The 162626-nt window shown below is 39.7% G+C and carries 145 protein-coding genes, 3 tRNA genes and 2 other RNA genes (1 of these 150 only partly in view); 60 read left to right on the forward strand and 90 right to left on the reverse strand.

Annotated features, from left to right (window positions below):
- Window positions 1-262 carry the 5' portion of a Fe-S biogenesis protein NfuA gene (nfuA, locus tag F931_RS13615; RefSeq protein ID WP_002117617.1) on the reverse strand. The gene continues 377 nt to the left of window position 1, outside the view, so 262 of the gene's 639 nt are visible here — the first part of the coding sequence; the start codon lies at window positions 260-262; the stop codon falls past the left edge of the window.
- A gap of 158 nt (window positions 263-420) precedes the next feature.
- Here nfuA and F931_RS13620 point away from each other — a divergent pair, with 158 nt between their 5' ends.
- The 5 genes from F931_RS13620 to F931_RS13645 all read left to right on the forward strand — a co-directional run bounded on the left by F931_RS13620 (window position 421) and on the right by F931_RS13645 (window position 6258).
- Window positions 421-1038, forward strand: coding sequence for a rhomboid family intramembrane serine protease (locus tag F931_RS13620; protein ID WP_002117778.1), 618 nt, complete (start codon window positions 421-423; stop codon window positions 1036-1038).
- Window positions 1039-1208: 170 nt separating this feature from the next.
- Window positions 1209-2885, forward strand: coding sequence for an arylsulfatase (locus tag F931_RS13630; RefSeq protein ID WP_016141915.1), 1677 nt, complete (start codon window positions 1209-1211; stop codon window positions 2883-2885).
- Complete coding sequence (locus tag F931_RS13635) at window positions 2882-3886, forward strand: SUMF1/EgtB/PvdO family nonheme iron enzyme (RefSeq protein WP_016141916.1); 1005 nt, start codon at window positions 2882-2884, stop codon at window positions 3884-3886. Before F931_RS13630 ends, F931_RS13635 begins: the two co-directional genes overlap by 4 nt.
- A 109-nt stretch (window positions 3887-3995) precedes the next feature.
- Window positions 3996-4160: a hypothetical protein gene (locus F931_RS13640; protein WP_002156409.1), complete on the forward strand. Its 165-nt coding sequence runs from the start codon at window positions 3996-3998 to the stop codon at window positions 4158-4160.
- Between the two features lie 550 nt (window positions 4161-4710).
- Entirely contained in the window at window positions 4711-6258 is a 1548-nt protein-coding gene (locus F931_RS13645; RefSeq protein WP_016141917.1) for a hypothetical protein, read from the forward strand.
- A 47-nt stretch (window positions 6259-6305) separates the two neighbouring features.
- On the opposite strand, the gene dsdA is transcribed toward F931_RS13645, so the two are convergent.
- Both dsdA and pitA read right to left on the reverse strand, forming a co-directional pair.
- Complete coding sequence (dsdA, locus tag F931_RS13650) at window positions 6306-7640, reverse strand: D-serine ammonia-lyase (protein WP_016141918.1); 1335 nt, start codon at window positions 7638-7640, stop codon at window positions 6306-6308.
- Window positions 7641-7801: 161 nt separating this feature from the next.
- Window positions 7802-9433: an inorganic phosphate transporter gene (gene pitA / locus F931_RS13655; protein ID WP_016141919.1), complete on the reverse strand. Its 1632-nt coding sequence runs from the start codon at window positions 9431-9433 to the stop codon at window positions 7802-7804.
- Window positions 9434-9895: 462 nt separating this feature from the next.
- Here pitA and metH point away from each other — a divergent pair, with 462 nt between their 5' ends.
- Window positions 9896-13582 carry a methionine synthase gene (metH, locus tag F931_RS13660; protein WP_016141920.1) on the forward strand — a complete coding sequence of 1229 codons (3687 nt, stop codon included), beginning with the start codon at window positions 9896-9898 and terminating at the stop codon, window positions 13580-13582.
- Window positions 13583-13890: 308 nt separating this feature from the next.
- Complete coding sequence (gene mro / locus F931_RS13665; RefSeq protein ID WP_016141921.1) at window positions 13891-15036, forward strand: aldose epimerase family protein; 1146 nt, start codon at window positions 13891-13893, stop codon at window positions 15034-15036.
- A gap of 67 nt (window positions 15037-15103) precedes the next feature.
- Here the strand turns inward: mro and fsr are convergent, their stop codons facing one another.
- Window positions 15104-16324, reverse strand: coding sequence for an MFS transporter (gene fsr, locus F931_RS13670; protein ID WP_016141922.1), 1221 nt, complete (start codon window positions 16322-16324; stop codon window positions 15104-15106).
- Between the two features lie 106 nt (window positions 16325-16430).
- Here fsr and F931_RS13675 point away from each other — a divergent pair, with 106 nt between their 5' ends.
- Entirely contained in the window at window positions 16431-17219 is a 789-nt protein-coding gene (locus tag F931_RS13675; protein WP_016141923.1) for an AraC family transcriptional regulator, read from the forward strand.
- Here F931_RS13675 and glsA read toward each other — a convergent pair.
- The gene (gene glsA / locus F931_RS13680) at window positions 17186-18508 is read right to left on the reverse strand and encodes a glutaminase (RefSeq protein WP_016141924.1); all 1323 of its coding nucleotides are present in this window, start codon (window positions 18506-18508) and stop codon (window positions 17186-17188) included. The two genes, F931_RS13675 and glsA, sit on opposite strands and share 34 nt — an antisense overlap.
- A 178-nt stretch (window positions 18509-18686) precedes the next feature.
- Window positions 18687-19169 carry a peptide deformylase gene (gene def, locus F931_RS13685; RefSeq protein WP_016141925.1) on the reverse strand — a complete coding sequence of 161 codons (483 nt, stop codon included), beginning with the start codon at window positions 19167-19169 and terminating at the stop codon, window positions 18687-18689.
- Window positions 19170-19403: 234 nt separating this feature from the next.
- Here def and proP point away from each other — a divergent pair, with 234 nt between their 5' ends.
- Window positions 19404-20702 carry an MFS transporter gene (gene proP, locus F931_RS13690; protein WP_016141926.1) on the forward strand — a complete coding sequence of 433 codons (1299 nt, stop codon included), beginning with the start codon at window positions 19404-19406 and terminating at the stop codon, window positions 20700-20702.
- Window positions 20703-20763: 61 nt separating this feature from the next.
- Here proP and F931_RS13695 read toward each other — a convergent pair whose 3' ends face one another.
- From F931_RS13695 to ndoA, 14 genes are all read right to left on the reverse strand, one after another.
- Complete coding sequence (locus F931_RS13695) at window positions 20764-21960, reverse strand: hypothetical protein (RefSeq protein WP_016141927.1); 1197 nt, start codon at window positions 21958-21960, stop codon at window positions 20764-20766.
- Window positions 21961-22115: 155 nt separating this feature from the next.
- Entirely contained in the window at window positions 22116-23756 is a 1641-nt protein-coding gene (locus F931_RS13700) for a thiamine pyrophosphate-binding protein (protein WP_016141928.1), read from the reverse strand.
- Between the two features lie 38 nt (window positions 23757-23794).
- Window positions 23795-25261, reverse strand: coding sequence for an aldehyde dehydrogenase (locus F931_RS13705; RefSeq protein ID WP_016141929.1), 1467 nt, complete (start codon window positions 25259-25261; stop codon window positions 23795-23797).
- Between the two features lie 13 nt (window positions 25262-25274).
- Window positions 25275-26066, reverse strand: coding sequence for an aspartate dehydrogenase (nadX, locus tag F931_RS13710; RefSeq protein WP_016141930.1), 792 nt, complete (start codon window positions 26064-26066; stop codon window positions 25275-25277).
- A gap of 15 nt (window positions 26067-26081) precedes the next feature.
- Window positions 26082-26876 (reverse strand): SDR family oxidoreductase, encoded by a 795-nt coding sequence (locus F931_RS13715; protein ID WP_004703156.1) that lies wholly within the window; start codon window positions 26874-26876, stop codon window positions 26082-26084.
- A gap of 15 nt (window positions 26877-26891) precedes the next feature.
- Window positions 26892-27716: an alpha/beta fold hydrolase gene (locus F931_RS13720; protein WP_016141931.1), complete on the reverse strand. Its 825-nt coding sequence runs from the start codon at window positions 27714-27716 to the stop codon at window positions 26892-26894.
- A gap of 36 nt (window positions 27717-27752) precedes the next feature.
- Complete coding sequence (locus F931_RS13725) at window positions 27753-28274, reverse strand: cupin domain-containing protein (RefSeq protein WP_014206035.1); 522 nt, start codon at window positions 28272-28274, stop codon at window positions 27753-27755.
- Window positions 28275-28297: 23 nt separating this feature from the next.
- Window positions 28298-29521 carry an MFS transporter gene (locus F931_RS13730; protein ID WP_016141932.1) on the reverse strand — a complete coding sequence of 408 codons (1224 nt, stop codon included), beginning with the start codon at window positions 29519-29521 and terminating at the stop codon, window positions 28298-28300.
- Between the two features lie 42 nt (window positions 29522-29563).
- On the reverse strand, window positions 29564-30775 hold the full coding sequence (thcD, locus tag F931_RS13735; RefSeq protein ID WP_016141933.1) for an NAD(P)/FAD-dependent oxidoreductase: 1212 nt from the start codon (window positions 30773-30775) through the stop codon (window positions 29564-29566).
- A 28-nt stretch (window positions 30776-30803) separates the two neighbouring features.
- Window positions 30804-31733 carry a VOC family protein gene (gene mcpII / locus F931_RS13740; RefSeq protein ID WP_016141934.1) on the reverse strand — a complete coding sequence of 310 codons (930 nt, stop codon included), beginning with the start codon at window positions 31731-31733 and terminating at the stop codon, window positions 30804-30806.
- A gap of 11 nt (window positions 31734-31744) precedes the next feature.
- Window positions 31745-32509 carry an SDR family oxidoreductase gene (locus F931_RS13745; protein ID WP_016141935.1) on the reverse strand — a complete coding sequence of 255 codons (765 nt, stop codon included), beginning with the start codon at window positions 32507-32509 and terminating at the stop codon, window positions 31745-31747.
- Window positions 32502-33569 (reverse strand): aromatic ring-hydroxylating oxygenase subunit alpha, encoded by a 1068-nt coding sequence (locus tag F931_RS13750; RefSeq protein WP_016141936.1) that lies wholly within the window; start codon window positions 33567-33569, stop codon window positions 32502-32504. The genes F931_RS13745 and F931_RS13750 overlap by 8 nt, the downstream gene beginning before the upstream one ends.
- A gap of 16 nt (window positions 33570-33585) precedes the next feature.
- A complete protein-coding gene (locus F931_RS13755; RefSeq protein WP_016141937.1) occupies window positions 33586-33885 on the reverse strand; it encodes a recombinase-like helix-turn-helix domain-containing protein in 300 nt (99 codons plus the stop codon).
- A gap of 27 nt (window positions 33886-33912) precedes the next feature.
- The gene (gene ndoA, locus F931_RS13760) at window positions 33913-34218 is read right to left on the reverse strand and encodes a non-heme iron oxygenase ferredoxin subunit (RefSeq protein WP_002117586.1); all 306 of its coding nucleotides are present in this window, start codon (window positions 34216-34218) and stop codon (window positions 33913-33915) included.
- 273 nt (window positions 34219-34491) lie between these two features.
- Here ndoA and F931_RS13765 point away from each other — a divergent pair, with 273 nt between their 5' ends.
- Window positions 34492-35304, forward strand: coding sequence for an IclR family transcriptional regulator (locus F931_RS13765; RefSeq protein WP_004794038.1), 813 nt, complete (start codon window positions 34492-34494; stop codon window positions 35302-35304).
- Between the two features lie 46 nt (window positions 35305-35350).
- Here the strand turns inward: F931_RS13765 and F931_RS13770 are convergent, their stop codons facing one another.
- Both F931_RS13770 and pnuC read right to left on the reverse strand, forming a co-directional pair.
- Window positions 35351-35650, reverse strand: a complete 300-nt coding sequence (locus F931_RS13770) for a hypothetical protein (protein ID WP_016141938.1) — start codon at window positions 35648-35650, stop codon at window positions 35351-35353.
- Window positions 35651-35664: 14 nt separating this feature from the next.
- Window positions 35665-36246, reverse strand: a complete 582-nt coding sequence (pnuC, locus tag F931_RS13775) for a nicotinamide riboside transporter PnuC (protein WP_004794040.1) — start codon at window positions 36244-36246, stop codon at window positions 35665-35667.
- Between the two features lie 407 nt (window positions 36247-36653).
- On the opposite strand from pnuC, the gene F931_RS13780 reads away from it, so the two are divergent.
- The 4 genes from F931_RS13780 (at window position 36654) to F931_RS13795 (ending at window position 40088) form a co-directional block, all read left to right on the forward strand.
- On the forward strand, window positions 36654-37598 hold the full coding sequence (locus F931_RS13780; protein WP_016141939.1) for a DMT family transporter: 945 nt from the start codon (window positions 36654-36656) through the stop codon (window positions 37596-37598).
- Window positions 37599-37796: 198 nt separating this feature from the next.
- Entirely contained in the window at window positions 37797-38585 is a 789-nt protein-coding gene (locus F931_RS13785) for a crotonase/enoyl-CoA hydratase family protein (RefSeq protein ID WP_016141940.1), read from the forward strand.
- 35 nt (window positions 38586-38620) lie between these two features.
- Window positions 38621-39499, forward strand: a complete 879-nt coding sequence (locus tag F931_RS13790) for an alpha/beta hydrolase family protein (protein WP_016141941.1) — start codon at window positions 38621-38623, stop codon at window positions 39497-39499.
- Between the two features lie 28 nt (window positions 39500-39527).
- Window positions 39528-40088 (forward strand): TetR/AcrR family transcriptional regulator, encoded by a 561-nt coding sequence (locus tag F931_RS13795; protein ID WP_016141942.1) that lies wholly within the window; start codon window positions 39528-39530, stop codon window positions 40086-40088.
- A gap of 45 nt (window positions 40089-40133) precedes the next feature.
- Here the strand turns inward: F931_RS13795 and pgaD are convergent, their stop codons facing one another.
- The 5 genes from pgaD to yaeQ form a co-directional block, all read right to left on the reverse strand.
- Window positions 40134-40553: a poly-beta-1,6-N-acetyl-D-glucosamine biosynthesis protein PgaD gene (gene pgaD, locus F931_RS13800; protein WP_016141943.1), complete on the reverse strand. Its 420-nt coding sequence runs from the start codon at window positions 40551-40553 to the stop codon at window positions 40134-40136.
- Window positions 40554-40636: 83 nt separating this feature from the next.
- The gene (gene pgaC / locus F931_RS13805; RefSeq protein ID WP_016141944.1) at window positions 40637-41896 is read right to left on the reverse strand and encodes a poly-beta-1,6-N-acetyl-D-glucosamine synthase; all 1260 of its coding nucleotides are present in this window, start codon (window positions 41894-41896) and stop codon (window positions 40637-40639) included.
- Window positions 41897-41909: 13 nt separating this feature from the next.
- Window positions 41910-43904 (reverse strand): poly-beta-1,6-N-acetyl-D-glucosamine N-deacetylase PgaB, encoded by a 1995-nt coding sequence (gene pgaB / locus F931_RS13810; RefSeq protein WP_016141945.1) that lies wholly within the window; start codon window positions 43902-43904, stop codon window positions 41910-41912.
- Between the two features lie 243 nt (window positions 43905-44147).
- On the reverse strand, window positions 44148-44486 hold the full coding sequence (gene fbp, locus F931_RS13815) for an FKBP-type peptidyl-prolyl cis-trans isomerase (protein WP_002117532.1): 339 nt from the start codon (window positions 44484-44486) through the stop codon (window positions 44148-44150).
- 86 nt (window positions 44487-44572) lie between these two features.
- Entirely contained in the window at window positions 44573-45103 is a 531-nt protein-coding gene (yaeQ, locus tag F931_RS13820; protein ID WP_016141946.1) for a YaeQ family protein, read from the reverse strand.
- Between the two features lie 189 nt (window positions 45104-45292).
- Between yaeQ and dctA the strand changes: the two genes are divergently transcribed.
- Entirely contained in the window at window positions 45293-46555 is a 1263-nt protein-coding gene (gene dctA / locus F931_RS13825) for a C4-dicarboxylate transporter DctA (protein ID WP_016141947.1), read from the forward strand.
- 44 nt (window positions 46556-46599) lie between these two features.
- On the opposite strand, the gene F931_RS13830 is transcribed toward dctA, so the two are convergent.
- On the reverse strand, window positions 46600-47598 hold the full coding sequence (locus F931_RS13830; RefSeq protein WP_016141948.1) for a CobW family GTP-binding protein: 999 nt from the start codon (window positions 47596-47598) through the stop codon (window positions 46600-46602).
- A 501-nt stretch (window positions 47599-48099) separates the two neighbouring features.
- Here F931_RS13830 and F931_RS13835 point away from each other — a divergent pair.
- Window positions 48100-48300 carry a hypothetical protein gene (locus F931_RS13835; protein WP_000761577.1) on the forward strand — a complete coding sequence of 67 codons (201 nt, stop codon included), beginning with the start codon at window positions 48100-48102 and terminating at the stop codon, window positions 48298-48300.
- A gap of 131 nt (window positions 48301-48431) precedes the next feature.
- On the opposite strand, the gene vdlD is transcribed toward F931_RS13835, so the two are convergent.
- From vdlD to F931_RS13855, 4 genes are all read right to left on the reverse strand, one after another.
- Entirely contained in the window at window positions 48432-48947 is a 516-nt protein-coding gene (vdlD, locus tag F931_RS13840) for an acyl-CoA thioesterase (RefSeq protein ID WP_016141949.1), read from the reverse strand.
- Between the two features lie 252 nt (window positions 48948-49199).
- Window positions 49200-49814, reverse strand: coding sequence for a MarC family protein (locus F931_RS13845; protein ID WP_016141950.1), 615 nt, complete (start codon window positions 49812-49814; stop codon window positions 49200-49202).
- A gap of 11 nt (window positions 49815-49825) precedes the next feature.
- Window positions 49826-51892, reverse strand: a complete 2067-nt coding sequence (locus tag F931_RS13850; protein WP_016141951.1) for a choline transporter — start codon at window positions 51890-51892, stop codon at window positions 49826-49828.
- A gap of 122 nt (window positions 51893-52014) precedes the next feature.
- Window positions 52015-53637, reverse strand: coding sequence for a BCCT family transporter (locus F931_RS13855; RefSeq protein ID WP_016141952.1), 1623 nt, complete (start codon window positions 53635-53637; stop codon window positions 52015-52017).
- A gap of 265 nt (window positions 53638-53902) precedes the next feature.
- Here F931_RS13855 and betI point away from each other — a divergent pair, with 265 nt between their 5' ends.
- The 7 genes from betI (at window position 53903) to arcD (ending at window position 62890) form a co-directional block, all read left to right on the forward strand.
- Window positions 53903-54526 (forward strand): transcriptional regulator BetI, encoded by a 624-nt coding sequence (gene betI / locus F931_RS13860; RefSeq protein WP_016141953.1) that lies wholly within the window; start codon window positions 53903-53905, stop codon window positions 54524-54526.
- Window positions 54519-55991 carry a betaine-aldehyde dehydrogenase gene (gene betB, locus F931_RS13865; protein WP_016141954.1) on the forward strand — a complete coding sequence of 491 codons (1473 nt, stop codon included), beginning with the start codon at window positions 54519-54521 and terminating at the stop codon, window positions 55989-55991. The genes betI and betB overlap by 8 nt, the downstream gene beginning before the upstream one ends.
- Before the next feature lie 95 nt (window positions 55992-56086).
- The gene (betA, locus tag F931_RS13870; protein ID WP_016141955.1) at window positions 56087-57745 is read left to right on the forward strand and encodes a choline dehydrogenase; all 1659 of its coding nucleotides are present in this window, start codon (window positions 56087-56089) and stop codon (window positions 57743-57745) included.
- Between the two features lie 509 nt (window positions 57746-58254).
- Complete coding sequence (mqo, locus tag F931_RS13875; RefSeq protein WP_016141956.1) at window positions 58255-59895, forward strand: malate dehydrogenase (quinone); 1641 nt, start codon at window positions 58255-58257, stop codon at window positions 59893-59895.
- A gap of 89 nt (window positions 59896-59984) precedes the next feature.
- Entirely contained in the window at window positions 59985-60455 is a 471-nt protein-coding gene (locus tag F931_RS13880; protein WP_016141957.1) for a hypothetical protein, read from the forward strand.
- A gap of 216 nt (window positions 60456-60671) precedes the next feature.
- The gene (locus F931_RS13885; protein WP_016141958.1) at window positions 60672-61550 is read left to right on the forward strand and encodes a homocysteine S-methyltransferase family protein; all 879 of its coding nucleotides are present in this window, start codon (window positions 60672-60674) and stop codon (window positions 61548-61550) included.
- 5 nt (window positions 61551-61555) lie between these two features.
- Window positions 61556-62890, forward strand: a complete 1335-nt coding sequence (gene arcD / locus F931_RS13890) for a basic amino acid/polyamine antiporter (protein ID WP_016141959.1) — start codon at window positions 61556-61558, stop codon at window positions 62888-62890.
- A gap of 55 nt (window positions 62891-62945) precedes the next feature.
- On the opposite strand, the gene F931_RS13895 is transcribed toward arcD, so the two are convergent.
- Window positions 62946-64859 carry an esterase/lipase family protein gene (locus tag F931_RS13895; protein ID WP_016141960.1) on the reverse strand — a complete coding sequence of 638 codons (1914 nt, stop codon included), beginning with the start codon at window positions 64857-64859 and terminating at the stop codon, window positions 62946-62948.
- Window positions 64860-65007: 148 nt separating this feature from the next.
- On the reverse strand, window positions 65008-65715 hold the full coding sequence (locus F931_RS13900) for a YoaK family protein (protein ID WP_016141961.1): 708 nt from the start codon (window positions 65713-65715) through the stop codon (window positions 65008-65010).
- 319 nt (window positions 65716-66034) lie between these two features.
- On the opposite strand from F931_RS13900, the gene F931_RS13905 reads away from it, so the two are divergent.
- Entirely contained in the window at window positions 66035-66310 is a 276-nt protein-coding gene (locus F931_RS13905; protein WP_016141962.1) for a hypothetical protein, read from the forward strand.
- A 13-nt stretch (window positions 66311-66323) separates the two neighbouring features.
- Here the strand turns inward: F931_RS13905 and cynR are convergent, their stop codons facing one another.
- Complete coding sequence (cynR, locus tag F931_RS13910; RefSeq protein WP_016141963.1) at window positions 66324-67214, reverse strand: LysR family transcriptional regulator; 891 nt, start codon at window positions 67212-67214, stop codon at window positions 66324-66326.
- Window positions 67215-67400: 186 nt separating this feature from the next.
- Between cynR and F931_RS13915 the strand changes: the two genes are divergently transcribed.
- The 4 genes from F931_RS13915 (at window position 67401) to F931_RS13930 (ending at window position 72249) form a co-directional block, all read left to right on the forward strand.
- Window positions 67401-68345 (forward strand): dihydrodipicolinate synthase family protein, encoded by a 945-nt coding sequence (locus F931_RS13915; protein WP_000050874.1) that lies wholly within the window; start codon window positions 67401-67403, stop codon window positions 68343-68345.
- Window positions 68346-68518: 173 nt separating this feature from the next.
- Window positions 68519-69904 carry an MFS transporter gene (locus F931_RS13920; protein WP_016141964.1) on the forward strand — a complete coding sequence of 462 codons (1386 nt, stop codon included), beginning with the start codon at window positions 68519-68521 and terminating at the stop codon, window positions 69902-69904.
- A gap of 78 nt (window positions 69905-69982) precedes the next feature.
- The gene (locus tag F931_RS13925) at window positions 69983-71329 is read left to right on the forward strand and encodes an OprD family outer membrane porin (protein ID WP_016141965.1); all 1347 of its coding nucleotides are present in this window, start codon (window positions 69983-69985) and stop codon (window positions 71327-71329) included.
- A 635-nt stretch (window positions 71330-71964) separates the two neighbouring features.
- A complete protein-coding gene (locus F931_RS13930; protein ID WP_016141966.1) occupies window positions 71965-72249 on the forward strand; it encodes a hypothetical protein in 285 nt (94 codons plus the stop codon).
- A gap of 274 nt (window positions 72250-72523) precedes the next feature.
- Here F931_RS13930 and F931_RS13935 read toward each other — a convergent pair whose 3' ends face one another.
- Genes F931_RS13935 through F931_RS13955 form a run of 5 tightly spaced genes read right to left on the reverse strand, consistent with a single transcriptional unit; the run spans window position 72524 to window position 75138 of the window.
- Entirely contained in the window at window positions 72524-73009 is a 486-nt protein-coding gene (locus F931_RS13935; protein ID WP_025470364.1) for an NF045616 family extracytoplasmic (lipo)protein, read from the reverse strand.
- A gap of 56 nt (window positions 73010-73065) precedes the next feature.
- The gene (locus F931_RS13940) at window positions 73066-73509 is read right to left on the reverse strand and encodes a hypothetical protein (RefSeq protein ID WP_016141968.1); all 444 of its coding nucleotides are present in this window, start codon (window positions 73507-73509) and stop codon (window positions 73066-73068) included.
- Between the two features lie 12 nt (window positions 73510-73521).
- Window positions 73522-74157, reverse strand: coding sequence for a hypothetical protein (locus tag F931_RS13945; RefSeq protein ID WP_016141969.1), 636 nt, complete (start codon window positions 74155-74157; stop codon window positions 73522-73524).
- 1 nt (window position 74158) lies between these two features.
- Window positions 74159-74692, reverse strand: coding sequence for a PAAR domain-containing protein (locus F931_RS13950; RefSeq protein WP_016141970.1), 534 nt, complete (start codon window positions 74690-74692; stop codon window positions 74159-74161).
- Between the two features lie 17 nt (window positions 74693-74709).
- Window positions 74710-75138, reverse strand: coding sequence for a PAAR domain-containing protein (locus F931_RS13955; protein ID WP_016141971.1), 429 nt, complete (start codon window positions 75136-75138; stop codon window positions 74710-74712).
- A gap of 341 nt (window positions 75139-75479) precedes the next feature.
- Here F931_RS13955 and F931_RS13960 point away from each other — a divergent pair, with 341 nt between their 5' ends.
- Both F931_RS13960 and F931_RS13965 read left to right on the forward strand, forming a co-directional pair.
- Entirely contained in the window at window positions 75480-75968 is a 489-nt protein-coding gene (locus tag F931_RS13960; protein ID WP_016141972.1) for a hypothetical protein, read from the forward strand.
- A gap of 128 nt (window positions 75969-76096) precedes the next feature.
- Window positions 76097-76624 (forward strand): hypothetical protein, encoded by a 528-nt coding sequence (locus F931_RS13965; RefSeq protein ID WP_016141973.1) that lies wholly within the window; start codon window positions 76097-76099, stop codon window positions 76622-76624.
- A 191-nt stretch (window positions 76625-76815) separates the two neighbouring features.
- Here F931_RS13965 and F931_RS13970 read toward each other — a convergent pair whose 3' ends face one another.
- The 8 genes from F931_RS13970 to F931_RS13990 form a co-directional block, all read right to left on the reverse strand.
- Window positions 76816-77220, reverse strand: a complete 405-nt coding sequence (locus F931_RS13970) for a hypothetical protein (RefSeq protein WP_016141974.1) — start codon at window positions 77218-77220, stop codon at window positions 76816-76818.
- A gap of 169 nt (window positions 77221-77389) precedes the next feature.
- Window positions 77390-80626 (reverse strand): type I-F CRISPR-associated helicase Cas3f, encoded by a 3237-nt coding sequence (cas3f, locus tag F931_RS13975; RefSeq protein WP_016141975.1) that lies wholly within the window; start codon window positions 80624-80626, stop codon window positions 77390-77392.
- A 947-nt stretch (window positions 80627-81573) separates the two neighbouring features.
- Window positions 81574-81990, reverse strand: a complete 417-nt coding sequence (locus tag F931_RS22405) for a hypothetical protein (protein ID WP_155237657.1) — start codon at window positions 81988-81990, stop codon at window positions 81574-81576.
- Window positions 81991-82545: 555 nt separating this feature from the next.
- Window positions 82546-82731 carry a hypothetical protein gene (locus F931_RS22150; RefSeq protein WP_155237658.1) on the reverse strand — a complete coding sequence of 62 codons (186 nt, stop codon included), beginning with the start codon at window positions 82729-82731 and terminating at the stop codon, window positions 82546-82548.
- A gap of 928 nt (window positions 82732-83659) precedes the next feature.
- Window positions 83660-84019, reverse strand: a transfer-messenger RNA (tmRNA) gene (ssrA, locus tag F931_RS22155).
- Window positions 84020-84179: 160 nt separating this feature from the next.
- Window positions 84180-86162 (reverse strand): gamma-glutamyltransferase, encoded by a 1983-nt coding sequence (gene ggt / locus F931_RS13980; protein WP_025470365.1) that lies wholly within the window; start codon window positions 86160-86162, stop codon window positions 84180-84182.
- A gap of 305 nt (window positions 86163-86467) precedes the next feature.
- A complete protein-coding gene (locus F931_RS13985) occupies window positions 86468-87994 on the reverse strand; it encodes a DHA2 family efflux MFS transporter permease subunit (RefSeq protein WP_016141978.1) in 1527 nt (508 codons plus the stop codon).
- 6 nt (window positions 87995-88000) lie between these two features.
- Window positions 88001-89152 (reverse strand): EmrA/EmrK family multidrug efflux transporter periplasmic adaptor subunit, encoded by a 1152-nt coding sequence (locus tag F931_RS13990; RefSeq protein ID WP_016141979.1) that lies wholly within the window; start codon window positions 89150-89152, stop codon window positions 88001-88003.
- Window positions 89153-89527: 375 nt separating this feature from the next.
- On the opposite strand from F931_RS13990, the gene hemB reads away from it, so the two are divergent.
- Both hemB and F931_RS14000 read left to right on the forward strand, forming a co-directional pair.
- Entirely contained in the window at window positions 89528-90541 is a 1014-nt protein-coding gene (gene hemB / locus F931_RS13995; RefSeq protein WP_025470366.1) for a porphobilinogen synthase, read from the forward strand.
- A 25-nt stretch (window positions 90542-90566) separates the two neighbouring features.
- Window positions 90567-91682 (forward strand): NAD(P)/FAD-dependent oxidoreductase, encoded by a 1116-nt coding sequence (locus tag F931_RS14000; protein ID WP_016141981.1) that lies wholly within the window; start codon window positions 90567-90569, stop codon window positions 91680-91682.
- Here F931_RS14000 and yfcH read toward each other — a convergent pair.
- Complete coding sequence (gene yfcH / locus F931_RS14005; protein WP_016141982.1) at window positions 91674-92579, reverse strand: TIGR01777 family oxidoreductase; 906 nt, start codon at window positions 92577-92579, stop codon at window positions 91674-91676. The genes F931_RS14000 and yfcH overlap by 9 nt on opposite strands.
- Window positions 92580-92662: 83 nt before the next feature.
- Entirely contained in the window at window positions 92663-93115 is a 453-nt protein-coding gene (locus F931_RS14010) for an ABZJ_00895 family protein (RefSeq protein WP_016141983.1), read from the reverse strand.
- Window positions 93116-93493: 378 nt separating this feature from the next.
- Between F931_RS14010 and F931_RS14015 the strand changes: the two genes are divergently transcribed.
- Window positions 93494-93871: a VOC family protein gene (locus tag F931_RS14015; protein WP_001059437.1), complete on the forward strand. Its 378-nt coding sequence runs from the start codon at window positions 93494-93496 to the stop codon at window positions 93869-93871.
- 75 nt (window positions 93872-93946) lie between these two features.
- On the opposite strand, the gene F931_RS14020 is transcribed toward F931_RS14015, so the two are convergent.
- Window positions 93947-94420 (reverse strand): OsmC family protein, encoded by a 474-nt coding sequence (locus tag F931_RS14020; RefSeq protein WP_016141984.1) that lies wholly within the window; start codon window positions 94418-94420, stop codon window positions 93947-93949.
- 164 nt (window positions 94421-94584) lie between these two features.
- On the opposite strand from F931_RS14020, the gene sbcD reads away from it, so the two are divergent.
- On the forward strand, window positions 94585-95853 hold the full coding sequence (gene sbcD / locus F931_RS14025) for an exonuclease SbcCD subunit D (protein ID WP_016141985.1): 1269 nt from the start codon (window positions 94585-94587) through the stop codon (window positions 95851-95853).
- Window positions 95854-95862: 9 nt separating this feature from the next.
- Window positions 95863-99459 (forward strand): AAA family ATPase, encoded by a 3597-nt coding sequence (gene sbcC, locus F931_RS14030; RefSeq protein WP_016141986.1) that lies wholly within the window; start codon window positions 95863-95865, stop codon window positions 99457-99459.
- A 200-nt stretch (window positions 99460-99659) separates the two neighbouring features.
- On the opposite strand, the gene yggS is transcribed toward sbcC, so the two are convergent.
- Window positions 99660-100352 carry a YggS family pyridoxal phosphate-dependent enzyme gene (yggS, locus tag F931_RS14035; protein WP_016141987.1) on the reverse strand — a complete coding sequence of 231 codons (693 nt, stop codon included), beginning with the start codon at window positions 100350-100352 and terminating at the stop codon, window positions 99660-99662.
- Between the two features lie 126 nt (window positions 100353-100478).
- On the opposite strand from yggS, the gene pilT reads away from it, so the two are divergent.
- Together pilT and pilU are read left to right on the forward strand one after the other, a co-directional pair.
- Window positions 100479-101516, forward strand: a complete 1038-nt coding sequence (gene pilT / locus F931_RS14040; protein ID WP_025470368.1) for a type IV pilus twitching motility protein PilT — start codon at window positions 100479-100481, stop codon at window positions 101514-101516.
- A gap of 19 nt (window positions 101517-101535) precedes the next feature.
- On the forward strand, window positions 101536-102654 hold the full coding sequence (pilU, locus tag F931_RS14045; RefSeq protein ID WP_016141989.1) for a PilT/PilU family type 4a pilus ATPase: 1119 nt from the start codon (window positions 101536-101538) through the stop codon (window positions 102652-102654).
- A gap of 69 nt (window positions 102655-102723) precedes the next feature.
- On the opposite strand, the gene fur is transcribed toward pilU, so the two are convergent.
- A complete protein-coding gene (gene fur, locus F931_RS14050; RefSeq protein WP_016141990.1) occupies window positions 102724-103161 on the reverse strand; it encodes a ferric iron uptake transcriptional regulator in 438 nt (145 codons plus the stop codon).
- A 111-nt stretch (window positions 103162-103272) separates the two neighbouring features.
- Between fur and omlA the strand changes: the two genes are divergently transcribed.
- Window positions 103273-103671: an outer membrane protein assembly factor BamE gene (gene omlA / locus F931_RS14055; RefSeq protein ID WP_002121740.1), complete on the forward strand. Its 399-nt coding sequence runs from the start codon at window positions 103273-103275 to the stop codon at window positions 103669-103671.
- Window positions 103672-103735: 64 nt separating this feature from the next.
- Here omlA and F931_RS14060 read toward each other — a convergent pair whose 3' ends face one another.
- The 10 genes from F931_RS14060 to yiaD all read right to left on the reverse strand — a co-directional run bounded on the left by F931_RS14060 (window position 103736) and on the right by yiaD (window position 113751).
- Window positions 103736-104050, reverse strand: a complete 315-nt coding sequence (locus F931_RS14060) for an RnfH family protein (RefSeq protein WP_016141991.1) — start codon at window positions 104048-104050, stop codon at window positions 103736-103738.
- A complete protein-coding gene (locus F931_RS14065) occupies window positions 104050-105117 on the reverse strand; it encodes an SLC5/6 family protein (protein WP_016141992.1) in 1068 nt (355 codons plus the stop codon). The genes F931_RS14060 and F931_RS14065 overlap by 1 nt, the downstream gene beginning before the upstream one ends.
- 153 nt (window positions 105118-105270) lie before the next feature.
- Entirely contained in the window at window positions 105271-105726 is a 456-nt protein-coding gene (locus F931_RS14070) for a bacteriohemerythrin (protein ID WP_002121698.1), read from the reverse strand.
- A 262-nt stretch (window positions 105727-105988) separates the two neighbouring features.
- Entirely contained in the window at window positions 105989-106837 is an 849-nt protein-coding gene (locus F931_RS14075) for a class II glutamine amidotransferase (protein WP_016141993.1), read from the reverse strand.
- A gap of 107 nt (window positions 106838-106944) precedes the next feature.
- Complete coding sequence (locus tag F931_RS14080; protein WP_016141994.1) at window positions 106945-107727, reverse strand: GNAT family N-acetyltransferase; 783 nt, start codon at window positions 107725-107727, stop codon at window positions 106945-106947.
- A gap of 122 nt (window positions 107728-107849) precedes the next feature.
- Entirely contained in the window at window positions 107850-108755 is a 906-nt protein-coding gene (argB, locus tag F931_RS14085) for an acetylglutamate kinase (RefSeq protein WP_016141995.1), read from the reverse strand.
- Window positions 108756-108770: 15 nt separating this feature from the next.
- Window positions 108771-110189, reverse strand: coding sequence for a phosphomannomutase/phosphoglucomutase (gene algC / locus F931_RS14090; protein WP_016141996.1), 1419 nt, complete (start codon window positions 110187-110189; stop codon window positions 108771-108773).
- A gap of 199 nt (window positions 110190-110388) precedes the next feature.
- Complete coding sequence (gene dut / locus F931_RS14095; protein ID WP_002121799.1) at window positions 110389-110841, reverse strand: dUTP diphosphatase; 453 nt, start codon at window positions 110839-110841, stop codon at window positions 110389-110391.
- Window positions 110842-110864: 23 nt separating this feature from the next.
- Window positions 110865-112904 (reverse strand): UvrD-helicase domain-containing protein, encoded by a 2040-nt coding sequence (gene rep / locus F931_RS14100; RefSeq protein WP_005070868.1) that lies wholly within the window; start codon window positions 112902-112904, stop codon window positions 110865-110867.
- Window positions 112905-113097: 193 nt separating this feature from the next.
- Entirely contained in the window at window positions 113098-113751 is a 654-nt protein-coding gene (gene yiaD / locus F931_RS14105; protein ID WP_016141997.1) for a YiaD family glycine zipper/OmpA-like lipoprotein, read from the reverse strand.
- Window positions 113752-113997: 246 nt separating this feature from the next.
- Between yiaD and yihG the strand changes: the two genes are divergently transcribed.
- The 6 genes from yihG (at window position 113998) to F931_RS14135 (ending at window position 118361) form a co-directional block, all read left to right on the forward strand.
- Window positions 113998-114924 (forward strand): acyltransferase, encoded by a 927-nt coding sequence (gene yihG, locus F931_RS14110; protein WP_016141998.1) that lies wholly within the window; start codon window positions 113998-114000, stop codon window positions 114922-114924.
- Between the two features lie 16 nt (window positions 114925-114940).
- On the forward strand, window positions 114941-115987 hold the full coding sequence (locus F931_RS14115) for a hypothetical protein (RefSeq protein ID WP_016141999.1): 1047 nt from the start codon (window positions 114941-114943) through the stop codon (window positions 115985-115987).
- A 120-nt stretch (window positions 115988-116107) separates the two neighbouring features.
- The gene (gene minC / locus F931_RS14120; protein ID WP_016142000.1) at window positions 116108-116836 is read left to right on the forward strand and encodes a septum site-determining protein MinC; all 729 of its coding nucleotides are present in this window, start codon (window positions 116108-116110) and stop codon (window positions 116834-116836) included.
- A 66-nt stretch (window positions 116837-116902) separates the two neighbouring features.
- Window positions 116903-117715, forward strand: coding sequence for a septum site-determining protein MinD (minD, locus tag F931_RS14125; RefSeq protein WP_016142001.1), 813 nt, complete (start codon window positions 116903-116905; stop codon window positions 117713-117715).
- A 2-nt stretch (window positions 117716-117717) separates the two neighbouring features.
- Entirely contained in the window at window positions 117718-117990 is a 273-nt protein-coding gene (gene minE / locus F931_RS14130) for a cell division topological specificity factor MinE (protein ID WP_000896934.1), read from the forward strand.
- An 83-nt stretch (window positions 117991-118073) separates the two neighbouring features.
- On the forward strand, window positions 118074-118361 hold the full coding sequence (locus F931_RS14135; protein WP_002121755.1) for a PA4642 family protein: 288 nt from the start codon (window positions 118074-118076) through the stop codon (window positions 118359-118361).
- A 41-nt stretch (window positions 118362-118402) separates the two neighbouring features.
- Here F931_RS14135 and rhtC read toward each other — a convergent pair whose 3' ends face one another.
- Window positions 118403-119023, reverse strand: a complete 621-nt coding sequence (gene rhtC / locus F931_RS14140; RefSeq protein WP_016142002.1) for a threonine export protein RhtC — start codon at window positions 119021-119023, stop codon at window positions 118403-118405.
- A gap of 151 nt (window positions 119024-119174) precedes the next feature.
- A complete protein-coding gene (gene ftsK, locus F931_RS14145) occupies window positions 119175-122219 on the reverse strand; it encodes a DNA translocase FtsK (RefSeq protein WP_016142003.1) in 3045 nt (1014 codons plus the stop codon).
- A 269-nt stretch (window positions 122220-122488) separates the two neighbouring features.
- On the opposite strand from ftsK, the gene trxB reads away from it, so the two are divergent.
- A complete protein-coding gene (trxB, locus tag F931_RS14150) occupies window positions 122489-123439 on the forward strand; it encodes a thioredoxin-disulfide reductase (RefSeq protein WP_016142004.1) in 951 nt (316 codons plus the stop codon).
- Between the two features lie 55 nt (window positions 123440-123494).
- Here the strand turns inward: trxB and F931_RS14155 are convergent, their stop codons facing one another.
- On the reverse strand, window positions 123495-123794 hold the full coding sequence (locus tag F931_RS14155; protein ID WP_016142005.1) for a putative quinol monooxygenase: 300 nt from the start codon (window positions 123792-123794) through the stop codon (window positions 123495-123497).
- A gap of 108 nt (window positions 123795-123902) precedes the next feature.
- Here F931_RS14155 and aat point away from each other — a divergent pair, with 108 nt between their 5' ends.
- Both aat and F931_RS14165 read left to right on the forward strand, forming a co-directional pair.
- Window positions 123903-124634: a leucyl/phenylalanyl-tRNA--protein transferase gene (gene aat / locus F931_RS14160; RefSeq protein ID WP_016142006.1), complete on the forward strand. Its 732-nt coding sequence runs from the start codon at window positions 123903-123905 to the stop codon at window positions 124632-124634.
- Window positions 124635-124652: 18 nt separating this feature from the next.
- Window positions 124653-125468, forward strand: coding sequence for an arginyltransferase (locus F931_RS14165; RefSeq protein WP_004703325.1), 816 nt, complete (start codon window positions 124653-124655; stop codon window positions 125466-125468).
- Here F931_RS14165 and rimI read toward each other — a convergent pair.
- From rimI to F931_RS14205, 8 genes are all read right to left on the reverse strand, one after another.
- Window positions 125454-125915 carry a ribosomal protein S18-alanine N-acetyltransferase gene (rimI, locus tag F931_RS14170; RefSeq protein ID WP_016142007.1) on the reverse strand — a complete coding sequence of 154 codons (462 nt, stop codon included), beginning with the start codon at window positions 125913-125915 and terminating at the stop codon, window positions 125454-125456. The two genes, F931_RS14165 and rimI, sit on opposite strands and share 15 nt — an antisense overlap.
- Before the next feature lie 107 nt (window positions 125916-126022).
- Window positions 126023-126898 carry a metal-dependent hydrolase gene (locus F931_RS14175; RefSeq protein WP_002121736.1) on the reverse strand — a complete coding sequence of 292 codons (876 nt, stop codon included), beginning with the start codon at window positions 126896-126898 and terminating at the stop codon, window positions 126023-126025.
- A gap of 233 nt (window positions 126899-127131) precedes the next feature.
- On the reverse strand, window positions 127132-128013 hold the full coding sequence (locus F931_RS14180) for a metal-dependent hydrolase (protein WP_016142008.1): 882 nt from the start codon (window positions 128011-128013) through the stop codon (window positions 127132-127134).
- A 204-nt stretch (window positions 128014-128217) separates the two neighbouring features.
- The gene (tuf, locus tag F931_RS14185; RefSeq protein WP_016142009.1) at window positions 128218-129408 is read right to left on the reverse strand and encodes an elongation factor Tu; all 1191 of its coding nucleotides are present in this window, start codon (window positions 129406-129408) and stop codon (window positions 128218-128220) included.
- 95 nt (window positions 129409-129503) lie between these two features.
- A complete protein-coding gene (fusA, locus tag F931_RS14190) occupies window positions 129504-131642 on the reverse strand; it encodes an elongation factor G (RefSeq protein WP_016142010.1) in 2139 nt (712 codons plus the stop codon).
- 177 nt (window positions 131643-131819) lie between these two features.
- Entirely contained in the window at window positions 131820-132290 is a 471-nt protein-coding gene (gene rpsG, locus F931_RS14195) for a 30S ribosomal protein S7 (protein ID WP_001138055.1), read from the reverse strand.
- Between the two features lie 160 nt (window positions 132291-132450).
- Window positions 132451-132825 (reverse strand): 30S ribosomal protein S12, encoded by a 375-nt coding sequence (gene rpsL, locus F931_RS14200; RefSeq protein WP_002050319.1) that lies wholly within the window; start codon window positions 132823-132825, stop codon window positions 132451-132453.
- A 201-nt stretch (window positions 132826-133026) separates the two neighbouring features.
- Window positions 133027-134346 (reverse strand): EcsC family protein, encoded by a 1320-nt coding sequence (locus F931_RS14205; protein ID WP_016142011.1) that lies wholly within the window; start codon window positions 134344-134346, stop codon window positions 133027-133029.
- A 299-nt stretch (window positions 134347-134645) separates the two neighbouring features.
- On the opposite strand from F931_RS14205, the gene fabB reads away from it, so the two are divergent.
- The 5 genes from fabB to F931_RS14230 all read left to right on the forward strand — a co-directional run bounded on the left by fabB (window position 134646) and on the right by F931_RS14230 (window position 140100).
- The gene (gene fabB / locus F931_RS14210; RefSeq protein ID WP_016142012.1) at window positions 134646-135875 is read left to right on the forward strand and encodes a beta-ketoacyl synthase N-terminal-like domain-containing protein; all 1230 of its coding nucleotides are present in this window, start codon (window positions 134646-134648) and stop codon (window positions 135873-135875) included.
- Between the two features lie 18 nt (window positions 135876-135893).
- The gene (hemJ, locus tag F931_RS14215) at window positions 135894-136346 is read left to right on the forward strand and encodes a protoporphyrinogen oxidase HemJ (RefSeq protein ID WP_016142013.1); all 453 of its coding nucleotides are present in this window, start codon (window positions 135894-135896) and stop codon (window positions 136344-136346) included.
- 161 nt (window positions 136347-136507) lie between these two features.
- Window positions 136508-137068: a hypothetical protein gene (locus tag F931_RS14220; RefSeq protein WP_016142014.1), complete on the forward strand. Its 561-nt coding sequence runs from the start codon at window positions 136508-136510 to the stop codon at window positions 137066-137068.
- A 385-nt stretch (window positions 137069-137453) separates the two neighbouring features.
- Window positions 137454-139079 carry an NAD+ synthase gene (locus F931_RS14225; RefSeq protein ID WP_005803179.1) on the forward strand — a complete coding sequence of 542 codons (1626 nt, stop codon included), beginning with the start codon at window positions 137454-137456 and terminating at the stop codon, window positions 139077-139079.
- The gene (locus F931_RS14230; RefSeq protein WP_016142015.1) at window positions 139072-140100 is read left to right on the forward strand and encodes a hypothetical protein; all 1029 of its coding nucleotides are present in this window, start codon (window positions 139072-139074) and stop codon (window positions 140098-140100) included. Before F931_RS14225 ends, F931_RS14230 begins: the two co-directional genes overlap by 8 nt.
- Before the next feature lie 43 nt (window positions 140101-140143).
- On the opposite strand, the gene F931_RS14235 is transcribed toward F931_RS14230, so the two are convergent.
- The 7 genes from F931_RS14235 to yeaU all read right to left on the reverse strand — a co-directional run bounded on the left by F931_RS14235 (window position 140144) and on the right by yeaU (window position 147826).
- Window positions 140144-140220, reverse strand: a tRNA-Met gene (locus F931_RS14235).
- A 157-nt stretch (window positions 140221-140377) separates the two neighbouring features.
- On the reverse strand, window positions 140378-141334 hold the full coding sequence (gene cntB / locus F931_RS14240; protein ID WP_016142016.1) for a carnitine monooxygenase, reductase subunit CntB: 957 nt from the start codon (window positions 141332-141334) through the stop codon (window positions 140378-140380).
- A 47-nt stretch (window positions 141335-141381) separates the two neighbouring features.
- Window positions 141382-142833: an NAD-dependent succinate-semialdehyde dehydrogenase gene (locus F931_RS14245; protein WP_016142017.1), complete on the reverse strand. Its 1452-nt coding sequence runs from the start codon at window positions 142831-142833 to the stop codon at window positions 141382-141384.
- 63 nt (window positions 142834-142896) lie between these two features.
- Complete coding sequence (gene cntA / locus F931_RS14250) at window positions 142897-144012, reverse strand: carnitine monooxygenase subunit alpha (protein WP_016142018.1); 1116 nt, start codon at window positions 144010-144012, stop codon at window positions 142897-142899.
- A 42-nt stretch (window positions 144013-144054) separates the two neighbouring features.
- A complete protein-coding gene (locus tag F931_RS14255; protein ID WP_016142019.1) occupies window positions 144055-145029 on the reverse strand; it encodes an alpha/beta hydrolase in 975 nt (324 codons plus the stop codon).
- Between the two features lie 11 nt (window positions 145030-145040).
- Complete coding sequence (gene yeaV / locus F931_RS14260; protein WP_016142020.1) at window positions 145041-146687, reverse strand: BCCT family carnitine transporter; 1647 nt, start codon at window positions 146685-146687, stop codon at window positions 145041-145043.
- A 26-nt stretch (window positions 146688-146713) separates the two neighbouring features.
- Window positions 146714-147826: a tartrate dehydrogenase gene (yeaU, locus tag F931_RS14265; RefSeq protein WP_016142021.1), complete on the reverse strand. Its 1113-nt coding sequence runs from the start codon at window positions 147824-147826 to the stop codon at window positions 146714-146716.
- A 103-nt stretch (window positions 147827-147929) separates the two neighbouring features.
- On the opposite strand from yeaU, the gene yeaT reads away from it, so the two are divergent.
- Window positions 147930-148910 (forward strand): LysR family transcriptional regulator, encoded by a 981-nt coding sequence (yeaT, locus tag F931_RS14270; protein ID WP_016142022.1) that lies wholly within the window; start codon window positions 147930-147932, stop codon window positions 148908-148910.
- A 55-nt stretch (window positions 148911-148965) separates the two neighbouring features.
- Here yeaT and F931_RS14275 read toward each other — a convergent pair whose 3' ends face one another.
- The 5 genes from F931_RS14275 to coaD all read right to left on the reverse strand — a co-directional run bounded on the left by F931_RS14275 (window position 148966) and on the right by coaD (window position 151579).
- Window positions 148966-150150 carry a porin gene (locus tag F931_RS14275; protein ID WP_016142023.1) on the reverse strand — a complete coding sequence of 395 codons (1185 nt, stop codon included), beginning with the start codon at window positions 150148-150150 and terminating at the stop codon, window positions 148966-148968.
- Window positions 150151-150298: 148 nt separating this feature from the next.
- A tRNA-Met gene (locus tag F931_RS14280) sits at window positions 150299-150375 on the reverse strand.
- 64 nt (window positions 150376-150439) lie between these two features.
- Window positions 150440-150795, reverse strand: an RNA gene (gene rnpB, locus F931_RS21820) — RNase P RNA component class A.
- 27 nt (window positions 150796-150822) lie between these two features.
- Complete coding sequence (locus tag F931_RS14285; RefSeq protein WP_005070936.1) at window positions 150823-151086, reverse strand: YfhL family 4Fe-4S dicluster ferredoxin; 264 nt, start codon at window positions 151084-151086, stop codon at window positions 150823-150825.
- 1 nt (window position 151087) lies between these two features.
- Complete coding sequence (coaD, locus tag F931_RS14290) at window positions 151088-151579, reverse strand: pantetheine-phosphate adenylyltransferase (protein ID WP_005070938.1); 492 nt, start codon at window positions 151577-151579, stop codon at window positions 151088-151090.
- Window positions 151580-151713: 134 nt separating this feature from the next.
- Here coaD and smpB point away from each other — a divergent pair, with 134 nt between their 5' ends.
- Window positions 151714-152190 (forward strand): SsrA-binding protein SmpB, encoded by a 477-nt coding sequence (gene smpB / locus F931_RS14295; RefSeq protein WP_002120348.1) that lies wholly within the window; start codon window positions 151714-151716, stop codon window positions 152188-152190.
- A 49-nt stretch (window positions 152191-152239) separates the two neighbouring features.
- On the opposite strand, the gene F931_RS14300 is transcribed toward smpB, so the two are convergent.
- From F931_RS14300 to rluD, 3 genes are all read right to left on the reverse strand, one after another.
- Complete coding sequence (locus F931_RS14300) at window positions 152240-152791, reverse strand: flavodoxin family protein (RefSeq protein ID WP_016142024.1); 552 nt, start codon at window positions 152789-152791, stop codon at window positions 152240-152242.
- 187 nt (window positions 152792-152978) lie between these two features.
- Complete coding sequence (pgeF, locus tag F931_RS14305) at window positions 152979-153716, reverse strand: peptidoglycan editing factor PgeF (protein ID WP_016142025.1); 738 nt, start codon at window positions 153714-153716, stop codon at window positions 152979-152981.
- A gap of 10 nt (window positions 153717-153726) precedes the next feature.
- A complete protein-coding gene (gene rluD / locus F931_RS14310; RefSeq protein WP_016142026.1) occupies window positions 153727-154779 on the reverse strand; it encodes a 23S rRNA pseudouridine(1911/1915/1917) synthase RluD in 1053 nt (350 codons plus the stop codon).
- 71 nt (window positions 154780-154850) lie between these two features.
- Here rluD and comL point away from each other — a divergent pair, with 71 nt between their 5' ends.
- Both comL and dnaG read left to right on the forward strand, forming a co-directional pair.
- Window positions 154851-156014, forward strand: coding sequence for an outer membrane protein assembly factor BamD (gene comL, locus F931_RS14315; protein ID WP_016142027.1), 1164 nt, complete (start codon window positions 154851-154853; stop codon window positions 156012-156014).
- Between the two features lie 157 nt (window positions 156015-156171).
- Entirely contained in the window at window positions 156172-158040 is a 1869-nt protein-coding gene (gene dnaG / locus F931_RS14320; protein ID WP_016142028.1) for a DNA primase, read from the forward strand.
- Here the strand turns inward: dnaG and hemA are convergent.
- Entirely contained in the window at window positions 158037-159320 is a 1284-nt protein-coding gene (hemA, locus tag F931_RS14325; protein WP_016142029.1) for a glutamyl-tRNA reductase, read from the reverse strand. The two genes, dnaG and hemA, sit on opposite strands and share 4 nt — an antisense overlap.
- An 88-nt stretch (window positions 159321-159408) precedes the next feature.
- Between hemA and F931_RS14330 the strand changes: the two genes are divergently transcribed.
- The 4 genes from F931_RS14330 to F931_RS14345 all read left to right on the forward strand — a co-directional run bounded on the left by F931_RS14330 (window position 159409) and on the right by F931_RS14345 (window position 162626).
- Window positions 159409-161118: a tetratricopeptide repeat protein gene (locus tag F931_RS14330; RefSeq protein ID WP_016142030.1), complete on the forward strand. Its 1710-nt coding sequence runs from the start codon at window positions 159409-159411 to the stop codon at window positions 161116-161118.
- A 4-nt stretch (window positions 161119-161122) separates the two neighbouring features.
- On the forward strand, window positions 161123-161701 hold the full coding sequence (lolB, locus tag F931_RS14335; RefSeq protein ID WP_016142031.1) for a lipoprotein insertase outer membrane protein LolB: 579 nt from the start codon (window positions 161123-161125) through the stop codon (window positions 161699-161701).
- An 18-nt stretch (window positions 161702-161719) separates the two neighbouring features.
- Window positions 161720-162553, forward strand: a complete 834-nt coding sequence (ispE, locus tag F931_RS14340) for a 4-(cytidine 5'-diphospho)-2-C-methyl-D-erythritol kinase (protein ID WP_016142032.1) — start codon at window positions 161720-161722, stop codon at window positions 162551-162553.
- Window positions 162552-162626, forward strand: a tRNA-Gln gene (locus tag F931_RS14345). The genes ispE and F931_RS14345 overlap by 2 nt, the downstream gene beginning before the upstream one ends.

The following is a 162626-nucleotide window of genomic DNA, read 5'->3' on the forward strand; positions in this document are numbered from 1 at the left end:
AAGGAATAGATGGCGCATCAATATACGCAGGAAAATCAGGATAGTCCTGTTTATAATCTGTTGGAATCACTTCTTCTGGCGCACTATATGCCATACAGCATTCGGCACGTGGCGTACCCGGATGCTCAACAAAAATTCGAACGCCAATTCCCGGAGTATTTTGCTTCGTTAATAAATCGTGCAAATACTCTTGTGCAGATGGTGTAATCAAAAGGTTTGGAATTTCTTCTGCAACAGCAGTGTTGGTGTTCTCAGTCGACATAACAATATTCCTCAAGCTGATGCCTTTATATTAACCGAAGATGAGGTAGATTTAAAAAAAATCAACTAAATTTGTCGGATTTATACACAACAGGGTTTCAAGTTAAGTTTTTAATGGCATTATTGACCTCAGTATTGATCATTTTTTAAATATTTCTTATGTTGCATTTGCCGTTTAACCATACAGTTACTCTTATTATTATTACGGTCATTATCTCTTTACTTGCTTTTAGCAATCAAAACGTAATGAACCGATTGATTTTTTGGCCGCCTGCAATGCAACGTGGACAAATTGATCGATTCATTACTCATGGCTTTATCCATGCCGATGGAACACATCTACTCTTCAACATGATTACCCTATTTTTCTTTGGCAGTATTATTGAAAGTTTTTATCGCCAATATTTTTATGACATGGGTTTTGTGTTGTTCTATTTAGGTGGCTTAATTTTCGCGATTTTGCCAAGCTATTTACAACATAAAAATGATGCAAATTGGGCCAGCCTAGGCGCCTCAGGGGCGGTTTCAGCAGTTTTATTTGCTTATATTCTGTTTCAGCCATGGAAGCTGATTTTTGTATTTTTCATTCCTGTCCCTGCTATTATTTTCGCTATTTTATATGTGGCTTATAGCATTTGGGCAGGTAAACGTGGCAATAGTCATATTAACCACAGCGCTCATTTGTGGGGTGCAGCTTACGGGATCATCGTCACCATTTTACTTGAGCCAAAAGTTATTCCACATTTCTTAGACCAACTTACACGCCTTCCTTTCTAAGGAATATAAATCAAAGGAAAGTCCTTAGTGGGCTTTTCTTTTTTTCTCATTAATTTATCACTATAAATTCTCAGTCTTTTTTCTGATTTTCTTTGATCAATTCGTTGTTTTGTTTGCAAAAACCATCTGATTAAACTCATGCCAATTCTTTTAATAATTCAGATGATACAATGAAGTACAAAGCAATTTTATCTAGCCTTTCCATTGCTTTATTTAGCTTATCTTTGGCTGGATGTAATGACAATGATAATCAAGAAAATGTCGTAAGCTCTCCTAAGCAACCGAATATTTTATTTATTATGGCGGATGACTTAGGCTATTCAGATTTAGGGGCTTTTGGTGGTGAAATTCACACGCCTAATATTGATAGTTTGGCTCAAGAAGGCCGCCTTTTAACAGATTATCATACTGCCCCGACCTGTTCTCCGACACGCTCTCAACTCATTTCCGGTACTGATCACCATTTAGCCGGTATTGGGGCAATGGCCGAACTCACACCTGAGCATTTGAAGGGACAACCAGGCTACGAGGGATATTTAAACGAACGCTCGCTATCGATTGCTCAAGTGCTTAAAGATAATGGTTACCGCACGTACATTAGCGGTAAATGGCATTTAGGATTAACGCCTGAAACCAATGCACATGCTAAAGGTTTTGATCATTCATTTACCCTATTACAAGGTCTAGATCACCACTTTAAACAAGCACCAAGTGCGTTTAAACGAAATTCAACTTATACAGAAGATGGGCAAGTTATTCCTGTTTCAGCTTTGCCTGACGACTTTTTCTCGACAAATTATTTTACCGATAAATTACTCAGCTACTTAGATTCAGGCAAAAATAGTGGCAAACCATTCTTTGCTTATGCTGCTTACACAGCACCTCACTGGCCAATTCAGGCACCTGCTGAATACCGCGAAAAATATCGCGGAGTTTATGATGTCGGTTACGATGCTATTCGTAACGCACGTATTGCTAGGCAAAAACAGCTTGGAATTATCCCTGCAAACTTTGAGGCAGCGGAACCCATTGCAACACAAAATGCCCCACAAAAATATGGAAAATGGGATGAGTTAACAGCCGAGCAAAAGGCACTCGAAGCCCGAAAAATGGAAATCTATGCAGGCATGGTCGAAAACCTCGATGCTAATGTAGGCCGTATTATTCAATATCTCAAACAAAATAATCTTTATGACAATACTTTAATTTTCTTTGTTTCTGACAATGGCGCAGAAGGTTTTGTACGTGGCGGATATGGCAGTGAATCTGGTTTTGATAACTCTGTAGCAAATGTGGGAACACCAACTTCATATCACTATATTGGGCCACGTTGGGCCGAGGTCAGCGCGGCACCATTTCATTTATGGAAAGATACAGCTGGTGAAGGTGCAACCACTGCCCCTGCTATTGTGAAATTACCGAACCAGAAAAATGCAGAAGCAACCAACCATAGCTTTGCATCTGTGCTCGATGTTTTCCCTACCTTACTAGAATATGCTCATATTCCCTTACCTCAAGGTCAATACAATGGTCGTACCATTAATACGCCAAGTGGCTATTCTTGGAAATCTGTACTTGAAAATAAATCACAAACGATACGACCTGCTAATTTCAGCTTTGCTGATGAATTACATGGTAGTAAATATGCAAAACAAGGCGAATGGAAAATTGCCCTTCAAGGACGCCCTGAGTTAGGCACAGGAACTTGGGAGTTGTATAACATTGCCACTGATCGTGGAGAAAACCACAATGTTGCGCAACTTTACCCAGCAAAAGTGCAAGAGTTATTATCGGTTTATCAAAAATATACTGAGAAAAATGGTGTGCAGGAATATAACGCCAAATGAGATTAAAACTATTTTTAGTTACCACAATCAGCCTGTCTTTTATGTCAGGCTGTAACCAATCTTTAAAAATTTCTGAGTCATCCTCTTCGACCCAAAAGCCAAATTCTTTAGCCGACTTGGGCTCTATTGAAAAGTGTAAAAAGTATACTGGACTACCTCAAGGTTGGCTTAAACAGCCAACAGCTGGGATGGTTTTAATTGCCGATGGGCATTTTAATTTTGGTTCTGAAAAAGCCTATCCCGATGAACTGAATTTTGGAAAAAAACAACGAGAAGTCAAAGGATTTTGGATTGATCAGACCGAAGTCACCGTGGCTCAATTTGCAAGCTTCGTAAAAGCAACAGGCTATATCACTGATGCCGAAAAACAAAAGCAGGCCGCAGTTTTTTCACCCGACCCTCATCATCCACAACAATGGTGGCAACTAAAATCGGGATATACATGGAAAACTCCAAACGGCAGTACTGGTGCTATAGCAAATCCTAATGAGCCTGTACGATATGTGAGTAAAAATGATGCGGAACATTATGCAGTGTGGCTAGGACATGATTTACCAACAGAACTAGAATGGGAATATACAGCTAAAGCTAATTCAAAAACTGATACACCTTTACATCAAGCTCCTACTGATGAACATCAGCATCCCCAAGCAAATTACTGGCAAGGTGAATTCCCTTTTCAAAATCTAAATCAAGATCACTTTAAAGGTGTTGCACCCGTTGGATGTTTTGCATCAAACAATTTCAAACTATTTGATATGATTGGAAATGTATGGGAATGGACATCATCACCGTATCAAGGTGCTCATGACCAACATATGGGAAATTATTCTGATTTACGACAACAACAAATCGCGAGCACACAATATGTAATTAAAGGTGGATCTTTCCTTTGTGCACAAAATTATTGTTCACGTTATCGTAGTAGTAGTCGCTACCCACAAGATTTCGATTTAGCTGCAACACATGTAGGGTTTCGAACAATTTTACGGTCTCCTTAATTTCTTCTTAATTAAGCTTATTAAAGATATTTTTTAACCAAAATTAGATCGAAAAATAATCAAAATATTTTTATAGTACAAATGAGAATGATAAAAAAGCGAGAACAAGATGAAAACTTTACTTCTTTGCGCCGCAGCAATTTTCACGATTTCACTATCAGCCTGTGCAGTCCATACTCCCGAAGGTAGTATTGTGATTGACCCAGATTCACCATATTACGGACATCCAGGAGGCTTTTGCCCACCAGGACAAGCTAAAAAAGGACGTTGTTAGAAACTCCCTCTTTTAGAGTAATTTTTAAGTTACTCTAAAGAAATAGAGTTCAATCAAGTAATTGAATACTCAATGGAGGGTTCCACGCCCAAATTAGATGGGATGAAACTAGAAAATTATGGTGTAAAAAAATCACCATATCCCCAAGATTTTTAAAAGACAATCTTACGTTGTCTTCTATCTAGTTTCACCCCAATTCTTTCTTATTCCATTTGACTTTTCTTACTACTTAAGAAAAAAGTCTAATTTTTAATCATTACTGTATCTCTATTATTGATACATTTTGAACATTTTACCTTCAGGTTAAAACTGATGTATTTGCTTAATACAAAATAATCATTTATGTAACGTAAGTCTATAAAAATGTTTTAAAAATGTGAAAAAAATTAAGACTAAAATGAGATGAATTTATCATAATAATCCTCTCTTTCCAGTTTCATCACACAAATAATCAATATTATTTTGTCAGTTATTGCCACTCGTTTCCTTTCATTGGCATAGATAATGTATACATCTGTATATTAACCCAGTCGTATTAACGAGATATTTTATGTCCAGCACAAGTCAAGTCGAAGGTCTACAATTTCCGGTACACGCCTCAACAAAAAAACAAAGTACGTCTCGTACAGGCCAAGAGATTTTATCCGAGGCTTTATCTATTGTAGATAATAAAACTGCACAACAAGTGTTGAATGAAAAATACTGGCGCAAAAATTATCCTATATATTTTAAAGCCCTTGTTAAACAAGGAATTTCTAATATCAACAACCCAATTACCATTGCAAAGCAGGGTTTGCATAAAGCTCATCATATTTTTGATTATTATCGTGATAATAAGCATTACTTTTTAAAAGATGCCGTTCATATTGCTTCATCTAAACCACTTTATACAGTAAAACTTAAAGGTGAAAGTGACGCTGCACCAGAATGGTATGTTCCTTATAAAGGACAAAAGCTCAGTGGACAAAGCTTACTAGACCAAATTCAACGCTGGGAAGAGGCTGGTATTATTGAACCAAGCCATGCAACAGCATTGTGTGAAGCTATTGCACATCCAGAATGGTTCGATTTATCTGACCGTACCATGGTGTTATTTGGAGCTGCCTCAGAAGCAGGTCCTCTACCTTGGTTAGCTAAATGGAAAGCGAATATTGTTGCGGTAGATTTACCCAACTCACGAGTCTGGGGAAAAATCTTAAATACGATTCAAAAAGGCAATGCCACGCTCATTGCACCAAGTGCTGAACAAATTGATTCTTCAGCAAAAGCTTCTGAGCTAAAAGATAAGTTAGGTGCAAATTTACTGACTCAATTACCAGAAATTGCACAATGGTTGGTGCAGTTTCCGCAAAAGTTAGATTTGGCAGCAATCGCCTATTTAGATGGTGAAAAGCATGTACGTGTTTCCATGGCAATGGACAGTATTATGCAATATGTGAGCGAGCATAAATCTGATACAAGCCTTATGTTTATGTGTACTCCAACCGATGTTTATGCGGTACCAAAGGAAGTTGCAGAGGCTGCTCAAGAGAAATTTAAATCACGCAAAAAAATACAAAAATTAGCAGTAAAAGGTGTTTCCACACTTTCTCTCAATCGTTTTTTTCAAGCGCCATATCAAGACTTGGTTAGATGTGAAAATGGAAAAACTTATGGTATTGCTGACTGTTTAGTGGTTGAACAAGGTCCAAACTATGCTTTGGCGAAACGTATTCAACAATGGCGTGCGATTTTGGCTCGTCATCAAGGTCAACGTGTCAGTATTAATATTGCTCCATCGACCACGACCCATTCAGTAACTAAGAATCCATTACTGAAAGCTGCTTTTAATGGCGCAGAGCTTTTTGATGTAGAAGCATTTAGCCCTGAAACCACTAACGCTATTATGGCGGCACTCTGGATTCATGACTTAAGAAATGAGTCTTCTGTAGCAAATCCTGAAACTGTATTGGACCATCCGCTTGAACTTATGATGGAAGGTGCCAACCATGGTGGATTATGGCGTGTGGCTTATTTAGCAAGAACTGCCCTGCCTTTCGCTGCAATTTATGGCTTTGCTACCGAAAAGCTACCTTTTAGAAAATCATCTAAAAAATAAATTTATTAAAGCCCAATCTTAGAATTGGGCTTTTTTCTAGTGTGTCTTTATTTAGCTTGAAATTGTGATAGATATTTTTGCATTTCATCAGATGGTACCATACCGCCTCCAGTCGCCCATATCACATGATTCGCCTGCTGCAACTGCTCATCTGTTAACTGATGCAAAGCTAAGTAATCAGGACTCGTCTGAACATAATATGGTCCCATCATGCCTGCTGCGGCAGAAGGCTCAAGTTGAATATTTTCAGTTCGATTTAAAAGCGCAATGAGCTCATATAAACGTTCATCATGAATGGTATAGTAACCATCGATTAACTGTTGCATCGCACGTCCGACAAAACCTGAAGCACGCCCTACCGCAAGCCCGTCTGCCGCCGTAACGTTATCAATACCGATGTCATTTACTGAAATCTGATCATGCAAGCCTGTGTGAACACCAAGTAACATACACGGTGAATGGGTTGGTTCCGCAAAGATACAATGTACATGCTCACCAAAAGCCAGTTTTAGTCCAAAACTTACCCCACCTGGGCCACCACCGACGCCACACGGCAAATAAACAAATAATGGGTGTTCAGCATCGACTTTAATTTGTTTTTGCTCAAATTGCTGTTTTAAGCGTATTCCTGCAACGGCATAACCTAAAAATAATGTTGTTGAGTTTTCATCATCAATGAAAAAACAATGGGGATCTCGCTCTGCGGCTTTTCTTCCCTCTTCAACCGCTACGCCATAGTCACTGGCATATTCCACAACATTAACACCCAGTGAACGCAATTTGTCTTTTTTCCACTGTCTCGCATCAGCCGACATATGAACAGTAACTCTAAAGCCGAGTTTGGCGCTCATAATCCCAATAGAAAGCCCCAGGTTGCCTGTAGAACCCACTGCAATTTGGTACTTAGAAAAGAAAGCCCGAAATGAATCTTGATCTAATTTACGATAATCATCTTCTGGTTTGAGTAAGCCCGCCTCAATTGCCAATTTTTCGGCGTGAGTTAAGACTTCATAAATACCACCACGTGCTTTAATAGAACCTGAAATAGGTAAATGGCTATCTTTTTTCAGCCAGAATTTTCCAGTCAGTTGTACTTGTTCTGTTGAAGAAAGTGCTTGTTGCATATGAGCAATTTCGACGATATCTGATTCAATTTTTCCCTGTTGTGTTTGAGTTTCAGGAAATACCTGTGCTAAATAAGGTGCGAAACGCGCCAGCCTTGCTTCTGCTTCCCTTACGTCCTCAGCAGTTAGTCCAACTTTTGCTAAAGCTTCTTTTAAAGGATAGCGATGAGGTGTAAACCAAAATGTCTCTTGATAAGCTTGCAACGTTTTAATAAGTGGGAATTGTTGTTTTAGCTGATCTATTTGAACCGCATCCATAATCTATCCTGATATAAAATTTTAAGCCCAGCCTATGAAGCTGTTTGGCCTACAACAAATATTAATTTATAGCTGAATGTACATTAAAAACAGTCTCAACTTTAAAAACTAGACAAATAAAAAAGCCACTGTGAACAGTGGCTTTAATTTTTTAAATGCTTTTATACAAACTGTAAGAATAACCAGTACAAACCGCCTGATAAGCAGATTGTTGCTGGAAGAGTAAATACCCATGCAGAGAGAATTGTCTTCACAGTATTAAAGTTTAAACCTGATTTATTCGCGACCATCGTACCCGCAACAGCACTGTTTAAAACGTGTGTTGTTGAAACTGGCATACCTAAACCATCGGCAGCTGCAATTGTACTCATCGCGACAAGCTCAGCAGACATCCCTTGACCATAAGTCATGTGATGCTTACCAATACGCTCACCCACAGTCACAACAATACGTTTCCAACCCACCATTGTGCCGAGACCAAGTGCTAAAGCTACCGCTACTTTTACCCAAGTCGGGATGTATTGTAAGAATGAGTCTAAGCTACTACGGTATTCTTTTACGAGTTTTTGCTGTGATTGATCCATTTTTGGTAAAGCATCTGCTTTATCCAAACGCTTAAACGTCGTTGTACTCAAATACATGTCATTACGAATTTCGCTAATGGCAGCTTCAGGAATATCTTTTAAGTTGTTATAGCTAGAAACTCGCTCACCCAAGTGATCAGTCATACTTGCCAATGCAGGCACGACTTCAGGAGTTTGCTGTTTAGTTTGAATATATTTAGTCAGAATAACACGTGCTTTTTCATCGGTTAATTCAGGCTGATTTTGATTCAAAAATACGGCAGTTTGAGAAGAAAGCTGATGGAATGATTGAACTTGTTGTGTATCGAGATTTTTATTTAATGAATAAGCTAATGGCACCAGACCAACCAAAATCAGCATGATGAGACCCATACCCTTTTGACCGTCATTAGAACCATGTGCAAAACTTACACCTGTACAGGTAAAGATCAAGATTGCACGAATGATTGCTGGTGGTGGTTTATTCCCTTCAGGTGGCTGGAATAATTCTAATTGGCGTTTAAAAATAGTTTTAACCAACAAGAATACAATCGCTGCAAAAGCGAAACCAATTAAAGGTGAAAATAATAATGCCTTACCAACTTTAATCACCTGATCCATATCAACACCACTGGTCGTTACGCCAGTTGATGCACTCAATAGATGGTTCATAATGCCCACACCCAAGATTGAACCAATCAGGGTATGAGAACTAGATGCAGGAATACCTAAGAACCATGTACCTAAGTTCCAGAGAATCGCAGCAATAAGAAGCGCAAAAACCATTGCGAAACCCGCACCACTGCCCATATTCATAATCAGTTCAACAGGCAACAATGCAATAATGCCGTAAGCGACTGCGCCGCTTGCAACCATTACCCCAAGAAAATTACAAAAACCAGCCCACATGACTGCAACCGGTGCCGGTAAAGCATTGGTGTAAATTACTGTTGCCACTGCATTTGCAGTATCGTGAAAGCCATTTACAAATTCAAAGCCTAAAGCAATCAAGAGTGCAGTAGATAAAAGAATAACTGAATAAAGGCTCAAAGGTGGTACATGTGCTAAATCAGCACTCACCTGAAATCCGATATAAATAAGTGTTGCAACAATAATCGTCAGAAACACCGGCATAAAAAACTTAGGTGTCGGGACATGTACATTCGTCGATTTGACTTGCAGGTTTGCCGCAAGTTTTGAATCCGAAACAGGGGGTAGATTAGAATTCATGCAGACGGTAAGAGGATAAGAAAATCCTCTGTATTCTTAAATTAAATTATGACAATTATATGACAAAGCGGCGCCTGATGAAGTCAATTTTTCATATTTTGACCTCATTTGATGCACCTTTCCCCTACCTATTTTATTTTTTTATTAAAATACAATAATTTACCCAACTCCATATCCATCAAATTTATGACTATTTTTAAAGCAAAAATATCTAAAAAATTACCTAAACGGCCACTTTTTAAACAACACAATTGTCATAAAACCGAATATTGGAGATGAAATATTTCAATATCATGATCATTTTATGAATATTTGATGAAAAATCAGACTCTACTTTGTCATAAAGCGCTTGTTTGCTGAATAAGTTACAGTGAATGATGGGTCGTTATAGGTCATCTATTGCGCAACTATTCTGTTACAATAGCGCCGCATTTTTAAATTTGTACAATATCGGGGTTTTATATGTCCACGCTTGCCACCCTAAAAGCGCTTCTTGCCAAACGTATTTTGATAATTGATGGTGCAATGGGCACCATGATTCAGCGCCATAAATTGGAAGAAGCCGACTACCGTGGTGAGCGTTTTGCCGATTGGGCACATGACTTAAAAGGTAACAATGACCTTTTAGTGCTGACACAACCCCAAATTATTCAAAGTATTCATGAAGCTTATCTTGATGCAGGCGCAGACATTATTGAAACCAATAGCTTTAACGGCACGCGTGTTTCAATGTCTGATTATCATATGGAAGATCTTGTTCCAGAGATTAACCGTGAAGCAGCACGTTTAGCTAAAGCAGCTTGTGAAAAGTATTCGACGCCAGATAAACCGCGTTTTGTCGCAGGTGTGCTTGGGCCAACATCACGTACTTGTTCAATTTCACCGAATGTAAATGATCCTGCCTTTCGTAACATTACCTTTGATGAGCTAAAAGAAAACTATATTGAAGCGACTCATGCGCTCATTGAAGGCGGTGCAGATATCATTTTGATTGAAACCGTATTTGATACATTAAACTGTAAAGCAGCAATTTTTGCGGTTAAAGAAGTCTTTAAACAAATTGGTCGCGAATTACCAATCATGATTTCAGGGACTATTACCGATGCATCGGGTCGTACCTTAACAGGTCAAACTGCTGAAGCGTTCTGGAACTCTGTACGTCATGGTGACTTGCTATCGATTGGTTTTAACTGTGCGCTTGGTGCAGATGCAATGCGACCTCACGTAAAAACCATTTCTGATGTAGCAGATACGTTTGTTTCAGCACATCCAAACGCAGGCTTACCAAACGCTTTTGGTGAATATGATGAAACACCAGAGCAAACTGCCGCCTTCTTAAAAGAATTTGCAGAAAGTGGCTTGATTAATATTACTGGTGGTTGCTGTGGTACAACGCCTGACCACATCCGTGCAATTGCCAATGCGGTAAAAGATATTGCACCTCGTCAAGTTCCTGAAACTGTACCGGCTTGTCGTTTAAGTGGTTTAGAACCATTTAATATTTATGATGACTCACTTTTCGTAAACGTGGGTGAACGTACCAACGTTACAGGTTCAAAAAAATTCTTACGCTTAATTCGTGAAGAAAACTTTGCCGAAGCTTTAGAAGTAGCACAGCAGCAAGTTGAAGCTGGCGCACAGATTATCGACATTAATATGGATGAAGGGATGCTCGATTCGCAAAATGCGATGGTGCATTTCTTAAACCTTGTAGCTTCTGAGCCAGATATTTCACGTGTGCCAATTATGATTGACTCATCAAAATGGGAAATCATTGAAGCTGGCTTAAAATGCGTACAAGGTAAACCCGTTGTTAACTCGATTTCATTAAAAGAAGGTTATGACGAGTTTGTCGAAAAAGCTCGCTTGTGCCGTCAATATGGTGCTGCGATTATTGTCATGGCATTTGACGAAAAAGGTCAGGCTGACACTGCTGAGCGCAAACGTGAAATCTGTAAACGTTCTTATGACGTATTGGTTAACGATGTTGGCTTCCCTGCTGAAGATATTATTTTTGACCCGAACGTGTTTGCAGTAGCAACAGGTATTGAAGAACACAATAATTATGGCGTCGATTTTATTGACGCTACAGGTTGGATTAAACAAAACTTACCTCACGCCATGATTTCCGGTGGTGTATCGAATGTTTCATTCTCGTTCCGCGGTAATGAACCTGTTCGTGAAGCGATTCACTCTGTGTTCTTGTACCATGCCATTAAACAAGGCATGACCATGGGGATTGTAAATGCCGGCCAAATGGCAATTTATGATGATATTCCAACCGAGCTTAAAGAAGCAGTTGAAGATGTCATCCTAAATAAAAACCAAGGCGAGTCTGGTCAGGCTGCAACTGAAAAATTACTTGAAGTCGCTGAAAAATATCGTGGACAAGGCGGTGCGGCAAAAGAAGCTGAGAACCTTGAATGGCGTAATGAATCTGTAGAAAAGCGTCTTGAATATGCCTTAGTTAAAGGTATTACCACTTATATTGATGAAGATACCGAAGAAGCTCGCCTCAAAGCTAAACGTCCTTTAGATGTAATCGAAGGCGCTTTGATGGATGGTATGAACGTGGTTGGTGACTTGTTCGGTTCGGGCAAAATGTTCTTACCACAGGTTGTGAAATCTGCACGTGTTATGAAGCAAGCTGTGGCTTGGCTCAACCCGTACATTGAAGCTGAAAAAACAGGTAGCCAATCTAAAGGTAAGGTCTTGATGGCAACTGTTAAAGGTGACGTACACGATATTGGTAAGAATATTGTAGGCGTAGTACTTGGTTGTAATGGTTATGACATTGTTGACCTTGGCGTGATGGTACCTTGCGAGAAAATCTTGCAAACTGCAATTGATGAAAAATGTGACATCATCGGTTTGTCAGGTCTGATCACACCGTCTTTAGATGAGATGGTATTCGTTGCGAAAGAAATGCAACGTAAAGGCTTTAGCATTCCTTTATTAATTGGTGGCGCGACTACATCAAAAGCACACACAGCAGTAAAAATTGATCCTCAGTATCAAAACGATGCGGTGATTTATGTGGCTGATGCTTCACGTGCTGTAGGTGTTGCAACTACCCTCCTTTCGAAAGAAATGCGTGGAAACTTTATTGCAGAGCACCGTGCTGAATATGCCAAGATTCGTGAACGCTTAGCCAACAAACAGCCAAAAGCTGCCAAATTGACTTATAGCGAGTCAGTTGAAAACGGTTTTAAAATTGACGAAAGCTATGTACCACCAAAACCAAATCTTTTGGGAACACAAGTTTTAACGAACTACTCCCTTGCAACGCTTGTAGAATATTTTGACTGGACACCATTCTTTATTTCTTGGAGCTTGGCGGGTAAATTCCCGAAAATTTTGGAAGATGAAGTGGTTGGTGAAGCTGCAACAGACTTGTACAACCAAGCTCAAGCGATGTTGAAAGATATTATCGACAATAATCGTTTTGATGCTCGTGCTGTATTTGGTATGTTCCCTGCAGAGCGCACTGACGCCGACACAGTGAGCGTATTTGATGAAGCTGGTCAAACTGTTACCCATACTTTTGAGCATTTACGTCAACAATCTGACAAAGTAACAGGTAAGCCAAACTTGTCTTTAGCAGATTACATTCGCGCTGACCGTGAGCAACAGGACTACTTAGGCGGATTCACTGTATCGATTTTTGGTGCAGAAGAATTGGCAAATGAATACAAAGCTAAAGGTGATGACTACTCCGCAATTTTAGTGCAGTCATTGGCTGACCGTTTTGCTGAAGCCTTTGCAGAACACTTGCATGAACGCATTCGTAAAGAGTTCTGGGGCTATAAAGCTGATGAACAGCTTAGCAATGAAGAACTGATTAAAGAGAAATATGTCGGTATTCGCCCTGCACCGGGTTACCCTGCTTGCCCAGAGCACTCTGAAAAAGCAGTGTTGTTCGACTGGTTAGACTCTACCAATAAAATCGGTACCAAACTGACTGAGCACTTTGCAATGATGCCGCCATCTTCGGTAAGTGGTTTCTACTATTCGCACCCTCAAAGTGAATACTTTAACGTGGGTAAAATCTCTCAAGACCAACTTGAAGATTATGCGAAACGTAAAGGTTGGACACTAGATGAAGCTAAACGTTGGTTAGCGCCGAATTTAGATGATTCGATTGCTTAATATTAAGTAAGAAAAAAGTCCCCTTGAATGAGGGGATTTTTTTTAATTATAGGAATCTTTAAAACTTTCCCTTATTTGAATTTCCTCAACTCTTAAGTGATGCATCATTTCTCGAACAAATACAAAATAGATAAAAATATTGCTCATAAGATTAATTTCTTTATAAGCGCAAATTGAACCAGTTTTTCAATATTTAACATTCACAGCTCCATTATTATTAACACTATCTATAATAAAAACCTCTTTAAAAAGATGAAAAATCAATTTTATATTCATCCAGTCCAACTATTACAAAATAGAGTATAAGCATGAAAAAATTAGCAATTTTAGGTGTTACGATTTATAGCTTTGCACAACTTGCAAATGCAGCAACATTAAATGTAAAGCCATATGGTACAACTCAAGACGGTCAAAAAGTTGATCTATACACCATGAGTAATAACAATGGTGTCTCCGTATCATTTATCAGTTTCGGTGGTGTAATTACCCAGATTTTGACTCCTGATGCTCAAGGTAAAAAAAACAATATCGTTTTGGGCTTTGATGACCTAAAAGGCTATGAAGTTACTGACACCAAGGCAGGTATTCATTTTGGTGGATTGATTGGCCGTTATGCGAACCGTATTGGTAATGCTAAATTTAGCTTAGATGGAAAAACGTATAACCTTGAAAAAAATAATGGGCCGAATTCATTACATAGCGGGAATCCTGGTTTTGATAAACGTGTTTGGCAAGTTAAGCCCCTCGTTTCCAAAGGTGAAACCGTTAAAGCGTCTCTTAAGTTAACCAGTCCAAATGGAGATCAAGGTTTTCCCGGAAAATTAGATGTAGAAGTGATCTATAGTCTTTCAGATCGAAATGAATTCCAAATTGAATATAAGGCCAAAACTGATCAGCCTACAGTCGTCAATCTCACCAACCACAGTTATTTCAATTTGTCAGGCGCTGGCAATAACCCTTATGGGGTACTAGATCATGTGGTACAACTCAATGCAGACCGTATATTGGTAACCGATCAAAACTCTTTACCAACAGGAGAAATTGCTTCAGTTGCAGGAACACCTTTTGATTTTCGGACGCCTAAAGCCATTGTAAAAGATATTCGAGCGAATAATCAGCAATTGGCCTATGGATATGGATATGACCAAACTTGGGTAATTAATCAAAAGTCTCAAGGGAAATTAAATCTTGCAGCTAGTGTGGTTGACCCGAAATCTAAACGAACCATGCAGGTTTTAACCACTGAACCAAGCGTCCAAATGTATACAGCCAATCATTTATTAGGAAATATTGTTGGCGCAAATGGCGTACTCTACCGACAAGCAGATGCGCTAGCATTAGAAACACAACATTTTCCAGATAGCCCGAATCAACCATCTTTCCCGTCTACACGTTTAAACCCAAATCAAACTTATAACAGTGTCACCGTATTTAAGTTTGGTATTCAAAAATAGTTTTTTAATTAGAACTAAAGTTATTTAAAAAAGACTCTCAGTTGAATATGACTGAGAGTCTTTTCATTTATTTAACTTTTGTGTTTGGTAAAAATGCAGTTGCAAACCCAAGTAATGGCAACAATGAACATAAACCAAATACCCATTCAATGCCGTTAATATCCGCTAAATGTCCTAAGCCTGCTGCGGCAATACCACTTACCCCAAACATGAGACCAAACATTAAACCTGCAATCATGCCTACACGGCCCGGAACAGCTTCTTGTGCGTAGACCACCATTGCTGCAAAAGCTGATGACAACACCAAACCTGCAATAATTGAGAAAACTGTTGTCCAAAATAAATTCGCATACGGCATCATTAATGCAAACGGCGCCATGCCAACAAATGAAACCCAGATCACAGCTTTACGGCCGATCTTATCGCCAATTGGGCCACCTGCAAATGTGCCTAAGGCAACGGCTGCCAAGAAGGCAAACAAATGCAACTGAGCTGTTTGAATGCTGATATGGAACTTTTGAATAAGATAAAAAGTAAAGTAGTTACTAATGCTGGCAATGTAGGTAAATTTAGCAAACATCAACACACTAATTGTGCTCAAAGCAATAATGAGCTTACGACCATGCAATTTAGTATGTGCTTGCGTTGCACGTGCAGCTACCTGATTTTTAGCATGATTCACCGTCCAACGGCTTACCCCAAATAGAACCCAAATCGCTAAAAGTGCAAATATCACTAAGCCCGCAACTGCATGCTGCCCAAACGGTACAATCAATAACGCTGCTAATAATGGACCAATGGCAGTACCTGTATTTCCGCCCACTTGGAAAGTCGACTGAGCTGTACCGAAGCGTCCGCCCGATGCCATACGCGCCACACGTGAAGCTTCTGGATGAAAGGTGGCAGACCCGACTCCAATCAGTGCAGATGCACATAACAACACAGCAAAACTTGGTGAAAATGCCAACAAGATAATGCCGCAGAATGTGACGACCATTCCCAGTGGGAGAAGATACGGTTTTGGATGTTTATCGGTATAAAGTCCAATCCAAGGCTGTAGCAGCGAACCTGTAATTTGATATACAAACGAAATCAGGCCAACCTCCGCAAAACTCAGCGAAAAGTTTGCTTTTAGCATTGGATAGATGGCTGGTAGCACTGCCTGAATTAAATCGTTCAGTAAATGTGCAACCGCCACGGCGCCTACAATTTTAATAATCATTCCTTGAGACTGATCATTTGCAACGGTATTGGCAATACCATCTTTCAATTGTATTGAAGACGTCATACCTGAAAAACTCCAATATTTTTAAATGAGATGCTTATTGTAAATTGTCGCTTATAAAGTTATCTTCCAATAATCATCGTATAAGTGACAATTTTTAGGATAATTTATGTCCGATTCTCTTATTCAGTCTGATTTGTCTGAACTTGTGATTGGGCTATCTTCTGAACATTCTTACCGAGAAATCACGCCTACCCACACGCATACACGTGCACAGTTTTTGTATGCATCCACTGGAAATATTCAGGTTTTTACACCGAATAATGTCTGGATTGTGCCACCCATGTGTGCGTTATGGATTCCTGCTCATGTCGAGCACAGTGTGATTTCACTGAGTCACGTGAAGTTAAATACGGCGTTGGTTGAAGTAAATGCAGCCGCTCTAATGGGACAACATTGTTTTATTATTCGAGTCAGTAATCTGTTGCATGAACTTTTGATTCGTTTAAATGAAATTGAGCGAGAAGACGCTCCAAATACTGCGACTTCCCAAGAGCTTTCACGTTCTTTACAAATTTTGATTTTTGAAGAAATTCATCGGGCCAATTTGTTGCCTATCCAGATACCGTGGCCGAAAGACAAACGATTATTAAAAATTTGCCAAGAGTTATTACATACGCCTGACCATTCAAAAGATTTAACAGATTGGGCTGATGATATTGGCGCGAGCTCTAGAACTTTAATGCGTATGTTCCAAAAAGAAACGGGGCTATCTTATCGGGCATGGGTACAGCAAATGCATATTGCACTCGCCTTGAGTAAAATAGCGAATGGCGAATCTATTGCTCAAATTTCAGAATCACTGGGGTATACAAACCCCAGCGCGTTCAGTGCGATGTTTAAGCGACATCTAGGAAAAACACCTCAACAGTTTAGAAGTGCCGCGATGTCGCTATAAGTCTTTTTTTTAGTGCGGATCTCATGCTTTTCTAATAAATCATCGAAATCATGATAGACATGAAGTTCACGATCTTTAGCGGTTCTCGCATGATCTAAACGTTGTTCAGGGTCAACCAAAACAAGGGTATGACCATCATCAATCAGTCGATCTACCCCTTCTAAGAACATACGTTTACCCACATCATGGATAAGTGAAATCTGGGTTAAATCAATCACGATTGTGCTTTGGTCAGTCGTCTCTTCTTGCAAAATACGCAACAACATTTCAGCTTCGGTAAATTTCAATACACCGCGAAGCACATACACACTTAAGGATGCATCCTTACCTGTACGATAATGGCTTTGGACAATAGTTTGTGCAGAAGGCGTACCTTCCATGAGATGTAGTCCCATGTCACGAGATAACCGTTCTAAAATATCGATACCTCGAACACTGTGACCATGCTCATCTAGTCGAGGTGAAAAAGCAGCAATACTGACCTGACCTGGCAGCACCCCCAAGATACCGCCTGCTACACCACTTTTAGCAGGAATACCGACAGTTGAAAGCCAGTCACCCGCTGCATCGTACATACCACAGCTCATCATGACACTAAGCACTTGTCTAACCACCGATCGGTTCAAGAGGCGTTTTCCAGTTTTAGGGTCAACCCCACCATTGGCAAGTACACTGCCCATACGTACCAGATCTTTAACCGTCACCAAAATCGCACATTGGCGAATATACCCATTCACAATATCAACTGGATCGGTTTCTAAAATTCCCACAGTTCGTAACATATAACCAATCGAAAGATTACGGTAGGCAGTTTTTACTTCCGAATCATAAACAGACTCATCAAAGCTTAATTCGCGACCCGCAAGCTCGCTCATAAAGCGGCGTAGAATTTCTGCGCTATGTAAACCATGTTTAACCTGAATTAATGAATGTGTCGTAATTGCGCCAGAGTTGATCATCGGGTTTTTTGGACGGCCATCTTTACCCAATGAAATTTCATTGAATGCTTCCCCTGAAGGCTCCACTCCTACTTTCGCAAGTACTGCATCAATACCAAGCTGTTGTAAAACATAAGCATATACGAATGGTTTAGAAATCGATTGTATGGTGAATTCAACATCATCATCGCCAACCGAATAAATTTCACCATCTACCGTAGACATTGCTAAAGCTAATCGATCTGGGTTTGCATTTGCCAACTCAGGAATATAATCGGCGAGATGACCGCTGTTATCGATATCACAGGCTTCAATAACATTTGCCAAATATTCTGGGAGAGGGGTTTTCATGGTTAGTAACCTTAAATGAGGAGATTTACTACATCGCGCAAAATTTCAGCACAACCTGCTGATAATATTAAAATTATATATTTTGTAATGAGTTAAAAATCACGATATAAGTATTTTAATTCCGTTGTCTTATTTATTTCAAGCTCATTATAGGTTTTTCAAAACTTTAAACAGAAGATTAGCTTATTCTTTCTACAAACAAGATCCCATTTAAATGATCGACTTCATGTTGAACAATACGAGCAGGAAAACCATGAAAAACTGTCTCAACCATTTCACCCTGAAGTGTTAAATATTTCACCTTCACCATTTCTGCACGTTCAACTTGTCCACGCTCATCCGGCACACTTAAACAGCCTTCTTCACCTAAACACACTTCGTTTGAAAACTCTAAAATTTCAGGATTCACCATGACCACCGCTTCCATTTCAGGTGCATCCGGATAGCGTGGATTTGGTCGAGACGCCACAATAATGACGCGTTTAGAGATATAAACTTGCGGTGCAGCAATCCCTACTCCATTACGCTCAAGCATTGTTGCATGCATAGCGTCAGCAAGCTGATAAAGCCAATTACTGTTTAACTCATTTACCGAAACGGGAGCCGCAATGAGTTTTAAAATATCTTCGCCACGCTTCGCGACAGGTAGAACTACACTCATCTTTTGAATCTCTCATTAAACTGGCTATGACAAGTTTTATTGTGTCGCTGAAAGACCCAAAAGAAAAGTCATTCCTACATCTGTTTTTGTTTCATCTAAAGCGTTTTTTGTTTTAAAGCTTTTTGTTCTGAGTAAGTCCAATCGACATCCTCCTATAGAACAAATTTCCTCCATTTACTTTTACTTCACTTTTCCATTAATATCCAAACTTCAATTACAACAATTAAGTAAAAAATGGATCAGGACTTAACTTTGCAGGATGCGAACTATCTTAATAAAGAAGATAAACGAACCCTTGCCCTTTCTTCATTGGGTGGAGCTTTAGAGTTTTACGATTTTGTGATTTATGTGTTTTACGCCAAAATCATTTCAGACCTCTTTTTCCCCAGCACGCTTAGTCCGTTTTGGGCCATGCTTAATACTTACGGTATTTTTGCAGCAGGTTACTTTTTTAGGCCTTTAGGCGGGGTCATCATGGCTCATTTTGGTGACTTGGTCGGGCGCAAAAAGTTATTTTCACTTTCTATTTTACTCATGGCACTGCCTACTCTGTTTATCGGGATTTTGCCTACTTTTGAAAATATTGGGTATTTGGCCCCCCTACTGTTATTGCTCATGCGTGTGGTGCAAGGTATTGCGATTGGGGGTGAAATTCCAGCCGCGTGGACCTTCGTGTCTGAACACGTGCCTGAAAGAAAAATTGGACTGGCAAATGGTTTATTAACTGCCGGACTGTCTTTAGGAATTTTACTAGGTGCGCTCATGTCTTTATGGATTTCACTGAATTTTAGTGAAGGACAAATTCATGACTGGGCATGGCGGATTCCTTTTATTGCAGGTGGTATTTTTGGTTTAGTCGCACTTTATTTACGGACCTATTTAAAAGAAACACCTGTGTTTAAAGCCATGCAAGCGCGTAAAGAAATTTCAAAAGAAATGCCTGTAAAACAAGTCTTAAAAACGCATAAAACAGCCGTTGCGATTGGCATGTTATTTACATGGTTTTTAACAGGCTGTGTGGTGGTGGTGATTTTAGCCATGCCCAACCTACTGATTGGTTCATTTGGTTTTGAACGCGCACAAACTTTTGAAATGCAAAGCGCAGCTATTGTCATGCAAATGGTCGGCTGTATTTTGGCAGGTTATTTTGCTGACCGTTTTGGCTGTGGCAAAGTGATGATGGTGGGTGCACTTGCCGTGGCCCTCACAGCAGCAGTTTTTTATAACAGTTTGGGGCACGCGGCACATTCAACCATTTTTGGTTTATATATGTTGTTAGGCCTATGCTCAGGTACTGTCGGCATGGTGTCAAGCAGTATGGTTAAAATGTTCCCTGCGCCTGTGCGTTTTTCAGGTATTTCATTTTCTTATAATTTGTCTTATGCGATTGTTGGGGGTATGACGCTGCCTTTAGTACATTGGCTCAGTCAATATAGTGACATTGGTGCGATGTATTATATTTTCGCGCTGACCATTTTGGCCTTTGTAACTGCTTTTGTATTTTGGAATAAGTTTGAAAAAAACAGATATTAAAAGCCTCAACATGTGAAATAAAAAACCACGCCAATTGCGTGGTTTTTTAATGCAGTTCAGTTTAGAAAGTAAACCCAATATTAAAGTTTAAACGATATAGCCATTTATCACTATTTGGTGAGGTTGCAGAGGTATAACCCGTTGAGTTGGTCGAACCACCAATAATGTTAGAGTTTTTACCCCACGTATAATCCGCCCAAACCATAAATGGTGAAGCAATAAACATCATTCCTGTAGTGTTCATTTGCGAATCTGACCAATCATCACGTTTTTTATCGAGATAACTATAGTCATTATAAAACTTAATGGCTTTTAGCTTACCCATATTGGTGACAGGCAACGTATAGGCAAGGTTTAAACTGGCAATGGTCCCTTCTGAAGCAATAAAGTAAGCAGGTGTAAAACCATTATTGCCCATTAAAGTCACATCATTACTTACACCATCCGGATTTTTAGCATCGTATTGATAGTGAATAACCGAACTTTGTAAGTTAAAGCGTTTGTAGTTATTTTCGGTATGCAAACCAACTGCATAATATTTACCGTCTTTATCGGTCATTTTATTATGTAGCTGAGCAATTGCCCCCGAAACACCAAACTCTTGTTTACCAAAATCGGTCTCTAACTTGCGTACAATGCGAGTATTAAACTGATGACGTTTTTCATTCTGATAAGCTTTTTGAGATGGAAATGCGTTTTCTTCCAAGTCATCATAAGTTGCACTTTCAGGGGAATAACGCAAGTTCGTCTCTAGCATTTGTGGATAATAGCCGAGTTTTACATCCCAATCTTTATCGTGATAATTCCAGTTGATCCCTGGCGCAATGTTGTTGCCATAACCTAAAAAGAATGGAATGTGGTAAGTCCAGCCATTTTGCGGATAGGGATAAATCGTGAAAGGCTTATAAACCAGACCTGCTTCAATGCTGTTATTGGCATCAAGGTTATAACCCACATATGCTTTTTCAATGGACGTTTTTTGCTGATCTTGAAATAGATAGCTGGCGTTGAGGTATGCATCATCAAACTTACCTTTGAGATCTACCCTGAAAATATCAAAATAGAGCTTACCAAAACCGCGGTTTGGCCCTTCCCAATCTTCATAGCGTTGATTTAAGCGAACCACCCCACCTAACTTTAATGAGTCGGTGCCGTCATCACTTTTCCACTCAAGCAATGAGTCTTTTGCAAATGCATTGACGCTTACCCCCAGCGTAAGCTGTGCAATGAATGCCATGATCAATGAAGTCTTTTTCATCTCTACATCCTTGATTGAGTTCCAGCGTCCTGCTGGAACTTTATTTGTTTTACCTGTAAAACTTAGTTTTTATTGTTTTTTAGACAAAAAATTTTATCTAAAAAAAGGATGGCTTAGCAGCTCCCATCGCATATGTACTAAACCATCCAAACTGGTTAATACAGTTTCTTTTGCGGTGGACCCGCAAAGTTTAATGGCCCAATCGAGTTCATATCGAGCTCGATCACGGTTGGTCCTTCAAAAGCGACAGCCTCTTGAATAACCGTTTTAAACTCATCTGCACTACCAACTTTCCAGCTCTTCACACCCATTGATTCACCAAGAAGTTTGTAGTCCGGTGTATGCAATTCATTGAAATATTGACGACCACCGAAGTAGTTATTTTGAATGCCACGCATTACGCCATAACCACCATCATTCATAATCATGAGGACCATGTTGGTGTTTTCTTGCACCATGGTTGCAATCTCGCCAATACCAAGCATTAAGCCGCCATCGCCGACTAAACCAATTACTTTTTTGTCAGGGTTCGCAACCGAAGCACCGATTGCTGTTGCAAGACCTAAACCAATTGCACCCGCGAGTGAATGGATATTTTGGTTGGGTGCTTGTACAGGGAATAAACGGCTCCCCCATGTGCTACCTGACATGGTGATGTCTCGTACAAAAATACCGTCTTGCGGTAAAGCTGCACGCAAGTGATCACAAATCAAAGCGTATTGGTCGATTTGCTTACGCAGTGCATCAATTGCAGCCTGTTTAGCAGCCACTACAGCAGCATCGTAGTCAGCATCAACTTTTGAAGTTCCTTGAAGCTGCTCTAACACACGTGTTAAGACATCTTTAGCATCGCCACAAATGAAGTTACGAATTTTGTAATTACGTTGCTGAGCCACGGGGTTAGCATCAACCTGAATAATATTTTCAGGAAACTCAACCGAATAAGTTTTAGTTTCATTACTACGTAAACGGGAACCCACCACAACCATTAAGTCAGCATCTTTTAATAGTTGCTCAACACCTGCCGAGTTATGGAATGCACCTAAACTACGTGGATGATCATCTGCCAGCACACCGCGGCCGTGTGTAGATGAAACAACTGGAATACCTAAATCTGCAATTGCTTTAACTTCGGCAACACTATTCAAAGTTCCACCACCAATCCAGAAAATCGGGCGTTTTGCTTTTTTGATTTCACTCACAAGAAGATCAATTTCAGCTTGTTCTGCCTGTGGCAATTCAAGTGCTTTCACTGGGCCTAAATTAAGTGGCAAATCAATTTCTGCTGCTTGTACATCAATTGGTAACTCAACACTGACAGGTCCCATTGGAACAGTCGTTGCAACACGGATGGCTTCACGAATCACACCAACAGCATTGTCTGGACTGGTAATGCGAAATGCCGCTTTGCTTGATGCACGTAAAAACGTAAGTTGGTCTTTGGTTTCATGAATAAAACTTGCATCACGGTCGAGATATTCACGCTCAACCTGACCAGTTAAATGCAGTACAGGGCTACCCGCATTCATTGCTTCAATGAGTGAACCCACCGCATTACCAGCCCCTGCACCCGTACTGGTCAACGCCACACCTAGGCCTTTAAAACGCGAGTGCGCATCTGCCATAGTGACCGCACCAGCCTCACCGCGGGCTGCGACAAAGCGCATTTTTTCACGACGTCCTACCGCATCGGCAATAGGTAAATTGTGGATGGAAATAACACCATAAATACTATCAACTTGGTGCGCTTCTAAAACTCTTGCGATTGCTTCGCCTACATTTACACGTTCAGTCATGTCTGTTCCTCAAAATTTGTTTTCAGTCCTTGAATTTATTAATCGCACCAAGGGTTAGGCTGTTCATTCAGCCCCATATAAATACTCTTTTGCTGCATGTACGATAAAATGCCCAAACGGCCTTTCTCGCGTCCAATTCCACTGTCTTTAAAGCCACCAAACGGCGCACTAATCGAGAACTTTTTGTAGGTGTTAATCCATACCGTTCCCACTTCTAATGCACGTGCAATGCGCCAAGCTTTACGATAGCTTTCAGTCCAGATGCCTGCGGCAAGACCAAAACAACTGTCATTGGCTTGGGTAATTAAATCTTGCTCGTTGTCATATTTCATAACGACTAAAACAGGGCCAAAAATTTCTTCCTGACAGGTTTGAGCACTGTTACTTAAGCCCGTGATAATGGTCGGTAAGTAATAGCTTCCTTTGGCATAGTCACCAGTGGTAAGCGCTTCACCACCAATCAAAACCTGACCACCTTCGCTTTTAGCAAGCTGTACATAGCGATCAACTGACTGCAAATGTTTGTCATTGACCAGTGGTCCTAAATGCACGCCTGCCTGTTCCGGATGGCCCACACGTAAGCCTTTAGTAATTTCAACCAAACGTGTTAAAAACTGATCGTAAAGACTGCTATGAATAAACAAGCGAGAACCTGCAATACACGCTTGGCCTGCCGAGCTAAAAATACCGTACGCGACACCTTTAGCTGCCAGTTCGACATCTGCATCAGGTAAAACGATGGTTGGTGACTTTCCACCCAACTCAAGTGAAGTGGTAATCAGTTTGTCAGCGGCAATGTGTGCCAAATGACGCCCTGTGGTTGTTCCACCTGTAAAAGAAATTTTACGAACCAATGGGTGCTGAGCAATTGCATCACCAATGATCGAACCACGCCCCACTAACACACTGAGTAGACCTTTTGGTAAACCTGCCTCTTCAAAAATTTTGGCAAGCTCTAAAGCAATCAGTGAAGTCGCTTCAGCTGGTTTTAACACCACTGCATTTCCTGCTGCCAAAGCTGGAGCAAGCTTTTGAACTTCACTTGCGATTGGAGAGTTCCAAGGGGTAATTGCTGCCACAACGCCTACAGGTTCATGCACACTCATGGTCATAAAGTCTGGAGCACGCTGAGTGGTGAGCTCATCATTCATTGTTTCACAAGCCGCTGCAACATAACGTGCAGTCGCCGCAGCGCTCATCACCAAACCACGAGTTTCGGTTAAAGGTTTACCATTATCGCGTGTTTGTAATTTTGCTAATTCATCTACACGTGCTTCAATAATGTCTGCAACTTTGTAGAGAATACGTGCGCGTTCATGCGGCAAGCTGTTTCTCCAGCTCGGTTGACGCCAAGCCTGGTCCGCTTTTTCAATTGCTTCATTTACATCTTCAAGCGTTGCTGTTGAAAGCTCAGCGTTTACCGACTGATCTGCCGGAAACAGGCTTTGAATGACTGCACCACGACCTAATCGCCATTCACCTGCAATATAAATTTCCTTTGCCATGATCAAATCCTTCTTAAATCTGTATTGCTTCTACACTGTTGCGACAAGCACGAATCACGCTCAGCGCAGCCAAAGTTGATGTTTTCGGGTTACTTGGCAACGGCACACCCACCAGTTCAATGGTCATTTGTCCAAAGCCACCTTCTGCCACAATGGTGTGTTTGTTTTTGTTGATGGTTGGATCAACAGTTAACTCGACCATGGTTTCATCCATTCCAAGCCCTGCAAGCGCAATGGTTGCTGCAACGTTGGCATTGGCTGGAAATTTGGTCGCAGCTTCACGCGCAGTTCCTGTGAAAAAGACCGTAGGTTCAGTAACATGGTCTAAATCGACCAATTGCTCTGCATAACTACCCTTCCAGCTTTTTGGACTTTTACAGCCTTTGTAAGTGACTTTTTGCAAGCCACCTTCTTTAGCCGCAGAAATACCGTCAATACCTGCGATAGCGCCTGCCAGTAAATGCAGATGGGCATCATTTTTTTCAGCAGTTTGCTTAAGCTGAACCAAAAACTCGTTATCAGCTAAAGTACCGACCGAGATCAAACCAATGGTCCAGCCTTTCGCTAAAACTTTCTGAGCATGCTCTTTCACAGCTGCTTGACCTGCCACCTCAATGACATAGTCTGGCGTACCATCACATTGCTCAATATCGGAAATCACCTGAATCTCGGAAGAGACTTGTGATTGAACTTTTTCAATACTGCGAGATGGCACGACAATCCATTTGAGTTGCAGATCTTGAGGCAAATGGGCATACACTTCTGCTGCCATTGCGCCAAAACCAATCATCATCAACTTTTTCATGACAGCACCTGATATTTATAAATGTTTATTAAAACCACCCGAGACATCTATTGCCGAACCTGTGGTGTAAGATGCCAATGGTGATGCCAAGAAAACTAAAGCACGTGCAGGTTCTTCTGGACGACCTAAACGCTGCATTGGGATACCACGATTTTTTGCGATATTGCCTGTCCACTCTTCCCATGACAGATTTAAATCTGAACGGGTTTCATAGCGGCGTTTCCACTGCGCAGATTCGACCATACCCAGTAAAATCGAGTTCACACGAACACCATATTGAGTAAATTCATGCGCCAACGAATGGGTTAAATTCAATAAAGCAGCGCGTGCAGATGAAGTCGCAATCATGTGCGGTTCCGGTTGCAATGCCAGTAATGAGTTCACATTGGTAATTGAGGCATTTGCCGACTGTTTTAAGTCGTCAAGAAAAGCCCGTACCGGATGTAAAACACTGAAATATTTCAGCTCGATTTCTTTCATCCAGTCTTCATCTTGCGTATTTTCAAAATTTGAAACACGACCTTGCCCAGCATTGTTAATGAGCATGTCCACATTGCCCAAATTGAGTTTGACGTCTTTGGCAAATTGCTGAACTTCTTCTTTTTTCAATACATTGCATGCTTTAGTAAAAATATTGGCATGCGGAAATTTTTCTAAAATATAGTGCTTAGACGCATTTAAACGTTCTTCATCGCGACCACACCACGCTACTTTTGCACCCTCTGCAACCAGTATTTCAACAGCAGCCAGCCCAATCCCAGATGAGCCACCGGTAACAACTGCAACTTTTCCTTCAACTTGGAAGCTCATAATCCTTAATCTCTCTTACGATTGTTCCTGAATCGTCAACATAATTTGGTTAAATGCTTGCGGTTGGTCGACATAACTTAAATGTCCTGCGTCTTCTATGACGAAGCGCTGTTCCAACTGCAATTCCTGAGCAAGCTCTTGTATACCTAACGCAGGAGTGATTTGATCTTGCTGCCCTGCAATTACTGTGCATGGGACTTTTAAATCGGTTAAATAATTACGTATTTCGTCATATGCCAGTAAGTAAGATGCATGTGTGAAGCCCTGTAGAGTCAACTGTTGCATCACCTCTGAAACTAAAGCTAAGGCTTGTGGCTCTTGTTTATAAATCAAATGAGGTCCACGGCTTTCGGCCATTCCTTTAGCACCTAACTCTTTCAACATTTTTGGTCTTTTTTCAAAAACCTGAATTTGTGTCTGTTCATCGTGGCGTTGGTAGCCTTGCGCTAAATTAGCGACGACCAAGTGTTCCACTCGCTCTGGGTAAAGTGCAGCAAATGCACTCGCCTGTAAGGCACCTAATGAGTGTCCGACCACAATGGCTTTTTCAATTTTTAAAACATCGAACAACGCTGCTAAACGCTTTGCGTAGTCGGTCGCATTGGGTTGATCAGTTAAAAGTTCATCTGATTTGCCATAGCCCGGTGCGTCCCAGGCAATGACATGAAAATGATGAGACAACACTTCAAGTTGGTTCACCCATGAAGCAGAACCTGAACTAATGCCATGCAACAGCACAAGGTACTCGCCCTGACCGGCTTCCCGATAGGCTTGTTGCTGACCTTGAACAGTCACGGTTTTCACCGGAAATTCTGCTAACTTTTCAATGAGTGTCATCATTTTCAATTCTTTCCTTTCATTCACTTCATCAAACAATTAACGTTTGATTTGAGACAATGGATGCTCTGGTGGATAGTTCGGAATGGTTGGTTTACCTGTTCCCAACATCACACACATCAAGGCATCTTCTTGACCTGGGTTAAATAAACCGCGGTAAATACCCGGTGGAATTGAAATCAGGTCACGCTCTTTTAAACGGGTCTCAAATTTTTCGCCGTTGTGCTCAATGAACAAATCAATTTCGCCGCGGAGCATAAAGAACACTTCTTCAACATCGTGGTGAATGTGCAAAGGGCCTTCACACTGTGGTGGCAGAACCATGGTTGAAAATGTGAAGTTTTCTGCCGGAACGGTGTTACCGTCATTTGCAACGCCTGTTGCACCCGTACCCATGTAACGCATTTGTGCACGGCGATATTTCGGGTCGTAATCTGCTTGGAACTTCAAAGCATCAAAGTCATATTTACGTGTCTCAAAGCGAGCAATACGCGTGTTTAACCAATCTTCTAAAGAAGTACCTTCTGGTTGTGCCCACGATTCGAATTGTTGTGTAGTCATTTTTTAAACTCCTATACAGTGAATTAATAACGTTTTAAAAGAGGAACCAAGAACAACGACCCAATGACAGCGACGGCAGCCAAGAAGGTAATTCCTAAATTAAAACTATGTGTTTGCATCACGATGTAACCGATAAGAACAGGCGCAATTGCACTTGCAAAATTACCTAACCCGTTAAATATTCCACCTGCAGTCGCCCCTACATTTGAGGTCGTCACTCTTGCAAGCAGAGCAAATACAGCTGCTACTCCAAAACCCCACGCCATCGCGCTTAACGACATGGCAGCAATAATCAATAATGGCTTGGTCATAATGACCATCACATACATGAAGATGCCCGCGAGTAATAAACCGCTAAATACTTGAATTGCTCGGCGGCCTAACTTGTCAGATAAAAACGCACCCACCACTTCGCCAATTAACATGGCAATGAATGGAAAGCTTGAATACATCCCAAACTCTTTGAGATTGAATCCTTTGTCTTGCATAAGATAAGAAGGAACCCAGCTATTTAAGCCCCACAAATACGTCATCAACGCAATGTTAAATAGACACACCAACCAGAATGCGCTGTTGCTGAGCAGCAATTTAGTATTGGCAATGTGGCCTTTGAAATTGGTACGTTTACTCTCGCCCTCAATTTCGACAGTTTTCTTGAGTTGTAAGTTACGCAAACCGAAAACAATGCTGAAAATCGCGATTAGTGTTAATCCAGCCATCACAAAGAAAGTGGTATGCCAGTCATGGTGTGCTAAAACATTTGCAGTGATCGGGAACCCAAGGAATGCACCAATCGGCGTTCCAAGTAAAAACATGGTAGAAGCACGTGCCTGCTGACGGTCAGTGTAAGTCTGCTTAACAATGGTGTAAGCCAAGGCAAATAACGGACCTTCTGCTAAACCGAGCAGTACACGTAAAATCAACATGCCTGAATAACTGGTGGTGAACCCCATGCAAAACATGAGTAAACCCCACGACGTTACGCTCCAGAACAGCATTTTCTTTGGGTTAAAGATGTCACCCAAAAAGCTTAGAAAGACTGATGAAAAACCATAAGCAAGTAAGAAACTTGTCATGAGCCATCCGAGCTTGGCCTTATCTTCAGCAATTCCCATTGCACTTTGAAAATGAGGATCTGAAAATAAAACCGCAATACTAATCTTGTCGAAAAATGCCAGTACCACACACACCATAAGGACAAAAGCAGGTACCCAATGCTTCAATCCACTTTTTTCTTCATTACTCATGTGTCATTCCTTCGATTTGGTAATGAGAACCAGATTTAATGTTTACGGTTTTAACTTCATGACATTAAATTCAGAATCTGCTAATAGTTTTGGATCTAAAACGGTGTTGGCTTGCATCCAACGTTTTGCCAGTTTGACTAGCTTCGAGTCATTAATGGCAATCATGTTGAGCAAACGATTTTCATGATCCAGATATAAATAGCTCACCTGATCTTCACCGCCTTGGCGAATCACCAGTTCTTTGGTTTTTTCAGGCTGATAAGTCCCTAAAATTTGAATATTGAAGTGATATTGATCAGACCAAAGCCATGGAATATCGCTATATTCAGTTTCAATTCCGAGCATCGATTTTGCTGCGGCAATCGCCTGATTTTGTGCATTTGCCCAAGACTGAATGCAATAACCCAAACCCGGATGAATCGCGACATCACCTGCGGCATAAATGTTTTGATCTGAGGTTTGCCCAAAACAATTCACCACAATGCCATCTTTCACATCGAGACCAGCGTGTACACCTAACTCTTTGGCAATTTCGGCGCCCGCACCTACTACAACACAGTCAAATAACTGACTATTTTGAGGATGATTCACCACTTCAACTTTTTGATTAGGCGCTTCAACCAAATGAAGGCTCTTACTGTCTAAGTGAATTTTTGTGCCTTGGGTCTCATGCATATTTTTTAAAAATGCAGAAACTTCCGGACTCACACTTCTTGCGCATAAACGGTCGCCATATTCAAAAATATGAACATCTTTACCTTGCTTACGTGCAGTTGCAGCAATTTCTAAACCAATCCAGCCACCGCCGATCACAGCGACATTTTTTGCATTCTTTAAAATTTCAGCCAAACGTTCACAGTCATGTACATTGCGTAAGGTCACAACATTTGGAATAAACTGCCATGTATTGACCGGTACACGTGCACGGCTTCCGGTTGCAATCAGCAATTTGTCATATGGCAAAATTTGGCCACTTTCTAAATGAACCTGTTTTTGCTCACGGTCGACTTTTGTTGCGATTTCCGGTTTATGCCATTGAACGTTGAACTCTTGAACCTGTTCAGGAGAGAACAGATTCAAACTTTCATAAGTTGCTTCTTTTGAAAGTACTTGCTTAGACAGTGGCGGACGCTCATAAAACACTTGATCTTCATTTGAAACCACGTGAATTTCGCCCACATACCCATTTTGACGTAAGGTACTTACTGCCCAACCCGCTGCCTGTCCGGCACCTACAATTACGATCTTTTCCATAGCCATCTTCCTTGTAAAGCAATCCCTGTTAAACAGGCTTCACCTGACGGCGGGTTGTGTCATCAAGACCACCTTCAATCGCCCATTCGGTGAAAAGCTCTAGACGATGTTCTTCTACACGTGGCTGCCATTCTTCTGTCAAATAATCATCGTTGGTGTAATATTCAAATGCCCCACCCAATGGTGAGTTGACGTACCAGAAATAAGCAGAAGAAATTGGATGACGTCCCGGCCCAATGAAAGTTGACCATTCCGAGCGATTCATATTTAAACCGCCCCCAATTACTTCATGGATATCACGAACAACAAACGCAACGTGATTTAAGCCAGCAGGTTTATTTGGAACACTGAGCAAGAATAAATCATGGTGATAACCTTCACCGCGGCAACGTAAGAATGCACCACGATTTTTGTAAGCATCAGATAAATGAAAGCCCACTTTTTCAATATAGAAATTTTCAGTTGTTGCCAAATCTGGTGTGAAGAACACTACATGCCCAATCGCAACAGGTTGACCTTTTTCATAGACAGGACTTGCTGCATTGACACGTTGAATGTTGCCGTATTGGTTAATACCTTCCGTTTTAAGTTCTGGTACTTCTTTTACAAAACTTTGTTCAAAACGAATGGTCATGCCATTTGGGTCAAGACACTGAACTGTACTTTCAGAACGTTTAAAACCTTCTACATCGGCCAAACGTGCTGCCAAGTCTTCGAGGTCTTGAGTACTTTCAACACCCCATGTGACTTCACGTAAAGTTGAACCTTGTTCAATGGCAGCAGGCAAACGGTCATCATCACAATTAAATAAATAAATTTTGCTACCGTTTTGAGTCTGGTAAAGATCAGCGCCTTCAATATCCGAAGTACTTTGGCTTAAACCAAAATCTGCTAAAAACTTGTTTGAAGCGGCTCTATCTTCAACTCCAAACTTTAAAATCTCGATCCCTGTAATCATTTGACTACTCCTTAGTTAAAGACAAAACCGCCATTGACCGGAATATTTTGACCTGTCACAAAAGAGGACAAATCCGACAGTAGATACAATGCTGTTCCATTTAAATCTTGTGGAAGTTGCTGACGTTGAATCGCTCTTCCGTTCACATATAAATCGTGACGTTCCTGCGGCACATACTCGGTTGCTTCAACCAGAGTAAGGCCGGGTGACAGTGTGTTGACGCAGATATTGGACTGCCCCAACTCTCTTGCCATTGAACGTGTCATGGCAAGAATTGCACCTTTACTTGCCACATAAGCCATCAGGTTCGGCGCGCCCCAAAGTGCTGTATCGGAAGCAACATTAATAATTTTGCCAGCAGCCGATTGCTTTAAATGGGGAACACATGCCTTACTAATTAGCCATGTACCTTTCACATTAATATTCATGACCCGATCCCAAAGTTCAGGATCATAATCAATCATATTTTTTCCACCGACATTGGTTGCCAGTGCCGCACAGTTCACAAGTCCGTCTAGTCCTTGTAATACTTCCACGCTTTCTGCAACCGCATTTTCAATAGAGTCTGCATTGGCAAGGTCAACTGTTACTGCATGAACATTTAGCCCTTGTTTCTGTAAAGCTTGTGCTTCTTGTTGTACCAAGTCAGATAAAATATCTGCCATCACAACTTCAGCACCAGCCTCGGCAATGGCTTGAGCAAAATCTCGGCCTAAACCACGCGCAGCACCAGTCACTAAAACTTTTTTGCCTTGCAACAACGCTACATTAGCCATGAGCTTCTTCCTGCATCTCGATACGGTTTGATGCATTTAGCGCAGCAATTTTCTTTAATTGCTTCTCAGCTTCTTTCTTCATTAAACGGCGTAAACGTGCAAGACCAACGTCATGTTGATATAAGAATTCTCGTGCACGGGCATTTGGCGCAAGATTTTCTAAAATAATGCGATCTTGTTCCAATACATCCCAATGCAACTGTTCTAAATGATTGCGATATAAGAAACGCCATACATTACGTTGCCAGCCACTAACCTTACGGCAGCGCCAGAAAAATACGCGGGTATTGTTGGCATCAATTGGGGTTGCATAACCCACAATCCAGAATTCGCCACCCGGACCAAATTGTTTACGATAAGGAATTGAAAGACGTAACCAGCTTGCACCAGTTGAACCATATTCAACCCAGTCGAAGTTCACACCTGTTTGGCCTTCTTTTTCGAAAACAAAGCCATTATCGGTTGTACGATGCTTCATCTCTGCAGTACGTTCGCCGTCTGCCATAGAGTGTGAAGTACAGTGCAAATAGGTCCCATGCATTGGGTCCATCACGTTATCAATCGCGTATTGATGGTTTACTTTCCAATCTGCTTGGCAAAGGAATGAACTCCACTCTTCGCTTGCAAGTTGCTCTGGAAACTCAAGCGGTTTTGGCTGTTCATTTACGTCAATACCAAACCAGATAAAGATCGCACCATGTTGCTCAATGACCGGATAATTCTTTAAACATTTAGTACCAGTCATTGGACATTCATGAACGGCTGGTACATCAGCAACTACACCGTCAGCACGAACTTCAACACCGTGATACCAGCAAGCAACTCGGTCACCCAAGTTCCAACCCAGTGAAAGACGAGCACCGCGGTGTGGACAGCGATCTTCAAGCGCATGAACCTGACCTTCGGCATCACGCCAAACCACAATATTTTCGCCTAAACGGGTAATTCCGACTGGATTAGCAGCGACTTCCCAACTTGCTAAAACCGGGTGCCATTGGTCACGTAAACCAAGTTCTAAATATTCTTCAGCGCTTTGTGAAGTTGATACGATTGCGTTCATTTTATTCTTCCCTGAATCAATAACCTAAACGTTGCATTTCTTCTGTAAAGCTTGCAGAAGTCCATTCATCACCAGATTCACAGCGGAAACCCTGTTGATTAAGTGCAGAAACAACGTCATCTAACTCAGTTGCGCCTGCAGAAAATGCCTGAATCAAGTTCTTTACAAAATCTTGTTCGTAGAGAGTTGGCTCTTTATAACGTGTCTGCCAAACCAACAATTCAGATTGACCTGGAACTTGAATATTGTTGATACCTGCTTCGGTTGCTGGCGTTGCATGAATCCAGCTTGCCAACTTTTCATTAAATGTCTTCATTGTTCTGCTTCCTTGTACATGTGAGGACTAGAGTTGAATTTGAATATCCTGTCCTTCAACACGAACTGGGTACGTACATAGGTTTCTACACCCTGGTCCACTTTTTAGCTCACCTGTCTGAATGTCAAAAATTGCTTCATGCAATGGACATTCAACAGTCTGATCTTCGATAAATCCTTCGGTTAATAAGGCATACGCATGAGGGCAAACATTTTCGATAGCAAAGTAATTTTCATCGACAAAAAATACGCCTATTTTTTTCCCTTCAATTTCGATGGCTTTCGGCTCATCTTCGCTAACGTCACCCTGCTGACAAACTGAGATCCAACTCATACCTTGCGTCCTCATTTTGTTTTATATACAAAACATAATTTGATTTTCAAAACACAAGCTAAGCATAATCCCCTTGATCATTTTTTGTCAAAGTAAAAATAAATATAAAATTCATTAATTTAGTAAATTTTAAATATTTTGTTACGTTTCAAACAAGAAACAAAGTTTTAAATATAAAAATTGTTTTATGCATTTTTAACAATTACAATGGTTATAAAATAAAGCAGCATGCCCCAAATTGAACCTTGTTTTATTTATAGGAAAAAGAGACGAATGAGCCTAGCGATTGAAGAAGATTCTCAAGAATCAGAAACAACAAAAAATGATGATCGATATTTAGTACCCGGACTTGTGCGGGGTTTAGCTATCTTGCAAGCATTTAACCAACAAGCGCAAGAAATGACAATTACAGAAATCGCTGAAATTTTAGAAGTGAACCGTTCTAGTGCATTTCGTCTGATCTATACACTGGAATCTTGTGGTTATTTAAGAAAAGCATCTCAAAAAACTTATGCTCTCGATTCTAAAGTGATGGAACTTGGTTTTAACAGTTTATCTAAACTTTCATTACTCGATTTATCGACCCCTTTAATGAAAGAACTACGTGATCAAACCAAACTTGCGGTGCATCTTTCAATTTTAGAAGGTACTCATATTGTCTTTGTAAATAACATTCAGTCGATGGGAACATTCACGAGTAACATTAGCTTAGGCACCCGCTGGCCTGCTCATGCCACCGTGATTGGTCAAATGTTACTGTCTGATTTACCTGAAACAGAAGTACGTCAGCGTTACCGTAACTTTAGCGATTGGGACAGTTTCTCTGACCTGACGCCAACCAATTTAAAAGCTTTATTGCAAAGGCTGTCGTACGTAAAAACTCAAAAAACTATGGTGAGTTGGGGTCATTATAATCATGATATGGCAGCCTGCGCGGCACCTATTTTTAAACAGTCAAATGGTAAAATGGTCGCTGTTATTTCTGTAAGTTGCCCAATTACGACGTATGATGAAAGAACATTTAAAGAAGATATCGCAAGTCTTGTTATTGAAACCGCAAATAAAATTTCCAAATTTATTTATTAAAAAAAGCGACGTTAAGTCGCTTTTTTATGAAAGTTTATTTTATAAATTAGAAGTTACTTTCAAATACTTTCCCATTCATATCCTGAAAAACAAGTATCGAATGATGCTCTTTAATATCAAACTTTAAATACTGCTTTTTAAACTGAATAATTGCATAAAACTCTTCAGCACCATCATCTAAACCTGTCGCAGAAATCTGGCTGCCTTGTGGAAATTTCTTAAGCCATGCAGCGTTATAAAAATCAGATACCGAATTAAATTCACAATACTTTTCTGGCTCTGCCATTATTTTTGCAGCAATTTGATCAAACTGTTGTTGTTTATAAACATCTAAGCTTAACAGCATGATCGCTCTCCAAATTAAAGCTGGTTTGAGGCCAAAAGCTGTTTCTTTTTAACCTTTTCCCATTGATACCAACCATAAGCTGCCATCAATACAAATGCTGCATACAAAGCGGCTGTTAAAAATAAATCTTTATAGATAAACATCCCGACATAAATAATATCGACAAATACCCAAAGTATCCAAGTCGCAATATGCTTTCGACTCGTCCAATAGGTTGCCAGTAAACTAAATGCTGCCAGTTGTGAGTCGAGCATCGGTACTGCTGCATCGGTAAAGTTTTTAAGAATTAAACCAAACAGTAAACCACCTACCGCGGCAATAACCATTTGAATGATAGCGGTTTGAACTCTAATTGGTTCAATTCGAATGTCATGATCTTGCTGTTTTCCCTTAAGCCAGTAGTAGAAGCCATAAAAATTTACGACCATAAAAAAGAACTGCAAAATTGTTTCGCCATATAGCTTAAATTCGTAAAACAAATAAGCATACAAAACAAAGGCAAAGAAATTAAACAGCCAACACCACATATTACGGATGACAGTTAATCCGACTCCAATCAGGCTAATCAAGACCGCGAAAATTTCTAGAGGTGACATAAAAGAAGCTGCTTATTGAGATCAATTTGACGGGGGTATTATGAGAAAAATATGAAGTTAAGCAAACTACTAATTTAATATAATCAAAAAATCTATGGTTTATGCTTGAATATAATTTGTACTTTTCTATTTCTATGTTATAAAAATTACATCTGTATTTTTAATATACTTATCATGTTTTTACCTAAAGCCCAATACTGTCTAGCGCGTCAATTATACGCCCCAAAGATTAAGTTCGATGTGGTCAATTGGCGACGTCCTAATTTTGGACAATTTGGCGCTTTAGATACGAAAATCGAGATATTTAATTTGTAATATATCCCCTGATTTTCATCACAAGCCGCCATAAAACGCGGCTTTTTTTATGCCCTTTTAAAACACAAAGAACAAACTTTCTGGAGCTTTATATGAAACCATTATTTGAACAACAGAGTATATCCACCCCGCAGATTCAGCCGGCTGTAGCATTATCTTCATCCCCGACTCGCCTTGCTACAGCCGGCCAATTTCTTGCTGTCGTCATTATTTGGTCGCTTACTCCACTCGCAGCCGTCTGGACAGTACAAGAAATTCACTGGGCATGGGGATTATTTATTCGATTCACTTTGGCTATTCCAATCGCCTTGCTGTGTCTAAGATTTTTTCGTTTAAAGCTCATCTTTAGTAAAAAAGCTGTTTTAAGTTATTGTGCTGGAGCCATTGGCTTATTTGGTTCAATGGCCTTTTGCTACATGGGTGCAGATAAAGTCCCATCTGCCATTATTTCAATTATTTACGGCACCTCTCCGTTGCTATCTGGACTGATTAGCTCCTTTTTATTAGGACGTGAACGTTTTTCAGTATGGCAATGGCTTGGACTCGGTATTGCTCTTGTCGGAATGAGTTTTACTTTAGGGCTGTCTTCATCAGGTTTTCAGCTCAACCGCATCGGTATTATATTAGAACTGATTGCTATGCTGTTTTATGTCTTGTCGACGTTTGCCGTGAAATCTGTGGGAGCGCATATTCCACCCATTACACAAATGACAGGTGCTACCCTTGTCTCATGGGTCGGTTATGTATGCTTGTTACCTTTCTTTTGGTCACATCTTCCCACTGAATTTCCAAGCTTGAAAATTTCGCTAGCAGTATTCTACAGCGCGGTCTTTTCCTCTGTGCTTGCCATGATTTTTTATTATCAACTCATCAAAATACTACAACCAACGACTGTGCTACTTATTACCATTATCACCCCAGTGTTAGCCACATTTTGGGGAACATGGTTCAACCATGAACAGCTCAGCTCACATCTTATTTTAGGTTTAACCTTGTTATGCCTAGGACTAATGATGTATTCACGACGCTCTGCATAATTTTTTAAAACCTGACAAATTTATTTGTCAGGTTTTACTTTTAAGTATTATTGGTAACATTCACCATAAAATAAGAACTTAGTTTTACTTTCATCACCCCTTTATTTTTTGCTTACTAAGTAGTCAACAAATTGTATTTGACACTTTTTAAACGATCGTTTAAAAACTTATTAAAAATAAACAAAGGACATCGGAAAAATGTCAAATCAAGAAGGAAAAGTCAGCCGTGAAACTCGCGGACATATTTTTTTAATTGGTCTAGATCGGGCAGCAAAACGTAATGCCTTTGATAGCTACCTGATTAAAGATTTATCACTGGCGCTTACCGAATATGAAAATAATGATGCTCTTCGCTGTGCAATTATCTTTGCTCATGGCGACCATTTTACGGCCGGATTAGATCTAGTTGAGCTACAACCCAAGCTTGCTACAGGTGTTTTTGATTTTAGTGATGAAGAAGTGAACCCTTGGGGTACAGTTGGACGAAAACTGAGTAAACCATTGATTGTTGCGGTACAAGGTTATTGCTACACCGCTGGTATCGAACTCTTTCTGAATGCAGATATTGCTTTAGCAAGCGAAAATACCCAGTTTGCACAGATGGAAGTGCAACGTGGCATCTTACCTTTTGGTGGAGCAACTGCACGTTTTGTTCAGGCTGCTGGCTGGGCAAAAGCCATGCGCTACTTACTCACCGGTGACTCTTTTGATGCAAAAGCGGCCTTTGATATGAACCTGATTACAGAAATATGCCCTGAAGGTACGGAGCTCAACCGTGCAATAGAACTCGCTGAACATATTGCTCAAGCAGCCCCTCTTGCTGTAAAAGCCACCCTTGCTTCTGCCCGTGAAGCCATTAATGAAGGTTATGAAACTGCTTTTACCCAATTACAGGGCCATCTTCAACCTTTACTCACCACAGAAGATGTTCAAGAAGGTGTGTTTGCCATGTTGCAAAAAAGACCGCCTATTTTTAAAGGTAAATAAAATTTCATCACACTAGAAAAATAAAGAGAAAAGCAATGCAATCAGCAACTCAAATCAATGAACAGCTTAGCCAAACTGTACAATTCCCCGCTTTAGATGGTTATCAACTCAAGGGCACACGTTACTTTACAACGACACCAGCTAAAGCAAATATTGTCGTTGCGGGAGCAACGGGCGTGCCACATGAGTTTTACCGTCGCTTCGCTGAATATATGACGCAATTTGGCTATCAGATATTCACGTTTGACTATCGAGGCGTTGGAAAATCGAGCCCAAAATCTTTAAAAGGATTTGATATGTCTTATTTAGACTGGGGCAAACTCGATTTAGCAGGTGCAATTGAATATCTATCAAAAGAGCCATTACCTCTTTTCATGGTTGGTCATTCCTATGGTGGCCATGCACTAGGTTTGCTACCTAATCATGATAAATTATTGGCTTGCTATACATTTGGTACAGGTGCAGGTTGGCACGGCTATATGCCACTGAAAGAACGCTTTAAAGTGCAAGTGATCTGGAATATCGTGTTTCCACCTATTGTTGCTGTGACAGGTTATTTGCCTTGGAGCAAATTTAATATGGGTTCTGATTTACCCCTCAATGTTTATAAACAATGGCGTAAATGGTGTAAAAACCCTAAGTATTTTTTTGCCGACCCAGAACAGCAACACTTAATTGAACAATATGCTACTGTCAAAATTCCAATTTATGCGGTCTCTGCCCTAGATGATGATTGGGCTTTACCTGCTTCATGTCGCGCATTTATGCAACATTATCAACAAGCTCAAGTCTCATACGTCAGTCTTCAACCTCAAGATGTTGCTATGAAAACCATTGGCCACATGGGCTACTTTAAAAAAGATGCCGAACACATCTGGAATAAAATCCGCACCACTTTTGATGTTTTTTTATAAATCTGCTTTATGTTTTGGATAATGTGAAATGAGACCGCAAAAACTGACCAAAGAAGACCTGCTTAAGCACTGTGCTTTGCAGTTCAAAACTTACGGATATGCAGGAACGAGCATGGACATGCTGGCAAAAGCTTGCGGTCTCACCAAAGCTTCTTTTTATTATTATTATCCAAATAAAGAAGCGCTTTTGCTTGAAGTGTTAAATGGCACTCATCAATATTTAATCCATTCTTTATTTAGAACGACTGCAAGTTCAGAACTCTCAGCCATTGAGCGTTTTGAGCAAATGCATAAACGTGCTGTGCAGTTTTTTACCCAAGGGGTAAATGGTTGTCTGATTGGGGTAATTTCAATGGAAGCGGCGTATGGTTCACCTGAAATTTTAGCCAAAATACGTAGTATTTTTCAGGACTGGCAACTGGCTATTCAGTCTATTTTTGCTTGTTGCATTGCTCAAGATCAAGCTGAGATTTTAGCAAAACAAAGTATTGCTGATTATGAAGGAGCGATCTTGATGTACCGTGTCACTCATGATGAGTTTTACATCAATCAAGTTAAGCAACGTATTCTTGGACTTCTTCATTCTTAAAAAAATAAAGCCCACTTAACGTGGGCTTCCTTTTCTGGGTAATCGTTATTCAACTCTAACGATTTTACCTAATTCATCATGGTGAATGACTGTAATTTTCTGACTACGTCCCTGCTCAATTTCATGTTCAGGTAAATCAAAATAGCGTGCATAGTCATCTGTCTGTTTGGCTTTAAGCGCATTACCACCAACACGACGCTCCGGTAGCACATGGCTCCATAACAATAAGCAAATTGCGCAACCAATTAATGCTGTAATGCCATGTTCAATGCCTACACCAAAGGCATTAAACAAACGATGAACCAAATGTGTTTTTTGAAGCTCAGCCAATACCCAGATCAGTACAAACGGACGCCACAACAACAACCAAACCGCCCACATCATGGCTGTGCTTGTTGTAGAAGCATAGCGTTTATGCCATGGTAATTGACGGCGTAAATCAATAATCAACGAATTTGTCTTCATTTCTCTCTTTACCTAACGAAATGCTGTGGTTTTCCCCAGACATCAATACAGCACGATCTTTAAAATCTCATGACTCTTGCATTTCATCCACGAATGCCCCGATCCGGGCTCACCCAACGCGCACGTTTCTCATCCCCACGTTTTAAAACTTTTGGAAATGCCACGATAGTTGCCGAGATGGTGATTAGCCAAAAGACCAATGGATACCAGATCATCCAGAAATAGTTTTTTCCTAGATGTGGTTCATAACGACTATCCATCCATTTGCTTAAAGCAAACTGAATGAGACAGGTTGCCCCCAATAAAATACCGCTACCATACGGTAAAAATGGAGAGCTCACAACGGCTAAAGCAGGTACAGGTAAAATAAAATGTACCAGCCATAATAAAGCCATCGCGAGCATTAAATAGGACCAGACTAAAGTTAAGCAAAGCTCAAACATTAAAGGCCATAAAAAGTTTAATTTCGGTTTGGTGAACACATCAATATTTTTAATTAATACCTGTGCCCCACCCATAGCCCAACGCAAACGCTGTTTCCACAAACCGTTTAGAGTTTCAGGCATTAAAATCCAGACCAAGGCATTCGGTTCAAAACGAATGTCCCAGCCTGCGCGCTGCAATTTCCAAGTAATATCGATATCTTCAGTCAACATATTGGGTGACCAATAGTCGACTTGGTGAACAGCACTCTTACGAAAAGCAGTAATTACACCCGATACGGTAAACAAGCGACCAAAGGTACGTTGTGCACGTTTAATCATGCCGACAATCGATGAAAACTCACCGACCTGAATACGCCCCAGTAAAGTTGAGCGAGTACGAATACGCGGATTGCCCGTAACAGCTGCCACCGTTGGATTTTCCAGAAAATGACGAATCATCCACTTTGCTGCATGTGGATCGAGTAAAGCATCCCCATCAATACCAATTAAAAACTCGGCATCGGTCATTAAGCTTCCAGCTTGCAACCCCATGGCTTTACCTTGGTTTTGAGCCAAATGAACAACACGTAGTTTTTCATGTTGTGCTGCTAAGCGGTCGAGTACTTCGCCGGTATTGTCTGAGCTACCATCATTAATCGCAATGACCTCAAAATGAGGATAGTCCAGTTTTAAAGCATGGCTGATCGTTTCCTCTGCATTATCTCCCTCATTAAAACAAGGAATTAACACAGCTACTTTTGGATAACTCTCTAATGGAGCAGGTTGATCGTAAGGCGGAGCCTGACGTTCTTTCCAATAGAAAATGATCGCGCCAATCATCCATAAATACGACATGAATAATGGATAATAGAAAACGAATTTTAGGGCATGCGACCATATTGCAGCAAAGATTGTCATGTTTTAGCCTCAACTACGGCACAAGACGAGATGATTTTTCAGCAAATGCTTTATGCATAGTGTTCACATCCGGATGATCTTTAATTGGGTCATCTGGGTAATATCCAACATGCATGACACCTTGCTGATAAAGAGAATGAATTGTTGCAGCCATTTCAGCCGATGGTACCTTTTCGTTTTTACGCCAGTCGGTTGCCTGTAATTCAAAAACAGTTTTCTTAATGCCATTTGGATATTGTTTCACACGATCAATCATATCTTTATAGAATTGATCAGAGTTATCGACCTGTTCCATATAAGGCATGGCCATAATAGCCGTAAAGTCATAACGTTTTAACGACTCTTCAAGCGATTGCGAATACCAGTTTTCTGCATATGGTTTCAAAGCAACTTGCGCGTATAAGTTACGTGCGGTAAGCAAGAACGGTTCATATTGTCGCACGTCATCAACGAGTTGCATGGCGAAATCATCTAGATATTTTGTCTTATACGCAGTCCATTTTTGCAAATCTTGATCGTTATCACGAATTTTTGCTAAATCTGTTGGTAAACCTTGTTTCGCATAAGCTTTTAATGCATCTGGGCTTGCATCTTCATAGTCAGATAAGGTGACATCGTCATGGAATAAAATTCCGTTAAATGAAGATGACTTAGCCAAATCTTGATAAATCTCACGAATAGTTTGGCGTGCGTCAGATGAGAACGGACTTAAACGGATATACCCCATGTTGAGGTGTTCACCAGCTTTTGCTTGCTCTGTCACCACCAAATCCTTAGAAACAGGATCAGTTTTTGGTAGTTCCCATGCCAATAAAGGCATCCATGCATAAATACGACTTACAGGCGTACGGGTTTGAATTTGCCATGCTACACGGTTAAATAAGTCAGCACGCATTGGAATGTGACGGTTTGGGAAATAAACCATATCGGCAGAACCATTAGCATCTGGGTCTGAAAAAGCTTGTAAATAGACTGTATTTACCCCCATCGCATTAATTCGGTCTAACAAGTGACCTAAATTACGCTCTTGCTGTTTCGGATCTGGGTCATAAATATAGTCCAGATCGACATGCATAATTTTTTGCGGACGGTTATTATCCGTTAAATTCAATTCACGATTTTTGATTTCTTGAGCCAAATCATCAGTCGTCATATCGCCTTCTACCAAAATACGACTCATATTTTGTAGAGATTGTTTTGCGTGATCAGCCCCATCATCCAGTGTAATAGTCACTGGCATACCCAATTTTTTCGCAATTTGGACAGTTTGCATATTATAGCGACCATATGGCCATACCATAATACGTGGTGAACGTAAGCCATGTGCTTTAAGTAGCTCGTTATTTTTCTTTAAATCATTATAGATACGTGATTGATATTGTTCATCGTTCTCGTAGGTTTGAGTTTTAACATCATAAAAACGAGTTGTTGCAGCAGGTTCAGAGTTACCTTGCGGGTTGCCTGTAATACCGCGGTGTAAATGATAGCTATGGCTTGCAATTTCTACAAAACCACTATCTTGCATCTCTTTCAGCTCACCCCAGCTTAAGATTTTGTCACGTGGGATTTCTTCCCCTGAAAAATCAACTTTCTGCCCTGCTTTTGGTTCTAACCATGAACCTACGACAGCTAGAACAACCGGAATTTTTTTAGCTTTAATGACTGGATAAGCATTTTGATAGAAAGATTGATAACCATCATCTACAGTTAATAAAATCGGTTTTGTAGGCAGTTGAGCCTTACCCTGATGAGCACGGATCAACTGATCAACCGTAATAAAATGAAATCCATTTTTTTGTAGCCATTCAACGTGCTGTGTAAATTGTTGAGTGGTCACTGCATATTGAGGAATTAAGGCATTTTTAGTATCGGTAATTTCATGATAACCAATCACCGTAAGTGTTGAAGCGTCCAGTTTAGGTGGTTTAGCTAATGCCATGCCTGACAAACCTGCCAAGGCCAAGCCAAGTGATATGTTCAACAAAGGAGATGCAAAGCGGATAGTCATGAAATAGCGTCTCAATATCAATATAGATTATTTATGTGAAATTTGATGTTAAGGCACAAATTTTTTGAAATTTGGTCTTAATATCACACTGCCTGCAAATGAACAGTTTTTCAGTCAGCATTTATAATCAAATAATCTGAAAATAATCTTAAATATTCAAAAAGCTAAAATATAAATTAATAATGTATTTATATTTAAAGCTCATATAAATAAGAAAGCCCCCTAAAGGGCTTTAATTTTTCACTAGTCACGAGTTTTGACATCGAATAATTCAATTTCAAAAATTAAATTAGAGTTAGCGGGAATAATCTTACCCATTTTACGCTCACCATAAGCTAAATGAGCAGGCACGATGAGTTTACGTTTGCCGCCAACCTTCATTCCCATAATGCCTTGGTCCCAGCCTTTAATTACACGGCCTGTGCCAATCACACATTCAAAATAATTACCGCGGTCAATCGAAGAATCAAATTTTGTGCCGTCTTCTAACCAACCTGTATAGTGAGTTGTAATCAAAGCGCCTTTAACCGCTTCTTTGCCTTCACCCACTTTTAAGTCGATAATTTCTAATTCATTTGACATGGTATACCCCTTAAACTGAAACTCTAAATCAAAATTAGTACTTAGTGTACCAACTGAATCTGTAGAATTTGTTGCGCTTTTCTATGTTACTGTAACTGTGTCCACACAACACTTGCCTGGCCCTTTTCACCTAAAAGCGTCCATTCATTGTCCATGACATTTAATTGAAGCTGCATCGTACGTTCACACAGTTGCTCAAGCTCAGCGGTGCTTTGAGGGGCAATTTGCCACACTTGAACATTACTTAATGTTTTAATTTTACTATTTCTCTTCCACCAGTCTTCGACTTGTGTGCCATAAACAACAATCGCAACCGTTTTACAACGCGCACTGGCTTTTTTGACTTTATCTTCAGACGGCAAACCGACTTCAATCCATGTTTCTAGCTGACCAGTTAAATCTTTTTGCCATAATGCTGGCTCGTCAGTTTCAAAAAGGTCTTTAGTAAACTCAAGCTCATCACTTGCGAAGCGGGCAAAAGCCATTAGACGAACCATTAAACGTTCTAAAGTTTCCGAAGGATGTAGGGCAAGCGTCAGCTGGTAATCACCATAAATATGGTCATCCATATTGGCAATATTCAAGTCTGCCTTATAAATTGTTGCTTTAAGCGCCATGATTAATATGTCCAAAAATTTGGCGCTAAGGATACTCGATTTTGGGTAAAAAATTATAAAAAAACTGAACAATGCAAAGCCTAGTCATGCGAAATTTGCATATTCTTCCAAAACGCTCAGCTTATTTTATAGTTGGCCGACTTTTTGCTTGAAAGAGAAATATTCTCCTCTTGCTAAAATTGATGACTTATGTGGCAAAAGCTCAAGCGTAGTTTATTTTTACAGGTTCTTTGTGCTCTGTTTCTTGGGGTTGCAATTGGAATTGGTTTTCATGATTTCTCCCTATCTCTAAAGCCATTAGGTGATGGTTTTATTTCTTTAATTAAAATGCTGATTGCCCCCATTGTGTTTTGTGTGGTTGTACTGGGAATCTATGGTGCAAATGACATCAAAAAAATGGGCAAAGTCGGTGCAAAAACCATTCTTTATTTTGAAGTGGTGACCAGTATTGCTTTAGTTTTAGGCATTATTGTGGCCTATGTATTTAAACCGGGCGTCGGTATGAATATCGATATTAGCCATTTAGATGCAAAAGATTTAAGTACCTACACCGAACGTGCCCATGAAATGCATACAGGTTCGGAATTTCTACTCAATATTATTCCCAAAACCTTCACTGCCGCTTTTGCAAACGGCGATATTTTACAGGTTTTACTCATCGCTATTTTATTTGGCATTTCTCTACTTTTAATTCCTAAACATTTAGCAGAGCTGGTACGCCAAGCGTTGGAGGCTTTTTCGGAAGTCTTCTTTAAAATTATGGGACTTATTATACGTTTAGCTCCAATTGGTGTATTTGGTTCAGTCGCCTACACCACTGCTAAGTTTGGTTTAGATTCGCTCTTGCAATTGGGTTATTTGGTTTTACTGTTTTATGCAACCTGCATTTTATTTGTCGTTATTGTTTTAGGTTCGATTTTAAAACTCGCTGGTCTCAATATTTTCAAATTTGTGGGCTATTTTAGAGATGAACTCGCCATTGTTTTAGGTACGGCCTCTTCAGACTCTGTTCTTCCTCAAGTTATGAAAAAGCTCAAAAATCTAGGAATTAAAGACTCAACTGTGGGTTTGGTTATTCCCACTGGTTATTCATTTAATTTGGATGGGTTCTCAATTTACTTAACGTTAGGTGTAATTTTTATTGCGCAAGCCTGCAATATTGATTTGTCTATGCATGACTTGCTAGCAATCTTACTGGTTTCACTCATCACATCTAAAGGGGCGCACGGCATTCCCGGCTCAGCTTTAGTTATTCTTGCAGCAACACTTTCAGTTATTCCAAGTCTCCCTGCAATTGGCTTAGTGCTGCTACTTTCAGTCGATTGGTTTATTGGAATTATTCGTGCCTGTACCAACTTAATCGGTAACTGTGTGGCGACCGTAGTGATTGCTCACTGGGAAAAAGATATTGATCATGCCCAAGCTAAAGCTGTGTTAGAAGCTAAGCCTTAAAACTATTTATAGAGAACATTGGCTCTTCTTTTAGCCAATGTTCTCTATTCTTCAAACTGACAAGCAAGTAACGCTGTTTCAAAAGCCAACCAATCGTGATGATGCTCGCTAATGATCTCAATTCGGTTATCAATACCCTCTTCGCCCGACTTATAATTAAACTGATCAGGATTAAAGTTAAAAACTTTCCAACCTTGATCTGTATTAAAAATTCCCTTGATTCTTAGCCAATCTTGCTGCGCACATAATACGTCTAGCAAAGCATAAAAATCGAATTTCCAGCGTTTAGGTAATTTCCAACCTGCCACAATATAACCTTGTGCCGACTCGACATAATGATAAGGTAATTGCTGAATTTCCTTTACGTCCTCGCTCTCACTCATTTGTTTTTGAAGTTTAAGTAAAGGTTGTATAGATCGTTCAGTTAAACGAGCAGCCACATCAATTTTATTTATGGCTAAATGACCATGTTCAGTTTTAATCCACTCTTGGTGATAAGGTTGATATTCATCTTTTAATAACTCAAGCGCCTGATCATCTTCAAAAGTCATTAAATCGGTATGTGACACCACCACAATCTGGGCAGCTTTTAACTGATCTTCATAAAGGTTTTGTTTAACCCAATTGGTATCATGCAAACGACTACCATCGACCACTGTAATCAACGCTCGCATGGCTAAACTACTTTGCCAATGGGGTTCAGTCAGTTGGTCAAATAACTGAGAAGGATGCCCAAGTCCAGTCGGCTCAATAAAGAGTCTATCTGGTTTCTGTTCACTTAACAGTCGAGCTAAAGCAATATGCATAGGCAACTGACTGCTGCAACATAGACAACCACCTAATAGTTCTTTGACTGCATATCCTTCATCTTGAGGTAAGAGTTGTTGGTCTACTCCAATTTGCCCAAACTCATTCATTAATACCGCCCAAACCTCATCTTTAGGCTTCTGGCTTAATAAATGCTGTAATAATGTGGTTTTTCCTGCCCCTAAAAAACCAGAGATAATATGGGTAGGAACAATTTTTTGGGCAATCAGTTTCACAAGCGGCTCAAATCAACAAGGTTTAAAAAAACTAAGAAAGGTATATCACTGTTTAAGTAGCATGAAAATGATTTTTCACTTTGAAGATATACTTTTCAATTATCGGGCTAAAGCCCCAAATATGTGACAAGCATCTCATCAATTATCTAAATTAGCTTTTGATATTTATAATTCAAACGAAATATCCTATTCAAGCATATTCACAATTCATGCCAAAGTGTTAGGTTTACGTAAACAATTTGGTTTTTTTTCACTCAAAAAGAAATATTTTTTCACATTTTAAGGTGTAATTAAGGCGTTTAACTTTACAGATTCCGCACATAAACGGCCCGTATATTTCATATTGTTAAGATAGGCGTAATAGATTGTTAAGTTAATTGATGTAATCCAAACCTCGGCTTAGCATGTGTCCTAGCTTAGTCATTCAGCCATACAGGTTTCATGTAGGTATGAACGATTAGGTTTAATTTATTTTTAAATGAAATTTAAGGATGCCATAAAATGAAATTAGCTAAAACTTTACTCGCTACTACACTTGCTTTAACTGCTGCTTCAACTTTCGCTGCTTCTAAGCACGACCAAGCACATAACACTGCTGGTGAAGAAAAAGTTGTTGTTTCAACTCAAGAACAAGCAAACACTGCAAATGCTGCATCTGATGCTGTAGGTTCTGCTTCTGAAGCTGCTCCTGCAACTCGTTAATTCTCTAAGCACTCTCCTCCAAGCTCAGAGATAATTTTACTGAAAGGAAATATGGACGCTGAATTTTAGTAAAGAAAAGAAAGGATCGAACCATGCTGCGGTTCGATCCTTTTTTAATTCAATTTGTTTTTTTAAGAAGTTTTCTTATACATGCTACAAGATGGATTATGGTTTTCTTGCAGACGTAAAACCTTACGGTGCTCAGCTGCTTCAAAGCGACAACGTTTCCACTCAGTATTGAGATTTAATTGAGGTACTTCACATGGCTTGCCCTGTTCATCAACAGCAACCATCGTGAAATAACAGCTATTAGTATGGCGCACTGTACGCTTCTGGATATTTTGGGCTTCAACACGGATACCTACTTCCATAGAAGTACGGCCTACATGGTTCACACTTGCCAAAAACGTTACCAGCTCACCTACATAAATCGGTTCTTTAAAATTCACTTTATCTACAGATAAAGTCACCACATAGCCACCCGAATAACGACTTGCGCAAGCGTAAGCGACTTGGTCGAGTAGTTTTAGAATCGTACCACCATGAACATTACCTGAAAAATTTGCCATATCAGGCGTCATCAAAACTGACATCGTCAATTCAGACTGGTCATCAGTTGCTGGGGTTATTTCATCTAATGTAGGCATAGCTAAACTCTGGGTCTTAAAACAAGCTCAGACAACATTATGGTTGATAATTCACAAAAAAAACATGCTTAAATCCACAACATGGCATTGTATTTTTTAATATCTTTGATTGTTTTTTAAAATTTAATTTTTTAAGGCTTTATTTTTAAAGTTATTTTTTAAAGCTGTTTTATTTATCTTAGAGTTTTTTAGAAGATGCTATGCCATTTTATTCCATGTTCAATGACATAGCAGATTCTTATGAATGGCTTGCTATACTTTATTAATGACGCCTGTTACACCATTAATGATCATATCAATGGCGATCGTACCGATTAATAAAGCAGATAAACGCCCAACAATATCAAAATAGCGGTCGATATGCTTGGCATGTTTATAGCGTAAATGATCATGTGAAAATTTCATCAAAATCAAAATACTGCATGTTAAGAACAAGGTAAAGGCAATCACTAGGGCTGCCTCACCAATTGACATTTCAATCCCTGTGACCACAGCCGCACTAATGGTGCCCGGGCCGATCATAAATGGCATGGCAATGGTGCCAGCCAGATGTTCCGGTGCACCGCGCATTTCACCAATGGTATCGGCACCCTGAAAAACATAGCGATAGCCAATCACCAAAAAGATGAGGCCTCCAAAGATCTGAAAGGCTTCAAAACGTACATTCAGATATTTACTAAAAATTGTTTCGCCGCCCCATGCAAATAGCATAAAAACGACAAAAGCAATCACACTTCCCTGAATCAGTGCTTTATTAAACACCTTTGCTTCTGAATGGCGGAGCAAGCCAATCATATAAATGCTCATTAAAAATGGATTGAGCAACGAGAAAAATAAAGCAAAAGAATGTAGATAAGGAGAAGCCATGCATTTTCCTCTTAAGCTTGTGGATCTGGGAACAATGGACGGTTCCCCGGACTAATACGATTAATATGTAAGAACGTCATATGTCTTTCATATTTATCTAAAATATCGTTAATCACCTGTTCTTTACTGTAGCCAACCAGATCGTTATCTTGCGAGCCATCATAAAGATAGGTTTCAAGTCGGAAATAGAACTGTTTGCCACGTTTTACACGCTGACTGAAGTTAGGCGCGCTATAACGTACAGGCCAGATCTGATAAACAAAGTTTTGCTCTTCTTCCAAATGAATAGTGAGATCTAGATGGTAAAGCGTGTCTTCATCTTCTAGTGGCGTTTGCTGCACATCTACATTCATACCCTGCTTAACAAGCTCATCGGCAACAGCCTGAACGGCTGGCAAACAAACTGTGTCTAGCATGCGCTGTGTTTCAGTGGTTCCCGGATGATGCATGACTCGAGTTAAACGTTGTTTCCAGTTGAGAATATCCACATTCCCTACGACTGGAGCAGCATTCATACTGCGACTGGCATGCCTGTAATCTTCAAGTCTGAGCGACTTATAAAGCCCTGCCATCACAAGGAACATCACAAAACTAAACGGCAGTCCCATAATAATCGTTGCGTTTTGCAAAGCGGTAATGCCGTTGGTCATCAACATGGCTAATGTGAGCAAACCAATTGCCACCGCCCAAAACACACTTAACCAACGAGGAGCATCATTATCAATATGAGTCAGTTTTGTGGTGAAGTTACCTAAAACCAGTGCCCCCGAATCAGCAGAAGTCACGTAGAACAAAAGTCCTGTCACAGTGGCAATTGAAGCAATAAAGGTAAAGCCCGGATATTGTGCTAACAGGTCATAAAAACCATGTGCCGGGTTTGCCAATACTGTTGCGGCTAAGGTTTGATTACCTTCAAAAATAACGCTGTGTAATGCGCTATTACCAAAAATAGATAACCACGTCAGTGTAAATAGAAGTGGAATAATTAAAGTACCGCACACAAACTCACGGATGGTACGTCCTCTTGAGATGCGTGCCAGAAAGAGTCCAACAAATGGAGACCAAGCAATCCACCATGCCCAGAAGAAGAAAGTCCAACTACTCATCCACTCTTTAGGCTGTTCAAAAGCGAAACTTTGTAAGGCTAAAGTTGGGAAACGGGTTAAATAGTCACCAATATTTTGGACAAGGGCATTGAGTAAAAACTCGGTATTTCCCAAGAACAAAATAAACAGTAATAGCCCGATAGAAACATAAATATTGATTTCAGATAAAATCCGCAGGCCTTTATTGACCCCAGATGTCACCGAAATAACACTAATGCCGACCGCGACAGCAATCAGGATAAATTGCATCCAGATATTTTCTGGTAACCCCAATAATACATGTAGGCCATAATTCAGCTGTACCACTCCAATCCCGCAGGTTGTCGCAATACCGAAAATTGTCCCGATCACGGCAGCCGTATCTACACTATGTCCAATCGCACCATTAATTCTGTTCCCAAAAATTGGGTAAAGTGCAGAACGAATGGTAAGCGGTAAGTTATAACGATAACTGAAATATCCCAATGACATACCAATCAAGGCATACATACACCAGCCAGTTAAGCCATAGTGAAACAATGTCCAAACCATACTTTGGCGCGCTGCTTCATAGGTCTGACCTGCTCCGACCGGAGGTTGCATATAATGAGATAGTGGTTCAGCGACCGAGAAGAACATTAGGTCGATACCGATACCAGCCGAAAATAGCATCGCAGACCAACTGAGTAAACTAAACTCAGGTTTTGAATGCTTAGGTCCTAATTTGATACTGCCGTATCTTGAACAGGCAATAAAAATCACGAAAACCATATATAACGTTGCGGCAAGCAGATAATACCAACCAAAGGTTGAGGTTACCCACTGGAGTACGGCGTTCATGACTCTATTTGCAAAATCATTGAACAAAAACGTGACGAGAGAGAAAATTAAAATAAGTAGAGCTGAAAAATAAAAAACCACACGGTTGAGCGGGTCTTTTTTAGATTTAGATAATGTTAAATCATCAACTGCTCTTGGATTATCTGTTGCCATACAATCCTCAAGGAATAAAATAAAAACAAAATATTTAATTTCGTCTTTTCACTCTTATTTAAAACAGTGAAAAGACGACTTTAAACGCAAAAAAAATAATATATAGATGTGATTGGGTGAGGTTATAAAACCTCAGTCACTTTATTCTGGTCACAATCCGATGGGACCGTAATGTCTTTTGAAACAGCTAACTGTTTTTTCACTAATTGAGGGTCAAAATCATCTTGCTTTAATGCTTTGGCTAAACCAAACATATAGAGCAAAATAATGACTGAAAATGGTAAACCACATAACACCACAGCACTTTGCATGGAGTTAAAACTACCGGCTAAAAGCAAGCCAATACTTACAATGGTAATTACCACAGACCAAAAGACGCGTAACCAGATCGGTGAATCACTATCATTGGTGCCCCCTTTTGAGGACAAATTAGCGATCATTAGTGTACCAGAGCCAACTGGTGTCAAAAATAAAACGAAACAAATTACAACAACAATACCGGCAACGTAAGGATTAAACGGCAGATATTCGAGTAATTTAAATAAAGATAATGCCGGATCAGTTAAGACCATATCGCCTAAAACTTTCTGTTTTTGCTGCAAGATTAAATAAATTGCAGTATTTCCAAAAACCGAAATCCAAGCCAATGTAAAACCAAGCGGAATCAGGCATACACCCAATACAACTTCGCGAATGGTACGACCTTTTGAAATGCGCGCAATAAACATGCCGACAAAAGGCGCCCAAGCAATCCACCAAGCCCAATAAAATACGGTCCACGAACCTAACCAACCACTGGCTTTTTGGTTGTATAAATACATATCAAAGCTTTTACCCATAAAATTATTAAGGTAATCGCCCGTATTTTGCACAAGACCATTTAATAAATGGTTTGTCGGACCGGTTAAGAATACAAATAAAAGTAAGGCATACAGCAAACGTAAATTAATACGCGACAACCACGCTAAACCTTTTTCAATACCCACCACTGTCGTGATCGTGGCAACGAACATCATGATGAGCACAGCAGTAATTAAAGTTGCAGAGTTATCTGGAATTTGAGGAAGTAAATAACAAATACCCGATACGAGCACCAAAGCTCCAATTCCCAAATTGGTGACCAAGGAAATAACTGTCGCTAAAATTCCAAAGCCATCGACAAAATCACCCACCAAGCCATGCACTCGCTCTCCAAAAATTGGGTAAAGCGCTGAACGCAGTGCTAATGGCAAGTTTTGTCTGAAAGCGAAGTAACCTAAAGTAACTCCGAGCAATGCATAAAGTACCCAGCCATGAATCCCCCAATGCAAAAAGCTATAAGTCATCGCATTACGGGCTGCCTGAATCGTTCCTGCCTCGCCTTCTGGCGGTCTTAAAAAATGGTCAACAGGTTCGGCCACGCCATAATAAAGTAGCGCAATACCAATCCCTGCCGAGAACAACATTGAAGTCCAAGCCAGATAAGTAAACTCAGGTTTATCGTCATCTTTACCTAGAGGAATCTGCCCTACTTTTGAAAAAGCGAGCCAAGCAACAAAGCCCAAACACAGCACAATAACCAGCATGTAATACCACCCAAAAAAGTGATTTACCTGCTCTTGTACATAGGTCAACCAAAACTGACTTTTTTCTGGAAACAGCACAAAAAGTAGGCCAAAAATGCCAATACTGATGGCTGAACTCCAAAATACAAAACGATTTAACCGAATATGGTCTGAAGAATATCTATCACTTTTCAACACCATCTTATTGCTCCTTGCAATCGGTGTATTTTTCTCAAAATAACGTGATAAGTACTGTACTTATGCGCATCATCCTATCCTTAAGAACCTTTGATTTCACCTCTTTATTCCAGAAGTTATCTTCAAAAATTCATTGATTTTTACATATCATACTTGTTATTGATTGAACGTTCAATCAATAACAAGTATGATAAAAAAGTGCTATGATGCTCTGCAAGTTAACATGTTGAATTTTAAGCACCCCTAAAAAGTGCTGATGTGGACAACCATGACAAAACGCAGAGTAAAACCAGAACATGTGCGACGTGAAGAAATCATGAACGCTGCACTCGACGTAATTTATGAAGTGGGGTTATCCAATACCACCATTGCACAAATTGCAAAAAAAGCCGAGTTGTCGACCGGCATTGTCAGCCATTATTTTGGTGACAAACAAGGGTTGATAAATACCTGTATGCAAGAAATGTTAAATGTTCTGCGTCGTAAAACCGAACAGTACAGAGCAGAAGCAGATTCGCATCCAGAGAGCCAGATTAAGGCCATTATCGACTCTAACTTTGACATTAGTCAGGTTAATGAAAAAGCAATGCGGGTCTGGTTAGACTTTTGGTCAGCAAGTATGCATGTACCAGACTTAAGCCGCTTACAAAAGATTAATGATCAACGCCTGTACTCCAACTTGAAGTTTTATTTCCTCAAGTTAATGAATGAACAACAGGCCAGTGTTGCCGCTAGAGGATTGGCAGCATTGATTGATGGATTATGGTTACGAGGCAGTTTAAGCCGTCATAACGAATTTGACAGCAACCTTGCTCGTTCCATTGCTTACGATTATGTACAAACGCAATTGCAATTTGCGAACAAGCCTTTGCAGGAGAGACAAAATGAGTGATGTACAAGTTCATCAGTTGTATATCCATGGACGCTACGTTAAAGCAACCAGTGGTAAAACATTTAATAGTATTAACCCTGCCAACGGCGAGACAATCGCGACTCTTCAGCAAGCTTCTGAACAAGATATTGAAGCTGCTGTACAAAGTGCCCAACAAGGACAAAAAATCTGGGCTGCCATGACTGCCATGGAGCGTTCACGTATTTTACGTCGTGCTGTCGACATTCTTCGTGAACGAAATGATGAGCTTGCCCGTCTTGAAACTCTCGACACAGGTAAAGCCTATAGCGAAACATCGACAGTTGATATTGTGACTGGTGCAGATGTACTCGAATACTACGCAGGACTTGCAACAGCCATTCAGGGTGAACAAGTTCCACTTCGCGAATCTAGTTTCTTTTATACACGCCGTGAACCTTTAGGCGTGGTTGCCGGTATTGGTGCTTGGAACTATCCAATTCAAATCGCTTTATGGAAATCTGCCCCTGCCCTTGCTGCCGGCAATGCCATGATTTTCAAACCAAGTGAAACCACACCACTTACTGCATTTAAACTTGCAGAAATCTATACCGAAGCTGGCTTACCAGACGGCGTATTTAACGTTGTACAAGGTGCTGGCCGTGAAATTGGTCAGTGGCTCACTGAACATCCTGTGATTGAAAAAATCTCATTCACTGGCGGTGTGGAAACCGGCAAAAAAGTTATGGCAAGCGCTGCTGGCTCTACGCTGAAAGAAGTAACCATGGAACTCGGTGGTAAATCTCCACTGATTATTTGTGAAGATGCCGACCTTAACCGTGCCGCAGATATTGCAGTTATGGCGAACTTCTTTAGCTCAGGTCAGGTATGTACTAACGGTACACGCGTATTTGTTCCAAAATCACTTTTAGCAGATTTTGAAAAAGCTGTTGTAGAGCGTGTACAACGCATTCGTATTGGCGATCCAATGGCTGAAGACACGAACTTTGGTCCACTCACTAGCTTTCCTCATATGGAAAAAGTGTTGTCTTTCATTGAGTCAGGCAAACAACAAGGCGCTAAAGTGCTAATCGGTGGTGGGCGTGCGACTGAAGGCGAACTTGCCAAAGGCGCTTATGTATTACCGACAGTATTTAGCGACTGCACTGACCAGATGGCAATTGTTCAAGAAGAAATTTTTGGACCTGTCATGAGCATTTTAAGCTATGAAACCGAAGAAGAAGTCATCCGTCGTGCTAACGACACGACCTTTGGTTTAGCTGCTGGCGTTGTCACTCAAGACATTAGCCGAGCTCATCGCATTATTCACCAAATTGAAGCTGGTATTTGCTGGATTAATACTTGGGGCGAATCGCCTGCCGAAATGCCAGTGGGTGGCTACAAACAATCTGGCGTAGGCCGCGAAAATGGCTTGACCACACTTGGGCACTATACCCGTATCAAATCTATTCAAGTTGAACTTGGCGATTATCAAAGCATTTTTTAATGCCTCAATCGGTCTAAAACCTTCAACCTAAATCACATATGCCGAGCAGTCTTTATAGATTGCTCAGGCAAACTGTTAGTAAAAAAAGGATAGTTATGAATATTAAAGAATATGATTATATTATTATTGGTGCAGGATCTGCCGGAAATGTACTTGCTGCGCGTCTGACTGAAGACAAAGATACCACCGTTTTATTATTAGAAGCGGGTGGCCCCGATTACCGCTTGGATTTCCGTACACAAATGCCGGCAGCTTTGGCCTTCCCTCTTCAAGGTCGCCGCTATAACTGGGCTTATTTAACTGACCCAGAACCACACATGAATAACCGCCGTATGGAATGTGGTCGTGGTAAAGGTTTAGGTGGTTCATCTTTAATTAATGGCATGTGCTATATCCGTGGTAACGCAATGGATTTAGAGCAATGGTCAACTCATAAAGGCCTTGAAAACTGGTCTTATGCTGACTGTTTGCCTTACTACAAAAAAGCTGAAACGCGTGATATTGGTGAAAATGACTACCATGGCGGTAATGGTCCAGTATCCGTTGCGACACCTAAAAATGACAATAATGTGTTGTTCCATGCCATGGTTGAAGCAGGTGTACAAGCAGGTTACCCACGTACTGATGACTTAAATGGTTATCAACAAGAAGGCTTTGGTCCAATGGACCGTACAGTTACCCCAAAAGGTCGCCGATCAAGCACTGCACGTGGTTATTTGGATATGGCAAAAGGTCGTCCAAATCTGACTATTTTGACTCATGCTACGACCAACAAAATCTTGTTTAATCAAAAACAAGCAGTTGGTGTTGAATACATTATTGGTGCTGACCAAAACAACTTACAACGTGCATTAGTTAAACGCGAAGTATTACTGTGTGCGGGCGCAATTGCATCACCACAAATTTTACAGCGCTCGGGTGTAGGTCAAAGTACCTTCCTAAAATCAATGGACATTGATGTGGTTCATGATTTACCGGGTGTAGGTGAAAACCTGCAAGATCACTTGGAAATGTACTTACAATATAAATGTAAGCAACCCGTTTCTTTATACCCTGCCTTGAAATGGTATAACCAACCTGCGATTGGTGCAGAGTGGTTATTTAATGGTACAGGTATTGGTGCAAGTAACCAGTTTGAAGCAGGCGGATTTATCCGTAGTTCGGATGAGTTTACATGGCCAAACATTCAGTACCATTTCTTGCCGGTTGCCATTAACTACAACGGTAGTAATGCCGTGAAAGAACATGGTTTCCAAGCTCACGTTGGTTCAATGCGTTCGCCTTCACGCGGTCGAATCAAACTTAAATCGAAAGACCCGTTTGAGCATCCAAGTATCTTGTTTAACTACATGTCGACTGAGCAAGACTGGCGCGAATTCCGTGATGCAATTCGTATCACGCGTGAAATCATGCAACAACCTGCACTTGACCCATATCGTGGTGAAGAAATTAGCCCGGGTAAACATCTACAATCTGATGCAGAGCTTGACGACTTTGTTCGTAACCATGCAGAAACAGCTTACCATCCGTCTTGTAGCTGTAAGATGGGTGAAGATGAAATGGCTGTTGTAGATGGTCAAGGCCGTGTACATGGTATGAATGGTTTGCGTGTTGTCGATGCCTCTATCATGCCGCTCATTATTACCGGTAACTTAAACGCAACTACCATTATGATTGCCGAGAAAATTGCAGACCAAATTCGTGGACGTGAAGCGTTACCACGTTCAACTGCACCGTTCTATGTAGCGTCATAAAACTTTAAAGGGCATATTTCTTATACAGAGATATGCCCTTAATTTAAATCTATAGAGCCAATATTAATAAGAACGATGTATGACAGAAAATAAGCATTTATGAGCAGCTTGTTTACATAAATATGGCATGTAATAAAAATTAATCTATTTTTATAGGCAAATTTCCCTCAAGTGATTTAAATTTAATCAAATTAAAATTATTGTTTTACTTTCAAATACTTAAACAAAAACATCTAACTTAAATTATCTTATTAAAACTCAATTTGATTAAATATAAATCATATTTATGATTTTGATGAACCACATTTATTATAAAAATTGTCTTGTCAATGCAAAATTAGTCTAAAATATAGTGTGTTTGCGATAATGCCCAGTCATTTTTATTTTTTTCGAAGTTCTCGAATTTTGAGAATTCACTTTCGCATTTATATCCATTTTGTCTGGATACGCTGTCTAGGTTTCCTCACACCTTAAGTGACTCAAATAACTTATTTTAAGGTCCCCCTTACATGAAAAAGTTTTTGAAATACCTTCTGGTATTAATCATTCTTATTTTAATTGCAGGTATTGTTTTCTTGTTTAGACCAACTGCGTCAAAACAAGTAGAAACTGCAAAAGATGAGCCAGTTGTTGATGCTGTTCTTGTTGGCGGCGGTATCATGAGTGCCACTCTCGGTACTTATTTCACTGAGCTTGAACCAAACTGGCAAATTCGTATGTATGAACGTCTTGACCAAGTTGCTCAAGAAAGTTCAAACGGCTTTAACAATGCCGGAACAGGCCACTCTGGCTTTATGGAAATGAACTATACCGAAGAGAAAAACGGTAAGATGGAAATTGCCAAAGCTGAAAAAGTTGCTTCTCAATTTGAAGTTGCTAAACAGTTCTGGTCACATCAGGTAAAACAAGGCGTTTTAGCTGAACCAAAATCATTCATTAATCCAGTTCCGCACATTGCTTTCGTTTGGGGCGATAACGTTCAATTCTTAGAAAAACGTTATGCTGCCATGATTCAAAGCCCGCTATTCAAAGGCATGAAATTTACTGAAGACCCAGCTGTAATTAAACAATGGGCACCTTTAGTGATGAATGACCGTGACCCTAGTCAAAAAGTTGCAGCAACTCGTATGGATGTTGGCTCTGACGTTAACTATGGTTCAATCACTAAACAATTAGTGAGTCATTTAAATCAAAACCCTAATTTCAAATTACAGACTTCAACTGAAGTGACTGGCATCAGCCAAAATGATGACAAAACTTGGACAGTGGCTTTCAAAAATTTGAAAACTGGTAAAGTAGATCACGTTAAAACACGTTTTGTATTTATCGGTGCAGGTGGTGCAGCAGTTAAATTATTGCAACTTACTGGTTTACCAGAAGCGAAACAATATGCTGGCTTCCCTGTTGGTGGTGAGTTCTTAATTACTGACAATCCAAAAATTACTGCAGAACATACAGCGAAAGTATATGGCCGTGCTGAACTTGGTGCGCCTCCAATGTCTGTACCACATATTGATACACGTTATATCGACGGTAAAAAATATGTATTGTTTGGACCATTTGCAACGTATTCAAACAAGTTCCTGAAAAATGGTTCTCAGCTTGACTTACTTGCATCAACAAACAAAAGCAACGTTTTACCAATGACCACTGTTGGCTTGGAAAACCTTGATCTTGTTAAATACTTGGTAAGCCAAGTAATGATGTCGGATGAAGACCGTCTCAATGAACTTCGTAAATACTACCCAGATGCGAAAGCTGAAGACTGGCGTTTAAGCCAAGGTGGTCAACGTGTTCAGATCATCAAAAAAGAACCAGGTAAACCAGCAACGCTTCAATTCGGTACAGAAATCTTTGCGTCTAAAGATGGTGCTGTAACTGCATTGTTAGGTGCGTCTCCGGGTGCTTCGACTTCTCCATATATCATGCTTAACTTGCTTGAAAAAGCTTTCCCTGAGCAAACTGAAGGTAAATGGAACCAGAAGCTTCATGAGATTGTAGTGTCTTATAAACAAGACTTAAGCAAAGACCCTGTGTTACTCGACAAAGTTCGTCAATACACAAGTTCTACACTTGGCTTGAACTATACATCTCCGTTCAAAGCTGCAAACGATGAAACTGCTGCTGCCCCAGTTGCAAAAGCAAACTAAGTTTGACGATGTATAAGTAAAATACCAAAAGGATGAATTTCGATTCGTCCTTTTGTTTTTAGCCCTCACTTGAGATATTTAGATTCGCTATGACGCCTTTAAACACATCATCTCGCCTCTTGTCATTTGGTTTTAAGCTCATGCTTGTTTTGCTGTTGGCTTATCTTTTGTTAAGCGGGTTTTATATGTGGATGATTGGCGGTACATCGATTTATGTCAGCTCAGCCGTATTACTTACCATCACTGCTTATGCATTTAAGCTCGGTAAATATCAAAAGCTATGTTCTGTTTTAAATCTGCTCATCAGTGCTACCGCGTTATATTTCAGCACGGCTCATCTATTTTTCTCCCCTGTTCAATTCTTTATATTTTTACCTGCCCTGTTTTTTGTTTTATTGGCTTTTGCTCGCCTAGAAAAAGTAAGCGTTCTATCTAAGATTCTAATATTACTTAGTTTATTAATTTGGTGTAGCATACACTTTACACAGCTCAAACAACTTCAAGCCTATTATAAAAAGCAGCACACAGGTGAAAGCTGGCAACAATATGGCGCGCTATAAGATCATTTTTTATTCTGTATTTTTAAATAAAAATATTTTCATTTTCACATGAAGTTCATCAGTAAAACTGAACAACGTTTACAGAATTCCTCTTAAGAAAAATTATTCATAACAATCTAATTTATTTAGAAATATATCGAGCATATTAGCGATTGAACACGATTCATCTACACGCTAGATTAGCTGAATTATGTTTCTCCCTTTATGTTGTAATTTATGAAAATTTTAGATGGCGGTTTAGGCCGTGAATTAGCCCGCCGTGGCGCTCCGTTTCGTCAACCAGAGTGGTCTGCTCTCGCACTCATTGAAGCCCCTGAAACAGTAAAAGAAGTACATCTCGATTTTATTAACGCTGGTTCAGAAGTTATTACCACCAATAACTACGCTGTTGTACCGTTTCATATTGGTCAAGAACGCTTTGAAACTGACGGCGTGCGTTTAATTCAAGTTGCTATTAAACAAGCAAAAAATGCAGTTAAAGAAAGCGGCAAAAATGTCAAAATTGCTGGCTGCTTACCACCGTTATTTGGTTCTTACCGTGCGGACTTATTCCAACCTGAACAAGCTAAAAACCTTGCTGAACCCATCATTAATACCTTGGCACCAGAGGTTGATTTTTGGCTCGCTGAAACCCAATCTTGCTTAAAAGAAGTTGAAACAGTCCATGCATTATTACCAAAAGATGGTAAGGACTACTGGGTATCATTCACGCTGCAAGATGAAATTAAACAAGAACAAGCATTACTTCGTTCTGGCGAAAACATGCAACAAGTGGCTGATTTCATCAAACAATCAAATGCCAAAGCTGTATTGTTTAACTGCTGTCAGCCTGAAGTAATCTTGCAAGCGATTAATGAAATTAAAGGACTTATTCCAGAGTCTGTACAAATTGGCGCCTATGCCAACGCTTTCCCTCCACAAGATGAAAGTGCTACTGCCAACGATGGTCTGGATGAAATTCGTAAAGATCTAGATGCGCCTGCTTATCTTGGTTTTGCTAAACAGTGGCAGCAAGCAGGTGCAAGCCTAGTCGGGGGTTGCTGCGGTATTGGACCAGAACACATTGCTGAACTTTCTCAATTTTTTAAAGAATAAATACCATGTCTGCTGCCAAAATTGGATTGTTGTCGCTTACAGCGCTGGTATTTAGCTCTATGGTGGGGTCAGGCGTATTTAGCCTTCCCCAAAATATGGCTCAGGTTGCCAACGGCTCTGCCCTTCTTGTTGCATGGCTCATTACCGGAGTCGGCATTATTTTCTTGGCCCTCACGCTTTTGCATTTAACCCGCCAACGACCAGATCTAGATGGCGGTATTTATAACTATGCGCGCGAAGGCTTTGGCGACCTGATTGGGTTTTGCTCGGCTTGGGGCTATTGGTTATGTACCACCATTGGTATTGTCGGCTATGTCGTCATTGCCTTTTCCGGCGTCGGCATGTTTACCGATAGCAAAGACCATATTATTTTTGGTGAAGGCAATACCTTTTACGCACTGATCGGTTCCAGCATTTTTGTATGGCTTGTACATTGGTTAGTCAGCCGAGGTATTAAAGAAGCTGCGATTGTGAATTTACTGGCAACCATTGCCAAAATTATTCCAATGGTGGTTTTTATCTTCTTTACTTTCATTGCCTTTAAGTTTGATTTGTTCAAACTCAACCTACATGATTTTTCTTTGCAAGTTCCGCTTTGGCAGCAAGTAAAAGACCTGATGCTGATTACCCTTTGGGTATTTACCGGCATTGAAGGTGCAGTGGTTTTATCATCGCGTGCCAAAAAACGTCATGACATTGGTAAAGCGACCATTTTAGGTGTGTTACTGGCGTTAAGTTTTTACGTCATGGTGACGGTATTGGCTTACGGCGTAGTCAGTCGTGAAGCGCTTGCTGGCATGCACAACCCTTCTATGGCAACTATTTTGCAGCAACTGATCGGCTTGCCGGGTACCATCATTATTACCATCGGGCTGATTATTTCCGTTGCATCGTCTTATTTAAGTTGGACGTTATTTGCTACTGAAATTCCATTTTTGGCTGCAAAAAATGGTGCATTCCCTAAATTATTTTTAAAGAATAATCAGAACAATGTACCTATTTCATCCCTTTGGCTGACAACGCTTGTCGTACAAGGCTCACTCATTGCCGTGTATTTTTTCAATAAAAACTACACCCAGCTTTTATTGATTTCATCGGTGATGATTTTACTGCCTTATTTTCTGGTATCAGCTTTTTATCTAAAAGAATCCATTCGCCACAAACGCACGCCGCATATTGCGATTGCAAGTGTCGCTTCAATCTATGCACTTTGGTTGCTCTACGCCGCAGGATTAGACTTACTACTCTTGTCTGGCGTGTTGTATTTAGTCGGTCTGGTTATTTTTTCAATCAGCTATTTTGAGCATAAAAAATCGCTCAAACAAAATCAGCTTAATTAATTATTTCAACCACTGTTGAACCATTTCAGCAGTGGTTTTCTAAAAACAAAAATTTCTATTTTGAAGACTGCGACTGCTTTAAATGCAATCGTAAAATACGGCGTAATTCTAAAATTGCCTCAGGCGTGGTTTGAATCGAATGTCCACCTTTAATTATCAGTTCCGACTGTTCACCACCTAAGTGCGAACTTTGATAAGGCACAATCCCATCGCTGCTTTTTAACTTATCAGCCGTACCATTTATGTTCCCCATAATCGAGTGATAGACCACTTGTGGCGATGGTTGAATGGCTTGGGTCAACTGCATAAAGTTAGAAGAACGACTTAAATTACTTGCCCCGTTTTCAATTAAGCCCTTTCTGAGTTTCGTGTTTTTCTCATCTCTCATTTCGACCGCAATAAAAAAGTCAGCAGGCAAACGAATAACACGGCGTGCAATTTGGGTAAACCATCGGTCAGCGTAGTCAGTACCATGATGCGGTGCGGAAACAAAAACAACCCGCTTAAAATAAGGTAAAGCTTTGAACTGAAAACGCTCTCGAATGACCGGATTTTCTTTTAAACGGTTTAACTGTGCTTCATTCATTTTTTGTATGGCTTGCTCTGAAACATCAGCATCGCTTACTAGTAAACGGCTAATCACTCCGCCCATACTATGCCCAACCAATACGGCATAGTGTGCAGCATAGCTGTCTTTGGCAACGTTTTGAAAAGCTTGATTCAGCAAAGAATAAATCTGAAAACGACTTTCAAAAATCGGCATATTGGTTGAATAAAACACCTGCCAAACTTGGTAATTTTGTCTTAATTCGGCATCGCCCATAATGTCATTGGTTAAACTCACCCAAGCCTCGGGGCTACTCGCCAAACCATGAATAAACACAATGATTTTCTTATTTGGGTTAAAAGGTTCCAGCATATATAAATGCGGCATGATCAAATTGGCTTCTTTATTAATTAAAGACCAATAGCCTGCTGCACCTAAATTATATTTCGACAGCCAAAGCCCATAAGGCGCCGAATAGTTTGCAGTGAGCGGATAATCCACACCTTCAACCTTTACGCGGTCTTGTCGATATGGATCAAACATCGCAATTTCTAACTCTGCCCCAGCAATGACCTGATCGGCTGTAGCTTTTTGTTTTGGATAAGCGATGGCAGTAACCGGAAAGAAGCGTGGTAAATGTATGTTGGGATTATTCTGCTGAGCATAAAAAGCATCGGGATCTAAAATGAAGCCATGATTTACATCATTTTCTTTACGTCCGACAATAAACTCTGCGCCTAAACCATCTTTACGGTTGACGGTATTAAAGCCAGAAAAGTTCATGTTATAGCTTGAGCGAAAAGTATCGACTTCAATTTTTTGTACATCTACGGCATGGTCAAAATTGACGTGGTACTCATGCCCGTCTGCTTTCAGCAACGGTGGAAAACGATGCGTATTTAAATGATTAAAATACGTGGTCATGAGCTTCGACAAGGCAACGTTATAAAAAATACGCACCTGATTTTGGCGATGGTCAAATACCCGATCGAACGGCGACTCTTCAGAGTCGAATAAATAGACATAACTATAGCGTAAGCTTTTATCAAACAACGCTAACTCTTGCTCAATACAACTGCTACTTTTATTAATGACATTACACTGGCTACTACGTCCGACGTCTAAAGCCTTGGCTAAATAGATTTCACTCAGCGCAGCATAGCGTTCTTCTCGACTGCTATTTTCAGACAAGCTTTGAATTTTATTTAAACAATCATCAAAATTTTGCAGACAAGACTTTTCGTCTTTTTTGACCAAATACAGTAAGTTTTGGGTTTGATGGCTTAAGGTACCATCGGTCAAAATACTTTCATTCTTACTTTTTAAAGCATTGCTTAAATTACTTTCTTTTAAATGAATAACCTGACAGCCACTGAGCAAAGCCATTATTGTTATCACTAAATAATGGTAAGACTTTGTCATTGTGCCTTCCTTAATCGAATGTATTCCCCATCTGGTCATTATGCCTGTAAAGCAGTGAACGAACAATTTTGTCTCAGCTTCTGTTTTTCTTTAATGCGAAAAAAGCCTGAATTCATTTTAATTCAGGCTAATTTATTCTTTTTTCTCATTAAGCTTGGTTAAACTTTTGCTGTGAAGCTAAATATGAAAAATACAAAATGGGTAAGATAAACGGCGCCACACTCCAGAAATCAAAATAGACATAGAGTACCGCTCCCAAGAAAGCACCAATGACAAAGCCAATCACAATACTGGCGCTTTTTAGAAAACTAGCCCGATTAGCTGCATTATTGTTTTTAAGCAAGTTGGCAATATCAATACCAAGTTGCGTTGTGTTGCCGGTCATCATAGTGCTTGGGCTAATATTTTTAATGAGCGTTTTGCTAGAAGTATTACGAATAGCCAAAGCAATTAAACCCAGCCCGCCTGTTACTGCAACTGTTAATGCATCCGGATTTTTAAATGGCTCGGAATAAAGGCCTGCAACCATGAAGGCACATAGAAAAATGGCTTCAAATAAAAATAAATAAGACAGCGTTTTGTGCTTGACCTGACTACGGTCAATTAATAGTTTGGTAATCACCACTGTCAAAATAAATAGCGGGATTGCGGCAAGCTTGATCCATAGACCTGAGCCGCCTTTAACCCATGCAGCGCCCGCCAACACTAAGTTTCCCGTCACATGCGCAGTAAAAAAACCAAACAATGCAATAAAGCCAATGGTGTCAATTGCCCCGCCCACCATCGTCAGCAAAACAGGATCTCGACATATGGCCCAAGTACTTTGTTTCTCTTGTTGCATTGAGGTATCAGGCATAAGCTGCATCCTATTATTTTAAAGTCATTAATTCAGTACAAAGATGTTTTAAATATTTAAAAACAAATCAAAACTAAAGCATTTATAAAAACAAAAAAGCATGTAAAAACATAGAGTGTTTAATGTCGCAACACTGTCTTTAAAATGGCAACAATAAGGATTGTTTACTTTTAAAACATTAAACGCTTCTCATCCGCAAATCAATTTGACCTCTAAAACTGTTCTGACTATGATGAAGCCGCAAGTTTCGCCAATATTTTGCACAAATGACTGTAGTGCTGAGTGATTGACAAAGAAAACAACAACGACGAGAAGGAATATGTCTTTTTATAATTTTTTAGTTTTTTTGGGTGGATTATTATTTGTATCGGTTGCCTCTGCTGGCTATAAAAGTCATGCACACCGTGACTTTTACTCAAAATGCATAGCTGCCGGACATAGCCGTACAAGCTGCACATGTATTTATCACCGTTTAGAACGACAATACTCTCCTAAACTTATGAATAAACTTGGAAATTTAAGTTTACAAAGCCCCGAAGTACCGCGTGACTTTGTAAAAACCATGATGCGTACTATGCAACAGTGTCGTTCTTAAACATACCGGTGCCTTAAAGCAAATCAGCAAGATTTCTAATTTCTTCCATTACTGCCTTACACGCAGGTGTTAAATAGCCGTGTTTAGAAATAGACAAAGAAATATAGCGCTTGAGTGCGGGGTTAACGATTTTTGCAGCTTGAATTGAGGTGTATTGGCTGGCCTTCTTTAACGCTTGCGGCCCCAGCATGGTATACATACGAGATTCGGCAACCAAATGGGTTTGTAAACTAATCGAGTCAGCCTCAAATACAATGTTCAGCTCTACCCCATTTTCATAAGCCATATGGTCTAAAAAATTGCGCCAGTTACTTGGCCTGCAAAACGTGACCAGCGGTAACTCACTTACGTCTTTAAAGTCGACTTCATTGGCCTGAGTGAGCGCATCGCCTTCGCAGCCCACCAAGTAAGTATCGGCTTCGGTAAGATAAACATCGCCTTGTTTTGGTGTCGGGTTAAAACGATAGAGAATAGCTAAATCGACGCTGCCATCTTCAAGCCATTTTTCTAAATGCACCCCTTGCCCTTCACGCACCGAGAGTTTAATTAAGGGATATTTTTGTTGAAGCACTTTATAGAGGGTCGATAACAACGGATGTGAAGTAGACGGCAAACTGGCAATGCGAACCGTACCAATTGGAGTATCGGTCGAATGCAAAATTTCATTATTAAGTTGGTCAGTCACGTTCAGCCATGAACGAATTTTAGGAAGTAAATGCTGGCCTAAATCGGTGAGTTCTACGCCCCGTCCTGTTCGGTTAAACAAACGACCACCACATTGCGCCTCAAGTTCGTTCATTTGCCGACTGATTTGTGGTTGGTTGGTGTTATGCAGCATGGCGACTTTGCTTAAGCTACCGAGTTCCACCGCGTCTAAAAATATTTTCCATAATTCATAATTCATCGATTCTTCCTAAACCGTTATAGGCAGCGTTTTTAGCTATACATTTTCAGTATAACTGAAATTCAAGAATTGGTAATTCCTACATAGCTCACCTATTTCTATACTCCAATCATGTTCTCTACAACACGATTTAAGTCAGATTAAGAACCAGAGAATATTTAATTACACTGTATAGGAAGTACGATTATGAGTTTAGATTTACGTGGATTAACCCCAGCACCTGTGACTCCTTTTACCCGTGACGGACAAGTAGACCATGATGCGATTCAACGTTTAGGTTCATGGTTAGGTAGTATTGATGGTGTGAAAGGCTTGGTTGTTCTTGGGCATGCAGGTGAAGGAACATTCTTGTCGCAAAAAGAACAAATGCAGGTCATCGAAAGCTTTGTTAAATCGGTAGATGACAAAATTCCGGTAATCGCAGGTATTACGCTCGAAGGTACTTCAGTTGCAGCAGAAGAAGCTAAACGTGCAGTGAGTGCGGGTGCTTCGGCAGGTTTGATTTACCCTTCACATGGCTGGTTGCGTTTTGGCTATCAAAAAGGCGCACCACAAGACCGCTATAAAGCAATTTATGAAGAAAGTGGTTTGCCATCTATTTTATTCCAATATCCAGATGCAACTAAAGCCACTTACGACCTAGAAACTCTACTCGATATTTCTGCACAGCCAGGCGTGTTTGCCATGAAAAATGGTGTACGTAACATGCGCCGCTGGGATGTTGAAATTCCGATTATTCGCCGTGAACGCCCAGACTTACAGGTATTGACGTGCCACGATGAATATTTGCTTCACACCATGTTTGATGTAGACGGCGCTTTGGTAGGCTACGGCAACATTGCCCCTGAACTGTTAATTGAAATGATTAAAGCAGGTAAAGCCAAAGATTACGCTAAAGCGCGTGCCATTCACGACCAATTATTACCAGTGACTCGCAATGTTTATCACCGTGGTTCACACATGGAAGGTACTGTCGCGCTTAAACATGCATTGGTTGCTCGCGGAATTTTGGACCATGCTACTGTGCGTTCGCCATTGCTTCCACTCGCTGATGGTGCTGAGCAAGAAATTCATGATGCGATGCGTCAAGCCGGAATTGGCAAGGTCGATTTAACCCAAGCCGTTGCTTAAATTCTATTCGGGCTAGCATGTACGCTAGCCTTTTTTTCCTGTACGCTGCCTGAGGCCAAACATCGGGCATGTCTCTTAAAAACAATAATAAAAAGCATGCAAACTGTGGTGAACAGGTAGTGCCAAATAGAACAAAAAAACTACGAGGAATGTAGTAGATAAGGAGATAGAAGATGACAAATCTAGCGGATGTAGAACAAATTAGTCATCATCAAAAAAATGCGGAAATTATTGCAAGACTCGAACGGCTACCAGTCACGGGTCGAATGCAATTTATGCGAATTACCATTGGTATAGCGACCTTTTTTGACGCCTATACTGTTCTTGCGATTGCCTTTGCTTTACCCCAACTCATTACCGAATGGCACCTGACTCCTGCTTACGTCGGTGCGATCATTGCTGCGGGCTATGTCGGGCAACTGGTCGGTGCAATCTTTTTTGGTTCACTTGCCGAAAAAGTCGGTCGTTTAAAAGTACTGTCTTTTACCATTTTACTGTTTGTGGCAATGGACATTTCTTGTCTGTTTGCATGGAGCGGAATGTCACTGTTAATTTTCCGTTTCTTACAAGGTGTTGGTACAGGTGGTGAAGTGCCTGTTGCGAGTGCCTATATTAACGAGTTTATTGGTGCAGAAAAGCGCGGTAAGTTTTTCTTGCTCTATGAAGTTTTATTCCCTCTCGGCCTGATGTTTGCAGGCATGGCAGCGTTTTTCCTGATGCCAATTTACGGCTGGAAAGTCATGTTTATTGTGGGTCTAATTCCATCGTTACTGGTCATTCCTTTACGGTTTTTCTTGCCTGAGTCACCACGCTGGCTGGCTTCAAAAGGCCGTTTTAAAGAAGCAGATCAAGTCGTCAAAAGTTTTGAAGACAGTGCCATCAAAAGCGGTAAAACTTTGCCTGAACCTGTGGTTAAAGAAATTAACCCGCAAGGCATGGCAAAAACCGACTGGCGTGAGCTGTTCCGTGGCATCTACCGTAAACGTACCTTTACGCTATGGGGCATGTGGTTTTGCGTGTATATGGTGAACAATGCCATGGTGACTTGGCTGCCTTCTCTCTACAAACAGCACTTTGGCTTGTCGCTTCAAACCAGTTTAGGTTATGGCTGGATTACGTCGGGCGTGGGTGTAATTGCCTCTATTATCTGTGCGTTGATGATTGATAAAGTCGGCCGCCGTCCTTGGTACAGTGCAGCGTTTTTCTTAGCGATCATTCCACTCATGAGCCTCTCGATTTTAGGTGCAAAATCGGCGATGGAAGTTGTGATTTTAGCAACACTGAGCTATGCCATTTTGCAGACCATTTCATTCTCTTTATACCTTTATGCTGCCGAACTTTACCCAACTCGCCTACGTGCGATGGGCATCGGGTTTAGTACCGCTTGGCTACGTGCCGGCTCTGCAATTGGACCTGTTATGGTCGGTCTGGTCGTTGGTGGCTACGGCATTCAATATGTGTTTAGTGTGCTGGCGGTTGTAGCGCTCATTGGTGGGCTTGTAACCTTCTTGTTTGCCATTGAAACCAAAGGCCAAGTGCTCGAAAAACTCTCTCCTTAATTCATCCATTTCATAAAAAGCTTGCCTAACCTTAGCGTTAGGCAAAGGGCTTATTCATGCTTAAAAAAGGAATTTAAAATGAATAAATATTTGCTATGGGGCTGTATTGGTTTAGGCAGCGTGAGCAATGCGTATGCAGAGCTTCCTCAAGAATTTGGCAAGTTAGAATTAAAACTTAACACCCGTTACTGGAACGATGAAGGCACTGCCCACCCCACGCTTGCCAACCCTTCGCCTTCGTCGAGTGAATATGAACAAAGTGCCTTAGGGCTTGAGTTAAATTATCAGTCACCGTACATGTGGGACTGGCTTGGGGTAGATGGCTCACTCTATGCAGTCACCAAGTTATTTGACTCTGGCAAGCCGAGCGCGCAGCTTTTAGAAGTTGAAAATAACGGCAAGCTTGATCAAAACTTTGCGACTTTAGGTCAGCTCTACATCAAAGCAAAACTCGGCGACAAAAGCGAAATTAAATTAGGCCGCCAGTTGCACGACTCGCTCTTGCTTAAAAGCACCAATAACCGCGCTGTGCCTGACACTTTTTCGGGTGCGAGCGGTCAGTTTCAACTCAATGATCAGCTACAAACTTACATTGCTTACTATGACCGCTGGAAACCGCGCAGCATGGATAGTTTTGAAAAACTGGTGACTGAAAATGACGAGCGCATTGATTATGTCGGTTTGCTCGGTGCCAAGTATCAGTACAAAAACTGGAGCGTGAATGCCGAATATTTAAATAGCAAAGATTATTTAAAAAAGTATGGGGCGATTGCTCAATATAAATTGCCCTTGCATGGCTTGGTATGGACATTTAACACAGGTGCTTTTTTCTCACGTGATGATGGCAAGCTGTTTAAATGCGGTGCCGAAACCGAGCTGGACTGTGTTAAAGGCCAAGATATTAACAACCGTGGCAATGGCTATTTTGTCGATGTAAATGTGGCCAAAAATAATATTGAAGGCGGCATTGCCGTTTCAAAGTTTGATGGTTTTTGGATAGAAGATAATTTTTCCGTGCACTCTGACCGCAACTCGGTTTTGACGCAAGACCACGGTACCAACCCGTTTTCGACCTCTGCGACCATTGGCCCTGACTTTACCAATAACGATGAAACCGCCATTGCCCTTCGGCTGAAATATAACTGGAAAGACTATGTGAAAGGTTTAAAAACCGAAGCGAAGTATATTTATGGCTTTGGCGCTCACCAAAGTAACATCAGCAGTGATATTGAAGGTAAAGAGCGTTACTTTGACTTTACGGTGAGTTATGCCCTGCCGTGGACAAAAAACTTAGATGTGCGTTATTCATTTTTGCATTATGAATCGAAGTTTGAAAATGCAAACCTAGGTGAAAAAATAAATGGTATGTCTCGGAAAGATTGGGACCAGCACCGAGTATTTATTAATTACCGTTATACATTTTAAGTACAGGCTAAACGTTTAGTTTAGCTTTATTATTTTTATTAATTTATGGCTTTAAATAGATTAACTTTTGAGTTTAATTAAAATATAAATTTATATTTAAAATTTTTATAATATTTTATTTAAATTGAATTGACCTGTTAAAAACTTATGATTATTATGGTCCCGCTGGCCTACATTGCCAGTCGGTTTTAGCAGACCGTAGATCCATGGCGGGTTATAGTTCAACTATAAGTCGTTAGACCCTTGCGTCCCTTTTCTTTGCGGTAGGACGGGAGGGGGACGCGCTTGCGCGTGCTGGTTCCTTGGATCCCAGTCTGCTAACCCCCTTTCGTTCTACCACCATAATCAATTGACGGTGATTTTTGGTGGTAGAGCTCCATAAATTTTAAGGAGTTAACCATGACCTTTTTTAAATTAATCCCCTATCCTCTCTCGTAATTTTATTTGTTTAAAATTTAGGTTTTCTATTATCTAATTTTTTAAATTTATAAATTATTTTTATTTTAAAATTTAAATCATTTTATTTTATTGCTTTTATAGGCGGGTTAACTATTGCCTTTAAAAATGATTTTAAACTTTAAACATAGCGGTTTATTTTTTCTCATTGATATATCCCCAATCATTACGAGAATAATATGAAATTTTATAAAACTATTTTGGTTTTAGGCCTTGTGATCGGCGATTACAGCGTTTCAGGTTGTGACCTCCGCACTCAACAGGATTTTGAAAAAATTTGCCTGTCGGGTGGACACACCCAAGCCAGTTGCGACTGTATTTACCAACGGCTTGAACAAGTGTATTCGCCTCAGCTCATGCAAGGTCTAGAACATGTCAGTTTGCAAAGTCCTGCTCTCCCACAGGACTTTGCCCCTACTTTTTTTAGTGTGATGCGGCGGTGCGATAAAGAAGACATGGGCTAAGCATTTGGCTTAGCTCCCTTATCTCTGTGTCGCAATGGTGGATAACTTTAAATCAGCGCAAAAAATTAAAGTTCTGTTGTGGCATGGGGGCCTGCTTATAAGAGGGTTTAGTGCAATTGTATCTGTCTCCCATTTCGACTACTCGAAAGGAACTAGATTCGATCAATTGTGTGTCAGACTATAGAATAAAAAAACTCTTCACTTGTGGAAATGAAGAGCTATAACTGAATACATGTATCGTATATAAAGTAACCATGACCTCTTTAAAAGTGTTTTAATTAAAAAAATTAATTAACCAATAATAGAGATTTTTTAATTTAGTCCAAAGGCCATTGCTAGAGTAATCATATTGATTAGTGCCACAATATATACCTTTTTCAAGGTCTGCTTTAGCATCTAATAATACAGTTTTTCCTTCAGCAGTCCTATTTACGCAAATTCTTTGCGTATATGATTGGTCTGTTTCAAGGATAACATCATACGGAAAAGGCTCTTCAAATTCGGATGCCTTAATTTTAATACAGTTCTCTTCAATAATAGGCATTTTAAGATTCAAATAAGTTTTTGAATAAGTATCATGAAAGGTATTAATTCCATCTACTTTCCCCATATAAATTAAGGTCCGATTCTCATATGCTTTGTCATAGCCTCCTTTTGTAAATACACACACATTATTGTTTTTAATTTTTACATATAATGCTGAACTAGGAGAAGCACTAACAGAACTACTAATAAAAAGTAGTAAATACAATAATTTCATAGAAATTACCTTTAAGGTAATCCCCAAAGTATTAGGGCTACGGTTAAGCATCTACATCATAAATCATGGCATTTTTGAATAAATACAGAAGTATTTTCATTTTGTTGCTTAGTAAGAATTTTATCTTTATGTAAACAAAAACCTACTGTAGTGAATCCAACACCAGTTTTATTTAATCCTTGTTCACCTAACAACATATAATAAGCGTGATTTTCTACAATTTTTTTTGATTTATAGTTCTCAAAAATAATCTCTTTCATTTCCTTATTAATCTCTTTCGAAACAAATAATCGTTTATAAGTTATGCCATCTGATTCAAAGTTTTCATAGTCATTAATTTCATAATGATAAACCAAAACTTTTTTATCTTTTGGAAAAGAAAAATAGAGATTTCCTTGATTACTAGAAACAACAATATCAGTTTTTATACTATTGTGACTTGTACATCCAGTAACGAAAAAAGGGATAAATAAAATAATCAATGCGCTAAATAATTTCATATAACTTCCTTGTTATGGAATAGCTTGTCTAACTTTATCTTCATAAATTTGTACTATAGTTGCCCAAGCACCTTTAATATTGGTCTTAATATTATCTACTTTCATATACTGAATTTGTTTATTGGTATATTTTAGTAACCAATAATCAGCTAAAATTTCTGCTTGAGATTCCAAGTTGTAATCCAATAATTTTTTAGGTAGATGTTCAACTAAATTAGGCATGAAATCTGACTTGTATTTTTTTAGTTCATGTATGTTGTAGAGATAAGGATCTTTCTTAGTAAAATAAGCACACGCATGTACTGAACCCGCTACAACTAGTACATTCACATCTGATTGATATTGCCATACATGGCCCATTTCATGTAAAAAAACCTTTTTAAAATCAGTTGTTGAAGCACTATAGTCTGGTAAATAAATTTCTCTCGGAGCATAAATATTACCGTTTGGAGTAACGAATGTTGTTGGGTCTTGGTTAGGTAAATAGTCACCAGTAAAAATTTTAACTTTAGAATAATCAATACTATCTTTAAAAACGAGCTTAGATAAAGCTATTTCACCAGATGTTAGATTACGGGAAGGTAACGTTATTACTTTTTTCACACTATTTTCAACACTATTGGTTGATGCTTTTATATTAATACCCACACTACTTGTCCTGATCTAATTCATAAAAATAAGGAATTTTTTCTTTAAAAAAGAACTCTATATTTGTTATTTCTTCAGCTTTTTCTGAAGTGACTCTTTGGGTTTTACCTTCACTATCTAATAGACCTTCATGCAAATTACTACCAACTTGAAGTTTGTAACCAATATATTTGAAAAGACTGTTAATGCTAGAATCGTCAGCTAATTGAAGTTGTTCATCAAATTTAGGGGTTCTTTTGGAATTATTAGAAGAGGATCCTCCCCCTCCACCACTTTCCCCTACAACATGAGACTGTTGTGGTTGAATCGTTGCACCACATGATAGCTTATCACCCACATATGCCACTGGTTTACCATCAAAAATCACATGGTCATGACTTTTAATAACTATAGACCAGCACCTGCATTTAGGGCACATATGACCATCACCAGCTCTAACAAACAAGTTTCCCATCTGAGAACTTCTCGATTGTGTAGATGGAACAACTCCACCATGATCAGTAATAGCGTTGTGAATCGCAAAACCTTTAGCCATAGCCTACCCCTTAAAAATTAGTCATGACTCAAAAAGTTTTGAGGTAAGGCCTGATCTTTGTAAATTCTAATCGCAATAGTATTATTCGGACTCTCAATAATTTCATCCCCATTTTCTAATCGACTGCCCACTAGAGCTACTGGTGATCCATCAACAATACATGCTGTACCAGCACCAGAGATGATTTTGGAGGTTGTGCCATCTGCATAAATAACTTCATCTCCAACACGGGCAATAGATAATCCTTTAATTTTTGTATTAGTAGAAGATACATTAACTAAACCATCGTTCTGAGTTTTAGCACCATGTACAGCCACGTAGTAAATAATATGAGGTTTATTATCCCAATAGAGTTTTTCAGCATTAGAAATCTTTTGAATATCATTTTTTGAAAGCTTTTCTAATTGTTCAATAGGAAGGTCTTGTAAAAAAATAGGACTTGTCATTATAGTTCCTGCTCTAATTTTCAATACAATAATATCAAAACTTACTTAAACTAAAAAACAAGTTATATGTAACTATATAGGGTTAGTATCTTAGAAAATTATTTAAAATTTCAAAGTAAGTCATCTTTATGTCAATAGAAGATTTCTTTATGAAAGACTCCTCTTTTAAGAGATATCTTTTAATTAGTTTAGCCTATTCATGTTAATAATCGACCATACCTATTAATGAGGATATATAAAAAAGTATTTAATTATCCGTATGATAGTGCTACCGTATCGCAGTTTATACGACAATATCAATATAGACCGCCGCTCAGTAGTTTCTAGTCACGAGTAATAATATGAAGAAAACGATATTAATATTTTTAGCACCGCTTCTTTTGGTTGGCTTCAATGGATGTAAATCATCTGAAAAAGAGGATGTAGATATATTTATTCAAAAGGACTTCAAGAATTACGTTACTGATAATAGAAAGTTGATTTTGGAAGCCAATAAAGACGTAAAACAAGAACCAGCTCTAAAAGAGATCATTTTCAAAAATACTTTTGTAAAAGTAAGAACTGCACAAAGTCTACTGAATGATGAGTATGGTAATTGGTTAACTGGCTTAGATAAAAATAAGTTTGACTATACCGATCTCAACGATGTCTGTTGGCTGACCGTCTACATGCAAAACTATATAAATAATACGGATGAGCGATATAAAGCCAATATCACCGAAGACACCAAGAAAAGTGTTAAGCAACTATACGAAGCAAGAAATGAAATTATCAAGCTAAGAGATAGCAAAGAAAAATCTCTAGCAACTTTTCAGCAAGTTTGTAAATAGTTGAAAATATTAATTAAATATTACCATACAAAGCTCCAGTTTAAAGGAGCTTGTAATAGCTAATTTTATAAATTAGTGATAGCTAAATCTAGTTATTCCCTGCCTGAATAAGAAATGGTTAATTAATTGTGAAATCTAAACTTTGTATTATTTTATTGTCTCTTTTAACGGTAGCCTGTAGCCAAGTCCGCCCTAAGAAACATGGGATTACTGAAGCTGATATAACCCAAGCATATAAAGCATCACTCTATGCCCAGTTTAATCAGCTTTATTACACAAAATCCTTATATAAAGCAGCATACAATGAAGCTACCAAGGTAACTCAAACTAATGATCAGTTGCTAAGTTATGCCACTTTTTTAATGCATGCAGTAAATACAACTTACGACTCTTTAAACATAAAGCTTAATGATGATCTTGATTTAATGGCTTCGGGTCAAAAAAGTAAGATGTCAATTGATGCTTTAGATTCATTATGTGTAAGTAATAAATACATCGAAAAATATATAAAACTTAAAGAAAAAAACGGAAGGGAGATATCAGCTAAAGCTAAAGAACTTTCAAAAGAGGCTTTGGTACTTCAACCCAAAATTGAAAAAATCATCATGAAAACTGATTCACCGTTAAATGATATTGAATGTAAAAAATTAATCTAAGCGAGAAAAGGCCCTGATTATTCAGGAGCTTTTTCTATAAAGAATTAAAGTTCTGTTGTGGCACGGGGGTCTCGGGGGATTCAAATGTTTAAAGAGTTTTTCTTAATTAACGAATTATATTTATAGAAGCTGAAGCAATTGAAAGATTCACTATTCAAGAACTGATATCTAATTAAATAAAAAAGAGCTCATTAGAGCTCTTTGTACTTATTACTTTCTATAAATTTTAGAAAATTAATTAATGCTAATTTATCTTTAAAGTTAACTCCTATCCCATACCGTGTAGGATTCTTGGCGCACTCAGACTCACTAGACTGTGGAAAACAAGCAAATGCTGTATTCATATTTCCTTTTTCTTCAAAACTAAACTCAACTTTCTCTAGCTTTATTAAATCTTCTTTAAATTTCCGAAAAGATGGATGGATCATAAACCTCGATGGTTGTTTTTTTCTTTTTTGATTATCTTTCAATTGCTTAACATAAACATATTGACCATTTTTTAATTTAAATTCATGAGCATATTTACGAGTATTAGTTTGTGTATACCCTAGCTCTGTCATGAGCTCATCAATTTCTTTACAAGATAAAAAAGTCATTTCACTTAACCTACATATCATTTTGAGGTATTTCTAACGAATCAAGAAACAAAATTCTAATGAAGAAACAGCAATACTATAAAAATAAAATTAGCTGCGATGGAAGGCTACTCTAAGTCGATATAAAAATTAAGCTTCTGTTGCGTACGAGAACTTTATTTTTAGTAATCTATTTTTGCATCACGCCAAAGCCATAATCATAAGACCAAGTAGGCACTTCATCTCTATTGTAAGGTGTTAAAGATATACGGCAGCCTTGCTCATTGGCAATTTGGTACTCATAACAGTAATCTTTCATTTGTTGTGGATCGAGAGCTAACCATGCTTGTGGCTTAGCAGGAATTTCTTCGAACTTCACTTGGTCCCATACCAAACCATATTTTGGATATTTTAAAGCTTTAGTCGCTTTTTCATCAAAACCATAAACTTGTTTTTTAACAATCAAGCTATTAGTCCACTCAAACATATAGGTTTCTTGATAGTTACGTTCTCGTAAAGGCGTTAAATTATAAATATTCTCTGTCATGATACTTGCATCTACATCCGACCGAGAAAATAACTGCTCCCCTTGATCATTAAAATAATTTTCGCAAAAATTTTCTATTTGTTGATCATCATGTTTTGCAAATAAACAATTTACTTGATCAAAACGCAAACGGGCATTAATGACTAATTGAGATTGATGATCCCATGGTAAAAGCTCTTTTAAATCTTGAGATGAATAAGTTGATGTTACAGATGAACCATACCCTTCATAGCCAGGATATACAAATACAGGTCGACGCTGCTTACTTTGCTGCTTAAGTTTTTCAATATCACGTTGTTCACAATAACGATAATTCCACTGGGGAATCATAATATTGGGTTGTTGTACTTTTTCTAACCGATGACGATTAACTCGGCCTGCTGTTTGTACAATTGATTGTACACTTGATGCATCAATGATAGCCCAATCAAAATCATGATCTCGCCCGACTTCTTCCACTGGTGTTGCAATTACAATAAATGGAATATTTAGAGAATTAGATTTTTGAATGAGGTCGATCATTTCATCATCTTGCTCAATCTGCTCATTACCCGTTTTTCTTTTTTTACCGTCTTTATGGCGTGTTAAAAGCTGATCTAAACGTTGCTCTTTATAAAATCTTGAGATAAGCCAATCATTTGCATGATAACAAGCGACATTTGCCTCAGATAAATGATCTGATAAAAATTGGGCAAGTCGAATTGCATGTTTAATATTGGCAACCCGTATAAGCCCCAAAGAAATTTTCTTTTCGGTCTTTTTAAAATTCCATGCGTGCTCTTGATGAAGTTGCTTCGCTGCTTCTAATACTGACTGTTTCCACGATAAAACTGTAGTTTCAGGTAATGAAAGCAACTGAGCCAGTCGATGGGTAGGCTTAGAGAGCAAGTGAACTTGTAAATCATCTAAATGCTTTTGGTAGTTTGTATTAAATTCTGATTTTTGATTTGATCGTTCTAACCAGACCTGCGGTTTAAGCTCATTATCAATAATCGCAATGATTGATTTTTTCTCGGTACCATAAAGGGCTGCCCGCATCTGCATACCCGACTCAAAAGCCCGATGAATTGTTTTGGCAACTGTAAGTGATAAGGTTGCCGACGAACAAATAACGTTTCGACCATACATTGCAGCTAACTGAACTAAACGTAAAACAGCGATCAATGCTTTAGGTTCATAGCCATCAACTTCATCTAAAATCAAGTCGCTACTCATCACTCTAAGTAATGCTTTAACGTGATGTCCTTGTCTATGTGGCTCACCTGCTGCAATCAGATAATCAATGGTTGAAACTAATAATGGCGAAGCAAGGATTGTAGTTTCCTTTTGATCTAAAACTTTACGTCCATTTTTTTCAACCGTAAATAATGGATGTAACCATTCAGGTAAATCGTAGTCCTCACCCCAAGCATCAACAATAGGCTCAGGATGATTTTCATCTTCATCAACAAACTCAATTTTCTCTTTACTTTGATCAAATAAGGTCTGGGTAACAGTGTCCCCAATAATAACGGCGATTTCATCTTCCGATAGATTCATCGATGTTTTAAGTGCGTGCCCAGTTTGCAAAGTTAGAGAACGCAAATTAAGAGCAATCGACATTCTTGGATCATCTGGTCGTAAAGTACAGGCAGCGCGCAAATTCATGCGCGTTTTACCACTTCCTGTCCCTGCAATATTAAATACGAGTGCCGGTGTTTCAGGGTGCTTCTGTATATTTTTTTGCAATGCATTTGCTGCAATATTTTGCCATTGGAAACGTGGGTGAGTTGTTGGCTGGCAAATGTATTCAACCGTTTGTTCAGATAGGCCAGATAAACTCAAATCAGTCATCATTTGAACTGCGATGCGTGAAGCCCGATCTCCGACTTGATGTAAATGCCATTCTAGTGGCTGATCTTGTAATTTGGCTTTCTTGTCTTGGTCTATAGTTTTAAGCTTTGTATTTGCAAATAACGATACATTTTCAGGCTTTTGCAAAGAATATTGCTGTGCCGAGACAATATGATCAGCATGGATTAGAGCTGCTCGTGAATGTAGTGCTAAGGCTTTCCAATATAAAAGCTGGTCTATTTTTTGTTTTGGTATTAATGCAGTTAAACGCTGCATACGTTTTTGATGGCTTTTAAAAATAGAGTCTGGCAACTCACCTGCACTGGTTATTTGCTCACGACTTGGAACTAATGTACGAACATGATTTTCATAGTGAGGTAAGGCTAATGGATCATTTTTTAAAGTTTCTTCAACTCCTAATAAACCATGATGTGTAACAACTAAATAATCGACTGCTTCTAATTCGTTTTGGATTCCCTGTTCAATTTCTTGTCGATCACCTAAAGTAAATTTATCTAAACCTTTATCTAACTTTTTCCAAGCAAGCTGCCAGTCCCATCCATTTTTTCGGAGTTGTTGTAATAGTTTTAAAGATAGCCATTCATGTCGAATGTCATCTCTAATTTTTTGTCCTGCCATTTCTGGACTTAATTTGTTCTGAAAATGTTGTGAAGCTTTACCAATATCATGCATGTCCCCTGCTGCACCTGCCAACAAGCTACTTACTTTGACCCACTCATCAAGCATGAGTAACTTTTGCTGTTTTTTAGTTGATGCAACTGGATATGCACCGTCATGAGCAAATTTATGTTTTGCTCCGACAACCCATGCCAGCTTCATTCTTCGCACACCAAAATTAATGTAAGCGACCACCGCAGTTTGTCGGGTGGCTACTTTCTTTAATGCACTACGAATTTCTTTTAAACCTTCCATTGTCATTGGTGCTTGCCAAGACGAATGTCCTGTACGAATAGCATAGCTATCCAAAATCGCTCGAGTTTTCTTTAAAGCTCTTTTTTCGCAAGCAGAGATGAGAATGACGTGCATAGTTTATTGTTAAAGTTCGAATGTAATAAAATATAATCTTTTGTTTTAAAAAGAGAAAGTTTTTATCAGCTTAATACGACCTTTTAACGACAAAATATGTCGTCTTAAATTTTGAAAGGAACTCTTTTAAATCATCTATGCGATGAGCAACGAATACCTTCCGTATCACCATCAGCAATTGAATTTCTAAATCATCTATGCGATGAGCAACTTTTAAGTTGTTTAAATTGCTCAGTATCTGAATTTCTAAATCATCTGAGCTATGATGAACATATTCTAGTTGTTCTAATCTACACATAAATATTTCTAAATCATCTACGCGATGAACAAAAAATTTCAAATTTAAAAAGTTGTGGATAAATAATTTCTAAATCATCTATACGATGAACAACCATCAGCGTCAACACAAGCAGACTTATAAACATTTCTAAATCATCTATGCGATGAATAACTTTTTTTAGCAAGTCTTGGTTCAAATTTATATTTTCTAAATCATCTATGCGATGAATAACAAAGCGAACCTATTAAATCGGGGCGAGTACAATTTCTAAATCATCTATGCGATGAACAACATCCCACTAATTAATATTCTGAAAATATCAAATTTCTAAATCATCTACGCGATGAATAATCTTATGAGCGGAATAGGATTAGATCAGAGCATTTACTAAATCATCTGGGCGATGAACAACGAGTTGTTATTACCTTCTGGATTCAGATTAAATTTCTAAATCATCTATGCGATGAACAACTGTGGTGTCATACTAACTGGTTTAGAGCCTAATTTCTAAATCATCTATGCGATGAACCACTCCACCAAGGACAACGCCTTTGGATGCTTTTTTTACTAAATCATCTATGCGATGAAGAACCAGATCCAAAATGCACCAGATCTTACTACTTTTTTCTAAATCATCTATACGATGAAAAACGAGAAGCTTTCAAAATTAAAGAAAATCGAGAATTTCTAAATCATCGCTCAGATGATTTAGAAATTGCCCTGCTTGTTGTCGTCGTGCTTGGTGAAGTTTCTCATCGCTCAGATGATTTAGAAAACGGGGAATGATGCAGCTCAAGCTTACCAATTGTTTCTCATCGCTCAGATGATTTAGAAAAACATCACCAATAGCAGCTGTAATTTTTTGATGTTTCTCATCGCTCAGATGATTTAGAAAGTGCGAATCTATGAGCGCGGAAAGGCGCAGCGGTTTCTCATCGCTCAGATGATTTAGAAAATATCGAGAGGCGGGAAGTACTGCATTAAATCGTTTCTCATCGCTCAGATGATTTAGAAAAGTACAACCCGAATAAACCTTATGATGTTGATGTTTCTCATCGCTCAGATGATTTAGAAAATTGAGCAATGCGCCGATCTACGCGATCCAACGTTTCTCATCGCTCAGATGATTTAGAAAACATTTACTAAAAGTATTATTAGGCTCGATATGTTTCTCATCGCTCAGATGATTTAGAAAAAAAAGGGTTATCTGATTTGAGATAAGGACCGGTTTCTCATCGCGTAGATGATTTAGAAAATTACTTTTCTCCAAGTATAAAAAAAGCCCAATTTATTCATCGCCCAGATGATTTAGAAAATGATGTAGAACTTAAGAAAGCATCATATTTCGTTGCTCATCGCACAGATGATTTAGAAATTTTTACCTCAGAAAACCGAGTTAATGGCATAGTTGCTCATCGCCCAGATGATTTAGAAAACGATATAATCAGAAGAATTAGTAATGGTATTGTTGCTCATCGCGTAGATGATTTAGAAAGTCATTGTTCTTTCCAATAACGATGGTTGTGCGTTCGTCATCACCTAGATGATTTAGAAAATGCCCAAAGCTTCGATTGCAAAGCGTGGCAAGTTCGTCATCGCCCAGATGATTTAGAAATACTTATCTACGAGCTGCACACGTTCAATTAAGTTGCTCATCGCCCAGATGATTTAGAAAGGTTTGAATATGAGAATGGTAAAGCTCATACCGTTGCTCATCGCATAGATGATTTAGAAATAGTGGTACAAATTCAAATGCAGTGGCTTTAAGTTGCTCATCGTGTAGATGATTTAGAAAAGCAACTGATTTAGATGTTTCATTCTCCACAATGTTGCTCATCGCCCAGATGATTTAGAAAAACTTGATGCCTTTGTCTGCTGTTGCCTGTGCGTTGCTCATCGCCCAGATGATTTAGAAATTAATGGTGACAAGAATGTCAGTGCAATAAGCGTTGCTCATCGCATAGATGATTTAGAAAATTTTTATTCCAAGGGCTTTTGCTTCTTGTGAGTTTCTCATCGCATAGATGATTTAGAAAGAGACAGTGCGGACTTTCAAGAGTCCGTTTTTGTTCGTCATCGCATAGATAATTTAGAAATTAATTGTATTGATCACATCCGCCACTGTGCGGTTGCTCATCGCACAGATGATTTAGAAATTGCAATCATTATATTTTGCAACCGTATCAACGTTCTTCATCGCATAGATGATTTAGAAACACAAGACATGGGCGCTTAGCTCTTTGTGGTAATTGTTCATTGCCCAGATGATTTAGAAAACGTCTTCTAATGATGGACTCTAGTCCAATATAGTGGTCATCACTCAGATGATTTAGAAAATCGTGTCAGCAAGAACTTGAGCTGTACGGGTGTTACTCATCGCACAGATGATTTAGAAAAGTAAGCGAAAGTGGAAGAGCTGCAAAAGCAAGTTGCTCATCGCGTAGATGATTTAGAAATGAAAACTGAACTCCTCAATTTCAATTGGACTGTTGCTCATTGCATAGATGATTTAGAAAATTATCCAGATAAAACTATATCTACAAAGTGGGTTCGTCATCGAATAGATAATTTAGAAATCAAGTACTTTTATTGCCCCGCCTGGTCCTAAGTTTCTCATCGCCCAAATGATTTAGAAAACAGCTTTATTCGCAGCTTTGGGACCTGCATCGTTCGTCATCGCACAGATGATTTAATTATTTAAATCTTAAAAAGAAAAACCCCGAAACTTACGTTCCAGGGCTTTTCACGAATTTTGGTGGAGATGGCGGGAGTTGAACCCGCGTCCGCCAGCACTACGCTCGAGAATACTACATGCTTAGATATCGTCTATTGTTTTAACACCAAGTGACCCGACGAACAGGGTACAAGTTGCGATCCTCTAAGTTTGGTATAAAGCCCCGAGGCTTGACTCTATACGGACTTGTGTGCGTGCGCTACGGTCGGGTTCCTAAACCACAAGTATTCTAGGAAGCGGACAAACTGCCCTTAGGCAGCTAGAGCGTAAGTTTCGTCGTTTGCGACTATTAAAATGCAAATTTTATTTACGAGAGAAAATGCGCTCTCGGCATGCATCTATGAGTTTCATCACCGGCGTCGAAGCCAATAACATCCCCATGAATGTCTGAACATCATAGCATAACTAAAATAAAATGCTGTGCAATTTATCAACAGTCTGCTACTGATGAACATATTTAAATAATGGAGAGCCTTTTGTTTTTTTCAAGGCCCCTCATAAAAAAGCTGCCAAAAATGACAGCTTTTTTAAAGTTTGATCTATAAGGCTCCATTGCCTAACACAATACCTTCACGGCGAGGGTCAACCCCACCTGCATATTTACTCTGATTATTTATATTTACTTTCATAATCGTTGAAATACCGCTGGTTTGTGCAGTGTTCGATATGCCATGCCCTTTTGCTTTTAAACCTTCAATTAGGTCAACTAAAGAAAGCTGTACATTCGAGCTATCCACATTGGTGTTTTTACTATTGGTCGCGCCAAAGTTTACAAGCGAGGTAGCCTGCTGTGCATTTAAGTTCCAGTCTAGTGCTCCCACCAAAGTTTTAACTACATATTGAATGATCGTGCCGCCACCTGGTGAACCTGTTGCCATATAAAACTCATCTGGCGTAGTGCCTTTAAACACTAAAGTTGGCGCCATGGTACTACGTGGGCGTTTGCCCCCTTCTACACGGTTCGCAACCAGTGCCCCAGTGCTGTCATAAGGGTTTGCGCTAAAGTCAGTTAACTGGTTTGATAGCAAGAAACCATCCACCATGTGGAATGAACCCATGCTCGATTCAACAGTCGATGTCATTGAAACTACATTGCCATAGGCATCTACAATGGTGAACTGAGTTGTACCATGTTCAACAGTGGTGTCCACACCTGCCGCTGTATTGAAATTACCTGCTGGCGCAACGCCCATACTTTGGTTCGGGTTAATCAGTGCTGCACGTTGTTTCAAGTAATTTTTATCAATAAAGCTTGGAATACCCTGTGCTGGTAAAGGCACAAAGTCAGTATCTGCCACATATTTGTCACGGTCAGCGTAAGCCAAACGCTCTGCCTCAGACACTAAGTGCACACCCATCACATCCGGCACACCGCCTTCATTTTCAGGGTTTTTAGGTGGATAGAGCGACATATCAAAGTTTTCTAAAATACCCAGCGTTTGAGCAACTGCAATCCCTCCCGAAGATGGAGGCGGCATAGTACATACATAGAAACTATCACGGTAGGTGGTACAAATTGGAGTACGCTTTTTCACTTCATAGTTTGATAAATCCTGTAAGGTCATCAAACTTGGCGTAATTGGAGTTCTTGCTGGGTCATCCCCGACTGTTTGCCCTGCTTTTGCCACAATCGCTTGAGCAATTGGCCCAGTGTGCAATGCATTTGCCCCTTGTACAGCAAGTGCTTCTAGGGTTTTTGCATATTCTTTATTGGTCATGATTTCACCGACTTTACGTGGTGAACCATCTATATAGAAATAGGTTTTCATTGCATTTGCATCGAGTGCCAAGCTATTTGCATTACTTGCAATGGCATCTGCTAAACGCCCCGGAATACGGAAACCGTTGTCAGCTAAATCAATGGCTTCATCAAACAACTGGTTCCACTTGAGTTTGCCGTGTTCTTTTTGCGCTTGTTCAAGTAAACGCATCACACCCGGCACACCAATCGAGCGACCACTACGGCGCGCACTTGGTACAGGTGCTGGTGAATTTGGGTCATCCATATTTTGGCGAATTAAATAATATGGGTTAGCTGCGGCTGGTGCAGTTTCACGACCATCATAAGCCGTGACCTGTTTGGTTTTGGCATCGTAATACATCATAAAACCACTACCAGCAATCGTACTCGACTGTGGCTCGACCAAACCAAGCACTGCTTGTACCGCAACCGCCGCATCGACTGCACTACCGCCTGCTCTTAAAACATCACAACCTGCTTTTACCGCAAGTGGCGTGTTTGCCACCACCATATATTTATCTGAATATTTAACCGTGTTACCAAGTCTATAACCCGATGCACCTTCAGGCGCGGCTGGGTCACCATTTTGGTTTGAGCCCACCACCACGCTTGAACCGTCTTGTGCCAGTTTGCTACAACTGGTCGGGTCATTATCTACAATTAAATTGGGCGGAGTTGTATTTGAGTCATCCTTGGGTTGATCTGAAGAATCATCTCCACACCCTTGTAATAAACCGACTGCTAATAAACTACTGAACAAAAATGAATATTTTATATTCACGTGATAACTCCAATATATACGCTTGCCTATCCATGCAATTGCCATGCAAGCTTCTCTAGTTTTCAGGTATTAAGTTTTTTTAATCTTTGATAAAAATAAGATTTTATAATAGTAAATGTTTGAGGGCGTTTTATCCTGTGCCCTGTATTATGCCTCCTTGCTTGATATCACACGCTTTTATAACTGATCTGCCCGATTCTGGCATGCTTTATTCAACTAAATACAGGCAAAATCTACCATTTACGAACCTAGCCTATTTTTTAATAGCGCTAAAAAAGCACCTTCGAAAAGATGCTTTTTTGTGTTTAGTGGGATGGCATGCCGCCTGTATTTCCTTTGGGTTTTGGACATAGCCAAATCACCAGTCCCGCAAAGACAAATACCATCGCAAACAGCAAAAACACATGGTTTGCCGACATGGTAATGGCTTCTTTATCAACGAGGTTTGAAATAATTCCGAGCGTCGAGTCAGCCGAAAAACCATTTTGCATCAGGTTATTTTGAACTTCGGTTGTGTTTAGATTTGACACCATTTCGCTACGTGCAACTTTGGCATGGTCGTCCCACACGGTCACTGCAATTGAAGCACCAATCGCCCCTGCCATGGTTCTTAAAAAGTTCATGAGGCCCGCAGCAGATGCAATTTCTTGCTGGAGTACCGAACCAAGTGCAATGTTGGACAGTGGAATAAAGAAGAACGGCACAGCAAAACCTTGCAGGATTTGTGGCCAAGCCAGTGCCATAAAGTCGGCATCTGTGGTCCAAAATGCCCGCATTAAGGTCACACCACCGAGCAAGATCAAACCGAAACTCGCCAGCGCCCGTGGGTCATGTTTGGTCGAAAGCTTTGCCACAATTGGTGACATGGTCAAACTACCAAAGCCCATGGTTGCAGTTAAATATCCGGCCCATGTGGCGGTATAGGAAAGGTTCATTTGCAGCCACTGCGGAATCAGTACAATACTGCCAAAGAAGGCTCCAAAACCAAGTGACAGCGCCAGCACTGAGATTGCAAAGCCCCTATGCCGGAATACTTTCACGTCCACGACGGGATGTTTGTCGGTGAGTTCCCATATGAGGAACACCACAAAACCAATGGCGGCAGTTAAACCTAAAACGATAATGCTCGTGCTATTAAACCAGTCGCGTTCGTGCCCTAAGTCGAGCATGAGCTGTAGCGCGCCAATCCAGAGAATTAACAGACCTAAACCGACTGTATCGATTCTTAAAGAAATTGTTTCTGTTTCAGCTACTCTTAACAAGCGCATTGCTGCTAAAACACAAATAATCCCAACAGGTAAGTTAATAAAGAAAATCCAGTGCCAAGATAGGTTATCACTAATCAGACCACCCAAAATTGGCCCTAAAATTGGCCCGACGACGGTCGTCATTGCCCATAGGCCCATCGCCTGTGCATGCTTTTCTTGAGGGAAAATACGCATCAGCAAGGTTTGGCTGAGCGGCATGAGGGGGCCACCGCATAGACCTTGTCCAATACGGAAAAACACCAGCATGCCTAATGAGTTTGCTAGACCGCACAAAAAAGAAAAAATGGTAAAACCAATCAGGCCAAAAATAAAAACCCGAACAGTTCCAAAGCGGCCTGCCAGCCAACCCGTTAAAGGTACACAAATCGCTTCTGCAACAGCATACGACGTAACAACCCATGTCCCTTGTGTACTTGAAACAGCAAGGTTACCGGTAATATGCGGTACAGATACGTTGGCAATAGTCGTATCGAGCACGACCATAAAGTTCGACAAGGCAATAACAAACGCTGCCAGTAATAAACGGCCACCGCTTAGTTCGGCAAAAGGTGTTTGCGTTTTCATAAGCGTTTACTTCGCAGATAGGTCGACTTTTGCTTCCATCGACAAGCCAACACGCAGTGGGTGTTCAGCAAGTTCTTTCGGGTCAAGTGCAATACGAACCGGTAAGCGTTGAACCACTTTAATCCAGTTACCTGTTGCGTTTTGAGCCGGAATTAAGGCAAAGGCAGAGCCTGTACCACCAGAGAAGCCCATCACTTTGCCGTGGTATTCGACGTCATCACCATATAAATCTGAAGTTAGCGTGACAGCCTGACCCGGACGGACTTTTTTCAACTGACTTTCTTTAAAGTTCGCATCTACATATAAATCGTTAAGCGGCACAATCATCATCATGCTCGTGCCCGGCGCAACACGTTGACCGACTTGAATATTACGGCGCGTAACCACACCATCGACTGGTGCACGAATCACGGTACGCTCTAAATCAAGTTGAGCTTGTTCAACATGCGCTTGTGCAACTTGTACATCCGGAGTCGAAGTTTCGCTTACACCCTGAATTAACGCTTCGTTTGCAGCTAAGGTACTTTCAGCAGCTTTACGGCTTGAAGACGCTTGCGCTAAACCAGCTTTGGCAAGCTCTAGCCCCGCTTTAGCTGTTTCAACAGCACTTTGTGCTTTAGTGAGTTCTTCTTTAGACACTGCACCAGAGGCAGCAAGTTGCGCACGGCGGTTAAGCTCTAAAGCAGCTTTGTCATAGTCGGCCTGTGCTTGAGCAACTTGTGCTTTGGCACTGTTAATTTCATCAGCACGAACCACAACTTGAGAGTTTAAAGAACTACTGTTTGCCGCAGTTTGTTTGTATTGGCGTTTTGCTTTGGCAAGCTCTGCCTCAGCTTGAGCCAATGCAATTTTGGCATCACGGTCATCAATACGAACCAGCACGTCACCACGATGTACCGTTTGAGTATCTTTTACAGCAACCTGAGCGACCTGTCCGCTCACCATTGAGGTAATTTGCGCGGTTTCTGCACCGACATAAGCATTATCCGTACTCACCGAGTGATTTAAAAATAATGCCCAGATTGCATATAAAATAGCGGCAATCAATAAAATCAGCGCAAAAAAACCAAGAAATTTCTTGCGCTTGTTTTGGTTGTTGTCATCCGAGGCAGATGTTGTTGGCACTGTTTCTTGTACATTGCTTTGTGCATCAGTCATGGTATGTTCCTAAAGATGAGTTGGCTTTGCCATCAATCTCGCACTACACCTTGTTATAGAGTTTTTATTTTTCTATAAACAAGACATACCGCATTGTCAAAGGAGCTAATTTTAACGCTAAAACCTCATGATATGAGAATAAAAAAATATAACTAATGCGTTCGTTCTAATTAAATTAATGTTTATCTCAAAGTTTTTATGAAAATTTCTGCTTTTTAACCCCTAAAAAAAGCGCCCTGACTCAATTTAAAAGCATGATAAACACCCATAATTTTGTACAAATCCAGCATTATGGGGCTACAATACGGCAGTCGGTTGACAGTAATGGAATATCCGCCAACCTATCCTAGTGTAATACCGAACATCGAGATTGTTATGACTTATACGTTCAATCGTCCTGCATTTCCAGCTACTCGCATGCGCCGTATCCGTAAAAATGACCAGTTGCGTGCGATGGTCAGCGAAACACAGCTCACTACCAATCACTTGATTTATCCAGTATTTGTATTACCGGGACAAAATCAAACCCAAGATATTCCAAGTATGCCCAACATTCAGCGTTTGTCGGCAGATTTGTTACTGAAAAAAGCTGAAAGACTTCTGGAATTAGGCGTATCAAAACTGGCTCTTTTTCCAGTTACCCCGCAAGAAGACAAAAGCCTCACCGCAGAAGCAGCATGGCGTGAAGATGGTTTAGTACAAACCACCTGCCGTTTACTTAAAAAAGAATTACCAGAAATGGTGTTAATTACTGATGGTGCACTCGACCCATACACCACGCATGGTCAAGACGGCATTATTGATGAAACTGGCTATGTGCTTAATGACGAGACTGTAGAATGCTTGATTAAACAAGCTTTAAGTCATGCAGAGGCAGGTGCTGATGTAGTTGCACCAAGTGACATGATGGATGGCCGCATTGGCGCAATTCGTCAGGCATTAGAAGCCAATGGTCACATCTATACCAACATCATGGCCTACTCTGCAAAATATGCATCTAGCTTCTATGGTCCGTTCCGTGATGCTGTTGGCTCTGCATCCAACCTAAAAGGTGGTAATAAATATAACTACCAGATGGACTTTGCCAACCGTGCCGAGGCGTTACATGAAATCGCACTTGATATTCAAGAAGGCGCCGACATGGTGATTGTAAAACCGGGCATGCCATATCTGGATGTGGTACGTGAAGTGAAAGATACCTTTGGTATTCCAACATTCATTTACCAAGTGAGTGGCGAATATGCAATGTTAGCTGGCGCGATTCAAAATGGCTGGTTATCAGACTCAGTGATTTTAGAATCACTTATGTGCTGCCGCCGCGCAGGTGCAGACGGGATCTGGACTTACTTTGCAGAAACTGCTGCCGAAAAACTCAAGGAAATGAACTAAGTTCGCAGAGAAAGGATAACACTGCATGCATATTGCAATCATTGGCGCGGGCATAAGTGGATTAATGTCTGCGCTGGAGTTGGTTGAACAAGGCTGCACAGTCAGCATTTTTGATCAACAACAAGCGGGACAAGCAGCCTCTTGGGCTGGCGGAGGTATTCTCTCTCCGATGTATCCGTGGCGCTATGTGCATGCAGTGAACCAACTTGCTCAATTTGGTAAAGCCTCTTATCAAGCATGGAACCAAAAAATCTCCCCTGTTACAGGCATTGATTTTGAAATTCATGACACAGGCATGCTCATTTTTGATGAAGAAGATTTTGACGTTGGACTTTCCTACGCCGAGCAACATCAAGAACCGATGCAGCGCTGTGAATATTTACAACGAGATGCGCTAGAACAAGTCAACCCGCATATCTCCGATCAGTTTCAAGAAGCGATTTATTTCCCTGAACTGTCTAATATCCGCAACCCGCGTGTATTACAGTCCCTGATTAGCTATTTAAAACAACATCCAAAAGTTGAGTTTTTTGAGCACGCTGCTGTTAAAAAACTGATTCAAAATGGCGACGTTATACAAGCCCTACAAACTGAAGATGGTCGCAAACATACAGCAGATCATTTTGTAATAACTTCGGGGGCTTGGAGCCATTACTGGAACTCACAATTACAACTCGAAATTCCAGTCGAACCTGTTCAAGGTCAAATGCTGCTATTTAAAACCCCTGCTCACTGGCTACCAACCATGTGCATGAATCGAGTGATGTATCTGATTCCTCGTATGGACGGTCATATTGTTTGTGGGTCAAGCATGGCACATCGTGGTTTCGACACCTCTACCGATGAAACCACCCAGCACAATATTTTAGAAGCATGTTTGGAAATGGTGCCTGAACTGGCCGATTTCCCGATCGTACAACGCTGGGCAGGCCTCAGACCAAGTTCACCAAATGGTGTTCCCTACATTGGCAAAATGCCTGAAATGGATAACCTATGGGCAAACTTTGGTCATTTTAGAAATGGCTTATGTATGGGCGCAGGCTCTGCGCAATTGCTCCGTCAGCTTATGTTGGGTCAACCGACCTTAGTTGATGCCAAAGCATATTCACCAGAGCGTTTGCAAAATAAAATCTTAGCCTGACGCCAATATATTCTCTAAAGCCATTTTTAATTGTGGATAAGCAAACTCAAATCCTTCTGCTTGCAGGGCTGCGGGCTTAACAAATTGACCATTTAAGATCAATTGCGACTGCTCCCCTAACAAACAGCGAAAAACTGTGCTTGGTGCTGACAATAGTGGTTGCTTATTGAGTACCGCGCCAGCTTGTTCAACAAAAGCTTTTTGGGCCACATTTTCTGGCGCTACGACATTATGAATTTGAGCAGTTTGAGGATGCTTAAATATAAACTCGATAGCGTTTAATACATCTTCAATATGTACCCAAACCACAGGCTGACGTCCATGACCAATTTGACCGACTAAATTGAGTCGAATCGGAAGCAACATTTTAGGCAAGATGCCGCCGCCTTGCCCAAACACTACGCCTAAGCGAATAATTTTAGTATTTTGCTGAGGATCTGCTAAAGCTGCATGTTCCCACTCTTGGCAAAGCTCGGACATAAAAATAGGCTGTGGCGAGCTTTGTTCAGTGCACACTTCTGTCCACTTTTCTTGGTCATCAATCCCGTAATAACCAATGGCCGAACCAGTCACAATCACTTCCGGAAAAATTTCAGATTGCGTGAGCCACCCATACAGTTTTCGGGTCGTGTTTACTCGACTTTCAATCAATTGTTTTTTTCGTGACTCGGTCCAGCGTTTTTCGCCAATATTTGCACCCGCCAAATTCACCACATAGTCAATTTGACTGGTCGAGATATCTTCGAACTTTTGTACCCACTGCAAGGCAGGATGGTCAGATTCCTTTCCAGCCTGCCGTGTCACAGCAATCACGTTATAATTTTTTTGTAGTAGGAACCTAATTAAATGCGTGCCAATAAAACCGCTGGCACCCGTAATTAATACATTCTTATTCATATTTCCTCCTAGGCTGAGGATTCAACTTTTATTTAATTGTATAAGACTCATTTATATTTAAACGTATGAGTTTTCATAGTGATCTATTGCACGTTAAACATTTTGTCAGCCATGCGCTGTGCCTGTTTGCCATAAAACCAGTAAGTAATTAAATAAAGCGGAATAGCTAACATTAAAAGCATGATCACCATAATGCTTAAAAACTGAGGCTGTTTGAGGTAAAGCATAAAGTTTTGCAAAATCTCAGGGTCTTTTCTGGCAAATAAGAATAGGCAAAATAAAACACCACACAAGTTATAGCCCCAAAAAATCAGACTAAAACCTAAAGTAAATTTCTTTTTTTCTTGTACAGTCGGAGCACGGCGTTCTTTCTTTAAAAATTTAAATAAGACAAAAATCATTGCGCCTAAATATGGAACGGCTGTTAAAATACCGCCTACACTCGCTGGTAATACTGCTGCAACCACACCTACAATTAAGGTAAGCACAATGCATAAAGCAAAAAACCAGAGATAGTAAGAACGTAATTTGGTCATATTTTTGCCTAATTTATGGGTTCAAAAAATAATTATAAATTTTTTTCGATTTTTTTTCATTTTTCTGTCAACCAATCCTGATCTCTTGACGTTATATAGGGTAATAAGGTCGCAGCAACCGAATACTTCCTTTGCACGGCATCCGCAAAATTGTTTCGGTGACCTTTCATTACGACTCTTTCCTTCCTTCGGATTAGGTTTTGTTAGCAGCCGAAACCCTTGATGAAGCTTTTGACCGACGATTCTCTCATCACTCGAATCGTCGGTTTTTATTTTTTAGCACTTTTATTTATTTTACGCTCACCATACACAATAGTTCTTTCGTGGCTATAAAGGCTATGCGTATACTTTTTGCACCATAAAAATGATTTAAATAATATGAACAATATTGCCTATTTTGAAATCCAGTCTTCAAACCCTGCCCGCGATGCGCAGTTTTATCAAGCTGTGTTTGGCTGGCAATTTAAACTCGATGAAAGCCTACCGATTGAATATTACCGTATCGAAACGCCTTCAATCATGGGTGGACTATTAAAACGCCCAGCCCAAACGCCGCCAATGGAATATGGCACCAATGCATTTACCTGTTCGGTTCAAGTCGAAAACTTCGATGAAGTGGCTGCAAAAATTTTAGCGCAAGGGGGCATTGTCGCGATGGATAAATTCGCCATTCCCGGCCGCGCGTGGCATGGTTATTTTGTCGATTTAGACCATAACGTTTTTGGTATTTTCCAAGTCGATGAAAATGCAGCTTAAAGATTTTATTTAACGACTCTATTTATTTTTTAATGTATAGCCACCGTCTTTTTATCGGTGGCTATTTCATATTGATTATTCGGCAAAGCTAAAAGTGGCTTCACATGTAATTGGGAAATTCACCGAATTGGCAATCATGCATTCGTGATGTGCTTCTTCATGTAATTTTGCTGCAAGTTCTTGATCGGCACCTTTTTCTAAAACAATTTCTGGTCTTAAATTAATTTGGGTAAAGTGACCACGTTTAACTGGATCTGTATCTTCCATAAAACCAAGTGCATGATCGACATAACTCACAACGTGAATATGATTGACTGCACACAGGTGTAAATACCAAAGCTTATGACAAGCTGAAGCAGATGCGACCAATAAATCTTCTGGGTTCCATCTGGTCACATCACCTAAATAGGCAGGGTCCGATGAACCTTGAATTGTGGCTTTTTGAGGATGCTGAATACTAAAGTCTCGTTTATATGAACGATAAGATGAAGTGCCTGTACCTGTATTGCCTTCCCACTGTATTTTTACTTGGTATTTATGAATAGTCATTTTGTTCTCAGAGTTTATGATTTGACCTGATAGTAACAAAGCAGTGTTTAAAGTGAAAAAAATAATTTAAGTTCTACTGCAGACTTAAATAATGAGCACTTTAAAATGTCTTGATAAAATCTCCTGCCAATTTATGCTAACGTATCTGTGTTTATTTTGGCTTGATGTCTGTTTCTATGTCCGTACATTTTTTACATACTTCTGACTGGCATTTGGGGCAGTTTTTTTATAATCACTCACGACACTATGAACACCAACAATTTTTAAGCTGGTTGCTCACTCAAATCCAAGAAAAACAACCACATGCCCTGCTCATTGCCGGCGATATTTTTGATGTCATTAACCCAGGTTCTCAGGCACAAAAACAACTCTACCAATTTTTAGCAGATGCGCATCGCATTGCACCGCACATGCAAACGCTCATGATTGCGGGTAACCATGACTCAGGCTACCGTATTGAACAGGTCGAACCTCTTTTAGAAAAATACAATGCAAAAACCGTGGGCGTAGTTCGCTGGAATGAAAATAAAACTCTAGATCTCGATCGACTACTTTTACCTATTTATAATCAAAATCAGGATATTGTGGCGTGGTGCCTTGCCCTACCTTTTTTACGCTCAGCCGAAATTACGGGCTTTAATGAACATACCACCAATAGCAAAAATGCGATTGCCTATTTGCATCAACAACTCATTGCCGAAGCCAAACGTCGTAAAACGCCAGACCAAGCACTTATTTTAATGTCGCATGCGCATATGCAAGGTGGAGAAACATCTGACTCTGAACGCCCAATCATTATTGGTAACGAAGAGGCACTTTCAACAACTTTATTTGAAGATGCTGTCGACTATGTCGCTTTAGGGCACTTACATAAACCACAAAAAGTAGGCCAGCCGCATATCCGTTATAGTGGCTCGCCCATTCCGCTGTCTTTTAGTGAAATTAACTATAAGCACCAAGTGGTTGAGGTCAAAATTGACCCGACTCAAGAGGCAGACAGCCGTTTGCAATTTGAAGCTGTAGAAATTCCACGTTGCATACAGTTGCACCGCATTCGTGGTGAATTAAATGAAGTGCTGCAACAACTCAAAGCCTTGCCTCATGGTGTGATTGAAAATATTGACCACCGTGAATATGTCGATATTGAATATTATAGCTTAACGCCGCCACAGCCTAATCTACGTCAGCAGTTTGAAGCGGCCCTACCACCTGACCGCTATCGTTTAGTACGTATTTCACGTCAATATGTGAATAAAGACTCAACCGACTCAAATACTACTCAGAAAATCGCACTTGAACCACCAACACCAGAAAAACTCTTTCAAAATATCTGGGAAAAACAAGGTTACAACGCCGATGATGCAGTCTTAAAAGATTTTCTAAGCCTAGTACAAGAAGCACAAAAACATCTTGAAAATGATGCAACCCCTTAAGGATATGTCATGAAAATTTTATCCATTCGAATAAAAAATCTGGCATCTCTTTCTGATGAACATTTTATTGATTTTGAAAGTGCGCCTCTTGCCCATGCAGGTCTCATTGCGATTGTAGGGAAAACTGGTGCTGGTAAGTCGACCATTTTAGATGCCATGTGTCTGGCTTTGTTTAATCGGGTTCCTCGCCTTAAAGACAGCGATGGTAAATTAAAAGATGTCGATGGTTCTGAGTTACTGACCAATTCACCACTCACTGTCTTACGCCGTGGTACAGGACATGGTTTCGCTGAGCTTTGCTTTGTTGCACAAGACCAAAAACGCTATTTGGCACGCTGGGAAATTAAACGGGCACGTGAAAACCCAAATGGCAAATTACAAAGTGTGCAGCGCCATTTAAAATGCCTGACCGATGGTGTCATACTTGCCGACAAAGCCAAAGCAGTTGATGAAAAAGTTAAGCAAATTACCCAGCTTTCTTTTGAACAGTTCACTCGTGCGGTATTGCTTGCCCAATCCGAAGTGACCGCGTTTTTAAAAGCACGAGACAGCGAACGCGGTGAGTTACTCGAGTACCTGACCAACTCCAGCATTTTCGCCAAAATCGGTGAATTGGCCTTTCGTAAAACTGCCGATATTGCAAAGCAGCGTAAACAGCTTGAAGAGTTCTTAGGCCATATTGAAATTTTGTCTGATGAAGAAATTGCTGCATTTACTGCACAATATCAGCAAGCTGAACAAAACCATCAAAAGTTAGAACAGCAAAAAAATATCTTAGACAAACAGCAACAATGGTTTGAACGCAAAGTGAAACTTGAGCAAGAAGTTCAAGCTAAACAGCAACACTTTCAAACCCAGCAAAATCACCATCAACAATTGGCTGGTGAACGTGAGCAATTAAAACGACTCGAAGTTTTCTCTGAAATACGCCCACAAGTTTTTCAGCAAGCCCAAAATTTACAAACGCTACAACAACTTGAGCCACAAATTCAGCAAGCTCAAAGCAAGTTTAATGAGTTGGTGCAAATTTTTGAAACGGGACAAAAACAATATCAACTTGCAGAACAAGAGCTCAAACAAACGCTCGATTTTGAGCAACAGCATCAACAAGCTTTAAATCAAGTTCGGCAGTCCATTCAAGAACGTGCCTTTATTGCCGATGAATATAAAAAGTGCAAAGAAAAGAAAAATGTATTTGAGCAAAAACTCGGTCCATTGCAACAACAGCAAAACATTGTGCAGCAGCATATTGCACAGCTTCAACAAGACCAAGTTCATCTACAACAGCAGCTTACCCATACTCAACAATACGCTGTATTAGACAAAGGCCTCTCAGCACATCTACATCAGCTCGGGCAGTTTATTCAAAACTATGAAGCGATTGAACAACAGCTTGGCAATCCTACCCTTGCCCGCCAAAAGGTAGCGGAAGCTAAAAGTGAACTTGAACAACTGACAGCCTCACTCGGCACAGTTGAACAAATTGAGTTAAAGCTTGAACAGCAACGTAAAGACAAAGAACAAAAGCTCGCTCAAATCACTCAGCTAGATCTGATTCAACAGAAAGTTAAAATTTATCATGAGTTATATGCTGAGCTTCAGCAATTTACTGAAAAACAAACTCAAGTCTCAGCCCAAGAACAGCAACTTAAAACCGTTTGCCAGTCAGCTGAACAAGAATACCAAACAGCAAAAACTGAGCGTGAAAAGTTACAGCACATCCTGCAACGGCAGCGTTTATTACATACTGAAAATATTGAGCAGTTACGAGCCAATCTTAAAGAAGGCGATGCGTGTTTAGTATGCGGAAGTACACATCATCCCTATCGTGTTAATGACAGTGCTGTCTCTAAAGCTTTATTCGATTTGCAGCAACAACAAGAGCAGCAAGCTGTTGCACTAGAGCAAACTAAATTTAATACATGGCAAACCCAGCAACATGCACTTACCCAGTGCCGTGCTGAGCTTGAGCAAGTTCACAAATATCTAGCTCAACTTCAAACAAAACAATCAAGCTTGCAGCAAGAGCTTGAGCAAACGTTTAAGCTCAATCAATTACATATTGAGCTTAATCAAGCTCCTGAGCAGATCTTGCAAACGCTCAACGAACTCAGACAAACCGTACAAACTGCCATAAGTTCTTTTGACTCAGAAAACTTGCGTTTAGTCCAAGCGATTAAACAACACAATCAACTCGTTCAGTTTATTCAGCGTAATGAAAGCTTGCTTAATACTGCACAGCAATGGCAACAACAGGTTCAACATATTGTTGAGTGCTTATCTGAAACAGAACAGCAAGCGTGGCAGCAATCGAGTAGCCAAACAGCTAAGCAAACTTGGACTACTCTTGATACACGCGCCAAGCAACTTGAGCAACAAGAACAGCTTGCACAGCGTTTTGAACAGCAGCAACAAGACCTTAAAATGTTAGTTGCCAACCTTGAACAAATGGCGAAGCAAATTGATGAGATTGACCAAAATCTCCAAGAGATTACGCTCAAAGGCCAACAAAATAATGAAAAAGCAGTGTCACTCATTCAGCAAATGACGGGCCGCGCTGATATTAAACCGCATGAGTGGTTAATTGAGCATGACACTAAACGTCAGCAACAACAAACGGCGTATCACGAGGCTAAACAACGTTTTGAACAAACCAGACAGCACTTTGAACAGCAAAAACAGGCGCTCGATCAGCTTAAGCATCAACATCAACACACTGCGGGGCACCAGCAGCAAATTGATGGGCAAATTCAAAACTGGCTAAAAGCCCATACTGATTTTGAGCCACATGATCTTACGGCGCTCATGCAAATCAATTCAGCCCAAGAGCAAGACATTCGCAACCGACTTAATCATGCCGAGCGTTTATTAAGTGAAGCCTCGTCTGCACTTAAAACCATGCAAGAGCAATTGAGTGAGCACTTACAAACTCAGCCAGATATTGAACATGAAAAGCTTGTTAACCTTATTCAAGACAATATTGCAGAGCTTAAAGCACAACTTGAAGTACGTGATCGGCTTAAACTTAAGCTCGAAGTACATCAACAAAACCTTGCGAAGCAGCAACAATATGCCGAGCAAATTCAGAATATTCAGCAAGAAGAACATCGCTGGAGCAAAATTTCAGGTTTGATTGGCGATGCTAAAGGTAAAGAGTTCCGCGACTACGCCCAGCAATATCATTTAGATATTTTAGTAGAACATGCCAACCAGCAACTGGCGATGCTGTCTCAGCGTTATACGCTAAAACGTCTTGATCAGTCCTTAAGCCTTGCCATTATTGACCACGATATGGATGGAGAAACTCGCTCTGTTGCCTCTTTGTCTGGCGGTGAGTCATTCTTAACTGCCCTTGCTTTGTCTTTAGCGATTGCCAATATGGCTTCGGGTTCAATGAAAATTGAATCGCTATTTATTGATGAAGGCTTTGGTACTTTGGATGCTTCTTCTTTGCATATGGTCATGAATGCTTTAGATCAACTGCAAAATCAGGGACGTCAGGTCATTCTCATCTCACACATTCAAGAAATGCATGAGCGTATTCCTGTACAAATTCAGGTAAAACCACTCGGTGCAGGTGCAAGTACTATTGAAGTGGTAGGTTAAAACTAAAAAGCCCCGACATCCTGTCGGGGCTTTTTTAGATTCTGCGTTGGTATAACTCCTGTCGTACCTGTATGCATCCATTCATCACTGTTTATTGTTATTCTTAGAAACATCCTGTTTCCTGATGAGTTCATAGTACGAAAAAAGCGTTGTCTGCCATAGCCGCAAAAGGCCGCAATTTCTGTAAGATAAAGCTTACATCACCCTTTTTGCGAATAGTCTCTAGCACCAAACAATGCTGTTCCTACACGAACCATCGTTGATCCTGCAGCAATTGCAGCTTCTAAATCACTCGACATTCCCATGCTTAAAGTATCCCAATCTTCTGGGTGGGCATGCTTTTCTTTCACCGCATCAAACAAGGCTTTAGCATCTGAAAAAGCGGCAGTATTGTCAGGGGCTGGAATGACCATTAAACCGCGTAATTTGATTTTTGGTAATTGACTCATTTGGGCAACCAGCTCGGCAACTTCATCTGGTGCACAACCATCTTTACTGTCTTGCCCATCAATATTCACTTGCAAACAAATATTCAGAGCAGATTGATCATCGCCACGTTGGTTAGATAGCCGCTCAGCAATAATTAAACGATCTACACCATGTACCCAATCAAATTTCTCGGCCAAATGTTTAGTCTTGTTGCGTTGAACATGACCAATAAAATGCCATTCAATTTCCAAATCCTGTAAAGCTTCGATTTTATCTAAAGCTTCTTGCAAATAGTTTTCGCCAAATGCTCTTTGCCCTGCTGCATACATTTCACGCAAACTTTCACTTGGATGTGTTTTTGATACGGCTAAAAGTTGCACGGTTTCAGGCGCACGTTGAGCATTCTCACAAGCAGTTTGGATTTGCTGTAATACGAGCTGCCGCGCATCTTGCAGGTAATTCATTGACAAGGTTCTCATTTTCAAAAAACTTTTTTGCTTTTCACCTAAAGCGAGGTGTTGGTAAGCCTCGGTGAAAGCCGTATATTATTCTACAAAATAATGACATATTTTGATTTACTTGGGGAAATTATGGATATTACAGAGCTACTCGCCTTCTCTGTGAAAAATGGCGCATCCGATTTACACTTGTCTGCTGGCATGCCACCAATGATTCGCGTTGATGGTGAGGTTCGTCGCATTAACTTACCAGCTCTAGATCATAAAGATGTTCACCGTCTGGTCTACGACATCATGAATGATAAACAGCGTCGTGACTACGAAGAAAAACTTGAAACCGACTTTTCTTTTGAAGTACCTAATGTTGCGCGTTTCCGTGTTAACGCATTTAACCAAAACCGTGGTGCCGGTGCAGTGTTTCGTACCATTCCTTCCAAAGTACTTACCATGGAAGATTTAGGCCTAGGTCAAATCTTTAAAGATATTTGTGATTATCCACGTGGCATTGTACTGGTCACAGGTCCAACAGGTTCAGGTAAATCCACCACACTTGCAGCGATGATGGACTACATTAATGAAAACCGTTATGACCACATTTTAACAGTTGAAGACCCTATCGAGTTTGTACACCAGTCTAAGAAATGTCTCATCAACCAACGTGAAGTGCATCGTGATACACATGGTTTTAATGAAGCGCTACGTTCAGCACTGCGTGAAGACCCAGATATTATTTTGGTCGGTGAGATGCGTGACCTTGAAACGATTCGTTTAGCGCTTACTGCTGCCGAAACAGGCCATTTGGTGTTTGGTACGCTCCATACCACTTCTGCTGCGAAAACCATTGACCGTGTGATTGATGTATTCCCTGCCGAAGAAAAAGACATGGTTCGAGCTATGCTGTCTGAATCTTTACAGGCTGTTATTTCACAAACCCTGCTTAAAAAGAATGGTGGCGGTCGTGTAGCAGCCCATGAAATCATGATTGGTATTCCTGCCATTCGTAACTTAATTCGTGAAAATAAAGTCGCGCAAATGTACTCAGCCATTCAGACTGGTGCGAATCATGGCATGACCACCCTCGACCAAAGCTTAAAAGGTTTAGTCGCTCGCGGTGTAATCAGCCCACAAACGGCTCGTACTGCTGCTAAACAACCTGAATCATTCCTATAAAAATAACTAGAGAATAAATATGGATTTTAATGACCTGCTCAACCTGATGGTTGAAAAAAAATCATCCGACCTCTTTATTACAGATGGCGTTGCACCATCGATGAAGATTAACGGGCAAATTGTTCCCATTTCAAAAAACAGTCTTTCAGGCGAAATAATTGGTCAACTATTACATTCCATCATGAGTGAAAAACAGCGCAAAGAATTTGCAGACACTCGTGAATGTAACTTTGCCATTATGAACCGTGATAAAACTGCCCGCTTTCGTGTGAGTGCTTTTCAGCAACGTGACATGCCGGGTATGGTACTCCGTCGAATTGAAACTAAAATTCCTTCAATTGATGACTTGCAATTACCGCCTGTACTTAAAGATTTATCGATGACCAAACGCGGTATCATTATTTTTGTAGGTGCAACAGGTACAGGTAAATCGACCTCACTGGCTTCTATGATTAGTTATCGCAACCATAACTCTAAAGGTCACATCATTACCATTGAAGACCCCATCGAATTTATTCATGAACATGCTGGCTGCATCATTACCCAACGTGAAGTTGGAATCGATACTGATTCATTTGAAATTGCCTTAAAGAATACTTTGCGACAAGCACCCGATGTCATCTTGATTGGTGAGATTCGTACGCGTGAAGTGATGGACTATGCGATTGGCTTCGCCGAAACGGGTCACTTGGTCTTAGCCACAATGCACGCCAACAACGCCAACCAAGCACTTGATCGTATTATTCACTTCTTTGAAAGTGATCGCCACAGCCAGCTCTACATGGATTTATCTCTTAACTTAAAGGCCATGATTGCACAGCAACTTATTCCAACGCCTGATGGTAACTCGCGCCGTGCCGCAATTGAGATTCTAATTAACTCACCATTAATTTCAGACTATATTCGTAAAGGCGAAATTCATGAAATTAAAGATTTAATGAAACGCTCACGTGAACTTGGTATGCAAACCTTTGACCAAGCGCTCTTTGATCTTTATAAGTCAGGCCAAATTACCTATAAAGATGCATTAAAACATGCTGACTCACCAAACGATTTACGTTTAACAATTAAGCTTGCCGAAGAAGGTCCTGATCAAATTGCAGGCACAAATCAGCATTTAACCTTCGACAAACAGTAATTTCTTCATAAAAAAAGGAAGGTTAAACGTAACCTTCCTTTTTTATTTGTTTTCTTTGTGTGAAAACGATTATTTCTTGCGCAGTACTTCCTGACATTCAGGTTCGTTACAGTAACCGTAGAGGTTTAATGAGTGACCCGTTAAAGTAAACCCATGTTGCTCTGCTACAGCATGCTGTTCCTTCTCGATAATATCATTAGTAAATTCAATAACTTTGTTGCAATTATGGCAAACTAAATGATCGTGATGATCTTCTTGCATAATTTCGAAAACAGAATGATTATTTTCAAAATGATGGCGCTGAATGATACCTGCAGCTTCAAATTGTGTTAACACACGGTAAACTGTCGCAAGACCGACATCTTCCCCTTGTTCTAACAAAGTCTTGTAAATATCTTCAGCGCTAAGATGATGTTGTTTTGAATTTTCTAATAATTCCAAAATCTTAATTCGTGGAAGGGTAACTTTAAGTCCAGCTTTGCGCAAATCTTGATTGGAAATAGGCATGAAAAAAGGTCTCTCAACAAATCTCAAGTTGGAATAGGCAATAGAATTTAGATGAAGTATGATCTATCCTTTGATCAAATGCATCATAATTTATTGGGATAGTGTAGCAAAATGCAAAAACTCGTGCTGACGTTATTAGTCACTTCACTCCTTGCCGGTTGTTCAATCTTTGGTGTATATAAGGTTGATATTCCTCAAGGGACTCCATTGACCAAAGCTCAGGCCTCTCAAGTACAAGTCGGCATGAATTTCCAGCAAGTGCGTTTTTTGCTTGGTAGTCCAACTGTGACTGATCCCCTCAATCCTCTACGTTGGGACTACATTTACAACTATATCCCGGGAACCTATGCGAAAAAAGCAAAAATCCCCGCAGCACATGGTCAGCATTTAAAAATTTACTTTGATGGAACTGGCACAGTAACTAAAATTGAAGGTTTAGAAACTATTCCAGAATCGCAACCAGGTTTACCTGCTTCTAAAGAAGCGATTTTAACTGCACCACCACTATAATCGTTTTTTCTAATAAAAATAAACCCCTCAAGTGAAATACTTTGAGGGGTTTTGTTTATGGGGCTTATTGCTTAAAGCGATTACTTTTAATATATCGCCCCACAGGGTTTTTCTCGGCGCGTTTACGGCGTATATCTTTAGGATTAATGGTTAAAGGTCGATAAACCTCAACTCGATCACCCGCTTGTAAAATCGCATATGCCTCAACTTTTGCACCAAAGATGCCAAGTTGTAGTGGTTCAGGCAAACTCACTTGCGCTTGCAACCCACTCGCCTCAACTGCTTGTAATGCAGTCATACCAGCCTCAAATGGAATAGCAACTAAAAACTGTTGCTCTGGGGCTGCAAAAGCAACCCACACTTGCTGAGCTTTTTCCATCAGATCATTTGTCCAATTACCGCAACCATGGCAATGATAATTGAAAGCGGTAATACAATACGTACCGCAATACGCCATAAGTTATAAAACAACTCATTGCTAAAATTCATCGATTTACGCAAATGGCTAATTTTCATAATCCAGCCAGCAAAAATGGCATAGATCAGGCAAATGAGTAATCCCCAAAGCATCAAAATCAGTGTAAAGATACTATGAAGCTCAGGTACAGCCCAAACCGCAATCGCTATAACAATAATCACCCACTGTAAAACAGGCATAAGCTGACGCTGAGCAAGCTGTTCTCTAGCCAATTGTACAAATAACGCTGTGGTCATGACTGCGGTAAAGATCCAAGTAAAAACAGGGAGCTGCGCTTGTAAAGAAAAGAAACCAAAGGCAATCACAGCGATGAGTTGAGCTAACCAGATTGGAAGAACCGTTTTGGTTGCGCCTTCTTGTGTCTGCACAGCACCTACACTATTTTGCCAGTAAAGCCCTAAACCTAACCCACTCGCAACAAGCGCAAGAACAGTCGCATTACCCCACTCTTTAAACTCAACATTTGTCCAGTGCCAAGGCTGTAAAGTCGTTCCCATTGTGTTAGCTAAAACAAGAGAAGCAATTACCCCAATCGTCATGAGCAAAACTAAAATCTGACGTGGAATAAAAGATAAAATTAAACCCACAACAGCAAGACCTGCGAAAACAAGCTGCCCAGAAACGCTATTATTAAGTTGTGTAGCTAGTAAATTGCCAGCGGTACTTAATACATTACCCGCTAAAAATGGAATAAAAATAACTGCAAGCCAGCCAACCAAACGCCATTTTGGGGAACTATCTGCTTCACGAGTTAAACTTGATAACGCATTTAAGGCTGTAGTCTTCGACCGTTTTGCTAAAGCAATTTCCAAATAACAAACTGGTAGTGCCACTAGCAACATTGTGCCTAACCACAATAACCAGAAATCGAGTTGACGATCAATCTGGATGCCCATCGTGGGTGCCAATGTCGCCATAATGATGAAAGATAAGCAAAACGCCATCAGGGGCGATAACCATCGTGACATAGGTATGTCCTGCATTATGCATTCCTTGAAAAAGACTATAGATATTTTGCCCGTGTCATGCTTGAAAATCAAAGTTTGCTCAATAAAAAAAGCAAACTACCGAATCGATAGTTTGCCGCGCTAACTGAAATTATGAGTTATTTTTATTTCAGGTTATGAGAAAAACCGAGCAAACCAGTTTTTCCCTTTCTTTTTTTCTTTTTCTCTAATAATTCCCATCATATTTTCTTTTACTGCCCCTACATAATCGGCATCATCATGTTGAATATGGTTAATTAACCATTTAGCCAAAATTTCTTGTAATTCCGCTTCAATCGTATGCCCCATTTCAAAACGTTCACGATATAACTCTATTTTTTTAATAAATAAGTCATGTACTCGTTTATGAGGTACACGATATTTATAATCAGCTTCCTCTTGCAAACTTTCTTCGAAAGTAAAATGTGATTGCGTATAATCGATAATATTGTCTAAAACATCTTTAATACGACGTCTATCCTCTTCATCTTTTACATCATCAATCTCATTAATATAATCAAGTATTCGTTTATGTTGCTCATCGATAACATCAATACCCGTATTATATTCTGAAGCCCATTTCATTTTCATACATCTCCCCAATGATGCTTAATGATTGTTGCATAAACTGCATGATATATTTAAAGAATATAAATAAAAACAAACCTATTTTGTCAGCTTTAGCATATAAAAGTTATATTTAACACAAGTTATTGTTTTTATATATTTTAATTAAAATTAACCAACTAAAATAATAAAGTATTTTTTAAACAAACTATTTTATTATTAACTGATTAAAATATATAAATATCCTTATTCATATATTTTAAATATATTTTAAATATATTTTATATTAATACTGATCTGCACGTGTAATACGTTTAAGTTCAGGATTTTCCTGTTCGCGCTTTAATCTTTCTACAAAAGTAAGAGCTTTTTTAACTGGTTTACCATGTTGAAATAAAATCATTTCACCAGGTTGATACGCTGTCCAATTTTCATTATGTGTTAAAGGTTCAGTCGTTATAACTGCCACACGATCTTCAGGTGTTGTTACCTGACTAAAGTCAACTTCAACATCTAAATCAATTAAGTGAGCATGATTAAATGGATATTCACGCACTAACCAATGTAATTTAGTAATGGCATAACTAAATAATGCTTTGCCATTAGATAGACAATAATTAAATGTGCCATATTCCGCAATTTGCGGAGAAATCTTTTCTAATACTTCAAAGATTTGTTCAAGACTTGGCTCTTCATAACCAAAGACTTCAACGAGTTGATCGAGCAAGTAGCAAAATGCACGTTCACTATCCGTATTACCTACTGGTGTGAAACGTCCACTTAATGGCGGATTAAAGTCATGTAAATCACCATTATGAGCAAAAATCCAGTGTCGCCCCCACAGCTCACGAATAAAGGGATGTGAATTTTCTAAAGTGATTTTGCCTTGAGTAGCTTTGCGAATGTGTGCAATCACATTGCGTGATTTAATAGGATAATTACGAATAAGATCGGCAATTGGAGATTCAACTGCCGACTGGTTATCAACGAATAAACGGCACGCCTTATCTTCGAAAAATGCAATACCAAATCCATCGCTATGATCTGAGGTAATTCCTGCACGTTGTGAAAAACCACGGAAAGAAAAAGTAATATCCGTTGGTGTTGCACAATTCATTCCTAATAGCTGGCACATATCGCTTTTAAACTACTTTTAATTACCCCATCTGCTCTATTGTGCATGAGAGTAAAATGGCTTGCAAATCTCAATATGTGCTGGCTATTACAAAATAGGAAATATGATTAACGCTGCACCATTTTATTCATTACAAATGAGGTCGCGACTTTATTCACTTCAAGAAATACAAAATAATCTAAACAGTTAAATTCTTCATCAAAAAATGCCTGTTTAGATAGTTTTGACTGCATACTCAAATACATTTGAAATAGCTTTGGCATACGTTCATCTTGTGGAAAACTAAACTCCGGATATTCAGGGTCATAGATTTTTTTAGAACGAATATCAATTGTTTTGCTTTCAGATAATTGTTGAATCTGGCGATGTGTGTAATACGCTCTAGCTAAATTATCTTGCAAATGAATACTGACACAGCCCATTAAATATTTAGCGCGCATTGACCAGAGCACTTTCGGTGCAAGGTTTAACCATAACATTGACAATGCCTTACCATTACGAAAGCGAGGATGTACACAAGTACGGCCTATTTCTAACACATTTGGAAGATGGGATAACTGAGGAACAATATCAAACTCATGGGCACTGTAGCTTTGTGCTATTTCGTGGCCTTGAAATAGCTTTAAACGAGTATACGCTACAATTTCTCCAGTCCATTTTTCACGCAAGACCGCATGTTCACAACCAAAATCGTAAATATCTTGGTCTAAATTATCTTCAAACTTGATTCCGAATTGTTGGCTAAATTGTTGTGCACGAAACCGTTGTACATCTTGTAATTCTTTTAAATTATCAACCCATTCAAAACGAAATTGTGTCTGATTTATTGCTTTATGACGATTTAAAGGTAAAGTCCAGGTTTGGCGATATTGATTAAATTTTTCCAGCATAATGAACGCTCCTAGTGACATCCCCTACACTAGTCAAAGCTCATGACAAAAAAATGACCAAATTAAAATGGTATAAAAAAAGACCACCTAGAGTGATCTTTTTATTAAAAATAACGGATTTCTTAAGATGTTTTAGTGCGGTTAGAAATCAGTGTTCCCACGCCATGATCAGTGAAGATTTCAAGTAAAGATGCATGTGGCACACGACCATCAACAATATGCGCACTCACAACGCCGCCTTTAACAGCATCAAGCGCACAGCCTACTTTAGGAATCATACCGCCATAGATCACACCTGTTTCAATGAGGCGATCAACTTCTTGCGTCGTAAGGCCGGTTAACAGATTTTTATTTTCATCAAGCACACCACTAATATTAGTAAGCAAAATTAATTTTTCAGCGCCTAGTGCTTCTGCAACCTTACCTGCAACTAAATCAGCATTAATATTATAAGTATTGCCTTCTTCATCTACACCTAGTGGAGCAATAACTGGGATAAAGTCACTTTGAGTGAACATTTCCAATACATCTGTTTTCACACCAGTGACTTCACCCACCATACCCAAATCGATATGTTTGATAGAACCGTCTTCTTCTTGCTTTTCCATAAGCAATTTACGGGCACGAAGTAAATTGCCATCTTTACCCGTTAAACCAATTGCACGTCCACCATGTTTATTAATCAGGTTAACAATTGATTTATTTACGCTACCACCCAATACCATTTCAACCACTTCCATGGTTGCAGCATCAGTTACACGCATACCGTCAATACGGTCAGACTCACGGCCTAACTGCTTTAAAAATGAGTCTACTTGTGGTCCACCACCGTGAACAACAATCGGGTTTAGTCCGACTGTTTTAAGTAAAACGATGTCTCGGGCAAATGAACTTTCGAGCTCCGGATCAGTCATTGCGTTGCCACCATATTTCACCACCAGCGTTTTACCAGTAAAACGTTGAATATACGGCAAAGCTTCAATCAAGATTTTTGCTTTGTCGACACCGATATGCTGATGTTGTGGCATTACGCCTCTCCTTAGTTAGGCCTCTGAAAGTTCTTGTGCAATTTGCGGATAATGTTCTTGCAACATATCTACAAATTTTTGCTGGATTTCCTTTAATCGTAAAGGATTATCCGCATCAAATCTTACTGTAAAGTATTCACCAGTATTTGATGCTCGAATAATGCCAAAACCATCATCAAAATCAAGACGTACGCCATCGATTTTACTAATACGTGCCCCTAAACGATGACTTAAAATCTCAATATCTTGTAATACATACTTTGGATCGGACTGATACGTACCAATATAAGTATCTTCTGTACAACATCTTTCTGGATATGAGGCAAATAATTCAGAAATAGTTGTAGCACTTGATTGGGTAAAATATTCCATTACACGTAATGCAGCATACAAACCATCGTCGTACCCAAAACCACGGCCATCATTAAACACATAATGACCTGCATATTCTCCACCAAAAATGGCACGTCCACCCGACTGAGACAAATAAGCCCGCAGGAAACTACTTCCCGTGCGGATCATTTTTGCTTTTCCACCGAGTTTTTCAACAGTCTCTTGAACCATACGTGAACATTTCACATCAAAAACAATTTCTTGCTCGGGGTGCTGCTCAAGGCACATTTGCGCGAAAAGCGACAATAAACGGTCTGCTGTCAATATTTGGGCTTTTTCATCGACTAAAACAACACGGTCTCCATCACCATCCAAAGCAATACCAATATCAGCCTGCTGCTCGACCACTGCTTTTCGCAAGCTAGTTAAATGAGCTGCATGTGACGGATCTGGTGCATGATCGGGAAACTCTCCATTTGGATCGGTACGTAAAGCAATGACTTCACAACCCATTTTTTCCAAGATTAGCTTTGAACAATGCCCAGCTGAACCATGTAAACCATCTAAAACAACTTTTAAAGGGCGTTTTAAATGAATATCTTTAAAAATAGCTTGTTGGTATTTTTGGCAAAATTCAGCTTTAAATTGAGGTAAGGTTAGCTCAAGTACAGAAATTGAATGGTTGGGTACATAAGTTTGGGCTTCTTCACCCACCTGCTGAATCATTTCTGGAGACGGTGGTTCACCTTTTAAAATCCACTTAATACCATTATCCGATTTCGGATTATGGCTTGCCGTCACCATAATACCGTTGCCACCAAAATCTCTAGCAATGTAGTACATCATAGGTGATGAGCAGCAGCCGATATTGGTAACGTTTAAGCCTTGTTCTATTAAAATTTCTTCAATTAAGTGCGCATAGGCTGGGCTAGTGAGACGGGCATCATAGCCAATTATTAATTGAGTTTGTTTTGCTTGTTTGTATTGCTGTGCCAATCCATAGGCAATTGAACGGACAACGTCCGTGGTTAAATAAGAAAGTTTGCCTCTAATATCGTAAGCACGAAAAATACTTTTAGGAAATGAGTGTCTTACATTCATAGCGTATCTTCTATTTAAAGATCAATTCGATCTATCGCAAAAACATAGATTATTCAAAATTTTTGAAAGGTTTGTTTGCTAAAAAAGTTAAAAGAATATTAGTAAAGCGTGTTGTAATATAATCTATTGTAACATTCAAGATGCAAAAAGAAACGCCTGACCAGCAGGCGTTTGATTTTCGTTAAAATTCTCAAAAAACTTATTGTTTACCTGTGTGACCAAAGCCACCAGCACCACGTAAAGTTTCTTCAAATTCTTCTACTTGTTCAAATTCAGCTTGTACGACTGGCACTAAAACATACTGTGCCAAGCGCTCACCAGGTTCTAAACGGAATGTCGTTTGACCACGGTTCCAAACTGAAACCATCAATTCACCTTGATAATCCGAATCAATCAAACCAACCAAGTTACCAAGCACGATACCGTGTTTATGACCTAGACCTGAACGCGGTAAAATTAAACCAGCAAAATTGACATCATGAATATAAATTGCCATACCTGTTTTAACTAAAACAGTTTGTCCTGGTTCAATATCAATTGCTTCATCTAAACAGGCACGTAAATCTAAACCAGCTGAACCTGCTGTAGCATATGAAGGTAAAGGCCATTCTTTACCTAAACGCGGATCGAGCAATTTCACTTGAACTTTCATGGGATTTCCTAAAATTAAAAAAATTAACGCTTTAATAAAGCTTTTAAATTTGCCAGATATTGTTGAGCCTGTTCTTTAGGATCAACATTAGCCGCAATTTTCTTTTTACGCCCTAACCACTCGAGCTCATCTTGCGGAAGTTCATCAAGGAAACGACTAGGCGTCATCTGTTTCATCTGCCCGCCATTTTTACGCTGCTCAGCCAAGGTTAACGTTAAACCTTGGCGTGCACGGGTAATTCCCACGTACATGAGACGGCGCTCTTCCTCAATGGTTTCTGCTGCAATCGAGTTTTTATGCGGCAATAGCTCTTCTTCAAGACCCATAATATAAACATATGGGAATTCCAGACCTTTTGCTGCATGCAAAGTCAGTAGGTTAACTTTGTCTGTATCTTCTTCTTCCTGCTGTTGTTCTAACAGATCAAGTAAAACCAGTTTGCGAATAACGCTTTCAATGTTCTTTTCATCAACATCTTCTGCACGGTTAATCAGATTTTGAATACTGGTAAATAAGTTCTCAATATTATCGAGCTTACTTTTCTCTTGTGCAGGTGTAGCGGACTGTTCACGAACGTAATCCATATAACCCGCTTCATTCATCATTTGACGAACTTTAGGCACAGGTTCATCATCTTCCAAGAGTTCACGAGTAAATGTCGCAATAAAATCGGCAAATTCATGAAGTTGTGTTTCTGCCTTTTTAGGCAACACCATGCTTAAACGCTGGTCAGCAGAAGCACCGAGTAAAGACAAATTATTTTCTTGTGAGAATAAACCTAACTTCTCAAGAGTAACTGGGCCAATCGCACGTTTAGGCGTATTAATAATGCGTAAGAAAGCACTATCATCTTCTGGATTAATAATAAGACGCAAATAACTCATCACATCTTTAATTTCTGCACGCGCGAAGAATGATGTACCACCAGAAAGTTTATATGGAATTTGCATTTGGCGAAGTTGGGTTTCTAGTACACGAGCCTGAAAGTTCCCGCGATACAACACAGCATAATCTTTCCAGTTCTTACCGTTCATCAGTTTATGAGTCAGTAGGTCTTTAACCACGCGCTCTGCTTCATCGTCATCATTACGACATGTAATGATTCGAATGACTTCACCATGTCCTTTATCACTCCACAATTTCTTATCAAAAATATGTGGGTTATTTTGAATCACACAGTTCGCTGCTTTTAAAATACGACTGGTCGATCGATAATTTTGTTCTAATTTAATGATATGTAGATTAGGGAAATCCTGTTTAAGCAAAGCCATATTTTCAGGCTTAGCACCACGCCATGCGTAGATCGACTGGTCATCGTCACCCACCGCGGTGAACTGCCCCATTACCCCAACTAACAGTTTGACCAGAATATACTGAGCCGTGTTGGTATCTTGATATTCATCGACCAATAAATAGCGTACACGGTTTTGCCATTTATCACGTACTTCTGCATTTTCTTGCAATAAGCGTGTTGGCATAACAATCAAGTCATCAAAATCAACGGCATTATATGCGCGTAAATTACGTTCATAAAGTTGATAGAGATGTGCAAACTGTACGTCTTCTGGTGTTTCACAAGTTGAATGTGCTTGTTCTGGCAAAATCAGATCATTTTTCCAATCTGAAATTTTCTTCATTGCTTTGGCAATTAATTCTTTACTCTCTGCACCCGACAAATTATCGCGATGCATCAAATCCATCAAAATACGTTTACAGTCATCTGCATCTAAAATCGAAAAATTAGCTTTTAAAGGTAAATTTTTAAGTTCTAAACGTAAAAGGTTTAAACCAAAAGTATGGAAGGTAGAAACAGATAAACCTTTTGCTTCTTCACGCGACAAAAGCTTGGTCACACGCTCTTTCATTTCACGTGCAGCTTTGTTTGTGAAGGTCATCGCGGTTATACGATGTGCTGGAATACGGCAGTGTTGCACCAAATAGGCAATTTTACGGGTAATTACTGATGTTTTACCTGAACCAGCGCCAGCAAGCACCAATAAAGGGCCCTGAGTATATTTCATGGCTTCTTCTTGCTTGTTGTTCAATTGACTGGCAGATGACATCGCGTATTACCTCTTAATTTTTCGAGCATGATTATAGTCATCTCTGTTTTAGAATCCCAATAGTAAATCTATGGATATGTATAAATGATGTCTAATAATGCAATTTGTGCGCCGCAGAATGTCGTGATTATTTCTTGTACTGCACCCATAAAAAAACCACCCGAAGGTGGTTTTTAACACAATAATTTAAATCTTATTGTTTAGCATAAATGCTGATTTCTACACGGCGGTTTTGTTCACGGCCAGATGCAGTTGAGTTGTCTGCGATCGGGTTAGAAGAACCATAACCTTGTGCATCGATACGGCTAGATGGAACGCCGCGGCCAGCTAAATAGTTTTTAACTGATTGTGCACGTGATTGAGATAATGGAATGTTGATAGAGTCATTACCAGTATTATCTGTATAACCCGTTACCAAAATCGCGCTCTTGTTATCTTCAGCCAATGTTTGAGCTACTTTGTCTAAAGTTGCATAGAAGTTTGGCTTGATGTTTGATTTGTTTGTATCAAAAGTGATGCTACCAGGCATGATCAATTGAACAGAACCATCTGGGTTACGGCCAACGTCTACACCAGTACCCGCCATTTGTTGACGTAGTTTTTTCTCTTTTTGATCAAGATATACACCACCAGCCGCACCAAGAACTGCACCAATTGCTGCAGCACGGTTATTTTGACGGCTAGAGTTTGCATTTGATTTAGAAATACCATAACCAGCTGCTGCACCAATTAAAGTACCTAATGCAGCTTTATCGTATTCAATGCCACCAAGATTATTACCAGTTGTTTGACAACCAGAAAGTACTACTGCTGCCCCTACCACTGTTGAAATAACTAATGCACGCATTGCATGCCTCCTCACTTTGTGTGTTTTGTTGTCTGAATGAATAATGAAACAAAAAGGGAGTATAAAACATTGATATTTTGTTAATAATAAACAGTTTAGTTATTTTTTTGTAATATTTTGATGCACTTTCAGATGCCAGCTCATCACAATTTCTTCATTGTTGTCTAAGATGTCGTTGTATTTCATATTACGATAGTTATAGTTAAACAACTTTTCTATGGATTTTAGACATTCGGGGTCATTTATATGTCAACTGCACCCAATAAGCAATCTGCGCTAAAAAAAATTACACGTGGACTCACTGTAGGTACAGTCATTACAGGAAGTACTTTTTTTCATGGCCCACCTGTTCTTGCATTAGGTCTAACCAAGCTATTAAAAAAGTCATCAAAAGTAGATGAAACTAATATTCAAATTACAAATAGCTGGTTAGGGGTAAATAACTGGCTCATTGATCATGTTTTACCAAATCTAAAATGGGACATTACCATTGATGAGGGACTTGACCTGAATATGCAAGGTCGTTATCTAATGACCTGCAATCATCAAAGTTGGGTAGACACGACTGTAAACCAATATTTTGGTTTAACCCGTATGCCCCTCACCCGTTTCTTTACCAAATGGGAACTCATCTTTATTCCTTTTGTTGGGCAAGCATTTAAAATTTTAGGCTTCCCGATGATGAAGCGTCACACCAAAGAACAAATTGCCAAAAATCCTGAACTTAAAGATCGTGACATGATGGAAGCACGTAAAGCTTGCGAACAGCTTTTAAGTCAGCCATTTACATTATTAAATTATTTGGAAGGTACGCGCTTTACCCAAGAAAAACACGACCAACAAAAATCGCCATATAAGCATTTGCTTAAACCAAAAGCAGGTGGCTTAGCACTTGCCTTAAATATTTTAGGCGACAAAATCGATGCCTTGGTTGATATGACTATTGTCTATCCTGATGGCGTACCGGGATATAGCGATTTCTGGCTCGGGGACGTTTCAAAAATTGCGGTCAACTTACGTAAAATTGAAATTCCAAAATGGGTGCTTGGTGGCAACTACGAAGATGACGCAGCTTATCGTGAACGTTTCCAGCAATGGGTTCATGAAATTTGGACCGAAAAAGATCAACTTATTGAGCAAATGAAATCTCAATATACCACTGCAAATATTTAAGAAAGCACTCGTTATTATGCAAAACAGTTCTGGGAAAAAAACCAAATACCATCATGTAGACCCAAGCAGCCTGTCATTTAAGCTGTTTTTGGTCTATGACATCTTTATGGTGTTTATTATCATTTTTAACCTGTTCTGTCTTGCTAGTAATTTCTTTTTAATGAGCAGCATTGGGGCATGGTTCTTTGAACATATTCACTTGCCCCAAGTACTCAGTTTTTATCGTACTTCACTCCATCCGTGGGTGATCACGTCAGAAGCTTGGTTTATTGGTTTTTTAATTGTTGAGTTGCTTGTCCGCTGGGCCATTGCGATCATCAATAAACACCATAAGCGTTGGTTCTTTTTCCCGTTTATTCACTGGTATGAAATTTTAGCCATTATTCCTCAGCTCCGTTTTTTACGTTTATTCCGTGCCGGGATTATTGCCTATCGCTTACATGAGTTAGGTTATCCGGTTGTTCCGGAAAGCTGGCGAAAAACTGGTTTATTTTACTATCGCGTTGTAATGGAAGAGTTGTCCGACCGTGTTGTAATTACCGTGATTGATGGTATTAGATATGAACTTGAAACCAGTTCTAGCCATAAACAGATTATTCACGACTTAGTTAATCATCATCGTGAGCAATTTACTGCTACCCTAACAGCATTATTACAAGAGTCTTTAGCAACTGCTTTAAAAGAACAAAAGCCTGCCATTACAAAAGGCGTTGGGAAAATTGTAGATCAGGCCATAGTAGATACACCTGAGCTAACTCAATTATTACGCTTAATTCCTTTAGTCGGCGGTCGCATTGAACAACAAATCCAAAGCATTGGTCAAAGATTGGGTGAGAATATTAGCGCAGGTCTAATTGAGCCTTTAATTGAGGGATCACCAAATAATCCGAACCCTACTTATCAATTAATTTCTCAAAGAGTAAGTGAGATAAATATTAATAATCGTCAGCTTGAGCAATTGGTTGAATCTGTCGTATTCGAGACACTGGAGTCTGTACGAAAACAAGTCAAGGTCAAACAGTGGCAACAAACGCTTGCGGAGTATGATCGAATCAAAGAATAAGCATTTATTTAATTTTTTATGAATCACGCTAGAGAATTGGCACAAATTGTTCTAGCATTTGCCCTATTTACAATAAACTTAACGATATTACAGCTCGTTTAACGCCTTGAAGGAAGACTTATGGCTGATATACGGATTACCGGCAGAATGGTTAACTTTAGCAGGATAACCTTCGATACCAATGATCATGATGTGATCCGCCAGCAATTATCAAATATTTTAAATGAAGGTTCCTATCAGGGAACTTTAGTGATTATTGACAGTACAGTTGAGCAAGAATTAATTGCACTAATTCAACTTCTGGTGAGCTTAGGTTTACAACCAATGGCGGTAATCGACGGTATTTTAGGAGATGAAGCTCGTGCTATTCAATTCCCTGTTTTACCGGCAGATCAACCCTTACAGCGCATTAAAGCGACAGCTGAACAAGTTGCTATTGTGGAAAAACCTGCTACCGCCCCTACGTCGTCTTCAGCAGAAACAAAAAAACCACTAAACAAGATAGCGGTCGCTCATATTACCTCTTATCATGATGAAATTTTGCGTACAGGCCAATCCCTTGTACAAGATAACGGCGATATTATTTTAAAGGCTGGCATGAATAGTGGTTCCGAGGTGATTGCATCAGGAAATATACATATTTATGGCACAGTTCGTGGTAGAGTCATTGCTGGTGCGGGCGGGCACGCAGCTGCACGCATTTTTTGCCAATCTTTAGAGGCTGAGCTCGTTTCCATTGCCGGAACGTATTGCGTCGCAGATGATATCCCTAAACATGTGGTAAAAAAGCCAGTACATATTTATTTAAATGAAAAGCAAGAGCTTGAATTTGAAGCTCTAGAACTTTAATTTATTAAGCAAATCACCAAAAAACAGCCCTTTTAAGGGTGTATGACCATAATAGGAGTGGATTCGGTGGCCAAAATTGTTGTCGTAACATCAGGCAAAGGTGGTGTAGGTAAAACTACAACGAGCGCATCTTTTGCAACAGGTTTAGCCCTTCGTGGTCATAAAACTGTTGTGATTGATTTTGATGTAGGCTTACGTAACCTTGATTTAATTATGGGTTGTGAGCGTCGTGTTGTATATGATTTCGTTAATGTTATTAATAATGAAGCACGTCTGCAACAAGCCCTTATTCGCGATAAAGATATCGAAAACCTTTATATTTTACCGGCTTCACAAACACGTGATAAAGATGCGTTGAGCGACGATGGTGTTGCTCGTGTTATTGATGAGCTATCTCAAGAATTTGATTACATTATTTGTGATTCACCTGCGGGGATCGAACGTGGTGCGATTTTAGCCATGTATCATGCAGATGAAGCAATCATTGTAACAAACCCTGAAATCTCTTCAGTACGTGACTCTGACCGTATTATTGGTATGTTAGATAGCAAAACCAAGAAAGTTGAACACAACGAAGGGCGTATACGTAAACATTTATGTATTACACGTTTTAACCCGGAACGTGCTGACCGTCAGGAAATGCTGACAATTGATGATATTTCTAAAGATATTTTACGCGTACCGACATTAGGTGTTATTCCAGAATGTCCAAGTGTATTACAAGCATCAAACGAGGGTAAGCCAGTTATTCTGTATTCAGAAACTAAAGCTGGTCAGGGGTATGATGATTTGGTTGCACGCTTCCTTGGCGAAGACCGTCCTTATCGACACATCACAGCTCAACCTAAAGGCTGGTTAGCACGACTATTTGGAGCGTAGATATGGCAGGATTCTGGAGTAAATTATTTAGCAGTGAAGAAAAACCATCAAGTGCTCAAACTGCCAAAGATCGTTTGAAAGTTATTGTTGCTTCTGAACAAGGTTTAGGCCGTCGTTTAAGCCAAGACAAGATTGATCAGATGAAAAAAGAAATCATGCAAGTGGTTAGTCGTTATGTTAGCGGTGTAGGTGAACAGCATATTCAAATGCAGGTTCGCTCTGAAGCTAATATTGAAATGTTAGAAATGAATATCAATTTACCTGAAGAACGATAATTCTATTTCTGACTATTCAATAAATCAGAATCAAGGCAAAATAACGCAAGTTATTTTGCCTTTTTTAAAATGAGGAGATTGTCATGGCATTATCACAGCCAGCAACTTTCAATGAAGAATGGTCCGATGAGCGTGTTTTTGCCTACCTCAACCAACTTCCTCCAAGTGGTGTGAATGCAGATTTTCATGTGCTCTACCATGCTTTCAAACATATGCGTCCAACAGACTATGAGCGTCTATTAACGCAATTTATTGCAGACGGACGTGATATTAATGCCAAAGACCCTGAAGGCCAACGTATTCACGACGTAATTGCTAAGTTTCCACGTCAATCGGCACCATTTTTAGAAGTTCTGGCAAAGTTTGCTTAAAAATAAAAAGCCTCTAAAAGAGGCTTTTTTCTTATCTAAACTTATCGATTACCGATCAGGAAAATACCAAATACGGTGAAAATACCACCTGAAATACCATCAATCCATTTTGAAAAATTACGATAAGCTGCTCTAAAACTCGGTAACGAGAAAATAAAAGTCACAAAGCAGAACCATAAAATTGTTTCGACTGTAACGATAATAAAGAGTAGCCAGTGGACCTGATCAAGTTGAGGATTGGCTAAAAATAAAGAGAAAACACTACCGAAATAAATAACAGCTTTCGGATTTGAGAGATTGGTTATCAAACCTTTAATAAAAAATAAGTAAGGTGCTTTGGGAAGTTCAACAGCAACATTACCCTCTTGCTGATTTTTTGAAAAAGCTGACCGTAGCATCTGATAACCCAACCAACACAGATATAAACCACCAGCAAGCAGCAAACCCTGCTTTAACCAAGCCATTTTCTCAAATATAAGATTTAATCCCATTAGTGCCAAACAAGCCCAAAACATCACACCTGCTGTTATACCGGCAACAACCAGCATAGCGTCTTTACGAGACCGGCTAATGGCAGTTTGAGATACAAGGAAAAAATCAGGCCCGGGAGTAATAAGTGCGCAAAAGTGAATAAAGGCTAAAGTAATCAGAGCTAATAACATGTCTTTCTCCTGATTTAATTCATTGTTCTTTATTTAGGGAAAATACATTAGCATTTTTTACTAGACGATAAAATCTTTAAGTCATTTATAAAATAGGTTCACTTTTATTTTGTTTATAAAAAAGCCTCCGAAGAGGCTTAAATTATACGTATTAAACTAGAATATCTCGCTTACCATTAGGGCCCATTGAACTCACAATGCCGTTCTCTTCCATTTGATCAATGATACGAGCAGCACGGTTATAACCAAGGCTAAATTTACGCTGTAGCGAAGATGTAGAAGCTTTCCGAGTTTCTAATACGAATGACACACATTGGTCATAGAGAGCATCTCGGTCAGGACCACCCTCACCCTCTTCAAAACCACGTGACGCTGGCTCTTCATCAAATGGAGTCAAGATTTCATCAATATAATCAGGCTCGCCACGCTCACGCCAAGCATCACAAATACGGTTTACTTCATCATCACTAATGAATGCACCATGTACACGTTCTGGCTCAATTTTACCTGGTCCTAAGAACAGCATATCACCGTGACCTAACAAGTCTTCTGCACCACCAGCATCCAAAATAGTACGCGAGTCAATTTTACTGTTTACACGTAATGCGACACGCGTTGGAATATTGGCTTTAATCAAACCGGTAATAACATCAACAGAGGGACGTTGAGTTGCAAGCAATAGGTGAATACCAGCAGCACGAGATTTTTGCGCCAAACGGGTAATCATTTCTTCTGCTTTTTTACCCACCTGCATAATCATGTCGGCGAACTCATCCGCAACAATCACAATAGATGGTAATGGCGTTAAACGAGGTGCACGTTCTTGTGTCGCCGAGTCACTCGGTTTCCAAGTCGGATCAATTAGGTCTTCACCATTCGCAATCGCTTCTTCAACTTTACGGTTGTAGTCACTTAATTTACGAATTTTTAAGAACGACATAAGCTTATAACGACGTTCCATTTCATTCACACACCAGTTCAAAGCACTTACCGCATCTTTCATGTCAGTAACGACTGGAGTTAATAAATGTGGAATATCATTATAGTTTGCAAGTTCTAACTGTTTTGGATCGATTAAAATTAAACGTAATTGGTCAGGCGTATATTTAAGTAACATCGATAAAATCATCGAGTTTACTGCAACCGATTTACCTGAACCTGTCGTACCAGCAACCAACATATGCGGTGCTTTCGCCAAGTCTGTTAGTACTGGATTACCTGAAATATCTTTACCCATCGCCATACTAATTAATGCACTTGGGTCGCGATATGTTGGTGTTTCTAATAACTCAATCAAGCGTACCATTTCACGGGCACTGTTTGGCACTTCAATACCAATATATGGTTTACCAGGAATGACTTCCACCACACGAACAGAAGCCATCGACATTGAACGCGCTAAGTCACGTGAGATATTCGTTACCTTAGAGGCTTTCACTCCTGGTGCTAAATCTAACTCAAAACGAGTAACAACTGGTCCTGGTTGAGCCTCTACCACCTGAGCTTTAACGTTAAATTCTTGCAATTTAATTTCAAGTAACTCAGACAAACGTGAAAGTTGCTCTTCAGTAAAATTGACTTTCTTATTTGGGTCGACCTTATCGAGTAGATCAAGTCCAGGTAACGTTGGCAAATCCAAACGCTTTTTGGCAACTTGCATTGCACGAGACATTGGTCGGCCTGATGCATCTGTTAATGGTGCATCAAAATCGAAATCGTCTTCATCAAAATCAGAATTTTCCTGCGGTTTTCCAGCAGTCTCTTGCCAAGCCTCAATAAACTCTTCTTTTGAAAGTTTGTCAGCCTGAATAGTCGTTTGAATAGGAGCTTTTACAAATGCTGAAGACTGGGCATAACTACTTGCTCTTACAGGCTCTGCTGGAGCAATGTCTTCATCTATTAATAAATCATCAAAATCTTCAAAAACTTGTTCGTTTGCTAAATTTTTAGGTGACTGATTTAAATTGGAAACAGGTGAAGGCGTTTCACTCACAATATTAACCGATTGCGAAGTTGGTTCTACTTCTACATGTTGATCTTGAACAAACGGTGTATGCACATCTGTTGCAGTTTTACTGTTTGGAACAGCAGCAAGCAATTCATCAAAAATCTCATCATCATTCCAATCAAGACCATGTAAGTCTTGTTTAAGTGTAGGCTGATTCTGATTCACTTGAGAAATGGTTTGCTGGAATTGCTCACGAGCAGGCACTTGCTCTGTTGAGTCGTCAGCTGCTCTTAAAAGCGCATCAATTTCTTGCTTATAACTTGCATCGTCACGTTGTAAAGCACGCCATACTTCGCCAGTCGCAACTAAACGTTGACTATCTTTTTCAAGTTTATGGGCTTGCTCAAGCGTATGCTCAAAGTTTTGAGTATTAACAACTGGCGCCTCTGCTACAGGTTCAGGGCGGCTCTGCTCTTTCGCTAACACATCTGCAAATAAACGCTCAGCAACAGCATCATGTCGTGTTGTTGCTTGAGGTTGAGCTGTTTCAGATGGAGCTGATATCTCTTTCTCATCTGAAGCATTCGCATTTGTCTCTGCATTTTGTGCAACTTTAACAACTGCTGCTTTGTTGGCAGGTTGAGTTGTTAAGTCATAATCCGACTCACTCGGAGATACATTCTTATAAAATAAATCTTGTAAATAACTTGGTGTCGCTTTGAGCGTAACCCATGTTTTACTCCATTGCACCCCAAATGCAAGCGTAAACAAGACTACCCCGAAAACCAGTAAAAAGAAGGTCGCACCATAAATTGTTAACAATTGAGATAGGCTTTGACCTAGCTCGTAACCAATAATTCCTCCAGCGGCATTATCTAAAGTATCTGCCGGCACATTCCAGTGTAAATAAAGCAGGCTAGACACAACTAGAATTAAGAAGAATTGTGCAGCATAACGAAATGGGCGGTTTAAGAAACTACGTGGCCACCAAACCTGAATTGCTTCAATGAAAAGGAAAATTGGAATAAGCAAACTTGCCCATCCTAAAAAACCAAACAGCAAATCTGCAATCCATGCGCCAGCAATACCGCTTGCATTGGATACTTGCTGAGTATCACTGGAAATATGCATCCAGCCCGGATCAAATGGTGTATAGGTTACTGTTGCCAGAAACATATAAATACCAAAAGAAACCAAGAATAATGTCATCAATAAGCGCTGTGCATAAACACTTGACACCGCAGTCATATACTGTCCTGTAACCCATTTAATTATTGGTTTAGAGATGTGAAGAACTACATTTTAGATCTTCAACGAATGAACTTTATATTATGCACTTGTTCTTACAAAAAAGGTGCATGATTCTTTACAGTTGTTGTTAACATAAGGCACTTCTATATTGTTATATAACTTAATTCGATTGTCCTGATCAATATTATCCACATCGATTTCACGCTATTGGTCAGTAAATTCACGTATAATTTTCAAAATTCTCGAAATAAATAAGGATACCCTCAATGAGTGCTCGTCATTCTCGGTTAATTATTCTCGGTTCTGGCCCTGCAGGCTATAGTGCAGCTGTATATGCAGCACGTGCAAACCTTAAACCTACTTTAATTGCAGGTTTACAACTAGGTGGGCAACTTACAACAACAACCGAAGTTGACAACTGGCCGGGCGATCCTGAAGGTTTAACAGGTCCTGCATTAATGGATCGCATGCAAGCACATGCTGAACGCTTTGGTACAGAACTCGTCTATGACCATATTAACGAAGTGGACTTAAATGTACGTCCTTTCGTTTTAAAAGGTGACATGGAAGAGTACACATGTGACGCTTTAATTATTGCAACTGGTGCTACAGCTCAATATCTTGGTCTAGAGTCTGAACAAAAATTTATGGGCCAAGGCGTCAGCGCATGTGCAACATGTGATGGTTTCTTCTACAAAAACCAAAAAGTAATGGTTGTTGGTGGTGGTAACACTGCTGTTGAAGAAGCACTTTATCTATCAAATATTGCTTCACATGTAACACTAGTACATCGCCGTGATACTTTACGTTCTGAAAAGATTTTGCAAGATCACTTATTTGCCAAAGAAAAAGAAGGCAAAATCAGCATTATCTGGAATCATGAAGTTGAAGAAGTATTGGGTGACAATACTGGCGTAACAAGTGTTCGCCTCAAATCAACTCAAGATGACTCTAAGCAAGATGTAGAGGTTCATGGTTTATTCGTTGCAATTGGCCACAAACCAAATACTGGAATGTTTGATGGTCAATTAAACTTACGTGATGGCTATATCCAAGTACAAAGTGGTACTTCTGGTAATGCAACAGCGACTTCTATAGCTGGTGTTTTTGCTGCAGGTGACGTCGCTGATAGTATTTATCGCCAAGCGATTACTTCTGCTGGGTCAGGCTGTATGGCTGCTCTAGATGCAGAAAAATATCTAGATAATCTCGCTTAATTCAATCGATGCAAAAGACATCCAATAAATAATTGGATGTCTTTTTTTATAATGTTTATCGCTTCATATTTTCAAAATGGTCTAAATGTGTAAAACGTCCTGATCTCGTCTGATATTGGTCAATCAAAGGAACTAACCGTTGAAAGTGCTCAGACTGAACATGTCGATCTAACGCAGCTCGATCCACCCATTCCTCAATAAAAACAAAATGTCCTAAATTTTTTATATCATGATATAAATCGTACGCAACACATCCTTCTTCACGTCTCGTTTTATCAACAAGCTCTTGATAAAGTGGTAAAACAAAATCAATTTTTTTAATATCAATAAAATCTTCTGCAATAAGTTTTAGCATCACGCGAACCTTTTCTATTCATGCATGCATGCTAAAGTTGAACAATAAAAATTGTCAATGAAGCTTAGTTACGTTAATTTTGAATTATTCCATTTCATTTTATCTTCTATGCAGAAACTTCCGCTCTCTCAATTCATTTTTCCTGACCCTATTGAAGCCGATCCAGATGGGCATGGTTTAATTTGTATCGGTGCCGACCTCTCCCCTTCTACATTATATGAAGCTTATACGCATGGTCTTTTTCCATGGTTTAATGAAGATGAACCCATTTGTTGGTGGAGTCCAGAACCTCGTTGCGTGATCTATCCTCAAAACTATAAACCAAGTAAATCGCTCATTCGGAATATGAAAAAGTACGATTACACCATTACGGTAAATCATGCCTTTGAACAAGTTATTCGCTCTTGCTCTCTACCAAGAAGTTATGCGGATGAAACATGGATTAGCGAGGATATTATTCAAGGTTACTGCGAGATGTTTAACGCGGGCTACGGTTACAGTATTGAAGTTTGGCAAGAAGAGGATCTTGTAGGAGGTTTATACGGTGTTACGATTGGTAAAGGATGTTTCGGTGAGTCAATGTTTAGCAATGAAACCGATGTTTCAAAAATGGCTTTTTATACTTTAATGCTCATTGGACAAGAAAATCAGCTGCCATGGATAGACTGCCAACTTGTCAATAGTCACCTAATTAGTCTGGGAGCCAGTACACTTTCTCGTCAAGACTACTTAAAATCGTTACAAGATGTAATTATTCACCCCTCTATCAATTGGAAAAAGTATCAAGAACGTGTATTTTCAAGTAAAACAATAGCATTAGATGCAAAATTAATGGAATGATAACAGGAGGGACCAATCATGAAATCATATCACCCGAAGTCCCTTTTAAATGATCTGCAGTATTATATTACTCCGCCTCATGATTGCAGCTACTTAGAAAATAAATCTGCACGCATGGTGTTTTTAGACCCTATCCATCGAATTGATGTTGTCACCCTTTCAGAACTTTCTCGTTTAGGCTTTCGTCGTAGTGGTGACTTTGTTTATCGCCCTGAATGTCACTTATGTCGACAATGTTTGTCTTGTCGTGTTCCAGTGGCCGATTTCCAAATGAATAGCATGCAAAAAAAAGCATGGAAACGGAATCAAGATCTCACCATGACTGTGCTGCCTACGCGACAGGCAGCACAAATTCATTATGATTTATACGAACGCTACATTAATGAACGTCATGCAGATGGCGATATGTTTCCACCTAGCTTAGATCAGTTTGAAAAGTTTTTAGTACATAGTTGTACAGATAGTTTTTTTCTTGAGCTTTGGAAAGACAATCGTCTCATTAGCGTTTCTACTTGCGATTTAATGGATGATGGACTATCGGCTGTCTATACGTTTTTTGATCCAGACGAGCATCGCAGATCACTTGGTGTGTATTCTATTCTTAACCAAATTGAATATGTTAAATCGCTCGGTTTAGAGTACCTTTATTTAGGCTATTGGGTACCGCATTCAGCCAAAATGAACTATAAGTCGCAATATACACCTTTAGAACTTCTACTTGATGGACAATGGCGTCGTTTAAACCGATCATTGTCACCAGAAGAAATTCAACAGCTAGGTACTTCTCTTATGACAACGTTACCTTCTGAATGGAACAATTTAATCATTAAATAAAGATGCGAAATCATCTGTACAGGTTTTTACCATAATGACTGCGTGTTCCCGCCCGCCATCTTGGGTAGGATAATAATTGCGACGCAGATCAATTTGGTGAAAGCCTGTTTTTTCATATAAACCGATAGCAGCTTTATTACTTTCACGGACTTCTAAAAAGATTTGTACGGGCTGATTTTCTAATTTTTCAATTGATAAATTTAATAACTCATATCCTAAACCCTGCCCTTGCATTTTAGGATCAATTGCCATGAGCAATAAATTCGCTTCATCTAAAACAGGCTGTAAAATACAAAAACCCACCACTCTGTTTTGTGACTCAATCACTGTGCATTGGTAAGAATTCAAAGATTCTATAAATTGCTGTTTTGACCACGGATGTGTTTGAACTGATTTTTCAATTTGAACAACAATATCAACATCAGTATTTTGCATAATACGAATCATGAGTCTCAACGCAATGAAGATTCTAAAGTAGTGCGTATTATAAAAACTTCCCAAGAAAAAACGAGCAAAAAAAAGGACAATTGATTTGCCCTTTTTTTAAAGTAATTTTAAAGACCTAATTTTTCACGCCACGTTGCCAACAATGCTGTGGTATCCGAATCATTTGGATGAAATTTTGGTCTTAAAAAATCAAGTAGTTCTGGAATTTGACGAGTCATAAAACCTTTACGACCATACATGAACTTAAGCATGTACTTCGTATCTTTCCAAGTTAATTTATCATCAGTCTTGAGTAACTTCGCAGTAAAATAAGATTGAGTTGCGAAGATTAATGCCATTGCAATAATCAAAGCTGTTGAACGCATAAAATAAGCTTTCGGACCTTGCCCATACATGCTTGTATACACATCAAATGCCACAGCTTTATGTTCATTTTCTTCAACTGCATGCCACATCCACAAATGATACATAGTGTCATCTTGGAACATAGCCTGAATTTCAGGGTTTTGCAAAAGTTCAGCGGCAATCGTCGATGTAAAATGCTCTAGCGCACATGTTCCTGTCAAATCAATCATTTCTTTGGTATAGCCAAAAGGTTTCATTAATTTGGTTACAACAGCTGTACCCATCTTAATGACTTTTCCAGTTTGCTTTTCCATATGACGCACATCATAACCATAAGCCTGTGCAGAAGCATTAAATGCTAAATGCTCTTTCGAATGCATCGCTTCTTGACCAATAAAAGCACTAATTTCTTTTTGAAGATCTGGATCTGCAAGCTTTGGATCATTTCGAACAGCACGCGTACTATTTACAAAGAACTGTTCACCCTCAGGAAAAAGGGCTGATAATGCTGTCATGAAATGTGTTAATGCTGCATCATAATTCGCCCAATAGCGTGGGACCTGAGCAAATTCAAAGTCCATACGACGTACAGGAAAACTAGCACCAGCACGATTGGAAATATTTACCTTAGCATTCATCTCAGACTCCTTTTAAGTGAATAGCTAATTCACATATAACTTTATTTATTTTCTTAATATTTATAATCATACGTCTTTCGATGTACCAATTAAGTGCAGATGAGGACAGAGAAATATCAGATGAGGTCATTCATAGACGCATAAAGGTGCAAAACCTAAGATGTCTCTCGTTGAACTCGATATAGAAAATAAAAAAGGACCAATATTGGTCCTTTATAAATCATGAATTGAAACTATAAACCTAATTTTGCCTTCCAGTTTTTCAATAGGCCCACGGTATCTAGATCATTTGGATGAAAACCAGGTTTAAAGTAAGCCAACATTTCCTTAGCCATACCACTAATAATGCCTTTAGATGGGCTGTATCCGTATTTATAAATTACTGATAGTTCAGCTAAATTTAACTTGTTGTCTTGCTTTAATAAACGAAGTACAAAAGATGACTGGATCAAAAAGATTAAAGTCATAGCAAACACTAAAGAACTGGTTCGTAAAGCATAAGCTTTTACACCTTTACCAAATACACCTTCGTATACATCAAAAGCTACGGCTTTATGCTCATTTTCTTCAATAGCATGCCAATACCACATGGTAGACATCGTCTCATCTGTCATAAGCTCTTGAATGTGCTTATTGACTAATAATTGAGAAGCAATAGTAGCGGTAAAATGTTCAAGAGCCGTCGTAGCAGTCAGGTCAACCATTTGTTTCGTCATACCGAAAGGTTTAACAATTTTTACGAAAGCTTTAATTGCTGTTTGAATCGCCGTATCGGTAAACTTCTCTAATGTTTCTATATCGTGACCAAACTTTTGAGCGGAAGCATTAAAGTTCACATGCTCTTGAGTATGCATTGCTTCTTGCCCGATAAAAGCACTAATTTCTTTTTGTAGTGCTTCATCATCTTTAATCGCTGGGTGATAACGTACTGCTCGTACACTATCTATAAAGAATTTCTCACCAGCTGGGAACAATGCTGACAATGCACTCATAAAATGTGTGAGTCCAGCAGAACCATTCATCCAATATTCTGGTACATCATTAAAGTCAAAATTCATACGACGTACTGGAAAGCTTGCACCGGCACGATTGGTAATATTCACTTTAGCATTCATACCCAAAGCTCCTTGATAAGTAACCTTAGTTACTTAAACTTTATTGTTCGTTTTCTTGATTCTTATCATACAAATTTAATAAAAAGGATTAAGGGTAAATAAGGACATTGAAATATCAGTTAAGGCCAGCTTTTATAGTAATTGTTAGACAATTAAGTATAAAAAAAGCGCTCTAAAAAGAGCGCTTTTTTTCACTGAAAGTGATTATGCAGTTACTTTCGCAACAACACCAGCACCTACAGTACGACCACCTTCACGGATCGCAAAACGTAGACCTGGGTCCATTGCGATTGGGTGGATTAATTCTACTGACATTTCAACGTTGTCGCCTGGCATAACCATTTCAACGCCGTCTTGTAATTGGATTGCACCAGTTACGTCAGTTGTACGGAAGTAGAACTGTGGACGGTAACCATTTAAGAATGGAGTGTGACGACCACCTTCTTCTTTAGAAAGTACGTATACTTCTGCGTCGAATTTAGTGTGCGGCTTGATTGTACCTGGTTTAGCAAGTACTTGACCACGTTGCACGTCTTCACGCTTAGTACCACGAAGTAAGATACCACAGTTCTCACCTGCACGGCCTTCGTCAAGAAGTTTACGGAACATTTCTACGCCAGTTACAGTTGTTTTAACTGTATCTTTAATACCAACGATCTCTACTTCTTCACCAACTTTAACGATACCAGCTTCTACACGGCCTGTTACTACAGTACCACGACCAGAAATTGAGAATACGTCTTCGATTGGCATTAAGAATGCTTTGTCGATAGCACGTTCTGGTTCTGGGATGTAAGAGTCAAGCGCTTCAACAAGAGCAAGAACTGAAGGCTCGCCATATTGACCAGCATCGCCTTCCAACGCTTTAAGCGCAGAACCACGGATAACTGGAGTGTCATCACCTGGGAAGTCATAAGTAGAAAGAAGTTCACGAACTTCCATTTCTACTAATTCAAGTAATTCTTCATCATCAACAAGGTCACACTTGTTCAAGAATACGATGATGTAAGGTACACCAACCTGACGAGAAAGAAGGATGTGTTCACGAGTTTGTGGCATTGGACCGTCAGTCGCAGCACACACAAGGATCGCGCCGTCCATCTGAGCAGCACCAGTAATCATGTTTTTAACGTAATCGGCGTGGCCCGGGCAGTCAACGTGCGCGTAGTGACGAATTGGAGAATCGTATTCTACGTGTGAAGTATTAATTGTAATACCACGTGCTTTTTCTTCAGGTGCTGAGTCGATTTGTGAGTAATCTTTCGCTTCACCGCCGTAAGTTTTTGCACAAATAGTTGCAATCGCAGCAGTTAAAGTTGTTTTACCATGGTCAACGTGACCGATTGTGCCCACGTTTACGTGTGGCTTATTACGTTCAAACTTGGCTTTAGCCATGATGATCTTCCTTTATAAACTACTCATGGAGGGTCACCCCATGAGCACTTGGTTTTTAACTAAGAAATTAGTTTGGGCTTATAGTAATCGAAAGATTACTCGTCGTCACCTTTTTTACCGCCAGATTGGAATTTAGCGATAATGCCTTCAGCCACGTTACGTGGAGTTTCAGCGTATTTAGCAAATTCCATAGAGTAAGTCGCACGACCTTGAGACATAGAACGCATTTGAGTCGCGTAACCAAACATCTCAGCAAGAGGAACTTCAGCTTTAATTGCTTTTGTTCCACCAGGAAGATCGTCCATACCTTGAACCATACCACGACGACGGTTTAAGTCACCCATGATATCGCCCATGTAGTCTTCTGGAGTTTCTACTTCAACTTTCATGATAGGTTCAAGAAGGATAGGATCCGCTTTCATGAAACCATCACGGAAGGCATAAGAACCTGCCATTTTGAACGATAATTCGTCAGAGTCGACGTCATGGTAAGAACCATCGAATAATGTCGCTTTAATACCAACAACAGGGTAACCAGCCAATACACCATTCTTCATACGTTCTTGAATACCTTTGTCAACCGCGCCAAAGAATTCTTTAGGTACTACACCGCCAACAACTTCTTCAACGAATTGGTATTCTTTACCAGCTTCTTCAACATCAAGCGGCTCAAGACGTACATATACGTGACCAAACTTACCTTTACCACCAGTTTGACGTACGAATTTACCTTCTTGTTCAACAGACTTTTTGATCGTTTCACGGTAAGCAACCATTGGTTTACCAATGTTAGCTTCAACACCGAATTCACGCTTCATACGGTCAACAATGATGTCAAGGTGAAGCTCACCCATACCAGCAATAATTGTTTGACCAGATTCTTCGTCTGTACGAACGCGGAACGATGGATCTTCCTTAGCCAAACGACCTAAAGCGATAGACATTTTTTCTTGGTCTGCTTTAGTTTTTGGTTCAACAGCCAATGAAATTACTGGCTCTGGGAATTCCATACGCTCAAGAGTAATGATGTTTTTCTCATCACATAATGTATCACCAGTTGTAACGTCTTTAAGACCTACACACGCTGCGATATCACCTGCACGGATTTCATCAAGATCTTGACGTTCGTTCGCATGCATTTGCACGATACGACCGATACGTTCACGCTTAGCTTTAACTGGGTTATAAACCGGATCACCTTGTTTAAGAACACCAGAGTAAACACGTACGAATGTTAAGTTACCTACGAATTTGTCGTTCATGATTTTGAACGCAAGCGCAGAGAACGGAGCTTCGTCAGATGCTTCACGAGACGCTTTAGTTTCGTCTTTGTCGTCAAGGATACCTTCGATCGCTTTAACTTCTGTAGGTGATGGTAAGAATTCAATTACAGCATCCAACATACGTTGAACACCTTTGTTCTTGAATGCAGAACCACAAAGCATTACTTGAATTTCAGAAGCTAATGTACGAGCACGTAGACCTGCAATGATCTCTTCTTTAGAAAGATCACCTTCTTCAAGGTACTTGTCCATTAATTCTTCAGAAGCTTCAGCCGCAGCTTCAACCATTTTTGTACGCCATTCTTGAGCAGTATCAACTAGGTCAGCTGGGATATCAGCATATTCAAACTTCATACCTTGAGATGCTTCATCCCAGATAATCGCTTTCATTTCGATAAGGTCAACAACACCCTGGAATGTATCTTCAGCACCAATTGGCACAACGATAGGTACAGGATTACCACCTAAACGAGTTTTAACTTGCTCAACAGCACGGAAGAAGTTTGCACCAGTACGGTCCATCTTGTTCACGAATGCTAAACGAGGCACTTTATATTTGTTCGCTTGACGCCATACAGTTTCAGACTGAGGTTGTACACCACCTACAGCACAGTAAACCATGCACGCACCGTCAAGAACACGCATAGAACGTTCAACTTCGATTGTGAAGTCTACGTGTCCCGGGGTGTCAATTACGTTGATACGGTGTTGTTCGAATTGGTTACCCATACCAGACCAGAAACAAGTTGTAGCAGCAGAGGTAATTGTAATACCACGCTCTTGCTCTTGTTCCATCCAGTCCATTGTTGCTGCACCGTCGTGTACTTCACCAATTTTGTGAGATACACCTGTGTAGAACAAAATACGTTCAGTTGTAGTTGTTTTACCTGCGTCAATGTGCGCAGAAATACCGATGTTACGGTAACGAGTAATTGGGGTTTGGCGAGCCATGATGTCTACATTCCTAAATGTTATATTTAAAACAGGACGCACCAATTAAATTGATGCGCGCGAATATCCAAACAGGCAACTTAAATACCTGCAAAGCCCCCACTTTGATAGAGAGCAATGTTGAATCGAGCTGCTGTACGCATGAATATTCTCCTGAATAAGGCCTGTTTTATCCGCTTAGAAACGGTAGTGAGAGAAGGCTTTGTTAGCTTCAGCCATACGGTGCACATCTTCACGTTTTTTGATTGCTGCACCTTTACCTTCAGCTGCATCAAGCAACTCACCAGCAAGACGTAAAGCCATCGTTTTTTCAGAACGCTTAGCAGCAGCATCTACTAACCAACGCATAGCTAAGGCAGTACGACGGGATGGGCGTACTTCCATAGGTACTTGATAAGTAGCACCACCAACACGGCGTGCTTTTACTTCAACCATAGGACGAACTTTTTCAAGAGTAGTCTCGAAAAATTCAACTGGGTCTACTTTGTTTTTTTCTTGAACGCGTTCTAAAGCACCGTAAACGATACTTTCTGCAATCGATTTTTTACCATCTTGCATTACGTGGTTCATGAATTTAGCGATTGTTTGGCTGCTAAATTTTGGATCTGGAAGGATCTCACGAGCAGCGACTACGCGACGTCTTGGCATTTTAATACACCTAATAATATGACACTTCAGGATGATCCAGCAGTTTGTACAAGTGTCATGTACACGACGCTGGCCTTACTATACGTCGCTTGAATTACAAATCTATGAAGAATTCAAACAAGCGAAACGCTAAAGGGCTTATTCGACTAGTTTCCTAGAATTACTTCTTAGGACGCTTAGTACCGTATTTAGAACGTGATTGATTACGATCTTTAACACCAGCACAGTCTAATGAGCCACGAACGGTATGGTAACGTACACCCGGTAAGTCTTTAACACGACCACCACGGATAAGAACAACACTGTGCTCTTGTAAGTTATGGCCTTCACCACCGATGTAGCTAGATACTTCAAAACCTGAAGTTAAGCGAACACGGCAAACCTTACGCATAGCTGAGTTAGGTTTTTTAGGTGTAGTTGTATAAACACGTGTACAAACACCACGACGTTGTGGACAAGCCTTCAACGCAGGAACTTTGGATTTTTCAACCAAAGTCGTACGACCCTTACGGATCAACTGATTCGTTGTTGCCATATGGCAATTCTCCCGTTATTAAAAAACCTTAAAAAGAAAATACCTCTTTTTAAGGGCACATAATTGTAAGCCAAGATGCAAAAATGGTCAACACGGCAATACATTACCAAATGTTGACCATATCAATGTTTGACAGGACGATTTACAAATTTAAATGGAGGTTAGTTTCACTTTTTAAACCTTCTCTTTGTAAGGGTATTGTTAAGAGTATTTCTTATCTTCCATTATCTCATCATCGTCTTCAGGAGTTAAAGCTGGCTTTTGCTCAGTATGCTCATGCTCTGCTACATGCTTGTCGGCAAGTTTTTCGAGGCCCTGATGAACATTTTCCTGAATTTTTTCTTCACTCTTTGTGCCTTCGGTAGGCTTTAACACAATAGAAACTTTTGAAATCACATCATGATTTTCTACTTTATGATGATGAGCAGCATGAATATTGCCATCCTCACCTACATTTAAAAGTCTTGGGCTAGCTTTTTGGATGAGTGTAACCGCAGCATAATAAGCCTGTAACGGAGATAAATGCTCACTTGGGTGTTCATTTAAATAATGTCTTGCAGCTCCGAAAATTGCTTGAGCTTTATGACCTACATCCTCTTGTAATTTCCAGCTATACACTGCGCTTAAAACAGCCCCGGCAACTGGTGTAAATTTACTAAAAACAGACAGTTTAGGAATACGGTTTAACCAATCCCATTTAAACTCCCCATCTTCATTTACCAGCCAGTTTTTTAAAGTGTCTATATCTGTGGTTGAACCCAACACTTGCTGAAATTGATGAATATCTTGAGTTTCCAACATGTTTCGTAAGGTTTTCAAAGCTAACAAAAGAGTTTGTTTTTCAGCGATGAGACTAATATCAACTTCTTTAAAAATAAACTCTACAACATCTTGATCAGTAGCTTCTAAAAGATCAAAGCCATGTGATCTTCCTGTTTGATAAATAGTTCTTAAAACCAGAACTAATGAAACTGGAATATCTACCGCTGCACCAACAACACCAGAGATACCTGTAATGGCACCTTGTACAGTCGCAATAAGCTTGTTTTGTTCAATAAGTGCCTGACTTAAACGTTGAGAACGGCTAGTATCTTTAGTTAATTCAAATAAATCTTTGGCTCCCGCTTCTTCTAGGATTTTTTCAGTTAAGGTACTTTTTGAACTAAAGTCATTTAGCCAATCAAATAAATAGCCTGAGATTTTTTCATCCCAATCTGGTGAAAGAAAAGTAGCAACGCCATTTACTTTTTTAAAATGTCGACCAAACACCTGACGTGTGACTTTTGGTAAATGTTCTCTTAGCATTTGTTGAGGACTTTCATATTGCTCAACTTCAAATGGGCTTTTTGTTCTCGATCTACCTTCAACAGTTTTTCCAGTTGGGATGGGTTCAATTACCTTACTGACGTCACCTGATTGGTTTTGTTGCAAGATACTCAATCCTGTAGAACTGAGCTTTTTAGCCACTCCGAAGACCTGAGAAAACAAATTGTCAGATTGATTATTATTAAATTTTGTCATCAAGTACCTCGATTTTTTAATTTATCTAATTAGAGATAAATACTAGGTGGAATGTGGATTTATCTCAACTTGAATGTGTGTATTTTAGTTAACCCTAAATGCAACATACTATGTATTTGGTTATTTTTTTTAAATGTAAAATTGTCATAAAGATTTGCCATAAGAAATAAAAAACCTTTCTGCTATCATGTTAACAACGAAAAACATGAGTCTCGTTTTCTTACAGCTATATTCTCCTATTCATTTTCATAGCTGTTGAACACGATAGACTCTTAATATCACCATAAAGGGACCTGTAGATGAAACGTGTTGTAATCACTGGTATGGGTATTAACTCATGTATCGGTAACTCTTTAGAAGCAGTTACTCACTCACTTCAAAATGGAATCTCCGGGACACGTTTTAACCCAACTTATGCTGAACTCAATTTTAAAAGTCATGTTAGCGCTGCTGCAGACCAAGAATTTGATAATATCGATCGTAAATTAAAACGCTTTATGGGCGTATGTGCAATGTATGCCTACAACGCTGCTGTAGCTGCAGTTGAACATGCAGGACTTACTCCTGAGCAACTTAGCGGCAATCCACGTTATGGTATTGCAGGTGGTTCAGGTGGTGGCTCAACTGCTTCTGTTGTTGAAATGACAGAATTATTAGAAACTAAAGGCGCACGTAAAGTAGGCCCATTCTTTGTGCCACGTAACATGTCAAACACCATTACTGCGAACGTTGGTGTTGCATTTAAACTACAAGGTATTTCACATACTATTACGAGTGCTTGCGCAACTTCTGCTGACGCAATTGGTTATGCGTACAACTTGATCCAACTTGGCAAACAAGATCTTATGCTTGCTGGTGGCGGTGAAGAAGATCACTGGTCTCAAAGTTTATTGTTTGATGCAATGGGCGCACTTTGCTCAAAATATAATGACACTCCAGAAACAGCATCTCGTCCATATTCAGCAGACCGCGACGGCTTCGTTATTGCTGGCGGTGGTGGTTTCGTAGTACTTGAATCACTTGAGCATGCGCAAGCACGTGGTGCGAACATTTTAGCTGAAGTTGTTGGTTATGCTGCTAACAGTGATGGTGCAGACATGGTTGCTCCAAGCGGTGAAGGTGCTACACGTTGTGTATTAATGGCACTTGAAGAAGCTAAACAACATGGCGTAGAAAAAATTGACTATGTAAATACACATGGTACTTCTACTCCAGCAGGTGACATTACTGAACTTAAAGCAATGGAACGTGCATTTGGTGAAGGTAAGGTACCTCCTCTTAGCTCAACCAAATCGATGACAGGCCATAGCTTGGGTGCAGCTGGTGTACAAGAAGCTATTTACTCTGTACTAATGATGCAAAATGACTTTATTGCACCAAACATCAACGTAACTGAACTTGATGAAGGCGCAAAACCTTTTGATATCGTACTTGAAAAACGTGATGCAAAATTGAATACTGTAATGAGTAACAGTTTTGGCTTTGGCGGTGTTAACGCTTGCCTTATTTTCAAGAAGTGGGATGCATAATCCCACGTAGGATTATCGATGGATGCACCTTCTGATGCTTTTTTGTGGGTAAAAGCATTACATATTATTGCCGTGGTTTGTTGGTTCGCTGCTTTGTTCTACTTACCACGTCTATATGTTTATCATGCTATGAGTGAAGATGCTGCAAGTCATCAACGCTTTGAGGTAATGGAACGTAAGTTGTATCGCGGAATTATGTGGCCTTCGATGATTGCGACATTAATAACCGCGCATTTCCTAGTAGATTGGGGTGATGCAACTCGACATTATCATCAAGCCACATGGTTTTACCTCAAAGTTGGATTAGTGGCTTTATTAGTAATTTACCATTTGGTATGTGGCTATTATCGTAAAAAGCTCATCGGAAATGCTCACTATAAATCACATAAGTTCTGGCGATTCTTTAATGAAATGCCAACCTTAATTTTATTTGCTGTTGTGATTTTAGTTGTTGTAAAGCCTCAGTTTTAACTGGGGCTTTTACTTTTCTTATCTAAGCATTCTTTTATTCATCCTAATAAAATGCACAATCTATTCAAACAATTATATTTCTCAAAACAGAACTATAAAATTAATCAATACCCTACCTCTTTATTTAGCAATACCTAACCTATACTATGCTAAAGAAATAGATGAATTCATTTAATGGCAAAGCTATGCTAACTTTTAATGCCTTTAAACGCTTAATCCATACACCATTTATTCTGATTACACTTTTTATTTTCCGTCACTTAAAAAACTACCCGATTAGACACTTGACTGCTCAAGAAAAAATATTAGCGCAAATGGTCTTTGGCAATATGCTTAATTGTGAAAGACCTAAAATTATTGCTACTCGTTACCTACCTTGGCAATCTTGCGGTATTTTTATGGCCCCCAATGGGAATATTTATGTCAATCCTTCTGATTACAGCGAAAACTACGCACTAGAATCTAAGTTTATGCAGGGTATTTTTATCCACGAACTCACGCACGTCATGCAATATCAAAAAGGGATTCATGTGTTAGTTAAAGGTGCGTTACTACAATCGGCCTATTACCTCAGTTTTAAAAGTTACAATCCCTATAAATACACCTATCACCCTCACAAAGCATTTAGTACGTATAATATTGAACAGCAAGGCGAAATTGCACGCGACATTTGCTCTGGAAAAATCCCCAATATCATCTGTTCACCTCAACTTGATTTGTAACTAAATAATCAATCTTGCTTTGAACGTAACATTTCTTGCTTAATGTAAATGAGAATTCTTATAAATCAGAAATACTTATCTAAACTATAAAAGTAGGCTTACTTAATTCAAATTATTGAAAAAAATAGAACAGACTTATTCCAAATTAGCTTGTAATAAGGCAGTATACAAACAATAAAAATAATGAAGCCTGTTTCTATTCTATACAGAAAATCTCGTTATTTTTACGCAGAAAATATGGGATTGGTATATATTATTGATCTTGACATTTTTGTTTACTATTTTAATTGTTTACTATCGTATCATACACATCGTTGAAAAATTATATCCATAAAAATCAACACTGTGTGTATCTATATTCGTTATGATCTAGGATTAGGTTTGAATGAAAAGTTTTAAAGTTGCCCTTGCTCAGTTTTCTCCGCATATTGGCAATATTGACTCAAACACCCAAAAGATGATTGAGCAAGTAAATCAGGCGAAAAAACAAGACGCTGACCTGATTATTTTTCCCGAGCTTTCTGTTATTGGTTATCCGGCTGAAGACCTATTGTTACGTCCAAATTTAAATAAACGTATGCAAAAGGCTTTTGCACAACTTGCCGAAGTTAAAGATATTGTTATGGTTTTCGGATTTGTGAACCAGACAGAAGATGGTCAACGTTATAATTCTGCTGCTGTCATGAAAGACGGTCAAGTTTTGGGTGTTTTTAATAAACACAATTTACCAAACTATGGCGTCTTTGATGAAAAACGCTATTTCCAAAAAGGCCATCAGCACTTAGTTTTTGAATATCTTGGGCATAAGTTTGGTGTATTAATCTGTGAAGATATCTGGTCAATTAATACGGTCAAACAGTTAAGCCAATTAAATGTTGATACGGTTCTTGTACTCAACTCATCACCATATGAAGTCGGCAAACCACAGCACCGCATACAGACCTTAAGTGAACTTGCAAAACAACTTCACCTAAATATTGTGTACGTTAACCAAGTGGGCGGACAAGACGATTTAATTTTTGATGGCACAAGTTTTGTCAGCAATCAAAATGGTGAAATTGCTTTACAAGCACCGAGCTTTAAAGAAGACATTTATATTGCTGAATTTGACCGTGATACAAAGTTATATAAAGTCACTGAGTCTGCTCCTGCATTAGAAACGTTTGCCGAGATCTATCAAGGTTTAGTCATGGCAACTCGTGACTATGTAGAACGTTCAGGATTTCCTGGTGTAATTTTGGGTCTTTCTGGTGGTATCGACTCTGCCCTCACACTCGCAATTGCTGTTGATGCGATCGGTGCTGAAAAAGTCCAAGCTGTAATGATGCCTTACACCTACACCTCTCAGATTAGTGTAGAAGATGCAGCAGAACAAGCTCGTCGTATGGGTGTAACTTTCGGTATTGCTGAAATTCACTCAATCGTAAATAGCTTCATGCAAACCTTGTATCCTTTCTTTGGTAATTCACCAGCTGATGCTACGGAAGAAAATTTACAAGCGCGTGCTCGTGGCACATTGCTTATGGGCTTATCAAACAAGTTTGGTAATTTAGTCCTTGCTACAGGGAACAAATCTGAACTTTCAGTTGGCTACTGTACGCTTTATGGCGATATGGTTGGTGGCTTTGCGGTTCTAAAAGATGTTTATAAAACTATCGTATTTGAATTAGCAAAATACCGTAATAGCTTAAGTGAAACGCCTGTGATTCCTGAGCGTGTTATTACTCGTCCACCTTCAGCAGAACTTCGTCCAGATCAAAAAGACCAAGATTCTTTGCCAGCTTATGATGTATTGGATGCCATTCTGTACGCATACATTGAAGAAGATTTAGGTCAGGCCGACATTATTGCCAAAGGTTTTGATAAAGAAGTTGTTGAAAAAGTCATCCGTTTAGTTGATCGTAATGAGTACAAACGTCGTCAAGGTGCGATTGGCCCGAGAATTACTTCTCGCGCATTTAGTCGCGAACGACGTTATCCGATTGTCAACGGTTGGACAGCGAATGACTGAGCAGAAAAACTCATCAAAAACTACAGCACTTGCTCAAGCACTTTTGCTTGAGCAGGTGGAATTTTTCAAAAAACAATTATCTATAGAAAACTCACCTATTTATTTCCAGCAGTTCATTCAACTGTTTATGCAACATGCCGATGAAATCAAGCTCCATGAGGTTGTTGATTTAGAACAACTACAAGCCGTTGTAAAACGATATGCTTTTGAAATGCAGCTAGGGGCCGGTTTACTTGAGTTTATTGGGGAAATTGCACAGCGTATTTATCTAGCTGCCATGAAGTCTCCAATTCAGCTACAGGACTTGGTCTCTGACCATCAATTTGAAATGTGGCTCTCCAAATTTTTGGAAATGGAACATATTCCTCATTATGTCAATCAGTTTTTAAGAACCAGCCCTTCTGTACAGCAACTTTGCCAATACATTGCAACTTCCACCTTAGAACAAAAATTACCTAAATTTCTAACAACATCTAGAGTGGATGACTACCATTTTGAATGGCAACATAAGCTCAAAAAATTCTCATTTTTACAACAACAACGCCTTGAGCATAAGCTTGAAACTTGGATTGCCGGCTTTATTCACGAGCAACTTACAGAATTAAGTCTTTTATCGAGCGAAGATTTAGAAAGTCTAGTGCGCCATGTTTGGGAAGATATTAGATATAAAAAAATGTATGAGTTTATGAAACAGCTCACTCCTCTCGATGTTGAGGAGTTCTTTGTTTTAATTTATGAGTACTGGAAAGAATTACGCCAATCGCAATTTATGCAAGATCTGATTTTGTATGGCGTAGAAGTTTTTTATGACTTTTATAAAGATCAGAGTTTATTTGAAGTATTAAGTGAGATTGGTTTAACCGAAAACGACTTACAAACTGAAGCTTTACGTTTTTATCCGAAGGTGATGGATGCCTTTAATGAACACGGTATTTTAGAACCCTTGCTTCAAGCGCTTTTAGCTCCGTTTTATCAAAGTCCCAAAACACTCGATATGATTGAAAAACATTTTAATGAGTAAAAAATAGATAAAAAGAAACCACGCAGGAGCGTGGTTTTTAAAATGGTGGCTATGACGAGACTTGAACTTGTGACCCCCGCATTATGAGTGCGGTGCTCTAACCAACTGAGCTACATAGCCGTAAACTGTGTGCGCATTATCTATAGTTCTGTATAGCAGGTCAATAGGTAAAAACCCTTAATGCCCATCAATTGAACAAATAAGATTCAGATCATCATTATTTGTTCTTTTTTTAGCAATTTTTTGCTTTAAACAATTGATCGGCCACAGAAATATATTAAAGGTCTAATACTAATTTTTTACCTTTAGCTCTCGATACACAAATCATCATACTCTTCTGCGAAGCCTTTTCGGCATCACTTAAGTATTGATCGAAGTGATCTGCTTCACCTTCTAAAATGGCAGTTTCACATGTACCGCATACGCCTTCGCGACATAAGCATTCCACATCAATATTTAACGTTTCAATGGCTTGTAAAATCGTCTGATTACTTTGTACTTCAATTTCCTGATTAGACTTAGCAAGTACAACCGTAAAAGCTTCCCCATCTTCAGGAACTGTTGACGCAAATTGTTCCCAATGAATGTACTCGTCGCGATAACGATGCTTGTTACAACAGTCAATTACCGAATCAATCATGGGTTTAGGCCCACATACATAGACATGTGTGCCTTTAGGTTGCGATGAAATCAATTCATCCAAATTCAATGTGCAACCTTCTGAGTCAACATAGCTAAATACATGCTCGGCATGTTTCTGCTTTAGCTCATCTAACAAAGCGGCATGTTCAGGCGAGCGATAAGCATAATGTAGCTCAAAATCAACACCGCGTGCTGCAAGCTCATCCATTTGGGGTAAGAATGGTGTAATGCCAATTCCACCTGCAATTAAAATATGTTTATTGCCTGTTTCGGCTAATGGAAATAAATTTTTTGGTTCTGAAATCTGAATTTCACAGCCTTCATTACACTGATCATGCATAAACACTGAACCACCCTTACCTTCCACATCTTTACGAACGCAGACTTGGTAAGTCGATAGGTCTTGTGTACAACTCATCAATGAATATGCATTTGAAAGCTGTTCATTCATTTTGACAATAATATGGCTTCCCCCACTAAATCGAGGAAAGTTCTGCCCATCTTGACGTTTGAACGTAAACCGTTTGATTAAAGGGGTTAGCTGCTCCACATGAGTAACAACCGCCGGGAACATTTCATAATGACTCGCCATATTAGAATCCTTCTTTTACCGCATATTCTTATTGTTAGGGCTTATCCTTAAAGCCCTAAACACATGTATTTAATGGTCATGAACTCTTCAAGACCATACTTTGAGCCTTCACGCCCAACGCCTGATTGCTTCACACCGCCAAATGGTACAACTTCATTTGAAATTGCTGTAGCATTCATACCGACCATCCCATATTCAAGCTGTTCTGACACTCGCCATAAACGTGAAATATTTTCGCTATAAACATAAGCGGCCAAACCAAAGATAGTGTCATTGGCTTGAGCAACGACATCTGCTTCATCTGTAAAACGAATGAGCGGTGCAACTGGACCAAAAATTTCTTCTTGGACAATTTCCATTGTACGGTCAACGTTTGTTAAAACTGATGGTTCATAGAAGGTTTGCCCTAAAGCATGCTGTTTGCCGCCACAAGCTACCTTAGCGCCTTTACTTAATGCATCATCAATTAACTGTTGTGCTTTCAAAACTGCTTTTTCATTAATTAACGGACCAATTTGCACACCATCTTCAAGTCCATTACCGACTTTAAACTTTTGTACTTCTTGTACAAACTTCTCGGCAAAAGCTTGGTAAATATTGTCATGTACATAAATACGGTTAGCACAAACGCAAGTTTGGCCCGCATTACGGAACTTGGCAAAAATCGCGCCTTGTACAGCTTTATCCAAATCGGCATCATCAAACACAATCAGTGGTGCATTACCGCCTAACTCAAGCGCCAACTTTTTAATAGTGCTTGAACACTGCTGCATTAATAAGCGGCCCACTGGCGTTGAACCCGTAAAGGTTAATTTCTTCACTTTTTCATGTGAAGTAAATACAGAGCCAATTTCTTGAGATTTACCGGTCACAACATTAAGCACACCAGCTGGAATACCTGCTTTTTCTGCAAGTTTCGCAATCGCTAACGCGCAGTAAGGCGTTTCATTCGCTGGCTTAATGACAACCGTACATCCTGCTGCTAAAGCGGGAGCTGCTTTACGGGTAATCATAGCGATTGGGAAATTCCATGGCGTAATCGCAGCCACAACACCCACAGGTTCTTTACTAATAATAAAACGCTGCTGATTATTGACGGTTGGAATCACATCGCCATAAATACGTTTGCCTTCTTCGGCAAACCATTGAATAAATGATGCTGCATAACGCACCTCACCTTTCGCTTCTGCCAAAGGTTTTCCTTGCTCAATGGTCATGATTAAAGCAAGTTCATCGGTATGATCGAGAACAAGTTTGTACCAAGCCAATAAAATATCTGCACGATTTTGAGCCGTTAAAGCTTTCCAACTTTGTAAAGCAGTATAAGCAGCCTCAACCGCTTGTGTAGCTTCAGCCGCTCCCATATTTGGAATTGTACCAATTTCTTCACCTGTGGCTGGGTTACTTACCGGAACCGTTGCATTTGACTGTGCAGCTAACCATTGTCCGTTAATATAGGCGTGTTGCTGAAATAATTCTGTGCTTTGTAAACTCGACATATCATCTTCCTAACTGAAGAATCAGGTGTAAGTCATCTTTACACCTGAATAAATCCATTTGTTTTATTTATGATGCTGCGCTACTAAATGTTGGAAGTAAGCAATACCATGTTCACTAATTCCAGAGCGTTGTTTATCAGTCATAATACGGCCTTGACCGCGATAACCACGTGATTTCAAACCACGTTGTACGCTTTCGACCAAGTTCAAATCTTCAGGGCGGAATACATTGCGATACCACTCAATCAAATCTTTCTGATCTTGAGTAAGTTCTTCGTTCGTGAAGTAAATATCGTAATGTTGCAAAGTCGTTTCTGCATCAACTGGAAATTCATAGATCACAGTCATGAAGTTGCTGCCCGGTGGTACGTTGAACATTGTGCAAGGCCAAGTCCAGAAACCATGAAACTCAGGATCAGTGACCGATGGATCAAGCTTAAATGACTTCTCAGATGAGCGAGCAAAGCCATATTGCAATGTCCAGTTTTGATGTGTTGTGTGCCAATATTTATCAACTTGTACCGAGTCAGCAAAGCCAGGATGCGCTGGTCCACAGTGATAGCACTCTAGATAGTTATCAACAATTACTTTCCAGTTTGCCGGCGTTTCTGTCACAAAACGTGCTGCCAATTTCAAATCTTTAATTACGCTACATGCTTGATTTAAACGTTCAGCAAATTCCGGAAGTTGGTCTTCTACGCAAGTTGCATTTTCATCCATATTAATGAAAATAAATCCTGCATATTCCTCAACTTTTAAAGGCACCATGCTTGAGTTTTCTTTGTCAAAAGATTCGACATGATCACAGTTACGTGCCAAAGCTAAACTACCATCTAGCTTGAAAGTCCAAGCATGGTATGGGCAAGTAATTACATTTTTTGCTTTACCACTGCCACTTAAAAGCTCGTGACCACGATGCGGACACACATTATAAAACGCACGTAAAACGCTATCTTTACCACGAATGATGACAATATTTTCACCAATTACTTTACGGGTAATATAGTCATTCGGTTGTGCTAATTCACTGCCATGTGCAACACAAATCCAGCTTTTAGCAAAGATTGCTTCTTTCTCATGCTCAAAAACTTGCGATGAAGTATAGAAAACTTTAGGAAAAGTCCATGCAACATCTGGGTTTGCACAAAAATCTTCAGGTAATTTTTCAACTGCACTCATGTTTTTACTCCATTAAATTCTTTTCGTCCAAATGACTCGATATTAAATTGATGTCTTTTCAACACTGCCAAACATGCGGTGTATCGCACTCAGCATGTTTTGATATAACTGTTGAACTTCAGGGCAATCACGCATGAGACGTAAACTGCCATGTAATAAACCTTTGCCTAAATGGAACTCGTTAGGGATACCTGCTTGTTCCAATTTTTGGGTAAGGAAATAACCGTCATCACTTAAAGGGTCGTATTCTGCAACGGCTACAAAACTGGCAGGCATATCTGAAAAATCCGTTGCCAACAAAGGCGCTAGACGTAAATCCTGCCAATCTTGTGAGTTAGGTGCATATTCCTTTAAATAAAAATGCATATCTTCAGTTGTTAATAACGGCGCATGGGCATGCTTTTGTGCGGCTGGTGTATCAAGTGCTGTAGTTAAACACGGATAAACCAAAGCCAGACCTTGAGCTTGCAAACCACTATGCTGTAAATACACTGCAAGAGCTGCTGCTAAGTTACCGCCTGCGCTATCGCCTGCTAGAACGATATTTCCGCCATCAATCTGCCACTCAGAACCATGTTGTTTAAGCCATTGATAGACTGCTAAACAATCTTCAAAAGCTGCTGGAAAACGATGCTCTGGTGCCATGCGGTAATCCACACCAATGACAACTGCATTTAAGTCCTGACATAAATAACTGGTAATAAACTCATGTGAATCGAGTCCACCGTCCATCCAGCCACCGCCATGCAAATACAACACACACGGCCAACCAGCTTCAGGTTGTTTAGTTTTTGGTGAATAGATACGAACAGGTACCGGATGTTCTGCATTTGCAACAACTCGGTCTTCCACTTCAATCTTGCCATCACGTGGCAAAGTGTAGTGTCGACACATCGCGTCATAGGCCGCACGGACTGAGTCAATATCCGCATCTGCTGGTGAATAAATGCTGCTCCAGTACACTAGGCTTTGCATTTCTTCACTTAAAACATACGTGGTCTGTTCACATGTAGTCATTACCATTCCCTCTAGCTGGTTTTTCTATCCAGTTTGATTGAGCTTGCTAGCTCAAGCTGCATCCGTTTTGTATGTTCATCTTGAGACTGGTTTAAACCAATTTCTGCATCATCATAACCTTGTTGCTCAATTAAATGCGATGGGACTTTGGCATAATCCTGAATCAGCCATTTCACTAAACCATAGGTTTGAATCAGAATAATCACGATGAATGGTAAAGCCGTCACAATGGTCGCCGTTTTCATGGTGTCTAAAGGTGCCTTACTAAAGATCATGGCAATCGGAACTAAAGTCAGCATGACACACCAGAACAGACGCGCATTTGGTGATGGATCTTGTCCTTCACTTAAACCACGTGTACATGTTGCTGAAACCGCATACCCGACCGCATCCATGTGTGCTGCCAAGAACACCACCATAATGCCGAGGAAAATCCACATCATCAGCTTTCCAGCAGGTAACAGGCTGAGTAACTGTCCAATCGCAACCTCTCCACCTTGTTGGCTTAAGATTTGCGGTACATTTACAGCCCCATGAATAAAGCTATAAACACTGTAGTTTTCAAACACACCAAAGATGAACCAAAGACCGACACTGCCACCAATTACCATGGCAAAGATCACTTCTTTAATGGTACGACCTTTAGAAACACGCGTTACAAACAGTGCCACACCCGGTGCATATGAAATCCACCATAACCAGTAGAAAACAGTCCATTCACGAGTAAACTTGCCGTCACCCATTGGGTCAGTAAACAAGCTCATATCGACAAAGTTGGTTGCCATTAACCCGAAACTCATTAATGAATTATTCAAAATGAATTGAGTCGGACCAAAGCAAAGTACATAAATTGCAAATAGCACTACACCCAAGCACACCATGTGGCTTAAACGCTGCATGCCCTTGTCCATACCGACATAAGAACTGAGTGCAAACAGAACCGAAACTGCCAAAATAATGATGACTTTAGTCATAAAGGTATTTGGAATACCTGTGAGCTGAGACAAAATATTGGTAAATGTCACGGCGGTGAGTACTAATGAAATCGTCAATGCACCAAACATGCAAAGCAAGAACATAAGGTCGACTAAACGCCCAACCACGCCGGTTGATTTAAAGCCTGTCACTGCTTCAATCACAGAAGCCAAACTTAAGCCTTTATTTTTTCTCACATGATAGCTGTAGCACAAAGAAATTGATGCCAAAGCATAAATTGCCCACGCACTTAAACCTGAGTGAAAAAACGAGTAAGCCACGCTATATTTCAATGCTTCTGCTGACTCAGGCGGTAAGCTCAGACCCGGAGTTTGATAATAGTAAGCCCAATCCAAAAAGCCCCAGTACAATGTAGAAGACCCGATACCCGACAAGATGAACATAAAAATCCATGACATCGTAGTGTATTGAGGCTTTCCTTCACCGAGTTTAATTTTGCCGTATTTACTAAAAGCTAGACCAAAAGTAAAAATAATGGCTAAAAAAGCAAACAGTAATACTGGGGTTGTAAATACCGATGTCGTCCACTGCATCCATGTTGCAGCAATCTTTATCGACTCTTGCGAATAAATCGCCAAACCAGCAACTGAAATAAATACAAACAGTAAGCTGGTTACGGCAAGAACTTTATCCGTATAAATTTTTGTGTTTTGATTATCCATATCCCTACATCCATTTTTGGATGGCGTTATTCCATAGCGAACACGTCCATTTTAGTTTGGGCTACACACGATGCAATTGCATCTCCTACCTCATAAGTTTTTGCCTGACCGCCGATATCGGCTGTTTTTGGCCCATTAATTAATACATTCTCAATCGCCTGCATAATGTCCTGACCTGCTTGAATGCAGCGTTCATCATCTTCGCCAAAGAACTCGAACATCATGGCACCCGACCAAATCGCAGCGATTGGGTTGGCAATTTGTTTACCGTAAATATCTGGTGCTGAACCATGTACAGGTTCAAACAATGATGGAAATTTTCTTTCTGGGTTTAAATTTGCAGAAGCAGCCAAACCAATGGTTCCTGTACATGCAGGACCTAAATCGGAAAGGATGTCACCAAATAAATTAGATGCCACAACCACATCAAAACGTTCAGGTTGTAAAACAAAACGAGCCGCTAAAATATCAACATGCTGTTTATCAGCCTGAATTTGTGGATATTGTTTTGCCATCGCATCAACGCGTTCATCCCAGTACGGCATGCTAACTGCAATACCATTGGACTTAGTCGCTGCTGTAATTTTTTTCGCATCACGCTGATTTGCAAACTCAAATGCATAACGCAAAATTCGGTCTACGCCATGACGTGTAAATACTGCTTCTTGTAAAACAAACTCTCGGTCTGTTCCTTCAAAAGCTTTACCACCAATGGCTGAATATTCACCTTCACTATTTTCACGAACCACGTAAAAATCGATATCGCCTGGTTTTTTACCTACCAATGGACATTTCACACCCGGCATTAAGCGCACTGGACGTAAATTCACATATTGGTCAAAACCACGACGGAACTGGAGCAATGAACCCCAAAGCGAAATATGATCAGGCACTTTATCTGGCCAGCCTACAGCACCAAAGTAGATTGCATCATAGCCCTGTAGAGTTTCAAACCAGTCATCTGGCATCATTTTGCCGTGCTCAAGGTAGTAGTCACAGCTTGCCCAATCGAAAGCATCTAACTGAAGCTCAATGCCGTACTTCTCTGCTGCTGCCTTTACAACCTTAATGCCTTCTGGTAGAACTTCTAAACCAATGCCATCGCCTGCAATCGTGGCAACTTTATATCTTTTTGCCATAAGCTTCCTTCACACCTTCGACTAATATCCTTGTATGGCTTAAACATGATGTTTTAAGCAAAAATGATCAACAACAGAACTATCACTCCAATGGACACGGATCGTGAACAATCTACCTAACCTATCGGATTTAAAGGTTTTTTGCACAGTCGCCAAACTAAAAAGTTTTGTCGAATCTGCTGAGGAACTTGGGACATCGCCAGCTTTTATTAGCAAGCGAATTAATATTTTAGAAAACACGTTAAGCTGCAAACTCTTTCATCGCAGCACGCGTCATGTTAGCTTAACGGAAGATGGCAAACTCATCCTTGAGAGAGTTTCAAATATTCTTGAAGAATTTGATGAAGTCTGTGAACTGGTCAATAACCCGCTGAGTACGCCTACAGGTCGTATGGATATTATTAGTAGCTTTGGTTTTGGCAGAAAGCATATCGCACCAATTCTGTCTAAATTAATGATGCTTTATCCAAAGCTCCAAATTCATTTTGACACCATCGACAATACCAAAGACCTAATTCAACACAGTATCGATTTGGACATTAGAATTGGTAATGAAATTGCGCCGAATATGATTGCAAAGAAGCTGGCTTCCAATTTTCGGATTTTATGTGCATCGCCAAGCTATTTACTTAAACATGGCGTACCTGACAGCATTGAAGATTTACAATCACATGACTGCTTAACGATTAGTGAACGCGATCAATCCTCGGTACTCTGGAAATTTAGGCATGCTTCTGAAGATGTCTCCGTACATATCAAACCCCGTTTTGTTTCAAATAACGGCGAGATTATTCATCAGCTTGCCATAGAAGGTCACGGTATTATTTTCCGGTCAATTTGGGATGTTGCAGATGAGTTGATTACAGGCCAACTTCAGCATATTTTACCTGAGTACTGGCAAGATGCAGATATTTGGGCGGTTTATCCATCACGGCTTAAAAGCTCATCTAAATTACAGACTTGTATTTTGTTTATTCAAAACGAGCTACTCAATCGTTTACAGCATGTTCAAAACCTAAACCGAGGGCAACTCATTTCTCCAGCAGTTAAACGAGAACCACCGCCTGAAAAAGTCTTTCTATGAAAAAAAAGCCCTAAGTGAGGCCTATTCACTTAGGGCAATAAATTGCTTTTAAATTTTAAAAATAGTACCCAATTGAAAGATAAAATAATTTATCCCAATCATTACTGCTACCTTGTGCAAGGCCATCAGCCCCACCGCCAACCATTGGATCATTTTTACTCATAATGTATTCACCCTGAATACCAATGGCTTTGTAATTAAAATAAACGCCTGCAATTAAGCGTTCAGAGTCTTTATAGCCATCCTCATCTTTAAAGAAGCGGCTATGAGAGATATAAGGTTTAATATTTTCAAGTTTGTGGAATGGCTGAGCAAACGTATAGTTAATTTCATTGACCAAATATTTACCCTTATTAGCAACTTGATATGGATAATCAAATGCTCCAATGGTTGAGCTATTTGGAAATAAATTATCGCCATTCGTGACATCTTGCTTCCCAGCTAAGAACATCCATTGCCATGCTTGATATTGCGTTTGAGCAAAAACGTTCCATGACTTACGATGACCATCCTCATCAGTTCTTTTATTTTCTAAATCAGAGTACCAAACTGAACCACCTAACTCGGTCGAAAAATTTTGTGTCTTATCAAGCTCAAATTTTCTAGACGCTCGAGCAATCCACATATTCTTTTCTTCAATATTAGTTCCTGTGGTTAAATCATCAGCTTCAACGAAATTACCGCTATATCTGCTTGAGTCTTTTGAAGTTCCTTTATAATTTCCGCCATCAGTTGGATAGAAACCTAAAGTTAAATTATATTTATTATCTGCAAATTTATATTTGATCCCTAGATTATCGATGTCTTCTAAACCGACTGTATTTAAAAGCGTTTCGTAGTAACTACTGCCCCAAAATTCGCCAAAGCCAAAATCAACGGGTTGCAAACCTGCCGTGATTCTCTGCTGGTCAGATAACTTATAACCCACCCATGCTTTTTTTAGGAAAATCGCATCACATAAGCGATCATATTGATAACAACGGGCATCCGCACCTGCAATCCAATCTGGATTCTCATAACCTAGCACTAATTTAATATCAGTTAATCGCCAGTCATCATTTTGAGAACCTTCATTTGCATCAACTACATAATCTTTATGCAAATAGCGGGAACGCACGGCGCCAGAAACTTTAAACTGACCTGAATCTAAAGTTGAATCTCCCCAACTTAAATCGGCCGCAGAGACTTCTACTCCCGCGGTTAAACTTAAAATTCCTAAAAATAATAATGACCTTTTCATGTCTTCAACATCCTTGTTAAGTTTTATAAGAACATGAAGAAATTGGTCTAGACAAACAATGCCATAACTATAAAGTCGGTCTTTACAAACTGTGTTTAATCAAAAAGTGAGCATAAAAAAAGACCACGCAGGAGCGTGGTCTATAAAATGGTGGCTATGACGAGACTTGAACTTGTGACCCCCGCATTATGAGTGCGGTGCTCTAACCAACTGAGCTACATAGCCGAAAACTGTGCGCGCATTATCTTAACTTCTTTAACGCACGTCAAGAAAAATTTTAAATAAAATGAGGTGAAGTGAGCCTATAAGCCGGGTTCTGTCGAGGATGGTCATTCCTCTAGGCGTACAATCACTCATACGCTCAAGCGACCTACCCGAATCCAGTACGGGCCGTACCTCAGGATTCCTATTTGGTCTTGCTTCTGGTGGGGTTTACCATGCCGTGAACTGTTACCAGACACGCGGTGCGCTCTTACCGCACCCTTTCACCCTTACCTCACGAATGAGGCGGTCTACTCTCTGCTGCACTTTCCGTCGGCTTTCACCGCCCAGGCGTTACCTGGCACCCTGCCCTATGAAGCCCGGACTTTCCTCCCCTGCTTCAGTCACGAAGACCTCCACAGCAGCGACCATCCAGCTCACTTCAGGGGCGCATATTAACAAATTTATTTACTAATTGCTTGTGCTTTTTTGAGCAATTAATTTTTTATATTTGTCGAATAGCTCATCTTCCGTTTCCACATGTTGCGGATCTTTAGGAATACAGTCCACTGGACAAAATAACTGACACTGCGGCTGGTCATGATGACCAACGCATTCAGTGCATAAATCTGGATGAATTTCGTAAATCACCTCACCCATGAAAATAGCTTCATTTGGGCAAACTGGTTCACAAACATCACAGTTTATGCATTCATCGGTAATATATAGCGACACGTTACCAACCTTGTTGATGTTTACGTTCAAAGGCCTCAACCACAGCTTGCGGAACAAACTTGGTTACATCCCCTTTTAAACGAGCAATTTCCCGAATCAATGTCGAAGAAATAAATGAATACTGCTCAGATGGTGTTAAAAATACTGCTTCAAAATGTGGGTCAAGTTGACGGTTCATATTGGCAAGTTGAAATTCATATTCAAAATCAGAAACTGCTCTTAAACCACGAAGTACTGCTGTTGCCTTTTGCTCTTTGAAAAAATTAACAAGCAAACCATCAAAACCAACAAATTCCACATTTGATAAATGGCTTAATGAGGTTTGGGCCAGTTCAACTCTCTCTTCTAAACTGAACAAAGGGTTTTTATGATGTCCAATTGCAATTGCTACTACAACCTCATCAAACATTCTTGATGCTCTAGTAACTAAATCAACGTGTCCATTCGTGATGGGGTCAAATGTTCCAGGATAAATTACACGCGTTTTAGACATCCGCTAGTACTCTAATTGTATTGTGAACCTATTTTAGCAAAAGTTATACATGAGGCGAAATATTGACGTGCAGGAAAAACTTCACCTTAGCATCAGTTTACGGCACAATAGAGGCAATTGTGGAAGTTTGAATTATGGCGAAAGCAACAGTAGTAAAGAAACATAATGGCGGAACCATCGCACAAAATAAACGTGCCCGTCATGATTATTTTATCGAAGAAAAATTTGAAGCTGGTATGTCTTTACTCGGCTGGGAAGTAAAGTCTTTACGTGCTGGTCGCATGAGTTTGACAGAAAGTTATGTCATTTTTAAGAATGGTGAAGCGTTTTTATTTGGTGCACAAATTCAACCGCTCCTTTCGGCGTCTACTCATGTAGTACCTGAAGCTACACGTACACGTAAATTATTATTATCACGCCGAGAACTAGAAAAGCTAACAGGTTCAGTGAACCAAAAAGGTTACTCATGTGTTCCTTTAGCATGTTATTGGAAAGGTCACTTGGTTAAACTTGAAATTGCTCTGGTGAAAGGTAAACAGCTTCATGACAAACGTGCGACTGAAAAAGATCGCGATTGGCAACGTGATAAAGCTCGTATATTTCATAAGTAATTAAATAAAAAGCCTCTTTCTTAGAGGCTTTTTTACATCGTAAAGTTTATTAATTTAATCTATATAAAAGACCAGCAATATACTCGCCAAACCATTTTGCAGTATCTAAATCGCCTTGTGGGGGAGTAATTTCAACAGGCGCATTATCTGACTGTGTCATTAAACCTAAACAACTCGATAACCGGTTTAAATCTTTTTCACCATGACCTGTCGTCATTAGAGGTAAGCCCGACCAAAGCATGCCATGTTGCATCGCAAAAATATTTAACTGTTGTAATACCGCAAGTTTATCGCCACTTAACCCACCTGAATTTGCAAATCCAGCCGCAAGCTTGCCTTGCCATAAACGCTCTTTCCAACGTTTAGAAGTACTGTCCATAAACTTTTTAAAGTCAGCAGTCATACTTCCCATATAGGTAGGCGAGCCAAAAATAATACCATGCGATGCATCAAGCGCATCCCAGTCAATATGTTCAATATTCATTAGATGCACTTTTACCCCCATCACCTCTGCACCAGCAGCAATAGCAGCAGCTACCTTCGCGGTATGACCATATGGACTGTGGTAAACAATTGAGAGATGTTTTTCAGGCAAAGACATAAGATTAAAATTTTGAGCGATTTTTTCTATTTTATCATTTTATTAGTGCTTGCTAAACCTTCATCTATAAATATGAAATACAACCTTCCCTACCGCACCCTATAGGAATATTTTTAAATTAAATAAAAAACTCTCTTAGTTTTAGCGGATATAAAAATAAGAGAGTTTTTAGAGTAATTCTTAAAACTTACATAAAAACAAACGTGGCCATACGCCCAGTCTTCGCTTCGCGACGATAAGAAAAATATTCATTACTCTGTTGATAAGAACATTGATCTCCACCTAAGACTCGTTGCACACCTAAATGTTGCAAAATAAAGCGTGCAATGGCATATAAATCTGCATGAAATTTATTGGGACCCACCCCCTCAACAAAAGCTGTTTCCAACTCTGGATATTTATCGCAAAAGGCAGCTTTTACTTCGACTCCAATTTCAAAACAAGGTTGACTGATTGCAGCTCCTAACCATGCCCAAGTTGGAGGATTTTGCATAGCCGTAACTGTATTTTCAATAATACCACCAGCTAAACCGCGCCAACCCGCATGCAAATTAGCGATTTCGGTACCTTCGGCATTACCTAACACGACAGGTAAGCAATCGGCCGTCATCATCATTAAAGCATGACCTTTCGTTTGAGTAACTAAACCATCCCCAATTAAAGCTTTAAAAGGAATTTGTTCATTGACAGTATGGCAAATCGTACTGTGCGTTTGAGTCATCCATGTCATTTTTTTAACACCGAATTTCGCAAACTCATCTAACAATATCATTCGATGTTGTTGAACACGTTGTGCCTCATCTTTGACATGTAAAGCCAAATTAAAGCCAGATAACTCAACCTGATCTGTTGGCAATGCCAAAGGATGCTGAATACGTGTCTGCCCTACAAATACGCCTTGAGGTAAACCTTGAACAAATTCCATATGCACGTCCTTAATATGCAGCGTTTTCTGAACGTAACACATTCACTAAATGTGTAAAGTCTTCAGGCCACGGCGCTTCAAACAGCATTTCTTCACCAGTACGAGGGTGTTTTAATCCTAATTTAGCTGCGTGCAATGCTTGACGTTTAAAACCGCGTAAAGTTTCAATCAGTAATTCAGATGCACCAGCTGGCACACGCACACGATTCATATAAACCTGATCACCAATCAAACCGTAACCAATATAACTAAAATGCACACGGATCTGATGTGTTCGACCTGTTTCAAGGCGCGCTTGTACACGGGTAAAATCTTTAAACCGTTCTTTTACATTGTAATGAGTTACTGCATCTCGCCCACCCGGTAAAATTGCCATTTTTACACGATCTACGGGATGACGTTTGATTGGTTCATCAATCGTACCGCCAGCAATAATATTTCCATAAACAACCAAGTCATATACACGGTAAACCGATTTATTCGCCAACTGTTTGCTTAAAGAAAATTGAGCTTCTAATGTTTTAGCAACAACCAGTAAGCCGCTGGTATCTTTATCAATACGATGTACCAAACCAGCACGCGAAAGTTCTGCCAATTTTGGAGCATGGTAAAGCAAAGCATTCACTAAAGTTCCAGAACTATTGCCTGCTCCTGGATGTACCACCATGCCTACTGGTTTATTAATGACTAAAATATCATCATCTTCATAGACAATATTAAGGGGAATATTTTCAGGTTGACTCGTTGTCTGAGCTTCAAGCTCTACTTCGAGCGTAAGCAACTCAGTTCCTTCACAACGGTGCTTAGGCTTGACGATGTTACCATTCACCAACAGATGGCCATCCTTCAACCATTGCTTGAGCTTTTCACGTGAAAACTCGCTCCACACCAAGGCCGCTACTTGGTCGATACGTTGTCCCAGATAGGTTTCATCTAGCTGAACTTGCAACGATAAACGTGTTGCAGTTGTATCAGAAGTATGGTTATCTGCATCCTCAGAATCTTCAAGTAAATTGAAGTCGGTTTCAGAGAAGTTTGTGTTTGAAGATTGTGCTGAAGTCATTTGATCATTGAGATAAAAGTGGTTTAATAGCGCAATTGTAGCTCATTGCCCAACATAACAGAGGAGTTTTTATGTCGCTACCACGTTATAAAATTACGATGCTTGCCTTATCTTTAGGTGTAGCGTCTGCATTTGTGGGCTGTAGCAGCAATCCAAGTAAAAAAGAAGTGGTCGATACTGGCCCTCAATCTAGTGAACAAGCTTACTTCGAAAAAGCCCAAAAGTCGCTTGACCGCGGTCAATATCTTGATGCGACCAAGTCTTTAGAGGCAATCGATACCTATTATCCGACTGGACAATACGCACAACAAGCACAACTTGAACTTCTATATTCGAAATTTAAACAAAAAGATTATGAAGGCGCGATTGCCTTAGCAGAACGTTTTATTCGTTTAAATCCTCAACATCCAAATGTGGATTATGCTTATTATGTTCGTGCTGTTGCCAATATGGAGCAAAACTACGACAGTTTGATGCGCTATACCTCTTTGCAACAGTCACATCGTGATGTGAGTTATTTAAAAGTTGCGTATCAAAACTTTGTTGATTTAATTCGCCGTTTCCCAAGCAGCCAATATTCTGTTGATGCTGCTCAGCGTATGAAATTCATTGGGCAAGAACTTGCTGAAAATGAAATGACTGCTGCTCGCTTCAACGTTAAACGTAAAGCTTGGATCGCCGCTGCGGAACGTTCACAATGGGTTATTGAACACTACCCACAAACGCCTCAAGTTCCAGAAGCTTTAGCGACTTTGGCATATAGCTATGACAAATTAGGTGATAAAGCGACTTCACAACAATATATTGAAGTTTTAAAGCTTAATTACCCAAGCCTTGTGAAAAAAGACGGCACAGTTAACATGCGTGCTGCCCGTAAAGAAGGCAACTGGATTAACCGTGCAACTTTGGGTATTTTCGGTCGTGAATCGACTGCTGCAACACCAGAGAGCACAACTGAAGCAGAAGCTCCAAAACGTGGTTTCCTCAATCGTGTTAGCTTTGGTTTAATTGGCAATTCAGATAAAGAAGAAGCTGAAGCACCAGAGCAAACACCTGTTGAAGCGCCTAAGTCTGAACGCAGTTGGACAAACCGTTTAAGCTTCGGCCTATTAGACAAACCTGAGCAACAAGCAGCAGAAAATACAACTGTTGCGCCAGCGGTAACCTCTACTGAGGCTTCAACTGATGTGCAATCAGATGAAGCAACTCAAGGTGCGGATGACGCTGCTCAATAAGTTTAAGCTTTAAAAAACATCAACAAACAGGCAAGTGATATCACTTGCCTGTTTGTTTTTATAAAATAATAAAATATTTATTGGGCATATCTCGATTCATCATGTCAGAATATTCTGACTTACTGTCTCATCAAGTTTTAATACGGTTATCTGAATTATGGCAATTCCACAACATACGATTGATCAAATTCTAGATCGCACAGATATTGTCGATCTGATTGGTCAACGTGTGAAACTGAAAAAGACCGGACGTACATATTCCGGCTGTTGCCCATTTCATCAAGAAAAAACACCATCGTTCCATGTCTACCGTGACAAGCAGTATTATCACTGCTTTGGTTGTCAAGCTAACGGAAATGCAATCCGTTTTCTCATGGATATCGATAACCGAAACTTTATAGAGGTAATGAAAGAATTATCGAGTAGTACGGGAATTGAATTACCTAAAGATAATACTGAAAATAAAAAACTCTCTTATACCCGTCAGGTTACCAAGCCACCTGTTGCTAAAACAAATACGGCTGAGCCTGTAACTCCACAGCAGCCATCAGATGAAAGTTACAACACGCTTGAACCAGTATTTTTCGATGACCCTTTTGCTCAGTTCGAACAGCCGTTTAGCTTTGATGAACCAGTTCAAGAAGGTAATTTATATGACTTACTGGAAAATGTTGCTCAGTTCTATGAACAACAATTACCTCATAGCCAAAAGGCAAAAAATTACTTTAAACAGCGTGGATTAACCAATCAGACGATTCAATTTTGGCGCTTAGGCTATGCTCCAGAAGACTGGCAGCACCTAGAAAAAGCCTTTCCCTATGACATTGACGGCTTAAAACAACTTGGGCTTATCCGCTCGAGCGATAATGGGCGTGATTTTGACCTATTACGTGACCGCGTTATTTTCCCAATTCGCGACCCTAAAGGTCGAGTCGTTGGTTTTGGTGGGCGTGCATTAAATGATGAAATCAAACCCAAATATATTAACTCACCAGATTCAGAAGTCTTCCACAAAAATCAGCTACTTTATGGGCTTTATGAAGGTAGAAAACTTAAATCTAGCGATTGGTTAATGGTCGAAGGTTATATGGATGTTATTGCGCTTCAGCAATATGGCATTACAGGGGCCGTAGCAACTTTAGGGACTGCAAGTAATACAGAACATCTTAATATTCTATTTAAACAAAATAGCCGTATTACCATTGCTTTCGATGGTGATGCAGCAGGTCAAAAAGCAGCGCGCAGAACTTTAGAAATTGCTTTACCACTTCTTAATGATGGCCGTGAACTTAAATTTTTTGTTCTACCGAATGATCATGACCCCGACTCTCTGATCCGTCGAGAAGGGCTCGAAAATTTCCAAAAATTATTACAACAGTCCCCTCTTCTATCCGATTTTGTGTTTGCGCACTTAACAGGTCAACACGATATCAGTACACCTGAAGGGAAAAGTTTAGTCATGGGAGAACTCAGGGAGCTGACTGAACTCTTACCTAAACAAGGTTCGTTCCGTTACTTACTTACTCAATCTTTCCGTGAAAAACTCGGACTTGGTAAACGTTTTACCCCACAAATCAGTCACGATGCTTCGCTCTCATTTAACATTCATACAAAAGATGAAGACTTTGCGATAGCAATTTTAATGCATCATCCTTTTCTTTATATTCATTTTGAAGGATTACGGGCCTATATTCACCAAGATGAATTATTGGCTAAAGTACTGGCTATCTTAAATCGTATTTTTGATGATTTACCAGATGACCAAGAGCTGGCAACTTATTATGTGCTTGGTGCTTGTAGTAGTTACTGTCATGAAATCGCCGATATTATGCAAAGAACAAACATTCAAGCATTAACACAGGCTCCTGAAGTAGCTGACAAATTAGCCAAAGAATATTCATTAAGTCTGCAAGAAAGATATTTACGTCAAAAACTTAAATCGCCAATTTCTTTAATTGAATCAAGAAATCTAAGACAACAACTCAATGAGTTAACAAAACAAATTAGCTTAAAGCTGTTGTCTTAATGTTTTGGTTTACGCTCATGATCAAACACATCCTGTAAATGCTGTTGTAGCCATTCAAAATAATCAGGATTTTCTGCTTTAGCAGCTTCACGTAGTAATATCGAGGTAGGATGCATAAGTTTTTGCGTCAAACGGTGGGCAAATTGCTGTAATACCTGTTCAGCACTTTCACCATGATGCAAAGCCTCTAATGCATGCGTAAGCTCTTGTTGACTAATCTCTTCACTATGTTGGCGGTAAGCATGAATGGTGCTACCAGCTTCTTTAACCTTTTGATGAGTAATAAGCTGAGTCGCTAATTGATTCACCATCACTTCCGCTTCAACTGCCGCCTGACGACGTTGAGCGAGGTTCTCATCAATCACACTTTGTAAATCATCCACACCATACAAATAGACCCCATCAAGTGCTTCAACTTTAGGATCTATATCACGTGGCACGGCTAAATCAACCATCAACATTTGTTGATAGCGACGTTTTTTTAATGCGGTCTTAACATCAGAATAAGCAATAACTTGGTATAAACTACCAGTACAGCTCGACACAACATCAGCACGATATAAATTCTCTGCTAATGCTGAAAACTCAATAATTTCAACTTCAACCTGATGTGCAATTTCCTGAGCCAACTGATCAGCGCGCTCACGGCTACGATTACAAATAATAATCTTCGCAACACCCATTTCAGCCAAATGTTTAGCCACCAAGCTATTCATTTCACCCGCCGCAACCACCATTACGGTAAGTTTTTCAGGCTTACTAAAAACCTGTAAAGCCAGTTGTGCAACCGCATAACCCATTGAAACAGCATGACTACCTACCGCAGTTTCGGAACGTACACGTTTGGCAGCATAAAAAGCATATTCAAAAATACTGTTCAATTCAGGAGAGACCGTTTGGGCTTCTTTAGACAATGCTAAAGCACTTTTAACTTGCCCTAAAATTTGCGGCTCACCTAGCATAAGAGAGTCTAGACCACTCGCTACTCGCATTAAATGTGTAATTGCCTGCGTGTTCTCGTAACGATAAACATGATGAATTAACTGCTTTACATCAATATTATTGGCATCGGCTAACCATTTTAGAAGGCTTTCGGCATTTTCAGCCATGGCATAAACTTCTGTACGGTTACAGGTCGAGACGACCACCAAATCCTTTAGGTTCTGGTGGTGGCGTTGTTCGGCAAGCAAACGACTTAATCGCTCTGCATTGAAAGCAATTTGTTCGCGGAGTTCTACAGAAGCTGTTTGATGGTTGACACCCAATGCAAAGAAAGACATATCAGATCATCATTTCGCTAAATTTATGCTATTGTGCAACATCGGTGTCATAAAAAGCATTACTTTGGATCAATAAAAATTGCGTCAAATGAATAGCCGTATTAATTTTAACGGTGCTTCGATAAGACAGTATTCTACCACATTCTTATTGTTAGGTAGCATGTCCTCATATGTCTATGCGCGTCCTGTGCAAGAGACCTATGCCGTGCATTCGTTTGATCAGGCATTAGAGCAATCCATGGTTGCTGAATTTGCGCTAGCTTATGACGATATTCCAAACGCTTTGCACAATTACACAGTGCTCGCAATTAAAAGCAACTCTACCTCAATTAAGCAGCGAGCTTTAGACGTTGCACTTGAATATAATGATTTACAAGCTGCGTTAAATATTGCTACACATTGGGTCGCTCAAGAACCCAAAGATGTACCTGCTTTATTCTATTTGTCACATATTGCTTTAAAAACACACGAATATCAGCTTGCTGCTGAGACATTAGATAAAATTTTAAAGATAGATCCCACTGCTGATCTAGAACAGATTTTAGCCAGCATTGCCCCAGAAAATGCACAAGATCGAGAGGTCTTATTAACAGCTTTACGCTCGAGCGCAGAAAAAGCCAATCCTTCTATCTTAGCGCTCATCGCCAATTTAGAAGCGCAAAATGGTCAATTACAAACTGCGCTAACCAACATTAACAAAGCCTTACGCCGACGTCCTAAAGTAACCAGCTTTATTTTAATGAAAGCAAACCTACTTATCGCTCTTAGTGATCAAGAAGGTGCTCTTAAATGGTATGCAAAATCAAGCCGTAAAAATAAGAAAAATTTAGATATTCGTTTAGCTGAAATCCGCTATCTCATACAAATTAACCAATCTGAGCTTGCGTTAGAAAAACTTGAAAAAATTATAGAAACTCACCCTCAAGCTGAAGAAGCGTTATTTATTGCAGGCTTAACGAGTATTGATTTAAAGCAATATGACAAAGCAGAACAATATCTTGTTGACCTACGCAACTCGGCTAAATACCAAAATGAAGCGTATTACTACTTAGCGATTAATGCAGAACGTAAACAGCATTATGAAACTGCAAAAGCTTACTATCGTTTAGTTGATGGTAGTTTATACGTGGTATCAAGACGCAATCTGATTGCAATATATGATAAACAAGAAAATTTACACGATGCTTTACGGTTCCTTACTCAAGAACGAGTAAATTATCCCCAACATGCAAGTTTTTTATATCAAGCCCAAGCTGAAATCTTAAAGAAAATGGGCAATAAAAAAGCTGCATTAAATTTATTAGATGAAGCTATAAAAAACTTACCGGATGATCCAGAACTGATTTATGCAGAAGTTTTATTACTTGATCCATATACGGACCGCGACAAACTCGACAAAACATTAAAGCAATTATTACAGCTTGAGCCTAACAGCCCAACGTATCTAAACGCATATGCTTATACCTTAGCTCTACAAAACCGTAGGTTAAAAGAAGCACGTCAATATGCGGAGCAAGCTCTGGAATATGCCCCTGAACAAGCCTCAATCCTTGATACGCTAGGCTATATTGCATTTTTACAGAATGATTATGAAGCTGCGGCGGAAGCCTTAGGCAAAGCCTATGAACTTAGCCATAATATAAATATCGGCGTTCGTTATGCTAAAGCTTTGTATATGCAAGGGTCACTCACTCAATTTAGCGCAGTGTTACAACAACTGAAACAAAAACATGCCAATGATCCACAATTACAACAGCTTGATGCGTTAATTTTACCTACATCTGCAAAAAAGAGTTAAATATATGAGCAAATTTGCCCAACTGTGCACAGCGATCTGTGGATCAAGTGTATTATTTCTAACCGGTTGTCAGCATTTTACTCAACCTAAACCTGTGGTTACCCAACAAGTTCAAGATGAAAAACACTTTAATTTACAAGGTAAAATTGGAGTCCGTACACCACAGCAAACTGGTAGTGCTTTTTTTACTTGGCTTCAACAGCAAGATAATTTTGATATCGAGTTAAGCGGTATTTTAGGCGTTGGAAAAACTCAAATTCAGGGTAAACCAGGCGAAGTCACTTTAAATAGTGCTAAAACAGGACTTATTACAGCTGCCTCTCCAGAAGAACTTTTAGAGCGAGCAACTGGTTGGCAAGCACCGATTACGCACTTAACGAGTTGGATTTTGGCAAAACCCGCAACATTAAATGCGCAAGTTACCAAAGATGCTGCAAATCGAGTGAGCCAACTCATTGAAGATGGCTGGACCGTGAATTTCAGTTACGATGGTGAACAAACTTTGCCAAACAAACTGGTTTTAAAGCAAGCTCTTGCTGAAGATAAAGAAAACCGTATTACAATGGTCATCCAAAACCGCTAAGTCCAATTATATAAATCTATGATTCGAGTTCCTTCCCCTGCTAAGCTCAACCTGTTTTTACATATTACAGGCCGACGCGAAAATGGTTATCATGAGCTACAAACTATTTTCCAACTTATTGATTTATATGACTGGATGACATTTACGCCTACTTCAAATGAAGAAATCGAAATTGATGGGTTAAGTGAAGTTCGACCTGAAGAAAATTTGATTTATCGGGCAGCTCAAATATTAAAGCCACATGCAAAACAGTTTTGTGGTTTAGACATCAAAATTGAAAAAAATATTCCAATGGGCGCGGGTCTAGGCGGTGGTTCATCCAATGCCGCCACCACGCTTATTGTGTTAAATCAATTATGGGAATGTGGCCTGAACCAAGAACAACTTGCGGACTACGGTGTAAAGCTAGGTGCTGATGTTCCTATTTTTATTTATGGTAAAAATGCATGGGCTGAAGGCATCGGCGAACATTTATCATTCATAGACTTAGATCAAAAACAGTTCATTATTTTAAAACCTGATTGTTTTATCAGCACTCAATTGCTTTTTTCACAAAAAACATTGACAAGAGACTCTAAGACCACTAAATTTTGCGCCTATCAGTTAGAGCCTTCTAATTTTGGAAATAACTTTGAGCCACTGGCTCGGCAGTTATACCCTGAAGTAGAAGAAGCAATGCAATATTTAGATCAGTTTGGTCAAGCAAAGCTTACAGGTACAGGTGCTTGTGTTTTTACTGAAGTAACGAATGAAATGAATATTGATGAAATTCTTAAGCATTCACCATGTAAATCTTACTTGGTAAATAGTTTAAAAGAATCTCCTCTTAATCATTTTAAGGTTACACGTTAGGGGCGTCGCCAAGTGGTAAGGCACCGGGTTTTGATCTCGGCATCCGTTGGTTCGAATCCAGCCGCCCCTGCCA

Source organism: Acinetobacter pittii ANC 4050, from assembly GCF_000399685.1.
GTDB lineage: Bacteria > Pseudomonadota > Gammaproteobacteria > Pseudomonadales > Moraxellaceae > Acinetobacter > Acinetobacter pittii_E.

What these genes read in the sequence shown, in the direction of transcription:
- F931_RS13620 (WP_002117778.1), top strand. Translation starts at nt 421, where the DNA reads ATGTTGCATTTGCCGTTTAACCATACAGTTACTCTTATTATTATTACG.
- F931_RS13630 (WP_016141915.1), top strand. Translation starts at nt 1,209, where the DNA reads ATGAAGTACAAAGCAATTTTATCTAGCCTTTCCATTGCTTTATTTAGC.
- F931_RS13635 (WP_016141916.1), top strand. Translation starts at nt 2,882, where the DNA reads ATGAGATTAAAACTATTTTTAGTTACCACAATCAGCCTGTCTTTTATG.
- F931_RS13640 (WP_002156409.1), top strand. Translation starts at nt 3,996, where the DNA reads ATGAAAACTTTACTTCTTTGCGCCGCAGCAATTTTCACGATTTCACTA.
- F931_RS13645 (WP_016141917.1), top strand. Translation starts at nt 4,711, where the DNA reads ATGTCCAGCACAAGTCAAGTCGAAGGTCTACAATTTCCGGTACACGCC.
- dsdA (WP_016141918.1), bottom strand. Translation starts at nt 7,640, where the DNA reads ATGGATGCGGTTCAAATAGATCAGCTAAAACAACAATTCCCACTTATT.
- pitA (WP_016141919.1), bottom strand. Translation starts at nt 9,433, where the DNA reads ATGAATTCTAATCTACCCCCTGTTTCGGATTCAAAACTTGCGGCAAAC.
- metH (WP_016141920.1), top strand. Translation starts at nt 9,896, where the DNA reads ATGTCCACGCTTGCCACCCTAAAAGCGCTTCTTGCCAAACGTATTTTG.
- mro (WP_016141921.1), top strand. Translation starts at nt 13,891, where the DNA reads ATGAAAAAATTAGCAATTTTAGGTGTTACGATTTATAGCTTTGCACAA.
- fsr (WP_016141922.1), bottom strand. Translation starts at nt 16,324, where the DNA reads ATGACGTCTTCAATACAATTGAAAGATGGTATTGCCAATACCGTTGCA.
- F931_RS13675 (WP_016141923.1), top strand. Translation starts at nt 16,431, where the DNA reads ATGTCCGATTCTCTTATTCAGTCTGATTTGTCTGAACTTGTGATTGGG.
- glsA (WP_016141924.1), bottom strand. Translation starts at nt 18,508, where the DNA reads ATGAAAACCCCTCTCCCAGAATATTTGGCAAATGTTATTGAAGCCTGT.
- def (WP_016141925.1), bottom strand. Translation starts at nt 19,169, where the DNA reads ATGAGTGTAGTTCTACCTGTCGCGAAGCGTGGCGAAGATATTTTAAAA.
- proP (WP_016141926.1), top strand. Translation starts at nt 19,404, where the DNA reads ATGGATCAGGACTTAACTTTGCAGGATGCGAACTATCTTAATAAAGAA.
- F931_RS13695 (WP_016141927.1), bottom strand. Translation starts at nt 21,960, where the DNA reads ATGAAAAAGACTTCATTGATCATGGCATTCATTGCACAGCTTACGCTG.
- F931_RS13700 (WP_016141928.1), bottom strand. Translation starts at nt 23,756, where the DNA reads ATGACTGAACGTGTAAATGTAGGCGAAGCAATCGCAAGAGTTTTAGAA.
- F931_RS13705 (WP_016141929.1), bottom strand. Translation starts at nt 25,261, where the DNA reads ATGGCAAAGGAAATTTATATTGCAGGTGAATGGCGATTAGGTCGTGGT.
- nadX (WP_016141930.1), bottom strand. Translation starts at nt 26,066, where the DNA reads ATGAAAAAGTTGATGATGATTGGTTTTGGCGCAATGGCAGCAGAAGTG.
- F931_RS13715 (WP_004703156.1), bottom strand. Translation starts at nt 26,876, where the DNA reads ATGAGCTTCCAAGTTGAAGGAAAAGTTGCAGTTGTTACCGGTGGCTCA.
- F931_RS13720 (WP_016141931.1), bottom strand. Translation starts at nt 27,716, where the DNA reads ATGATGACACTCATTGAAAAGTTAGCAGAATTTCCGGTGAAAACCGTG.
- F931_RS13725 (WP_014206035.1), bottom strand. Translation starts at nt 28,274, where the DNA reads ATGACTACACAACAATTCGAATCGTGGGCACAACCAGAAGGTACTTCT.
- F931_RS13730 (WP_016141932.1), bottom strand. Translation starts at nt 29,521, where the DNA reads ATGAGTAATGAAGAAAAAAGTGGATTGAAGCATTGGGTACCTGCTTTT.
- thcD (WP_016141933.1), bottom strand. Translation starts at nt 30,775, where the DNA reads ATGGAAAAGATCGTAATTGTAGGTGCCGGACAGGCAGCGGGTTGGGCA.
- mcpII (WP_016141934.1), bottom strand. Translation starts at nt 31,733, where the DNA reads ATGATTACAGGGATCGAGATTTTAAAGTTTGGAGTTGAAGATAGAGCC.
- F931_RS13745 (WP_016141935.1), bottom strand. Translation starts at nt 32,509, where the DNA reads ATGGCTAATGTAGCGTTGTTGCAAGGCAAAAAAGTTTTAGTGACTGGT.
- F931_RS13750 (WP_016141936.1), bottom strand. Translation starts at nt 33,569, where the DNA reads ATGAACGCAATCGTATCAACTTCACAAAGCGCTGAAGAATATTTAGAA.
- F931_RS13755 (WP_016141937.1), bottom strand. Translation starts at nt 33,885, where the DNA reads ATGAAGACATTTAATGAAAAGTTGGCAAGCTGGATTCATGCAACGCCA.
- ndoA (WP_002117586.1), bottom strand. Translation starts at nt 34,218, where the DNA reads ATGAGTTGGATCTCAGTTTGTCAGCAGGGTGACGTTAGCGAAGATGAG.
- F931_RS13765 (WP_004794038.1), top strand. Translation starts at nt 34,492, where the DNA reads ATGAGCCTAGCGATTGAAGAAGATTCTCAAGAATCAGAAACAACAAAA.
- F931_RS13770 (WP_016141938.1), bottom strand. Translation starts at nt 35,650, where the DNA reads ATGCTGTTAAGCTTAGATGTTTATAAACAACAACAGTTTGATCAAATT.
- pnuC (WP_004794040.1), bottom strand. Translation starts at nt 36,246, where the DNA reads ATGTCACCTCTAGAAATTTTCGCGGTCTTGATTAGCCTGATTGGAGTC.
- F931_RS13780 (WP_016141939.1), top strand. Translation starts at nt 36,654, where the DNA reads ATGAAACCATTATTTGAACAACAGAGTATATCCACCCCGCAGATTCAG.
- F931_RS13785 (WP_016141940.1), top strand. Translation starts at nt 37,797, where the DNA reads ATGTCAAATCAAGAAGGAAAAGTCAGCCGTGAAACTCGCGGACATATT.
- F931_RS13790 (WP_016141941.1), top strand. Translation starts at nt 38,621, where the DNA reads ATGCAATCAGCAACTCAAATCAATGAACAGCTTAGCCAAACTGTACAA.
- F931_RS13795 (WP_016141942.1), top strand. Translation starts at nt 39,528, where the DNA reads ATGAGACCGCAAAAACTGACCAAAGAAGACCTGCTTAAGCACTGTGCT.
- pgaD (WP_016141943.1), bottom strand. Translation starts at nt 40,553, where the DNA reads ATGAAGACAAATTCGTTGATTATTGATTTACGCCGTCAATTACCATGG.
- pgaC (WP_016141944.1), bottom strand. Translation starts at nt 41,896, where the DNA reads ATGACAATCTTTGCTGCAATATGGTCGCATGCCCTAAAATTCGTTTTC.
- pgaB (WP_016141945.1), bottom strand. Translation starts at nt 43,904, where the DNA reads ATGACTATCCGCTTTGCATCTCCTTTGTTGAACATATCACTTGGCTTG.
- fbp (WP_002117532.1), bottom strand. Translation starts at nt 44,486, where the DNA reads ATGTCAAATGAATTAGAAATTATCGACTTAAAAGTGGGTGAAGGCAAA.
- yaeQ (WP_016141946.1), bottom strand. Translation starts at nt 45,103, where the DNA reads ATGGCGCTTAAAGCAACAATTTATAAGGCAGACTTGAATATTGCCAAT.
- dctA (WP_016141947.1), top strand. Translation starts at nt 45,293, where the DNA reads ATGTGGCAAAAGCTCAAGCGTAGTTTATTTTTACAGGTTCTTTGTGCT.
- F931_RS13835 (WP_000761577.1), top strand. Translation starts at nt 48,100, where the DNA reads ATGAAATTAGCTAAAACTTTACTCGCTACTACACTTGCTTTAACTGCT.
- vdlD (WP_016141949.1), bottom strand. Translation starts at nt 48,947, where the DNA reads ATGCCTACATTAGATGAAATAACCCCAGCAACTGATGACCAGTCTGAA.
- F931_RS13845 (WP_016141950.1), bottom strand. Translation starts at nt 49,814, where the DNA reads ATGGCTTCTCCTTATCTACATTCTTTTGCTTTATTTTTCTCGTTGCTC.
- F931_RS13850 (WP_016141951.1), bottom strand. Translation starts at nt 51,892, where the DNA reads ATGGCAACAGATAATCCAAGAGCAGTTGATGATTTAACATTATCTAAA.
- F931_RS13855 (WP_016141952.1), bottom strand. Translation starts at nt 53,637, where the DNA reads ATGGTGTTGAAAAGTGATAGATATTCTTCAGACCATATTCGGTTAAAT.
- betI (WP_016141953.1), top strand. Translation starts at nt 53,903, where the DNA reads ATGACAAAACGCAGAGTAAAACCAGAACATGTGCGACGTGAAGAAATC.
- betB (WP_016141954.1), top strand. Translation starts at nt 54,519, where the DNA reads ATGAGTGATGTACAAGTTCATCAGTTGTATATCCATGGACGCTACGTT.
- betA (WP_016141955.1), top strand. Translation starts at nt 56,087, where the DNA reads ATGAATATTAAAGAATATGATTATATTATTATTGGTGCAGGATCTGCC.
- mqo (WP_016141956.1), top strand. Translation starts at nt 58,255, where the DNA reads ATGAAAAAGTTTTTGAAATACCTTCTGGTATTAATCATTCTTATTTTA.
- F931_RS13880 (WP_016141957.1), top strand. Translation starts at nt 59,985, where the DNA reads ATGACGCCTTTAAACACATCATCTCGCCTCTTGTCATTTGGTTTTAAG.
- F931_RS13885 (WP_016141958.1), top strand. Translation starts at nt 60,672, where the DNA reads ATGAAAATTTTAGATGGCGGTTTAGGCCGTGAATTAGCCCGCCGTGGC.
- arcD (WP_016141959.1), top strand. Translation starts at nt 61,556, where the DNA reads ATGTCTGCTGCCAAAATTGGATTGTTGTCGCTTACAGCGCTGGTATTT.
- F931_RS13895 (WP_016141960.1), bottom strand. Translation starts at nt 64,859, where the DNA reads ATGACAAAGTCTTACCATTATTTAGTGATAACAATAATGGCTTTGCTC.
- F931_RS13900 (WP_016141961.1), bottom strand. Translation starts at nt 65,715, where the DNA reads ATGCCTGATACCTCAATGCAACAAGAGAAACAAAGTACTTGGGCCATA.
- F931_RS13905 (WP_016141962.1), top strand. Translation starts at nt 66,035, where the DNA reads ATGTCTTTTTATAATTTTTTAGTTTTTTTGGGTGGATTATTATTTGTA.
- cynR (WP_016141963.1), bottom strand. Translation starts at nt 67,214, where the DNA reads ATGAATTATGAATTATGGAAAATATTTTTAGACGCGGTGGAACTCGGT.
- F931_RS13915 (WP_000050874.1), top strand. Translation starts at nt 67,401, where the DNA reads ATGAGTTTAGATTTACGTGGATTAACCCCAGCACCTGTGACTCCTTTT.
- F931_RS13920 (WP_016141964.1), top strand. Translation starts at nt 68,519, where the DNA reads ATGACAAATCTAGCGGATGTAGAACAAATTAGTCATCATCAAAAAAAT.
- F931_RS13925 (WP_016141965.1), top strand. Translation starts at nt 69,983, where the DNA reads ATGAATAAATATTTGCTATGGGGCTGTATTGGTTTAGGCAGCGTGAGC.
- F931_RS13930 (WP_016141966.1), top strand. Translation starts at nt 71,965, where the DNA reads ATGAAATTTTATAAAACTATTTTGGTTTTAGGCCTTGTGATCGGCGAT.
- F931_RS13935 (WP_025470364.1), bottom strand. Translation starts at nt 73,009, where the DNA reads ATGAAATTATTGTATTTACTACTTTTTATTAGTAGTTCTGTTAGTGCT.
- F931_RS13940 (WP_016141968.1), bottom strand. Translation starts at nt 73,509, where the DNA reads ATGAAATTATTTAGCGCATTGATTATTTTATTTATCCCTTTTTTCGTT.
- F931_RS13950 (WP_016141970.1), bottom strand. Translation starts at nt 74,692, where the DNA reads ATGGCTAAAGGTTTTGCGATTCACAACGCTATTACTGATCATGGTGGA.
- F931_RS13955 (WP_016141971.1), bottom strand. Translation starts at nt 75,138, where the DNA reads ATGACAAGTCCTATTTTTTTACAAGACCTTCCTATTGAACAATTAGAA.
- F931_RS13960 (WP_016141972.1), top strand. Translation starts at nt 75,480, where the DNA reads ATGAAGAAAACGATATTAATATTTTTAGCACCGCTTCTTTTGGTTGGC.
- F931_RS13970 (WP_016141974.1), bottom strand. Translation starts at nt 77,220, where the DNA reads ATGACTTTTTTATCTTGTAAAGAAATTGATGAGCTCATGACAGAGCTA.
- cas3f (WP_016141975.1), bottom strand. Translation starts at nt 80,626, where the DNA reads ATGCACGTCATTCTCATCTCTGCTTGCGAAAAAAGAGCTTTAAAGAAA.
- F931_RS13985 (WP_016141978.1), bottom strand. Translation starts at nt 87,994, where the DNA reads ATGAAAACGCAAACACCTTTTGCCGAACTAAGCGGTGGCCGTTTATTA.
- F931_RS13990 (WP_016141979.1), bottom strand. Translation starts at nt 89,152, where the DNA reads ATGACTGATGCACAAAGCAATGTACAAGAAACAGTGCCAACAACATCT.
- hemB (WP_025470366.1), top strand. Translation starts at nt 89,528, where the DNA reads ATGACTTATACGTTCAATCGTCCTGCATTTCCAGCTACTCGCATGCGC.
- F931_RS14000 (WP_016141981.1), top strand. Translation starts at nt 90,567, where the DNA reads ATGCATATTGCAATCATTGGCGCGGGCATAAGTGGATTAATGTCTGCG.
- yfcH (WP_016141982.1), bottom strand. Translation starts at nt 92,579, where the DNA reads ATGAATAAGAATGTATTAATTACGGGTGCCAGCGGTTTTATTGGCACG.
- F931_RS14010 (WP_016141983.1), bottom strand. Translation starts at nt 93,115, where the DNA reads ATGACCAAATTACGTTCTTACTATCTCTGGTTTTTTGCTTTATGCATT.
- F931_RS14015 (WP_001059437.1), top strand. Translation starts at nt 93,494, where the DNA reads ATGAACAATATTGCCTATTTTGAAATCCAGTCTTCAAACCCTGCCCGC.
- F931_RS14020 (WP_016141984.1), bottom strand. Translation starts at nt 94,420, where the DNA reads ATGACTATTCATAAATACCAAGTAAAAATACAGTGGGAAGGCAATACA.
- sbcD (WP_016141985.1), top strand. Translation starts at nt 94,585, where the DNA reads ATGTCTGTTTCTATGTCCGTACATTTTTTACATACTTCTGACTGGCAT.
- sbcC (WP_016141986.1), top strand. Translation starts at nt 95,863, where the DNA reads ATGAAAATTTTATCCATTCGAATAAAAAATCTGGCATCTCTTTCTGAT.
- yggS (WP_016141987.1), bottom strand. Translation starts at nt 100,352, where the DNA reads ATGAATTACCTGCAAGATGCGCGGCAGCTCGTATTACAGCAAATCCAA.
- pilT (WP_025470368.1), top strand. Translation starts at nt 100,479, where the DNA reads ATGGATATTACAGAGCTACTCGCCTTCTCTGTGAAAAATGGCGCATCC.
- pilU (WP_016141989.1), top strand. Translation starts at nt 101,536, where the DNA reads ATGGATTTTAATGACCTGCTCAACCTGATGGTTGAAAAAAAATCATCC.
- fur (WP_016141990.1), bottom strand. Translation starts at nt 103,161, where the DNA reads ATGCCTATTTCCAATCAAGATTTGCGCAAAGCTGGACTTAAAGTTACC.
- omlA (WP_002121740.1), top strand. Translation starts at nt 103,273, where the DNA reads ATGCAAAAACTCGTGCTGACGTTATTAGTCACTTCACTCCTTGCCGGT.
- F931_RS14060 (WP_016141991.1), bottom strand. Translation starts at nt 104,050, where the DNA reads ATGGAAAAAGCTCAGCAAGTGTGGGTTGCTTTTGCAGCCCCAGAGCAA.
- F931_RS14065 (WP_016141992.1), bottom strand. Translation starts at nt 105,117, where the DNA reads ATGTCACGATGGTTATCGCCCCTGATGGCGTTTTGCTTATCTTTCATC.
- F931_RS14070 (WP_002121698.1), bottom strand. Translation starts at nt 105,726, where the DNA reads ATGAAAATGAAATGGGCTTCAGAATATAATACGGGTATTGATGTTATC.
- F931_RS14075 (WP_016141993.1), bottom strand. Translation starts at nt 106,837, where the DNA reads ATGTGCCAGCTATTAGGAATGAATTGTGCAACACCAACGGATATTACT.
- F931_RS14080 (WP_016141994.1), bottom strand. Translation starts at nt 107,727, where the DNA reads ATGCTGGAAAAATTTAATCAATATCGCCAAACCTGGACTTTACCTTTA.
- argB (WP_016141995.1), bottom strand. Translation starts at nt 108,755, where the DNA reads ATGCCACAACATCAGCATATCGGTGTCGACAAAGCAAAAATCTTGATT.
- algC (WP_016141996.1), bottom strand. Translation starts at nt 110,189, where the DNA reads ATGAATGTAAGACACTCATTTCCTAAAAGTATTTTTCGTGCTTACGAT.
- dut (WP_002121799.1), bottom strand. Translation starts at nt 110,841, where the DNA reads ATGAAAGTTCAAGTGAAATTGCTCGATCCGCGTTTAGGTAAAGAATGG.
- rep (WP_005070868.1), bottom strand. Translation starts at nt 112,904, where the DNA reads ATGTCATCTGCCAGTCAATTGAACAACAAGCAAGAAGAAGCCATGAAA.
- yiaD (WP_016141997.1), bottom strand. Translation starts at nt 113,751, where the DNA reads ATGCGTGCATTAGTTATTTCAACAGTGGTAGGGGCAGCAGTAGTACTT.
- yihG (WP_016141998.1), top strand. Translation starts at nt 113,998, where the DNA reads ATGTCAACTGCACCCAATAAGCAATCTGCGCTAAAAAAAATTACACGT.
- F931_RS14115 (WP_016141999.1), top strand. Translation starts at nt 114,941, where the DNA reads ATGCAAAACAGTTCTGGGAAAAAAACCAAATACCATCATGTAGACCCA.
- minC (WP_016142000.1), top strand. Translation starts at nt 116,108, where the DNA reads ATGGCTGATATACGGATTACCGGCAGAATGGTTAACTTTAGCAGGATA.
- minE (WP_000896934.1), top strand. Translation starts at nt 117,718, where the DNA reads ATGGCAGGATTCTGGAGTAAATTATTTAGCAGTGAAGAAAAACCATCA.
- F931_RS14135 (WP_002121755.1), top strand. Translation starts at nt 118,074, where the DNA reads ATGGCATTATCACAGCCAGCAACTTTCAATGAAGAATGGTCCGATGAG.
- rhtC (WP_016142002.1), bottom strand. Translation starts at nt 119,023, where the DNA reads ATGTTATTAGCTCTGATTACTTTAGCCTTTATTCACTTTTGCGCACTT.
- ftsK (WP_016142003.1), bottom strand. Translation starts at nt 122,219, where the DNA reads ATGACTGCGGTGTCAAGTGTTTATGCACAGCGCTTATTGATGACATTA.
- trxB (WP_016142004.1), top strand. Translation starts at nt 122,489, where the DNA reads ATGAGTGCTCGTCATTCTCGGTTAATTATTCTCGGTTCTGGCCCTGCA.
- F931_RS14155 (WP_016142005.1), bottom strand. Translation starts at nt 123,794, where the DNA reads ATGCTAAAACTTATTGCAGAAGATTTTATTGATATTAAAAAAATTGAT.
- aat (WP_016142006.1), top strand. Translation starts at nt 123,903, where the DNA reads ATGCAGAAACTTCCGCTCTCTCAATTCATTTTTCCTGACCCTATTGAA.
- F931_RS14165 (WP_004703325.1), top strand. Translation starts at nt 124,653, where the DNA reads ATGAAATCATATCACCCGAAGTCCCTTTTAAATGATCTGCAGTATTAT.
- rimI (WP_016142007.1), bottom strand. Translation starts at nt 125,915, where the DNA reads ATGATTCGTATTATGCAAAATACTGATGTTGATATTGTTGTTCAAATT.
- F931_RS14175 (WP_002121736.1), bottom strand. Translation starts at nt 126,898, where the DNA reads ATGAATGCTAAGGTAAATATTTCCAATCGTGCTGGTGCTAGTTTTCCT.
- F931_RS14180 (WP_016142008.1), bottom strand. Translation starts at nt 128,013, where the DNA reads ATGAATGCTAAAGTGAATATTACCAATCGTGCCGGTGCAAGCTTTCCA.
- tuf (WP_016142009.1), bottom strand. Translation starts at nt 129,408, where the DNA reads ATGGCTAAAGCCAAGTTTGAACGTAATAAGCCACACGTAAACGTGGGC.
- fusA (WP_016142010.1), bottom strand. Translation starts at nt 131,642, where the DNA reads ATGGCTCGCCAAACCCCAATTACTCGTTACCGTAACATCGGTATTTCT.
- rpsG (WP_001138055.1), bottom strand. Translation starts at nt 132,290, where the DNA reads ATGCCAAGACGTCGCGTAGTCGCTGCTCGTGAGATCCTTCCAGATCCA.
- rpsL (WP_002050319.1), bottom strand. Translation starts at nt 132,825, where the DNA reads ATGGCAACAACGAATCAGTTGATCCGTAAGGGTCGTACGACTTTGGTT.
- F931_RS14205 (WP_016142011.1), bottom strand. Translation starts at nt 134,346, where the DNA reads ATGACAAAATTTAATAATAATCAATCTGACAATTTGTTTTCTCAGGTC.
- fabB (WP_016142012.1), top strand. Translation starts at nt 134,646, where the DNA reads ATGAAACGTGTTGTAATCACTGGTATGGGTATTAACTCATGTATCGGT.
- hemJ (WP_016142013.1), top strand. Translation starts at nt 135,894, where the DNA reads ATGGATGCACCTTCTGATGCTTTTTTGTGGGTAAAAGCATTACATATT.
- F931_RS14220 (WP_016142014.1), top strand. Translation starts at nt 136,508, where the DNA reads ATGAATTCATTTAATGGCAAAGCTATGCTAACTTTTAATGCCTTTAAA.
- F931_RS14225 (WP_005803179.1), top strand. Translation starts at nt 137,454, where the DNA reads ATGAAAAGTTTTAAAGTTGCCCTTGCTCAGTTTTCTCCGCATATTGGC.
- F931_RS14230 (WP_016142015.1), top strand. Translation starts at nt 139,072, where the DNA reads ATGACTGAGCAGAAAAACTCATCAAAAACTACAGCACTTGCTCAAGCA.
- cntB (WP_016142016.1), bottom strand. Translation starts at nt 141,334, where the DNA reads ATGGCGAGTCATTATGAAATGTTCCCGGCGGTTGTTACTCATGTGGAG.
- F931_RS14245 (WP_016142017.1), bottom strand. Translation starts at nt 142,833, where the DNA reads ATGTCGAGTTTACAAAGCACAGAATTATTTCAGCAACACGCCTATATT.
- cntA (WP_016142018.1), bottom strand. Translation starts at nt 144,012, where the DNA reads ATGAGTGCAGTTGAAAAATTACCTGAAGATTTTTGTGCAAACCCAGAT.
- F931_RS14255 (WP_016142019.1), bottom strand. Translation starts at nt 145,029, where the DNA reads ATGACTACATGTGAACAGACCACGTATGTTTTAAGTGAAGAAATGCAA.
- yeaV (WP_016142020.1), bottom strand. Translation starts at nt 146,687, where the DNA reads ATGGATAATCAAAACACAAAAATTTATACGGATAAAGTTCTTGCCGTA.
- yeaU (WP_016142021.1), bottom strand. Translation starts at nt 147,826, where the DNA reads ATGGCAAAAAGATATAAAGTTGCCACGATTGCAGGCGATGGCATTGGT.
- F931_RS14275 (WP_016142023.1), bottom strand. Translation starts at nt 150,150, where the DNA reads ATGAAAAGGTCATTATTATTTTTAGGAATTTTAAGTTTAACCGCGGGA.
- coaD (WP_005070938.1), bottom strand. Translation starts at nt 151,579, where the DNA reads ATGTCTAAAACGCGTGTAATTTATCCTGGAACATTTGACCCCATCACG.
- smpB (WP_002120348.1), top strand. Translation starts at nt 151,714, where the DNA reads ATGGCGAAAGCAACAGTAGTAAAGAAACATAATGGCGGAACCATCGCA.
- F931_RS14300 (WP_016142024.1), bottom strand. Translation starts at nt 152,791, where the DNA reads ATGTCTTTGCCTGAAAAACATCTCTCAATTGTTTACCACAGTCCATAT.
- pgeF (WP_016142025.1), bottom strand. Translation starts at nt 153,716, where the DNA reads ATGGAATTTGTTCAAGGTTTACCTCAAGGCGTATTTGTAGGGCAGACA.
- rluD (WP_016142026.1), bottom strand. Translation starts at nt 154,779, where the DNA reads ATGACTTCAGCACAATCTTCAAACACAAACTTCTCTGAAACCGACTTC.
- comL (WP_016142027.1), top strand. Translation starts at nt 154,851, where the DNA reads ATGTCGCTACCACGTTATAAAATTACGATGCTTGCCTTATCTTTAGGT.
- dnaG (WP_016142028.1), top strand. Translation starts at nt 156,172, where the DNA reads ATGGCAATTCCACAACATACGATTGATCAAATTCTAGATCGCACAGAT.
- hemA (WP_016142029.1), bottom strand. Translation starts at nt 159,320, where the DNA reads ATGTCTTTCTTTGCATTGGGTGTCAACCATCAAACAGCTTCTGTAGAA.
- F931_RS14330 (WP_016142030.1), top strand. Translation starts at nt 159,409, where the DNA reads ATGAATAGCCGTATTAATTTTAACGGTGCTTCGATAAGACAGTATTCT.
- lolB (WP_016142031.1), top strand. Translation starts at nt 161,123, where the DNA reads ATGAGCAAATTTGCCCAACTGTGCACAGCGATCTGTGGATCAAGTGTA.
- ispE (WP_016142032.1), top strand. Translation starts at nt 161,720, where the DNA reads ATGATTCGAGTTCCTTCCCCTGCTAAGCTCAACCTGTTTTTACATATT.